211 protein-coding genes, 1 tRNA gene, 1 pseudogene and 1 other annotated feature (2 of these 214 running past the window's edge) are annotated in these 228560 nt (G+C 65.6%); of the genes and pseudogenes, 76 read left to right on the top strand and 137 right to left on the bottom strand.

Annotated elements, in window-relative coordinates; all coding sequences use genetic code 11:
* From G342_RS0118065 to G342_RS24585, 8 genes are all read right to left on the bottom strand, one after another.
* Positions 1-1910, bottom strand: partial view of a hypothetical protein gene (locus tag G342_RS0118065; RefSeq protein WP_018184579.1) — the 5' portion only. The gene continues 325 nt to the left of window position 1, outside the view; the window shows 1910 of its 2235 coding nt (coding positions 1-1910); the start codon lies at positions 1908-1910; its stop codon lies off the left edge, out of view.
* A 16-nt stretch (positions 1911-1926) separates the two neighbouring features.
* The gene (locus tag G342_RS0118060) at positions 1927-2670 is read right to left on the bottom strand and encodes a hypothetical protein (protein WP_018184578.1); all 744 of its coding nucleotides are present in this window, start codon (positions 2668-2670) and stop codon (positions 1927-1929) included.
* Between the two features lie 11 nt (positions 2671-2681).
* Positions 2682-3944, bottom strand: coding sequence for a glycosyltransferase family 4 protein (locus tag G342_RS0118055; protein WP_018184577.1), 1263 nt, complete (start codon positions 3942-3944; stop codon positions 2682-2684).
* A gap of 2 nt (positions 3945-3946) precedes the next feature.
* Positions 3947-4777 (bottom strand): class I SAM-dependent methyltransferase, encoded by an 831-nt coding sequence (locus tag G342_RS0118050; protein ID WP_018184576.1) that lies wholly within the window; start codon positions 4775-4777, stop codon positions 3947-3949.
* Positions 4774-7032 carry a glycosyltransferase family protein gene (locus G342_RS24590; RefSeq protein WP_018184575.1) on the bottom strand — a complete coding sequence of 753 codons (2259 nt, stop codon included), beginning with the start codon at positions 7030-7032 and terminating at the stop codon, positions 4774-4776. Before G342_RS24590 ends, G342_RS0118050 begins: the two co-directional genes overlap by 4 nt.
* A 91-nt stretch (positions 7033-7123) precedes the next feature.
* Positions 7124-7837, bottom strand: coding sequence for a calcium-binding protein (locus G342_RS0118040; protein WP_018184574.1), 714 nt, complete (start codon positions 7835-7837; stop codon positions 7124-7126).
* 299 nt (positions 7838-8136) lie between these two features.
* Complete coding sequence (locus tag G342_RS0118035) at positions 8137-9534, bottom strand: HlyD family type I secretion periplasmic adaptor subunit (RefSeq protein WP_018184573.1); 1398 nt, start codon at positions 9532-9534, stop codon at positions 8137-8139.
* On the bottom strand, positions 9531-11210 hold the full coding sequence (locus G342_RS24585) for a type I secretion system permease/ATPase (protein WP_425402241.1): 1680 nt from the start codon (positions 11208-11210) through the stop codon (positions 9531-9533). Before G342_RS24585 ends, G342_RS0118035 begins: the two co-directional genes overlap by 4 nt.
* 310 nt (positions 11211-11520) lie before the next feature.
* Here G342_RS24585 and G342_RS0118025 point away from each other — a divergent pair, with 310 nt between their 5' ends.
* Complete coding sequence (locus G342_RS0118025; protein ID WP_083931271.1) at positions 11521-12090, top strand: MarR family transcriptional regulator; 570 nt, start codon at positions 11521-11523, stop codon at positions 12088-12090.
* Positions 12091-12135: 45 nt separating this feature from the next.
* Positions 12136-13377, top strand: a complete 1242-nt coding sequence (locus tag G342_RS0118020) for a glycosyltransferase family 4 protein (protein ID WP_018184570.1) — start codon at positions 12136-12138, stop codon at positions 13375-13377.
* On the opposite strand, the gene G342_RS0118015 is transcribed toward G342_RS0118020, so the two are convergent.
* The 6 genes from G342_RS0118015 to G342_RS24575 form a co-directional block, all read right to left on the bottom strand.
* Complete coding sequence (locus G342_RS0118015) at positions 13332-14510, bottom strand: SGNH/GDSL hydrolase family protein (protein ID WP_018184569.1); 1179 nt, start codon at positions 14508-14510, stop codon at positions 13332-13334. The two genes, G342_RS0118020 and G342_RS0118015, sit on opposite strands and share 46 nt — an antisense overlap.
* A 42-nt stretch (positions 14511-14552) precedes the next feature.
* The gene (locus G342_RS0118010) at positions 14553-15632 is read right to left on the bottom strand and encodes a glycoside hydrolase (RefSeq protein ID WP_156830998.1); all 1080 of its coding nucleotides are present in this window, start codon (positions 15630-15632) and stop codon (positions 14553-14555) included.
* Positions 15619-16863 carry a polysaccharide pyruvyl transferase family protein gene (locus G342_RS24580; protein WP_018184567.1) on the bottom strand — a complete coding sequence of 415 codons (1245 nt, stop codon included), beginning with the start codon at positions 16861-16863 and terminating at the stop codon, positions 15619-15621. The genes G342_RS0118010 and G342_RS24580 overlap by 14 nt, the downstream gene beginning before the upstream one ends.
* 90 nt (positions 16864-16953) lie before the next feature.
* Entirely contained in the window at positions 16954-18129 is a 1176-nt protein-coding gene (locus tag G342_RS0118000) for a polysaccharide pyruvyl transferase family protein (RefSeq protein ID WP_018184566.1), read from the bottom strand.
* 32 nt (positions 18130-18161) lie between these two features.
* The gene (locus G342_RS0117995) at positions 18162-20843 is read right to left on the bottom strand and encodes a glycosyltransferase (protein ID WP_018184565.1); all 2682 of its coding nucleotides are present in this window, start codon (positions 20841-20843) and stop codon (positions 18162-18164) included.
* On the bottom strand, positions 20833-22275 hold the full coding sequence (locus tag G342_RS24575; protein WP_018184564.1) for a DUF6212 domain-containing protein: 1443 nt from the start codon (positions 22273-22275) through the stop codon (positions 20833-20835). Before G342_RS24575 ends, G342_RS0117995 begins: the two co-directional genes overlap by 11 nt.
* Positions 22276-22562: 287 nt before the next feature.
* Between G342_RS24575 and G342_RS0117985 the strand changes: the two genes are divergently transcribed.
* Positions 22563-23081, top strand: a complete 519-nt coding sequence (locus tag G342_RS0117985) for a GNAT family N-acetyltransferase (RefSeq protein WP_018184563.1) — start codon at positions 22563-22565, stop codon at positions 23079-23081.
* Positions 23082-23088: 7 nt separating this feature from the next.
* Here G342_RS0117985 and G342_RS0117980 read toward each other — a convergent pair whose 3' ends face one another.
* Entirely contained in the window at positions 23089-23334 is a 246-nt protein-coding gene (locus G342_RS0117980; RefSeq protein WP_018184562.1) for a hypothetical protein, read from the bottom strand.
* Positions 23335-23481: 147 nt separating this feature from the next.
* Here G342_RS0117980 and G342_RS0117975 point away from each other — a divergent pair, with 147 nt between their 5' ends.
* Together G342_RS0117975 and G342_RS0117970 are read left to right on the top strand one after the other, a co-directional pair.
* Positions 23482-24129, top strand: coding sequence for a DsbA family oxidoreductase (locus G342_RS0117975; protein WP_018184561.1), 648 nt, complete (start codon positions 23482-23484; stop codon positions 24127-24129).
* Positions 24130-24161: 32 nt separating this feature from the next.
* A complete protein-coding gene (locus tag G342_RS0117970; RefSeq protein WP_018184560.1) occupies positions 24162-24581 on the top strand; it encodes a VOC family protein in 420 nt (139 codons plus the stop codon).
* A gap of 29 nt (positions 24582-24610) precedes the next feature.
* Here G342_RS0117970 and G342_RS0117965 read toward each other — a convergent pair whose 3' ends face one another.
* Positions 24611-25156, bottom strand: coding sequence for a putative glycolipid-binding domain-containing protein (locus G342_RS0117965; protein ID WP_018184559.1), 546 nt, complete (start codon positions 25154-25156; stop codon positions 24611-24613).
* Positions 25157-25162: 6 nt separating this feature from the next.
* Complete coding sequence (locus tag G342_RS0117960; RefSeq protein ID WP_018184558.1) at positions 25163-26635, bottom strand: NAD-dependent succinate-semialdehyde dehydrogenase; 1473 nt, start codon at positions 26633-26635, stop codon at positions 25163-25165.
* A 164-nt stretch (positions 26636-26799) separates the two neighbouring features.
* On the opposite strand from G342_RS0117960, the gene G342_RS0117955 reads away from it, so the two are divergent.
* On the top strand, positions 26800-27987 hold the full coding sequence (locus G342_RS0117955; RefSeq protein WP_018184557.1) for a serine hydrolase: 1188 nt from the start codon (positions 26800-26802) through the stop codon (positions 27985-27987).
* A gap of 2 nt (positions 27988-27989) precedes the next feature.
* Positions 27990-28880 (top strand): N-carbamoylputrescine amidase, encoded by an 891-nt coding sequence (gene aguB / locus G342_RS0117950; protein WP_018184556.1) that lies wholly within the window; start codon positions 27990-27992, stop codon positions 28878-28880.
* A gap of 104 nt (positions 28881-28984) precedes the next feature.
* Here aguB and G342_RS0117945 read toward each other — a convergent pair whose 3' ends face one another.
* The gene (locus tag G342_RS0117945) at positions 28985-29815 is read right to left on the bottom strand and encodes an alpha/beta fold hydrolase (RefSeq protein WP_018184555.1); all 831 of its coding nucleotides are present in this window, start codon (positions 29813-29815) and stop codon (positions 28985-28987) included.
* 85 nt (positions 29816-29900) lie between these two features.
* Positions 29901-30635, bottom strand: coding sequence for an HAD family hydrolase (locus G342_RS0117940; protein WP_018184554.1), 735 nt, complete (start codon positions 30633-30635; stop codon positions 29901-29903).
* Positions 30636-30739: 104 nt separating this feature from the next.
* On the opposite strand from G342_RS0117940, the gene aguA reads away from it, so the two are divergent.
* Positions 30740-31843, top strand: coding sequence for an agmatine deiminase (gene aguA, locus G342_RS0117935; protein ID WP_018184553.1), 1104 nt, complete (start codon positions 30740-30742; stop codon positions 31841-31843).
* A 92-nt stretch (positions 31844-31935) separates the two neighbouring features.
* Here aguA and eno read toward each other — a convergent pair whose 3' ends face one another.
* On the bottom strand, positions 31936-33213 hold the full coding sequence (gene eno, locus G342_RS0117930) for a phosphopyruvate hydratase (protein WP_018184552.1): 1278 nt from the start codon (positions 33211-33213) through the stop codon (positions 31936-31938).
* 202 nt (positions 33214-33415) lie between these two features.
* Here eno and G342_RS24570 point away from each other — a divergent pair, with 202 nt between their 5' ends.
* Entirely contained in the window at positions 33416-34390 is a 975-nt protein-coding gene (locus tag G342_RS24570) for a hypothetical protein (RefSeq protein ID WP_018184551.1), read from the top strand.
* A gap of 10 nt (positions 34391-34400) precedes the next feature.
* A complete protein-coding gene (queF, locus tag G342_RS0117920; protein ID WP_018184550.1) occupies positions 34401-34853 on the top strand; it encodes a preQ(1) synthase in 453 nt (150 codons plus the stop codon).
* 50 nt (positions 34854-34903) lie between these two features.
* Here queF and G342_RS26105 read toward each other — a convergent pair whose 3' ends face one another.
* The 5 genes from G342_RS26105 to tpiA form a co-directional block, all read right to left on the bottom strand.
* Positions 34904-35989, bottom strand: a complete 1086-nt coding sequence (locus G342_RS26105; RefSeq protein WP_156830997.1) for a hypothetical protein — start codon at positions 35987-35989, stop codon at positions 34904-34906.
* A 97-nt stretch (positions 35990-36086) separates the two neighbouring features.
* Entirely contained in the window at positions 36087-36914 is an 828-nt protein-coding gene (gene kdsA / locus G342_RS0117910) for a 3-deoxy-8-phosphooctulonate synthase (RefSeq protein WP_018184549.1), read from the bottom strand.
* 239 nt (positions 36915-37153) lie between these two features.
* Entirely contained in the window at positions 37154-38782 is a 1629-nt protein-coding gene (locus tag G342_RS0117900; RefSeq protein WP_018184547.1) for a CTP synthase, read from the bottom strand.
* Between the two features lie 164 nt (positions 38783-38946).
* Positions 38947-39405 (bottom strand): preprotein translocase subunit SecG, encoded by a 459-nt coding sequence (gene secG, locus G342_RS0117895; protein ID WP_018184546.1) that lies wholly within the window; start codon positions 39403-39405, stop codon positions 38947-38949.
* Positions 39406-39524: 119 nt separating this feature from the next.
* Positions 39525-40289, bottom strand: a complete 765-nt coding sequence (tpiA, locus tag G342_RS0117890) for a triose-phosphate isomerase (protein ID WP_018184545.1) — start codon at positions 40287-40289, stop codon at positions 39525-39527.
* A 278-nt stretch (positions 40290-40567) separates the two neighbouring features.
* Here tpiA and G342_RS0117885 point away from each other — a divergent pair, with 278 nt between their 5' ends.
* From G342_RS0117885 to G342_RS0117845, 9 genes are all read left to right on the top strand, one after another.
* Positions 40568-42454, top strand: coding sequence for a peptidylprolyl isomerase (locus G342_RS0117885; protein WP_018184544.1), 1887 nt, complete (start codon positions 40568-40570; stop codon positions 42452-42454).
* 297 nt (positions 42455-42751) lie between these two features.
* The gene (gene trpE / locus G342_RS0117880; RefSeq protein WP_018184543.1) at positions 42752-44266 is read left to right on the top strand and encodes an anthranilate synthase component I; all 1515 of its coding nucleotides are present in this window, start codon (positions 42752-42754) and stop codon (positions 44264-44266) included.
* Between the two features lie 24 nt (positions 44267-44290).
* Complete coding sequence (locus tag G342_RS0117875; RefSeq protein WP_018184542.1) at positions 44291-44902, top strand: anthranilate synthase component II; 612 nt, start codon at positions 44291-44293, stop codon at positions 44900-44902.
* A 14-nt stretch (positions 44903-44916) separates the two neighbouring features.
* Positions 44917-45930, top strand: coding sequence for an anthranilate phosphoribosyltransferase (gene trpD, locus G342_RS0117870; protein ID WP_018184541.1), 1014 nt, complete (start codon positions 44917-44919; stop codon positions 45928-45930).
* Positions 45931-45934: 4 nt separating this feature from the next.
* Positions 45935-46735 carry an indole-3-glycerol phosphate synthase TrpC gene (gene trpC, locus G342_RS0117865; RefSeq protein WP_018184540.1) on the top strand — a complete coding sequence of 267 codons (801 nt, stop codon included), beginning with the start codon at positions 45935-45937 and terminating at the stop codon, positions 46733-46735.
* Between the two features lie 2 nt (positions 46736-46737).
* Positions 46738-47253 carry a GNAT family N-acetyltransferase gene (locus tag G342_RS0117860; protein WP_018184539.1) on the top strand — a complete coding sequence of 172 codons (516 nt, stop codon included), beginning with the start codon at positions 46738-46740 and terminating at the stop codon, positions 47251-47253.
* Positions 47253-47732 (top strand): cyclic pyranopterin monophosphate synthase MoaC, encoded by a 480-nt coding sequence (gene moaC, locus G342_RS0117855; RefSeq protein WP_018184538.1) that lies wholly within the window; start codon positions 47253-47255, stop codon positions 47730-47732. The genes G342_RS0117860 and moaC overlap by 1 nt, the downstream gene beginning before the upstream one ends.
* Positions 47732-48946 carry a molybdopterin molybdotransferase MoeA gene (locus G342_RS0117850; protein ID WP_018184537.1) on the top strand — a complete coding sequence of 405 codons (1215 nt, stop codon included), beginning with the start codon at positions 47732-47734 and terminating at the stop codon, positions 48944-48946. Before moaC ends, G342_RS0117850 begins: the two co-directional genes overlap by 1 nt.
* A gap of 168 nt (positions 48947-49114) precedes the next feature.
* Positions 49115-49357, top strand: a complete 243-nt coding sequence (locus tag G342_RS0117845; protein WP_018184536.1) for a hypothetical protein — start codon at positions 49115-49117, stop codon at positions 49355-49357.
* A gap of 35 nt (positions 49358-49392) precedes the next feature.
* Here G342_RS0117845 and G342_RS24565 read toward each other — a convergent pair whose 3' ends face one another.
* The 5 genes from G342_RS24565 to G342_RS0117820 form a co-directional block, all read right to left on the bottom strand.
* Positions 49393-50178, bottom strand: coding sequence for an endonuclease/exonuclease/phosphatase family protein (locus tag G342_RS24565; RefSeq protein WP_018184535.1), 786 nt, complete (start codon positions 50176-50178; stop codon positions 49393-49395).
* A 98-nt stretch (positions 50179-50276) separates the two neighbouring features.
* Positions 50277-50558 carry a hypothetical protein gene (locus G342_RS0117835; RefSeq protein ID WP_018184534.1) on the bottom strand — a complete coding sequence of 94 codons (282 nt, stop codon included), beginning with the start codon at positions 50556-50558 and terminating at the stop codon, positions 50277-50279.
* 97 nt (positions 50559-50655) lie between these two features.
* Complete coding sequence (locus G342_RS24560) at positions 50656-53775, bottom strand: efflux RND transporter permease subunit (protein WP_051094299.1); 3120 nt, start codon at positions 53773-53775, stop codon at positions 50656-50658.
* The gene (locus G342_RS0117825; protein WP_026304572.1) at positions 53772-54869 is read right to left on the bottom strand and encodes an efflux RND transporter periplasmic adaptor subunit; all 1098 of its coding nucleotides are present in this window, start codon (positions 54867-54869) and stop codon (positions 53772-53774) included. Before G342_RS0117825 ends, G342_RS24560 begins: the two co-directional genes overlap by 4 nt.
* 151 nt (positions 54870-55020) lie before the next feature.
* Positions 55021-56364, bottom strand: a complete 1344-nt coding sequence (locus G342_RS0117820) for a UDP-glucose dehydrogenase family protein (RefSeq protein ID WP_018184531.1) — start codon at positions 56362-56364, stop codon at positions 55021-55023.
* A gap of 225 nt (positions 56365-56589) precedes the next feature.
* Here G342_RS0117820 and G342_RS0117810 point away from each other — a divergent pair.
* Together G342_RS0117810 and G342_RS0117805 are read left to right on the top strand one after the other, a co-directional pair.
* A tRNA-Lys gene (locus G342_RS0117810) sits at positions 56590-56665 on the top strand.
* Between the two features lie 136 nt (positions 56666-56801).
* Positions 56802-57125 (top strand): YnfA family protein, encoded by a 324-nt coding sequence (locus G342_RS0117805; protein ID WP_026304571.1) that lies wholly within the window; start codon positions 56802-56804, stop codon positions 57123-57125.
* A 16-nt stretch (positions 57126-57141) separates the two neighbouring features.
* Here the strand turns inward: G342_RS0117805 and G342_RS0117800 are convergent, their stop codons facing one another.
* Complete coding sequence (locus tag G342_RS0117800) at positions 57142-57618, bottom strand: hypothetical protein (RefSeq protein WP_018184529.1); 477 nt, start codon at positions 57616-57618, stop codon at positions 57142-57144.
* A 221-nt stretch (positions 57619-57839) separates the two neighbouring features.
* Positions 57840-58076, bottom strand: coding sequence for an Lrp/AsnC ligand binding domain-containing protein (locus G342_RS0117795; RefSeq protein ID WP_018184528.1), 237 nt, complete (start codon positions 58074-58076; stop codon positions 57840-57842).
* Between the two features lie 209 nt (positions 58077-58285).
* Between G342_RS0117795 and G342_RS0117790 the strand changes: the two genes are divergently transcribed.
* Together G342_RS0117790 and G342_RS0117785 are read left to right on the top strand one after the other, a co-directional pair.
* On the top strand, positions 58286-58717 hold the full coding sequence (locus G342_RS0117790) for a DUF4864 domain-containing protein (RefSeq protein ID WP_018184527.1): 432 nt from the start codon (positions 58286-58288) through the stop codon (positions 58715-58717).
* Between the two features lie 158 nt (positions 58718-58875).
* Positions 58876-59511 carry a MarC family protein gene (locus tag G342_RS0117785; RefSeq protein ID WP_018184526.1) on the top strand — a complete coding sequence of 212 codons (636 nt, stop codon included), beginning with the start codon at positions 58876-58878 and terminating at the stop codon, positions 59509-59511.
* Between the two features lie 418 nt (positions 59512-59929).
* Here the strand turns inward: G342_RS0117785 and tgt are convergent, their stop codons facing one another.
* The 5 genes from tgt to coaD form a co-directional block, all read right to left on the bottom strand.
* Positions 59930-61060, bottom strand: coding sequence for a tRNA guanosine(34) transglycosylase Tgt (tgt, locus tag G342_RS0117780; protein WP_018184525.1), 1131 nt, complete (start codon positions 61058-61060; stop codon positions 59930-59932).
* Entirely contained in the window at positions 61057-62139 is a 1083-nt protein-coding gene (gene queA, locus G342_RS0117775; RefSeq protein WP_018184524.1) for a tRNA preQ1(34) S-adenosylmethionine ribosyltransferase-isomerase QueA, read from the bottom strand. The genes tgt and queA overlap by 4 nt, the downstream gene beginning before the upstream one ends.
* Before the next feature lie 101 nt (positions 62140-62240).
* The gene (locus G342_RS0117770; RefSeq protein WP_018184523.1) at positions 62241-62714 is read right to left on the bottom strand and encodes a peptidylprolyl isomerase; all 474 of its coding nucleotides are present in this window, start codon (positions 62712-62714) and stop codon (positions 62241-62243) included.
* 89 nt (positions 62715-62803) lie between these two features.
* Positions 62804-63331, bottom strand: coding sequence for a peptidylprolyl isomerase (locus G342_RS0117765; RefSeq protein WP_018184522.1), 528 nt, complete (start codon positions 63329-63331; stop codon positions 62804-62806).
* 62 nt (positions 63332-63393) lie between these two features.
* Entirely contained in the window at positions 63394-63891 is a 498-nt protein-coding gene (gene coaD / locus G342_RS0117760) for a pantetheine-phosphate adenylyltransferase (protein ID WP_040879123.1), read from the bottom strand.
* A gap of 201 nt (positions 63892-64092) precedes the next feature.
* Between coaD and G342_RS0117755 the strand changes: the two genes are divergently transcribed.
* Positions 64093-64320, top strand: a complete 228-nt coding sequence (locus G342_RS0117755; RefSeq protein ID WP_018184520.1) for a hypothetical protein — start codon at positions 64093-64095, stop codon at positions 64318-64320.
* Between the two features lie 95 nt (positions 64321-64415).
* On the opposite strand, the gene gyrA is transcribed toward G342_RS0117755, so the two are convergent.
* The gene (gyrA, locus tag G342_RS24555; protein ID WP_018184519.1) at positions 64416-67142 is read right to left on the bottom strand and encodes a DNA gyrase subunit A; all 2727 of its coding nucleotides are present in this window, start codon (positions 67140-67142) and stop codon (positions 64416-64418) included.
* 382 nt (positions 67143-67524) lie between these two features.
* Here gyrA and G342_RS0117745 point away from each other — a divergent pair, with 382 nt between their 5' ends.
* The 3 genes from G342_RS0117745 to G342_RS0117735 all read left to right on the top strand — a co-directional run bounded on the left by G342_RS0117745 (position 67525) and on the right by G342_RS0117735 (position 69643).
* The gene (locus G342_RS0117745; protein ID WP_018184518.1) at positions 67525-68184 is read left to right on the top strand and encodes a MarC family protein; all 660 of its coding nucleotides are present in this window, start codon (positions 67525-67527) and stop codon (positions 68182-68184) included.
* 122 nt (positions 68185-68306) lie between these two features.
* Positions 68307-69224 carry a CHAD domain-containing protein gene (locus G342_RS0117740; RefSeq protein WP_018184517.1) on the top strand — a complete coding sequence of 306 codons (918 nt, stop codon included), beginning with the start codon at positions 68307-68309 and terminating at the stop codon, positions 69222-69224.
* Positions 69225-69322: 98 nt separating this feature from the next.
* Complete coding sequence (locus G342_RS0117735; RefSeq protein WP_018184516.1) at positions 69323-69643, top strand: hypothetical protein; 321 nt, start codon at positions 69323-69325, stop codon at positions 69641-69643.
* A gap of 16 nt (positions 69644-69659) precedes the next feature.
* Here G342_RS0117735 and G342_RS24550 read toward each other — a convergent pair whose 3' ends face one another.
* The 4 genes from G342_RS24550 to G342_RS24540 all read right to left on the bottom strand — a co-directional run bounded on the left by G342_RS24550 (position 69660) and on the right by G342_RS24540 (position 72701).
* On the bottom strand, positions 69660-70433 hold the full coding sequence (locus tag G342_RS24550) for a glycosyltransferase family 25 protein (RefSeq protein ID WP_018184515.1): 774 nt from the start codon (positions 70431-70433) through the stop codon (positions 69660-69662).
* 57 nt (positions 70434-70490) lie between these two features.
* On the bottom strand, positions 70491-71279 hold the full coding sequence (locus G342_RS24545) for a glycosyltransferase family 25 protein (protein WP_281170464.1): 789 nt from the start codon (positions 71277-71279) through the stop codon (positions 70491-70493).
* Between the two features lie 95 nt (positions 71280-71374).
* Entirely contained in the window at positions 71375-72127 is a 753-nt protein-coding gene (locus tag G342_RS0117720) for an MOSC domain-containing protein (protein WP_018184513.1), read from the bottom strand.
* Positions 72128-72164: 37 nt separating this feature from the next.
* Entirely contained in the window at positions 72165-72701 is a 537-nt protein-coding gene (locus tag G342_RS24540; protein WP_018184512.1) for a mismatch-specific DNA-glycosylase, read from the bottom strand.
* A 144-nt stretch (positions 72702-72845) separates the two neighbouring features.
* Between G342_RS24540 and G342_RS0117710 the strand changes: the two genes are divergently transcribed.
* Positions 72846-73973 (top strand): iron-containing alcohol dehydrogenase, encoded by a 1128-nt coding sequence (locus tag G342_RS0117710; protein WP_018184511.1) that lies wholly within the window; start codon positions 72846-72848, stop codon positions 73971-73973.
* Between the two features lie 115 nt (positions 73974-74088).
* Here G342_RS0117710 and G342_RS0117705 read toward each other — a convergent pair whose 3' ends face one another.
* Entirely contained in the window at positions 74089-74595 is a 507-nt protein-coding gene (locus G342_RS0117705; RefSeq protein ID WP_018184510.1) for a single-stranded DNA-binding protein, read from the bottom strand.
* A 286-nt stretch (positions 74596-74881) separates the two neighbouring features.
* On the opposite strand from G342_RS0117705, the gene uvrA reads away from it, so the two are divergent.
* Positions 74882-77809 (top strand): excinuclease ABC subunit UvrA, encoded by a 2928-nt coding sequence (uvrA, locus tag G342_RS0117700; protein WP_018184509.1) that lies wholly within the window; start codon positions 74882-74884, stop codon positions 77807-77809.
* Positions 77810-77922: 113 nt separating this feature from the next.
* On the opposite strand, the gene G342_RS0117695 is transcribed toward uvrA, so the two are convergent.
* The 5 genes from G342_RS0117695 to G342_RS0117675 form a co-directional block, all read right to left on the bottom strand.
* Positions 77923-78231, bottom strand: coding sequence for a hypothetical protein (locus G342_RS0117695; RefSeq protein WP_156830996.1), 309 nt, complete (start codon positions 78229-78231; stop codon positions 77923-77925).
* Positions 78228-79076, bottom strand: a complete 849-nt coding sequence (locus tag G342_RS0117690) for a DUF2092 domain-containing protein (protein ID WP_156830995.1) — start codon at positions 79074-79076, stop codon at positions 78228-78230. The genes G342_RS0117695 and G342_RS0117690 overlap by 4 nt, the downstream gene beginning before the upstream one ends.
* Before the next feature lie 210 nt (positions 79077-79286).
* Positions 79287-80306 (bottom strand): ABC transporter permease, encoded by a 1020-nt coding sequence (locus tag G342_RS0117685; RefSeq protein WP_018184506.1) that lies wholly within the window; start codon positions 80304-80306, stop codon positions 79287-79289.
* Between the two features lie 19 nt (positions 80307-80325).
* Positions 80326-81864, bottom strand: a complete 1539-nt coding sequence (locus G342_RS0117680) for a sugar ABC transporter ATP-binding protein (RefSeq protein ID WP_018184505.1) — start codon at positions 81862-81864, stop codon at positions 80326-80328.
* 235 nt (positions 81865-82099) lie between these two features.
* Positions 82100-83059: a substrate-binding domain-containing protein gene (locus tag G342_RS0117675; protein ID WP_051094292.1), complete on the bottom strand. Its 960-nt coding sequence runs from the start codon at positions 83057-83059 to the stop codon at positions 82100-82102.
* Between the two features lie 302 nt (positions 83060-83361).
* On the opposite strand from G342_RS0117675, the gene G342_RS0117670 reads away from it, so the two are divergent.
* Complete coding sequence (locus G342_RS0117670) at positions 83362-84189, top strand: DUF3626 domain-containing protein (RefSeq protein ID WP_018184503.1); 828 nt, start codon at positions 83362-83364, stop codon at positions 84187-84189.
* 51 nt (positions 84190-84240) lie between these two features.
* Here the strand turns inward: G342_RS0117670 and G342_RS0117665 are convergent, their stop codons facing one another.
* A complete protein-coding gene (locus G342_RS0117665) occupies positions 84241-85050 on the bottom strand; it encodes an aminoglycoside phosphotransferase family protein (RefSeq protein WP_018184502.1) in 810 nt (269 codons plus the stop codon).
* 132 nt (positions 85051-85182) lie between these two features.
* Between G342_RS0117665 and G342_RS0117660 the strand changes: the two genes are divergently transcribed.
* From G342_RS0117660 to G342_RS0117650, 3 genes are all read left to right on the top strand, one after another.
* Positions 85183-85929: an LOG family protein gene (locus tag G342_RS0117660; RefSeq protein ID WP_018184501.1), complete on the top strand. Its 747-nt coding sequence runs from the start codon at positions 85183-85185 to the stop codon at positions 85927-85929.
* Positions 85930-86032: 103 nt separating this feature from the next.
* On the top strand, positions 86033-86659 hold the full coding sequence (locus G342_RS0117655; RefSeq protein WP_018184500.1) for a LysE family translocator: 627 nt from the start codon (positions 86033-86035) through the stop codon (positions 86657-86659).
* 5 nt (positions 86660-86664) lie between these two features.
* On the top strand, positions 86665-87780 hold the full coding sequence (locus G342_RS0117650; protein ID WP_026304566.1) for a winged helix DNA-binding domain-containing protein: 1116 nt from the start codon (positions 86665-86667) through the stop codon (positions 87778-87780).
* 33 nt (positions 87781-87813) lie between these two features.
* On the opposite strand, the gene G342_RS0117645 is transcribed toward G342_RS0117650, so the two are convergent.
* Positions 87814-88146: a hypothetical protein gene (locus tag G342_RS0117645; protein WP_156830994.1), complete on the bottom strand. Its 333-nt coding sequence runs from the start codon at positions 88144-88146 to the stop codon at positions 87814-87816.
* Between the two features lie 133 nt (positions 88147-88279).
* The gene (locus G342_RS0117640; RefSeq protein ID WP_018184497.1) at positions 88280-89761 is read right to left on the bottom strand and encodes a SulP family inorganic anion transporter; all 1482 of its coding nucleotides are present in this window, start codon (positions 89759-89761) and stop codon (positions 88280-88282) included.
* 76 nt (positions 89762-89837) lie between these two features.
* Positions 89838-89893: a sequence feature (sul1 is cis-regulatory element that is thought to sense ions involved in sulfur or methionine metabolism; They are found in Alphaproteobacteria), on the bottom strand.
* A 186-nt stretch (positions 89894-90079) separates the two neighbouring features.
* On the opposite strand from G342_RS0117640, the gene G342_RS0117635 reads away from it, so the two are divergent.
* Positions 90080-90871 (top strand): VOC family protein, encoded by a 792-nt coding sequence (locus tag G342_RS0117635; protein ID WP_018184496.1) that lies wholly within the window; start codon positions 90080-90082, stop codon positions 90869-90871.
* Between the two features lie 81 nt (positions 90872-90952).
* Here the strand turns inward: G342_RS0117635 and G342_RS0117630 are convergent, their stop codons facing one another.
* The 3 genes from G342_RS0117630 to G342_RS0117620 all read right to left on the bottom strand — a co-directional run bounded on the left by G342_RS0117630 (position 90953) and on the right by G342_RS0117620 (position 93580).
* Positions 90953-91357: a VOC family protein gene (locus G342_RS0117630; protein ID WP_018184495.1), complete on the bottom strand. Its 405-nt coding sequence runs from the start codon at positions 91355-91357 to the stop codon at positions 90953-90955.
* A 79-nt stretch (positions 91358-91436) separates the two neighbouring features.
* Positions 91437-92201, bottom strand: a complete 765-nt coding sequence (locus tag G342_RS0117625; protein ID WP_018184494.1) for a slipin family protein — start codon at positions 92199-92201, stop codon at positions 91437-91439.
* Complete coding sequence (locus G342_RS0117620) at positions 92198-93580, bottom strand: NfeD family protein (RefSeq protein WP_018184493.1); 1383 nt, start codon at positions 93578-93580, stop codon at positions 92198-92200. The genes G342_RS0117625 and G342_RS0117620 overlap by 4 nt, the downstream gene beginning before the upstream one ends.
* 313 nt (positions 93581-93893) lie before the next feature.
* Here G342_RS0117620 and G342_RS24535 point away from each other — a divergent pair, with 313 nt between their 5' ends.
* Positions 93894-94640: a DUF2189 domain-containing protein gene (locus G342_RS24535; protein WP_018184492.1), complete on the top strand. Its 747-nt coding sequence runs from the start codon at positions 93894-93896 to the stop codon at positions 94638-94640.
* 48 nt (positions 94641-94688) lie between these two features.
* On the opposite strand, the gene G342_RS0117610 is transcribed toward G342_RS24535, so the two are convergent.
* Complete coding sequence (locus G342_RS0117610; protein ID WP_018184491.1) at positions 94689-95273, bottom strand: hypothetical protein; 585 nt, start codon at positions 95271-95273, stop codon at positions 94689-94691.
* Between the two features lie 277 nt (positions 95274-95550).
* Here G342_RS0117610 and G342_RS25750 point away from each other — a divergent pair, with 277 nt between their 5' ends.
* The 3 genes from G342_RS25750 to G342_RS0117595 all read left to right on the top strand — a co-directional run bounded on the left by G342_RS25750 (position 95551) and on the right by G342_RS0117595 (position 99217).
* Positions 95551-95697: a DUF1127 domain-containing protein gene (locus G342_RS25750; RefSeq protein WP_083931279.1), complete on the top strand. Its 147-nt coding sequence runs from the start codon at positions 95551-95553 to the stop codon at positions 95695-95697.
* Between the two features lie 197 nt (positions 95698-95894).
* A complete protein-coding gene (gene trmFO, locus G342_RS0117600) occupies positions 95895-97304 on the top strand; it encodes a methylenetetrahydrofolate--tRNA-(uracil(54)-C(5))-methyltransferase (FADH(2)-oxidizing) TrmFO (RefSeq protein ID WP_026304564.1) in 1410 nt (469 codons plus the stop codon).
* Positions 97305-97462: 158 nt separating this feature from the next.
* The gene (locus G342_RS0117595; protein ID WP_018184488.1) at positions 97463-99217 is read left to right on the top strand and encodes a B12-binding domain-containing radical SAM protein; all 1755 of its coding nucleotides are present in this window, start codon (positions 97463-97465) and stop codon (positions 99215-99217) included.
* A 164-nt stretch (positions 99218-99381) separates the two neighbouring features.
* Here the strand turns inward: G342_RS0117595 and G342_RS0117590 are convergent, their stop codons facing one another.
* The 5 genes from G342_RS0117590 to yajC all read right to left on the bottom strand — a co-directional run bounded on the left by G342_RS0117590 (position 99382) and on the right by yajC (position 103599).
* Positions 99382-100224, bottom strand: a complete 843-nt coding sequence (locus tag G342_RS0117590) for a phytoene/squalene synthase family protein (protein WP_018184487.1) — start codon at positions 100222-100224, stop codon at positions 99382-99384.
* Positions 100225-100236: 12 nt separating this feature from the next.
* Positions 100237-100635, bottom strand: a complete 399-nt coding sequence (locus tag G342_RS0117585) for an Mth938-like domain-containing protein (protein ID WP_018184486.1) — start codon at positions 100633-100635, stop codon at positions 100237-100239.
* A 5-nt stretch (positions 100636-100640) separates the two neighbouring features.
* Positions 100641-101579, bottom strand: a complete 939-nt coding sequence (gene secF / locus G342_RS0117580; protein WP_018184485.1) for a protein translocase subunit SecF — start codon at positions 101577-101579, stop codon at positions 100641-100643.
* Between the two features lie 15 nt (positions 101580-101594).
* On the bottom strand, positions 101595-103196 hold the full coding sequence (secD, locus tag G342_RS0117575) for a protein translocase subunit SecD (protein WP_018184484.1): 1602 nt from the start codon (positions 103194-103196) through the stop codon (positions 101595-101597).
* Between the two features lie 64 nt (positions 103197-103260).
* Entirely contained in the window at positions 103261-103599 is a 339-nt protein-coding gene (gene yajC / locus G342_RS0117570) for a preprotein translocase subunit YajC (RefSeq protein ID WP_018184483.1), read from the bottom strand.
* Positions 103600-103927: 328 nt separating this feature from the next.
* On the opposite strand from yajC, the gene G342_RS0117565 reads away from it, so the two are divergent.
* Complete coding sequence (locus G342_RS0117565) at positions 103928-104812, top strand: ATP-binding protein (RefSeq protein ID WP_018184482.1); 885 nt, start codon at positions 103928-103930, stop codon at positions 104810-104812.
* Between the two features lie 69 nt (positions 104813-104881).
* Here G342_RS0117565 and G342_RS0117560 read toward each other — a convergent pair whose 3' ends face one another.
* The 15 genes from G342_RS0117560 to G342_RS0117490 all read right to left on the bottom strand — a co-directional run bounded on the left by G342_RS0117560 (position 104882) and on the right by G342_RS0117490 (position 121458).
* Positions 104882-106225 carry a peptidoglycan DD-metalloendopeptidase family protein gene (locus tag G342_RS0117560; RefSeq protein ID WP_198010818.1) on the bottom strand — a complete coding sequence of 448 codons (1344 nt, stop codon included), beginning with the start codon at positions 106223-106225 and terminating at the stop codon, positions 104882-104884.
* Positions 106226-106638: 413 nt separating this feature from the next.
* On the bottom strand, positions 106639-107331 hold the full coding sequence (locus G342_RS0117555; RefSeq protein WP_018184480.1) for a protein-L-isoaspartate(D-aspartate) O-methyltransferase: 693 nt from the start codon (positions 107329-107331) through the stop codon (positions 106639-106641).
* 166 nt (positions 107332-107497) lie between these two features.
* Positions 107498-108256, bottom strand: a complete 759-nt coding sequence (gene surE / locus G342_RS0117550) for a 5'/3'-nucleotidase SurE (RefSeq protein WP_018184479.1) — start codon at positions 108254-108256, stop codon at positions 107498-107500.
* An 80-nt stretch (positions 108257-108336) separates the two neighbouring features.
* The gene (gene serS / locus G342_RS0117545; RefSeq protein WP_018184478.1) at positions 108337-109650 is read right to left on the bottom strand and encodes a serine--tRNA ligase; all 1314 of its coding nucleotides are present in this window, start codon (positions 109648-109650) and stop codon (positions 108337-108339) included.
* A 188-nt stretch (positions 109651-109838) separates the two neighbouring features.
* Positions 109839-110651: a twin-arginine translocase subunit TatC gene (gene tatC, locus G342_RS0117540; protein ID WP_018184477.1), complete on the bottom strand. Its 813-nt coding sequence runs from the start codon at positions 110649-110651 to the stop codon at positions 109839-109841.
* Entirely contained in the window at positions 110648-111271 is a 624-nt protein-coding gene (tatB, locus tag G342_RS0117535; protein ID WP_018184476.1) for a Sec-independent protein translocase protein TatB, read from the bottom strand. The genes tatC and tatB overlap by 4 nt, the downstream gene beginning before the upstream one ends.
* 77 nt (positions 111272-111348) lie before the next feature.
* Positions 111349-111570, bottom strand: a complete 222-nt coding sequence (locus tag G342_RS0117530; RefSeq protein ID WP_018184475.1) for a twin-arginine translocase TatA/TatE family subunit — start codon at positions 111568-111570, stop codon at positions 111349-111351.
* Positions 111571-111668: 98 nt separating this feature from the next.
* Positions 111669-112784 carry an ABC transporter ATP-binding protein gene (locus G342_RS0117525; RefSeq protein ID WP_018184474.1) on the bottom strand — a complete coding sequence of 372 codons (1116 nt, stop codon included), beginning with the start codon at positions 112782-112784 and terminating at the stop codon, positions 111669-111671.
* Between the two features lie 57 nt (positions 112785-112841).
* On the bottom strand, positions 112842-113825 hold the full coding sequence (locus G342_RS0117520) for a TAXI family TRAP transporter solute-binding subunit (protein WP_018184473.1): 984 nt from the start codon (positions 113823-113825) through the stop codon (positions 112842-112844).
* 210 nt (positions 113826-114035) lie between these two features.
* Positions 114036-114662: an SMC-Scp complex subunit ScpB gene (gene scpB, locus G342_RS0117515; protein WP_018184472.1), complete on the bottom strand. Its 627-nt coding sequence runs from the start codon at positions 114660-114662 to the stop codon at positions 114036-114038.
* 55 nt (positions 114663-114717) lie between these two features.
* Positions 114718-115545 carry a segregation and condensation protein A gene (locus G342_RS0117510; protein WP_018184471.1) on the bottom strand — a complete coding sequence of 276 codons (828 nt, stop codon included), beginning with the start codon at positions 115543-115545 and terminating at the stop codon, positions 114718-114720.
* Positions 115546-115561: 16 nt separating this feature from the next.
* Complete coding sequence (gene nagZ / locus G342_RS0117505; protein WP_018184470.1) at positions 115562-116596, bottom strand: beta-N-acetylhexosaminidase; 1035 nt, start codon at positions 116594-116596, stop codon at positions 115562-115564.
* Positions 116597-116666: 70 nt separating this feature from the next.
* The gene (locus tag G342_RS25410) at positions 116667-118370 is read right to left on the bottom strand and encodes an SPOR domain-containing protein (RefSeq protein WP_018184469.1); all 1704 of its coding nucleotides are present in this window, start codon (positions 118368-118370) and stop codon (positions 116667-116669) included.
* Between the two features lie 65 nt (positions 118371-118435).
* Positions 118436-120193, bottom strand: a complete 1758-nt coding sequence (argS, locus tag G342_RS0117495; protein WP_018184468.1) for an arginine--tRNA ligase — start codon at positions 120191-120193, stop codon at positions 118436-118438.
* A gap of 47 nt (positions 120194-120240) precedes the next feature.
* Complete coding sequence (locus G342_RS0117490; protein WP_018184467.1) at positions 120241-121458, bottom strand: deoxyguanosinetriphosphate triphosphohydrolase; 1218 nt, start codon at positions 121456-121458, stop codon at positions 120241-120243.
* Between the two features lie 109 nt (positions 121459-121567).
* Here G342_RS0117490 and erpA point away from each other — a divergent pair, with 109 nt between their 5' ends.
* Positions 121568-121906 (top strand): iron-sulfur cluster insertion protein ErpA, encoded by a 339-nt coding sequence (erpA, locus tag G342_RS0117485; RefSeq protein WP_018184466.1) that lies wholly within the window; start codon positions 121568-121570, stop codon positions 121904-121906.
* Between the two features lie 38 nt (positions 121907-121944).
* Here the strand turns inward: erpA and G342_RS0117480 are convergent, their stop codons facing one another.
* Together G342_RS0117480 and G342_RS0117475 are read right to left on the bottom strand one after the other, a co-directional pair.
* Positions 121945-123429 carry an AMP nucleosidase gene (locus G342_RS0117480; RefSeq protein ID WP_018184465.1) on the bottom strand — a complete coding sequence of 495 codons (1485 nt, stop codon included), beginning with the start codon at positions 123427-123429 and terminating at the stop codon, positions 121945-121947.
* Between the two features lie 86 nt (positions 123430-123515).
* Positions 123516-123944 carry an OsmC family protein gene (locus tag G342_RS0117475; RefSeq protein ID WP_018184464.1) on the bottom strand — a complete coding sequence of 143 codons (429 nt, stop codon included), beginning with the start codon at positions 123942-123944 and terminating at the stop codon, positions 123516-123518.
* A gap of 206 nt (positions 123945-124150) precedes the next feature.
* Here G342_RS0117475 and xth point away from each other — a divergent pair, with 206 nt between their 5' ends.
* Genes xth through G342_RS0117450 form a run of 5 tightly spaced genes read left to right on the top strand, consistent with a single transcriptional unit; the run spans position 124151 to position 127539 of the window.
* Entirely contained in the window at positions 124151-124933 is a 783-nt protein-coding gene (gene xth / locus G342_RS0117470) for an exodeoxyribonuclease III (RefSeq protein ID WP_018184463.1), read from the top strand.
* A 5-nt stretch (positions 124934-124938) separates the two neighbouring features.
* Positions 124939-125352, top strand: a complete 414-nt coding sequence (locus tag G342_RS24525; protein ID WP_245557301.1) for a GFA family protein — start codon at positions 124939-124941, stop codon at positions 125350-125352.
* 11 nt (positions 125353-125363) lie between these two features.
* Positions 125364-126416 (top strand): DUF2332 domain-containing protein, encoded by a 1053-nt coding sequence (locus G342_RS0117460; RefSeq protein WP_018184461.1) that lies wholly within the window; start codon positions 125364-125366, stop codon positions 126414-126416.
* Positions 126417-126430: 14 nt separating this feature from the next.
* A complete protein-coding gene (locus tag G342_RS24520) occupies positions 126431-126832 on the top strand; it encodes a hypothetical protein (protein WP_156830992.1) in 402 nt (133 codons plus the stop codon).
* A gap of 5 nt (positions 126833-126837) precedes the next feature.
* Positions 126838-127539 (top strand): helix-turn-helix transcriptional regulator, encoded by a 702-nt coding sequence (locus tag G342_RS0117450; protein WP_018184459.1) that lies wholly within the window; start codon positions 126838-126840, stop codon positions 127537-127539.
* Between the two features lie 450 nt (positions 127540-127989).
* Here the strand turns inward: G342_RS0117450 and era are convergent, their stop codons facing one another.
* From era to rpoZ, 9 genes are all read right to left on the bottom strand, one after another.
* Positions 127990-128916, bottom strand: coding sequence for a GTPase Era (era, locus tag G342_RS0117445; RefSeq protein ID WP_018184458.1), 927 nt, complete (start codon positions 128914-128916; stop codon positions 127990-127992).
* A complete protein-coding gene (gene rnc / locus G342_RS0117440) occupies positions 128906-129604 on the bottom strand; it encodes a ribonuclease III (protein WP_018184457.1) in 699 nt (232 codons plus the stop codon). Before rnc ends, era begins: the two co-directional genes overlap by 11 nt.
* Before the next feature lie 20 nt (positions 129605-129624).
* Positions 129625-130380 carry a signal peptidase I gene (gene lepB, locus G342_RS0117435; RefSeq protein WP_018184456.1) on the bottom strand — a complete coding sequence of 252 codons (756 nt, stop codon included), beginning with the start codon at positions 130378-130380 and terminating at the stop codon, positions 129625-129627.
* 165 nt (positions 130381-130545) lie between these two features.
* Positions 130546-130950 carry a holo-ACP synthase gene (gene acpS, locus G342_RS0117430; protein ID WP_018184455.1) on the bottom strand — a complete coding sequence of 135 codons (405 nt, stop codon included), beginning with the start codon at positions 130948-130950 and terminating at the stop codon, positions 130546-130548.
* Positions 130947-131711, bottom strand: coding sequence for a pyridoxine 5'-phosphate synthase (locus G342_RS0117425; protein WP_018184454.1), 765 nt, complete (start codon positions 131709-131711; stop codon positions 130947-130949). The genes acpS and G342_RS0117425 overlap by 4 nt, the downstream gene beginning before the upstream one ends.
* Positions 131712-131729: 18 nt before the next feature.
* Positions 131730-132320, bottom strand: coding sequence for a DUF2062 domain-containing protein (locus tag G342_RS0117420; protein ID WP_018184453.1), 591 nt, complete (start codon positions 132318-132320; stop codon positions 131730-131732).
* Positions 132321-132339: 19 nt separating this feature from the next.
* A complete protein-coding gene (gene pyrE / locus G342_RS0117415; RefSeq protein ID WP_018184452.1) occupies positions 132340-132918 on the bottom strand; it encodes an orotate phosphoribosyltransferase in 579 nt (192 codons plus the stop codon).
* Positions 132919-132952: 34 nt separating this feature from the next.
* The gene (locus tag G342_RS0117410) at positions 132953-135160 is read right to left on the bottom strand and encodes a RelA/SpoT family protein (protein WP_018184451.1); all 2208 of its coding nucleotides are present in this window, start codon (positions 135158-135160) and stop codon (positions 132953-132955) included.
* Between the two features lie 121 nt (positions 135161-135281).
* Positions 135282-135656, bottom strand: a complete 375-nt coding sequence (gene rpoZ, locus G342_RS0117405; protein ID WP_018184450.1) for a DNA-directed RNA polymerase subunit omega — start codon at positions 135654-135656, stop codon at positions 135282-135284.
* A 271-nt stretch (positions 135657-135927) separates the two neighbouring features.
* Between rpoZ and G342_RS0117400 the strand changes: the two genes are divergently transcribed.
* The 3 genes from G342_RS0117400 (at position 135928) to G342_RS25405 (ending at position 138948) form a co-directional block, all read left to right on the top strand.
* Positions 135928-136530, top strand: coding sequence for a LabA-like NYN domain-containing protein (locus G342_RS0117400; RefSeq protein ID WP_018184449.1), 603 nt, complete (start codon positions 135928-135930; stop codon positions 136528-136530).
* Between the two features lie 13 nt (positions 136531-136543).
* Positions 136544-137194 (top strand): uracil-DNA glycosylase, encoded by a 651-nt coding sequence (locus G342_RS0117395; protein ID WP_026304560.1) that lies wholly within the window; start codon positions 136544-136546, stop codon positions 137192-137194.
* Positions 137195-137703: 509 nt separating this feature from the next.
* Complete coding sequence (locus tag G342_RS25405; protein ID WP_018184447.1) at positions 137704-138948, top strand: porin; 1245 nt, start codon at positions 137704-137706, stop codon at positions 138946-138948.
* Positions 138949-139120: 172 nt separating this feature from the next.
* On the opposite strand, the gene smpB is transcribed toward G342_RS25405, so the two are convergent.
* Positions 139121-139597: an SsrA-binding protein SmpB gene (gene smpB, locus G342_RS0117385; protein ID WP_018184446.1), complete on the bottom strand. Its 477-nt coding sequence runs from the start codon at positions 139595-139597 to the stop codon at positions 139121-139123.
* 12 nt (positions 139598-139609) lie between these two features.
* Positions 139610-140485 (bottom strand): 4-hydroxy-tetrahydrodipicolinate synthase, encoded by an 876-nt coding sequence (gene dapA, locus G342_RS0117380; protein WP_018184445.1) that lies wholly within the window; start codon positions 140483-140485, stop codon positions 139610-139612.
* Positions 140486-140789: 304 nt separating this feature from the next.
* Between dapA and G342_RS24510 the strand changes: the two genes are divergently transcribed.
* Entirely contained in the window at positions 140790-142937 is a 2148-nt protein-coding gene (locus tag G342_RS24510; RefSeq protein ID WP_018184444.1) for a lytic transglycosylase domain-containing protein, read from the top strand.
* 92 nt (positions 142938-143029) lie between these two features.
* Here the strand turns inward: G342_RS24510 and G342_RS25400 are convergent, their stop codons facing one another.
* From G342_RS25400 to G342_RS0117350, 4 genes are all read right to left on the bottom strand, one after another.
* A complete protein-coding gene (locus tag G342_RS25400; protein WP_051094286.1) occupies positions 143030-144118 on the bottom strand; it encodes an NADH-quinone oxidoreductase subunit E in 1089 nt (362 codons plus the stop codon).
* Positions 144115-144252 (bottom strand): hypothetical protein, encoded by a 138-nt coding sequence (locus tag G342_RS26100; RefSeq protein WP_018184443.1) that lies wholly within the window; start codon positions 144250-144252, stop codon positions 144115-144117. Before G342_RS26100 ends, G342_RS25400 begins: the two co-directional genes overlap by 4 nt.
* A gap of 8 nt (positions 144253-144260) precedes the next feature.
* Positions 144261-146396 (bottom strand): OmpA family protein, encoded by a 2136-nt coding sequence (locus tag G342_RS0117360; RefSeq protein WP_018184442.1) that lies wholly within the window; start codon positions 146394-146396, stop codon positions 144261-144263.
* A gap of 282 nt (positions 146397-146678) precedes the next feature.
* A complete protein-coding gene (locus G342_RS0117350; RefSeq protein ID WP_018184440.1) occupies positions 146679-147503 on the bottom strand; it encodes a tetratricopeptide repeat protein in 825 nt (274 codons plus the stop codon).
* Between the two features lie 551 nt (positions 147504-148054).
* Here G342_RS0117350 and parE point away from each other — a divergent pair.
* The 3 genes from parE to G342_RS0117335 all read left to right on the top strand — a co-directional run bounded on the left by parE (position 148055) and on the right by G342_RS0117335 (position 152327).
* The gene (gene parE, locus G342_RS0117345; protein WP_018184439.1) at positions 148055-150100 is read left to right on the top strand and encodes a DNA topoisomerase IV subunit B; all 2046 of its coding nucleotides are present in this window, start codon (positions 148055-148057) and stop codon (positions 150098-150100) included.
* A gap of 91 nt (positions 150101-150191) precedes the next feature.
* Positions 150192-150635 (top strand): hypothetical protein, encoded by a 444-nt coding sequence (locus tag G342_RS0117340; protein WP_018184438.1) that lies wholly within the window; start codon positions 150192-150194, stop codon positions 150633-150635.
* 147 nt (positions 150636-150782) lie between these two features.
* Positions 150783-152327: a DEAD/DEAH box helicase gene (locus G342_RS0117335; protein ID WP_026304559.1), complete on the top strand. Its 1545-nt coding sequence runs from the start codon at positions 150783-150785 to the stop codon at positions 152325-152327.
* Positions 152328-152606: 279 nt separating this feature from the next.
* On the opposite strand, the gene G342_RS0117330 is transcribed toward G342_RS0117335, so the two are convergent.
* From G342_RS0117330 to G342_RS0117315, 4 genes are read right to left on the bottom strand one after another with little or no spacing between them, the layout of a single operon-like run.
* Positions 152607-153200, bottom strand: coding sequence for an ABC-type transport auxiliary lipoprotein family protein (locus G342_RS0117330; RefSeq protein ID WP_198010816.1), 594 nt, complete (start codon positions 153198-153200; stop codon positions 152607-152609).
* Positions 153201-153244: 44 nt separating this feature from the next.
* A complete protein-coding gene (locus G342_RS0117325) occupies positions 153245-154615 on the bottom strand; it encodes an MlaD family protein (protein ID WP_018184435.1) in 1371 nt (456 codons plus the stop codon).
* Positions 154615-155412 (bottom strand): ABC transporter ATP-binding protein, encoded by a 798-nt coding sequence (locus G342_RS0117320; protein WP_018184434.1) that lies wholly within the window; start codon positions 155410-155412, stop codon positions 154615-154617. Before G342_RS0117320 ends, G342_RS0117325 begins: the two co-directional genes overlap by 1 nt.
* On the bottom strand, positions 155412-156554 hold the full coding sequence (locus G342_RS0117315; RefSeq protein WP_026304557.1) for an ABC transporter permease: 1143 nt from the start codon (positions 156552-156554) through the stop codon (positions 155412-155414). Before G342_RS0117315 ends, G342_RS0117320 begins: the two co-directional genes overlap by 1 nt.
* 151 nt (positions 156555-156705) lie before the next feature.
* Between G342_RS0117315 and dgcN the strand changes: the two genes are divergently transcribed.
* Both dgcN and dgcA read left to right on the top strand, forming a co-directional pair.
* The gene (gene dgcN, locus G342_RS0117310; protein WP_026304556.1) at positions 156706-157719 is read left to right on the top strand and encodes an N-acetyltransferase DgcN; all 1014 of its coding nucleotides are present in this window, start codon (positions 156706-156708) and stop codon (positions 157717-157719) included.
* Positions 157716-158699 (top strand): N-acetyl-D-Glu racemase DgcA, encoded by a 984-nt coding sequence (dgcA, locus tag G342_RS0117305; protein ID WP_018184431.1) that lies wholly within the window; start codon positions 157716-157718, stop codon positions 158697-158699. The genes dgcN and dgcA overlap by 4 nt, the downstream gene beginning before the upstream one ends.
* On the opposite strand, the gene G342_RS0117300 is transcribed toward dgcA, so the two are convergent.
* From G342_RS0117300 to G342_RS0117280, 5 genes are all read right to left on the bottom strand, one after another.
* Positions 158668-159855, bottom strand: a complete 1188-nt coding sequence (locus G342_RS0117300; protein WP_018184430.1) for an MFS transporter — start codon at positions 159853-159855, stop codon at positions 158668-158670. The two genes, dgcA and G342_RS0117300, sit on opposite strands and share 32 nt — an antisense overlap.
* Positions 159856-159982: 127 nt before the next feature.
* Positions 159983-160954, bottom strand: a complete 972-nt coding sequence (locus tag G342_RS0117295; protein WP_018184429.1) for a threonine ammonia-lyase — start codon at positions 160952-160954, stop codon at positions 159983-159985.
* A gap of 37 nt (positions 160955-160991) precedes the next feature.
* Positions 160992-162026 carry a glycosyltransferase family 4 protein gene (locus tag G342_RS0117290; protein ID WP_018184428.1) on the bottom strand — a complete coding sequence of 345 codons (1035 nt, stop codon included), beginning with the start codon at positions 162024-162026 and terminating at the stop codon, positions 160992-160994.
* Positions 162023-162832, bottom strand: coding sequence for a UDP-2,3-diacylglucosamine diphosphatase (locus G342_RS24500; RefSeq protein WP_040879036.1), 810 nt, complete (start codon positions 162830-162832; stop codon positions 162023-162025). The genes G342_RS0117290 and G342_RS24500 overlap by 4 nt, the downstream gene beginning before the upstream one ends.
* A 76-nt stretch (positions 162833-162908) precedes the next feature.
* Complete coding sequence (locus G342_RS0117280) at positions 162909-163502, bottom strand: LysE family translocator (RefSeq protein ID WP_018184426.1); 594 nt, start codon at positions 163500-163502, stop codon at positions 162909-162911.
* 202 nt (positions 163503-163704) lie between these two features.
* Between G342_RS0117280 and G342_RS0117275 the strand changes: the two genes are divergently transcribed.
* Both G342_RS0117275 and G342_RS0117270 read left to right on the top strand, forming a co-directional pair.
* Positions 163705-164553, top strand: coding sequence for a fumarylacetoacetate hydrolase family protein (locus G342_RS0117275; RefSeq protein ID WP_018184425.1), 849 nt, complete (start codon positions 163705-163707; stop codon positions 164551-164553).
* 340 nt (positions 164554-164893) lie between these two features.
* Positions 164894-166156 carry a mechanosensitive ion channel family protein gene (locus tag G342_RS0117270; RefSeq protein WP_018184424.1) on the top strand — a complete coding sequence of 421 codons (1263 nt, stop codon included), beginning with the start codon at positions 164894-164896 and terminating at the stop codon, positions 166154-166156.
* Between the two features lie 52 nt (positions 166157-166208).
* Here the strand turns inward: G342_RS0117270 and G342_RS24495 are convergent.
* A pseudogene (locus G342_RS24495) lies at positions 166209-167164 on the bottom strand (homocysteine S-methyltransferase family protein).
* A 200-nt stretch (positions 167165-167364) separates the two neighbouring features.
* On the opposite strand from G342_RS24495, the gene G342_RS0117260 reads away from it, so the two are divergent.
* Positions 167365-167991, top strand: coding sequence for a TetR family transcriptional regulator (locus G342_RS0117260; RefSeq protein WP_018184423.1), 627 nt, complete (start codon positions 167365-167367; stop codon positions 167989-167991).
* A 6-nt stretch (positions 167992-167997) separates the two neighbouring features.
* Here G342_RS0117260 and thiD read toward each other — a convergent pair whose 3' ends face one another.
* The 3 genes from thiD to G342_RS0117245 form a co-directional block, all read right to left on the bottom strand.
* A complete protein-coding gene (thiD, locus tag G342_RS0117255) occupies positions 167998-168795 on the bottom strand; it encodes a bifunctional hydroxymethylpyrimidine kinase/phosphomethylpyrimidine kinase (RefSeq protein WP_018184422.1) in 798 nt (265 codons plus the stop codon).
* Between the two features lie 19 nt (positions 168796-168814).
* On the bottom strand, positions 168815-169756 hold the full coding sequence (locus G342_RS0117250; RefSeq protein WP_018184421.1) for a DMT family transporter: 942 nt from the start codon (positions 169754-169756) through the stop codon (positions 168815-168817).
* A gap of 74 nt (positions 169757-169830) precedes the next feature.
* On the bottom strand, positions 169831-172167 hold the full coding sequence (locus tag G342_RS0117245; RefSeq protein ID WP_018184420.1) for a xanthine dehydrogenase family protein molybdopterin-binding subunit: 2337 nt from the start codon (positions 172165-172167) through the stop codon (positions 169831-169833).
* 270 nt (positions 172168-172437) lie between these two features.
* Here G342_RS0117245 and G342_RS0117240 point away from each other — a divergent pair, with 270 nt between their 5' ends.
* A complete protein-coding gene (locus G342_RS0117240) occupies positions 172438-172857 on the top strand; it encodes a DUF2155 domain-containing protein (RefSeq protein ID WP_018184419.1) in 420 nt (139 codons plus the stop codon).
* On the opposite strand, the gene aat is transcribed toward G342_RS0117240, so the two are convergent.
* The 6 genes from aat to G342_RS0117210 all read right to left on the bottom strand — a co-directional run bounded on the left by aat (position 172794) and on the right by G342_RS0117210 (position 178268).
* Entirely contained in the window at positions 172794-173471 is a 678-nt protein-coding gene (gene aat, locus G342_RS0117235) for a leucyl/phenylalanyl-tRNA--protein transferase (RefSeq protein ID WP_026304553.1), read from the bottom strand. The two genes, G342_RS0117240 and aat, sit on opposite strands and share 64 nt — an antisense overlap.
* A gap of 162 nt (positions 173472-173633) precedes the next feature.
* A complete protein-coding gene (gene accC / locus G342_RS0117230) occupies positions 173634-174977 on the bottom strand; it encodes an acetyl-CoA carboxylase biotin carboxylase subunit (protein WP_026304552.1) in 1344 nt (447 codons plus the stop codon).
* A 14-nt stretch (positions 174978-174991) separates the two neighbouring features.
* Positions 174992-175453 (bottom strand): acetyl-CoA carboxylase biotin carboxyl carrier protein, encoded by a 462-nt coding sequence (gene accB, locus G342_RS0117225; RefSeq protein ID WP_018184416.1) that lies wholly within the window; start codon positions 175451-175453, stop codon positions 174992-174994.
* Between the two features lie 36 nt (positions 175454-175489).
* Positions 175490-175927, bottom strand: a complete 438-nt coding sequence (aroQ, locus tag G342_RS0117220) for a type II 3-dehydroquinate dehydratase (protein WP_018184415.1) — start codon at positions 175925-175927, stop codon at positions 175490-175492.
* A gap of 137 nt (positions 175928-176064) precedes the next feature.
* A complete protein-coding gene (locus tag G342_RS0117215) occupies positions 176065-176820 on the bottom strand; it encodes a DsbA family protein (protein ID WP_018184414.1) in 756 nt (251 codons plus the stop codon).
* Positions 176821-176879: 59 nt separating this feature from the next.
* On the bottom strand, positions 176880-178268 hold the full coding sequence (locus G342_RS0117210; protein WP_245557291.1) for a M48 family metalloprotease: 1389 nt from the start codon (positions 178266-178268) through the stop codon (positions 176880-176882).
* Between the two features lie 145 nt (positions 178269-178413).
* Between G342_RS0117210 and G342_RS0117205 the strand changes: the two genes are divergently transcribed.
* Positions 178414-179577 carry a pyridoxal phosphate-dependent aminotransferase gene (locus G342_RS0117205; protein ID WP_026304551.1) on the top strand — a complete coding sequence of 388 codons (1164 nt, stop codon included), beginning with the start codon at positions 178414-178416 and terminating at the stop codon, positions 179575-179577.
* A gap of 10 nt (positions 179578-179587) precedes the next feature.
* Here the strand turns inward: G342_RS0117205 and G342_RS24490 are convergent, their stop codons facing one another.
* Positions 179588-180877 (bottom strand): ROK family protein, encoded by a 1290-nt coding sequence (locus G342_RS24490; protein ID WP_018184411.1) that lies wholly within the window; start codon positions 180875-180877, stop codon positions 179588-179590.
* Between the two features lie 221 nt (positions 180878-181098).
* Between G342_RS24490 and pgi the strand changes: the two genes are divergently transcribed.
* Together pgi and G342_RS0117190 are read left to right on the top strand one after the other, a co-directional pair.
* Entirely contained in the window at positions 181099-182751 is a 1653-nt protein-coding gene (gene pgi, locus G342_RS0117195) for a glucose-6-phosphate isomerase (protein ID WP_018184410.1), read from the top strand.
* Positions 182752-182840: 89 nt separating this feature from the next.
* The gene (locus G342_RS0117190; RefSeq protein ID WP_018184409.1) at positions 182841-183395 is read left to right on the top strand and encodes a GNAT family N-acetyltransferase; all 555 of its coding nucleotides are present in this window, start codon (positions 182841-182843) and stop codon (positions 183393-183395) included.
* Positions 183396-183426: 31 nt separating this feature from the next.
* Here G342_RS0117190 and G342_RS0117185 read toward each other — a convergent pair whose 3' ends face one another.
* Entirely contained in the window at positions 183427-184104 is a 678-nt protein-coding gene (locus tag G342_RS0117185; RefSeq protein WP_018184408.1) for a Crp/Fnr family transcriptional regulator, read from the bottom strand.
* 162 nt (positions 184105-184266) lie between these two features.
* The gene (locus tag G342_RS24485; protein WP_018184407.1) at positions 184267-184878 is read right to left on the bottom strand and encodes a TetR/AcrR family transcriptional regulator; all 612 of its coding nucleotides are present in this window, start codon (positions 184876-184878) and stop codon (positions 184267-184269) included.
* Positions 184879-185068: 190 nt separating this feature from the next.
* On the opposite strand from G342_RS24485, the gene G342_RS0117175 reads away from it, so the two are divergent.
* Positions 185069-188527: an acyl-[ACP]--phospholipid O-acyltransferase gene (locus tag G342_RS0117175; RefSeq protein ID WP_198010815.1), complete on the top strand. Its 3459-nt coding sequence runs from the start codon at positions 185069-185071 to the stop codon at positions 188525-188527.
* Positions 188528-188580: 53 nt separating this feature from the next.
* On the opposite strand, the gene G342_RS0117170 is transcribed toward G342_RS0117175, so the two are convergent.
* The 10 genes from G342_RS0117170 to G342_RS0117125 all read right to left on the bottom strand — a co-directional run bounded on the left by G342_RS0117170 (position 188581) and on the right by G342_RS0117125 (position 197183).
* Complete coding sequence (locus tag G342_RS0117170) at positions 188581-188931, bottom strand: TfoX/Sxy family protein (RefSeq protein WP_018184405.1); 351 nt, start codon at positions 188929-188931, stop codon at positions 188581-188583.
* Positions 188932-188939: 8 nt separating this feature from the next.
* The gene (tenA, locus tag G342_RS0117165) at positions 188940-189605 is read right to left on the bottom strand and encodes a thiaminase II (RefSeq protein WP_018184404.1); all 666 of its coding nucleotides are present in this window, start codon (positions 189603-189605) and stop codon (positions 188940-188942) included.
* A 92-nt stretch (positions 189606-189697) separates the two neighbouring features.
* On the bottom strand, positions 189698-190090 hold the full coding sequence (gene sufA / locus G342_RS0117160; protein ID WP_018184403.1) for a Fe-S cluster assembly scaffold SufA: 393 nt from the start codon (positions 190088-190090) through the stop codon (positions 189698-189700).
* Between the two features lie 55 nt (positions 190091-190145).
* Positions 190146-190598, bottom strand: coding sequence for a VOC family protein (locus G342_RS24480; protein WP_018184402.1), 453 nt, complete (start codon positions 190596-190598; stop codon positions 190146-190148).
* A gap of 14 nt (positions 190599-190612) precedes the next feature.
* Complete coding sequence (locus G342_RS0117150; RefSeq protein WP_018184401.1) at positions 190613-191014, bottom strand: SUF system Fe-S cluster assembly protein; 402 nt, start codon at positions 191012-191014, stop codon at positions 190613-190615.
* A 9-nt stretch (positions 191015-191023) separates the two neighbouring features.
* Complete coding sequence (locus G342_RS0117145; protein WP_018184400.1) at positions 191024-192256, bottom strand: cysteine desulfurase; 1233 nt, start codon at positions 192254-192256, stop codon at positions 191024-191026.
* Positions 192253-193566, bottom strand: a complete 1314-nt coding sequence (sufD, locus tag G342_RS0117140) for a Fe-S cluster assembly protein SufD (protein WP_018184399.1) — start codon at positions 193564-193566, stop codon at positions 192253-192255. Before sufD ends, G342_RS0117145 begins: the two co-directional genes overlap by 4 nt.
* Positions 193567-193582: 16 nt before the next feature.
* The gene (gene sufC, locus G342_RS0117135) at positions 193583-194332 is read right to left on the bottom strand and encodes a Fe-S cluster assembly ATPase SufC (protein WP_018184398.1); all 750 of its coding nucleotides are present in this window, start codon (positions 194330-194332) and stop codon (positions 193583-193585) included.
* 162 nt (positions 194333-194494) lie between these two features.
* Positions 194495-195973 (bottom strand): Fe-S cluster assembly protein SufB, encoded by a 1479-nt coding sequence (gene sufB, locus G342_RS0117130; protein ID WP_018184397.1) that lies wholly within the window; start codon positions 195971-195973, stop codon positions 194495-194497.
* A 49-nt stretch (positions 195974-196022) separates the two neighbouring features.
* Positions 196023-197183 (bottom strand): cysteine desulfurase family protein, encoded by a 1161-nt coding sequence (locus G342_RS0117125; protein ID WP_018184396.1) that lies wholly within the window; start codon positions 197181-197183, stop codon positions 196023-196025.
* Between the two features lie 223 nt (positions 197184-197406).
* Here G342_RS0117125 and G342_RS0117120 point away from each other — a divergent pair, with 223 nt between their 5' ends.
* Entirely contained in the window at positions 197407-198060 is a 654-nt protein-coding gene (locus G342_RS0117120; protein ID WP_018184395.1) for an alpha/beta hydrolase, read from the top strand.
* A gap of 232 nt (positions 198061-198292) precedes the next feature.
* Here the strand turns inward: G342_RS0117120 and G342_RS24475 are convergent, their stop codons facing one another.
* The 6 genes from G342_RS24475 to G342_RS0117090 all read right to left on the bottom strand — a co-directional run bounded on the left by G342_RS24475 (position 198293) and on the right by G342_RS0117090 (position 205467).
* Positions 198293-199021, bottom strand: a complete 729-nt coding sequence (locus G342_RS24475; RefSeq protein WP_018184394.1) for an outer membrane protein — start codon at positions 199019-199021, stop codon at positions 198293-198295.
* A 497-nt stretch (positions 199022-199518) separates the two neighbouring features.
* A complete protein-coding gene (locus G342_RS0117110) occupies positions 199519-200280 on the bottom strand; it encodes an outer membrane protein (RefSeq protein WP_018184393.1) in 762 nt (253 codons plus the stop codon).
* Between the two features lie 713 nt (positions 200281-200993).
* Positions 200994-201740 (bottom strand): outer membrane protein, encoded by a 747-nt coding sequence (locus G342_RS0117105; RefSeq protein ID WP_026304546.1) that lies wholly within the window; start codon positions 201738-201740, stop codon positions 200994-200996.
* A gap of 576 nt (positions 201741-202316) precedes the next feature.
* Positions 202317-203030: an outer membrane protein gene (locus G342_RS0117100; protein WP_018184391.1), complete on the bottom strand. Its 714-nt coding sequence runs from the start codon at positions 203028-203030 to the stop codon at positions 202317-202319.
* A gap of 551 nt (positions 203031-203581) precedes the next feature.
* Positions 203582-204289: an alpha/beta hydrolase family protein gene (locus tag G342_RS0117095; RefSeq protein WP_040879034.1), complete on the bottom strand. Its 708-nt coding sequence runs from the start codon at positions 204287-204289 to the stop codon at positions 203582-203584.
* A gap of 62 nt (positions 204290-204351) precedes the next feature.
* On the bottom strand, positions 204352-205467 hold the full coding sequence (locus G342_RS0117090) for an anhydro-N-acetylmuramic acid kinase (RefSeq protein ID WP_026304545.1): 1116 nt from the start codon (positions 205465-205467) through the stop codon (positions 204352-204354).
* A 318-nt stretch (positions 205468-205785) separates the two neighbouring features.
* Between G342_RS0117090 and G342_RS0117085 the strand changes: the two genes are divergently transcribed.
* Both G342_RS0117085 and tyrS read left to right on the top strand, forming a co-directional pair.
* On the top strand, positions 205786-206847 hold the full coding sequence (locus G342_RS0117085) for a 3-deoxy-7-phosphoheptulonate synthase (RefSeq protein ID WP_018184388.1): 1062 nt from the start codon (positions 205786-205788) through the stop codon (positions 206845-206847).
* Positions 206848-207031: 184 nt separating this feature from the next.
* On the top strand, positions 207032-208282 hold the full coding sequence (tyrS, locus tag G342_RS0117080) for a tyrosine--tRNA ligase (protein WP_026304544.1): 1251 nt from the start codon (positions 207032-207034) through the stop codon (positions 208280-208282).
* 320 nt (positions 208283-208602) lie between these two features.
* Here tyrS and G342_RS25395 read toward each other — a convergent pair whose 3' ends face one another.
* On the bottom strand, positions 208603-211419 hold the full coding sequence (locus tag G342_RS25395; protein WP_018184386.1) for an autotransporter family protein: 2817 nt from the start codon (positions 211417-211419) through the stop codon (positions 208603-208605).
* Positions 211420-211632: 213 nt separating this feature from the next.
* Positions 211633-215001, bottom strand: a complete 3369-nt coding sequence (locus G342_RS0117070) for a YhdP family protein (RefSeq protein ID WP_018184385.1) — start codon at positions 214999-215001, stop codon at positions 211633-211635.
* A gap of 288 nt (positions 215002-215289) precedes the next feature.
* Between G342_RS0117070 and G342_RS0117065 the strand changes: the two genes are divergently transcribed.
* Together G342_RS0117065 and G342_RS0117060 are read left to right on the top strand one after the other, a co-directional pair.
* Positions 215290-215757, top strand: coding sequence for a peroxiredoxin (locus G342_RS0117065; RefSeq protein WP_018184384.1), 468 nt, complete (start codon positions 215290-215292; stop codon positions 215755-215757).
* Positions 215758-215765: 8 nt separating this feature from the next.
* Positions 215766-216593: a ferritin-like domain-containing protein gene (locus G342_RS0117060; RefSeq protein ID WP_018184383.1), complete on the top strand. Its 828-nt coding sequence runs from the start codon at positions 215766-215768 to the stop codon at positions 216591-216593.
* A 129-nt stretch (positions 216594-216722) separates the two neighbouring features.
* Here G342_RS0117060 and G342_RS26495 read toward each other — a convergent pair whose 3' ends face one another.
* Positions 216723-216887: a hypothetical protein gene (locus G342_RS26495; protein WP_156830990.1), complete on the bottom strand. Its 165-nt coding sequence runs from the start codon at positions 216885-216887 to the stop codon at positions 216723-216725.
* On the opposite strand from G342_RS26495, the gene G342_RS26580 reads away from it, so the two are divergent.
* The 7 genes from G342_RS26580 (at position 216888) to G342_RS0117025 (ending at position 223955) form a co-directional block, all read left to right on the top strand.
* Positions 216888-218162, top strand: a complete 1275-nt coding sequence (locus G342_RS26580; protein ID WP_156830989.1) for a M23 family metallopeptidase — start codon at positions 216888-216890, stop codon at positions 218160-218162. It begins immediately after the preceding gene.
* Between the two features lie 89 nt (positions 218163-218251).
* The gene (locus G342_RS0117050; protein ID WP_018184382.1) at positions 218252-218857 is read left to right on the top strand and encodes a nucleotidyltransferase domain-containing protein; all 606 of its coding nucleotides are present in this window, start codon (positions 218252-218254) and stop codon (positions 218855-218857) included.
* A 244-nt stretch (positions 218858-219101) separates the two neighbouring features.
* Complete coding sequence (locus G342_RS0117045) at positions 219102-219566, top strand: cupin domain-containing protein (RefSeq protein ID WP_018184381.1); 465 nt, start codon at positions 219102-219104, stop codon at positions 219564-219566.
* Positions 219567-219859: 293 nt separating this feature from the next.
* Positions 219860-220786, top strand: a complete 927-nt coding sequence (locus tag G342_RS0117040; protein WP_018184380.1) for a TauD/TfdA dioxygenase family protein — start codon at positions 219860-219862, stop codon at positions 220784-220786.
* A gap of 26 nt (positions 220787-220812) precedes the next feature.
* Entirely contained in the window at positions 220813-222144 is a 1332-nt protein-coding gene (locus tag G342_RS0117035; protein ID WP_018184379.1) for an ABC transporter substrate-binding protein, read from the top strand.
* 4 nt (positions 222145-222148) lie between these two features.
* Complete coding sequence (locus tag G342_RS0117030; protein WP_018184378.1) at positions 222149-223057, top strand: carbohydrate ABC transporter permease; 909 nt, start codon at positions 222149-222151, stop codon at positions 223055-223057.
* A complete protein-coding gene (locus G342_RS0117025) occupies positions 223044-223955 on the top strand; it encodes a carbohydrate ABC transporter permease (RefSeq protein WP_018184377.1) in 912 nt (303 codons plus the stop codon). Before G342_RS0117030 ends, G342_RS0117025 begins: the two co-directional genes overlap by 14 nt.
* A 45-nt stretch (positions 223956-224000) precedes the next feature.
* On the opposite strand, the gene greA is transcribed toward G342_RS0117025, so the two are convergent.
* Together greA and prfB are read right to left on the bottom strand one after the other, a co-directional pair.
* Positions 224001-224495 carry a transcription elongation factor GreA gene (gene greA / locus G342_RS0117020; RefSeq protein ID WP_026304543.1) on the bottom strand — a complete coding sequence of 165 codons (495 nt, stop codon included), beginning with the start codon at positions 224493-224495 and terminating at the stop codon, positions 224001-224003.
* Between the two features lie 89 nt (positions 224496-224584).
* A protein-coding gene (gene prfB, locus G342_RS0117015) for a peptide chain release factor 2 (RefSeq protein WP_156830988.1) occupies positions 224585-225713 on the bottom strand; the annotation gives its coding sequence in 2 pieces (ribosomal slippage) (positions 224585-225643 and positions 225645-225713; 1128 coding nt in all).
* 193 nt (positions 225714-225906) lie between these two features.
* On the opposite strand from prfB, the gene G342_RS0117010 reads away from it, so the two are divergent.
* Both G342_RS0117010 and G342_RS0117005 read left to right on the top strand, forming a co-directional pair.
* Positions 225907-226419 carry a DUF4893 domain-containing protein gene (locus G342_RS0117010; RefSeq protein WP_198010813.1) on the top strand — a complete coding sequence of 171 codons (513 nt, stop codon included), beginning with the start codon at positions 225907-225909 and terminating at the stop codon, positions 226417-226419.
* Positions 226420-226522: 103 nt separating this feature from the next.
* A complete protein-coding gene (locus G342_RS0117005) occupies positions 226523-226804 on the top strand; it encodes a hypothetical protein (protein WP_018184373.1) in 282 nt (93 codons plus the stop codon).
* Positions 226805-226846: 42 nt separating this feature from the next.
* Here the strand turns inward: G342_RS0117005 and mgtE are convergent, their stop codons facing one another.
* Together mgtE and G342_RS0116995 are read right to left on the bottom strand one after the other, a co-directional pair.
* Positions 226847-228214 carry a magnesium transporter gene (mgtE, locus tag G342_RS0117000; protein ID WP_018184372.1) on the bottom strand — a complete coding sequence of 456 codons (1368 nt, stop codon included), beginning with the start codon at positions 228212-228214 and terminating at the stop codon, positions 226847-226849.
* Between the two features lie 316 nt (positions 228215-228530).
* Positions 228531-228560, bottom strand: the end of a protein-coding gene (locus G342_RS0116995) for an EamA family transporter (RefSeq protein WP_018184371.1). The gene runs 396 nt beyond the window's last position; 30 of the gene's 426 nt are visible here — the last part of the coding sequence; its start codon lies beyond the right edge, outside the window — the gene reads right to left on this strand; its stop codon occupies positions 228531-228533.

Here is a 228560-nt window from a genome sequence, read left to right as displayed (position 1 = left end):
GCAGGATAACCGACATAGTTTTCGGCCAAGCCACCCTCTTCGCCACCCAGGCGATAGCCGGCCCAGCGGATCGAGTCGTCCTCATAAAGAAGTGCGGGCGAAATGATCACCGACGAATCCATTTCGCGATGCGCTTGGCAAAGTCGCCCGAGCCAGCCCCTGCCGGCAGGAACCAGCGAACCGGAAAACAGCACGACACGGTCCGACCGCGCCGCACCGGCCCCGACGATCAAAGCATCGAAGACGTCGTTGCAACCGGCAACCGCGACGAGATGGAGCGAAAGGCCATAGAACTCCGCCAACCGGCGCAACTCGCCACGCAGCGAAGCGATGACATGATCGGGGCCGGCCAGCACCACCGGCACCGCCCGGACCTCGGCGTCAAGCGCCAGCAGAGCGACCAGGGACGCGACATCCGTGGTGTGCTCGTCGAGCCCGATGACGAGGGTCGTATCGCCTGTCGGCGAGCCGGCCCCGACATGCTCCATCCGATCTGCCGTCGGCGCCTTGGTGGACGTGCTCGCCACCAGTGGAATCAAGTGTCGCTCGACGATCTCCGACATGGATGCGGCGCGCGCGCTGATCGATCGAAGCTGTCGGCCAACCGCCTCCCGATACGAAACGCGCTTCGGCACGACCGGGAGATAGGCAGGCGGCATCTGGGGAATGGTAAGCTCGACATAGACCGGCGCACTGCCATCCGGATCGAAATCGGGAATGAAGGCCGCGAAGCCATGGCCATGCTGGCCCTGGTCAAAACGTGCTGTGAACGGTGCCTTGCCGTCAAAGGCCGCCGACACGTCCGGTCGGTCGATCCGGCTCCAGATGTCCTTCAGCTCGATCGAAACCTGTCGGCGTCGGAGCTTGATCGACTCGACCCGGTGATCGGGATCAAGGAACCAGCCGCCGATCAGCAGGCCGCCCTGCTCGATACGAAGCGCATGGTCCATGGCCATCCGAACCGGCAGCGCCAGGCCCGACACCGTGTCGAGACCTTCATACCGATAAGCAGCATCGCGCAGCCTGCCGACGACTTCGGCCGAGCCGCGGATTTTCGGCAGAATGGCGCGGGCGTAGCCGGGCGTGTCACGCGGTGACGCCAGCAGCCGTTGCTCGTAGACGTCGGAATAGCGCCAGCCGTCGCGTCCGCGGAAATAGACGCGCTGCATGCCGAAGGGATCGATGGGTTCCGGCGCGACCAGGACAGCGGCGAAACCCTTGCCATGGCTGTTCAGGTCCTGCCGGTCGAAGGCGGCACCGGTACATTCCGCGATCTGCGCCGTCGCGCCGGCGATCAGGACGCGGCTGACTCCCGCCCGCACATCCGACGACCAGCCCTGCAGATAGACATCGCCGTCCTCGAACGCGCCGATGATCTCGATGAAGCCATCGGCCTTGGCGCTCGCCTCGACGAAAGTGGTCATCGCCGCCAACTTGCGGCGGCTCATCGGCCCCTGGCTCAGCATGGCGACGATCGCGTCGATCACGGCAGGCAAGTTCGCCCCGGTCAACTCGACCAGAGCCGCGGCGAGCGCCGCCGGCCGCATCAGATCCGGCGCAACCCGGTAGGATGCGGCGCGCCCCTGGGCCCGGAACGCCAATGCGCTCAGCCGCTCGCCCTTCAAAGGGCCAGCGAAGACGAGCGCGACGAAGCCATGGGAGGCTCTGCCCTTCGGATCGGCGAGCGGCCAGCTGACGACCGGCGCCTTGCCAGGCAGCGTCGGATCGCCGTTCAGCATCACCGCCTGGGCGCCGCTCATCGGCGCGCCGGCGCCGAGAACCAGGATGAAGGCTTCGTTGATCGGGCAGGCGATCAGGCTCTCGACGGCCGGCGAAGACCCGCCGTCCTGTCGCGGCGGCTGCCCGGGCCCGTGCCCCGGCTTCGCCCCCTTGTCGCCATCCTGCATCATGCCGCTGTGCTCCCGATCAATTGAGGAAGGCGGCAAGCGTGGCGCCGGCGCCAACGACGATGCCGATCAAGGTCGCCATCACGAGCATCAGCGGCTTCAATTCGCCACGTCCGCGCTTGGACAGCGCATCGATGCGTCCCTCCAGCCCGGCGACGATACCGTCGAACCGCATGAGGAAGATCTCGAGCTCCGAGAGGCGACTGACGATCTCTGTCTGCGTCGTCTCGATCTGCTCGATCTGCGCCGGCGGCGCGTCGGCGCCTCGTCCGGCGCCATCTCCCTCCGTCGTGGCGCGTTGAACGCCTCGCTGGTTCAGCTGGAGCTGGCGCTGGGCCGCCATAAGAACTTCCAGCTTCTCGAGCACGCGCGTCAGCGGCGCTGCGATCAGCGCCTCGGCCGCCTGTTCGTCGAGCGTCGGCGCATAGAGGATGCGCTCCTCGCCGGTGGGCGATACCGCGACGATCGAGAGATCGCGCTGCCGCGCGGTGACGCTTTCCGGCAACGGAATATCAAAAGCATGCTGGCCATCGCCGACGCCATTGCGGCGCAGATCAGAACGCAGCTTGTCGGCAGTGACTTCGGCGATCTTTTGGGAGCCGAGCGAGACGATCACCTGCATCCGGGAATTGGGATGGCTGCGATCGAAGGCCCAACCATACAGGCGGCCATTGTCGATGGCATCGACGCGGCCGGTCACCCCCACGGGGGAATCCTGGGTGTCGGGCTTCTGCGGGAGGGGAATGGCTTCGGCGGCTGACATGGCAACCTCCTTCAGGCAGGAAACTTGACGCGCGCGAGCGCGTCGAACAGGGCGAGATATCTGCTGGCAACCGCGTCGATCGTCGGCGGCGCATTCGCATTGCCAGACAGTCGCCGCCAGAGATCGGCATCGCCGGCCGCTTGCCGCATGGTGCGGGCAAGATCGATGGGATCGTCCGGCGCGACCGTCAGGCCGTTGACGTCGTGCTCGACCATCTCCGCCATGCCGCCGATACCGCTGACGATGACGGGGCGGCCCTGCTGTTGGGCCTCCTGGATGACGAGCGGCGCGTTTTCCCACCAGATCGACGGCACGACGACCCAATCGACAGCCGCCATTAGTTCCGGGACATCCTCGCGGCGATAGGCGCCGCGTCGAACCACGTGCGAGTTCGTCCTGGCAAAGCGGTCATCGAGTTCGGTCTTGAAGGCATCGGCCTGAAACGGCGTGCCGCCATGGACACGAAGCTCGAAATCGACACCGCCCTGTATCAGGCGCTCGGCGGCATCGAGCAGCACCGTCCCGCCTTTCCAGGGATTGAGATTGCCGAAATAGCCGAAGACATTTCGGGCCGAGCCGTCGGCGCACCGGGACGCGGCAACCCTGCGCCCGCCCGGCTGGCCGTTGGCGATGACATCGATGCGAGCGGCGTCGAGGCCCCAGGCGACAAAGCGATCCTTGAGAAAGGCACTCGGCGAGACGAAGCGATCGACGGTCGCCAGCAAGGTCTTCAGATAGCGCTCGCGCAGCAGGAACTGGTCGGCCCCGACTTCGGGGAAGCAGCCATGGCAACGATCCGGCGAGGCGCCATGGCAGCGCTCGCGGCCGTGGGTCCGCATCATCAGTCCGTCATGAGCGCAGATCAGATAGTAGTCGTGCAGCGTCATGACGATGCGCGCATCCGGCAGCACCCGCCTGACCAGGGCCGGGAACTCGGCGCCGATCAGAAGCAGATGATGGATGTGCACGACATCGGGCCGGAATTCCGTCAGCAGCGCCTCGAGATCGGGAATGACGCCGTAGAGGTCGACCTGGCTCATGAAAAAGCGGTCGAAATGGCCAGCCCAGAGCAGGATCTCGTCCTGCCCGTTGCCGATGCCCTGGAAGCTGGTGCCTGGCTTCTCGTCGCGATGCAGACGGTTCGTCGCGCCGAGAAACAGTGCCTCGGACCCGGCCCGTTGATAGGCGCGGAACAGGTCGTGCGCGAAGATTTCCGTGCCGCCGGGATGGAGATCGGGATGGTTGTGGGCGACGACGAGGATGCGCTCTGCCATGCTCACCCTCGCTTCTCGGCGACGAGGAAGTCCTGATAGTGCGCCGCCGGCTGGCCGCGCCAATGGCCGAGGCTCTTCAGGCAGATCGACAGCCCGAAACGCTGGATCAACCGCTCGAAGAAGCCATCATCGAAACCGACCGCGCCAAGCGGCGCGGTGCGGTCGACGAGCCAGGCCGGTCCGTTGCCCTCCCGCTTGAAGGCCAAGCGCGGATCGCGCTGCGGCAAGGCGCCTTTCGCCGTCTCGTCGAGGATGAAGGCCGTGATGAAAAGCCGGCCGCCCGGCACGAGCAGCCGCTGGGCCTCGCGGACATAGGCCGCGATCTCGAGCGGCGGCAGATGCGTCGCCACAGAGACCATGAAGATGAAATCAAAGCTCTCGGGCTCGAAAGGGAGCCGCAATGTCTCGCCCTTGATCGCACCCTTGGGATTGTAGATGTGATGGGCGACATCGATCGTATCGAAGCGAAAATTGTCATAGACGGGGCTGATGTGCTCCCGGCACCAAGCCACCCCTTCAGCGACAGGATCCACCCCCCAATAGGCGGCGCCCGGCGAGAGATATTGCGTCAGAGGTACGGCGATGCGGCCGATGCCGCTGCCGATGTCGAGCACGCGATCATTCGGCAGGATGCCCCCCAGCTGAACGAGATGGCCGAGAAACTCGGTGCCGATCGCCCGATAGTCGCCGTCGCCGACGAAGATGCTGTCGGCCGTGGGCTCGGGCAGGAACCGGTTGGCGAGTACGCTTTCCTGCAACCAGGCAAGGTGTTGCGGGTCAAAATCCGGCCGTGCCGGCTCCGACACCGCCTTCAACGCAACCGCCGCCGTCATGCCGCGCTCCGCTGTCTGCGCACGGGGGTGGTCTCGGCCGCGCTCGTCACTTTCGCCAGTTCGGCCGCCTCCTGCATCAGAGGCCCGATCACGCCATCCCAGCGCTGACTATGCAGCCAGGAATTATATCGAGAGGCGATCCCGCGCATGTAGTCGCCATTACGGCGCATCGAACGCCGCTCAAGGTGATAGAGCGCGACGCCCGGCTCGTAGGAAATCGCCTGCCCGGTCGCTCGGATCTTCAGGCAGATATCGCTGTCTTCGTAGTCACCGATGACATAGTCCTCCGTAAAGCCGCCGACTTCGCGGAACGTGTCCCGCAGCATGACGAGGCAAGCGCCCGTCACGGCCGGCACGAGACGCGCGGTATTGGCGGGTGCATGGCCGCCGGGCATGCCCTTGAAGAAATGATGATTGAGCCAGGTGCCGCGGGCGTCGCGCTGGAAATAGAGGCCGGCATGCTGCAGCGAGCCGTCCTCGAACAGCAGCTTCGGGCCGACGGCGCCGATCTTGGCCGCGCCGCCCAGCTTGTCGGCAAGCTGCGCCAGCCAGTCATGCCCCGTCGGGATGACGTCGGAATTCAGCAGATTGACGATGAGCCCGCGAGCTAACTCGACGCCGGCATTGTTGGCCCGCGCGTAGCCGCCATTGGCGCTCATCACAGCGAGCGTCATCGGCATCTGGTAGAGCCGGTAGAGCCCTCCCAGCATATGGCTGACATCGTCGGCCTGCTCGGGAGAATCGAGCACGAAAATGATCTCGGCATAGTCGCGCAGGCCCGGATCGGTCGCGAACGCCGCGACCTGAAACCGCAGAAAGTCGAGCATCCGGTAGAGCGGGATGACGATCGAGAACAGCGGCTCGGCCAACGCCGGGCCAAACTGTTCCGTTCGCGCGACCGCCACCGACTTGATGACGCGGGACTGGATTTCCGCCAGCGCGGGCCCCAGCGTGGTCGTAAGCAGCGATCCGGTCGCATGCTGAAGCGGCACCGAGCGCAAGGCCCCTGCCCGCATCGTCGCGGCATCGATTGGCTGCGGCTTCGGGATCAGCGTGACCTCGCCGCCCGACTTCAGGCGCATGCGGAAGCGCGGCTGGAGGATCGGGCCCGCCGGCTTGTCATGCGGCAGATAGGCGATGAAGCCGGTGGCATCGTCGCGGACGGTGCCCTCGGCGTTGCCGACGCGGCCGGGAAAGAGATGCCAGACGGCGTCGAGTGAGCGCGCCTCCCCGGCGGCCACATGATCCATGCCCGCAATCAGCCCCTGCGGGTCGCGGAACCAGCCGCCGACGAGCAGGCCCTCGTCCAGCGACAGGGCCAGATCCACCTCGGCGCCCGGCTGGAACGCCGCGAGTTCAACCGCCTTCGCCGGAATCGCCGCGCGGGCCTGCATATCGATGACAGCCAGGCGCGCCTCATCCGACTTGGCGGAGAGGGTTCGCACCAGGAATTCGGTCAGCGCGCCGTCATTGCGGCGGGCGCCCCACCAACGCAGGAAGCTGGCCGGCGCCTTGGCTTTCCGCCCGAGTGTGCGAATGGCAAGACCATGCTCGCCGATCAGGACCAAGGTCCCCGAACCGAGGGAAGCTGCATTGCCGTCCACGACCAGCGTCGTGGCGTGCCGGCCGTTCTTGTCGGCCTTTCGCGCATAGGCGTCGATCGCCAGACGGCGTACGCCATGCGGGGTGATCAGATGCCCGGAAGCAATGGCGCCGAGATCGGCACTCGTCGCGAGCTCGATCAGCGCGGTGTCGCGGGTCGGCTCGCAGGCAAGCACGGCCTGGCCGTCGCCCGGCTGCAATTCATGCGCCAGAACCTGCACAGCCTCGGCATAGGTCGCCGAGCGACCCAACCGGAACGCGCCACACCAGGACGTCAACAGGGCCGTCAGCAACGAAACGCGAGCGCGGCCGTCGAGATCATCGACGAGGGCCGCGACATCGGCGCCAAGGAACGGATCGCCGGGATCGACTTCGACGTGATCGGATGGGCCGAGCGTGCCGGCCGAAACAGCAAGGCGCATGGGTTCGCGCGGCCGCATGGCCCAGATGATGCGGGTACCTCCATCGACGCGGCCGAGCCGCAAACTCGCGAGCGGCGCGATGATCTCGCCATCCTGGCGCGCGCAACGCGGCGGCACGGAACAGGGCCCGGGGATATCCCAGACAACCGCCGAAACATCCGAGGCCAGCTTCAGGCTCCGTATCGCCTCTGCATGACCATCAACGGGCGATAGCGGGACGATTTCCAGCATGCCGGGCACCTCGATATCGCGAACTCAAAGGGAACTTCTGCGGCGCCCGGTGGGAGGGTCCAGGCGCCGCAGGCCATCAGCCGACGGGGGATCAGCTGATAACGAAATAGCCGTTCGGGTTGTTGTGAACGTCGTCGGCATTGACGTTCACCAGCGTGATGGAGTCGCCGTTGCCAAGATCGATGATGGTATTGCCGCCAACCTGCGTGGCACGAGCAGCAAGATCATCGGCCGACGTGATGTTCAGATCGTTGATGTTCTTGGAGATCTGCAGAAGATCCTCACCAGCATGGAAGTCGAGGACGACATCGTTGCCGCCGCCACCGGTGAAGACGAAGACGTCTTGGCCCGCACCGCCGGTCAAAATGTCATTGCCGGCGCCGCCGTCGAGGATGTCGTTGCCATCGCCGCCGCTGAGAATGTCGCTGCCTTTGCCGCCATACAGGACGTCGTTGCCAGCACCACCGAGCAGAATGTCATTGCCGTTGCCGCCGTCGAGGACGTCATCGCCAACGCCACCGTCAAGGACGTCATTGCCGTTCTCACCGAACAGCTGGTCATTGCCGGCGCCGCCGAACAGGAAGTCATCCCCATTGCCGCCGAACAGCGCGTCGTCGCCAATTCCGCCGAACAACAGGTCATTGCCGTTGTCGCCGAAAAGCGTGTCGTTGCCGGCTTCGCCGAAAATCATATCGTCGCCATTGCCGCCAAAGACAGTGTCAGCTCCGGCATGGGCGAAGATGATATCGCTGAATCGCGAGCCGAATAGGACGTCATCATACGCCCCGCCTTCTAGAGTGGCCATCGAGGTCTCCTTGTCAGTCGCTTCTCGCCGCCCAGATCGAAGTATCTCCGCGGCCGCCGCGCTTTCCGCAAACGCACTTGGTTTCGGAAAGCATGACGCACTGCACTATAAGCGATCAACCGACATGTTCAACGACTTTATCAAGGATTCGACTCTTTAGATCTTTCAGAAACTAGTACATTTATTAGACTAATTCGTATATTTACGGAATTACTGACATACCAATGAAGCTAAATTATCCGGAAATCCAAACTATATTCTAAGGAAAATTGCTGCATCGCAGCATGACTCAAGGGGGATCACTCTTCGTGGAAAGCCGCGTTGAAGCTGTCCGTGATCGGCGAGAGCAGGTAGTCGATGGCCAGCCGGGGCTTGTTGATGATCAACATGTCGGCCGGCATACCCGGATAGAGCTTCACGTCGGGCGCCGATGCCAGTGACTCCGGCAGCACCTCGGCGCGTGTCACGAAATAGGAGGAGTTGGTCCGCTCGTCGACGACATGGTCGGCGGCGACATAGGTCAGCCTGCCCTCCAGCGGCGCATGGCTGCGCTGGTTGTAGGCCGTCAGCCGCACCCGCACGGGCGAGCCGACGCGGATGCTGTCGATATCGGTCGGTCGGACATGCGCCTCGATCACCAAAGGCTCGTCTTCCGGCACGATGTCCATCAACGGTGCGCCGGCGATGATCGCGCCGCCGACCGTTCGGATCTGGGCATTGACGATGATACCGGCTTGCGGCGAACGAACCTCGAGCCGCTGGAACACATCGCGCGCCGCGGTAATGCGCTCCTCGACATCGGCGAGTTCGCCCTGCGCCGTGGCGATGTCTCCCGCCACCTGCTGCAGCCAGTCCTGCGTCAGGGCGAGTAGCTCGAGGTTGGCGCCGGCCCTGGCCTGATCGGCCTTGGCCCTGTTGGCCTTCAGTTCGCCGGCATTGCCGAGCAGCGCGCTGAGCCGCGTATCGATCTCCAGCAATTGCGAGCGCTTGGCATAGCCCTTCTCGACCAGTCCGGCGATTGCCACGCGCTGCTCCTTGAGGAGCTCCTGCTGCTGCCGTGTCGCCTCGCTTTGGGCCACGAGCGCCTGGGCTTCCGCCTCGTGCTGCTCGACAGACTTCTGCTGCACGTCGAGGCGGCCGCTTTTGGCAGCAACACGGGAGAGAAAGAACTTGCTCTCGGCCGCCACCGCGTCCCGCGCCGCCGGCTCCGTCGAGGCCAGCAGCTCGGCCGGGAAGTCGACCGTCGCCGCATCCGCCTGTTCGCTGCGCAGCCGCGCCAGCTTCGCCATCAACGCGAAGCGCCGCGCCGTCAGCTGCTGCAATTCGGAGCGGGCCCGGGTGTCGTCGAGCAGGATGAGAGGCTGGCCCGCCTTGACGACGTCGCCCTCCTTCACCAGGAGCCGCTTTAGGATGCCGCCCTCGTAGTGGCTGACCGTCTTGCGCTTGGTATCAGCAACGACGGAACCACTGGCGACGGCGGCACTGTCGAGGCTCGCCGAATAGGCCCAGCCGATGAACCCCCCGAAGCCGATCGTGACGGCGACCACGCCCGCGATGATCGGAATGCGCAGGCTTGGTTCGCGATCGAGGATCTCATTGCGGCCGCCGCGCAAGGCGGCGGCATAGACGATCGCCGGCACGGCGTCGCGCCGGGCGCGATCAAGTTCGGCCGGCGTCTGTCGGGTCAGATTCTTCATCGATGGTCTCCGCCTTTGGCGATCGCCGGCGAAGCCTTCGCCACCGACCGCTCGCCCGTCATCGGCGAAATGATGTCGGTCCGCGGACCGAACTGGGACACCCGGCCATTCTCCAGCACGAGCAACTTGTCTGCGACCTCCATGATCGCGGGACGGTGCGCGATCATGACGACGATGGCGCCTTCCGCCTTCGCCGCGCGGATCGCCCGAATCAACGCCGCCTCCCCCGTCGCGTCGAGATTGGCGTTCGGTTCGTCGAGCACAATCAGCCGCGGATGGCCGTAGAGGCAGCGCGCCAGCGCCACCCGCTGGCGCTGGCCGCCCGAAAGCGTCAGACGGGCATCGCCGACCGGCGTATCGTAGCCGAGCGGCAACCGGCCGATCATCTCGTGCACGTCGGCGGTCCGGGCGGCTTCGATCACCGCGCGTGGGTCTCCATCATCCATGCGGGAAATGTTGTCGCGGATCGTCCCGTCCAGCAGCGACACCGCCTGCGGCAGATAGCCGACGAGCTGGCCGAACGAAGCCCGCTCCCAGAGATAGACGCTGTTGCCGTCCAGATAGACGCCGCCCGCGGTCGGCTTGATGATGCCGACGAGAAGGCGCGCCAGGGTTGACTTGCCAGCGGCAGAGGGGCCAATGACCCCCAGCACATCGCCCGGCGACAGGCTGAACGAGATGCCCTTGATGATCGGGACATCCTGGCCTTCCGCGGCATAGATCAGGCGATCGACGACGAGATCGCCGTCGCAGACAGAGGTCGGCATGGTCTGCCGGTCGGCGCCCTCGGATTCGATCAGCCCGCGAACCCGCTTCCAGGCACCTGTTGCCATCACCCACTGACGGCCATTCTCGACCACGCTGTCGAAGGGCATCAGCAGACGGCCCATGACGATGGTCGCGGCAATCATGGCGCCACTCGAAATCTCCTGCCGGATAGCCAGGATACACCCCAACGCCAGCACGAAGAGCTGCATCCCGTAGCGAAGCGTTCTGGTTACCGTGGCAATGATTTTTCCGCGACGGTTCGCGGTCTCCAGCAATTCAAGGGCGCTGAATTGAGCCAGACGCCAGCGTGCGGCCAGAGCGGGCAGCATCCCCATGCTCTCGATCACCTCGGCATGGCGAATCTGGCCCGCGACATTGCCGATCGCCTCGACATTCGCCTTGTTGGCTTCTGTCAGCAGGCTACGCGTCGAGATATCGAGGGCGATGCTGGAAATGACCAGAATCAGGATGGAAACGATTCCGACGATGCCGAAGCCCGGGTGCAGCATGAACAGAACGGCCAGGAAGATAGGGCTCCACATTGCCTCAAGCGGAGCGGTGACGGCATGACCGGTCAGGAAGGACCTGAGTTCGGCCAGATCGCGCAGCGCCTGCGCCGCCCGGCTAGCCCCCTCACGCGCGGCCGCGCGGATCGAGGCCGCCAGCACCGGGCCATTCAGCTTGCGCACCAGCCTTCCGCTCATCACCTGGAACGCCTGATAGCGGATAAACTCAAGAAGACCGTAGAGAACCAGCGCGCCACCTGCCAGTATCGACAACATGGCCAGGGTGTCCATGCTCCGGCTATTCAGCACACGGTCGTGCACTTGAAGCATGTAGAGCGGAACGGTTAGTTGCAGGACGTTGATGAATGCACTCAGGATTGCAGCATAGCCGAGGCCGGCCATGAAGGAACGACGCGCCTCGATCACCACGGCCTCAGGAACCTCAACCTTCCCCGACGCCTTCGCACCTGCAACATCACTCGACGTTGCTTCAATTTTCGGCATAATATTGGATTGCCTTGAAATTGTCATTTCTGAACTTTATCGTCCAGCTTCAAGGGTGTCCAGAAGATACATTTAATCGAATTTTCGGACAATCTTACGAAATGCTTGATTCGAATACGTCTATAGGCTGAAGCATTGCCCAACAGACGAATCGAAACACAACAATGCTTCTAAACTTGAATTAAAATTAGCAATGCGGGGCCCGATAATGACACGAGAACTTCTGCAAGCGGCGGTAGAAGTCGAAGAGTCGGACAACAACACTTTGTCCAACAACAATCTCGCATCTGCGAGCGTAATCACGGTGGTAACCGAGCACGACGGCGGGCACGTAACGCACTTCGAGCTCGCCAGGACCATCGAGCGCGTCAACCGGCGATTCACCGATCTGCTCCGGATCGAGATGGGCAAGTTGGGCGTCGGCGATATCGGTCCGGCCCAGGTTATGGTGCTGTTCACGATCGGCAATGGCGAGCTGTCGGTGCGGGACCTGCTCGACAAGGGCCACTATCTCGGTTCGAACGTCTCCTACTACCTGAAGCAGCTTGTCGATCTCGGCTACATCGATCGCGTCGCCTCGCAGCGCGACCGCCGCTCGGCCCGGATCAGCCTTTCCCAGAAGGGACATGAACTGTGCCAGGCCCTGCGCACGGCGGATGACACCTATCATCGCCTGCTCGTTCGCGACGAAGACGAATCGCGCGAGCTCGACAACGCCTATCGCCTGCTCCAGAAGCTGGAACTGGTCTGGACCAATGCGACGCGCTACGGCGCGTAGCCGGCTGGCCGCCCCGCCGCCACCAGAAACAGGGGCCCTTCCCTGATGCGTATTCTCTTCGTCCACAGGCGCGGCATCGGCCAGTTCGAGCATCTGGCCGCCAGCCTCGCCGCGGCCGGCAACGAGGTGACGCTGATCACGGAGAGCGTCGATCGGCGCCTGCCCGGCGTGCGGATTGTTCGCCACAGGGCGGAGCCGCCGGCCAAGCCCGCCGCGATCCGCAGCAGCCCGTTGGCGACAACAGAGCATCATGTCCGTCTCGGCCTGCGGGTTGCCGAGACGCTCGATGCCCTGGTGCGCGCGGAAGGGCCGCCGGATCTGATCGTCGGCCATATCGGCTGGGGCAGCATGATGTTCGTCAAGGACGTCGTGCCCGCCGCCCCGGCCCTCGGCTATTGCGAGTTTTTCTACCGGGCCGAGGGCGCCGATGTCGGCTTCGATCCGGAGGACATCATCGACCTCGACGTTCGTCAGCGGCTCAGGCTGCGCAACGCGGCGCAGTTGGTGACGCTCGATGCCATCGACGCCGGCATCAGTCCGACCGGGTGGCAGCGCAGCCGCTATCCGCAGAGCCATGCCCGGCGCATCGCCATATGCCATGACGGCATCGATACCCGCCGCTTCCGGCCAGACAGCGGACGTGGGCTGACCCTGCCGAATGGCCGCGTGATCCGGCCTGGCGACCCGGTCGTTACCTTCGCGGCGCGCGACCTCGAGCCCTATCGCGGCTTCCCGCAGGCGGCGAAGGCAGCCGAGATCGTCCTCCAGCGCAACAAGGACGCCATCTTCGTCTTCGTCGGCGGCGATTCCAACAGCTATGGTGCGTCGCGGCGTGACGGCAAATCCTGGAAAGAGGCCGTCCGTGAAGAAACCGCGTTGGATCCCGAGCGGGTATTCTTTCCCGGACAAGTTCCGCATGAGACGTTGACGCGGCTTTTCCAGATCTCAGCCGTTCACGTCTATCTAACCTATCCGTTTGTGCTTTCCTGGTCGGTGCTCGAGGCGATGTCCTGCGGCGCCCTGGTGATCGGGTCGGCGACCGAACCCGTTCAGGAAGTCATACGCCACCGCGAAAATGGGCTTCTCGTGCCCTTCTTCGAACCGGAAGCACTGGCCGAGACGGTCCTTGACGTACTGGCCCGACCGCGGGATTTCGTCGACATGCGCCGGCAGGCGCGCCAGACCATCATCGAGCGCTATGCGCTCGACAAGTGCCTGACGCGGCAGCGGACGATCCTCGCTCAGATGCTGGGCGCTTCGATGCGCTCGGTCGCCGCCGCCGGCTGAAGCACAGCCCGTTCGACCGGCTCGGCGACGCTCGATTTCAGCGTGCCCGTATGCAGGATGCCGAGAAGCGGCAGCACCGGCTCCACCGCTGGGTCATACGCCGCGTGCGCGACATTGTCCTTCGGCACATGGCGGTTGGTCCGGGCCTCGCCCTGCGCGACCTGGATCGAGCAGGCGAATTTCGCCGGCTCCTGCAACAGCGCGGGACCGGGATAGAGGAACTCGCAGCTCAGCATCGAGAGCAGGAACTTGAAGGTGCCGTCGCGGACGCCGCCCTTCAGCATCGCCGCTTCCACGGTCTCGCCCGGCATGGAAATCTCCAGCGGGCCGACCTCCGGGGCGCAGACATAGGAGAAGGCCAGCGGTCGGCCCTTCTCGAATTCGAGCTTCAGCCGCATGTTGCCGAGATCGGCCGTCGACGCAGCAAACCGGCGGTTGCGGTAGTCGCGCACCGGCAGACCGCAACGCTCGATCAGCGTCTTGGCATCGATGATGCTGGCGTCGGCGAAATGGTGCGGGTCGATCGGCAGAGGCAAGGCCGTGGGACGAACCGGCGCCGTCAGGATCCGTTCCAGATCATCGGCGACGATGTCGGCGACGATTGACGTTGCGATCGGCCGGGCATAGTGGCCCTGGTCCATGTAGAAACCGGGATCGGCCACGACCTCGCGACCGAAACGGCGCAGCAGATGGCGCGAGACATTGACCACCGACGTCCCGTACCAGTCGGAGATGTAGTGCATGCCGGCATCGATCGACGGAACCGAGCTGACAAACGAACCGCCACGGGCGCCAAAGACCAGCGAGACGATCCGCAGCTTCGGATTCTGGGCCAGGGCATGGCGTAGGATGCCCTCGTAGAAGCGGGCCCAATGGCGGAAGGGCCGTCTTTCGTCGCCGTAGACGAAGGCATCGTTCAGCGCATATTCGATGATCAGGACGTCGGCATCGGCGAGGCCTTCATGCGCCTTCAGCTGATACAGCCCGAAGCCCGAGGTCGTGCCGCCGACGGAGAGATCCGCCACCACGTCGAGCGCGACGCCGCGCCGCGCCATGTTGGTCAGAAGGCTGGGCCAGTAGCCGGGCTGCATCACCGTGTTCGAACCGCCGATGACGATAGTGCGGAGCGCCATTCGCGCTTTCCTCCCTGAAAATCCAAACGAACGATCGGGGGCTCAGTCGGCCACTGGCCGGACCGCCGCGCGGCCCGCCGAGGACAGGCCGCCGCAGCGCCAGACGCTATAGGGCGTCTCGCTGTCCCAATCGAAATAGTAGGCTGCCTCGACCCGACCGGTCTCGATGTCGGCATCGATGATCGAGCGAAGCTGGTTCACCTGCGCGGCCCGCTTGTCGTCTTCGATCGGGCAGGCCGGAGACGTATTGGCGACGCCCCACTCGGTGATCCAGCACGGCTTGCCGGCCGCCTCCGGTCCGCAGAAGGACAGAGCCTCGCGCACGAGCGCCTCTCGACGTGTCTTCGTGCCGGTGCCGCCCGGATAGACATGAATGCCATAAGCGTCGACGAGCTTGTCCAGCCCCCGCTCCTGCATGCGCGCCGTCCAGTCCGCCGCCGGGACGATCTCAAGCCCGATGCGGCGGGAGAACGGCACCGGCATGTCCGATAGACCGGCAGAGATCAGCTTGGCCTCGCGGTTGAGCTTGCTGGTGTCGAGTTCCTCCCGGGTCACCCGGACGATATCGACATAGCGGTCGAGCCCCAACGCCACCTTGGCAGGGTCGCTCGCCTTGCCGGCGCCGAAGGCGAGATCGCCATTGTAGCCGGCCCAGTTGATCTCGTTGCCAGGTTCGACCGCCACCAGCCGGACACCGATGTCGTCGAGCTTGGCCAGCGCGTCGCGAATGACTTTCCGGTACCCCTCGGGGTCGAGATCGGACAGCCGATAGGCGTCGAAGCTCTTGCCTTCGGCGGAACGCCGCTCGGTCGCTTCCGGATAGAAGGCTCGGTTGCTGAGCGAGATCTCCAGCAGGATGCGCAAGCCGGCCTCGTGGGCGAGGCGAACCGCATCGAGGCTGGGATCGACCGGCGCGCTCAGCGACAGCCGCACCGACACGACGCCGCTCCGTTTCATCGCATCGATGACGCGACTGCGCTCCGCCGGCTTCGCCCAGCCGAGATTGACCCGGTTGAAGCCGATTTCGGCAGCATCCGCCGGGACAACGCCGAGCCAGCCGATCATCCCGGCCATGACAGTCGGGATGACGCGGGCCGAACGGTTCGGTCTACGCCGGCTCATGAGCACGCGGGGTCGGCGCGGCCGCGGCGGTCGCGGGCTTTGCCGGCTGCGCCGCCTGCTTGATGCCGATATCGTTCAACGCCGTGCGGAAGTTCGTCTCGCAGGCGTCGTAGCGGTCGATCGAGGCTTGCGCGTCGATGGTCGACAGGAACTCCTTGAGATACGCCTTCTTCTGCGCCTCACGGTTCCAGATGCCGGCTTCGAGATGGGGGAAACCGATGAACTCCAGCATTTCGCGCATGCGGTCGTCGACCGCGATCATCAGCGACGGCACGCCGGCCTGCATGGTGATTATGCAGCCATGGAAGCGGCGGCCGAAGGAGAGATCCAGCTGCGACGCCCAGGTGCGCCAGCGGTTGGTGTCGAAGAAGACATGCAAGTCGTTCTTCCGTTGCCACTTTTCCTGGTGCTTGTATTCGAGCGGAGCGACGATGCGGCCGGAAGGCGCATCATAGGCGGGCGTCGCGTCATCGCCCTGGATGTTCATGTTGTAGACCACCACTTCGTCCTGAATGACGTAGTGGGCGGTGCTGTCGGGCTTCAGCAGGACATGCGCGTCGACAATCGTATCGGCGACGCTGCCGAGATAGCCGCCGAAGGCGATCTTCTGGGATTCGACCAGCTCGGGATTGGCCAGCTTTGTCAGGGCCTGGCGCATGCCGTCGGGATTGAAATAGAGCGACGGACAGCCGGTCGGCCGCACGAATTTCATCCCCTGCTCCTTCAGGAACTCGGAGGTGAAATAGCCGCGCGTCAGGAAATAGCTCTCCTTGGCCCGCAGCGCGTCGAGGAACTTCTGCGTGCCCGCCGGCAGGTCCTCCCGGAGGTTGGCCTTCTTCTGGATGCCGATGCCCATCACGACGACCGGCATTTTCAGCTTCTCGAAGACCTGCGCCTCGAGATCGGCCGAATAGCCGGGACGCAGCAGGTTGGCCGAGGCGAAAACGCAGATGTCGAACGAACGGCTGAGCTCGTCATACGCCTCTTGCGAGGCGAGGCTGTTGGCGAGGTGCCAGAATGGCACGTAGGTGACGTCATGCCCCTTGAGCGCCTGGCCAGCGCCCTCGCCGATCAGGTAGTTGCCGGTATTGGCGATTTTCTTGACCTGATCGATGACATCCTTCTTGGAGCGGATATCGTCGAAATAGGGCCGGTGTCGCACCGTCGCGCCCGAGGCGCTGGAGACGGTGCGCTGAAGGTAGGAAGGGATGCCGGTCAGCAGAATGCGCATGACGTTCGACCTTTTGAAACGATGATTGTCCGAAACGGGCTGTCGCCCTGCCCGCGCGCGAACGAGCCGGCGCGGGCTCGGGCGTGAGAACTAGTTCAGGCCGATGTCGCGCAACGTGGCGCGGAAGCTGCTCTCGCGCTCGTTGTACTTCTCCACCACCTGCGGAACGTTCAGATCCGCCAGGTGGTCGGCGACGAATTCGGCACGGTCGTTGGCGGCTTCGAGCGCCGAAGCCTCGACGGCCGGCAGGCCGGTGAAGCGCAGCATCTCCCGCATGCGGTCATCGACGGCGACCATCAGGCCGGGCACGCCAGACTGCAGGGCGATGATGTTGCCGTGGAAACGCCGGCCGATGGAGAAGTCCATCGACGAAGTCCAGGCGCGCCACTGGTTGGTATCGAAGAAGGTGTGCAGCTTCAGCTTGCGCTGCAGCTGATCCGAGGCCTTGTAGGCGAGATCACCGATCATCTGGCCCGAGGTCGAGTCATAGACGCGCCCCTCGCGGTTCGGCTCGACCTTCATGTCAAAATGCAGGAACTCGTCCTGCACGACGTAGAAGGATTCACTCTCCGGCTTGCTCAGCATGTTGACGTCGCGGACCGCCTCTTCCGTCGCTCCGAGATAGCCCGAGAAGACCGTCCGGCCGCTGCCGACCTTGACCTTCGGCAGCCGGCGCAGCGCCGTACGCATGTTGTCAGGCTGGAAATAGACGGAAGGGCAGCCTGTCGGCCGCACGAAGGAGAAACCGCGCGACTTGAGGAACTCTGCCGTCTCGTGGCCGCGGGTGAGGAAATAGTGCTCCTTGCCCTTGAGGACATCGAGCAGCTCCTGCGTGCCTTCCGGCAAGCCGGATTCGAGATCGGCGCGGTTCTGGATGCCGATGCCGAGCATGACGATCGGCATGTTGAGGTTCTTGAGCACCAGGGCTTCGGCGTCGGCCGAGAGGCCTTTGCGCAGAAGATTGGCGCAGGTGAAGACGCAGATGTCGAAGTTGGCGTTGATCTCATCGAGGCCGGTGCCGTTGGTGCAGGCATTGTGGAGATGCCAGAACGGCACCTGCGTCGCGTTCGATGGCATGGCGCGCAAGGCACCCTCGCCGATCAGGTAGTTGCCGGTATTGCTGATGTTGCTGAGCTCGCGCAGGAAGTCATCCTTGCTTTCCGGCTGCGGCTGCTGCTCGCCATAGTGCACCGTGGCGCCCTTGGCGCTGCGGACAAGCCTCGTGTAGTGGCCGGGAATTCCCGTGATCAGGATCCGCGAACGCATAGAAACGCACCTCTCCTCTTGTCCCGCCGCCGTCAGGCGACTGCCGGGACTTCAATCTCTGCAATGGGTTGGTCTGTCGGACGGCGCGGCGTCCGCGCAACGATCCGGGGTGTTGTGGTGACTGCCTGGTCGCACCAATCGACGAAGGGGCCGAAGGACGCCGCCCAGGAGCGGCCGGACGCCGTGAAAAGCCCGCCGTCGCGAAGCTGGCCGAGACGGTTCCGGTCCCGGGCAAGAGACTCCACGGCGGCCGCCAGGTCGGCGACGATCTTCAGATCGGCGTCTCCTTCGATCAGGATGCCGTCGCGTCCGTCGCTCACCAGCTCGTCGACGGCGCCGACCGCGGTCGCGACCGGCACGCAGCCGACCAGTTGGGCCTCGGCGATCATCAACGGCGCCCCCTCCCAGCGCGACGGCATGATCAGGATGTCGCCCCAGGCGAGCACGGTCGCGATCTCGCGGCCGCCAAAGATCGGCGGCCGGACGGCGACGCCGATTTCGCGGAGCTTCTCGGTCCAGGAGCTCGGCTGTTCGGCGAGAATTTCGCCGCCGACAGCCAGCGCCTCGAACGGGATGTTGCGGGCGCGCAGATCCTGCAGCGCCGCGTGGATGCGGTCGATGCCCTTCTGCGGCTCGAACCGCCCCATGTAGAGGATGCGCAAGGGCGCGTCCGGGGCCCGCGCCTGGCGGTTCTGCACAATCTCGGCAAGCATCTTCGGCTTGACCGAAATGCTGGGCGCGTTGGCGACCGCATAGATTTTCTCCAGCGGCACACCATAGCTGTGCAAATAGACCTTCAGTTGTTCCGAACAGGTCAGGAATGCGTCGTAGCAATGCTCGTGCGCGATGGCGGCGAAAGGCTGCCCAGCCGGACGGCGCAACGGCGTCTCGTCCACGACATGCAGATAGCAGGCCGTCCGCGCGCCGCCGGACCGCAGCTGCCCCATCAGGGGGTGCACGGCCATGACGTGATTGTTGATGATCAGGTCGAAGCCGGAGAGCAGGCCCTTCAGCGCATTCCAGTCGACATCATGATATTCGGCGATGAAGTCCTGGCCGAGGAAGCGGTTGGAGCCGCCCCAGGCCGGAATGCCCGACTTCCAGAAATGAATGTAGTCGAACGCGTCATCGAACTCGTCGAGCACGTCCATGCGCGCCGAGCCGAGCACGAAGAGATGCGTCTCGTAGCCCTCGGCCTTGAGTTCGCGCGCGGCCGCGAAGGCCACTTTCTCGGCGCCGCCGAACGAGGCATTCGGCACCAGCAGAGCCAGGGTCCGCCTGCCATCTTTGGAATGACCGAGCGGCAATACCGGCGAGCCTCCGATCTCCGTGCGGACCTGCTTGTAGAGCTCCGACAGCGCCGGAAGGCGCGAGGCGCGCCAAGTCCAACGCTTCGCCGCTACCGTCTGCAGCGGGCTGGTGGCGATCGTCTGCACCAGGTTGATGAGCGATTGCTCCGGGGTTGCGGAGGAACGCTTCTGCGAGGCCGCCGCGAAGGGGAAGCGGACCTTGAGCACCGCCACGGTTGGCCATACCTGATCGGCCGCGATCGAGCCGAGCCAGTCGAGCGCATTGTTGCGGATCGCGTCGCGGACGATGGTCGAAGAGACGAAGACGAGATCGGCCCGCCCCTTGCGGACATATCCGGAAGGCTGGATTTCCAGCTCAATGCCGCGCTCGGCCGCCACGTTGCCGATCTGAAGAAAGACGACGTTTGCCATCTCCGTCGCGCGCTCAAGATGGACGAGCAGACCGGGCCAGAGCCGCGACTGCTGCAGCAGCTTCAGCGTCTCGGCGCTGCCGGCGGCCATGAAGGGCGGAAAGTGCACATTGTCAGGCTCGGCCGTGCTTCCCCAGAACGCACGGATCGCCTCGTCAAAATCCAGCTTCGCTGGCGGCATGGTGGGGTCGGTGAAGCAGGCTATCGCCCCGTCGCCGGTCCTCAGCACCGCATAGCGCGGGCAATCCTCATGCTCGAAATCGATCAGCGTCGAACGACGGAACAGCGCCTTGTGCCGGCGGCGGAGAAAGCTCACCGAGGCGGCGCGGTCGCGGTTCGCTTCCTTGAACCGGCTCTCGGCGCGGAGGCGATATTCGAAGGCGGTGTCGTGGCATGGCGTCCCGACAAACCCGGCCTCGATGCAGGAGAGCCAGAACTCCCAATCCTCGAAGCCGTTCTGCCGGTCGCTGTCGAAGCGCACGCCGGCATGGAAGACCTCCATCGAGATCATCGAACCGGTGTCGCAGATATTGTCCGATACACAATGTGTCAGCCGCGAATAGCTGTCGCCGTAATGCGATCCCCAGCGCACCGCGAAAGTATCGATATTGGTATAGACCCAGCCGCACTGCTCGGCCTTGAGCCGCTGATACAGGACGTTGATGGTCGTCGGCAGCACACGGTTGTCGGCGTCGAGCAGATAGATCGCCTTCGCGTCCGGCAGATTGTCGACGACATAGTCGATCGCCCGATTGCGGGCACCGCCCGGCCCCGCATTGGGACCGAAGATGACATGCACATCCGCACGGCTCGCCGCGTAGAGCGTCAGCGCGTCGAATGCCTCGCGGCGCGGATCCCCGTCGACCGACACGACGATCTCGATACGACAGTCCGCCTTCGAGGCCAACGCCGACTCAAGCGCTTCGACGGCCAACGCCGAGTGGCCGTAGAGCGGCATGGCGATGACGACGAGATCGAGGGCCTCACTGCGCATGGGCAGTCTCCCCGCGCGGCTCGACATCGAAATGACGCACCAGGCGGAAGTCGAACACCTTCAGCCACGAGAAGTCGACGGAATCGCCCTTGGCCCGGCTCAGGATGACAAGGTTCATCATCCGCTGCGTCGGGGTATCGAGCATGATGTTGATGCTGACCGCCTCACCGGCCGCGACGTCGCGCCAGCCGCTGAAATAGGCCGAGCGGCGAGCAGTGCCTTCCCGCTCCAGAACCGCGATCTCCGAACGGAGATTGGCGGCGCTCGGCGCGAGGAGAAAGCCGACGAGCGCGGGCTTGCCTTCCGGATGGTCGATCATCGCCCGGGCAGCGAAACGGACGGTCCCCGGCGCCACGACATTGACGATGGCGCCGGCCGAGATCCCGGCCGGCAGCGGGTGGCAGACAATCGCATCCTCGTGCTCAAGGAAGCGGATTGTCTGGAAATCGGGCACGATCGGGCTCACCGACACGTCGGCAACGGCGCGCAGCGCGTCCAGAGGAAGGCGGTAGTCCTCGATGCGCCGTCCGCTCATCAGCGCGCTCGGCGCGATCGAGTTGGGCAGCGCGGTCGGGCGGACGCCCGGAACGCCGGAATAGATCTTGATCGCCAGCGGCCGATGATCGAGATCGCCATGCAGCGAGCGGGACCGGGCCGCATAGCGTCGGCTGGCGATCGGGTGGCCAAGCGAAGGCGCCGGCGGCTCCGCGCCGTTCGCCGAGACGCGCAGCCGGAGCGTGCGCGGGCTGCCGTCACAGGCCTTGGGCAGCGAGAAGAAATTCCAGTCGGCCGCGAGATCGGAGAACGGCACGATCCACTCGGCGACGCCCTCGCCGCTCTCGACATAGTCGAGCGTCACGATGACTTCGCCGCTGCCCTTCGCCACATGGCGGAAATGCAGCGCGAAACCGGAAACGCCGAAGCTGGACACCGGCAGCAACTGCTCGACCCAGCTTTCCCGCATCAACCGGCCGATGCCCTCGTCCTTGGGATCGACGAACGGATCATGCGCGAAGATCTCGCTGGCCGGCTCCCAGTTGCGGGCGCGGAACGCGTCTTCGAGCACGCGGAAATTCTCGAACAGGGTCTCGCGCTCGCGCCGCAGCATGACGAGTTCGGTCGACATCGTCTGCGCGTAGCTGGAAATGCGCCCGAGACCCGATTCGAGCACCGTCTGGACGAGAGCCGCCACACCCTCGACATCGCGGTCGATCCGGATGACGGGCGGCGCCGGAACGGTGGCCAGCTTGGCGAGCGCCGCCGAGGCAGCCTCGATCTCCTTGGCGCCCGCGGACGAGGCGACGACGGCGAGAACCGGATAGACGTTCCGCATCGTGCCATCGCTGCCGAAAACCTCGTCGGTATAGGTGACGAGATGAGCCAGAGGCCCGGCGGCCAGGCTGGCGCGATCGCTGGCGCCAGCAAGCACCATCCGCAAATTGGCCCTCGTTTGCGTGGGAAAAACCGGCTCGAGCTGGCTCTTGATAGGTTTGTTCACGTCGCAGCGTCCGTTCATGCACAGCAATCCAGTCGAAATCGCAACAAATACGATCAGACCATTCCGCTTGTTCTTCAGCTATCGCAATTAATATCGCCCCATTTTGCAACGCACAACAACGTTCTCAATAAATATTAATTGCTATTCTTTTGTATTATTGTTTCAAAATTCGAAACGGAATACGTCTGTCGTTTGTCGCAATTACTTGCTAGAGAAGAAGCATGATGATCAGAGACGAAAAACCGACGGATCACGAGGCTATAGGGGCACTCACCTCCGCCGCCTTCCGCGACCATCCGCACAGCCAGCAGACCGAGGCAGCACTGATCGTCGCGCTCCGGGAGGCCGGGGCGCTGACGATTTCTCTCGTCGCGGAAATGGATGGCAGGGTGGTCGGACACATCGCCTTCTCCCCCGTCACGATCGACGGAGAGGACAAGGGCTGGTTCGGGCTGGGGCCGGTCGCCGTCCTGCCGGAGTTTCAGGGAAACGGCATCGGCCGTGCCCTGATCGAGGCTGGTCTGGCGCGGCTGAAGGGAATGGGAGCCGCCGGATGCGTCCTGGTCGGCTACCCAGAATTCTACAAGCGTTTCGGCTTCAGGGCCGATCCACGCCTGACCTATGCAGGCGTGCCGCCGGAATACTTCATGGCGCTCGCCGTCGGCTCCGAAGGCGACTCAGCCGTCGAACTGCCCAGGGGCGAGGTGCGCTTTCACCCGGCTTTCGCAGAGGCCGGCTAGGCACAGATCAATGGTGCCGGGGCAAGCTGGCGCGGATGTTCTCGCGGCTCAGCACGCCCGCGAGGATGGCACCGAGCAGCGCGCAGACGACAAGTCCGAGGCCAGCCCAGAAGATGACGAAATAGGCACAACCGCCTGCGCTGCAGCCGACGTTCACAATGCGCTGCAACAGCATGCCGATGCCCACTCCGGTTCCGACACCGACGATTCCGCCGAAGATCAGACCGAAAAAGGCCGCGAAAGCGATACGCATGGTTTTGTCCTGAAATGGAATCAACTTGCCGGGAGGATTAGCACCGAACCGTGGCCGCGCCTGTGTCCTCAGTCACGCAGTCTTGTTATAGCTGACGTTCATTTCCGATTGGTTGACGCGGCCTTTCCGCCGACGGGAGATTTGTCCATGTCAGAACTCCAGATCGACGTCGTCACCGACATCGTCTGCCCATGGTGCTTCATCGGCGTCGTCCGGCTGCACAAGGTGCTGGCAAGGACGGGCAACCCCGATGCCCGGATCATCCACCACCCCTTCTTCCTCGATCCCGATGTCCCGATGGAGGGCATCGACGTCGCGGAGAAGTTGCGCAAGCGGTTTGGCGGCGACCCGTCCTCGATGTTTGCCCGCGTCGAGGCGGAAGCGCGCAAGAGCGGCATCGCCCTCGACCTGTCAAAGCAGCCCCGCCAACGCCCGACCGCGGCGGCGCACACACTGATCCGGCACGCGCTCGACAAGGGCACGCAGGATGCGCTGGCGACCGCCCTGTTCGAGGCGCATTTCATCGAGGCGCAGAACATCGCCGACCCGGCCGTGCTGGCGAAAGTCGCCGCCCGCTTTGGCTTCACCGAGGCGGAGGCGCTTCAACTAGCCACCGACTCGACCGAGTTGGAGGCAACGCGCGAGCAGGCCCTGGCGGCTGCCCAGGGCGGCATCAGCGGCGTGCCATTCTTCGTGTTCGGCCGACGCCTTGCCCTTTCAGGTTGCCAGCCGGAGGACGTCTTCGAGCAGGCACTCGCCCAGGCGAACGGAACCGGGGCTGAAGCGGCCGGCTGACGCATCGACAAGAAACTATCGGGAGACCCTGCATGGTCCGATCGTCCCACATCTTTCCGGTCCTCCGCTATCGCGACCCACGGGCGGCGATCAGCTTTCTCGTCAAAGGCTTCGGCTTCGAGCTTCAGGCCCTGCACGAAGGCCCGGATGGCGAGGTACTGCATGCCTGGCTGCGCTTCGGCCAGAACCTGGTCATGCTCGGCGGCTTCGATCCCGAGATCCTCGCCAGCGGGCGGACCGTGAGCGGCGGCATAGGGGGCATCTATGTGTCCGTCCGCTTCGTCGACGGGCATCACGACATGGCCGTGGCCGGCGGCGCCAAGATCACAAGCCCGCTCGCCGATACCGACTATGGTTCGCGGCAATATTCCTGCCGCGACATCGAAGGCTATGAGTGGACGTTCGGCACCTATGATCCACTCGGCGTCGACGGCAAGGTCGCCGACGCTTGAGTGTCTGCTACCATTTCGGCGCCGCTGGCTCAAAGCACCCGTCGGAAGAACCCCGGATACTGCGTCACGACACCGGAGGGCTCGGTCTCGATCTCGGCGCGAAAGGTGCCGTCGACCGCCTCGTAGAGATAGCGGCGGCCCGCCTCGATACAGGTATAACGTTGCTGATCGAGCGTGATTTCGAGATCGGGCAAGCGGACATATACCGCCGTGATCTCGGAGGACTGTCCCTCGGCGAGGCCGAGGCGTCGGATCGTCAGCATGTTGGTAACCGGACTTGCCGACAGGTCGACATCGATCGCGCCGACCAGCGCCGGCACGCGCTTGCCATCGCTGTTGCGCCAGAGGCCGTCGCCGTCCGAATGCAGGGCGATCGACGGTCCCCCGACAATGGCGACCCGCGCCTCGGCGAGATGGCCGTTCGGATGACAGGATAATTGGTAGTGGGCGGCGAAGCGTGCATCGCCGCCTGACAGTAGGGCCCCTTCGGCGACCGCGCCCGTGGCCCGATCGCTGAACACCATGTGCTCGGCGCCTTCGCCATCCCAACTCTGCCAGCGGACTGCTTTGGACATGGCGCGCTACCGATCCAGGCCGGCGACGAGAAGGTATTTCTTCTCGACGAACTCATCGATACCGAGATGGGAGCCCTCGCGGCCGTTGCCGGATTCCTTGACGCCGCCGAACGGCGCCAGCTCCGTCGAGATCAGGCCGGAATTGATGCCGACCATGCCGTATTCGAGCCCCTCGCCGACACGGAAGATGCGGCCGATGTCACGTGAATAGAAATAGGCCGCGAGACCGAATTCGGTGTCGTTCGCCGCGTGAACCACTTCGTCCTCGGTCTCGAACCTGAACACCGCTGCTACGGGCCCAAACGTCTCCTCGCGCGCAATCAGCATCTCCCGCGTCGCCCCGGTCAGGACGGTCGGTTCGAAGAACGAGCCCCCGCGCGAATGGCGATGCCCGCCGAGCACGATGGTCCCGCCCTTGGCCGTCGCATCCTTCAGATGTTCTTCCACCTTCAGGATCGCCTTGTCGTTGATCAGCGGCCCCTGGGTCACACCCGCATCCGCGCCGTCCCCGACACGCAGCTTTTCGACGGCGGCCTTGAGCTTCTCGACGAACGCGTCATGAATGCCGGCCTGGGCATAGATTCGGTTGGCGCAGACGCAGGTCTGCCCCATGTTGCGGAACTTCGACAGCATGGCCCCTTCGACGGCCGCGTCGAGATCGGCGTCGTCGAAGACGATGAAGGGCGCGTTGCCACCGAGTTCCAGCGCCACCTTCTTCACGGTCGTCGACGCCTGCTTCATCAGTTGCTTGCCGACCTCCGTCGAGCCGGTGAAGTTCACGAGCCGGATCGCCGGATGCGACGTCAGCACGCCGCCGATCTCGCCCGAATTGCCGGTGACGACATTGAAGACCCCCTTCGGAATGCCGGCGCGATCCGCCAGCTCCGCCAGCGCCAGCGCGGTCAGTGGCGTCTCGGAGGCCGGCTTCAGCACAACCGTGCAGCCGGCGGCGAGAGCCGGCGCCACCTTGCGGGTGATCATGGCGGCCGGGAAGTTCCACGGCGTGATCGCCGCCACCACCCCGGTTGGCTGGCGCAGCACCAGGATGCGCGCGTCGGCGCGATGGCTCGGCAAGGTCTCGCCGGCGATGCGCTTCGCCTCCTCGGCGTAGAACTCGATATAGGCATTAGCATACTCGATCTCACCCTTTGCCTCGGCGAGCGGCTTGCCCTGTTCCGAGGTCAGGATGCGGGCGAGATCATCGTGATGGGCCCGCACCCGCTCGAACCATTGCCGGATCAGCCGCGAGCGTTCCTTCGCCGTCTTCGCCGCCCAGCCCTTGAACGCGGCGGCCGCCGCGTCGACGGCCTTGGTGGTCTCGTCAGCACCGAATTTTGGCACGTGGCTGAGAACGTCGCCGGTCGCCGGATTTGTCACGGCGATCGTGCCCTTGCCGATCCAGGCGCCATCGACATAGCACTGGTCCTTGACCAGCGTCGGGTCGATGAGCCTCAGGGTCTTGACGGTCGACGTGTCCATGGCGCTACTCCCTTGCAACGTTTGGCCAACGGCAGACGCGGCACGCCGTTCCATCCATCGCTAGGATAGCGCGGCGAAGGCGGGACCGCCATGGAAGCGCGCGCCCCGCAACCCGCCGACAATCGCCCGTCGTCGCCGCCATCGCCCGGCTCGAAGGAGGTTCCATGCGCCTGATCCGCCAACTCGCCGCCACGACGGCGATCCTCCTGTCCCTCGCTTGTGCAACGCCGGCCGGAGCGGCGGTTTCAGCGCCGGAGGCGAGGCTCGAGACGCTCTTCGCTTCGGACAGGATCAAGCCGGACGCCTTCAGCGCGAGCTTTCTTGCCGACGTCCCCGCTGCGGAAGTGGCGCGCCTGATCGCGGGGCTGACGGACGCGCACGGCCCCCTACAGAGCATCGTCCCGGACGGCAGCGGCTTTCTGGTCCGCCTGACGAGGGCGACGGTTCACGCGAGCATCACGCTCGACGCGCAAGGCAAGATCACCGGCCTCTGGTTCGGCCCGGCCGCCGTCCTCGGTGGCATCGCGGACCACGCCGCCTCGATCCGGGCCCTCCCCGGTGCAACGACGCTCCTCGTCCTCAGCGACGGCAAGGAGGAAATCGCCCATCTGGCCGATGAGCCGTTCGCCGTCGGATCGGCGGCGAAACTGGCGATACTCGCCGCTTTGCAGACGGAGATCGCGCAGGGCAAGCTGACCTGGGATCAGGCCGTGCCGCTCAAGCCGGCCTGGAAATCCCTGCCAACCGGGATCCTGCAGGACTGGCCGGCGGGCACGCCGCTGACCGTCGCCACCCTCGCCAATCTGATGATCTCGATCAGCGACAACACGGCCACCGACGCGTTGATCGACATCCTCGGCCGCGAGGCGGTCGAAGCCGTCACACCCGCCAATGCGCCGTTCCCGACGACGCGGCAGTTCTTCACGCTGAAGACGGAGGACAACGGCGCGCTGCGCGCCGCATGGCGGAGCGGCGATGCCGCCGCGCGCCGCGCCATCCTGGCTGGCATCGCCGATGCGCCGCTGCCGTCCGCGATCAGCTCGACCACGACGCACGAAGTCGAGTGGTTCATGTCGGCGCGGGAGCTCTGCCGCCTGCTCGATGCGACGGCTGCCCTGCCCGCGTTTGACATCAATCCCGGCGTGGCCAGGCCGGATCAATGGCGGGATATCGCCTTCAAGGGCGGCTCGGAGATCGGCGTCCTCAACCTGTCGAGCCGCGTCGTCGGCCAGGACGGACGCGTTCATTGCGTCGTCGCAAGCTGGAACGATGATGAGGCGCTTGACGATGAACGCCTGATTGCCCCCTATCGGGCCATCCTCGCCCGCCTCGCCGTACCGGAGAAGGATTGACCATGCGCCAGGTGACCGTCGCCGCGACACAGATGGAATGCGACTGGGATCGCGCCGGCAATGTCGCGCGCGCCGAACGGCTGATCCGCCAGGCGGCGGCGCAGGGCGCCGACATCGTCCTGATCCAGGAATTGTTCGAGACACCCTATTTCTGCCAGGACCAGTTCCACGACCATTTCAACCTGGCGCAGCCTTTCGACGGCAATCCGCTGATTGCCCATTTCGCCGCGTTGGCGGCCGAGCTCTCGGTCGTCCTGCCGGTCAGCTATTTCGAGCGCGCCGGCCAGACCGCCTATAACAGCATCGCCATCGTCGATGCCGATGGCTCGGTGCTCGGCAATTATCGCAAGAGCCATATCCCGGACGGGCCGGGCTACACGGAAAAATTCTATTTCTCGCCCGGCGATACCGGGTTTCGCGTCTGGCCGACACGGTTCGGTACGATCGGCGTCGGTATCTGCTGGGATCAATGGTTTCCGGAAAGTGCGCGGGCCATGGCGCTCGCCGGCGCCGAGATCCTGTTCTATCCGACCGCCATCGGGTCGGAGCCGCAGGATGCCTCGCTCGATTCCGCAGCGCATTGGCAGCGCGTCATGCAGGGCCATGCCGGCGCCAATCTGATGCCGCTGGTCGCCTCGAACCGGATCGGCACTGAGCGCGGCCTGAACGGTACCGAGATCACCTTCTACGGCTCGTCCTTCATCGCCGATCCGACCGGCGCCAAGCTGGCCGAGGCGGATCGCGCCAGCGAAACGATCCTGACGGCTACCTTCGATCTCGACGCGATAGCCCATCAGCGTCGCTCCTGGGGTGTGTTCCGCGATCGCCGGCCGGAGCTCTACGGCGCGCTGACCACACTGGATGGTCGTCACCCGCATCGCGCCGCGACCTGAGACGGGCAACCGCAGGCTAGCCGACGCCAGAGGGATAGGAACGAACTGCCTCATCCCACCGGCTCCGCAGGGCTTGGACGAACGTCGCGAGCCCTCGCCTTGGCTCAGCCTTTCACGAAGGCGAGCAGATCGGGATTGATGATGTCGGGGTGCGTGGTGCACATCCCGTGCGGCAGCCCCCTGTAGACTTTCAGCGTGCCGTTCTTCAGCAACTTGATCGATTTCAGCGCCGCATCGGCGATCGGCACGATCTGGTCGTCATCGCCGTGCATCACCAGGACCGGCACCTCGATCGCTTTCAGATCCTCGGTGAAGTCGGTTTCGGAGAAGGCCTTGATGCAATCATATTGCGCCTTGGCGCCGCCGATCATGCCCTGCCGCCACCAATTGTTGATTATGCCCTGGCTTACGGCGGCGCCAGGCCGGTTGAAGCCGTAGAACGGGCCGGTCGGCACCTCGACATAGAACTGCGCCCGATTGGCCACGAGGGCGGCGCGGAAGCTGTCGAAGACTTCGAGCGGCAGGCCTTCCGGATTCTGGGCGGACTTGACCATGATGGGAGGCACCGCGCCGATCAGAACCGCCTTGCTCACACGTCCGGGCCGGGCGCGCGCGACGTAGCGCGCCACCTCGCCACCCCCGGTCGAGTGGCCGATATGCACCGCGTTCTTGAGATCCAGAGCCTCGACAAGTTCAGCCACGTCGGCGGCATAGGTGTCCATCTCGTTGCCGACAGCCGTCTGTGTCGAGCGGCCATGACCACGCCGGTCATGAGCGATGATACGATAACCCTCGCCGAGGAAGAACAGCATCTGATTGTCCCAATCGTCGGCGCAGAGCGGCCAGCCGTGATGGAAGACGATCGGCGGCGCCTCCTTGGCGCCCCAGTCCTTGTAGAAGATCGCGGTACCGTCCTTCGTCGTGATCATGCTCATGATGCCACTCCCTAGGCGGGGCGACGGGATCGGCGCCCTCGGACTACAGACAACCGTTCAGCATGTACCGCTCGCTCGCGCCCCTTCAACCCGGCGAAACCAGCTCGGTATGCCCATCCATTTCCTTCAGAAGCTGCCGCAACTGACTGATATCGCTGATAACATGATCCGCATAAGGCCCCAGTTGGTTCGCCAGCATGAAGCCGCTTTCAACGCCGATCCCGACAACGCCAGCCGCCCGCGCCGCATGCATGTCATGCAGCGTATCGCCGATCAGCGCCGTCTCCTCGGGCTGGAAGCCGAAGCGCTCCATGAACGCCACGACCTGCCCTGCCTCTGGCTTGCGGCCATGGCCTGAATCATAGCCGAGGATCGCATCAAACCAGTGCGCGAGGCCCAGCCGCTCGCACTGCGCCTTGGCACCGAGTTCGGAATCATTGGTGATCACGCCGAGCCGATAGCCGTCCGCACGCAGCGCCTCGAAGATCAGTGCCGGCTCGCCAATCGGCGTCGCGGCGTGCAGCGTCGCCTCGTGGAAGAGCGAGCGCAGCCGTTCGTCGAACGACGCGTCCCCGGCGGGCATGCCCAGCGCTGCGGCCCAGAGCGGGCTCAATTCGCCGACGGAGCTGCCGACAAAGGGCGAGGTCGGCAACAGCACCGAGCGATCGAGGTCATAGCCCACGATCTTCGCCAACCGGCGCGCCATTCCGCTGTCGCCTTCCGACAGCGCTGCGATCACCTCCCCGGTGGCGGCGTTCCACGTCTTGGCGAAATCGAGAAAGGTCCCGTCCTTGTCGAACAGGAGCGCGCGCAGCTGCATGGCTTGATCCGTTGAAAGTCCTTGGCACCGTGGTCTAGCACGCTTGCGCCGGCGGGGCATTCGCGCTTCCGTAGCGCGGGTTTCATCTAGCCAGAACGAGCATCATGTCCGCAACGCTCACCAGCCTCCCCCGCGACGACGGCTTTCGCATGCCGGCCGAATGGGAGCCGCATGCCGGCACCTGGATGATCTGGCCGGAGCGGCCTGACAATTGGCGGCTCGGAGCGAAGCCCGCGCAGCAGGCCTTCGCCGCCGTGGCAACGGCCATCGCTGAGGCCGAGCCCGTGACGATGCTGGTGTCGGCCGGTCAGTGGGAAAACGCGCGCCAGCGCCTGCCGACCCATATCCGTCTCGTCGAGACGACGACCAACGACGCCTGGTGCCGCGATACGGGGCCAAGCTTCATCGTCAGCGAGGATGGTCGCCTGCGCGGCAATGACTGGCGCTTCAACGCCTGGGGCGGTTTTGCCGGCGGGCTCTACTCGCCCTGGGACCAGGACGACCGCGTCGCCGCCAAGATCCTCGAGATCGAGCGCGCACAGCGCTATCGCGCACCCTTCATCCTGGAAGGCGGCGCCATCCATGTCGATGGCGAAGGCACGCTGCTGACGACCGAGGAATGCCTGCTCAATCCCAATCGCAACCCCTACCTGGATCGCAGCGAGATCGAGGAGCATCTCGCTGGCCGGCTCGGTGTCACCAAAACGATCTGGCTCGGCCCCGGCCTGTTCCATGACGAGACCAACGGCCATATCGACAACCTCGCCTGCTTCGCGCGGCCGGGCGTCGTGGCGCTGACCTGGTGCGAAGATCCCGACGATCCGCAATATGCGATCTCGCACGATGCCCATGACCGCCTGGCGAGCGCGACGGACGCGCGCGGGCGAAAGCTGGAGATCGTCAAGCTGCCTATGCCGGGACCGCTCTACATGACCGACTCCGAAGCGGCCGGCATCGACGTTTCCGAAGGCAGCGCCGAACGGGGTGGCGGCGCCCGCCTCGCCGCATCCTACGCGAACTACTACATCGCGAACGGTCTTGTGGTCATGCCGCTGCTCGATCCGAAGACGGACGAGGCCGCGATGGAGATGCTCGCCGCCCTGCACCCGGATCGCCGCATCGTCGGCATCGAGGCGCGCGAAATCCTGCTCGGCGGCGGCAACATCCACTGCATCACGCAGCAGCAACCGGTGGGAACGCCCGGCTAGTCCGTCGGCGCATAAAAATGGCTCCCGGCGCGATCATCGCGCACGGGAGCCCAAAGAACACCCTGCGGACGAGCCGCAGAGGGATTGCGAAATCAGCCCTTCAGGATGCTGCGGCCGGCATACTGTGCCTGCACGCCGAGCTGCTCCTCGATACGGATGAGCTGGTTGTACTTGGCAGTCCGGTCGGAACGAGCCAGCGAGCCGGTCTTGATCTGCCCGCAGTTGGTCGCGACCGCGAGATCGGCGATGGTCGAATCCTCGGTCTCGCCCGAGCGGTGCGACATCACGGCGGTGTAGCCAGCGCGGTGCGCCATCGACACGGCGTCGAGCGTCTCGGTCAGCGAGCCGATCTGGTTGACCTTGACCAGGATGGAATTGGCCGTTGCTTCCTTGATGCCGCGCGACAGGCGCGTCGTGTTGGTGACGAAGAGATCGTCGCCGACCAGCTGTACCTTGTTGCCGATCGCGTCGGTCAGGCCCTTCCAGCCGGCCCAGTCGTCCTCGCTCATGCCATCCTCGATCGAGATGATCGGGAACTTCGAGGCGAGATCGGCCAGATAGGCGACCTGCTCGTCGATGGTGCGGACGACGCCTTCACCCTCGTAATTGTACTTGCCGTCCTTGAAGAACTCCGTCGCGGCGCAGTCGAGGCCGAGATAGATGTCCTCGCCCAGACGGTAGCCGGCCTTCTCGATCGACTTGGCGACGAAGTCGAGGGCAGCGGTGGCCGACGGCAGGTTCGGGGCGAAGCCGCCCTCGTCGCCGACATTGGTGTTGTGGCCGGCGTCCTTGAGGGCCTTCTTCAGGGTGTGGAACACTTCGGAGCCCCAGCGCACGGCTTCCGCCAGCGTCGGCGCGCCGACGGGGAGGATCATGAATTCCTGGAAGTCGATCGGATTGTCGGCATGGGCGCCGCCATTGATGATGTTCATCATCGGCACCGGAAGGATCTTGGCGTTGACGCCGCCGACATAACGGTAGAGCGGCTGGCCCGAAGCCTCGGCAGCGGCCTTGGCCAGCGCCAGCGAGACGCCGAGAATGGCGTTGGCGCCGAGGCGAGCCTTGTTCGGCGTGCCGTCGAGATCGATCATCGTGCCGTCGATCATCGCCTGGTCTTCGGCTTCCATGCCGCCGATCGCGTCGAAGATCTCGCCATTGACGGCCTCGACCGCCTTCAGCACGCCCTTGCCCTGATACTTGGACTTGTCGCCGTCGCGCAATTCGACCGCCTCATGCGCACCCGTCGAGGCGCCCGACGGAACGGCGGCGCGGCCGAGCGAGCCATCCTCCAGCAGGACATCGACTTCGACCGTCGGATTGCCGCGGCTGTCGAGGATCTGGCGGGCGGTGATATCGATGATGGCGGTCATGCGGAAATCCTTGTTTTCGGACGGATCGGCTCAGCTCTCGCAGCTTCTAGCCTGCCGCGACAGAAGGCGGAAGAGGATGGGAGAGAAACTGTGACCGTCGCGGTGTGCCTGCGCAACACAATGGCGGCCATTTCGTCAGGGGAGCGGCGAACATTCCGCGCTTGCTGTTGCCTTCCGTCTCGCATCGGAAGATGAAGGCGGCATGACGACGCTCCTCATCACCGATGGCGACCAGACCGCCGACCTCCTCGCCGCAGCGGGTAGCCGCGCCATCATCCTGCCGTGGCGCGACGCCCTGCATGACGGCCCCATTCCGGCCCTCGACACGCTGGAGGCGCTCTCCGCCGTGCGGGCCGAGCATCTGGCCTCGGTGTTCAAGTTCGATCCGGGGACCGTCGCCGCGACGTTCGGCGAACGCGACGCAGTCATGCGCCGCCACGCCGAATTCGATCGGATCGAGCTGTGGTTCGAGCATGACCTCTATGACCAGCTGCAATTGCTGCAGGTGCTGGACTTCTTCGCCCGGGAGGAGCGGACCGAGGGTATCGTCATCGTCCAGGCGGACAGCTTCTTCGCGCTGGAGCGACCGGATACGGTGATGCGCTTCGCCATCGACGGCATGCGCGTCAGCCCGGCCGTGCTCAACACGGCCAGGACGATCTGGGACGAGCTGACGGCGCCGACGCCCGAGGCGATCGCCAAGCGCGCGACCAAGCCGATCCGGGGCTTCCCCTTCCTGCAAGCGGCGCTCGCCCGCTTCCTCGAGGAACTGCCGCAGCCCGGCACCGGCCTCAACCGCACTGAGATGCGCCTGCTCGACGCCGTCGGCATGGAGGAGATGTCGCCGGCAGCTTTGTTCCATCAGGCGCGCGAGGCCGAGGAAGCACCGTTCATGGGGACGTGGCCGTTCTACGCGGTGATCGATTCGCTCGCCTTTTGCGACTTCCCGCTGCTCAGGGGCGTACATGCGCCCTATTCGCATGCCGATTCGGAAGTTCATGCCGAGTACGTGACGGCGCCGCTGTCGCTGACGGATGTCGGCGAGGACATCCTGTCCGGCGCCCAGGACCAGGTATCGACGAACGGCATCAAGCGCTGGTGGGGCGGCACCGAGCTGAACGGCTTCAAATCGTGGCGGTTCAACCGCGAAACACGAACGCTGCTCGACCCGCGCTAGGGAGGGAACGATGAGCGAGGCTGAATTGCAGCTGGGACGGAGCGTCGGCATCGCCGAGAGCCCGGACAAGGCCGAGCTCGATCGCGTCCCCAACCCGCACACGGATACGCTCTATGTCGCGCGCTTCACAGTGCCGGAGTTCACCTCGCTCTGCCCAGTCACCGGGCAGCCGGACTTCGCCCATCTGGTGATCGACTATGTGCCGAAGGACTGGCTGGTCGAATCGAAATCGCTGAAGCTCTACCTGCAATCGTTCCGCAATCATGGCGCGTTCCACGAGGACTGCGCCGTGGCGATCGGCAAGCGCATCATCGGCTTGCTCGACCCGCACTGGTTGCGCATCGGCGGTTACTGGTATCCGCGCGGCGGCATCCCGATCGACGTGTTCTGGCAAAGCGGCCCGGTGCCGGCGGATGTCTGGCTGCCGGACCAGGGCGTCGCGCCCTATCGCGGCCGCGGCTAGCACCGAGAAAAGAGATCCTCACAGGCTCTATCCCAAGGTGCTTCCCGTTGTCAGGTGCAGGAGCTGCTGGCGAGGGCTTCCTCGATCGCCGGCGTAGCCCCGCTCAGCGATACCTTGCCGGCAACGGTGTCACCGATGGTGACCTCGATTTCCTTGCCGGTGCGCAACGTCTCGACATTGTCCGGCGCCAGCCGGATGCCCCAGCTATGGGACGTCAGCGCCAGGAACTCGCCGGCGAAGCCTTCATTGCGATCCGTTTTCACCTGGATCTTCTGGCGCAGGATGCCGTCCAGCCGTCCGCGCTCGGAGAGCTCCTGCTTGAGCGTCTCGGGGTCGGAACCAAAGGCAATGCGGAAGACCATCAGTTCCGGCGTATCGCAATACAGCGAAACCATCAGCGGTGACTGCCGATCCTGGGCGATCGCCATGACTGGCTGGCCATCGGGCTCATTGTCGAAACCGCTGAGCGGCTCGATCCGCCAGGCCGATGCGCCATTCAGGATTGAGACCTTGACGTCGGTGACGCGCGGCACGCCTGGCTGCGCCGGCACCGGCGCAAAGGCCGTCAGATCTCCGTCGCCCGGAGCGGCAACGGGCGCAGGCTCGCTCGGCGTCTCCGGAACCGGCGCGCCGGCGAACGGATCCTGCTTGGCTGGAGGCTGTGCCGGTGGCGATGGCGCCACGGACTCGCCGCCCGAGATCAGGCCATTGAGCGGGCCGCCCGGCAAGACGGCGAACACGGCGCCCAGTACGACGGCAAGACCGAGCGCGCCGATGCCGATCCGCTTCAGCCAGGGCGGCGACGTCTCGTCCTCGGCGAACTCGCCCGACGCTTCGACCGGCGCCTCGGGGGGCGTCGGCGGCGGTGGCGCCGGAGCCTCGGCCGGCGGCGCATGCGGGTGAATATGCGAGCGAGCCGCGATCCGGGTCTGCTTCTCGATCATGGCGATCGCGGTGCCGAGATCGCGTCGCAGCGCGCGGTAGCGCTCGGAATTGAGCACGCCCTCTTGCGAAGTGCAGGTGGCGCGGATCGTCTTCTCGACGCGCTCATAGACGCGCCGGCGCCCATCGGCCGAGGGATCGGGGAGGTTTGCAATCGCCCGGTCGAGAATAACGACGAGTTCGTTCGGGTCCATCGCGACGGCTGCTTCTTCTGAATTGACGCAGGCTGTCATCCTGCGATTGATTTACGTCATCCTACAAGTAGCTTCCAGCGAAACCGGCCGGGTCGTCCTAGCCCTTGGCCAGCCGGTCGAAAGCCAGCAACCGCTCCAGCAGAGCCGGCAATTCGTCGATCTGGATCATGTTCGGTCCATCCGAGGGCGCGTTGTCGGGATCCTGATGCGTCTCGATAAAGACGCCGGCGACACCGACGGCCACGGCCGCGCGAGCCAGTACCGCCACGAACTCCCGCTGTCCACCGGACGACGTGCCCTGACCGCCGGGCTGCTGCACCGAATGGGTGGCGTCAAAGATCACCGGCGCGCCCATGGCCGCCATGATCGGCAGCGCGCGCATGTCGGTGACGAGCGTATTGTAGCCGAAGCTGGCGCCGCGCTCGGTCAGGAGAACGTTCGGATTGCCGCTCTCGACGAGCTTGGCGAGGACGTTCTTCATGTCCCAGGGCGCGAGAAACTGGCCCTTCTTGACATTGATCACCCTGCCCGTCTCGGCGGCGGCGATCAGGAGATCGGTCTGCCGCGACAGGAAAGCCGGGATCTGCAAGATATCGGCCACTTCCGCAACCACGGCACACTGCTCGCGTTCGTGGATATCAGTGAGAATCGGCAGGCCGAATTCCTTCTTGAGATCGGCGAAGATCGGCAGCGCCGCGTCGAGGCCGGCGCCGCGCTGGCCGGAAAGGCTGGTGCGGTTCGCCTTGTCGAATGAGGACTTGTAGACGAGGCCCATGCCGAGGGCGGTGGTCATTTCCTTGAGGCGGCCGGCCATGTCGAAGGCATGCTGCCGGCTTTCCAGCTGGCACGGTCCCGCGATCAGCGTCAGCGGCAGATCATTGCCGAACGTCGCCTTGCCGACGGAGACATGCGCATTGGGTACCATCGTCATCCTTCACCCTGCCTTGAAAGCCATCCGAGCGTGAACCGACCCTTACAACGACAACCGCGCCGAAGCGACCCTCCACGCCCGTACATCCGGAATCATCGCAGGACTACGGCGGATTGAGGACATCGCGGCGGAGCGCGCAAAGGCGATGGAGAAAATCGGCACCGCCCGTCAGGCCGAGCCGGGCGCCCGACGGCGAACCTGTCGCCGCGCGGGCCAAGCCGATCGGCGCCGCCTCAGACGAGGCGTGCCTTTTCTATCGCCGCGGCGATGAACGACGCGAACAGCGGATGCGGATCGAGCGGGCGCGATTTCAGTTCCGGATGGTACTGCACACCGATGAACCACGGGTGATCTCGAAGCTCGACCGTCTCCGGCAGGACACCGTCGGGCGACATGCCGGCAAAGTGCATGCCGCAGGTCTCCAGGCGATCCTTGTAGTCGATGTTGACTTCATAGCGGTGGCGATGGCGCTCGAAGATGGTCGTCTCGCCATAGATCTCGGCGATCTTCGAGCCGGGCTCCAGATGTCCCTCATAGGCGCCGAGACGCATGGTGCCGCCGAGATCGCCGGCCGAATGCCGCTTCTCCAGCATGTTGCCCTTGAGCCATTCGGTCATCAGTCCGACGACGGGCTCGTCGGTCGGACCGAACTCGGTCGAGCTTGCCTTCTCGATGCCGGCCAGGCTGCGGGCGGCCTCGATCACGGCCATCTGCATGCCGAAGCAGATGCCGAAATACGGCACCTTGTGACGACGAGCGAAGCCAGCAGCCTTGATCTTGCCTTCCGAGCCGCGCTCACCGAAGCCGCCGGGCACCAGGATGCCGTTGACCCGCTCCAGATAAGGCGCCGGATCTTCCTTCTCGAAGATCTCGCTCTCGATCCAGTCGATGTTGACCTTGACCGTGTTGGCAATGCCGCCGTGTTGCAGCGCCTCGATCAGCGACTTATAGGCGTCCTTGAGGCCGGTATATTTGCCGACCACAGCGATCGTGACCTCGCCCTCGGGGGCGCGCAGCTTGCTGGTCAGCGCCTTCCACTTGTCGAGGACGGGCGGCGCGGCGTCGGTGATGCCGAACGCGGCCAGCACTTCATCGTCGAGGCCCTCGGCGTGATAGCTGGTCGGCACGTCATAGATGTGGGCGACGTCGAGCGCCTGGATGACGGCCGATTCGCGCACGTTGCAGAACAGCGACAGCTTGCGACGCTCTTCCTTCGGGATCGGGCGGTCGCTGCGGCAGAGCAGGATGTCCGGCTGGATGCCGATCGAGCGCAGCTCCTTGACCGAATGCTGCGTCGGCTTGGTCTTCAGCTCGCCCGCGCTGGGGATGTAGGGCATCAGCGTCAGGTGAATGTAGACGACATTGCCGCGCGGCAGGTCATTGCCGAGCTGGCGGATCGCCTCCAGGAACGGCATCGCCTCAATGTCGCCGACCGTGCCGCCGATCTCGCAGAGCACGAAATCGACATCGTCATTGCCGGAAAGCACAAAGGCCTTGATGGCGTCGGTGACGTGCGGAATGACCTGCACCGTGCCGCCGAGATAGTCGCCGCGGCGCTCCTTGGCGATGATCTCCTGGTAGATCTTCCCGGTCGTGACCGAATCAGCCTTCGAGGCTGGACGCCCCGTGAAGCGCTCATAGTGTCCGAGATCCAGATCCGTCTCGGCGCCGTCGTCGGTGACGAACACTTCGCCGTGCTGATACGGGCTCATCGTGCCCGGATCGACGTTCAGATAGGGATCGAGCTTCCTCAGACGGACCTTGTAGCCTCGCGACTGGAGCATTGCCCCGAGCGCCGCCGAGGCGATGCCCTTGCCAAGCGAGGAAACCACACCGCCGGTGATGAAGATGTACCGCGCCATGGGCCTCTACCTCAGTTTCGGATCGACCGATTCGTTTCGACAAGAGCCAGCCGCCGCAACAAACTGACGGCTAAGCCCAAATTCAGCAATTGTGCCCCTCCAAATAAAACGTCGCCGCACGGAACCGCGCGGCGACGCGAATGGAGAAAGGCTTGAGCGCGCGGTTACTGCGAGCTCGGAACCGAGGGAGCCGCGGGGGCAGCCGGCGCCGGAGCGGCCGGGGCCGCCTCGCCTGCCGGAGCAGCGGGTGCCGCAGCCGGAGCCGCGGGAGCTGCGGCCGGCGCAGCCTCGCCAGCCGGCTTCTGGCCGGGCAGCTGATCCAGGATGCCCTGTCCCTGGCCGGCGGGAGCCGACGACGACGGAGACTGGCTCTGGATCTGATCGAGGATCGAGGACGGCCGCTCGCCGTACCGCGTCAGAAGGGTAAGGCCCATCGACGTGACGAAGAAAATCGCCGCGAGGATTGCCGTCGTGCGGGTCAGGACGTTGGCCGAGCCGCGCGCCGACATGAATCCGCCGCCGCCGCCAATACCCAGCGCGCCGCCTTCGGAGCGCTGCAGCAAAACAACGGCGACGAGCGCGACGACCACCATAAGGTGGATCACGATGATGACTGTCTGCATCGATGTCTCTGATCAGAATTCAAAAAAGCTGGCGGCCTTGTACACGATCGGTTTCGCCGTTTCCAGTGCCGCGCCCCTGATATGGAGAGCGGAGAACCGGAAACAAGCCAAACACGGGATCAGGCATAGGCCGCGGCGATACCGAGGAAGTCCACGGCCTTGAGGCTGGCGCCGCCGACGAGCGCGCCGTCGACGTCGGCAATCTTGAGAATTTCGCCGGCGTTGGAAGGCTTGACCGAGCCGCCATAGAGAATGCGCATCTTGGCCCCCTCCGCGCCGAAGCGAGCGACGAGGCGTTGGCGAATATGGGCATGCACCTCGGCGATGTCGGCGTTCGACGGCGTCAGGCCGGTTCCAATCGCCCAGACCGGCTCATAGGCGATCACCAGATTGTCGGCGGTCGCGCCGTCCGGCACCGAGCCGGCGAGCTGGGTATCGACGACGGCTAGCGTCGTGCCGCCTCGGCGCTCCGCTTCCGTTTCGCCGATGCACAGAATCGCCACCAGGCCAGCGCGCCGGGCGGCCTCGGCCTTGGCGCGGACGATCGCGTCCGTCTCGGCGTGGTCGGTCCGGCGCTCGGAGTGACCGACGATGACATGGGTCGCGCCGGTGTCCGCAATCATCTCGGCCGAGAGATCGCCCGTATGCGCGCCGCTCGCCTTGGCGTGGCAATCCTGCGCCCCGATCCGAACTTGGCTGCCGAGCGCGACGACGGCGAAGGGAATCAGCTGCGTCGCCGGCGGGCAGATGGCGAGATCGACTTTCGCGCGCAAAGCGGCGTTATAGCCGGCCATGATCTGGCCGAGTTCGACGGCCGAAGCCTTCAGACCGTTCATCTTCCAGTTGCCGGCGATCAACGGCTTCGGATTCGGTGTGCTGGACATGGCGCTTCCTGGATTGCGTTTCTCGTTGGCCCCTTTGCAGCGGCCCGACGCCGACAAGTCAAGGGCGGAGCGCGCAGAACGCGGTCGCAGCGACGACGTTAACGACACACGAGCCGGCTCCGGAACGCCGAATTCGCCGCCTCAACCAGCACGAGAAGGGGGCTTCCGCATCCCGCTGACGTTGTCGTCGCGCTGCGCCTTGCCCCGACGAGGGGTCCTTTCTATGATCGCGCGCCCGAAGCGGGGCCGGCAAAGCCCCCGCGCGTTAGAGGACGTCGATGCTCAATACGATGCGCAAATACGCCACCGGCTGGGTGGCGCAGATCTTACTCGGCCTGCTCGTGCTGAGTTTCGCAGTCTGGGGCATCGCCGATGTCTTCACCGGCGTCGGCAATCATTCCGTCGCCCGCGTGGGCAATACGGATATTTCCTCCGTCAATTTTGACCGCGCCTATCGCCGCGAGCTGCAGGCGATGAGCCAGCGCGTCGGCCAGCAGATCACGCCAGACCAGGCCAAGATGCTGGGCATCCCGAACCAGGTGCTCGGCCGCCTCGTCACCGAGGCCGCGCTCGACGACCAGGCCAACAGCCTGCATATCGGCGTGTCGAAGGACATGCTGATCCGCGAGATCGCCCAGGACCCGGCCTTCCAGGGCGCGGGCGGCACCTTCGACCGCAACTATTTCGTGTCACTGCTGCGCAATAACGGCATGTCCGAAGACGCCTATGTCGTGGAGCGCCGCGCGCAGGAGAAGCGCCAGCAGATCGCCGAGTCGATCTCCGGCGGCGCAACCGCGCCGGATGCCCTGACCAAGGCCCTGCACGACTACCAGACCGAACAGCGCAACATCCGCTTCGTCGTCCTGCCGTCGTCGATCGTCGGCGAGATCGCCGCGCCGAATGCGGACGAGCTGACCGCCTACTACAATGACAACAAGGCCGAGTGGCGCGCGCCGGAAGCCCGCACGATCAGCTTCATCAAGCTCGGTCCCGAGGAAGTCGCGCGTCCCGACGACATCAGCGACGCCGACGCGCAGAAGGCCTACGACGCCGACAAGGTTCGCTTTGCCACGCCCGAGACGCGCCACGTCTTCCAGATCGTCTTCGCTGACGAAAGCACCGCTCAGGCGGCCGCTGACCGGCTGAAGGCGGGCGAGAACTTCGACGCCGTCATCGAGAGCGCCGGCAAGAAGCTCGCCGACGTCGACCTCGGTGTGGTTACCCGCGACAAGCTGATCGATCCGCAGGTGGCGGAGGCCGCCTTCGCGCTCGCTCCCAACAGCAGCAGCGACGTGATCAAGGGCAGCTTCGGCCCCGTCGTCGTGCGCGTCACCGACGTCGTGCCGGAGACCGTCAAGCCGTTCGACGCGGTCAAGGACGAGATCAAGAAGTCGCTCGCGCTCGGCAACGCCAGGGCCGAGATCAACATCCTGCGCGACGCCATCGAGGATGCCCGCGCCGGCGGCGCGGCGCTCGAGGAGATCGCCGCCAACAACAAGCTGACGCTCAAGAAGATCGTCGTCGACCAGACCGGCAAGGATCCGGACGGCAATGTCGTTGCGGATATCCCCGCCCAGGCACAGCTGCTCAAGGACGCCTTCGAGAGCGACGTGGGCATCGACAACGCCGCGGTTCCGACCGATGACGGCTATGTCTGGTTCTCCGTCGCCGAGATCAACCCGGCCCATGACCGTCCGCTCGACGAGGTCAAGGACAAGGTGATTGAGGCCTGGAAGAAGCAGACGGCGGCCGACAAGCTCGCCGCCAAGGCCAAGGAGGCGAAGGATCGCCTCGGCAAGGGCGAGACGCTGGACGACATCGCCGCCTCGCTCGGTCTCACCGTGCAGGCCCAGGACAAGCAGACGCGCGGCGGCCAGCCCGGCGCCGGCCTCTCCGCCGACGCCGTCAAGGCGGCGTTCAGCGGTCCGAAGGGTTCTGCCGAAGTAGCACCCGGCGCACAGGATGGCGAACAGATCGTCCTGCAGGTGGCGGATGTCATCGAGACGCCGTACACTCCGGCCAAGGATGACGGCAATCCGCTTACCCAGCAGCTTGCCGACGCCATGCAGAACGATCTTCTGCAGCAGTATGTCTCCGAGCTGCAGCGCCAGCTCGGTGCAACGGTCAACCAGACCGTCCTGCAGCAGATCATCAGCGCTATCTGAGGGTTGATAGGAACCGATGTCGCCTCACCTTTTGCCCGAAACGCGTTCCGGTCGGCCGTGCCTCGCACGCGTCGCCGGTATCGCCTCCGACGGAACGCCTGCCCCGCGCGGGGCAGGTTCGTGGCCGTTTGCGGGAATCTGGCAGCAGGCGGCATCTTGGCGGCGCACGCAGACCTGGCGATGGCGTTGATCGCCATCCCGGCCCCGGCCGGGAAGACGAGATCCATGCCATTGCCGCGACCGTGTCGCGTTGCCAATCAGGCTCGATGAGCCTTCCCAACCTGATGGACTGAAACCATGTTGATCGAGCCGTCGCTGGAGACGATTGCGCCTGCCTATGAAGAAGGCCGCGCGCAAGTCGTCTGGACACGAATGGTTGCCGATTTGGAGACCCCCGTCTCCGCCATGCTGAAGCTCTCGGCCGGACGTTCGAAGACGTTCCTGCTCGAATCCGTCGAGGGCGGCGCCGTGCGCGGCCGATACTCGATGATCGGCATCGAACCCGACCTGATCTTCCGCGCCTTCGGTGACAAGGCCGAGCTGAACGCGCAGCCGGCGCGCGATCCGGAGGCCTTCGAGCCGCTGGAAGGACGCTCGCTCGACGCGCTGCGCCGGGTCATCGCCGCCTCGCATATCGACCTGCCGGAGAACCTGCCGCCGATGTCGGCCGGCATCTTCGGCTATCTCGGCTATGACATGGTGCGTCAGATGGAGGATCTCGGCGCGCCGAATCCCGACGCGCTCGGCGTTCCCGACGCCATCATGCTGCGGCCGACGGTCATGGTGATCTTCGATTCGATCAAGGACGAGATCACGCTGGTTACCCCCGTGCGTCCGGCGGCCGGTGTCACCGCCGCGCAGGCCCACGCCCGCGCCGTCGAACGCCTGACGGCGGTTGTGGATACGCTGGAGGGCCCGCTGCACCGCAGCCCCTACCCCGACGACATAGATCTCGCTGTGCCCGTCGTCTCCAACACGACGCATGAGCGCTATCTGGAGATGGTCGGCAAGGCGAAGGAATACATCGCCGCCGGCGACATCTTCCAGGTCGTGCTGTCGCAGCGCTTCGAGGCGCCGTTCAGCCTGCCGCCCTTCGCGCTCTACCGGGCGCTTCGCCGGACCAATCCGTCGCCCTTCCTGTATTTCCTCGACTTCGGCGACTTCGCCGTTGCCGGGTCGAGCCCGGAAATCCTGGTTCGCGTGCGCGACGGCGAAGTGACGATCCGTCCGATCGCCGGCACGCGCCGCCGGGGCGCGACGCCGGACGAGGACAAGGCGCTGGCCGCCGAGCTTCTCGCTGACCCGAAGGAACTGGCCGAACACTTGATGCTGCTCGACCTCGGCCGCAACGATGTCGGCCGCGTCGCCGAAATCGGCACCGTGAAGGTCACCGACAAGTTCTTCCTCGAGTACTACAGCCAAGTGATGCACATCGTCTCGAACGTGGTCGGAAGGCTGTCCTCGGACTACGACATGCTCGACGCGCTCGCCGCCGGCTTCCCGGCCGGTACGGTTTCCGGCGCGCCGAAGGTCCGCGCCATGGAGATCATCGACGAGTTGGAGGGCGAAAAGCGCGGCATCTATGCCGGTTGCGTCGGCTATTTCTCGGCCGATGGCGCGATGGATACCTGCATCGTGCTCCGTACCTCGATCGTCAAGGACGGCAAGATGTATGCGCAGGCCGGCGCCGGCATTGTCGCCGACTCCGTGCCCGAGAGCGAACACCAGGAGTGCATTGCCAAAGCACGCGCGCTCTTCCGTGCAGCCGAGGAAGCGGTAAAGTTCGCTTCTCAGGCTGGACGCGGGCAGTAGACGAAGCGGAGGGGACGCAGCATCATGGCTTTTCTCGTCATCGATAACTACGACAGCTTCACCTACAATCTCGTCCATTATCTGGGGGAGCTTGGCGCCAAGCTGATTATCAAGCGCAACGACAAAATCACCGTCGAAGCGGCCATAGCCCTTGATCCCGAGGGTATCGTCCTGTCGCCGGGACCCTGCACGCCCAACGAGGCCGGCATCTGCCTGGACCTGATCGAGCGGGTCGGCGCCACCATTCCGATCTTCGGCGTCTGCCTCGGCCATCAGGCCATCGGCCAGGCCATGGGCGGCGACGTGATTCGCGCGCCGAGCCAGATGCATGGCAAGGTTTCGACCATCCGGCACACCGGCAAGAGCGTTTTCCGCGGCATCAACGGCCCCTTCAAGGCGACGCGCTATCACTCGCTGACGGTGAAGCGCGAGACCATGCCCTCGGTGCTCGAGATCACAGCGGAATCGGAAGACGGCGTCGTCATGGGCGCCATGCACAAGACGCTCCCGATGCATGGCGTGCAGTTCCATCCGGAGAGCATCGCCTCCGAGCACGGACACCTCATGCTGAGGAACTTCCTCGATCTGGCGGCGGAGTGGAACGCGAGCCATCGCACGCCCCGATCGGTCGCCTGAGGTGCATGCGAACCATGAATGATTTCAAGTCCCACATTGCCAAGGTCGCTGCGGGCAAATCGCTCGATCGCGCCGAGGCCGAGGCTGCCTTCGACGTGATCATGTCTGGGTCGGCGACGCCGGCCCAGATCGGCGGCTTCCTGATGGCGCTGCGCGTCCGTGGCGAGACCGTCGACGAAATCGCCGGCGCCGTCTCGACGATGCGCGCCAAGATGACGCCTGTCGATGCGCCGGCTGATGCCATCGACATCGTCGGCACGGGTGGCGACGGCGCCCATACCTTCAACATCTCGACCGCTTCGGCCTTCGTCGTCGCCGGCGCGGGCGTGCCCGTCGCCAAGCACGGCAATCGCGCCGTGTCGTCGAAGTCCGGCGCCGCCGACGTCCTGATGGCGCTCGGCGTCAATGTCGACATCCCGCCGGACACAATCGCCCGCGCCATCCGCGAGGCCGGCATCGGTTTCATGTTCGCACCATCGCATCATTCGGCGATGAAGCATGTCGGCCCTGCCCGCGTCGAACTGGGCACGCGAACGATCTTCAACATCCTCGGCCCGCTCGCCAATCCGGGCGGCGTCAAGCGACAGCTGATCGGCGTCTATTCGGAAGAATGGGTCGAGCCGATCGCGCATGTGCTGGCCGCCCTCGGCTCGGAGAGCGCGTGGATCGTCTATGGCGCCGGTGGCGTCGACGAGATCACCACGGCGGGGACGACCAAGGTCGCCGCGCTGCGGAACGGCGAGATCCGGACCTTCTCGGTCAATCCCGGCTCCGTCGGCCTGCCTATCTCCCCCGTCGAGGCCATTCGCGGCGGTGACGCCGAATACAACGCCAACGCGCTCCGCGCCCTGCTCGAAGGCGAACAGGGCGCCTATCGCGACACCGTGCTGATGAATGCCGGCGCGGCTCTGGTCGTCGCCGGCCGCGCCGCCACGCTCGCCGAGGGCGTCGCGCTCGCCGCCGCCTCGATCGACGAGGGCCGCGCGCATGAACGTCTCGATCGCCTCGTCGCGATCACGAACGGATAGTTTGATGACCGATATCCTGAAGAAGATCGAAGCGACCAAGCGCGAGGAGATCGCGGCGGCCAAGGCGAAGGTATCGCCGGCCGAGATCGCGGCGCGGGCCAAGGACGCCCCGCCGGCGCGCGGCTTCGTCGACGCGATCCGCCGCAAACTCGCGGCCAACCAACCGGCACTGATCGCCGAGATCAAGAAGGCGAGCCCGTCCAAGGGACTGATCCGTCCCGACTTCGACCCGCCGTCGCTGGCACGGGCCTATGAGGCCGGCGGCGCAGCCTGCCTTTCGGTTCTGACCGACACGCCCTATTTCCAGGGCTCGCCTGACTATCTGATCGCCGCGCGCGAGGCCGTCGGTCTGCCGGCGCTGCGCAAGGATTTCCTCTACGAGGACTACCAGGTCTACGAGGCGCGCGCCTGGGGCGCCGACTGCATCCTGATCATCATGGCCGGCGTTTCGGACGACGTGGCGAAATCGCTGGAGGAAACGGCGATAAGTCTCGGCATGGACGTCCTGATCGAAGTGCATGACGAGCCTGAGCTCGAGCGCGCTCTCCGGCTCGCTTCGCCGATGATCGGCATCAACAACCGCAATTTGCGGACGTTCGAAGTCTCATTGGAAAATTCGGAGCGGCTCGCGCCGCAGGTGCCGGACGACCGGATCCTGGTCGGCGAGAGCGGCATCTTCACGCCGGCCGACATCGCCCGTCTGCGCGACGTACGGATCAACACCTATCTCGTCGGTGAAAGCCTGATGCGGCAGGAGGACGTCGCCGCCGCAACCGCGCAACTGCTCGGTCGCGCCGGGGCCTGAGCATGACGGTATCGATCCGCCCCGCGCGCCCGGAGGATATTCCGGCCCTACGGGCCGTCGAAAGGGACGCGGGCCAGCGCTTCGGCGCGGTCGGCCTCGCGGCGATTGCCGACAACGAACCGACCAGTGAAGCCTTCATGGCCGCCGTGCTGGCGCATGGCATCGCATTCAGCGCCGTGGATGCTGACGAAGCGCCCGTCGGTTTTCTTCTGGCGGGAAAGCTCGACCACGGACTGCACATCTACGAAATCTCGGTCGCGACGCAATTCGGCGGCCGCGGCATCGGCAGCCAATTGCTGCTAGCGATCGAACAGGCGGCTCGCGAACTATTGATCCCGGCGATGACGCTGGCCACGTTCCGCGATGTGCCATGGAACCGTCCGTTCTACGAGCGGCGCGGCTTCGTCGAGGTTCCCTGGGAGAATTGGACCCCGGCCTTCCATCTGCTGCATGCTGGAGAGCAGCTTTCGAAGCTGCCGCTGGATCGCCGCCTCTTCATGCGCAAGGAACTTCGCTGATGCCCCCTCGCCTCACGCATCTGGATGAGACCGGCGCCGCCCATATGGTGGACGTCTCGGGCAAGGCCGTCACGGAACGTACCGCCGTCGCCGAGGGCATGGTCAAGATGCAGGCCACGACGCTGGAGCTGATCCGATCCGGCACGGCCGCCAAGGGCGACGTCATCGCCACGGCCCGTATCGCCGGCATCATGGCGGCGAAGAAAACGCATGAGCTGATTCCGCTCTGCCATCCGATCATGCTCTCGAAGGTGACGATCGACATCGAGTTCGACGGCGATCTGCCCGGCCTGCGCATCCGCGCCACCACCAAGGTGGCCGAGCGTACCGGCGTCGAGATGGAGGCGCTGACGGCCGTCTCGGTCGCCTGCCTCACCATTTACGACATGGCCAAAGCGGTCGATCGCGGCATGACGATCGGCAACATCCGGCTGCTGGAGAAGACCGGCGGCCGCTCCGGCGACTGGCAGGCCGACTGATGGCCGATCCCTTGCTTCCGGTCGAGGACGCTATCCTGCGCGTCGTGCAGGATGTCGAGCCGACCGCCTCGGAGGACGTGCCGCTCGGCCAGGCGCTGAACCGTATCCTCGCCGCCCCGCTCGCCGCGCTCCGGACGCAGCCGCCCGTCGATCTCTCGGCCATGGACGGCTACGCGGTGCGCGCCGTCGATGTTGCGAGCCTGCCGGCGCATCTGACCCTGATCGGCGCGGCTCCGGCCGGTCACGCCTTCGCCGGCACCGTCGGCGAGAACCAGGCCGTGCGGATCTTCACTGGCGCCCCGGTTCCCGCCGGCGCCGACGCCATCCTGCTGCAGGAGGACGCCGTCGTCGAAGCCGACGGCCGGATCCGGGCGACGGAAACCGTGAGGCCGCAGCAGCATATCCGCGTCAAAGGCCTCGATTTTGTCGCCGGCCAGGAACTGCTCGCCACCGGAACGCGGCTCGGCATGCGGCAATTGTCGCTCGCCGCGGCCCTCAATCACGGCCGGGTTCCAGTCAGGGCCAGGCCCCGCGTCGCCATCATCGCCACCGGCGACGAGCTCGTGGCGCCCGGCTCCGAACTCGGGCCCAACCAGATCGTCGCCTCGAACAGCTTCGGCATCGCGGCGCTGGTCGAGACGATGGGCGGCACGGCGATCGATCTCGGCATCATCGCCGACGACCGCGCGGCGCTGGCCGCCGCCATCGATCGCGCAGCGGCCAGTGGCGCCGACATCCTGGTGACGCTCGGCGGTGCCTCGGTCGGCGAGCATGATATCGTCCGCGAAGTCCTGATCGGCCGCGGCATGGATCTCGACTTCTGGAAGATCGCCATGCGGCCCGGCAAGCCGCTGATGTCAGGCAAGATCGGCCCGATGCGGGTGCTGGGTCTGCCGGGGAACCCGGTCTCCAGCCTCGTCTGCGCGCTGCTGTTCCTGAAGCCCCTGCTCCGGCGCCTGCTCGGCCTCGAACTCGTCGACGAGACCGAAACGGCCGAACTCGGCGGGCCCGTACGCGAGAACGACCGCCGCCAGGACTACGTCCGTGCCAGCCTGGTCGATCTGCCGGACGGCCGGCGGATCGCCACGCCACTGCCGCGCCAGGACAGCTCGATGCTGTCGACCTTCGCGCAGGCGATCTGCCTGATCGTGCGGCCTCCCTTCGCCGCCGCCGAGCCCAAAGGCGCGGCGTGCCGGGTGCTGCGGCTGCCCTGAGGCGTCGGATCGGCCACTTTCGGAACTATTTTTGCGATTGCCATCAAGAGTCATTCCGCTAGGGAATGAAATGTGATCTATGATGCGCCCGTTAGAATCCTCGGCTAAGGAACCGCGCCCGGTAACAACCGTTACCCCAGAGCGCATCGAGCCGTGGGGAGGTGTCCAATGGTCAAGTCGGTTGCCAAGCCGTCCCTGAGCACGCGCACGCTCCATGTCGGATCGAGCTTTGCCGCGGGCGCGATGATGCTCTCTCGCATGAACCGTTCCGAGATCTCTCGCTATGACGATCTCGTCGCGGACCTCTGCTGCCTCCATACACCTAGCGGCCGCGGCGAGGAGCGCAAGGAGTTGGCGCCACGTCGGCGCTGGCGGCTCTGGGGCGTTAACACCGCCGTTAACAAGCGCTAACGGCGCACCCTTCCGGTAACCCTTCGTTAGCCCTGTCAGGCTGCGCCGACTCGCGCGTCGTGATCGGTGCGGGTCGCGTGGGCGTGGAAGTCGAGATCGACCACCAGCGGCAGGTGATCGGAGGCGACGCGGGCCAGCGGCGTACGCACCACCTCGACATTGCGGATGGCGGCGCGACCGCGCAGCCAGACGTGATCAATCCGCAGCGCCGGCAGGCGTCCCGGGAAGGTCGGCTTCGCCTTCCGCTCGCCCCAGGCCTTCTGGACGTCGATGAACTCGGAGGCGAGCCGCCGATACGGCGCGAGACCCGGCGGGGCGTTGAAGTCACCCAGGAAGACCACCGGATCGCGGCAATCGGGATGGCCGAGCCATTCCGGTCCGAGCAGGGTGGAGAGCTGGAGCATCTGCTCGTGCGGCCAGACGCCGAGATGGGTGTTCACCACCTGCACCTTGACGCCGCCGACATCGACCGAGGCCCAGAGCGCCCCGCGCGGTTCGACCTTGATGCGGTCGTGGAAGCCGGGCAGCACGTTCATCTTCTTCATCGTGTAGGGCAGCGAGGTCAGGATGGCGTCGCCATAGTGCTCGTCCGGCCCGATCCGGGTCGAGGGATGGAAATGCGCTTCCATGCCGAGCAGCTCGGCCAGGATCCGCGCCTGGTCGATCCGGCCGCTGCGCGGCCGGCCGACGTCGATCTCCTGCAGCGCGACGATGTCCGGTCGGCAGCTCTCGATCACCTTGGCGATGCGCTCGGGCGACATGTGCTTGTCGATGCCGACGCAGGCATGGACGTTGTAGGAAAGAATGCGGACTTTTGTCATGGAATCCAGATTAGCGGGCGTGGGGGCCAAGGCAATTCACCCTTTGTCCAATGTGCAGACATGCCGCGAGTTCCCGCCCGCTGGCCGCAAGTCGCCGCTCAGGCGCGCCGGCGGTGGATCGCCGCGCCCAGCGCCGCCACCCAGGTCCGGGCCGGCTTGAAGTCCGGCTCCGGACGACCCGATTCCAGCTCGCCGATCAGGACCTTCAGCTTGGACGCGATGACGTCGAGCGTCTCGCGATCATATTTGTCGGTCGCCGGATCGGCCTCGACCTCGCGGCGAATGACGGCGAACGTCTCCATCCAGCTTTCCGTGTCGTCGACCGAGGCACCCGGCTGCAAGGCGTTGTGCAGTGCGCCGAGGAGTTTCAGAACGTCCATGTGATCCCTATCCGCTGGTTCCGATGGGCTCCTTATCCATCGGTCGCCCGCCGCCATCAAGTGCGGCCGCTATCCCGGACAGGAAGGCGGCCGGGACTCAAGGCGCGAGGGCCGGCTCGGCGCCACCCGCCGGGTCGCCGGATCGGGCAGCGCCCGGATCGCTCGACTTCGGCTCCTTGATGCGGAAGCTGGTGACATAGAGCGCCGGCAGGAACAGCAGCGTCAGCAGGGTCGCCCCCGCGAGGCCGCCGACGATGGCATAGGCCATCGGCCCCCAGAACACGTCCCGCATGATCGGGATCATGCCCAGGATGGCGGCCGAAGCCGTCAGCATGATCGGCCGGAAGCGATGCTGCGCCGCCTCGATCACCGCTTCCCAGGCGTTCTCGCCCGCCTTCCGGGTATGCTCGATCTGGTCGATCAGGATCACCGAATTGCGGATGATCATGCCGGCGAGCGCGATGATGCCGAGCGTGGCGACGAAGCCCATCGGCGTATTGGTGAACAGCAGCGCCGCGACAACACCGATCAGGCCGAGCGGGGCCACGCTGACGACGAGCAGCAGCCGGGAGACGCTCTGCAACTGGACCATCAGGATGATCAGCATCATGCCGACCATGATCGGCACCTGGGCCATCAGGGCGGCATTGCTCTCCGCGCTCTTCTCGACGGTGCCGCCCTCGATGATCGTTGTCCCGAACGGCAGCGTCGCGCGGATCTTCTCCAGTTCGGGCCGCAGCCGCGAATAGACGGTCGCTGCCTGCAGGCCCGGCATCATGTTGGCCTGCACGGTCATGGTGGGCAGGCCGTCGCGCATGCCGACATAGCCCTCGTCGAGGACGTACTCGATCGAGGCAACCTCGCGCAGCGGCACGGAATGGCCGTTGGGCAGGCTGATCTGCAGGTTGCGGACGCCTTCGAGCGACGCACGGGTGCTGTCGTCGGCGCGGGCGACCAGATCGATCAGGTAGATCGAGTCACGCAGCTGCGTGATGGTCGTGCCGGAGAGAACCGCCTGCAGGGCCTGCTGCAACGTCTTGGAGCTCAGCCCGACGCGGCGCGCCGTATCCTGGTCGACGACGATCCGCAGCGCCTTGTTCTTGTCGCGCCAATCGAAATTGATGTCGCGCGCCAGCCCCGAACTGGTCATCGCGGCGACGAGCTCGTCGGCGAACTGGCGTGCCTCGTCCGTCGTGCGGCCGGTGACCCGGTACTGGATCGGCCAGCCGACCGGCGGTCCGAGCTCGAGATCCTGCACGAAGGTGGTGACGTCGGGCGCCGCCGTCGGCAACTCGGCCAGGAGCTTCGCCTTGACCCGTTCGCGTTCCTCGATGCCCTTCGTCACGATGACGAACTGGCCGATGAAATCATTGTCACTCAGCACGGCGAGCGGCAGATAGAAGCGGATGGCGCCGCCGCCGATATAGTTGGAATAACGCTCGATATCCGGATCGCCGTCGATCAGCTTCTGCACCCGGTTGACCGTGTCCTCGGTGGCGAAGATCGATGCCGCCGCCGGCAGGTTGATGGTCACGAGCAGTTCCGGGCGGTCAGACGACGGGAAGAACTGCCGCTGCACGAATTGCTGGCCGAACAGGGCTAGCGCAAAGAGCCCCAGCGTGACGGCGATGGTCAGATAGCGGAAGCGCATGCAGAACAGCAGAAGGTGCTTGTAGAGCGTGGTGACGCGGCCATACTCGCGCGCGCCTTCCTGGTGCTTGGCGACGATCTTGTTCGGCAGCACGAAGACGCCGATCACCGGCGCGAAGACGACGGCGACGAACCAGGACGAAACCAGGGCAATCGCGATCACGGCGAACAGCGAGAAGCAGTACTGGCCGGTATTGCTGTCGGCGAAGCCGATCGGGAAGAAGCCGAAGATCGTCACCAGCGTGCCGGTGAGCATCGGAAAGGCCGTCGTGACATAGGCGAAGGTCGCCGCCTTGGCCTTCTCGTAGCCTTCCTCGATCTTCGAGACCATCATTTCGACGGTGATCATGGCGTCATCGACGAGCAGCCCGAGAGCGATGATCAGCGCTCCCAGCGAAATGCGCTGCAGGCTGATTTCGGCCAGTTCCATGCCGATGAAGACGATCGACAGCACCAGCGGGATCGACAGCGCCACGACCAGGCCGGCCCGCAATCCGAGGCTGATGAAGCTGACGGCCAGCACGATGATCAGCGCTTCCAACAGGGCGTCGGTGAAGCCGGCAATGGCCTCCTTGACGACCTGGGGCTGATCCGAGACCAGCACGACATCGATGCCGACCGGGAAATCCTGCTGCAGCCGCGCCGCGATCTCGGCGAGGCCGCGTCCGAACTCCAGATTGTTGCCGCCCGCCTTCATCGACATGCCGAGGCCGATCGCCTGCTTGCCGTTGACGCGGAACATCTTGCTGGGCGGGTCGACATAGCCCTCTTCCACCGTGGCGATATCGGTCAGGTGGAAGAAGCGGTTGTTGATGAAGAGGTTGACCGCCTCGAGGCTTTCCTTGGTGAGGAAGCCGCCGGTCACGTTGACGAGGATGTTCTCGTCCGGCGTGTTGACCACGCCCGAAGGGACGAGCGCGTTCTGGTCGGCGATCGAGTTCAGGACGTCGTTCAAATTGAGGCCGAGGGCGGCCAGCTTTTGCGGCGAGAAGGACAGATAGAACTTCTGGTCCTGCTGGCCGAACATCATCACCTTGCTGACGTCGTGCCCGTTCTGGAAGGCCATCTTGGCCTGTTCGGCGAAATCGCGCGTCTGCCGCAGCGTAAAACCATCAAAGGTGATGCCGTAGATGACGCCGTAGACGTCACCGAACTCGTCGTTGAAGAACGGCCCCTGAATGCCCTGCGGGAACGTCTGCCTGATGTCGTAGACCTTCTTGCGTACCTCGTACCAGATGAACGGGATCTGGTCGGGCGGCGTCGACTGAAGAAGGTTGACGTAGATGACCGACTGGCCGGGCGTCGTGTAGGAGTTGATATAGTCGATATCAGGCGTTTCGCGGAGCTTCTTCTCCAGCCGGTCGGTAATCTGCGAGATGGTATCGGCCGTGGTGGCACCGGGCCAGTTGACCTGCACGAGCATGGTCTGGACAGCGAATTCCGGATCTTCCTCGCGGCCGAGGCTCACATAGGACTTCACCCCCGCGACGACGCAGAGCACCATGAAGAAGGTGACCAGCGTCTTGTGATTGATCGCCCACTCGGAAAGATTGAGGCCGCCCATCATTGCGACGCGACCTTTTCGAGCGCCACCTTCTGTCCTTCGGCCAGCGAATTGACGCCGGCCATCACGACGATGTCGCCCTTCTCCAGCCCGCCGGTGATCTGCACGGTCCGCTCGTCATACTGGTCGATCTCGACCGGCACCTTCTTGACGATGTTGTCGGGACTGGTGACCACCCAGACAGATGGCTTGTCGCCGGTCTGCAGGATCGCGGTCGAGGGCAGCGTCACGACGACCTTGCCCTCGAAATTGACCTCGCCGACGACCACGGCGCCGATGAACATCTCCGGCGGCGGATTTTCCAGCGTGACCTTGACGGTATAGGTGCCGGTGATCGGATCGGCATTCGGCGCGATTTCCCGAACCTCGCCCTCGACGGTGACACTCGGCTTGGCCTGCAGCCGGACCTTGACCTTCATGCCGACCTTGGCGCGAGCGATGTTCAGCACCGAGATCGAGAACACGCCGTCGCGATCGTCATAGCTCGACAGTTGCACGACCATCTCGCCGGCCTGCACGACCTGGCCGACATTGGCGCCGACCTGCGTGACGACCCCGGCGGTCGGGGCCTTCAGATTGGTGTAGCCCAGCTGGTCCTGGGCAAGCTTCAGATTGGCCTGGGCGCCCATCATGTTGGCCTGCGCCGTCTGCAGGTCCTTGAGCGCCTGGTCATAGCGGGCCTGGGACGTGAAGCCGTTCGCCAGCAACTGCTTGAAGCGGCCTTCCTCGCCGGCGGCCTGATCCAGCCCCGCCTGGGCGGAGCTGATCTGGGACTGCGCGGCCGTCAGCTTCGACTGGTAATCGACCGGGTCGATCCGGGCGAGCGGATCGCCGAGCTTGACGATGGCGCCGACATCGACGTCGCGGCTGAGCAGGCGCCCGCCGACCAGGAAGCCGACATTATTGACGTAGCGCGCCTGGATCGTGCCGCTGCCCTCGCCCGACAATTGCAGCGGCTTGGGCTCGACAACGAGGGTGCGCACCGTGCGGGGCGGCAGCGGCGCCGGCTTCTCCTCGGAACACGCGGCGAGAAAGAGCGCTGCGCCCCCCACCAGGGCAAGAGCGGCTACAAACTTCCGAGCACGTCTGTCAGGCATGGCTTCCCCGCGGCGATTCTTTTCAGAACCTCTGCGGGATCATGCCATTCCCGAAAGGGAGCACCAGACAATTCTAGTTCAGGCACCTCCGGCGAGAACAGAAAGCGCCTGAGCTGCAACGCAATAGCCACAGATTCGCATGCAGACCTGACTATTCGGCCGCGACATCCAGCTGGAAGGCGCCATCATCGCCGGGTCGACCGACGCTGACATAGCGGAAGCCTTCCCGAAGCACGTCGTCGCGGCGGTAGATGTTGCGCAGATCCACCAGCAATGGTGTCTTCATGACGCTCTTCAGCCGCTTCAGATCGAGCGCCCGGAAGGTGTTCCACTCGGTGACGATCACCAGGGCGTCGGCATCCGCGGCCGCGTCATAGGCGTCAGCGGCATAGGTGACGTCGGTCAGGAGTTGTCGGGCCGGCGCCATGCCCTCGGGGTCATAGGCCGAGATGGTCGCGCCGGCATCCTGCAGCGCCTGGATGATCGACAGCGACGGCGCCTCGCGCATGTCGTCGGTATTCGGCTTGAAGGTGAGACCGAGGATCGCAACCTTGCGGCCGCGGATGTCGCCGCCACTCGCCTGGATCACCTTGCGCGCCATGGCGCGCTTGCGCTGGTCGTTGATCGACACTGTCGTCTCGATCAGCCGCAGCGGCGTGCCGTGATCCTGCGCGGTCTTGACGAGGGCGAGCGTATCCTTCGGGAAGCACGAGCCGCCATAGCCGGGGCCGGCATGCAGGAATTTCGAGCCTATGCGGTTGTCGAGGCCGATGCCGCGCGAGACGGCCTGCACATCGGCGCCGACGCTTTCGCACAGGTCCGCCATCTCGTTGATGAAGGTGATCTTCATGGCGAGGAAGGCGTTGGCGGCGTATTTGATCAGTTCGGACGAACGACGCGAGGTGAACAGGATCGGCGCCTGGTTGAGATAGAGCGGCCGGTAGACTTCCGACATCGTCGCCTTGCCGCGCTCCCCCTCGACACCGACGACAATGCGGTCGGGCCGCTTGAAATCGTCGATCGCCGCGCCCTCGCGCAGGAATTCCGGGTTGGATACGACCGCGACATCGGCGTCGGGATTGGCTTCACGAATGACGCGTTCGACCTCATCGCCGGTGCCGACCGGCACGGTGGATTTGGTGACGACGACGGTGAAGCCCTTGGCGGCCAAAGCGATCTCGCGCGCCGCCGCATAGACATAGGAGAGGTCGGCATGGCCGTCACCCCGCCGCGACGGGGTGCCGACGGCGATGAAGACGACATCCGCCGCCCCGACCGGCTCGGCCAGATCGGTGGTGAAGGACAGGCGGCCGGCGCGGACATTGGAGGCGACCAGATCGTCGAGGCCGGGCTCGAAGATCGGAATCTGGTTGCGCTTCAGCGCCTCGATCTTCGCCGCATCCTTGTCGATGCAGATGACCTCATGTCCGAAATCCGCCAGACAGGCGCCGGAAACGAGCCCGACATAACCAGAACCGATCATCGCGATGCGCATATCGACGCCTTCGATTTTCTCATGAATAGGAGCATACGGTCATTGTAACCGAGGAATATGGCGCGTTCATAACCCATTGCGGCGATCTCCAACGCCGGAAACTGGCCCCGGCGCGGCGAAGGCCGATAAAATCCGTGGACCGATCAACAAGCCCTGCCCGCCGGACTATTGACCCGCCCCCTCGTGGCGACTAGGTTCCGCCCCAATTCGAGGCCCAACCTCGATGAGCCCGTAGCTCAGCTGGTAGAGCACGTGACTTTTAATCATGGGGTCTCGGGTTCGAATCCCGACGGGCTCACCACTCCCCTGATGTTTCGACGTTTCCGGCGCCAAGGCGAACCTGCCTTGCCGCCCGCGGCAGTCTGCCCAAGCCTGACGGCCTGCGCGAGCCGGGAAAACACCCAGTCCGCGCGAGGCGGTGGAGCGGGAGGCTTATCCTGATATCGATCGCGATCTATGTCGCCGCCGGGCTCGCCGAAATCGCCGGATGCTTCGCCTTCTGGGCCTGGCTGCGGCTCGACCGGTCGGTGTGGTGGCTGGTGCCTGGCGCGCTGTCGCTGGCGCTGTTCGCCTATCTGCTGACGCTGGTCGACAGCACCGCCGCCGGCCGCGCCTATGCCGCCTATGGCGGCATCTACATCGCGATGTCGATCCTGTGGCTGTGGATCGTCGAGGGCGCCCGGCCCGACCGCTGGGACCTGACTGGCGCCGGCATCTGCCTGGCCGGCGCCTCGATCATCCTTTTCGCACCGCGCGGCTGACGCCGGCGCGCCCTATTCAGCGAGCCTTGGGCGGCTTGCCGTTCGACTTGAACCAGCCGGTATAGGTGCCCTGCGCCGTCTCGGCCGTGCAGGTGACGATCGCCGGCCTGCCGGAATAGGGGTCGCTGAACTTGCAGAGACCGGATTTCGCCGCGATCACCTTCGGCTCCTTGCCGCTGCGAACGCTGACTTCGAGCACAGGCACGGCGGCGACGCCGGTCTTCTTGTCGCCGGCGAGCTTGGTCGCATCGCCGGTGAAGCCGACCAGGCCCTTGCCCTGGGTGAAGATGAACATGACGACGCCGCCCGGCAGCGGCGCGCTGGCAACCTCGTTCTTGCACTGCTTGGTGACGTCCTTGCCGGCGACGACCAGCTTCGAGCACTTGCCGGCGCTGACCATGACCGGCGGCGCCGTCGGCTCCTGGGCGAAGCTCGCCGAGGGTCCGGCCAGCATCAGGGCGGCGGTTGCGATCAGGGTCAGTTTGTTCATCATCTCTCTCGCTGCGGTTCCGGTCCGGCGGCCATCCTTCGAGCGGCCAAGAATCGGGAGAATTGTGGCTTCCCGAGGGTCTCGGCTCCTCCATAGCAGCTGCCGACGGTTTGCAAAGCGTGCGATGGCCCTCCAGGGCTGCGAAAACCGACGCCTGCCCGCCGGAATTCGCGACGCGGCGACGCGGGCGAATCGGGCCGGGCCGGCCGAAGGACGCGTCGAGCCTAGAACGCCCGGAAGGTCATGATCGTGCGGGTATCGCGGATACCGTCGAAGCGCTGCACCGATTCGGTGACGAAATGGCCGGGGTCGGCGTCGTCGGGCAGGTAGAACTTGACCAGGAGGTCGAATTCGCCGGCGGTCGAATAGATCTCCGACGCGATCTCGGCATCGGCGATGGCGTTCGCCACTTCGTAGGCGCGGCCAAGATGGCATTTGATCTGGACGAAAAGAGCTCGCATCGGGGCCTCCGGCAGCGCGTGATGTGAGGACGGGATAACAGGTCCGGTCCCCTTCCCGCAATGCGCTCGCATGGCGGTCGCCGGACGAATGCCGGCGCTCGCCACCAATCGCCGGCACCCGCAAACGCACTGCGAAACCTTGTCGACCGCCGCTTCGTAGCTAGTTCAACGGAAAGAACCGTTGCGCCGAAGCGCCGGAGAGCCAGATCATGACCCGCATCGCCTTCACGATCGTCTTCCTCCTCGCGGCCGCCCTGTTCTCGACGGCGGCGATCGCCGCCGAGCCGAGTTCCGCCGAGAAGGGAGCCCTCAAGCAGCTGGTCCAGGGCCAGCTCGACGCCTTCCAGCGCGACGACGGCGTCGCCGCCTATGGCTATGCCGCGCCCGGCATCCAGGCGATGTTCCCGTCGCCGGACATCTTCCTCGGCATGGTCCGCCAGGCCTATCCGCCGATCTACCGGCCACGCAGCATCGCCTATGGCGAGATCGCCGACAGCCCGATCGGCATCGTGCAGAAGGTCTATGTGACGGGACCGGACGGCAAGAACTGGATCGCGCTCTACCGCTTCGAGAAGCAGCCCGACGGCAGCTGGAAGATCGCCGGCTGCTCGCTGATCAAGGACACCGCTCCGACGATCTAGTTCCAACCGCCATCCCGACTCCCTGTTTTCCCGCGCGCCCTCCCGCGACACGCGCGCGCTTTTGCGCACTGTCCCGGCGGAGGATCCGCTTGACCTACCCTGACGCGATCGAAAGGATGCCCGACAACTCATTCGATGGCACGGGGGCCCGGGGGCACATGGATTTCGCGTTCGCGATCAAGATCTTCTCTGCATTGTTTGCGATCATGAATCCGATCGCCAACCTGCCGATCTTCCTCTCGCTGACCACCGGCATGACCGAGGGCGAGCAGCGGCGGACCGCGATCCTCGTCACCGTCACGGTGGCCATCGGCAGCCTGATCTCCGCCATGGCCGGCACCGCCATCCTCGGCTTCTTCGGCCTGGACGTGAACCATTTCCGTCTCGCCGGCGGCCTGATCGTGCTGCTGATCGCGCTCAACATGCTGAATGGCGAAAGCAGCCCTTCCCATGCCGGATCGGCGGAGGAGCAGAAGAGCTTCAAAAGCGCCAGCAACGTTGCCTTCTACCCGATGAGCATCCCGATCCTGCTCGGCCCCGGCACCATTTCGGCCCTGGTCGTCTATGCGCATGAGGCGAAGGCGGGCGGCGACGTCGTGGCCTTCTCGGCCGGCCTGATCGCCTTCCTCGCCCTGCTCGGCACCGTGCTGATCAGCGGTCCCTTCATCGGCCGGGTCGTCTCACCGACGATCATGACCGTGACCAAGCGGCTGATGGGCATGATCCTGGCGGCCATCGCGATGGAGATGCTGGTCGGTAGCCTGACGGCGCTGTTCCCGGGCTGGGCGAGCTGAGGCTGTCCATCGCGACGGCCGCCCCGCCTCGCCGTCATCCCGGGCCTATCCCGGGATCCATTCAGCCGGGTCGCTCCCGCGCGAAATTCCCAAGGCCTCGGATGGATGGATCCCCGCCTTCGCGGGGATGACGGCGGAGCGTGGGAATAGCGGCCAGTCAGACGAAACGCGCAGGCCCATTGTTCAGAGCCCAATGACCCGCGCACCCTGCCACCACGCTCGCCGTCATTCCTGCGAAAGCAGGAATCCATGCGTCGGCGAGCCTCGCGCACGATGGACCGTACTCCGCCCATGCGTCCGCGCCCGTAGCGAGGAACAGGTGGATCCCTGCTTTCGCAGGGATGACGACGGAGGTCGCTCCGCGGCGATCGGGCCTGCGCCGGGAGGTGCCGCGATCGAAGAACGGGTTCCCGGCCCCTCAGAGCGCCGGAATATCGCCCCTCGCCCAGCCTTCCTTGGTCGCCAGGCGGAAATCGTCGAAGCGCTGTTCGTCGATCGAGGCGCGGATGCCAGCCATCAGCGTCTGGTAGTAGGCGAGGTTGTTCCAGGTCAGGAGCATCGCCGCCAGCGTCTCGTTCGACTTGAACAAATGATGCAGATAGGCGCGTGAGTAGTCGCGGCTCGCCGGGCATTCCGACGCCTCGTCGAGGGGACGGTGATCCTCGGCGTGGCGGGCGTTCTTAAGGTTGACCTTGCCGAAGCGGGTAAAGGCGAGGCCGTGCCGGCCGGCGCGGGTCGGCATCACGCAGTCGAACATGTCGACGCCGCGCGCCACCGACTCGATGATGTCGTCCGGCGTACCGACGCCCATCAGGTAGCGCGGCTTTTCCTCCGGCAGCTCGGGCGTGGTGATCATCAGCATCTCGAGCATGACATGCTGTGGCTCGCCGACGGCGAGGCCGCCGATCGAATAGCCCTTGAAGTCCATCGCCTTCAGCGCCTGGGCGCTTTCGACCCGCAGGCGCGGATTGTCGCCGCCCTGGACGATGCCGAAGATCGCCTTGCCCGGCTGGTCGCCGAAGGCGGCCTTGGAACGCTCGGCCCAGCGCAGCGACAGATTCATCGCGCGCTCGATTTCCTTCTCGGTGGTCGGCAGACCGACGCATTCGTCGAGCTGCATCTGGATGTCACTGTCGAGCAGGCCCTGGATCTCGACCGAGCGCTCCGGCGTCAGCTCGTAGCGGCGGCCGTCGATGTGGCTCTGGAAGGTGACGCCCTTCTCGTTCAGCTTGCGCAGCTTGGCGAGCGACATCACCTGGAAGCCGCCGGAATCGGTCAGGATCGGATGTGGCCAGTTGGCGAAGGTGTGCAGGCCGCCGAGCTTGGCGACGCGCTCCGCACCGGGCCGCAGCATCAGATGATAGGTGTTGCCGAGGATGACATCGGCGCCGAGATCGCGCACCTGGCCCGGATACATCGCCTTGACCGTGCCGGCGGTTCCGACCGGCATGAAGGCGGGCGTGCGGATCTTTCCGCGCGGCATCGAGATCTCGCCGCGTCGCGCCATGCCGTCCTTGGCGAGCAGGGTGAACTGGAATTTCTCGGTCATTCTGTCTCGTTCGGGAAAAGCAGCGACGCGTCGCCATAGGAATAGAAGCGGTAGCCGGTGGCGATGGCGTGCTCATACGCCGCCCGCATCGTCTCCAGCCCTGCGAAGGCGGAGACCAGCATGAACAGCGTCGAGCGCGGCAGGTGGAAATTGGTCATCAGCAGGTCGATCGCCCGGAAGCGATAGCCCGGCGTGATGAAGATCGAGGTCGGGCCATGGAACGGCCGGATAATGTTGTCCTCGCCGGCGGCGCTTTCCAGCAGCCGCAGCGACGTGGTGCCGACGGCGATGACGCGGTTGCCGCGCGCCCGCACCGCGTTCAGCGCATCGGCCGTCGCCTGCGAGACCTCGCCGCGCTCGGCATGCATCTTGTGCTCCGCCGTGTCTTCGGCCTTCACCGGCAGGAAAGTGCCGGCGCCGACATGCAGCGTCACGAAATGGCGCTCGACGCCGAGCGCATCGAGGCGGGCGAAAAGATCGGGCGTGAAATGCAGACCGGCGGTCGGCGCCGCGACGGCGCCCTCCTCGCGGGCATAGATCGTCTGGTAATCCTGCCGGTCCTCGTCGTCCTCATGCCGCTTCGACGCGATATAGGGCGGCAGCGGGATATGACCGACCGAGGCGATCGCCTCGTCGAGGATCGGACCGGAGAGATCGAAGGCGAGCACGACCTCGCCGGCGTCGCCCTTCTCGGCGACGGTGGCGGCAAGGCCGGAGATCAGGCAGGCGCGATCTTCCGTCTCGCCGAACTGGATGCGGTCGCCGAGCTGAAGCTTCTTCGCCGGGCGGACAAAGGCACGCCAGCGGTCCGCCCCCTCGCGCATGTGCAGCGTCACCGCGATGCGCGCCGAGACGCCGTCGCGCACGCGCTCGCCGAAGAGCTGGGCCGGGATCACCTTGGTGTCGTTGAAGACGAGCGCGTCGCCGGGGCGCAGCCAGTCCGGCAGATCGCGGACGATGCGGTCCTCGAGGGGATGGCCCTGCTGGACCACGAGCAGGCGCGCGCTATCGCGCGGCCGGGCCGGCCGCAGAGCGATGTTTTCCTCGGGGAGATCAAAATCGAAAAGGTCGACGCGCATGGAAGCTCAAACAAAGAGGGGCGCCGTCATGACGGCGCCCCGTTCCTAATCAGCTAGGCCCGGCATTGCAAACGGCTTGGCGCCGCAGGCCGGGGGCGAGGTCACGCCGCGTCGGCAGCGACCTTCATCGAGACGATCTTGTCCGGGTTCTGGACCGGCTCGCCGCGCTTGATCTTGTCGATGTTGTCCATGCCCTCGATGACCTGACCCCAGACGGTGTACTGGCCGTCGAGGAAGCGGGCGTCGCCGAAGCAGAGGAAGAACTGGCTGTCGCCGGAATCCGGGTTCTGGGCGCGGGCCATCGAGGCCGTGCCGCGCACGTGCGGCTCGCGCGAGAACTCGGCCTTCAGCTTCTTGCCCGAACCGCCCATGCCGGTGCCGGTCGGATCGCCTGTCTGGGCCATGAAGCCGTCGATCACGCGGTGGAAGACGATGCCGTCATAGAAGCCCTCGCGGGCCAGTTCCTTGATCCGCGCGACATGCAGCGGCGCGAGGTCCGGACGCAGCGCGATAACCGCCGTGCCCTGGGTGGTCTCGAGGATGAGGGTGTTCTCCGGGTCCTTGATGTCGGCCACGGTAGTCTCCTTCTGAAGGGCCGCGCCGGAAGGGGGCGCGGCAAGAGCCGACTTTTTGTCGTGTCGGCGGCGTGGATGGGCGTCGACGCCTACTTGGCGTCGGCGGCGATCTGCATCTTGACGATCTTGTCGGGGTTCGCCGGCGGCTCGCCCTTGGCGATCTTGTCGACGAACTGCATGCCGTCGACGACTTCGCCCCAGACGGTGTACTGGCCGTCGAGGAAGCCGCCATCGGCAAACATGATGAAGAACTGCGAATTGGCGGAATCGGGGTTCTGCGAACGCGCCATGCCGAGCGTGCCGCGGGCGAAATGCGCCTTCGAGAACTCGGCCTTGATGTCAGGCTCCTTCGAGCCGCCCATGCCGGTGCCGGTCGGATCGCCCGTCTGGGCCATGAAGCCGTCGATCACGCGGTGGAAGACGATGCCGTCATAGAAGCCTTCGCGCGTCAGCTTCTTGATCTGCGCGACATGCTTCGGCGCCAGGTCCGGGCGCAGCTTGATGACGACGCGGCCATCCTTGAGGTCGAGATAGATCGTGTTCTCGGGGTCGAGCTTCTCGCCCGCGGCCTGAGCCGGCGCGGCGATGAACAGGAAGGCGGCGGCGAAAGCCGCCATCAGGCCTAGGAAACGGGTCACGAGGATCTCCGGTCTGGAACGGGCCGCCTGTCGCGGCGGCCTCAGGAACTGAATTTTTGTGTCAGCTTTCGGGCAACCCCCGCCGGGACGAAGGCGGATGCGTCACCGCCCATCTTCGCAATCTGGCGCACCAGCGTCGCGGTGATGTGACGTGTCGCCGGCGTCGCCGGCAGGAAAACGGTCAGGATCTCCGGTGCCATGGTGCCGTTCATGCCGGCGAGTTGCATCTCATAGTCGAGATCGGTGCCGTCGCGAAGACCCCGGATGATCACGGAGGCGCCGCAATCGCGCGCCGCGTCGACGGTGAGCCCGTCAAAGGCGATGACATCCACCCGCCCCTCGCCGCCGGCGATCTCGGAGACCATCTCCCGGATCAGCTCGACACGCTCTTCAAACGAAAAAAGCGGCGCCTTGCCTGGGTGCACGCCGATCGCCACGACCAGCCGGTCGGCGACGGCGAGCGCCGCCTGCAGCATGTCGCGATGGCCGTGGGTCGGCGGGTCGAACGAGCCCGGATAGAAGGCGGTGCGCGGCTTGATCACAACTTGCTCCCGGAACGATCTCGGATTCTCACGCAGGCTTTACGAAAGGGAAGCCAACAACTTCGAGGAACCAACTTCCCAAACGCACATTGACTCCCCAGATGAAGGGTCAATGAACAACGGCTTGTGATGCCGTTCATAGGCAGAAGAGCATGTTGCGTTCAAGTTCCGACGCAACAAGACAGAGGGAGCCGATCCATGACGACGTGGTTCCACACCACCATTCTCGCGACGTGCGCCGCCGCAACGATCGCCGTCGGGTTTGCCAGCGCCGCCGTCTATTCCGACAGGGACATGCCGGCGGCCAAGAAGGCTGACCGCCTGACGATCGCCGCTGCATCGCCCGACGCGCGCCTGATCACGGTCGTGGACAGTCAGCAGGGCGTCTCCGTCATTACTCGCGTGCCGGTTTCGGACGCGAACTGAGGGTTTCCCCTCACCCTTTGAGTACCCCCTCATATCCTCCTCACGACGACGCCGGCCTTTACCCCGAGGCCGGCGTCATCATTTCTGCGTTCCGATCAGGCCTCCGGCGGCGCGTCCGGGGCCGGAGGCACTTCCGGTGCCGGCGGGGCGTCGGGCGCCGGCGGCGCTTCCGCGTCCGGCTCGTCTTCCTCGACATCCGTCAGGCGATCGACCGAGACGACTTTCTCGCTGTCATGCGTGTTGAACACGATGACGCCCTGCGAACCGCGACCGACGATGCGGATCGGCTTGTCGCCGCCGACCGGCATGCGGATCATCTGGCCGCCATCCGTCACCAGCATGATCTGGTCGCTGTCCTCGACCGGGAAGGAAGCGATCAGCTTGCCGTTCCGCTCGTTGACGGCCATGGCGACGATGCCCTTACCGCCGCGACCGGTGATGCGATACTCGAAGGACGAGGTCCGTTTGCCGTAGCCGTTCTCGGAAATGGTGAGAACGAACTGCTCGGCGGCGCTCATCTCGGCATAGCGCGTCTGCGGCAGCGTATCATTGCCCGGCGTCTCGTCGGCGTCGTGCTCGATGACCGTCGCATCCTCGATCTCGCCGCGCACGGCGCGGCTCATCTTCAGATAGGCCGAGCGCTCGTCGCCATTGGCGTCGAAGTGATGCAGGATCGCCATCGAGATGATGCGGTCGCCCTCGGCGAGCGAGATGCCGCGCACGCCGGTCGAATCGCGGCCCTTGAACACGCGGACGTCGGTGACGGCAAAGCGGATGCACTGGCCGTCCGCCGTCGTCAGCAGCACGTCGTCATGCTCGGAGCACAGCTGGACGTCGACGATCGCGTCGCCTTCCTCGTCGAACTTCATGGCGATCTTGCCATTGCGGTTCACCTGGACGAAGTCGGACAGCTTGTTGCGACGAACCGTGCCGCGCGTCGTCGCGAACATGACGTCCAGCGTCGCCCAGCTGTCCTCGTCCTCCGGCAGCAGCAGGATCGAGGTGATCCGTTCGCCTTCCTGGAGCGGCAGCAGGTTGTTCAGGAACTTTCCACGAGCCTGGGGAGCCGCCAGCGGCAGGCGCCAGACCTTCATCTTGTAGGCAATGCCGCGCGACGAGAAGAAGACGACCGGCGTATGCGTGTTGGTGACGAACAGACGGGTGACGAAATCCTCGTCCTTCGTCGCCATGCCGGAACGGCCCTTGCCGCCGCGATGCTGGGCCCGGTAGGTGACCAGCGGCACGCGCTTGATGTAGCCCTCATGGCTGACCGTGACGACCATGTCTTCGCGCTGGATGAGATCCTCATCCTCGAAGTCGATGCCGCCATCCAGGATTTCTGTCTTGCGCGGCGTCGCGAATTCGTCGCGAACGGCGATCAGTTCGTCCCGCACGATGCCGACAATACGAGCCCGCGAGCGAAGGATCTCCAGATAGTCGGCGATCTCGAGACCGAGCTTGTTCAGTTCGTCGGCAACTTCGTCGCGTCCAAGAGCGGTCAGGCGCTGCAGGCGCAGATCGAGGATCGCGCGCGCCTGGGTTTCCGACAGCTGGTAGGTGTTGTCGGCCGCCAGCTTGTGGCGCGGATCGTCGATCAGCGCGATCAGCGGCGCGATGTCGACCGCTGGCCAATGCCGCTCCATCAGGCGCTCGCGCGCCGTCGAGGGATCGGGCGCGGTGCGGATCAGGTGGATGACTTCGTCGATGTTGGCGACGGCGATGCCGAGGCCGACCAAGACGTGGGCGCGATCGCGCGCCTTGTTGAGCAGGAAGCGCGTACGCCGGGCGACGACTTCTTCGCGGAAGACGACGAAGGCCTGGATCAGGTCCTTCAGGTTCATCAGCTGCGGCTTGCCGCCGGTCAGCGCCACCATGTTGACGCCGAAGGAGGTCTGCAGCGGCGAGTAGCGGTAGACCTGGTTCAGCGCAACGTCGGCGACGGCATCGCGCTTCAGCTCGATGACGACGCGCATGCCGAGGCGATCGGACTCGTCGCGGATGTCGGAGATGCCCTCGATCCGCTTGTCGCGAACCAGCTCGGCGATCTTCTCGATCATCGTCGCCTTGTTCACCTGGTACGGGATCTCGTGGATGACGAGAGCCTCGCGCTCCTTGCGAACGGTTTCGACGGTGACGCGGCCGCGCATCAGCACGGAGCCACGGCCCTCGTGATAGGCGGCGCGAATACCGGCGCGGCCGATGATCAGACCGGCGGTCGGGAAGTCCGGCCCCGGAATGATCTCCATCAGCTCTTCGATGCTGATAGCCGGGTTTTCCAGATAGGCGATGCAGCCGTCGATGACTTCACCGAGATTGTGCGACGGGATATTGGTCGCCATGCCGACGGCGATGCCGCCGGCGCCGTTGACGAGCAGGTTCGGGAAGCGGGCCGGCAGGACGACCGGCTCGCGCTCCGAATTATCGTAGTTGTCCTGGAAATCGACCGTGTCCTTGTCGATATCCTCCAGCAGCGAATGCGCGGCCTTGGCGAGGCGCACTTCCGTGTAACGCATGGCGGCCGGGCTATCGCCGTCGACCGAGCCGAAATTGCCCTGACCGTCGGCCAGCATGACGCGCATGGAGAAATCCTGCGCCATACGCACCAGCGCCATGTAGACCGACTGGTCGCCATGCGGATGGTACTTACCGATCACGTCACCGACGATACGCGCCGACTTGCGGTACGACTTGTTCCAGTCGTAGCCGTTCTCGTTCATCGAATGGAGGATGCGGCGGTGAACCGGCTTGAGGCCGTCGCGCGCGTCCGGAAGCGCGCGGCTCACGATCACGCTCATCGCGTAATCGAGATAGCTCCGCTTCATCTCATCGGTGATAGAGATTGTTTCAAAGTCGGAAGGGCGGCCATCGCCCGGCTCGTCGGGGCTTGGCGGCTCATGGGTGTCGGACAAGTATTTTTTCCGGAATCAGTTTCGATTGCCAACATCATAGAGCCACCCTGTGGCGGCTTCAAGGAATCCCGCCAAAACCGCTGGATTCAGGGCCCTTTCACCCCAGGGCCGGCGATTTGCCGCGCCCTGTCGGCGGCCACGGCGGGATCGGCCGACACCGCCACCCGAAATTGCCTCCCGGCCTCCCTTCCCGGACGACGGACTGGCCCGCGCAACGGCCTCGATTCACCGCACTGGCGGAGCCACCTGCCGCCTGTCACGATACATCACCTTCCCACCGTCACAGGGGCCCGATGTGCTCGATTATCTGCTCAACGCGCTGATCACCCTGTTCGTGACGATCGATCCGATCGGCCTCGCGCCGATCTTCGTCGGCCTTACGCGCGGCATGACCAAGGACCAGCGCCGACAGACGGCGATCCGCGCCACGGTCACCGCCGCCATCATCCTCTACGCCTTCGCACTGGTCGGCGAAGGGCTGCTCGGCTTCCTCGGCATATCGCTCGCCGCCTTCCGCATCGCCGGCGGGCTGATGCTGTTCTGGATCGGCTTCGAAATGGTGTTCGAGCGGCGTGACCAGCGCAAGATGGCCAACGCGGCCAAAGCCATCGAGGAGGAGCGAACGCATGACCTGGCGGATATCCACCATTTGGCCATCTTCCCGCTCGCCATTCCTTTGATCGCCGGCCCCGGGGCGATCTCCGCCACCATCCTGATCGCGGCCTCGGCACCCAGCACGCTGGGCGTCGTCGGCCTGCTGGTCATCGTCGGCGCGCTGGTCGGCTCCTGCCTGGCCGTGTTCCTGCTCGCGGGGCCGCTCGACCGCATGCTCGGCAAGACCGGCCGGATCGTGCTGACGCGCCTGCTCGGCGTGCTGCTCGCCGCCCTCGCTGTGCAATTCGTCGCCGACGGCGTCACCGAGATCGTCCGCGCCGCGACTGCTGGAGGGATCTGATGCCGGCGCCAATCCGCCTGAAACGGCAAGGACAGCATGCGGATTTCCATGCATGAGGTATCGACGCCGCGGTAGAATGATCTAGAAGGCCCGTCTGCTCTCTGCCCGCGCCAGGACCCAACATGCTGGAAACCCGCCCCGATCCCGTCGATCTGAACGCGAGGCAGTCGATCGACACGGCGATCGTCACGATCCTGACCGGCTGTCAGGCGGAGTTGGTGACGACGCTACGTGCGGCACTCGACCGCCCCCTTCCCGACCAGGTGCACGCGCTCCGCGTCGCCCTGCGAAAGCTGCGCGCAGCGCTCGATATCGCGGCTCGCTGGGCCCGGTCCGACAGCTTCGACGGGGTCAAGGGCGATGCGCACGACCTGGCGTCGGCGCTCGGCGAGGCGCGCGACTGGGACGTTCTGGTCACCGAGACGCTACCGCGCCACGCCGCCGAGCTGGCCGGCATCGCCGACCTCGTGCCGCTGCTCGGCGCGGCGACAGGCGCGCGCGACGCGAGCTATCGGCGCATGCTGGGCAGCCTCGACGGTCCCCTCCCGCAAAAGCTGCTGCTGGGCCTGGCGCTGCTCCTGTCGGAACGGCGCTGGCGCGGAAGTGACGGCAACCTGCCGCCTCGCCTGACCGGCACGACGAAGGCCGGCGCCGTACGAGAGCTCGAACGCGCCCACCGCCGCCAGATGCGCCACGGCAAGCGGATCCTGGCGCTCTCGGACGAGGCGCGGCATCGGCTGCGCATCGATACCAAGCGTCTCGGCTACACGATCGACTTCCTCGGCCCGGTCTGGACCAAGCCCCGGAAGCGCCTCGCCTACCGGCGCGATGTGAAGCGTCTGCAGGACGTACTCGGAGCGCTGTGCGACACCGAAACGACGCATCGCCTCCTCGACCGGATCGGCTCGGAGACCATTTCCCCCGAGGTCCATAAGGCGATCGGCGCCATTCTCGGCTGGTCGGCGCGCGACAAGCGCGATCAGCTCGCCTCGATCGACCGTCTATGGCGCGCTTTCCGATCGGCCAAACCGTTCTGGTGAGCGGCACAGAGTCGTGAAGTTCCGCCGTTTCAGGCCCGTGATACCCTTCCATTGATGCTGCCCGGCACCGGGCGGTCTTCGAGCCGGAAGGACAGATCATGTTCATCGCACGCTGGCAGATCGACGCTCGTTTCGGGCACAAGCAGGAAGCCCTCGAACTGATGCGGGAATGGGAACGGGAGATCGGCGCCAAGGTGGGGCTCGACGCGTCCCGATCCTCGATCGCCACCGGCTCGATCGGCGCACTCGAGGCAACGATCGAAAACAACGTGACGGTCGACAGCCTGGCGGAGCTGGAGCGCATCTTCGAGGCAATCGGCAAGAACCCCGCGCATGCCGCCTGGGGCAAGAAGCTGGAGCCGCACGTCGTTTCCGGCACCTCCCGCTGGAGCATCCTGCGCCTGGTGCCGATGAGCTGAGCCGCGTCAGCCGCCGTCAGGGCTCATAGGGCACGGTCAGCGTGCGCCGCCAGGCTGTGCCCTGCGGAATTCGTTTTGCGAAGTCCCGGGCCTGTCGCCCGATCCTGCCGAGTTCGCGGGCCAGCTTAGCCATGCCCTTCAAGCGAGGCGGCGTGACCTTGGGGACGGACTGCATCTGCGATTCATGCAAGACGGCGCGGCCCTCGATCTCGGCCAGCACGCAATCCTGGACACAGACGGCCGGAACGAGCTGCAGCACCGCGAGATCCAGCGAGCGCGCGACGGCGAGATCGAACATGACGTCGTCCACCGGGCGCTCCATATTCGCCGTGACTGCCAGCAGCGTGCGGGCGCATTCGCGGCTGATCACATAGCCGCCCGTGCCGCAATGATAGGTCAGCAACTCGTGCAGCTTGCGCCGACCGCCGACGGCGACGCCCTTGCGACGGACCTTGATCGGATAGGAGAAGGTCTCCAGCTTGACCAGCGCCGCACCGTGGGGAATCCAGCGCTCGTCGGCCAGAAGGCCCACGACATCAGGGCTCAGATGCACGTCGTCCTCGAAGACGGCGCACCAGGCATGATCCCCCGCCACCAGCTTCTGCCAGGCGACGCGATGGCTGGCGAAGCATGCGACGGCGGGGGGGGACATTCCGGGCGGCACCGCCACGATCGTCGACGCGTCAACGGCGGCAATCCGTTCGAAGTCCAATCCGATGCGCTCGGCCTGCCGGCTAAAGGCAGCGAGCCGCTCGGTCGCCCGGTCGAGATTGATCAAATACGCCCGCATCAAACGCCTCAGTCGCGAGAGCCGATTTCAGATAGGACCCGGCACCTATCTGATAAGTCACGCCTCGATATAGGGAACTACCAAATGGCGCGACGGCTGCAAGGCACGCCGGACCAACCGCGACAGACGCATGGGACTGCTGAACTGCCGCATGATGCGCGTGCCTTCACGCTTCAGCTTCGTCAACGGGCCACTTTGCCCTGGTGAGGCAGGTGCCACTTCCGATCTTGAAATCAGACTGTCTGCTCTGGGCAGTTGCTGCACTCGATCTGCGATGAAACGCTCCTGGATGCAGACGGCCGGGACCATCTGTAGAATCTGGAGCTTTCGGCTGACCTCATGCTCATGATCGAACAAGACGATGTCCACCGGCCGAGTGAAGTTCTTGGTTTGCCGAAGCAGATCGATCGCGCACTGCCTAGACAGAATGTAGCCGGCGGAGCCGCAATGGGCAGTCTGCAGCCGATGCAGCGACACCCCTTCGACCGAGATCCCCTTGGCAGCGATCGCCACGCGGGCCTCGAATGTCTCCAGCTTCACAATGTCCGATTGGGCGGGGATCCAGCGATCCGACGCCAGCAAAGTGGCGATCGGAGGCGCCAGCAGCGCGTCGTCCTCGAAAACCGCCAGCCAGGGTTCGCCGCTGTCAACCAGCAATTGCCAAGCTTTGCGATGGCTCTCGAAGCAGGCGATTTCGCCCGGTGTCAACCGTCCTCGCGTCTGCGTGCAATTGTGCGCATCGACGGCGGCGAGCCGATCGAAGGCGAAACCCAGGCGCTCCGCCTGATCGCGGAACATTGCCAGCCGCTCCGGCGAACGATCCAGATTGATGACTACGGCCCGCACAACACACCCCGTTCGAATCCTCGGCGGCAAGCTACTGAATGTCGGCGGCGGTTTCCATGGGCCTGGCCGCACTTTCGGCGCACGCGTCGGCCGGGCTAGGCGAAGCGGAGGCTGTCGCCGACTTCTATGCGGCCGCCCTCGAGCACATCGGCATAGATACCGCAATCCATATGGTCGAATTCGCGCAGCAGCGTCTTCGGGATGTCGAGGTCGCGCATCGCGGTTTCCAGATTGACGTTGGTCGCCGCGCAACGCTGGGTCCGCTTGGTGAAGCGAAACCGGACGTCGCCGATGCGCGCCTCGCGGCCGACCAGCTCCAGCTCCTGCCAGGGCTGCAGCCCGTCGAGATTGATGTTGGCGCGAAAGCGCAGGGGATCGACCTCCTGGCCGACCATGGCGGAGATGGCCGCCACTGAAGCGAGATTGATGAAGGACACATAGGGCTTGCCGACATCGGTGAAGGCATGGCCGGGCGCCGACAGCACCTTGAGCGGCCCGCGCCGCTCGTCACCCATGAAGTCGGCGAGGAAGATCTCGGTCGCGATGCGGCCGCGCCGATCCGACAGATCGGCGGAGAAACGCTCGCCATGGCCGTCGATCGTCCAGACATGGGTAGCGTGATCGAAATGCGTATCGAGCGCGGCGAGCCGCGCATTCTTCATCAGGCAGAGGAATTTCGCCTTGGGAAGATAGCCGGGCGCCTCCGGGTCGAAACCCGAGGGCCCGTTCTCGACCGCATAGACCCGGTCGCCGTCGAAACGATGAAGCGGACGCAGATCGGCCATGTCGAGCTTCTCCGGCGAGAAGCCCTTCACCGGGTAGCGGTAGAGCGAGGCAATCTGGGGCATCCGGTCTCCTGTCCCGGCCTTCTGGCGGCCGGCGCGTTCAATCATTGAGGAGCAAAGTCCCGCCGGTTTGTCCAGTCCAGGGCGGCGCGGCGCCGGCGAGATGGCGCCACGGCTCGATCGACCAGTGCGGCCCGGCCTGGCCGGAGGGCGAGGTCAGGACATGGAGCTCGGTGGCGCCGATCCGCGTCTCCTGCCGGCCATAGGGAATCGCGCCGGTCGGCAGGCCGAGATACAGGCTCGCCGCGCGCTTCGAGGTGAAGGCGAGGATCGCCGGGGCCTGCGCTTCGATCTTGGCGCGCAACGCGAGCGCGTCGACGAGCGCGAGATCGATCGCCGTATCCTGGCCGATATGCTCCTTGGCGACATCGGTGAGACCGATGCCGAAGGACAGAACCGCGCGGAAATCGGCCGGAGCGATCCGGCGCGGCGTCAAGCCGACCGCATGAAGTGTCGGCCAGAACTTGTTGCCCGGATTGGCATAATAGGCGCCAACTCGCGCCGACCACGTCCCGGCGCCCGTGCCGCAGAAGACGATCCGGAGGCCCGGCGCCAGCACATCCGGCAAGATCGGCATCGATCGGGGTTCCTTTTTCTCGCCTCGTGAGCGAGTCGATCGTTAATGCACCCGGCGCGCAAAAACCATCTGTCGTTTCGCGGCCATAGCTGCCACTCTCCCGCCGGGCCGCGGCCCGCAAGAGAGACCCGGGAAGAGACACGCATGAGCACGATAAACTACCTCACCCAGATCGAGTTCGGCCCCGGCGTGGTGTCGGTCCTGCCCGACGCCCTCGCCACCCTCGGCGTGACGCGCCCCCTCGTCGTCAGCGACCGCGGCCTTCAGGCTTCCGGGCTGCTCGACCGCGTGACCGCCCTGCTCCCCGCCGGCGCGCCGGTCTTCCTCGACATTCCGACCAACCCGACCGAGGCGGCCGTGCTCGCCGCGCTCGACGTCTATCGGGCCAAGGGCTGCGACGGCGTCGTCGCCGTCGGCGGCGGCTCGCCGATCGATCTCGCCAAGGGCGTCGCCCTGCTCGCGACCCATGAGGGCCCGCTCGAGCCCTATGCGGCGATCTATGGCGGCGTCGCCCGCATCAGCGGCAAGGTGGCACCGATCCTCGCCGTGCCGACCACGGCCGGCACCGGCGCCGAAGTCGGTCGCGCCGCGCTGCTGACGCTGAACGACGGCCGCAAGCTCGGCTTCATTAGCCCGCATCTGATCCCGAAGCGCGCCATCTGCGATCCCGAGCTGACGCTCGGCCTGCCGCGCGGGCTGACCGCCGCGACCGGCCTGGACGGCCTGTCGCATTGCATCGAGACCTTCCTGTCGCCGCGCATCAATCCGGTTGCCGACGCCATCGGCCTCGACGGCGCCCGGCGGATCTGGGATCACATCGAACGCGCCTGCACGAATGGCGGCGATCTCGAAGCGCGCAGCGAAATGATGATGGGCGCGCTGCAGGGCGGCCTCGCCTTCCAGAAGGGCCTCGGCGCCGTGCATGCGCTGAGCCACGCGCTTGGTGGCCTCAAGAGCCCGAGCCTGCATCACGGCACGCTCAATGCGATCCTGATGCCGCCGATCGTGCGCTTCAACCGGGAGACGGTGCCGGAGAAGATCCGCCGGCTCTCCGCCGCGATGGGGCTGCCGGAGACGGCCGATCTCGCCGACGAACTCGACGCGCTCAACCGCCGGCTCGGCATCCCTGCCGGCCTCAGGACGCTCGGCGTCACCGACGACGTGCTGCCCTGGGTGGTGGAGCGGGCGCTCGCCGACCATTCCTACGCCACCAACCCGCGCGCCGCGACGGCGGACGAGTTCCGCGCCATCCTCGACGAAGTGATGGTGTAGGCGGCGACGCCAGGCGGTCACCAACAAAAAACCCGGGAAGCGGCCGCTTCCCGGGTCTTCATTCGGGATCCGCGAGGATCGGCCTCTCTCACACGGGAGAGAAGCGCCCACGACCCTAGAACGGGATGTCGTCGTCGAGGTCGGCCGCGTAGGACGAGGAAGCCGCCGGCTGGCGCGACTGGCCGCCGCCACGCGGAGCCTCGAGCGGGCTCGAGCGACCGAAATCGCTGCCGCCGCCGCCCTGGTAGTCCGACTGCTCGCCGCCGCCCGAACGTCCGTCGAGCAGCGTCAGCTCACCGCGGAAGCGCTGCAGCACGATCTCGGTGGTGAACTTCTCGGCGCCCTGCTGGTCGGTCCACTTGCGCGTCTGCAGCTGGCCCTCGACGTAAACCTTCGAGCCCTTCTTCAGATACTGCTCGGCGATCTTGGCGAGGTTCTCGTTGAAGATCACCACGCGATGCCACTCGGTCTTTTCCTTGCGCTCGCCGCTCTGCTTGTCGCGCCAGCTCTCAGACGTCGCGATGTTCAGATTGACGACCGACTCGCCCGAATTCATGCGCCGCACTTCGGGGTCGCGCCCGAGATTGCCGACGAGAATGACCTTGTTGACGCTTCCGGCCATGGTCTGTTCCTTCTTGCCTCTTTGCTGACCCCAAACTATCCCGAAATGACACGGCCCGCCCGCGACAATCCGGCCTTGTCCACATCAGACAATTGAGCCTGGGGAGCCTTACCTCACATTGTTCCCTTTTTGTTCTAGACAATTCCAGCTGAACTGGCAAGATCGCGTCAGGTGAGTCACTCGAATGCCGCGACAATCTGGGCCGCCTCCTTGTATGGAGAGGCCAATAGCCTAAATTTGGGCCTTGGCGCTGCCGCGCCCGCCCCTTCCATTGGATAGACGACACATGGCTCAGCATGCTGACGCGCGGTCATCCGGCGCGACCTCCGGCAAGTTCATTTCGGTACGGGGCGCGCGCGAGCACAATCTGAAGAATATCGACATCGATATTCCGCGCGACCAGCTGGTGGTGCTGACCGGCCTGTCGGGCTCTGGCAAGTCGTCGCTCGCCTTCGACACGATCTACGCCGAGGGCCAGCGCCGCTATGTCGAGAGTCTCTCGGCCTATGCGCGCCAGTTCCTCGAGATGATGCAGAAGCCGGACGTCGACCAGATCGACGGCCTGTCGCCCGCCATCTCGATCGAACAGAAGACGACCTCGAAGAACCCGCGCTCGACGGTCGGCACCGTCACCGAGATCTACGACTACATGCGCCTGCTGTTCGCGCGCGTCGGCGTCCCCTATTCGCCGGCGACCGGGCTGCCGATCGAGAGCCAGACGGTCAGCCAGATGGTCGACCGCGTCATGGCGCTGCCGGAGGGCACCCGCCTCTATCTGCTGGCGCCGATGATCCGCGGCCGCAAGGGCGAGTACAAGAAGGAGCTGGCGGAGCTGCAGAAGAAGGGCTTCCAGCGCGTCAAGCTGGACGGTGTCTTCTTCGAGATCGACGAGGCGCCGGTCCTCGACAAGAAGCTGAAGCACGACATCGACGTCGTCATTGACCGCATCGTCGTGCGCGGCGATATTTCGGCGCGGCTGGCGGACTCGTTCCAGACAGCGCTGGAGCTCGCGGACGGCATCGCCATTGCCGAATATGCCGACGAGAAGGACGACAAGGGCAATGAGCGCCGCGTCATCTTCTCGGAGAAGTTCGCCTGCCCCGTCTCCGGCTTCACCATCGCCGAGATCGAGCCGCGGCTGTTCTCGTTCAACAATCCGTTCGGCGCCTGCCCGGAATGCGACGGCCTCGGCTCCGAGAAGAAGATCGATCCCGACCTGGTCGTGCCGGACGGCTCCGTCTCGCTCAAGCAGGGCGCCGTCGCGCCCTGGGCCAAGTCGTCCTCGCCCTATTACGCGCAGACGCTGGAAGCAATCGCCCGCCATTACGAATTCTCGATGACGAAGCCTTGGGACGAGATCCCCGAGGCGGCCAAGAACGCCATCCTGTTCGGCACCGGCAAGGGCGAGATCGAGTTCGTCTATAATGACGGCACCCGCTCCTACAAGACGCAGAAGAGCTTTGAGGGCGTCGTCACCAATCTCGAGCGGCGCTGGCGCGAGACGGAATCGAACTGGGCCCGCGAGGAGATCGAGCGCTACCAGGGCTCGACGCCGTGCAAGGCCTGCGGCGGCGCGCGGCTGAAGCCCGAGGCGCTGGCGGTCAAGATCGCCGGCCGCAACATCTCGCAGATCACGGAACTATCGATCCGCAACGCCGCGCGCTGGTTCGAGACCCTGCCGGCCGAGCTGAACGAGAAGCAGAACGAGATCGCCGTCCGCATCCTGAAGGAGATCCGCGAGCGGCTCTCCTTCCTCGTCGATGTCGGCCTCGACTATCTGATGCTGTCGCGCAATTCCGGCACGCTGTCGGGCGGCGAGAGCCAGCGCATCCGGCTGGCCTCACAGATCGGCTCGGGCCTCACCGGCGTGCTCTACGTGCTGGACGAGCCGTCGATCGGCCTGCATCAGCGCGACAATGAGCGGCTGCTCGAGACGCTCCGCCACCTGCGCGACATCGGCAACACCGTGCTCGTCGTCGAGCATGACGAGGACGCCATCATGACGGCCGACTATGTCGTCGATGTCGGCCCGGAAGCGGGCGTGCATGGCGGCCAGATCATCGCCAAGGGCACGCCGGCCGAGGTGATGGCCAATCCGAATTCGCTGACCGGCAAGTATCTGACCGGCGAATTGTCGGTCGAGGTGCCGGAGAAGCGCCGGGCCATCTCGAAGACACGCCAGATCAGCGTCATCGGCGCGCGCGGCAACAATCTGAAGGACGTCTCGGCCGACATTCCGCTCGGGACCTTCACCTGCGTCACCGGCGTCTCCGGCGGCGGCAAGTCGACCTTCCTGATCGATACGCTCTATGCCGCCGTCGCCCGGCGGCTGAACGGCGCCCACATCCACCCGGCCGCGCATGATCGGATCGAGGGGCTGGAGTTCATCGACAAGATCATCGACATCGACCAGTCGCCGATCGGCCGCACGCCGCGCTCGAACCCGGCGACCTATACCGGCGCGTTCACGCCGATCCGCGAATGGTTCGCCGGCCTGCCGGAGGCCAAGGTGCGCGGCTACGGGCCGGGCCGCTTCTCGTTCAATGTCAAGGGCGGCCGCTGCGAGGCCTGCCAGGGCGACGGCGTCATCAAGATCGAGATGCACTTCCTGCCCGACGTCTACGTCACCTGCGAGGTCTGCAAGGGCAAGCGTTACAGCCGCGAGACGCTGGACGTCAAGTTCAAGGGCAAATCGATCTCCGACGTGCTCGACATGACCGTCGAGGAGGCGCGCGAGTTCTTCCAGGCGGTGCCCGGCATTCGCGATAAGATGGCGACGCTGGAGGAAGTCGGGCTCGGCTACGTCAAGGTCGGCCAGCCGGCGACGACGCTCTCCGGCGGCGAGGCGCAGCGCGTCAAGCTCGCCAAGGAACTGTCACGCCGCGCCACGGGCAAGACGCTCTACATCCTCGACGAGCCGACGACGGGGCTGCATTTCCACGACGTCGCCAAGCTGATGGAAGTGCTGCATTCGCTGGTCGACCAGGGCAACACCGTCGTCGTCATCGAGCATAATCTCGAAGTGATCAAGACGGCCGACTGGATCATCGACCTCGGCCCCGAGGGCGGCGATGGCGGCGGCGAGATCGTCGCGGTCGGCCGGCCGGAGGATGTCGTCAAGGAACCGCGCAGCTATACCGGCCACTTCCTGAAGCCGGTGCTCGACAAGGCCAAGCTCACAGCCCGCAAGCGCAAGGCGGTTGCGGCGGAATAGCCCCTCGCCGCAGCACCGCCGGCGGCTGCCCGGCCCAAACGGGGCCTCGCCAACCGGCGGGGTCTTTTTTGGATCGCACACCGTTGCCAGCGGGAACGTGAAAGGGTCTGAGGCTACGGGCAGCGCCAATAGGTGCGGCCATAAGCGTCGATCGCCTCGATGCAGCCGGCGCGCGGGGCCACCGCATAGGCGGTTCCGGCGACGGCCGCAGTACCGACAACGGCGCGTCGCGTCGTCCGGCGCGCGACGCCGGCATAGCTCACCGGAGTCAGGGGCCGGCCGACGCGGGCCTCTGCCTGGCTGACGATCGAAAACGGCGCATAAGCCGTCGGCTCCTCACCGATGAACAGGCCGCCGGCGCCGGCGACGATGGCCACGACCATGCCCAGGGCGCGTAGGGGACTATGGGTAATTCGAGTCATTTCGTGTCTCCTGCCGTGGCGCCGGGCGGTATCTCGTCGATGCCGGAGAGCGCGTTGAAATCGACCTTTTTCGCGCCGGCGGGGGGCGTGAAGGTGAAGGTGCCCGGCGGGAAGGCGTCGCCGGTCTCCCAGTCCGTGAACTGGATCGTGTATTGCGGCGCGCCGGTCACGGCCTTGCTGGTGATCACCATCTTGCAGGGAATCGGCTGCGCGCCGGTCTCGACCCAGAGTTGCCAGTCCGTGTCGGCATTGCGGAACGCGACATGCTCGCAGCTGACATTGTCGATGACGCCCCTGCCGATATGCTTGGCGTCGACGACGTCGGCCATCAGCGCGTTGAAGGAATCGGTGACGAGAAGGTCAGCGGCCGGAAGGTCGAGCATGAAGGCGTTGCGCAGCCGGTCAACGACCTCATCGATCGATCCGGTCATCGGCTCGCTGGCATAGGTGTTCGTATTCTTGTCGAACACGGTCACGCTCTTGCCGTCATAGATCAGCTCGACATCGGCATAGCCGCCGGTGCGGCTGACCCGGAACTGGTCGGGACGGCTGATCTTCGCCTCGCCGGAACTGTTGAACTGGAGCTTCTCCAGCTGTGGCGAGACAACCTCGAGGGCGCTGTCGTACTCGATGTCGATGTTCTTCTGACCACCGACATACTTCGCCATGCCCTTGACGATCTCGATCGCTTCCTGGCGGTTCTGCTCGGCGGCAGCGTCTGCCTGCTTGGCATCCTGGGCCCAGGCGGGCTGGCCCGTCGCCGCGAAGGCCATGATGCCAGCCACAACCGCGATCCGCCACCCGCCTCCCGATCCCTTTGGTGGCGTCAGTGCATGCTTGAGCATTGCTTCCTCCTCAGGGTCGTTGGCAAGACGCTGTCGGCCACGCGGCCAGATAGCAGGTTGACGTTACGACACTATCGCCGGAACAGGAACCATCCCGTTCGACTTCGCGCGATCGTGACGACAGCGCGTGCCGCGCCCAAAACGGACATGGCCGCGCAGAAGCGCGGCCATGTCTCGTGTTTTCCAGGCGACCGGCTTGTGCCGATCCGCCTACGCCTTGCGGCGGCGCGATTTGGCGAAGGTGTCGAAGGCGACCGCCAGGACGATGATCACGCCGATGATGATCTGCTGGATGTAGGACGAGACGTTCATCAGCACGAGGCCGTTCAGCAGAACACCGATCAGGATCGAGCCGATCACGGTACCGAAGATCGTACCGACGCCGCCGAACAGCGAGGTGCCGCCGATGACGACCGAGGCAATCACGGTCAGCTCGTAGCCGGTGCCGGCCACGGCCTCGGCGGAATTCAGGCGGGCCGACAGCACGAAGGCGCCGAGGCCGGCGAAGAAGCCCATGATGACGTAGACGCTGCAGATCACCCAGTTGACGTTGAGGCCGGATAGCCGCGCCGCTTCCGGATTGCCGCCGACCGCATAGACCTGCCGGCCGTAGCGCATGTAGCGCAGCGCGATATGGGCCAGCAGCGCCGCGACCAGGAAGATGATGACCGGAACCGGCACCGGGCCGATCTTGCCCTGGCCCCACCAGGTATAGTCGGGCTGGAAGCCGGAGATCGGGCCGCCGGCGGCGAACAGCAGCGCCGCGCCGCGGAACACCGACATGCCGCCCAGCGTCACGACGAAGGGCGGCACCTTCAGCCGCGTGATGGCGAGACCCTGCAGCATCCCGCCGCAGACGCCGACCGCGATCGCGGCGAGTGCTGCCAGCTGCCAGCCATAGCCGATAACGCCCTCGCCTACCGTGAAGCGGTCCTGCATGCCGCCCTTGGCGACGGCGGCGGCGACGAGGCCGGCGAAGGCCAGCAGCGAGCCGATCGACAGGTCGATGCCGGCGGTCAGGATGACGAAGGTCATGCCGATCGCCAGCAGACCCGTGATCGACACCTGCCGCATCACGTTGAACAGGTTGATCGACGACATGAAGCGCGGTTCGAGCACCGCGAAGATGATCATCAGGGCGATCAGGAAGATCAGCGGCGCAAACCGCGCCAGCGCCCCGAACAGGTCGAAGCCCGCGTTTTCCGCCGTTTCTCGTTTCACGTCCGTCATTACCGTATTCCTTGTTGGGTCACGCAGCTCGGCCGGCGGCGCTGAGCGTCATCATGGTCATCAGCTTTTCCTGGGTCGCGTCGGCCCGCATGACCTCGCCGGTGACGCGCCCTTCGCGCATCGTGACGATCCGGTCGGCGACCGCGAGAACCTCGGGAAGTTCGGACGAGATGGCGATCACGGCGATGCCGGAGCGGGCCATCTCGAAAAGCAGATTGTGCACCTCGACCTTGGCGCCGATGTCGATGCCACGGGTCGGCTCGTCGACGATCAGCACCTTCGGCCGCAGCGCCAGCCAGCGGGCCAGCACCACCTTCTGCTGGTTGCCGCCGGAGAGATTGCCGACGGCCTGGTCGATGCTCGCCATGCGGATGTTGAGCAGCTTGCGGTATTCCTCGACGAGACTGCGCTCCTTGCGCTCGTCGATGAACAGGCCGAAGCGGTCGATGCGGTCGAGGGCGGCGATCGAGAGATTGGTGCGGATCGCCTGGCTCAGGAACAGCGCCTGCTGCTTGCGGTCCTCCGGCACCAGGCCGACGCCATGCTTGATCGCATCGCGCGGCGAGCGGATGTCGACCGGCTGGCCGTCGATCAGGACGCGGCCGGAATCGAACGGATCGGCGCCGAAGATCGCCCGGGCCGTCTCGGTGCGCCCCGCCCCGACGAGGCCGGCAATGCCGAGGATCTCGCCGCGCCGCACATGGAACGACACGTCCTGCAGCTCGGTGGCGTGCGGGTCGTGCGCGCTGCGGCGGCGGGTCAGCCCTTCGACGGCGAGCGCCACCTCGCCGGCGCCGCTATCCTCGCGATGGGCGAACAGCGCGTTGACCTCGCGGCCGACCATCAGGCGGATGATGCCGTCGATGGTGATCTCGCTGACCTTGCCGGCGCCGACATTGCGGCCGTCGCGCAGCACCGTGAAGCGATCGCAGATCTCGATCACCTCTTCGAGCCGGTGGGTGACGAAGATGATCGAGATGCCTTCCGACTTCAGCTGGCGGACGATGCGGAACAGCTTGTCCACCTCGGCCAGGCTGAGCGCCGAGGTCGGCTCGTCCATGATGATGACGCGCGAATGCATCGACAGGGCCCGCGCGATCTCGACCATCTGCTGCTCGGCGACAGAGAGGTCGCGTACCAGCGTCATCGGGCTGCGCTCGAGGCCGATGCGGCGGATCAGCTTCAGCGTTTCCGCCGCCATCTTCGACCAGTTGAGGAAGAGGCGGGAACCGGGCTCGCGACCGATGAAGACGTTCTCGGCGATCGTCATGTCGGGGGCGAGCGTGAATTCCTGATAGATCGTGACGATGCCGAGCTTCTGGGCCGCCTGCGGCGTCGGCAGGGTGACGTCGTTCCCCTCGAACGAGATCGTGCCGCGGTCCGGCGATTGCGCGCCGGCGAGGATCTTCAGGAGGGTCGACTTGCCGGCGCCGTTCTCGCCAAGCAGCGCGTGGATCTCGGCGGGCGCGATCTCGAGATCGACGCCATCGAGCGCCTTGACGCCGGGAAAGCTCTTGGCGATGCCGGTCATCTTCAGGAGGATTTCAGGATCGGTCATCGGTCTTCGCTTGCGATGGAGCACGGGAACGTCCGCCCTCCCCGACAGGGGAGCGAGCGAGACGGCAGGACGGGATGGCGCGGCGGGCGCGCCTGAATCCGATATCGAAATGTCCGGCGCGGCGCGTCGTGGAAGATCCGGGAGGCCCCTCGGCGTGGCCGATGCGAGGGCCAGAGACGACAAAGGCGTTCCGCGCGCTGACCGCGCGAAACGCCCTCGCCCCGGATCCCGGGGACTACTTCAGTTCGCTGAGACGCTCGGCGACGTTGAGGTTGTCCTTGGTGATCGCGACCGGCGTGAGCAGGGTGAGTGCCTCGGCCGGCTTCTTCTGGTTCTTGATGAAGTCGACGAGCATGTCGACGCCCATGGCGCTCTGCTTGCCCGGGAACTGCTCGATCGTGGCGGTCAGGCCGCCGTCACGAACCTGGCCGAGCGCTTCCGGCAGAGCGTCGAAGCCGATGATGGCGATGCCCGAGAGATTGCGGGCCTTCACCGCTTCCATCGCGCCGAGCGCCATGTCGTCATTGGCGGCGACGATGACCTTCGGGGCTTCCGGCAGGGCGGCGAGCGCCGCTTCGGTGACCGAGAGGCCCTTGGCGCGATCGAAGCCGGCCGTCTGCTCGAACACGATCTTGTACTTGTCGGCCGCCTTGTCGAGGACGTTGTGCAGGCCCTTGTTGCGGTCGATCGCCGGCGAGGCGCCCGACTGGCCCTGCAGGTTCACGATGGTGGCGCCATCGGGATAGAGCTTCATGATCAGCTCAGCCTGGGCTTCGCCGCCCTTGACATTGTCGGCGCCGATATGACCGAGAATGCCTTCAACCTGCGCGACGCGACGGTCGACGGTGACGACCGGAATGCCGGCCTCGACGGCCTGCTGCAGCGCCGGCGCCATGGCGTCGACTTCGTTCGGGCTGATGACGATGCCCTTCACGCCGCGAGCGATCGCCGCTTCGACGTCGGCCGTCTGCTTGGGCGAGGACACCTGGCCATCGCTCTCGATCGCCGTGACGCCCTGCTTCTCGGCCTCGGCCTTGAATGCGTTCATCATGTGGACGAAGAACGGGAAGGTCAGGCCCGGGACCGAGGTCAGGATCTCGATCTTTTCCTGCGCGACCGCCTGCGTCGGCGCGGTGGACATGGCCGCGAGCGCGATCGCACCGGCAGCAAGCACTGACCTTGCAATATTCGACATTCTATTTCCCTCCCATGCCCTCTTTGAATTGGGGCTGAAGGTGAGCATGCCGCAGGTTGATCCACCATTCAAACGGATTTATGAACTTTGCACGCGCTGAGCAAAAGACGGCCAATCTCATCTCGCACTGCACAAATAGACGAAGGCGGGTCCTCTGGGTCATCCATGCCCGGATACTCTCTCGCCTCTACGGCAGACGCGAACAGGAAAGGGTCGAAATGGCATCGCCAGCGCAGGCGGCATGCATCCCTGGCGGTGGATCAGTGGAACTTCGATCCCGCCCTTGATATGCACGCGAGACCATGAACGACTTCGTCGAACGCGCGCTCACCCATCTACGCCAGCTCTCCGCACCGGCACCGGACGGCGCGGCGCATCCGATCACGCTGAATTTCCACCCGGATATCGGCGTTGCAGACAGCACGGTCATCGAGTTCCTCGCCCAGCATGGCACCTATCGCTCTCAGTTCGAGACAGGCACCAGCAGCGGCGGTCTGACGGCCTATCGTGGCGGCGACCGCTGGAATTGGGAGAGCCGGATGTTCGGAGGCGCCTATGACGACGGCGATCCCTCCTTCCGGCCGAAATATGGCGCCCTGAACTATCGCGACGATCCCGTCGGCGGATCGCGTCGCTTCGGCTCCTCCCATTTTCGCCTCGCGCCCCATGTCCGCTCGCGCACATCGTTCTGCTATCCGGACAGCCATTGGCAGCCGAGCGATTTCGCCGTCGGCGATGCCGGCCCGCTCGTCACCATGGCCAAGGCGAATAGCAGGGACCTCGATCCGTGGCTGGACAACTACATCGAAGCTCACGTCCATGGCCCCCTGCATATCGACAGGGATGTCGACGCCCTCGTCCTCGATCCCTCGTTTCGAGGCACGATGATCGAGGAAGTCGCGGGTTCGCTCGGCTGCACGGTGGAATGGCACGACGGCTTTCGCTTGCCCCTGGAGCGGATCGCCGACTGCGAACAATTTCGGGGACCGGACGCCGCCAGCGCCATCGCGCGGATCGCGGAGAGCGGGATCGTGACGCCGGAGATCCTGTGGCGCGCCCGCGATCGCCGGCTCGACTACCAGACGGCGAAATGGGTCTGGCATTGCATGGCGCGATACGGGCACCCCTGAGCACCGACGGCCCCTATCGCGTCTTCGCGTAACCAGCGCCGCTCCGTGCGCTCACCGGTCCAGCTCGGCCAGCGCCAGCGCGGCGACCCGGAGCGCCAGGTCGGGATCGGTGCCGTCCTCGACATGCCAGGCCGCCGACAGGCCGGCATAGGCCAGGATCCACTGCAACAGTCGCCGGCGATCCAGCCCGGCCGCCGCCGCGACGATGCCGGCCTGCCGCGCCAGGCGGCCGGGCGCGAGCGCCACGGCGGCGTCGGGATTGCAGAAGAGATTGGCGAAATCGAAGCCGCGTTCGCCCAGAAGCCGCTTCGGGTCGATCGCGAGAAAGCCGCGCCGGCCGGCATCGAGCACGTTGTCGTGGTGCAGATCGCCATGCAGCACGCCGATGTCGCGCGGGCTGTCGAGCAGGGCCCGCGCCGTCGCGGCGGCTTCGGCGAGCACACCGCCCTGCCCGGCCCCGGCGAACAGGGCGCGAAACCGCGCGTCGAGCGGCTGCAGCGCCGGCGGCGGCTCGGAGCGCGGCGCATGCAGCCGGGCCGCGACGGCGCAGAGGATGGCGCTGGCCTCGTCGTCCTCCCCCCGCCGCGCCATATCGGCGAGCGAGCGCGAGCCGACGGCGCGCTCCATCAGGAGCGCGTCCTCGTCATGCGCCACGACCCGTACGGCGCCGTCGCCATTCCACCAGAGCATCAGCAGCCCGCCGAAGCGTTCCTCCTCGGCCTGCGAGACCTTCAGCATCAGCGGCTCGCCGTCGCGACGGACGGGCAGCAATTCGCTGGTATGGGTGACGACGGGCGCTCCGTCCGGCACGAGCGACCAGCGCCGCAGATAGATCTCGAACGGCGTGGCAGCGTGCGACATGCGGTCCCTTTCATCGCTGGCGGCTTCATCCGGCGCTCCCGCGCTATCACCGGCCGCTCCCGCGCGGCATACTCCGGTTTTGATTCCTGATGCGATAGCGAGATGACTGAAGAAAATCCCAATACGCCCCAGATGGATTCCCCGTCCTACCGCCTGCCGGCCCTCGATAGCGATTTCCTGCTCGGCGATTCGATGCGCGGCGTCCGTTTCCTGCTCGAATATGCCAAGGCCGAGGAAGTCCTGCGCCGGTGGGGCGTGCGCTCGACCATCGTCGTGTTCGGCAGCGCCCGCATTCACGAGGACGGTGTCGGCGAGCATTCGCGCTGGTATGCAGAAGCCCGCGCGGTCGGCCGTATCGTCTCGGAGCGCGGCGGCGCCCTCGTCTCGAACGGCACCTTCCGCGACAACGTCATCGCCACGGGCGGCGGCCCCGGCATCATGGCAGCGGCCAATCGTGGCGCCGCCGAAGCCGGCGCGCCGACGATCGGCTTCAACATCACCCTGCCGCACGAGCAGGTTCCCAACACCTATTCGACGCCGGAACTCACCTTCCGCTTCCACTACTTCGCCATGCGCAAGATGCATCTCGCCATGCGGGCGAATGCGCTCATCGTGTTCCCGGGCGGCTTCGGCACCTTCGACGAGCTGTTCGAGATGCTGACGCTGCGCCAGACCAACAAGGCGCCCGCGATCCCGATCGTGCTGTTCGATCGCGCCTACTGGACCAAGGTCATCAATTTCGAGGCCCTGGTCGAGGAAGGCATGATCGCCGCCAGGGATCTCGAGCTGTTCGATTTCGCCGAGACGGCCGAAGAGGTCTGGGAAAAGCTCGCGGCCGCCGGCGTCGGCCTGCATGAAGGCGAGCAGGCGGGCGAATAGCCGCCGCCGCTGCGTGATCCCTCGCGCGACTTGTCGCGCCGGGGATCGCCGGATAATCCTTCGGGACGCCGCGCCATCCGGCCCGCTGCCCGAAGGAACCGCCATGACCCCGCTTGCCGCGCTCTTCGCCATTCTCGGGGCCCTGCTGATCGGGGCGATCAGTCCCGGTCCGAGCTTCGTCTTCGTCGTGCGGACGGCCGTGGCGCAGTCGCGGGCCGACGGCATCGCCGCCGCCCTCGGCATGGGCGTCGGCGCGATGATCTTCGGCACGCTCGCTCTGCTCGGCCTGCGCACGCTGATGACCGAGGCGGCCGGCCTCTACACCGTGCTGAAGATTGCCGGCGGCCTCTATCTGGTCTATCTGGCGGTCCGGATCTGGCGCGGCGCCAAGGACCCGGTCGAAGTGGTGCGCAATGGCGGCTCGGGCGGCAGCAGCCTCGGCCACTCCTTCGGGCTGGCGCTCGCCACCCAGATGAGCAATCCGAAGATCATCGCCGTGTTCGGCGCGGTCTTCGCGGCGCTGCTGCCGGCGGCAAGGCCGCTCTGGCTCGACCTCACGCTGCCTACACTCATCTTCGTCCAGGAAACGGCCTGGTACGCGCTGGTGGCGCTCGCCTTCTCGTCGTCGCGGCCGCGCGCACTCTATCTCGGCGCCAAGAGCTGGATCGACCGCGCCGCCGGCGCCGTGATCGGCGTACTCGGCATCCGCCTGCTGCTCGAAGCGCGCTGATCGGGATGTCGGGGCCAACAGCCACGCTGTTGCGCCGCGCCCTCAACCGGGCGCTGCTGGCCCGCCAGATGCTGCTCGAACGCGTCGACCTACCGGCCGAGGCGGCGGTGGAACATCTGCTCGGACTGCAGTCGCAGATCCCCGGCAATCCCTATGTCGCGCTCTGGTCGCGGCTGCGCGATTTCGATCCCGAAACCGTCTCGGAACTTACGCGCTCGCGAAAACTCGTCCGCATCGCGCTGATGCGCGGCACGCTGCATCTCGTCACCGTCCGGGACGCGCTGTGGCTGCGCCCTGTCCTGCAGAAGGTCTTCGAGCGCAACATGACGCCCGGCAGCGTCTACGGGAAGGCCCTGGCCGGCGTCGACATGGCGGCGCTGATGGAGACGGGCCGAAGACTACTTGAAGAAAAACCACGATCCAACAAGGAGTTATCCGACGTTCTTGCGCCTCATTTTCAGGACAGGGACGGCCATGCGCTGTCGCAGGCGGTGCGCGCGATCCTGCCGCTGGTGCAGGTGACGCCGCGCGGTCTCTGGCGCCAGGGCGGGCTGGCGATCTCGACAACGATCGAAAGCTGGACGGGCGAGCGGCTTGCCGAGGACGATGCGCCGGATGCGATGATCCCGCGCTATCTGGCCGCCTTCGGACCGGCCTCGGTCGCCGACATGCAGGCCTGGTCGGGGCTGACGCGGCTCGCCGGCGCGCTGGCGCGGCTCAGGCCGCAACTTGTCGAATTCCGCGACGAGGACAACCGCATTCTCTACGACCTGCCGGATGCACCCAGGCCCGGAGCCGATATCGAGGCCCCGGCGCGCTTCCTGCCGGACTACGACAACGTGCTGCTCGGACATGACGACCGGCGCCGCATCCTGGAAGATGCCCACCGCGCGCACTTCAAGAAGGAGAACGGCCTGCTGCCGGCGTTCCTGCTCGACGGCATGGCGGGCGGGAGCTGGCGGCTGGACCGCGACAAGGGCCGGGCGACGATGACGATCACGCCGCTGGTGAGGCTCACCGGCAAGGACCGCTCAGCGTTGGCACGGGAGGCAGAGGCCCTGCTCCCCTTCCTGGAACCAGACGCGACGGCGCACGAAATCCGGTTCGTCGACGCGCGCTGAGCGCGTCGACGTTCCTTGTCCCGAAGGGATCAATCAGTAGCCGGCCATGCGGCGGTATTCGGCCGCGCGGGCCGCTGCCTGCGACGCCGGCACCAGCGCATAACCGCGCTGGCCCATGCAGGCCTCGGCGGCGCGCAGGGCGGCGTTGTCGCCCGGCGCCTGGACGCAGGCGGCGCGGTCGGCGGCGAACTGATCGGCGAGCGCCGGATTGGCGCGGCCGCTCTGGCCGTCGCGGCGAACCCAGGTCAGGGCCTCGGAGGTCGACAGGCCGGGAGGCGCCGAAACCTGCACCGGTTGCGACGAGACGCAGCCAGCCAAGGCGACAGCAGCCAGCACTGCGATCACTGCGGGAATTCTATGAATCATGGGAAATTTCTCTGTTCAAAGCGTTTCGTTCGGGGGCCGACGCCGGACGCGACGATACATGGACGGCGAAGACTAGCAGCATCACGTCGGAATTGCGACAGAACGGCGCTTCTATCCCTCGTCTCCCCAAGCCTCAATGGGTGGATGCCGGCGCGGTTCCATCCTTGTCGTGCTCGCCGAAGCGCTCGACCATGGTGGCGCTGGCGGCATTGAGACCGACGACCTCGACGATCCGGCCGCGGGCCCGCGCCTTCAGGACGACGCGGTCGAGCGCGGAAATCGCCGAAATGTCCCAGAAATGGGCAGCTCCCACATCGATGACGATGCGCTCCAGCTCTTCCTGCAGGTCGAACGCCTCCGACAGCGTGCCGGCAGAAGCGAAGAAGACCTGGCCCTCGACGCGGTAGGTGCGCGTCGTGCCGTCCGGCGACAGCGTCGAGGTCACCCGGCTCAGGCGCGCCACCTTGCCGGCGAAGAAGACGCCGGAGAGCAGGACGCCGACCAGCACGCCCTTGGCGAGATCGTGCGTGGCCACCACCGTGCCGACGGTGGCCAGCATGACGACCGACGACGGCAAGGGATTGCTCCGGAGCCGCGCGATCGAGCGCCAGGAGAAGGTGTTGATCGACACCATGATCATCACCGCCGTCAGCGCCGCGACAGGCACGACCGCCAGAAGGTCCTGCAACGCCACCAGCAGGACGAGCAGGAAGACGCCGGCGACCAGGGTCGACAGCCGGCCGCGCGCGCCGGACGAGACGTTGATCACCGACTGGCCGATCATGGCGCAGCCGCCCATGCCGCCGAACAGGGCCGACGCCATGTTGGCGATACCCTGGCCGGCGCATTCGCGGTTCTTGTTGCTCGGCGTATCCGTCATGTCGTCGAGGATCTGCGCCGTCAGCAGGGATTCGAGCAGCCCCACCGCCGCCAGCGTCAGCGCCACCGGCATCAGGATGCGCAGCGTCTCGAACGTGAACGGCACGTCCGGCAAGGCGAAGCTTGGCAACGCCGAGGGCAGTTCACCGAGATCCGCCACGGTGCGGACATCGATGCCGAACACCGCCGCGACCGCCGTCACGACGACGATCGCCACCAGCGGCGACGGCACGGCGCGGGTCACGCGCGGCAGCAGATAGATGATGGCGAGCCCCAGCGCGATCAGCCCGTAGGTGGCCGTCGGCACATTCACCAGCTCCGGCAGCTGCGCCATGAAGATCAGGATTGCCAGCGCGTTGACGAAGCCGGTCATCACCGATTGCGACACGAAGCGCATCAGCCGTCCTAGCTTGAGCAGCGCCGCGAGGATCTGGAAGACGCCCATCAGGATCGTGGCGGCGAAGAGATACTGGATGCCGTGGTCGCGCACGAGGCCGGTCATCAGAACGGCGGTCGCCGCGGTGGCGGCCGAGATCATGGCCGGGCGGCCGCCGGTGAAGGCGATCACGCAGGCAATCACCACGGAGGCATAGAGGCCGATCTTCGGATCGACGCCGGCGATGACCGAGAAGCCGATCGCCTCGGGGATCAGAGCCAGCGCAACGACGAGGCCTGCGAGCGTGTCGCGACGGATGTTGGAAAACCAGTCGCGACGGACGGTGGAGGAAAGGTTCATGGGTTGGAATGCTTCGCGGCAGATGCACGTATCGACACGGCCAGGACGGCGGTGAGGAAATCCATCAAGTCATCTGCGTGGTCCGGCGGATCGGCGGCCGGAAGAGCCACCCGGATTTGCACCGGGTCCAGTCGAATACTCCCCTCTTAGCCGGAGCTTGCGTGCCGATGCAACAGCATCGCGGCAACGGCACTGTCCTGCCGATACGGAATCGGCCGGACGAGGACCGGCCGGCTGTCGGAACAACCACCCATTGTACAATTTCGTCGCCGCTATATCTCGTGTAGAACCATGGTTCCCCAGCGGAAGGAGGCCGGAATGAGCGATCTTGCAAGCCGTTTCGTCTGGTACGAGTTGATGACCACCGACACCGGAAGCGCCAAGGCGTATTACGGCTCGGTGGTCGGATGGGGCACGCGCGACGCCTCGCAGCCCCACATGGCCTACACGCTGTTCACGGTGGGTGAAAACCCGGTCAGCGGGGTGATGAACCTGCCGGAACAGGCTCGCCAGATGGGTGCGCCACCAAGCTGGATCGGCTACATTTCGGTCGCGGATGTCGACGCCGCCGCCGCCAAGGTCAGGAGCCTCGGGGGTACGGTGCATGTGCCGCCCGCCGACATTCCCGAGGTTGGACGCTTCGCCGTCGTCTCGGACCCGCAAAAGGCCGTGTTCACGCTGTTCACGCCGCTGCCGATGCAGGGCGGGGAACCCGAACCGCCGGCGATGGGGACGCCCGGCTATGCCGGCTGGCACGAGCTCTATGCCGACGATTGGGAAAAGGCGCTCGACTTCTACGGGACGATGTTCGGCTGGCAGAAGGCCGAGGCGATCGACATGGGCGAGATGGGCACCTACCAGCTGTTCGCGGTCGACGGGCAGCCGATCGGCGGCATGTTCAACCGGCCGCGCTCCGTGCCGGCGACATTCTGGCTGTTCTACTTCAACGTCGACGATATCGACGCGGCGGTGACGCGGGTCGAGGGCGGCGGCGGCAAGGTTCTGAACGGCCCGATGGAGGTGCCGGGCGGCGCCTGGATCATCCAGTGCGAGGACCCGCAAGGCGCCATGTTCGCCCTGGTCGGCGCCCGCATCCAGGCCGGAGCCTGATCCAGCCAAGGCCGACCGCCCCCGTCTCGGCCACGACAGAGGCGGTTGGCTTCAGCGGAGCCCTGACGTCCGCCGGCCGGCTCAGCCGGCGGCGCCGGAAGCGCGGCTGGCGTTGGCGATTTCGATCAGATTGCCGTCGGGATCGCGGATATAGATCGACAGGATCGTGCCCATCGCGCCGGTCCGAAGCACCGGCCCGACTTCTATCGCAATGCCCATCCGCGCAAGATGCGCCTCGACGTCCTCGAGCGGCGTGCTGGCGAGGAAGCAGAGATCCGCAGAACCCGCGACCGGGAACCTCGCCCTCGGCTCGAGCTCCTGCCCGACCTTGTGCAGATTGATCTTCTGTCGGCCGAAGCGAAGTGCAACCCGTCCCGATTCGAAGGTCTCGACCGTCATTCCAAGAACGCGATCGTAGAACTCGCAGGTGCGCTCGATGCTCGCGACTGTCAGCACCAGGTGATCCAGATGGTCGATGACGATCATGCTTCTCTCCCTTTGCAGCAAAAACTCCGAATGATGCATATCGACATGCACTCGATACCTTTCCAACCCCGGTGCCCCCTCATTTCGGCGCCGGCATCAGCCCCTCGAAGTGGCGGAGGAGATCGGTCGGCAACGGGAAGACGATGGTCGACGTGCGCTCGCCGGCGATGTCGTGCAGGGCTGCGAAATAGCGAAGCTGCATCGCCTGTGGCGCGCGCGCGAGGATGCGGCCTGCCTCGACCAGCTTCTCCGCCGCCTGCTGCTCACCCTCGGCGTTGATGACCTTGGCCCGGCGCAGGCGCTCGGCTTCGGCCTGCTTGGCGATGGCGCGCACCATGTTGTCGTTCAGGTCGATATCCTTGATCTCGATATTGGCGACCTTGATGCCCCAGGGTTCGGTCTGCCGGTCGAGGATCGACTGGATGTCGGCGTTGAGGCGGTCGCGCTCGACCAGCATCTCGTCGAGCTCGTGCTTGCCGAGCACCGAGCGAAGCGTCGTCTGCGCCAGCTGACTGGTCGCCGCCATGAAGTCCTCGACCCGGATGATGGCGCGCTCGGGATCGATGACGCGGAAATACAGCACCGCATTGACCCGCACCGGCACGTTATCGCGCGAGATGACGTCCTGAGGCGGCACGTTGTGGACGATGACGCGCAAATCGACCCGCACCATCTGCTGCGCGAAAGGCACCAGGACGATCAGTCCCGGTCCCTTGACGCCCGTGAAGCGGCCAAGCGTGAAGACGACGCCGCGCTCGTATTCGCGCAGGACGCGGATCGCCGCCAGCAGGAAGACGACCAAGAGGACCAGGACGATCAGATAGGGCACATAGATCAAGGTCATGGCAGTTCTCCATCGCGTTCGGCGTCGTGGCCGACCGGACGGCGCACCGACAGGCTCAGGCCGTCGATCGCCGACACCTCGACCGTTTCGCCGGGATTGAAGGCCTCGGCGCCGCGCGCCTGCCAGCGCTCGCCATGCGCGAAAACATGGCCCTCGCCGCCCCGCCAGTCGATCACCTCGGCCGGCATGCCCAGCATGGCGTCGCCGCCCACCGGGGAAGGTCGCTTGCGAATGCGCCAAAGGGCGCGCGCGGTGAAGGCGGACAGGCCGAAGACGAGTATCGCGACAGCGCCGACGATGGACCACGACAGGGTGAAGCCCGGCGCCTCGACCCTGAGCAGCATCGCCGTGCCGAGCAGGAAGGCGACGAGCCCGCCCAGCCCCAGCACCACGGTCGGATTGAAGATTTCGATGGCGAGGAAGGTCAGTCCGATCAGCATCAGGGCGAGGCCGGCATAATCGATCGGCAGCAGGTTCAACGCATAGAAGCCGAGCAAAAGGCAGATCGTGCCGATGACCCCGGGCGCGATCAGGCCGGGGCTCATGACCTCGAACAGCAGGCCGTAGACGCCGACCAGCATCAAGAGGACGGCGATGTTGGGATCGGTGATGACGGACAGCAGCCGGATCAGCCATCCCGGGTCATAGGCCTCGACCGCGATGCCACGCGTGGCGAGCGTCCGCGTCTCGCCGCCCGCCACTTCGACCGTGCGGCCGTCGATCCGGTCGGTCAGTTCCGCCTCGTCGCGCGCCACCAGATCGATCGCATGGGCTTCGAGCGCGGCGTTGGCGGAAAGGCTCGCCGCCTCGCGCACCGCCTTTTCGCCCCAGTCCGCATTGCGGCCGCGCAATTCGGCGAGGCTGCGGATCAGGGCGACCGCGTCATTGGTCGCCTTGGCGATGCCGGCGTCCGGTGCCGCCTCCTTGGGCGCCTCTTCCCGCTTGCCGCCGCCGGGCAAGCCCGGAATGGGCGGCCCGAGCTCGATCGGCGTCGCGGCGCCGATATTGGTGCCCGGCGCCATGGCGGCGATGTGGGTGGCGTAGAGGATATAGGTGCCGGCGCTGGCGGCATGCGCGCCCGACGGAGCGACATAGCCGATGACGGGAATGCGGGAGGCGAGGATATCGACCAGGATTTCGCGCATGCTGGCGACGAGACCGCCCGGCGTGTTGAGGCGCAAGATGACGATCTCGGCCTGCCGCGCCACCGCGGCCTCGAGCCCTTCCTTCACCGCGCGCGCCGTCGCCGGACCGATGGCGCCATCGATCTCGATCCGTAGGGCAGCGCGCGTCCCTCCGCCTGCTTCCGGGGCGGATGGCCGCGCGGCGGCCGGAAGCAGGACGAGGATGGCAGCGGCGAACGCTGCGAGAAGGGCCACGCGCGCAGGTTTCACGGCGGATGCTCCCTGCACAACATATGGGTGTCCCCGACGCCCGCTTCCACTCTATCAGCGACGGACGGACGGCAATCGCCGGCCGCACGCTAAAATCGCCATCGCCTCGCCGCCGCTTCTGCGCTAATCTGTCGCAGAACGGGTCGCGGTGCGGCTGGGCCACAAGGCATGTCCGAGCCAGGACTGGCGTTCGCTTATCTGGGGGGCAGATCCGGAGAGCACGTTCATGGCCGCACCAATCAGTGAGACTTCGGCCCATTCCCATCTCATCACTGGGTCGACTTCGCCGGACGCCAGCATGCCGGTCGTCCGACACATCTCCGTCCAGGACATCAAGGACGCGCTGAAGGAGGGATGGGACGATTTTTCGGCCTATCCAACCCACGCGATCTTCCTGATCGTCATCTATCCCGTCGTCGGCCTCTTCATCGGCCGGGCGGTGTTCGGATCGGACATCCTGCCGCTGCTGTTTCCGCTGATGGCGGGCTTCGCCCTGCTCGGCCCATTCGCAGCCCTCGGGCTCTACGAGTTGTCCCGCCGCCGGGAACAGGGCCTCGACGTCTCGCTGCCGCAGATCCTCGAAGCGCGCCATTCCCCGTCGATGGGCGCCATACTGATGCTCGGCGTCGGGCTGATGGTGATCTTCTTCGTCTGGATCGCCGTCGCGCAAGCGATCTATGTCGCCAATTTCGGCTATACGCCGGCGGCCTCGATGCCGGACTTCCTGCATCGCGTGCTGACGACGCCGGCCGGCTGGGCGCTGATCCTCGTCGGCAACGGCGTCGGCTTCCTGTTCGCCCTGATGGTGCTGACGATCAGCGTGGTGTCTTTCCCGCTGCTGCTCGACCGCGACGTCGGCCTGGCGCCGGCCATCCTGACCTCGATCCGCGCCGTGCTCGCCAATCCGGGACCGATGGCGCTCTGGGGCCTGATCGTCGCCGTCAGCCTGGCGCTCGGCTCGATCCCGCTGTTCTTCGGGCTCGCCATCGTGCTGCCGGTGCTCGGCCACGCAACCTGGCACCTCTATCGCAAGGTCGTCGTCTAGCCCCGCAAGGCCTGACCGGCGATCCCAGTCTTCAAGACAAGGTCGGCGCTAACCGCGCCGGCCTTCCTGTTTCCAGATGTCGTGCAGTTTGATATCCGGCGGCTCGCCATTGGCGCGCACCCAGCTGTCGACCACCCAGCGCTTGCCGCTGGCCGTCTCGACGATCGTGGCGGTGTTGTGCGGATAGCGGCCGTCGAACAGCACGCCGCGGCTGGCGGAGGGGCCAACCGTGTGGTGCCGCAACCAGCCTTGCTTGGCCAGAAGCTTGAGCAGCGTCGTCGTATTGGTCATCTCGTCGACGCAATCGAGCTGCGACAGCGGCGTGTAGAGCCCGAACTCGCCCTTGGCGTCGTCGCCCGAGGTACCGGTCTGCGCGCCGGCCTTGCGCTCGTACCACTGGTCGGCGCGCGAGATCGCGGCGCGCTCAGCCGCCGGACTACCCCGTCCCACATCCAGGATCCGCTTCAGGGCGGCGAGATCGCCGCTGGAGAACGTCACGGGCGAGCGCATCTTGCAGCCGAAGCCATGGCAGTAGCGGATCTTGACCGGAGCCAGGCCCTGGGCAGCGGCGGGACCGGCAAGCGCAAGGATGAGCCCGGCGACGAGGCCGCCGAGGGCGCTTCTGTTCAACATCCGATCTTCCCCGCACGGTTCGCTGGTGAGTGGCCGCAGGCGGCCCGAACCGGCCTTCATACTGGCCCAGTGATGCCCGCTTGAGCAATATTGCAGTGCAATATTTAATCAGAATCGATTGCTGCCCTGCATCATATGCAAGACAGCCATGCGAATTCTCGCAGTGCTCCTTTGCGCGGGCTTCTCCTATATTCGGATCAACAAGGACGGCGGGACCGAAACAGAACTTCCCCGCTGCCCCAGATGTCCGATTGTCCGAAGGAATATGACCGTGTCCGTGAACATCCTCGCTTCCTACAAGAACTGGCGCAAGTACCGCGAGACTTATGGCGAGTTGATGCGCCTGACGAACCGCGAGCTCAATGACCTTGGTATCAATCGCGGTGACATCACCCAGATTGCCAAGCAGTCGGCCGGTTACTAAGCCGATACGAAATTCGCGCGGGAACAAACCTCCTCCCTTGTTCCCTGCGATCCGGCGCTAGCGAACCTCCTCCCTCGCGAAGCGCCATCAGAAGAGACGCCCGCCGACCTCCTCCCCGGCGGGCGTTTCCTTTTGTCCGGGCCGAACCGGCATTTGCGCGGTTGTCCGAACCGCTCCGGCGCAATAATCTCCGCGCCATGAAAACAGATCCAATTCACATCATCGGCGGCGGACTGGCCGGCACGGAAGCTGCCTGGCAGATCGTCAATCGCGGCATCCCCGTCGTCCTGCACGAGATGCGGCCCGTCCGCGCCACGGATGCGCACAAGACGGACGGCCTGGCCGAGCTCGTCTGCTCCAACTCCTTCCGTTCGGATGACGCCGAGACCAATGCGGTCGGCCTGCTGCATGCCGAGATGCGGATGGCCAATTCGCTGATCATGCGGATGGGCGACAGCAACCAGGTGCCTGCGGGCGGCGCGCTCGCCGTCGATCGCGACGGCTTCTCACAGGCCGTCACCAAGGCGCTGGAAGACCACCCGCTCGTCACCATCGACCGCCGCGAGATCGACGGCCTGCCGCCGGCCGAATGGGACAATGTCATCGTCTCGACCGGCCCCCTCACCTCGCCGGCGCTGTCCGAAGCCATCCGCGACCTGACCGGCGCCGATTCGCTCGCCTTTTTCGACGCCATCGCGCCGATCATCTATTTCGACTCGATCAATATGGACGTTGCCTGGTTCCAGTCGCGCTACGACAAGGTCGGGCCGGGCGGCAACGGCGCCGACTACATCAACTGCCCGATGGACGAGGCGCAGTACAACGCCTTCCTCGACGCGCTGATCGCCGGCGACAAGACCGATTTCAAGGATTGGGAAGCCTCGACGCCGTATTTCGACGGTTGCCTGCCGATCGAGATCATGGCGGAGCGCGGCCGCGAGACGCTTCGTTTCGGCCCAATGAAGCCGGTCGGCCTCACCAATCCGCGCAACCCGACCGTCAAGGCGCATGCCATCGTCCAACTCCGCCAGGACAATGCGCTCGGCACGCTCTACAACATGGTCGGCTTCCAGACGAAGCTGAAATACGGCGCTCAGACCGACGTGCTACGCATGATCCCCGGGCTCGAGAACGCCCAGTTCGCGCGCCTCGGCGGCCTGCACCGCAACACCTTCCTGAACTCGCCGAAGCTGCTCGACCCGTTGCTGCGCCTCAAGGCCCAGTCGCGGCTGCGCTTCGCCGGCCAGATCACCGGCTGCGAAGGCTATGTCGAATCCGCCGCGATCGGCCTGCTGGCCGGCCGCTTCGCCGCCGCCGAGCGTCTCGGCGAAGTGCCGGTGCCGCCGCCCGCTACCACGGCTTTCGGCGCCCTGCTCGGCCACATCACCGGCGGCCACCTCGTCGACGAGGAAGCCGGCAGCCGGTCGTTCCAGCCGATGAACGTCAATTTCGGTCTGTTCCCGCCGGTGGAGATCCCCAAGGAGCCGGGCGTCAAGCTGCGCGGCACCGACAAGACCGTCGCCAAGAAGAAGGCCCTGACGGCGCGCGCCCGCGCCGATGCCGCCGCCTGGCTGAACGGCCCGGCCTCCGTCGCCGCCGCCGAATAGCCCACGGACCGTCCGGCGCGCTCGGCATTGCCGAACGCGTCGGCACTCCGTAAAGTAACCCTTGTCTATCAATGCCCAGATTGAGAATTCGCATGCGCTAGAACCGCCGACACGGGGAAGCCAGACATGCAGTCCAATGTGCATTCCAGGCGTCGCCCATGACGCGGCGCTTTCTTCTGATGCTGATCAAGCCGTCGCATTATGACGACGACGGCTATGTGATCCGCTGGCATCGCTCGATGATCCCGTCCAATTCGCTGGCGAGCCTCTATGGCCTCGCCTCCGATTGCGAGGCTCGCAAGGTGCTCGGCGAGGACGTCACCCTCGATATCCGCGCCATCGACGAGACCAACACCCGCGTCCGGGTCGAGCGGATCGTCGAGGAGTTCCGCCAGAACGGCAATTTCGGCCTGGTCGGGCTGGTCGGTGTCCAGTCGAACCAGTATCCGCGCGCGCTAGATCTAGCCCGGCCGCTGCGGGAGGCCCGTATTGCAGTCGCCATGGGCGGGTTTCATGTCTCGGGCTGCCTCGCCATGCTGCCAGACCTGCATGTCGACCTGCAGCAGGCGCTCGATATCGGCGTCAGCCTGTTCGCCGGCGAGGCGGAGGAGCGTCTCGACCGCGTGCTGCTCGATGCCGCCGCCGGGACGCTGGAGCCGCTCTACAATTACATGAAGGAGCTGCCGAGCGTCGAAGGCACGCCGCCCCCCTTCCTGCCCGCCGGTTACGTGACCCGCACGCTGGGCGGCAACACCTCGTTCGACGCCGGCCGCGGCTGCCCGTTCCAGTGCTCGTTCTGCACGATCATCAACGTCCAGGGCCGCAAGTCGCGCCGCCGCTCGCCCGACGACATCGAGAAACTCATCCGCGAAAACCTGGCGCAGGGCATCCACAACTACTTCATCACCGACGACAATTTCGCTCGCAACAAGGACTGGGAGATCATCCTCGACCGCATCATCGCGCTGCGCGAGAAGGAAGGCATGTGGATCGGCCTGATGGTCCAGGTCGACACGCTCTGCCACAAGATCCCGAACTTCATTTCGAAGTGCAAGCGCGCCGGCGTCAGCCGCGTCTTCATCGGGCTGGAGAACATCAACCCCGACAACCTGATGGCGGCGAAGAAGCGGCAGAACAAGATCACCGAATACAGGAAAATGCTGCTCGACTGGAAGCACGTGGGTATCATTACCTATGCCGGCTATATCCTCGGCTTCCCGAACGACACGCCGGAGAGCATCCGCCGCGACATCGGCATCATCCAGCGCGAGCTGCCGCTCGATATCCTCGAATTCTTCTTCCTGACCCCTTTGCCCGGCTCCGAGGACCACCAGACCCTGCACCGCAAGGGCGTGGCGATGGACGCCGACCTCAACAAGTACGATTTGGAGCATGCCGTCACCGGCCACAGCCAGATGTCGCAGCAGGAATGGGAAGGCATCTATCGCGAGGCGTGGCGGCTGTTCTATTCGCCCGAGCACATGGTGACGATCCTGCGCCGCGCCGCCGCCACCGGCGTTCGGACCAAGAGCATCCAGAAGCTGCTGATCTGGTTCTCGACCTCCGTCGACGTCGAGCATGTGCACCCGCTGCAGGGCGGGGTCATCCGCTTCAAGGACCGGCTCGACCGCCGTCCCGGCCTGCCGATCGAACCCGCCTGGCGCTTCTACCCGCATCATGCCTGGGAGACGCTGTCAAAGAGCGCGAAGCTGATCTGGCTGGGATTGAAGCTCGAACGCGAGCGCCGCCGCATCGAGGCGATGCCCGACAAGAAGAGCTATATCGACGCGGCGCTGATGCCGGTTGTCGACGACGAGACCGAGACGCTGGAGATCTTCAACCAGAACGAGGCCGCCCGCGGCGCTGTCCGCCATGCCCACCAGATCGACCTGCTGACGCATGGCGCTGCCTGAGGGCAACCCGGCACCCGCTCGCCGTCATCCCGGACGCAGCGAAGCGGAGATCCCGGATCCATCCGTCCGCATTATGGAACGGCCGGCCGCTTGGCGCGGCGGGGCAGCGTCAGCCCGCGACGGACGCAGACTGGACGCCGAGCCCCGGACGTCCAGTGCCGGACCTAGAACGTGCCCTTCCGGGCGGCGCGCCAGAGCCACCATTGCCGCTTCCATTGCGGCGGGTCGATCGCCATCGTGAACGGGTTGTAGTCGGACCGGTCCATCAGTCTCAAGACCGGCTCGACGAGCGCCACCGGCAGGAAAGCCGGCCTGGCGACCGGATCAGCGGCGGCCAGCGCCTTGCGGCCGGCCTCGAGATGCCGACGCGCCGTGGCGCGCAGATCGGCGAGCAACCGCAGCAGTTCCGGCGTCGTCCGGCCGGCGAAGACGTCCGCTCGCTGAACTCCATGGCGCTCCATCATGTCGGCGGGCAGGAACAATTGCTGCCGGCGCGCGTGATAGGGCAGCGCCCGCATCAGCCCGGCCAGCGCCTGCGCCACGCCGGCATGGCCAGCCGCGTCAGCCGTGCCGGGATCGCGACCACCGGCCAGCACCAGGGCGGCAAGCTGGATCAGCGCCGAGGCCGTCTCGCCGGCATAGCCTTCGAGATCGGTCAGGCTCGGCATCGGGTCGTTGTAGAGATCGAAGATGTGCGCGGCGACCAGATTGTCGAAGGCGGCGCGCGGCAGGTCGTTGAGGCCGATCGTCTCGAGCAGCGCCGCCGCGACCGGATGACCGGCCACGTCGCCGCGCGCGTCGCCGGTCAGCACGTCGCGCCACCATTGCAGGCGGATCTCGCCCGGCATCGGATCGCTGACGAGCTCGCGCACGCGGACGACCTCGAGATTGAAGGCATGCAGAGCGAACAGATAGCGCCGCTTCGCTTCCGGCGCGAACAGATCGGCGAGGAAGCGGTCGCGGTCGTGCGCGCGCACTTCATCGGCGCAGAGGGCGAAGACATCCATGATTGAAACCGATCAGAGGACGACGAGCGCCGCCGCGACAGGGCGGCCCTCGGCGAGCAGGATATTGTAGGTTCGGACCGCCGGGCCCGTCCCCATCACTTCGACGGCGATGCCGCTCTCGCGCAGCCGCTCCCGCAGCGGCTTCGGGAAGACGGCGATGTCGCGGCCGCAACCGACGACCAGCACGGCGATGTCGGCGGCTTCGGCGAACACATCCGCCAGCGAGTCCTCGGTGATCTCCGAAGCGCTCGCCACCGGCCAGCCATAGATGCCGCTTGGCAGGCAGAGCAGCGAGCCCGGATGCGACATCTCGGCGAAGCGGAACACCCCTTCGCCGTAGACGTCGATCGGAGCCTGACCCGGAAAATGCTGGGCCCGGAGCGAAACCGACGGTCGCGTGAAAAGCGCCATGACGCTCAGGCCTTGCCGGCCGCCTCCGCATCCTGCTTCTTGGTCATCTGGTCCTGGCGCAGGCCGAAATAGATCAGGATCGGCGCGGCGACGCAGATCGACGAGAAGATCGCCGCCAGCACGCCGAAGATCATGGCCAGCGTGAAGGCCTGGATAACCTCGCCGCCGAAGATATAGAGCGACAGCAGCGCGATCAAAGTGGTCACCGTGGTGATCACGGTACGACCCAGCATGTCGTTGATGGCGCGGTCGATCAGGTCGCCGAGCGGGATCTTCTTGTACTTGCGCAGCGTTTCTCGAATTCGGTCATAGACCACGACCGTGTCGTTCAGCGAGTAGCCGATGGTCGTCAGGATCGCGGCGAGCGAGGTCAGGTTGAACTCGTGCTGCGTGACGACATAGAAGCCGAAGGTCATCACCACGACGTTCGCCGCCGAGATGATCGATCCGACGGCGAACTGCCATTCGAACCGGAACCACACATAGACGGCGATGGCGGCGAAGGTGACGAGCATGGCGAGTCCGCCATTGAAGGCGAGCTCGCCCGAGACGCGCGGACCGACGATGTCGATGCGGCGGAACTCGGCCTCGCCCTCGAGCGCCGCGCGGATCTTGCCGACCGCCGCCTGCTGGGCTTCCTCGCCGCCGGCCTGCTGGCCCATGCGGATCAGGACCGAGTTGTCGGCACCGATCGTCTGCACCTGCACGTCGCCAAGGCCGAGATCGTTCAGCGTCGAACGAAGCTTGCCGAGATCCGGCTTCTCGTCCTTGGTCTGGATCTCGATGACAGTGCCACCGAGGAAGTCGATGCCGTAGTTCGGGCCAACGGTGAAGAACAGCACCACCGACATGATCGACAGGAACGCGGCAAGCGGGAACGTCCACTTCCGCATCCGCATGAACGGGATGTTGGTGTTGTCGGGAACGATGCGAAGATAAGCCATGTTTCTGTCCTCGCTTCAGAGCGTGATCTTGGTCGGACGGCGCCAGCGCACCCACATCGCGACCATGAGGCGGGTGAAGGTGAACGCCGTGAACATCGTCGTCGCGACGCCGATGGCGTGCGTGACGGCGAAGCCGCGGATCGGACCCGAGCCGAGGTAGAACAGAACGAGGGCCGCGATCAGCGTCGTCACGTTCGCGTCGAGGATGGTACCCAGCGCCTTGTGGAAGCCGGCGTCAATCGAGGCGATCGCGGATCGTCCCGCTCGGAACTCCTCGCGTATGCGCTCATAGATCAGAACGTTCGAATCCACCGCCGTTCCAACGGTGATGATCACGCCGGCGATACCGGGTAGCGACAAGGTCGCCCCGAGCAAGGTCACCACCGCGAAGATCAGGACAACGTTGACGATCACGGCGATGTTGGCGAGCCAGCCGAGGAAGCCGTAGGTCATCACCATGAAGGCGCAGACAGCGATCGTGCCGATGACGGCCGCGATCTTGCCGGCGCGGATCGAATCGGCGCCAAGGCCCGGGCCGATGCTCCGCTCCTCGACGATCGTCAGCTTGGCCGGCAGCGAACCGGCGCGCAGCAGGATGGCGAGGTCGTTGGCGGACTGGATCGAGAAATTGCCGCTGATCTGGCCGGAGCCACCGAGGATGGGCTCCCGGATGACCGGTGCCGAGATCACATGATCGTCGAGGACGATGGCGAATGGCCGGTTGACGTTCTTCTGCGTGACTTCACCGAAGACACGGGCGCCGGCGCTGGAAAGGCGGAAGGAAACGACCGGCTCGTTGGTGCGCGAGTCGAAGGTCGCCTGCGCGTCGGTGAGGTCTTCACCGGTCAGCAGCGGCAACTCCTCGACGACATAGGGAACCGGCGGCGTGTCGGTCGAATCGAGAACCAGCGTGCCCGGCTTGCGGGTCGCGGCATCCGGCGCGACGCCGGTATCGACGAGATGGAAGGTAAGCTGGGCGGTCTGGCCGACCAGGGCCTTCAGGCGCTCCGGATCCCCAAGGCCAGGGGCCTCGACCAGGATACGGTCGGAACCCTGGCGCTGGATCGACGGCTCGACCGTGCCGAGCTGGTCGATACGACGGCCGATGACCTCGATCGACTGGTCTACGATCTGGCGGACGCGCTGGTCGAGACCGGCCTGCGTGTAGCCCATCTTCACGACGCCATCGCTGCCGATCTCGAGATCGAATTCGTTGACGCCGGGACCGCCGAGCGCCGACGTTCCGAGTGGGTTCAGCAGCAGATCGAGCCGCTTCTTGACCTCGGGAAGCTGCGAGAGATCGCGGACGCGGAACTGTACGCCCTGCCCCTGCACGCCGAGGCCGGAATAGCCGATGCGCGGCTCTTCCAGCATCGCCTTGCGGATGTCGCCGACAAGCGAGCGGAGGCGCTTCTGGACATAGTCCTGCTTGTCGACCTCATAGAGCAGATAGGCGCCCCCCTGGAGATCCAGGCCGAGAACCAGCTGCCGCTTGGGCACCCAGCTCGGCCAGGAATCGACGGTTTCCTTAGAGAACAGATTGGGAAGTGCGATGACAAACCCGGCCAATACGACAGCCAGGATCGCAATCATCTTCCAGCGTGTGAAGTGCAGCATGGAAACCGTTCCAGTCGATTTCGGCCCTTAGGCGGGCCGTTTCATCAGGGGAGCGTGAGGCGGCTTATTCGCCGTCCTTGGCCGGCTCGCCCTTGGCGCGCACATCGGCGATGGCAGCACGCGACACGCGAACGCGCACGCCCTCGGCGACTTCCAGCAGCAACTCGGAATCGTCCACGACCTTGTTGATCTTGCCGATCAGGCCGCCCGAAAGCACGACCGTGTCACCACGACGGGCGCCCTTGATCATCTCCTGGTGCGCCTTCTGCTTCTGCCGCTGCGGCCGAATCATCAGGAACCACATGATGGCGAAGACGAAGATGAAGGGGACGAACTGAATGAGCAGGTCGGCTCCACCGGCGGAAGCGCCGGCGGCCTGTGCGAAGGCGGGTGTAATGAACATGAAAATAGAAGCTCCCTGTGGCGTTGGCGGGTCCGCTGATGGCCCGTCGGATCAAGACGCGTGGTTTGCGCCGACCTTCACATAGGGAGAGACAGCGGTACGCGAAACGGCGCGGAATATAACCACGCGGCAAGCCTTTGCAAATGGCCGCGCCCGCATGATAGTGGCGATTGTCGTCCGGAACCTGCGCCAGCAAGCGCGAAGCCAGCCTCCGGAGGGCTGGATGAAGGGTTTCCCCTTCCTCCGAACGCCTTCACCCCCAGCTGCCGGCGCCGCCCGCAGGCCTCGCAACACGCGTGAGGTAAGGTGCGGCCCGAGGAAATGCACTGTGACAGAAGATCCCCTGAAGTCCGTCGCCGATCGCCTCGACCGGCTCATCGCCCTGATCGAACGCGCCGTGCCGCCGGCGCGGCCGAAATTCGACCCTGACGCCGCCGACGCCTTCGTCTGGCAGGCCTCAACTGGCACGCTGCAGCCGGTGCCAAAGGTCAACCGCGTCGAGATGGTGCTCCTGAAGGGCGTCGACCGCGTGCGCGATATCCTGGTCGAGAACACCGATCGTTTCGCCCGCGGCCTGCCGGCCAACAACGTGCTGCTCTGGGGCGCGCGCGGCATGGGCAAGAGCTCGCTGGTCAAGGCGGCGCACGCCACCATCAATGGCGATCCGTCCAAGCTGCCCGGCGGCCATCCGATGAAGCTGATCGAGATTCATCGCGAGGACATCGACAGCTTGCCGGAACTGATGACGCTGGTGCGCGGGCTCGATCGTCGCTTCATCCTGTTCTGCGACGATCTCTCCTTCGACAATGACGACACGTCCTACAAGTCGCTCAAGGCAGCGCTGGACGGCGGCGTCGAGGGACGGCCGGAGAATGTCGTGTTCTACGCGACGTCGAACCGCCGCCACCTGCTGCCGCGCGACATGATGGAGAACGAGCGCTCGACGGCGATCAATCCGGGTGAAGCTGTCGAGGAGAAGGTGTCGCTGTCCGATCGCTTCGGACTGTGGCTCGGTTTCCACAAATGTAGCCAGGACGACTATCTCGCGATGGTGAACGGCTATGCCGAGCATTTCGGGCTGGATGTGGCGCCGGACGTTCTCAGGGCCGAGGCGCTGGAATGGTCCACGACGCGCGGCGCGCGGTCGGGCCGCGTCGCCTGGCAGTATGTGCAGGATCTGGCGGGGCGACTTGGGGTCGCTCTTGCAGGCTGAAGCCGCCCCACCAGCGTTGTGACCGGATGATCCTCACGAGACGAGATCACACCGGCCAGGATCAGTCGGTCAGCCCTGCAAGTAGTCCAGCGGGTTGACCGGCTTCGAGCCCCTGCGGAGCTCGAAATGCAGCTGCGGCGCGTTGACCGAGCCGGACGAGCCCGCCTGCGAGATGATCTGGCCGCGACGGACCGTATCGCCGCGCTTGACCAGGATCTTGCTGTTGTGGGCATAGGCCGAGACCCAGCCGTCCGAGTGACGGACGAGCACCAGATTGCCGTAACCCTCGAGCTCGTTGCCGGCATAGATCACGGTGCCGGCCTCGGCGGCCTTGATCGACGTGCCTTCCGGCACGGCGAGATTGATGCCGTCATTCTTCTCGCCGGTCGCCGAAGCGCCGAAGCCGGTGATGATGCGGCCGCGCACCGGCCAGCGGAACGTGGTTCCGTTGGCTGAACCCGGATCGAGGCTCGCATTGGTGGCGGTCGCCTTGTCCTCGGACGGCGGCTCGTAGGCGACGGGCTGGTTCTTGGTAACGGCGGTAGCCTCGGCCAGACCGGCCGACGGCGCGCCCGGCTTGGCGATCGCCGCGGTCGTCGTCGGATCGGCCTTCTGCGGGGCGTTCGCGGCGAGCGGCTTGCTGTTCGGATCCTCGCCGTGCGGCTTTTCCTCGCGACGGGACGGATCGTTGCGCAGCGCCACGGCCTGCGGATTCTGGTCGTTGCCCGGAATGCGGAGCTTCTGGCCGGACTTCAGCTGATTGGCCGAGGTAAGGCTGTTGGCGGCCGCGAGCTGCTTGGCGCTGACGCCATAGAGACGGGCGATCGACGACAGCGTCTGGCCGGGCGATACCGTGTGCAGGCCATTGAGCGGCGCCTCGGCGGCAGCAACGGGCTTGCGCTCGCCGGCCGGTGCCGGACCGGCGACCAGCTGCGTCGCGTCGCCCGACTGCGGCGCGTTCTGGGCCGACGCGACGGCGGCGCCACTCATGCCGTAGGTCGGAATGGTCAGGCGGGTGCCGGAGCCGACCTGGGACGGGTTGGCGATGTTGTTGACCTTCGCCAGCTCCTTGATCGGAACACCGTAGCGACGCGATACCGACGAAAGGGTCTCGCCCGGTCCGAGCGTCACGACCGTGCCACCCTCGGTCGACCAGGCACCGCCGCGACGCGGCGGCTGGGCGGCCGAGGCGACCTGAGTCGGGGCAACCGGCTGGTTCGAGGCGGAAGGCGGCGTGTAGCCGCGCGGCGCTTCGTAACTGGGCGTGCCATAGGACGGAGCCGCAGCCACCTGCTGCGAGCCCTGCTGAACGCCCGGCAACATGGGCGGCAGGTCAGAGCGGCTGACAGACCGCGACGGCGGCGGCGTTGCCACCACGTCGTTGCTGTAGCTGTAGTCAACCGGAGCCGGCATCGGCTGGTTGCCGCCGCCGATGATCTGCTTCTGATTGGCCGTGCTACCGGTGAAGATGGAACCGTAGCGCCCGCCGTCGGAGCTGCACGCCGCGGTCAGGCCCGCGAGAAGCGCGACAACCGCGACCTGAGAGAGAGTCCGAGACCGAAAAGAGGAAACATTTCTGCACATCGAGCCTACTCGCAACGCCACACCACACATGACGCCACTAAACGCTGGTAACGTTTATAAAGGCTTAAGCACGAACTGAAATTTCGCCGGCGCCACGTGCAACCCTCGCAAAGCCGCGCCAACTCGCCTCCATCCGGACACATGGCTGTGGAGCACGCACGCCGGACACGGTTAAGACCGCGCGACATTCGGCGAAGCAAGATCGCGTCGAATCAGCGTTCGATGAGGGATGAGGACAGAGCCTAGAGCCGGGCCGCCTTGCCCCGGATCAGCGGCACCATGCGGACCGGGCAGATCGGCGTCGCCACCAGCTGGCGGTCGACGCGGATGAAACGGGTCATGGTCTGGATGCCGTCATCGGGGCCGATCGGCATTACCAGTATGCCGCTCGTGCTGAGCGATTCGACGAAGGCCTGCGGCACCGCCTGCGCCGAGGCGGAACAGACGATGCGGTCGAACGGCCCCTTCTCCGGCCAGCCGATCAGGCCGTCGCCGAAGACCGAGGTGATGTTGGCGATCCGCAGCATCTCGAAGCGCGACTGCGCCGCCATCACCAGCGTGCGAAAGCGATCGATCGTATAGACGCGCCGGGACAGACGGGAGAGCACGGCCGCCAGATAGCCCGTGCCGGTGCCGATCTCGAGCACGCGACAGCGTGTCGTCGGCGCCAAAGCCTCGATCATGCGGGCGGCGAGGATGGGCGGCGTGTTGAGCTGGCCGCAATCGATCGGCTGCGGACGCTCCGCGAACAGCGGCGCCCGGCGGATGTCGGAGGGCATGAACGGCTCGCGCGAGATCGACTCGAAGGCGTCGACCATGCGGCGGTCCATGATGCCGAACTGGCGAAGACGCAGCAGGAATTCGGCGATCGGGACAAGACTGTCGTCGAACGCCTCGTAATCCGTCGGGTAAAACTGAACCGCTTCGAGTGCCATACGCTACGCGCCCTCGCCTACACAACGATAATCATGCGGCAAAGGTGGTAAACGCCGTCTTAGTGCACGCGGCGCGTTCTGCAATTTCGTTCCAAATCGCGACATCGGGCCGATCGCACGCCATTCCGCGCGCGATCCCGGCCCTCTGCCGGCAGGAAAGCGCCGCTCAGTCGAACAGGGCCCTAAGCTCATGCGCCTGGTCATAGGCCGTCATGTCGAGCCGAAGCGGCGTGACGGAGATGACGCCGCGACGGATCGCGTCGACATCGGTGCCGGCCGCGTGTTCCTCGGCGATGCGCTGATGCTTCAGCCAGAAATACGGATTGCCGCGGCCGTCATTGCGCTCGTCGACCGTCAGGCCGTGCGTGACGACGCCCTGCGAGGTGACCTCGACGCCGGCAACCAGGCCGGGCGCCCGGTTCGGGAAGTTCAGATTGTAGAGCACGCCGCGCGGGCAGCCATGCGCGATCAGCTTCTTCAGGATGCGCGGCGCATGCGCCTCGACGGTTTCCCACGGAATGACCCGGCGGCCGTCGGTGAAGTCATAGGCCTGGCTGAGCGCGATCGACGGGATGCCGAGCAGCGTCCCCTCGATGGCGCCGGCGACGGTGCCGGAATAGGTGACATCGTCGGCGGCGTTCTGGCCGGAATTGACGCCGGACAGGACGAGATCGGGCGCACGGTCCAGCACCTTGCGCACTGCCATGATCACGCAATCCGTCGGCGTGCCCCGAACCGCATAGGTCTGCTCGGAGACCTGGCGCAGGCGCAGCGGATCGTTCAGCGTCAGCGAATGGGCGAGGCCCGACTGGTCGGTCTCGGGCGCGACGACCCAGACATCGTCGGAAAGCGTCCGCGCGATGCGCTCCAGCACCGCAAGGCCGGGCGCGTGGATGCCGTCGTCATTGGTGATCAGGATGCGCATGTCTGGGTCAGCCTTCGCTATTCGTCTGAGTGTCGGTCGAGAGGAAGCCGATGGGTCGGGAGGATGCCCGGCTGGAGCGGTTATGCCGCCCCCACCTTGTCGAGCCCGCCCATATAGGGCTTCAGCGCCGCCGGCACCGTGATGGAGCCGTCCTCGTTCTGGTAGTTCTCGATGACGGCGATCAGCGCGCGGCCGACCGCCGTGCCCGAACCGTTCAGCGTGTGGACGAAGCGGGTGCCCTTCTCGGCGCCCTGGCGATAGCGCGCATTCATGCGCCGTGCCTGGAAATCGTCGCAGACGGAGACGGACGAGATCTCGCGATAGGTGTTCTGCCCCGGCAGCCAGACCTCGATGTCGTAGGTCTTGCGCGAACCGAAGCCCATGTCGCCGGTGCAGAGCGTCATGACGCGGTAATGCAGGTCGAGCCGCTTCAGCACTTCCTCGGCGCAGCCGAGCATGCGCTCATGCTCGTCGATCGACGTCTCGGGCGTAGTGATCGAGACGAGCTCGACCTTGTTGAACTGGTGCTGGCGCAGCATGCCGCGCGTGTCGCGGCCGGCCGAACCCGCTTCCGAGCGGAAGCAGGGCGTCAGCGCCGTGAAGCGGAGCGGCAGCTCCTTTTCGTCGAGGATACTCTCGCGCACCAGATTGGTCAGCGGCACCTCGGCAGTCGGGATCAGCCAATGCTGCTCGCCCGCCTTGAACAGATCCTCGGCGAATTTCGGCAGCTGCGCCGTGCCATAGAGCGGATCGTCCTTGACCAGAAGCGGCGGCTGCACCTCGGTATAGCCGTTCTCGTTGGTGTGCAGGTCGAGCATGAACTGGCCGATGGCGCGCTCCATCCGGGCCAGCTGGCCCTTGAGCACGACGAAGCGGCTGCCCGAAAGCTTCGCCGCCGCCTCGAAATCCATCAGGCCCATGGCCTCGCCGATCTCGAAATGCTCTTTCGCGGCAAAGGCATGGACGCGCTTCTTCGGACGCGCCGCGGCCGCCTGCTCCTCCGTTTGGTTGCGACCGAAATAGAGGACGTTGTCGGCCTCGTCCTTGCCGACGGGAACATCCTCGAGCGGCAGGTTCGGGATGACGGCGAGCGCGTCGTCCAGCTCCTTGTTGAGCCGGCGCTCCTCGTCCTCGGCATGCGCCAGGAATTCCTTGATCGTCGACACTTCCGCCATCAGGCGCTGGGCCGTTTCCTCGTCCTTGGCGGCCTTGGCCTTGCCGATCTCCTTCGAGGCGGCATTGCGGCGTTCCTGGGCGGCCTGGACCTGGACGATGTGGGCGCGGCGCGCCTCGTCCAGCGCGATCAGCTTCGACGAGATCGGCTCGGCCCCACGACTGGCGAGCGCACGGTCGAGCGCGTCGGGGTTTTCGCGGATCCATTTGATGTCGAGCATGATCGAGCCTCGAAGAGAAGGCGGCCGTCATCCCGGCCGCAGCGGAGCGAAGCGTGTCGCCGGATGACGGATAGTGTGACTGGGCCGGCGGATCAACCCGCGAGCGGCGAGGCCGCGCCCGAAAACGAAGAAGGCCACGCCTCTGCGAGACGCGGCCTTCCAATCGGAGCCGGAGAAACAGGTCGACCTTAGGCCGCCTCTTCCTCTTCGTCGTCGGCAGCCGCTTCCGCGCGCTTGCGCTCGACCATCCGCACGGAAAAGATCGAGATCTCGTAGAGAAGCATGGCGGGGATCGCCAGCGAGATCTGGCTGATGACGTCCGGCGGCGTCAGAACGGCCGCGACGACGAAAGCGATGACGATCGCATAGCGGCGCTTGTCCTTGAGCATCTGGCTCGACACGATGCCGGCCCGACCCAGCAGCGTCAGCACCACCGGCAGCTGGAACACGATGCCGAAGGCGAGCGTCAGCGTCATGATCAGGCCGAGATACTCGTTGACCTTGAACAACGCCTCGATCTGCGCCTTGCCCTCGCCGCCCGTCTGCTGGAACGACAGGAAGAAGTGCAGCGCCATCGGCAGGACGAGGAAATAGACCAGACCCGCGCCGATGATAAACAGCACCGGCGTCGCGATCAGGTAAGGCACGAAGGCCTGCTTCTCGTGCTTGTAGAGCCCCGGCGCCGCGAATTTGTAGATCTGCATCGCGATGACCGGGAAGGCGATGAACACCGCGCCGTAGAGCGCCAGCTTCATCTGCGTCAGGAAATACTCCTGCGGCGCCGTGTAGATCAGCTTCACGTCCTGGGCCGGACCCACCGCCCACTCGTAGGGCAGCACGAGGATGTTGTAGATCGTGCCGGCGAAATAGAAGCAGACCAGGAAGGCGACGAGAACCGCGACCAGCGTCTTGATCAGCCGCGAGCGCAGCTCGATCAGATGGTCCATCAGCGGCATGCGGCTCGCTTCGATCTCGTCTTCGGCCGTCGGTTTGTCGCTCATGTCTTGGGCTCTTCAGTCACACTGGCGACGGAGGGCTCGACAGCGGCCGGCGTCGAAGCGACGGCAGTGTCGGCCGCCGGCTTCGGCTTGCGCGCCCGGCGAACCGGCGCGTCGCCCGTGCTGGCAGTGGCTTCCCCGTTGACCGTCTTGGCCCGGGATGCCCGCGGCTTTGTCGCCGGCGCGTCGCCAGCCTGGGCCGTGGCAGGCTTCTTCTTGGCGCGGGGAGGCTTTGCCTCGGCCGCGACGACCGGCTCCGCCGCGGCGGGCGCCGGAGTGGGCACGACGTCACTGGCGGTCATCAGCTGCGCCGGCTGGTCGGCCGACGGCGGCACCGGCGCGGGCGCCGGCTTGGCGACGGGCCCGGACAGCGGGTTCAGGCTGTTCTTGATGTCGTTCATCGGGTTCAGGCCGCGCAGCTCGTCGAACGACTTCTTGACGTCGTCGAGTTCCGCTTCCTTCAGGGCCTCGTTGAACTGACCCTGAAATTCGCCCGCCATCTTCCGCATCTTGGAGAGGGAGCGTCCCAGCGCGCGCATCATCGGTGGCAGATCCTTGGGACCAACCACGACAATCGCCACCACTGCGATGACGAGCAATTCGCTCCAGCCGATATCCAGCATTATCTCACACCGATCGGCCTAACCTGGAATTCGCGCATGGGCGCGAATCCGGCAGCTTCGCGGCCCTTGTTCAGGCCTTAGCTGGCGCGGGTCTTCTCGTCGGTGTTCGACGAGACGACATCGGAAGGCTTGTGGTCGATCGTCGGCTTTTCGGCGGTATCGTCGTCGGCAAGCCCCTTCTTGAAGCTCTTAACGCCCTTCGCCATGTCGCCCATCACATCCGAAATCTTCCCCTTGCCGAAGAGCAGGAGGACGATCACCAGCACGATCAGCCAGTGCCAGATGCTGAAAGAACCCATCAACTCATCTCCACAAAAATCACGCCTAACGCGTTTGGTGCGAGACTATCGCAGAGACACCCTGCGGCCGCAACCAACCATCTGACCGGCATGTAGGGTTATTCGGCCTGTTTAGCAAACACCAGAACCTCGCGCGGATCGACCGTCAGCCAGACCGTGCTGCCGACGACAAAGGGCTCGCTATTGTCGCGCGTCCGCACCCGGATCGGACGATCGACGCCGTCGATGACGACGCTGAGCAGATCCACCTCGCCCAGGAACTGGTGGCCGACGATGCGCCCCGGCACGCCGTCGCCGGCGATCGTGAAGCCCACGCCCTGCGGCCGGATGCCGACCGAAAGCGCCGCGCCATCGGCGTGGCCATGCGCGCCGAACACGCCGATCGGCGTCTCGACCCGGCCACTCTGCGCGACGGCCTCGAACTCGTTCAGCTCGGAGAAGAAGCGGGCGGCATAGAGGTCCACCGGCTTCTCGTAGAGGTAGCGAGCGGTGCCGACCTGGAGCAGCTTGCCGTGTCGCATCAGCGCGATACGGTCGCCCATCCGCATCGCTTCCTCGGGATCGTGGGTGACGATGATGCAGGTCGCCCGCGTCTCGCGGATGATCGCCATCGTCTCTTCGCGGACATGGTCGCGCAGGCGCTTGTCGAGGCCGGAGAACGGCTCGTCCATCAGCAGCATGGACGGACGCGGCGCGATGGCGCGGGCGAGTGCCACGCGCTGCTGCTCACCGCCCGAAAGAGCATGCGGATGGGCCGAGGCATAGCCGTCGAGGCCGACGCGGGCGAGCGCCAGCCGACCTTGCCGCTCCGCCTCGGCGCGCGGCAGATCATCAAGGCCGTAAATGACGTTCTTCAGGATCGTCATGTGCGGAAACAGGGCATAGTCCTGGAACATCAGGCCGACGCCGCGCTTTTCAGGCGGCACGAATACGGCCGGACCGGCCATCTCGCGGCCATTGACGGTGATGCGCCCCGACGAGGGCCGTTCGAGGCCCGCCGTGACGCGCAGCAGCGTCGTCTTGCCACAGCCCGAGCGACCGAGAAGACAGACCACCTCCCCCGGTTCGACGTCGAGCTTGATGCCGCGCAGCGACGGCGCATTGCCGTAATGATGCGTGACGTCATCGAAGCCCAGGCGGGCGGCGATGGTGACCCCGGCCGTGCCGCGACGGCCCCAGGCGGTGCGTTCAATCGATTGGGTGCTTGCGCTCATGCCTGCGGTTTAGCGACTGAAGCGGCCGCCGTCGAGTTCGACATAACGGTCGCGCCCCTACTTCGGCACGCCCTTCGAAGCGTAATAGGCCTCGGCCGCCGGATGGAACGGCACCGCCGTCCGGACCGCCGCGCTTTCGAGCGAGAGCTTCGCGGCCTCCGGGTGGGAACCGCGAATGAGTTCGACGTTGGCGAAGATGCCGTCGAGCACCGTCGTCACGAAGCGCGCCTCGGCCTTCGACGAAACGATCAGCACATTCGCCACGCCCAGACACGGAACGTCTTCCGTCATGCCGGCATAGGCGGTCTTCGGCAGGACGGCCGGGCGGTAGAGCCCCGGATACTCCTTTTCGATCGACGCGACGTTCTCGGTCGGAAGGAAGGCAAGCTTCGGCTGACCGGCGGCGGCGAGGCTCGACACCGCGGCGGTTGGCACGCCGCCGATCCAGAAGAACGCATCGATCTGGCCAGCCTTGAGCGCGTCCGCCGATTCCGCGACGCCGAAATTGAGTCGTTCGACATCCTTGTGCGGATCGAGCCCCGCGGCGGCCAGGACCCGGTTGGCGATTGTCTCCGTCGAGGAGCCGGTCGATCCGACGGAGACCTTCCTGCCCTTGAGATCGCCGATCCCGGCAATGCCCTTGTCGCCCGCCGCCACGATGTGCAGGTAGGAATCGTAGAGCACCGCGAGCACGGAGAGGTCGAGCTTGCCGTCGCCGGCGAACGCCCCGACCCCGTTGACCGCGTCATAGGCGGAGTCGAGCGTCGAGAAGCCGATATCCGCCTGGCCACGCTGGATGAGGCGGGCATTGTCAACCGAGCCGCGCGTCAGCTGGCCGATCGGGGCCAGGGCCGGCACGGCGGCGGACAGCAGGCTCGCGAGGATCTGGCCGTAGGGATAGAATACCCCGCCGACGCCGCCGGACACGATCACGGCACGCATGGGCTCCTGGGCAACAGACCGGCCCGGTACCAAGGCGAAGACCGAGGCGCCGAGGCCGGCGGCCAGAACATGGCGGCGGTTCAGGACAGATACGACCACGACACTTCCCCCCAAAGCCGGAACGGCATGCATCGCCGCATCGGACGCGCCAGATCATAGAAGGCGGTCAATACGACGCAAGGGAACGTCAAGAAACAAGGTCAACGAATTCTGCCGGACCACGCCGATCGACTTCGGGATAGATCCACGAAGTCCATGGGCCCTTGGTCCAGCGCCGCCCGCCGACGCCAGCGACAGGATTGCGACGGTCTAGTCGTGCTCGCTGAGGCCGGCCGCCAGCAGATCGCCGGGATCGAGCGGATCCTCGTCGTCCGTCAGCGCGTCGCCGTCGCGCGGCTCCGGCACGGAGAAGCCGGGCGGGATGCGGCCGTCGAGCAGGCCGGCGCCCTTGAGCTCGTCGAGCCCCGGCAGATCGCCGATCGCCTCGAGGCCGAAATGGACGAGGAACGTCTCGGTCGAGCCATAGGTGACCGGACGGCCCGGCGTGCGCCGCCGGCCGCGCATGCGGATCCAGCCCGCCTCCATCAGCACGTCGATCGTGCCCTTGGAGATCGACACGCCCCGGATCTCCTCGATCTCCGCCCGCGTCACCGGCTGGTGGTAGGCGATGATGGCAAGCGTCTCGAGGGCAGCGCGCGACAGCTTCTTCTGGTCGTGGGCATCGCGCTGCAGCAGGAAGGCGAGATCGCTCGCGGTGCGGAACATGTACTTGCCGGCGACCTTGACGAGGTTCACGCCCCGGCCGGAATAGGCATGCTCGATCTCGCGCAGGAGCCCCTCGACATCGCTGCCCTCGGGCAGGCGCGCGGCGAGCTCGGCCTTGCCGAGCGGTTCGTCGCTGGCGAACAGCATGGCTTCGAGCATGCGAAGCGCCATGCGATGCGGCTCTGTCGCCAGCAAAGTGAGATTTCCGCGTTCGGAAGGCGATGCATCAACCATGGCTTGTCTCCGCGCCGTCGCGGTCGCGATCGCGCATATAGAGCGAGGCGAACGCCGCCGTCTGGCGCAGTTCCACCCTGCCCTCGCGCACCAGCTCGAGGCTGGCGCTGAAGGAACTTGCCAGCACCGTGGCGCGCATTTCCGGCGTCACGATCCAGGGCGACAGGAAGACGTCGACCGGCGTCCAGTCGGCGATGCTGCCGATCATCCGCGACAGCACCTCGCGCGCCTCGGCCAGCGACCAGACCTGCCGTCGCCGGACATGGACCACCGACACCATCTGGCGCTGGCGCTGCGACGCATAGGCCGTCAGCAGGTCATACAGGGTGGCGCCATATTCGCTGTGATCAATCACCTCGATTGGCTCGGGCATGCCGCGCGCGAACACCTCGCGGCCGAGGCGATCCCGGTTGACCAGCTTCGCCGCGGCGTCGCGCATCGCTTCCAGACGACGCAGCCGGAAGGCCAGCGCCGCCGCCATCTCCTCGCCGCTCGGCTCCTCGTCGGGGGCCGGGGCCGGCAGCAGCAAGCGGGACTTCAGATAGGCGAGCCAGGCGGCCATGACGAGATAGTCGGCCGCCAGTTCGAGCCGAAGCAGCCGCAGCTCCTCGATATAGGCGAGATACTGCTCGGCCAGTGCCAGAATGGAGACCTTGGCGAGATCGACCTTCTGGGTCCGCGCCAGCGCCAGCAGCAGATCGAGCGGGCCTTCGAAACCGTCGACGTCGACGACGAGCGCCGCGTCGCCATCCTTGCGGTCGACGCGCCCCTCCATCTCCCAGAGTTCGCTCTGGCCGTTCTGGTCGCTCGTCCCGGCCATCCTGTCGATCCCTGGCTCAGGCCATCGCCGGCGGCCAGCCGGCGCGTTCGGCGAGGGTTGCATATTCCGCCTCGGCGGCCTCGCGGTCGAGCGGATGCGACGGCTTGCGGGCTGCCCGCGCCGCTGCGGCGCGCTCCGCGGCCCGGCCAGTCAATTCGGGAACAGCGCGCGCCACGTCGCGCATCTCGTCCATGACGCCGTTGCAATGCAGGACCATGTCGCAACCGGCGGAAAGCACGGCGTCGGCACGGCTGGCGAAATCGCCGCCGAGCGCGTTCATCGAAAGATCGTCGCTCATCAGCAGGCCGTCGAAGCCGATGGCCCCGCGGATGATGTCGCGGACGACGACGGGCGAGGTGGTGGCCGGGCGCTCGCGGTCGACAGCCGTGAAGACGATATGCGCCGTCATCGCCATCGGCAGGTCGTTCAGCGCCTTGAAGGGGACAAAATCGGAGGCGTGCAGCGTCTCGAGCGGCGCATCTACCACCGGCAGGCTCAGATGGCTGTCGACGGTGGCGCGACCGTGGCCGGGCATGTGCTTGACGACGGGCAGGACGCCACCGGCAGCCAGTCCCTCGGACGTCGCGCGGCCGAGGATCGAGACGATCTCGGCACTCTCCGCATAGGCACGGTTACCGATCGCGGCATGCGTCTGCGGCGTGCCGACATCGAGCACCGGCAGACAGTCGACGGTGATGCCGAGGTCGATCAGGTCGGAGGCGATCAGCCGTCCGTGCAGCCAGGCCATGCGCCGTCCGGCCGCCTGGTCGTCGGCATAGAGATCGCCGGCGAACTTCGCCGCCGGGCGATTGCGCCAGTGCGGCGGGGCGATGCGCTGGACGCGACCGCCCTCCTGGTCGATCAGGACGGGCCTGTCAGGATCATCGAGAATGTCGCGGAAGGTCGCGACCAGGTCGCAAACCTCTTCCGGGGTGCCGATATTGCGCTTGAAAAGGATCAGCGCCCAAGGCCGCTCGTCGCGATAGAACGCGATTTCATCGGCCGAAAGGCTGCGGCCCGCGCAGCCCGAAATGAATGCTTTGGCGGTCATTCTTCGGCCTTAGCCGCTTGCCGTGCGGACCGCAAGCGGCGGAGTGGCTCCGCCGCCCGGTCTTTCACGATCAGTTCTTCTGGACGATACAGTCGCCGCCGCCGGCGCGCAGGCTTTCGCACAGCGAAACGGCCTGGTCACGCGTCGCCATCGGACCAACGCGGGCGCGATAATAGACGCCCTTCGCGCCGAGATCGGCCCGCACGATGTTCGGCTCCTGACCACCGAGGATGCCGGGGAACTTGCGCTGCATGGCCCTGTAGGCCGCAGCCGCCTGCTCTTCCGAACGCTGCGAGGAGACCTGGACGACGAAGCCGCCAGAGGTCGGCGCGGCGGCGCGCGGTGCTGCTGCCGGAGCCGGCTCCGGAGCGGTCGCCGCGGTCTGCTGCGGGCGCGGCTTGGCGGGTGCCGGGGCCGGAGCCTCCAGATGCGACGGATCCTTCTCGGGCGCGCCGAGATCCATCGGCGGCGCCTCGGCCGTCTCCGTCGGAGCGGGCGCGGCAGGCGCGACGGCAGCGGGAGCCGGGGCGGAAGCGGCCGGAGCCGGCTCCGCCACGCCAGCGCCGTTGCGGGGCTGCGCCTCGCTCGAAATGATCGTGCCGTCCGGCTTCACGACGACGGTGCGAACCTTGCGCGGACCGGCGTCGACATCGGCCGCCGGGGCGGTCGAAACCGGTCCGGCCAGGTCGTCGATCGATTGCGGCGCGGCGCCCTCGCCGGGCGCGCCCGGCAGGATGATCCGCGAAATCCCGCGGCTCGCCTCGGATTCGTCGGCGCCCGGCCGCTCGTCGATCGGGCCATCGTCCGGCAGAACCAGCTGTTCGTCACCGGCCAGCTCGGGGCTGGCACGGTCGTAGATTAGCTTGTTCTGCGCGGCATCCGTCTCGGTCGGCTGGACGGTCGGCTGCACCTTGGTCGGGCCTTCATCCGCCGCGATCACGCGGGGAGCGCCGCTGCTGCCGCCGTCGCTGCCGCCCTTGAGCGCCAACGCGCCAAGGCCGCCGGCGAGAACGACCGCGAGGCCGGCTGCGGCCAGCATCAGTCCCTTGCGGGAGCGACGCGGCTCGGCATAGTCCTGATCCCGCGAATAGGGCGGGACGTCGTCATAGCCGTCATCATAGCCGCCATTGGGATCGTCGCCATAATCGGTCTCATAGCCGGTCGACTGATCGTCGGCGCCGTTCTCCTGTCCAGGATGATAGGCCCCGGCATAGGAAGCCTGCGTCCGCTCGCGACCATAATCCGCCGCGCCCGCATAAGCGGTGCCGGCGTAGGGATCTTCTTCCTCGATCGGCGGCTGCGGCTGCGGCTGATAGCGCGGCTCGGCCTGATAGCGCGGCTCCGCCGGACGCGGCGGCTGGACGGCCTGCCACTGCGGCGGCGCGGCCGGGGCGCCGGGCCGAAGCCCCATGTGATCAAAGCCCGGATCGCGCGCGGGTGCGGCGCGCGGCGGCTGCGGTTCGACCTGCGTCGGCCGGCCGGAAGCCGAACGGACGGACGGATCAAAGGAAGACTGAAGGTCGTTCATCAGCTCGGATTCGAGGTCGAACGACGTATCCCGGACATTCGCCGCCTGGGTGGGCCTCACCGCCGGAGCAGCCGCGGGGGAACGGCCGCCAACGAGGTCGTCGAAACTTGATTTTCCGGAGACGATCCGCGCCAGCTCGACCAGGGGATCGTCCTCCACAGGGGTCGGCTGCTCGTTGCGCCGGCCCGTGTTCCCGTCGGGCGACTGGGGTCGCCGCGAGAACGAGTTATCGTAGCGATCTGCCATCGCGCTCCACTTTCCGTCTTAGCCGGTGCTGTCCGTCTGCCGGGCGCAAAGCTCCGGGGGAGACCTCACCGCATCTCTTCGGGCGCATTAACGCCGAGCACCAGCAAACCGGATGACAGCACCAGCTTTGTGGCATGAACAAGGGCAAGCCGGGCCGCAGTCAACTGTGGTTGTTCAAGGTTAATAAAGCGTAATTGCGGCAGATCTTTACCCCTGTTCCACTGTTGATGGAACTCTGCTGCGAGATCGTAAAGGTAGAAGGCGATCCGGTGCGGTTCGTGCGCTTCGGCGGCGGATTCGATGATTCGAGGGAACTCGGCGAGCCGCCGCTGCAGGCCGATTTCACCAGCATCGTCGAGCAGCGAGAGATCGGCTTCGGCGAGGGCCGCCGCCGACAGGTCGAGCGCCGGCAGGTCCTGCGCCGCATTGCGCAGGATCGAGGCGGCGCGCGCATGGCCGTACTGGACGTAGAAGACCGGGTTGTCCTTGGACTGCTCCGTCACCTTCTGGAAATCGAAATCGAGCGGCGCGTCGCTCTTGCGGTAGAGCATCATGAAGCGGACGGCGTCGCGGCCGACTTCCTCGACCACCTCGCGCAACGTGACGAAATCGCCCGAGCGCTTCGACATGCGCACCGGCTCGCCGGCGCGGAAGAGCTTCACCAGCTGGCAAAGCAGCACGTCGACGGAGGCCGTGCCACCCGAAATGGCGCGGCCGACCGCCTGCAGGCGCTTGACATAACCGCCATGATCGGCGCCCAGCACATAGATCATCTGCCGGAAGCCGCGGTCGAACTTGTCCTTGAAATAGGCCACGTCGCCGGCGAAGTAGGTGTAGCTGCCATCCGACTTGACCAGCGGCCGGTCGATGTCGTCGCCGACATCGGTGGCGCGGAACAGAAGCTGCTCGCGATCTTCCCAATCGTCGGGAAGCTGGCCCTTGGGCGGCGGCAGCGTGCCGCTATAGACGAAGCCCTTCTGCTCCATGTCGGCGATTGTCTCGGCGATCTTGCCGCCGTTCTCGCCGCTCAGCGTCCGCTCCGAGAAGAAGACGTCGTGATGCACGTTCAGGAGCGCGAGATCGTCGCGGATCATGATCATCATGGCGCTGATCGCCGCGTCGCGGACGATCGGCATCCATTCCGCGTCCGGCATGTCGAGCAGCTTGCGGCCATGGACGTCCGCCAGCGCGGCGCCGACCGGCATCAGGTAGTCGCCCGGATAGAGGCCCTCGGGGATCGCGCCGATCTCCTCGCCGAGCGCCTCGCGATAGCGCAGGAAGGCCGACCGGGCGAGCACGTCGACCTGGCCGCCGGCGTCGTTGATGTAATATTCCTTGGTGACGTCGAAGCCGCCCCAATCGAGCAGATTGGCGAGCGCGTCGCCGACCACAGCACCGCGGCAATGGCCGACATGCATCGGGCCGGTCGGATTGGCCGAGACATATTCGACATTGACCTTGAGCCCGTCGCCGAGCCGGCTGCGGCCATAATCCTGCCCGGCGCCGATCAACGTCTTCAGGGCGTGGGCGCGATAGGGCGCGGCCAGCGTCAGGTTGATGAAGCCCGGACCGGCGACCTCGACCGAGGCGACATCCTCGTCATCGCGCAGCCGGCCGGCGATCGCCTCGGCCAGATCGCGCGGCTTCAGGCCGAGCGGCTTCGCCAGCACCATCGCGGCATTGGTCGCGAGATCGCCATGGGCTGCGTCGCGCGGGGGCTCGACGACGATGCGGGAGAGATCGACGGGCGCGCTGTCGCGCGCCGCCAGGATAATCTCGACGGCCGAGGTGACGCGTGCGGTGAAGTCGCGGAAAATGTTCATAGCGGGATCGGGCCCTTCGGGCGGAAACGGAGATTTGTGCTGCGCGCCTAACCCAAATCGGGCGAAGCGTCAAACAGACGCTGATGCTCGCGCAGTGCATAGCGGTCGGTCATGCCGGCGAGAAAGTCAGCGATACGGCGGGCTCGGCGGTCGAGATCCCCGACATCCAGCTCGCGCCGCCACTCGCCGGGAAGGGCGTCGGGATCGTTCCAGTAGCGCTCGAACAGGCGCTGCACCACGCCTTCCGCCGCCGTCATCACCTGCATGACGCGCGGGTGGCGATAGACGTTGTGCCAGAGATGCGCCTTGATCGCCTTGTCGGCTTCCAACAGCGCATCCGAGAAGGCGATCATCGGCCGGCCGGCATGGCGGAGTTGATCGGCGGAGCGCGGCGCCGTCGCTTCGAGCCGGCGCAGCGCCTCGGCAATGACATCCTCGATCATCCGGGTGATGACGCGCCGGACGATTTCGTTGACGAGGCGAGGCTTTTCCAGCCCGGGATAGCGGGCATCGATTTCGTCGATGATATCGCGCAGGAAATCGACCTCGCGCAGGCCCTCCACCTTCAGCAGCCCTGCCCTCAGCCCGTCATCGATATCGTGCGCGTCATAGGCGATGTCGTCGGCGATCGCGGCGGCCTGCGCCTCGGCCGAGGCATAGGTCGCGAGCTGCAGATCCTGCTCGGCCGCATAGGCCAGGATCGCGGCGGGAAGCGTCTTGCCGGCATAGGCGCCGACGCCCCTGCCCTCCGCGTCGACCAGCGGGCCGTTGTGCTTGACCAGCCCCTCCAGCGCCTCCCAGGAGAGGTTGAGCCCGTCGAAATGCGGGTAGCGCCGCTCCAGCTTGGTGACAACGCGCAGGCTCTGCGCGTTGTGGTCGAAGCCGCCATGTCCCTGCATCAGCCGGTCGAGCGCCCGCTCGCCGGCATGGCCGAACGGCGTATGGCCGAGATCATGCGACAGCGCGATCGCCTCGGCGAGATCCTCGTCAAGGCGCAGCGCGCGGGCGAGCGCCCGTGCGATCTGCGCCACCTCTATCGTGTGAGTCAGTCGGGTGCGGTAGTGATCGCCGGTGTCGAACAGGAAGACCTGCGTCTTGTCCTTCAGGCGACGGAAGGCGGTCGAATGGACAATGCGGTCGCGATCGCGTTGATAGGGCGTACGCGTCGGGCTCTCGGGCTCGGGATAGAGCCGGCCGCGGCTCGCCGCCGGGTCGACGGCGAAGGCGGCGTGCGGACCAATGCCGAAGCCGATCTGGCCTTCCATTTGCGCTTCTCTCTCCCGCCTGTTGCATCGCAGCGATTGACACCGCCAATCGCATTCCTAACTATCGGGGACGGGCGCCCGCAAGGTACCCCCAATTTCGGAAGTAGCCATGACCACTGAAACGCTCGACGTCACCCTGTCCGACCGCGCCGCCAAGCGGATTGCGAGGATCCTCTCGAAGGAACCGAGCGGCACGGCGCTGCGCGTCAGCGTCTCCGGCGGCGGCTGTTCCGGCTTCCAGTACGGCTTCGACCTCGACACCACCCGGGCCGACGACGACCTCGTGATCGAGCGCGACGGTGCGCTGGTGCTGATCGACCAGATCTCCCTGCCCTATATGGACGGCTCGGAGATCGACTTCGTCGACGATCTGATCGGCCAGTCCTTCCAGATCAGGAACCCGCACGCTACCGCATCCTGCGGCTGCGGCACCAGCTTCGCGCTGTAAGGGACCGCTTCCCGAGGGAAGCGGCTCCGATCTGCCGCCTACTGGAACGCCGTCTCGGTGAAGCTCCGGAGCTTGCGCGAATGCAGGCGCTCCGGCGGCATGTCGCGCAGCATCTCCATGGCGCGGATGCCGATCTCCAGATGCTGGCCGACCTGGCGGCGATAGAAGTCGGACGCCATGCCCGGCAGCTTCAGTTCGCCATGCAGCGGCTTGTCCGAGACGCAGAGCAGCGTTCCGTAGGGCACGCGGAAGCGGAAGCCGTTCGCCGCGATCGTGGCCGACTCCATGTCGAGCGCGATGGCGCGCGACTGCGAGAAGCGCTGCACCGGCTCGCGGTGGTCGCGCAGTTCCCAGTTGCGGTTGTCGATCGTTGCGACGGTCCCCGTCCGCATGATGCGCTTCAGGTCGTAGCCCTCGAGCCCGGTCACGGCCTCGACCGCGTCCTCGAGGGCGATCTGCACCTCGGCGAGCGGCGGAATCGGGATCCAGGTCGGCAGGTCGGCATCGAGCACATGGTCCTCGCGCACATAGCCATGCGCCAGCACATAATCGCCGAGCGCCTGCGTGTTGCGCAGGCCGGCGCAGTGGCCGAGCATCAGCCAGGCGTGTGGCCGCAGCACGGCCACGTGGTCGGTGATCGTCTTGGCGTTCGAGGGACCGACGCCGATATTGATCATCGTCAGACCGGCATTGCCGGCGAATTTCAGGTGATAGGCGGGCATTTGCGGCAGGCGCGGCGGCGCGATGCCGGAGGTAGGCTCCATGCTTCCCGCCGGCGTGATCACATTGCCGGGCTCGACGAACGCCTCGTAGCCGCCGCCGCCCTCGGCCATCAGCTTGCGGGCGCGGACGCAGAACTCGTCGATGTAGAACTGGTAGTTGGTGAACAGCACGAAGTTCTGGAAATGCTCGGCATTGGTCGCCGTGTAGTGCGCCAGGCGGAACAGCGAATAATCGATGCGCGGCGCGGTGAACGGCGCCAGCGGCAGCGGCATGCCCGGCAGCGGCTCGAAGGTGCCGTTGGCGATCGCGTCGTCGGTGACGGCGAGATCCGGCACGTCGAACATGTCGCGCAGCGGCCGCTCGATCCGCTCGGCCAGCTGGCCTTCGACATGCACACCGTTCGGGAAGGCGAAATGCAGCGGGATCGGCAGCGTCGATGGGCCGACCGTCACCGGCAGGCCGTGATTGCGCACGAGAAGCTTGATCTGCTCCTTCAGATAGTTCCGGAACAGCCCCGGCTGCGTCACCGTGGTGGCGTAGATGCCCGGTCCCGAGACATGGCCGTAGGCGAGGCGCGAATCGATCTTGGCGTAGCTCGTCGTGGTGAAGCGGATCTCGGGATAGGTCGCACGGACGCGGCCGACGGGCGGATGCCCCTTCAGCAGCGCGTCGAAACGGTCGCGCAGATGCGCCGTGTGGAGGTCGTAGATTTCCTCGAGCCGGGCAATCGCCAGATCGGGATCGGTGAATGCCTCGCTGGCAATCGGCTTCGGAACGTCGAACGGCTCGGGATCGGTCATATCACCCCCACTTTCGGGCGCGACTGTCGGCCAGCCGGCGCATGCGGTCAAGCCACGCGCCGGCGGTTTGAAAGGGCGGCCGGTGATCAGACGAGCTTGGCGTCGAGATCGATCGGCACAGCCTTCAGGGCCTTCGATACCGGACAGCCTTCCTTGGTCGCCGCGGCGATGCCGTCAAAGGTGGCCTTGTCGATTCCCGGCACCTTCGCCTCGGTGATGAGCTGGATATGGGTGATCGCGAATCCGCCGGACGGCACCGGCTCGACCTTCACCTTGGCCGTGGTGGAAATGGTATCGACCGTGAAGCCGGCCCCGGAAAGTCCGCCGGACAGCGCCATCGAGTAGCAGCCCGCATGGGCCGCCGCGATCAGCTCCTCGGGATTGGTTCCCTTGCCTTCCTCGAAGCGCGACGAGAAATTGTACTGGCCTTCCCAGACGCCATTGCCGACGTGAACGGTCCCCTTGCCGCTCTTGAGATCACCCTGCCACTTCGCGTCCGATGTCCTGACCGGCATTCGAGCCTCCTTCTGCGGGTTCACACTCCGGCCCTCGCCGGAGCCCTAGAGTTAGGTCGCGACGACGGCCGATCCAAGGGGCGAGGCGCGCTTCGCGCCGTTGGCTCGTTGGCGCTCGTGGCGGAAGTCGCACAGCAGATGTGCAAGACGATCGAAGCCATGCCCCCCCGGTGGCAACGCGCGGCGGATCGGCTAGTGTGCTTCGCATGAAGATCGCGACCTGGAACATCAACGGCGTCAAAGCCCGCATCGACACCGCCCTCGCCTGGCTGAAGGAAGCCTCGCCCGATATCGCCTGCCTGCAGGAGATCAAATCGGTCGACGAAGGCTTCCCGACCTCGGCCTTCGAGGATCTCGGCTACAATGTCGCCACCCACGGCCAGAAGGGCTTCAACGGCGTCGCGCTGCTGTCGAAACTTCCCTTCGACGAGGTCAACCGCGGCCTGCCGGGCGACGACGGCGACGATCATGCCCGCTTCATCGAAGGTGTGTTCTCGGTGCCAAGCGGCGCGCTGCGCGTCGTCTCGCTCTATCTGCCGAACGGCAATCCGATCGACACGCCGAAATTCCCCTACAAGCTCGCCTGGATGGAACGGCTGCGCCTGTGGGCGGCCGAGCGGCTGACCTATGAGGAGCCGCTGGTTCTGGCCGGCGACTACAACGTGATCGCCGAGCCGCGCGACGCCAAGGATCCGTCGCTCTGGCTGAACGACGCGCTCTACCAGCCCGAGACCCGCAGGGCCTACCGGGCGATCGAGACGCTGGGCCTGACCGACGCGCTGCGCGCCACCACCGACGAGGGCGGCCTCTATACGTTCTGGGACTATCAGGCCGGCGCCTTCCAGAAGAACAACGGCATTCGCATCGATCATCTGCTGTTGTCGCCGCAGGCGGCCGACCGGCTTGTTTCCGTCGGAATAGACAAGCATGTGCGCGGCTGGGACAAGCCGTCCGATCACGTGCCGGTCCATGTGGAGCTTTCAATTTGAGCCAGGTGATGAGCGCGGCGCCGATCACGGGCGGCTGCCTGTGTGGCCGGATCCACTACAACATCGACCGGCCGCCGCGGATCGTGTGCCATTGCCATTGCCGCATGTGCCAGCTGGCAAGCGGCGCGCTGTTCCTGACCTGGGCGACCTTCGACGCCAGCGCCTTCAGCCTGACCGCCGGCACGCCGGCGATCCACGAATCCTCGGCCACCGGCCGCCGGCACTTCTGCGCCGATTGCGGCACGCCGCTGATGATGACGACGACCGACGATCCCCTGAAGATCGACGTCACCCTCGCCTCGCTCGACGAGCCGGACCGCTTCGCCGTCCAGCACAATATCTGGGTCGGCAGCCGCCGCGGCGCCAGCAAGGGCTTCGACGCCGAACTGCCTTCGCATCTGGATGAACCGACCGGCTGAGGAAGCCACCGATGACGAGCCTGGCCGCGACCGTGCTGAAAGCGTTTCAAGCCCAGGCTGCCGCGTGCCGGGGCCTCGGCTCCCCCTTCACCGCCGATGTCTGCGACGCCGTCGGCGCGCGACTGGACGAGACCAGCCGCTTCGGGCGGCGTATCCTCGGCTGGTCCGGCGACCCCGTCGCTGACGCGCTGGCGCTTCGGGCAGCCGCCGGATTCCACGCCTTGAAGCGCGCCGGCCGATCGCCGGCTCTCACCGCCGCCTACCCACCAAACACCATCGACGGCGAGACTCTCGCCGACGCGCTGACCGCTGCGATCGGCGAGCACGATCAATTCCTGCACGACTGGCTCGACAGCCCGCCGCAGACCAACGAAGTCGCCCGCTCCTCCGTGCTGCTTGGAGGCGCCCTGATCCTTGGCCAGGAAATCGGCCTGCCGATCGCCTGGCACGAAATCGGCGCCAGCATCGGGCTCAATCTCGGTTTCGATCGCTACCGCTACGAACTCGGCGCTGCCTCGTGGGGCGCGGCGGATTCACCCGTCCGGATCCGCTCCGAATGGCGCGGCCCGGCGCCAGACACCGCCGCCCCGCTGAAGATCCTCGAACGGGCCGGCTGCGACCTCCAGCCGCTCGATCCCCGATCGAAGCGGGATCGCGAGCGGCTCCTCGCCTATATCTGGGCCGACCAGACGGAGCGGCTCGCTCGGGCCAGCGCCGCGCTCGACGTCGCGGCGGCCGCCTCATGGCGGGTCGAGAAAGCGGATGCCGCGGCCTGGGTCGAGCGGCGACTGTCCGCGCCTCAGACTTCGGGGACGCTGCGTGTGCTGGCCCATACCATCATGTGGCAGTACCTGCCGGGCGCGACGCAGGCGGCGATCACGGCGAGCCTCGACGAAGTCGGGCGGAAGGCGACGGCCGCGACACCGCTTGCCTGGCTCCGCATGGAGGCGGACGAGAAACCCGGAACCGCCGGCGTTCGTCTGACGACCTGGCCCGGCGGCGCTACCCGCGAGATTGCGCGCGCCGATTTCCACGGCCGGTTCGTCGACTGGAGCCCCCGATAGACCGACTTCGGCTCATGACGATTCTGTCAGGAGCCATGAAACCAACTGACACAACGTTGTCAGTTGGGTATGGTTATATTGGCAGCATCGAAAGTATCCGCGGGGATCGCGCCATGAACAGCAATGTGCTGGAAATCAGCTCCTATTCCCTCGTCCCCGGCATCGACGAACACCAGTTTGTCCGGGCCGCCGACGACACGATGGGGATCCTGCGCCGGCAGCGCGGTTTTCTCGCGCGCAGCATCGCGCGCGCGGAAAATGGCAGGTGGACGGAGATCGTTCACTGGCTCGATCGCGACTCGGCCCGCACTGCCAGCGAGCGGCTCGCCGCCAATCCCGATGCCGCCGCCTTCTCTGCCCTGATCGACAGGCCGACCTTCGAACGCGGCTACTATCCCGTCGCCTATTCCGGCTGATCCGCATGCGGCGCGCCGACCGCCTGTTCGATATCGTGCAGATCCTGCGCGGCGCCCGCCTCAGGACGGCGCAGGAGATTGCCGATCGGCTGGAAGTGTCGGTCCGGACGGTTTATCGCGACATCGACGCCCTGGTGGCGACCGGCGTTCCGATCGAGGGCGAGCGCGGCGTCGGCTATGTGCTGCGCGGAACTCTGCTGCTGCCGCCCCTCGCCTTCTCGCAGGCGGAGCTGGAGGGCCTGGCGCTCGGCGCCCGTTTCGTCGAGGCCTGGGCCGATCCCGAACTCGCCGCGGCCGCCCGCGAGGCACTGGTCAAGATCGACGCTGTGCTCCCGGAAGCGCGCCGAGGCGAGATCTGGCGCGATGCGGTCAGCGTCAATTCACCGGCCCTGATCGCCGCCGCCAATGCGCAACTGCCCCTGTTCCGGCAGGCGATCCGGCAGCGACGCAAGATGCAATTGAACTATCGCAGCGCCACCGAGGCACTGACCGGGCGAGTCATCCGACCGCTGGCGATCGAGGCCTGGGGCCATGCCTGGACGGCGACGGCCTGGTGCGAACTGCGCGGGGATTTCCGCATGTTCCGCCTAGACCGCATCGTCGATGCGTCGATCCTCGACGACATCTTCAAACCCGAGAAGGGCCGGACGCTGGCGGACTATATGAAGCGGCTGCGGGACGAGCGCGCGGGGCATCCGCCGCGCTGAACGGACCGCCGTTCTTCACCTCACCCTCTGGAGCCCCTTGCAGAACCCTGAAAGCAGTCCTGCAGCACCCCATATCCAACATCCTGAGGAGGCTTTCGGAGAAAGCCGTCTCGAAGACGCACGACCGAAGGGCAGGATTCACTTGGACTTGCACGTCCGCTCTGCCTGCTTCGAGACGCCCCTTCGGGGCTCCTCAGCATGAGAGGGACGGGGTCTGCAAAGGTCTCCTCTGAGAGAACTTCGCACAACACCGGCGCCCTTCCGCCGTCATCCCGGCGAAGGCCGGGATCCAGACACACCGGCCAGCAGCCAGAAGGCTGGCATTCGGCTTGCCTGGCCGGTGCTCATGGGCCCCGGCCTTCGCCGGGGCGACGAGGCCCTGCCGGTGCGCCGTGACCGCCTTCGATGTTCGCAAAGGCATCCCTCAGGGAGAGGCAACAAAATCCTGCCTCAGCCGCGGGGGAACTCGATCCCCATCTCGCGATATCGCTCCGGGTCGTCGCCCCAGTTCTCGCGAACCTTGACGAACAGGAACAGGTGGACCGGCCGCTCGGCCATTTCCTGGATCTCGGTGCGCGCGGCCATCGAGATACCCTTGATCGTCTCGCCCTTGTGGCCGATGACGATCTTCTTCTGGCTCTCGCGCTCGACATAGATCGTTTGCTCGATTCGGGTCGAGCCGTCGGCCTGGTCCTTCCAGAGTTCCGTCTCGACGGTCGACTGGTAGGGCAGCTCGTCATGCAGGCGCAGGAACATCTTCTCGCGCGTGATCTCGGCGGCCAGCGCGCGAAGCGGCAGGTCGGAGATCTGGTCCTCGGGGTAGAGCCAGGGACCGAGCGGAACGCGGCCGGCCAGGAAGCTCATCAGATCCTTGCAGCCATGGCCCTTGAGGGCCGAGATCATGAAGGTCTGCTCGAACTTCACGGTCGCATTGGCCTTCGCCGCCATTTCCAGCAGCGATTCGTGGCGAACCGTGTCGATCTTGTTGATCACCAGGATCTTCGGACCCTTGATCGCCGCGACCTTGTCCAGGATCTGGGCCGTCTCGCCCTTGTTGCTGCGCTCGGCATCGATCAGCACGCAGATGAGATCGGCATCCTTGGCGCCGCCCCAGGCGGTCTCCACCATGGCGCGGTCGAGGCGGCGCTTCGGCTGGAAGATGCCGGGCGTGTCGACGAAGATGATCTGCGAGGCGCCTTCGAGCGCGATGCCGCGCATGATGGCGCGCGTCGTCTGCACCTTGTGGGTGACGATCGATATCTTCGTGCCCACCAGCTGGTTGAGGAGGGTCGACTTGCCGGCGTTCGGCGCGCCGATCAGCGCGACAAAACCACAGCGGGTCGGGGTCTCCTCGGTATTCACCAGATCAGACGGCATGCGTTTCTTCTCTCCATACGCCCTGGGCACGCAGCACGGCGGTCGCCGCCTTCTGCTCTGCCTCGCGCCGCGATCGGCCCGAACCGAGGACGATAGGCATGCCCTCGATCTTCACTTCGACTGTAAAATGCGGAGCGTGGTCAGGCCCGCTCCGCTCGGCAATTTCATATTTCGGGGCGGCAAGGCCGCGGCCCTGCACCCATTCCTGCAGCGTCGTCTTGGCGTCGCGCAAGGGCCCGGTCCAGTTGAGCATGCGCTTGCGCCAGTTGCGATCGATGAAGGCGCGTGCCGCCGGCAATCCACCATCGACGAAGATAGCACCGATCACCGCCTCGCAGACATCGCCGAGGATCGCGGCCTTGCGCCGTCCGCCGGACTGCACTTCGCCGCCGCCGAGCCGGATCCAGCTGCCGAGATCGATATCGAGCGCCACTTCGGCGCAGCTCTCATTGCGTACCAACCCGGTCAGCCGGCGCGCCAGCTCGCCCTCGTCGGCATCGGGAAACGCTTCGAGGAGCATGTCGGCGATGACGAGCGCCAGCACGCGGTCGCCCAGAAACTCCAGGCGCTGATAGCTTTCGCCCGGCGCCAGATGGCTCTCCGCCACGGCGCTCGCATGGGTCAGCGCACGAACCAGATGACCGCGGCTCGAAAACCGATGACCAATCCTTTCTTCGAGACGCTGCAACGGTTCTTCGGAGGCCAAGCTCAGATCACCTTAAAAAGTCGGTCAAAACGAACGGTCCAGGGCCACTTCCAGAATTGCCAGGCCTGCGCACCCTCCTCGACGGAGAAGAACACCATGCCGGCACGGCCGACAAAGTTCTCGAACGGAACGTAGCCCACTGCTCCCAGAACGCGACTGTCGGTGGAATTGTCGCGGTTGTCGCCCATCATAAAATAGTGATCCGCCGGCACTTCATATACTGGCGTGTCGTCCGAGAAGCTGCGCGGATCGAGGTCGAGCACCGTATAGCTGACGCCGTTCGGCAACGTTTCCTTGTAGCGCGGCACATGCGTCTCGGTCCCGAACTCGTCGGTCGTCACATAGTCGTCGATCTTTTCCTTCGGCACCGGCTTGCCGTTGATCTGCAGCACGCCGTCGATCATCTGGATCTTGTCGCCCGGCAGGCCGATCACCCGCTTGATATAGTCGACGGACGGATCGCGCGGCAGCTTGAAGACGGCGACGTCGCCGCGCTCCGGCGGGGTTGCCCAGACGCGGCCCGAGAACAGGTCCGGCGCGAACGGAATCGAATACTTGCTGTAGCCGTAGGCGTATTTCGACACGAACAGATAGTCGCCGACCAGCAAGGTCGACTTCATCGAACCCGACGGAATATTGAACGGCTGGAACAGGAAGGTCCGGACGATCAGCGCCAGGATGAGCGCGTTGAAGACGATCTTGAAGGTTTCGCCCATGCCGCCGCGCTCGGCCTTGTATTTCTCGCCCGCCACGCTCATGCGTCCTTCCGATCCGTCTTTCGTGCATCCCACCGTCTGGCAGAACGTGGTTCATATCGAGTCACCGACGCCGGCGCAACGCATGGCCGGACATCGCCCAGAAATTGCGCCGCGACAAATGGGAAACCGTCAGTAAGCCGCAGGATCGGATCCCGGAAAGCCGCTTCAGACGATATCTGGCAAGGCCTCGATGATTACGAAGGCCTGCGCCAGCGGGTAGTCGTCGGTGATGGTCAGATGGATGGCGGCATGGTGGTTCGCCGGCATCATGCGGGCCAGCTGTTCGGCCGCGCCGCCCGTCAGCGCCATGGTCGGCTTGCCGCTCGGCAGGTTGACCACGCCCATGTCGCGCCAGAAGACGCCGTGGTTGAGACCGGTGCCGAGCGCCTTGGCGCAGGCTTCCTTGGCGGCAAAGCGCTTGGCATAGGACGCCGCCCGCTGGGCGCGCCGGTCGGACTTCTTCTGCTCGATCTCGGTGAAGACGCGCTCCGTGAAGCGCGTGCCGAACCGTTCGAGGGTCTTTTCGACACGGCGGATGTCGATCAGGTCGCTGCCAAGCCCGATGATCATGACAGCGCATCCGCCGTGGCGCGCGCCTCGTCCATCAGGCCGCGCATGGTCCTGATCGACTGTTCGAGGCCGATAAACACCGCCTCGCCGATCAGGAAGTGGCCGATATTGAGCTCGCGGATCACCGGGATTGCGGCGATCGGCTTGACCGTGTCGAACGTCAGCCCGTGACCCGCGTGGATTTCGAGGCCGAGGCCGGCGCCATATCGGGCGGCATCCTCAATCCGCGCGCGCTCGCGCTCGAATGCCTCGGGCCCGGCCTCGATCGCCTCGCAATAGGTGCCGGTATGCAGCTCGACGACCGGCGCGCCCAGCGCGACGGCGGCGTCGATCTGCTGGCGGTCGGCCGCGATGAACAGCGAAACGCGAATGCCGGCGCTTCCGAGTTCGCGCACCATCGGCAGGAGATGGGCGAGCTGGCCGGCGGCGTCGAGACCGCCTTCCGTCGTCCGCTCCTCGCGGCGCTCCGGCACGATGCAGGCGGCGTGCGGCTTGTGGCGCAGCGCGATGTCGACCATTTCGCGCGTCGCCGCCATCTCGAAGTTGAGCGGCAGGGCGATTTCGGCGCGCAGGCGTTCGATGTCGCTGTCGATGATGTGGCGCCGGTCTTCGCGCAGATGCGCCGTGATGCCGTCGGCGCCTGCGGCTGCCGCGAGCTGCGCCGCGCGAACCGGATCGGGATGCACGCCGCCGCGCGCATTCCGGATCGTCGCGACGTGATCGACATTGACGCCGAGGCGAAGTTCGTTGCGGACAGTCACGACGTGATCCCCTTTCACTCAATGCCGATGATGGTGGCCGTGCAGCGTTCTGCGGCGTACGGCGAATCTCTCCCGGCGCGACGACTGGAAGCCCATGGCGGCGATATAGACGAGAACATAAGAGACCGCACCCAGCACCAGTGCAATCGGTATGGCGCCGATCAGCATGGGTTCGAGGATCGGCCAGATCTCGCGCCAGGAATCGGTCAGCAGCTTGTGCGCCAAATGATCGAAATCGATAGGCTCGGGCCGGCGCCCGAACCAGCCGAGGATCAGGCTGCCGGTTTCGAAGGTGCCGAACCAGATCAACGGGAAGGTCAGCGGGTTGCCGATCGAGGTGCCGAGCACCGCGGCGAGCACGTTACCGCGCACCAGGAAGGCGGCGACGAAGCAGAGCAGGTAGTGAAAGCCGAGAAACGGCGTCATCGCCAGCCCGACGCCGACCGCGAAACCGCTGGCGATCGAATGCGGTGAGCCGGAGAGGCGCAACAGCCGCTTGCCGTAATAGCGCAGGGCACGCGCCCAGCCACCCTTGGGCCACACGAACTGGACCAGTTTCTGATGCGGCTTCAGGGGGCGGCGGCGACGGAACAGCATGAAATGCGGCAATCGCTCTCGTGGGCCTGCCTCAGGCGAGGCTGCGGCTGCCCGGCTTCACCGGGGGAATGGCGGCAAGTTCCGGCGGCAGCTGGTCGACCGGATAGGCGGGCACCTTGTAGCGCGTCAGCGCCACCAGCGGCACACCTACCTCGGCCTCGCCGTCCGAGCGGTCGATCAGGCAGGCGGCGGCGACGACATTGCCGCCAATCGCCCGGATCGCGCTGATCGTCTCGCGGATCGACAGACCGGTGCTGACGATGTCCTCGACGACAATGATGCGGGCGTTTTCCGGCAGCTCGAACCGGCGCAGGCGGAACTCGCCCTGCTCGCGCTCGACCCACATAGCCGGGACGCCGAGATGGCGGGCCGTCTCATAGCCGGGGATCAGCCCCCCGAGAGCCGGCGACACGATCAGGTCGAATTCGATGCCCGTCTCGCGGATTTTCTCGGCCAGCGCCTTGCAGAGGCGCTCGGTCCGGTCCGGATACATGAAGACGCGGGCCTTCTGCAGGAAGATCGGACTGCGCAGCCCTGAACTCAGGATGAAATGGCCCTCGAGCAGAGCGCCGGATGCGCGGAAAACGTCGAGGATTTCAGCTTGATTCATTCTGTATCCAGTCCAGATCTTGCCGTCGCGGCCGTCAGGCGTTGACGCGGTTGGCAGCGCTCACGACATGGCGTTCGCGAAGGTCGCTCAAAAGGCGATTGAGATGCTTCAGGTCCCACACCTCGAGGTCGATCGCCAGCTCCGAGAAATCGGGGGCGCTCTTGACGATGCGCAGGTTCGAGATGTTGCCGTCATTGTCGGCGATGATCTGGGCGATCTGCGCCAGCGTGCCGGGCTCGTTGATCGCCGTCACCTCGATGCGAGCGGGGAAGCGCTCGCGATTGGCGGCGTCGATATCCCAGCGCACATCGAGCCAACGATCCGGCTCGTCGTCGAAGTCCTTCAGGGCCGGCGACTGGATCGGATAGATGGTAATGCCCTCGCCCGGCGTCATGATGCCGACGATGCGGTCGCCAGGCACGGCGCCGGCCTCGGGCGCGAAGCGCACGGGCATGTCGCCATGCAAGCCGCGAATCGGGATGGCCGGCAATTCGGCCGGCGGCTCGCCGTTCGGCACGCGGAACATCATGCCCGAGCCCTTCTTCAACCCGAACCAGCCCGGCTCGCCGCCGGTGCCGTTGCCGCCCTTCGGCACGGCGGCCCGCTCTTCCTTGTGATCGGGATAGACCGCCTTCAGCACGTTGACGGATGGGATCTCGCCACGACCGACGGAGGCCAGCATGTCCTCGATATTCTGCTGCGCCAGGCGCGGCAGCGCCGCCTTCAGCCGATCCTCGGAGAAATCGCGACCGGCACGCTCGAAGGCGCGTTCGACGATCTTGCGGCCGAGACCGGCATATTGCTTGCGGATCGCGGTGCGGGCGGCGCGGCGGATCGAGGCACGCGCCTTGCCGGTGATGGCGATCGATTCCCAGGCCGGCGGCGGCACTTGCGCCTTGGAGCAGATGATCTCGACCTCGTCGCCATTATGCAGCTCGGTCGTCAGCGGCATCATGCGGCCGTTGATCTTGCAGCCGACGCAGGTATCGCCGATGTCGGTATGGACCGCATAGGCGAAGTCGATCGGCGTCGCGCCGCGCGGCAGCGCGATCAGCCGCCCCTTCGGCGTGAAGCAGAACACCTGGTCGTGGAACAGCTCGAGCTTGGTGTTCTCGAGGAATTCCTCCGGCGTGTCGCCTTCGGCCAGCATCTCGACCGTGCGGCGCAGCCAGGTATAGGCACGGCTCTCGTCGGAGAGATTGCCGTTGCCCTTGTCCTTGTAGAGCGCGTGCGCGGCGATACCGTATTCGGCGACGTCGTTCATCTCGCGGGTGCGGATCTGCAGCTCGACGCGCTGGCGGCCGGGTCCGACAACGGTGGTGTGGATCGACCGGTAGTCGTTCTGCTTCGGCGTCGAGATATAGTCCTTGAAACGCCCGGGCACGGTCGGCCAGGTGGTATGGACGATGCCGAGCGCCGCGTAGCACTCCGCCGTCGTCTCGAGGATGACGCGGAAGCCGATGATGTCGGAGAGCTGCTCGAACGAGACGGCCTTCCGCTCCATCTTGCGGAAGATCGAATAGGGACGCTTGGTTCGGCCGTAGACCTTGGCCTTCATGCCGTGCTTCTCGAGCTTCTCGCGCAGATCCTTCTCGATCTCCTCGATCAGGCTCTCATTGCGCGTGCGAACCTCGGCCAGCCGGTTGGTGACGGCGAGATGCGCCTCGGGATTGACGACGGCGAAGGCGAGCTCCTCGAGCTCCTCGCGCATGTCGTGCATGCCCATGCGGCCGGCCAGCGGCGCATAGATCTCCAGCGTTTCCTCGGCGATGCGGCCGCGCTTCTCCTCCGGCATGAAATGCAGCGTGCGCATGTTGTGAAGCCGGTCGGCCAGCTTCACCAGCAGCACGCGCACATCCTCGGAGATGGCGAGCAGGAGCTTGCGGAAATTCTCGGCCTGGGCGGCCTTCTTGGTCACCAGATCGAGGCGCTTGATCTTGGTGAGACCCTCGACCAGCCGGCCGATGTCCTCGCCGAACATGCCATCGATCTCGGAGCGCGTGGCGTCCGTGTCCTCAATGGTGTCGTGCAGCAGCGCGACCGCGATGGTCGCGTCGTCGAGCTTCAGGTCGGTGAGGATGCCGGCGACTTCGAGCGGGTGCGAGAAGTAGGGATCGCCATTGGCGCGCCGCTGCGAGCCATGCTTCTGCATGGCATACACATAGGCCTTGTTCAAAAGCCCCTCGTCGGCATGCGGATTATACCGCTGGACACGCTCGAGGAGTTCATACTGGCGCATCATGGCGCAATTTCCGAAGGCACACGAATAGGCCGGGCATAACCCGGCCAAAAGGCTATCCATTCATATAGGATAGCGAACGGGGCCAAACGACAAGCGTTTAGCCCCTGTGCGACGTGACGCCTCAGAAGTCGTCCTGCTTGTCCGGCGGAACCATGTTCTCGAGACCGCGCAGCAGGTCTTCTTCCGACATGCGGTCGAAGGCGACGCCGTTGTCTTCATCCGCCGAATCGTCGGCCAGGAGCTGCATATCCTGCTCGGGCTCGTCGACCTCGACGTATTTCTGCAGCGAATGGATCAGATCCTCCTTGAGATCGTCCGGATGGACGGTCTCGTCGGCGATCTCGCGGAGCGCAACGACGGGGTTCTTGTCGTTGTCGCGATCGATCGTCAGCGGCGAGCCGCTGGCGATCATGCGAGCACGGTGGCCGGCAAGGAGTACCAGCTCGAAGCGGTTCTCGACCTTGTCGACGCAATCTTCCACGGTGACGCGCGCCATGTCAGGTCTCCTGTTCGGGAAAATCTGGGGTTCAAGCGCGCATGAATAAGTGCGCAGCCGCCGGATTGCAAGGGTTTATACGCTTCTCACCACCTTGCCGCAGGGGACTACAGCGCTCCGGATCGCTCACAAACGAGGCATCCGGACCGTTTGCGGGAGCGGCGGACACCCTATATTGATTCGATATTGCTGTTTCGAGTCGGGCTTGGATTAGGCCTTTCTCGCTCAATCATACTATCATTGTCGTTGATTTAGATTATTGGGTCTGCACATGTTCGACGCACGCGAAAAGATCGCACTCTTTATCGATGGCGCCAATTTATACGCAGCCGCAAAGGCCCTCGCGTTCGACATCGACTACAAGAAACTCCTCGTCGAGTTCCAGTCCAAGGGCTATCTGATGCGCGCCTATTATTACACGGCGCTGTCGGAGGATCAGGAGTACTCCTCGATCCGGCCCTTGATCGACTGGCTCGACTACAACGGCTACACGGTCGTGACCAAGCCGACCAAGGAGTTCTTCGACGCCGCCGGCCGCCGCAAGGTCAAGGGAAACATGGATATCGAACTGGCCGTCCATGTCATGGAAGTGGCCGAGCATGTCGACCATGTCGTGCTGTTTTCCGGCGACGGCGATTTCCGCTCGCTGGTCGAGGCGGTGCAGCGCAAGGGACGCAAGGTGTCGGTGATTTCGACGCTGGCGACCCAGCCGCCGATGATCGCCGACGAATTGCGGCGCCAGGCCGACCATTTCATCGACCTGGTCAGCCTGCAGAACCGGATCGGCCGCGATCCGTCCGAGCGCGCCCACCGCAGCATCGAGCGCCAGCACGCGAGCAGCAACTTCGACGACGATTTCGACGACGAGAACTGAGCCCGAGCCGTCCGTGACACTGTCTTTCTCGGATCCGTCTCGTGACTGCCCGCTCTGCCCGCGCCTCGTCGCCTTCCGGGAAGAGTGGCGGGCCAAGCAGCCGGACTGGAACAATGCGCCCGTTCCCTCCTTCGGGGTGGATGACGGGCGCCTGCTGATCGTCGGACTGGCGCCGGGCCTGCGCGGCGCCAACCGCACCGGTCGCCCGTTCACGGGCGACTATGCCGGCGACCTGCTCTACCAGACGATGATCGAGTTCGGCTTTGCGCGCGGCGTGTTCGAGGCAAGGCCCGACGACAGCCTGACGCCGATCGACACGGCGATCACCAATGCGGTGCGCTGCGTGCCCCCCGAGAACAAGCCGACGACGGACGAGATCCGCGGCTGCCGTCCGTTCCTCACCGCCACCCTGCGCGCCATGCCCCGGCTGCGGGCCGTGATCGCGCTCGGCAAGATCGCGCATGACAGCGTCGTCGTGGCGCTCGGCGAGAAGATGGCGCGGCACAAATTTGCCCATCGCGCACATCATAACATCGGTTCACTTACCGTTTTCGACAGCTACCATTGCTCTCGCTACAACACGAACACCGGCGTCCTGACGACGGATATGTTCCGCGCCGTTTTCTCGGACGTGCGCGAGTTCCTCGACGCCGGCCCGCTCTAGCGCCCGCCCGCCCCGGCCTGGCAAGACGCGCCCCGAACGCGCCATTGGCGATCGGTTTCGACACAGCCTCGCCACATAGAGATGGTGTCTCCCGCTGGAAGCGGCCGGCGATCCTGGCATCCAGGCCCTTAGGAAGCGCCCTCCGCCCGAGCCCTCTGCCGGTCGAGCGCCCTTCCCCGCCGACAGGCCGCCCGGCTCCCCACCGGATCTCCAAAGCCGTCACACCTTCCAAAACGGGAGGTGCAGCAAAATAGCCACTCAAGCTTACAATCATCCATACATATCGGAAGCCTGGCTGTTTTTGAGTTACGTGAATCACCTTCCTCGCTAAGTTCACCTGACTTTCGACGAGTGATTTGGAGAAAGTCCTGTCCGCTTCCCATGGGGGGTTGCGGACAGCTCATTGGCTGGGGGAACAGGGCCAGGCACGCCGCTTCGCAGCGCTGGAAACAGCGCGGGCCGTAGGCAGCCAGGCGCCTTCCGATCCCCTGACAACCAGAGGTCAGGTTATGAACTTTAAGTCCCTTCTGCTCGGCTCGGCCGCAGCAATCGTGCTCGCAAGCGGCGCCCAGGCAGCCGATCTCACGGTCGCCGAGCCGGTCGACTACGTGAAGGTTTGCGACGCCTTCGGCGCCGGCTTCTTCTACTCCCCCGGCACCGACACCTGCATCAAGGTCGGCGGCTACGTCGAGTTCGGCACGTCCTTCGGCGGCGGCGACTTCGGCGGCCTGAACAGCTCGAACAACAACTGGGGCAACTTCTACACGGAAGTTTCGATCCAGCTGACGGCTTCGTCGGTCACCGAGTACGGTAACCTGACCGGCTTCATCGACATGCGCGCCAAGACCGGCAACGAAGCTGGCAACGCCGGCTCGCTTCAGGACAGCATCAACGAGTCGACCAAGTCGGCCTACGTCGACAGCGCCTACCTGGAGCTCGGCCCGCTGAAGGCTGGTTACTTCACGTCGCTGTTCGACTTCGGCCGCGGCTATGACGACACCGGCATGTTCGGTTCGGATTCGACCACCGATCACATCCAGCTGACCTACGCCGTCAACGGCTTCGGTCTCGCCCTGTCGATCGAAGACCAGCGCGATCGCGGTTCGTACGGCTACTTCGTCGACACCAACGGCAACGAATTCGGCAACGACAACGTTCCGGACATCATCGCCGCCGTCACCTACTCGTCGGGCATCTTCGCGGCGAAGGTCGCCGCTGCCTACACGAACTCGGCTGTTGACTACGACTTCGCCAACCCCGGCACCGCGGCTGACGGCAAGGACGGCTGGGCCATCGGTGGTGGTCTCGAAGTCGCTCTCGACAACTTCTCGGCTGGCGATCGCTTCTTCGTGTCGGCTGCCTATGGCGACAACGCCAACTCGTTCACGGGTATCTCGGGCGGCACGTCGGTCGTCGGCGCCCTCGGCCTCGACAACAACCTGTTCTCGGCCGCTTCGGGCACGAGCTGGAGCGCGCTTGCTTCGTACAAGCACGTCTGGACCCCGCAGCTCTGGTCGTCGCTCTCGGGCGGCTATGCCAGCTTCGACGGCTCGGGCTACCTGGAAGACATGAAGGTCGACGCTTGGCGCGTTGGCTTCAACACCGCCTACGCTCCGGTCAAGGGCCTCGAGCTCGTCGCCGACGTGTTCTACACGGACGTCGACCTCAAGGACGGCCCGACGCTCGCCAACTACGCGACCGACTACTCGGGCGACTCCTGGACGGCCAACCTGTTCCTGAAGCGCTCCTGGTAACAGGCCGCCTCGGCGATATCCCGTCCGGTGGCGCAATCCACCGGACGGACAGACGACAAGAGCCTCGCCGATTTATCGGCGGGGCTTTTTTTGTGTGCGATGGTCGACACGAAAAAGCCCGGCCGCAATATGCGACCGGGCTTTCCAATTCATCCGAACGTTACGAAGGGCGTCAGCCCTTGTCGCGCATCAACCGGCTCTTCTCGCGGTTCCAGTCACGCGCCTTCTCGGTCTGGCGCTTGTCGTGCTGCTTCTTGCCGCGCGCCAGCGCGATCTCGACCTTGGCCCGCCCCTTCTCGTTGAAGAAGATCTTGAGCGGCACGATCGTCATGCCCTCGCGCTGCACGGCCTGCGAAAGCCGTGCGATCTCCTTCTTGTGCAGGAGGAGTTTTCGCGGACGACGGGTCTCGTGGTTGAACTGATTGGCCTGTAGATATTCGGGGATATAGGCGTTGAACAGCCACACCTCGCCGCCCTTTTCGGCGGCATAGGAATCGCCGATCGTGCTGCGCCCGCCACGGAGAGACTTGATCTCCGTGCCGGTCAGCATGATGCCCGCCTCGTAGGTCTGGCCGATCTCGAAATCGTAGCGTGCGCGTCGATTGTCGGCGGCAAGCCGATAACGCGGATCGCCGGTGCCGCTACTCATGATTCACTGCCTTCAGTTGATCAGCCCCGCATGCGCCATGGCGCTGCGGATAGCCGTCTTGGTGGTGTCGGAAATGCCGACGAGCGGCAAGCGGACGCGGTCGTCCATGCGGCCGAGCAGCGAGAGCGCATACTTCACGCCGGTCGGGTTCGGCTCGATGAAGATCGCATGGTGCAACGGCATCAGCCGGTCCTGGTAGGTCAGCGCGCGGGCGAAATCGCCCGCCATGCAGGCCTCCTGGAATTCGGCGCAAAGACGCGGCGCGACATTGGAGGCGACCGAGATGCAGCCATGGCCGCCATGTGCCATGAAGGCCAGCGCCGTGCCGTCCTCGCCCGAAAGCTGCAGGAACTCCGGCCCCATGGCGTGACGCTGCAGGCTGACGCGGTCGAGCTTGGCCGTCGCATCCTTGACGCCGATGATGTTCTTCAGTTCGAACAGGCGCGCCATCGTCTCCACCGACATGTCGATGATCGAGCGCGGCGGGATGTTGTAGATGATGATCGGAATGCCGATGGCGTCGTTGATCGCCTTGTAGTGCTGGTACAAGCCCTCCTGGTTGGGCTTGTTGTAGTAGGGCGTGACGACGAGCACGGCGTCCGCGCCGGCCTTCTCGGCATGGCGGGCGAGATCGATGGCCTCGGCCGTGTTGTTGGAGCCGGCGCCCGCGATCACCGGAACGCGACCACCCGCGACCTCGATGGTGATCTCGACGACGCGCTTGTGCTCGGCGTGCGACAAGGTCGGGCTCTCGCCGGTTGTGCCGACGGGCACAAGACCATGGGTACCCTCGGCGATCTGCCAATCGATGAAGGAACGCAGCGCGTCCTCATCGACCGAATTCTCTCGCATCGGGGTGACCATGGCTGTGATCGAACCCTTGAACATCGCGCGCTTCCACCTGTTGCCGTCAATTGGCCGAATTCCCCCCCGATCTTGACCGAGGGTGGATCGGTCCAACATGCTCTGTTTTGTGCTCTAACTCTTGGGCGGCGAACATAATCGCTGCCCCTTGGCAGGGCAACACCTGCGCATCGGACAGCAGGCTGCGTCAAGCCTTTGTTCACCATGGCGGCTTATGGTCGGGAGTACTTGTTAGGGTGGATTGCGTCGAGTGACCTTGTCATCGCCGTATCGGGACCGTGGTCCAGGATGCGCCGCAGACGGGCGGGACATAAACGAGAGGGATGACATGGTCGTGAGAGCGGATCGCAGCTGGCAGCGTCGCGGATGGATGCTGACCCAGGTCGCAGGCTGCGCGCTGATCAGCCTCTCCATCGCGGCCGATGCGCTGGCGTCCTCGACACCGCGCCCGCGTGCCAATCCCGGTCGGGAAGCCTCGGCCGAAATCATCACCTCGGGCATCACCCCCGTCGCCAAGCCGACCCGTCCGGCCAAGGCCGGCGCCGCCTCGCAGGCGAACGACCTGGTCGAACGCTTCTCCCCCAGCCAGCTCGGCCTTGATGCCGCGCTGAAGCTGATCGACAGCGGCCAGATCGGCAAGGCGCAGGCGCTCGGCCGGATGATGCCGGACAAGACGAACCAGGACATCATCGCCTGGCTCGTCGCCCAAAGCGGCAGCCCGGACGTCACCGTCGCACAGATCACACAGGTGACGCAGGAACTGCCCGACTGGCCCAACCAGGCCCTGCTGCGCCGGCGCGCCGAGCAGGCGCTGACCCGCATGAACGCCGATCCGGCGACCGTGATCGGTGCCTTCGGCGGCACCATGCCGGGCTCGGACGAAGGGACGCTGCTGCTGCTGCGGGCCTATGTCAGCGCCGGCCGGACCAAGGACGCCGCCAATCTGCTGCGCCCGAAATGGCGCAAGGATTCGTTCTCCGAGAGCACCGAGGCGACCATTCTGAAGGAGTTCGGCTCGCTCCTGACGACGGCCGACCACAAGGCCCGGATGGACAAGTTCTTCTATGACGACGACGCGGCCGAAGGCCTTGCCATGGGCAAGCGGCTCGGCGGCGATTACCAGCACCTCGCGGCGGCCCGCGCCGCGGTGATCCGCAAGGACAAGAACGCCGGCGCCCTGCTCAACAAGGTGCCCGCCCGCCTGCGCAAGGATCCCGGCTATATCTATTCCAAGGTCCAGTTCCTGCGCCGCGGCGAAAACTACCGGGACGCTGCCGCCCTCATGCTGACGGCACCGCGCGACGGCGCAGCCCTCGTCAATCCCGACGCCTGGTGGATCGAGCGCCGCGTGCTGTCGCGCGAATTGCTCGACCTCGGCAATCCCAAGCTCGCCTACAAGCTGGTCGCGGAGCATGCCGCCGAATCGAGCAGCAACCAGGCCGACGCCGAATTCCACGCCGGCTGGTATGCGCTGCGCTTCCTGAACAGCCCTGCCACCGCACGGCGCCATTTCCAGGCGATTCAGGCCGTGTCCAGCATGCCGCTCAGCCAGTCGCGTGCCGAATACTGGCTCGGCCGGACGGCCGAGGCGATGGGCGAGAAGGCCGAAGCGCAGGCACAATATCGCCTCGCCGCCGCCTATCCGACGACCTTCTATGGCCAGCTCGCTGCTGCCAAGCTCGGCGTCAAGCAGCTGCGGCTCTCTTCGCCGCCCGCCGCCGACAGCGCGGTGCAAAAACGCTTCAACAGCCGACCGATGGTCCAGGCGGCGCAGCGTTTCGCCGCCGCCGGCTACAATGACCGCTCGCGCGCCTTCTATGTCCGCCTGTCCGAGACACTGACCAATCCGGCGGAAATGGCGCTGCTGGCACAGATGGCCGAAAAGCGCGGACAGCATCAGCTGGCCCTGCAGGTCGGCAAGAAGGCCTATACGCGCGGACTGCCGGTCGAGACGCTGGCCTTCCCGACCGCTGCCATTCCGCGTTCTGTCAAGACCACCAGCATCGAGAAGTCGATCGTCTATGCGATCGCCAGGCAGGAAAGCGCCTTCAATCCCGGCGCGGTCAGCCATGCTGGCGCGCGCGGCCTGCTGCAGCTCATGCCGGGCACGGCCAAGGTGGTCGCCAAGGCGGCCGGCCTGCCCTACTCGCTCGACCGCCTGACCACCGATGCCGGCTATAACGCCACGCTGGGCGCTGCCCATCTCGCCAAGCTGGTCGATGGCTTCGACGGCTCCTACATCATGTCGTTCGCCGCCTACAATGCCGGCCGGAGTCGCGTGATGAAGTGGGTCGAGCAATATGGCGACCCGCGCGATCCGAATGTCGACGCCGTCGACTGGATCGAGCGGATTCCGTTCAGCGAGACCCGCAACTATGTCATGCGCTGCATGGAGAACTTGCAGGTCTACCGCGCCCGCCTCGGCGAGCCGGCGCTGGTGATCAACCGCGATCTCAATCGCGGCGGCCGCAGCTGATCGACACTTCCTGAGACAGCAAGACGGGCGGGCCCCATCCCGCCCGCATCCTGAGGATCATCGCGGCGCGCTTTCACGCAAGATTTGCTGCGTCACGGCTCGCGGCGATGATCTGCAGGATCGGCTCCAGCAGGAGCCGCGCCGGTCGACGGCTCTGCCGGCGGGGCGACATCGGCCTCGGGCCCCGGACCCGGTGGCGCTGTGTTCGGCGCGGTCGTTGCCGGATCGATATCGGGTGCCGCGCTGTCGGCGGCGCCTTTCGACTTCCGGCGCGCGCGTGGTTTCGCCGGCCCACTGCGCGTGGCGGCCTCGGTCTTTGCTGCCGGCTTCGCCTTCGCCGCTGGCTTGGCCTTTGCCGCTGGCTCGGCAGCCGAGGCCCGTTTGGCCGCGGCACGCCTGGCCGGCGCGCTCGCCTCCGTCGCGATACCCTCTTCAGCCGGCTTCGCCACCTTTCGCTTTCTGGCTGGCTTGGCCTTCGCCGCAGAAGCCGTCTTCGGAACCGGCTCCGGCGCGCGCACCGGCTCGTCGGCACTGGCGAAGCGCATCGCCTGGCCAACCCAGTCCTTGTCGTCGATGGCGTCACCAACACCCAGATAGGCCGCGACCCACGCCAATTCCTGCGGGGTCCAGGACGCGATCTGGCTGAAATGGAAGATCCCAACCTCCGCCAGCCGCCCGGCATGGCGCTTGGTGAGGCCGGCGATCAGGTGCAGCGGGTCAGCCACACCCTGGCGAGGCGCCTGCAGCGGAAGGGGCCGGTAGCCGACCAGATCGCCGCGCGCCATGTCCTCGAAGGATTTCGTCGGTTCCGGCCGGGCGGGCGAAGCCACCAGGGCGAACTCGACTTCCTCCGGCCCCGCGGATGGCAGCGGGTCGACGGTGATGTGCCGGGGAACATAGGGCTCGACGGCGACATGGAGCTCCGGTGCGTCGCTCACATGGCTGAAGTCCGGCGGCGGGACTGGAACCGTCTGCGGCAGCACCGCCGGCACGGAGCCGCGCCACGGCATGAGCACGCGCTCGAGCGCCCGAACCACACGATCGATCCACCGGATGAGGCTCGCCTGGACCCGTCCCGCGCCGGTGAGCGCGATCGCCCGATGGAAGATCGAGCCGACCAGAGCGCCGAGAATGAAGCAGGCGGCCAGCGCCGCCCAGATTTCGGCCATGTGCAGCATCATGACGGCCTGTCCCCGGCGGACAGATCATCGCCCAGCCCGCGCCGGCCCGAGCCCAGGGCCCACCAGCCGACGACAAAGCCAAGACCGGCGGCGATCGCCAGGAACGGCCAGTAGTTCACGATCACATAGGCCATGCCGCCTCCTACTGTCCGACGATGCCGAATTCGATGCGCCGGTTCTGCGCCCGGCCCGAAGCCTTCGAATTCGAGGCGATTGGCCGGCTGCTGCCATAGCCGACCGGGTTCAGGCGCTCGCGGCGCACGCCGTCGGCGACCAGATGGTCGACCACCGCATTGGCGCGCTCGACGCTGAGCGCCTGGTTCTTGCGGGTTCCGCCCTGCGAATCCGTATGGCTGCCGATTTCGACCGTCGCGATCGGGCAACGCTGGACGATCGCCGCGATGCGGTCGAGCAGGCCGAAGCTGCCGGGCAGGATCTGCGCCGTTGTTCCCTCGAACTGGACCTTCTCGCGATCCGTCTCGACCCGCAGCGCCAGCTGGCATTGCGGGCCGCTCAACGGATCGCCACCGACCGCCACCATCAGCGACGACGACAACTCGAACCCTTCCGGCAAGTCCGACTTCACCGCCGCCTCGATGGCGGCCTTGGCTCCCTCCGACACGGCGACGCCGGAGAGCGAGAGCTTCGTGTCGACGAGATCGAACCGTCCACCCTGAAGCCGGCTGACGGCCTGCAGCGCGACATCGACGGCGTCGACAAAGCCGTCCGGCGCGCCGCCGGCGAGCAGGAGGCGCAGCTCGATCCGGTCGGGGCCGAATTTCGGCCTCGCCGCCGCGACGATCTTCTTCACGACCTCGTCCGTCGGGACATAGCCGCTCAGTGTCAGAGCCTCCGCGCCGCGCGCCGCCGCGAAGACGAACGGTGACACGGCGCCGGGCGACACGGCCGAGCGGCGCAGCTCCATGCTGGCCGGCAGGGTCTTCTTGAGCGTCTCGGTCAGGGTGGAATAGGCAGCCGACGACGCCGCCTCGCCGACGATGTCGTACTTGCGGCCGGTCAGCGATACCGAGCCCTTGTCGAGCAGCGCCAACTGGTCGAGGGCGAATTTGAGCGCACCGATCCAGTCCATCTTCGGATCGCCATCGGCGACTCGGACGTGATCGGTGACGGCTTTTTCCGGAAACAGCCGCGTCGCCGTGCTGATCACCTCGTCATGGGCGACCGTCGACGGCACATAGCCGGTCAGGACGACGCTGTCGCCGCTGAGATCGGCCCGCCAGACATAGGGATCGACGGCGGCTGGCAGCAGATCGATCGTGCCGATGCCGACGCCGGCGACCCGCTTGCTGCGGCGCGCCTCGATCTCAGCCAGCGCCATTTCATAATCGGCGACGGTCTTGGCCTTGGCTTCCACCGACAGGACAGAGCCGTCAATGGTAATCTTGCCGCTGCTGAAGCGCCCGAGCTGATAGGCCGAGAAGACGGCGGCGAAGGAGAAGCCCTCCGGCACACCGGAGGCGAGCTGCGTCGTGTCCTCGACAGCACTGCCCGGCAGCGCCGCGGCGAGCGCGTCGGCGATGTCGCGGCGGACGGCGACGGAGGGCACGAAGCCCGTGACCTTGACCGACTTGCCGTCATAGTCGGCAACCCAGGTGAATTTCTCGCTGCGCGGCGGCAGGACGCGGACGTTCCGCAATTGCCCGCCGGCCGGCAGGCTGGTGGAGAAGGCCCGAGCAGCAGCGGCAAAGCTCGCCTCATCGACTGCCGTGCCGTCGACCGACAGGCCGGAGCCGGTCAGCGTCACTGTCCCGACCGAGAGTTCGGCGAGCCGCTGCAGGGCGAAATCGACGAGGACGAGAAAGCCGACCGGCTGGCCCCGCGCCAGCTCCAGCTTGCCTTCGAGCGGCAGGGTCGGCAATTCGCGGGCGGCGGATGCCAGAATGGCCAGCCGCGCCTCTTCGGAAGGCGCGAAACCATGGATCGCAACACTGTCGGCCGAGCGGACCGCCGTCCACGTGTAGGGGGCCTGAAGCGGAATGATGCCGCTGCCGTCGACGACCCGACCGACGCCCCAGACACGGCCGGCCGATTCGACGGCAAGTCGCTGGGCGAGCAGCGTCGGCGACGTTCCCATCACCGTGACGGAGCGACCACTGGTCTTGGCCGTCGCCCAGGGCTGGCCGTCAAGCGCCAGCTGGGCATCGACGCGGTCGCCAATGTCCCGTTCGACCCGGCTGAAGGTCATGAAAAGGGCGAGCATGGTCAGGATCGTCACGATGACGAGGCCTGGAACGAGACACAGACGCCATGCGCTCATCGCCACGGCGCTCCGCGTGGCGAACGGTCGGCGTGACACAGCCTCGACAACCAGCCTGGCAAGGCCCGTTGAATCGAGCTGTTCTTCATGTCGTCTCCCTCCCGATCGCCGGAACGGGATGGCCCATGGAGGCCACCGGTTCGGCTGACGAGTGCTGGGGACGATCCTCGCCGAATTGGTCGAGGGGCTGCAAGCGCGTGAGCGCCTTCATCCCCGGCAAGCTTGCCCAGACGACGACGGAGACATCGTGTGTTGCTCGAATGTCAGGCTGAAGCCACGCGCCTACTGGAGGCTCGGCGGGTTCTTGCCGATCCAGTCGTCCGCCATCGCCAGCGCGGTACGACGCTCCGTCTCCGTCGCGACGGAGAAGGCCTGTTCCTGCAGCTTCTGGATCCACGAATCCGTGTTCAGGGCGCGGTCGCGCGCGATGGTCAGGAACATGAGGCCAACCACGGGCTGGCGGGTGACGCCATCGCCTTCGAACAGCATGTGGCCGAGCAGCGCCTGGGCGCCGACATTGCCCTTGTCCGCCGAAAGCTTTGCCCAGCGGGCCGCCTGGCGCGGATCGCGATCGCCGCCTTCGCCGTCGTAGTACATGCGGGCCAGATTGAGCTGCGCGTCCGAGTCGCCGAAATAGGAGGCGGCATAGGAGAACATCTGCCGGGCGCGGCTGAAGTCGGGCTGGATGCTGCTGTTCGGGATGCCATCGCGATAATAGGAACCGAGCGCGACGAAGGCATTGGAGACGAAGCGCGCGGACGGCGCGTCCGGATTGTCGTCGGCGTGGGCGTCCGCGATTTCGCTGAACAGCTCGAACGCCTTCATGTCGTCCTTGGTGAGACCGTCACCCTCAGCATACATCCGGCCCAGCTTCCACTGCGCGACCGCATGGCCCTTGTCGGCGGCAAAGGTCAGAGCCTCGACGGCCGTCGTCTTGTCACCCTGTTTGTAGGCGTTGAAACCGAAGCGGAAAGCCTCGACCGGGGTGGCGTTGCGGTCCAGCGTCCGGGCGTCGAGCGCTCGGGCCTGGTCCGACCACGCGCCCAGGCCGGCCAAGACGGTGATGCCAAACAGGGCGACGCCGCCGAACGCGTTACAGAATCGCATTGCACGCCATACCATAATTGCCGCCCGCGCCCGCCGACGGCCAACGGGCCATCAGGGTCGTCGAAGCGAGGTTCTCTGTCCGTCCCGCGCTACCGCGGAAATTTCGATTTCCCAGATTATGGGAATGGTTTCGGGCGAATCCGAGGCGGTTGCAGACACGTTCTACTACGCGTGCCATCACAGCTCCGTGTACCCTTGAAGACCAACGATAATTTTTGCCGACAATACGCAAGGTTTGTCCTGTCCGCCCCCGGATGAAAGCGACGGTCGTTCCACTTTATGGCTGAAAGGCGGCAATTGGGGCATGCCGCCCGAGCCGACAGCGAGATGCAATTGCAGTGTTGCGCGCCCGCAACATGGAATCGTAGGGTGCCCCCTACCGAGTTCAAGACAGGGTGTCGCCGGCCTGGTGTCGGGGAGTCCATCCGATGATGCGCAAAGACGAACAAACAAGGAACACACTCGCGCCCTAGCCCGGGGCGTGGCAAAATTCCGTCTTGATTCGCCGCCTCCACCACGCCATTGCACGGACCACACACCTACGGATGACCATGGCAGAGACCGACGACCTATTCGGATCCGGCGCGACCGCACGAGCGATCAAGCCGGCGGATCCGCTTCGCGAAGAAGCCGCACCGCGGCGGACGACGGCCGCGCCGGCGGCAGAAGGCAGCTATTCGGCCGCCGACATCGAGGTCCTAGAAGGCCTCGAACCAGTGCGCCGTCGCCCCGGAATGTATATTGGCGGCACCGACGAGAAGGCCCTGCACCACCTCTTCGCCGAGGTGATCGACAACTCGATGGACGAGGCCGTGGCCGGCCATGCCACCTTCATCGACGTCGAGTTCGCGGCCGATGGCAGCGTGACGGTCACGGACAACGGACGTGGCATCCCGGTCGATCCGCATCCGAAGTTCAAGGACAAGTCGGCCCTCGAAGTCATCATGACGACGCTGCATTCGGGCGGAAAGTTTGATTCGAAGGTCTACGAGACCTCGGGCGGCCTGCACGGCGTCGGCGTCTCGGTGGTCAACGCGTTGTCGGAACTGATGGAAGTCGAAGTCGCGCGCGGCAAGCGTCTCTATCGCCAGACCTTCTCCCGCGGCCATCCCACCTCGAAGCTCGAGGCGGTCGGCGAGGTCCACAACCGGCGCGGCACCAAGACACGCTTCAAGCCCGACCCGCAGATCTTCGGCGTCGGCGCGCATTTCAGGCCCGAACGCCTCTTCGCCATGACCCGGTCGAAGGCCTATCTGTTCGGTGGCGTGGAAATCCGCTGGAGCTGCGCGCCCGAGCTGCTCGGGCCCGACGCTGCGACGCCGCCGACGGCGGTGTTCCACTTCCCGGCCGGATTGAAGGACTTCCTCGCGGCCGAGCTCGGCAGCGAGAAGACGGTCACGTCGCAGATCTTCGCCGGCCGCACGGACAAGGCGAGCGGACACGGCGCGGCGGAATGGGCGATCGCCTGGTATCCGGGCGACGGCTATGTCCGCTCCTACTGCAACACCATTCCGACGGCCGAGGGCGGCACGCATGAGCAGGGTCTGCGCATGGCGCTGCTGCGCGGCCTCAAATCCTACGCCGAGCTCTCCGGCAACAAACGCGCTTCGGCGATCACCGCCGAGGACGTGATGACGTCCTGCGCGGCGATGCTGTCGGTGTTCGTGCGCGAGCCAGAATTCGTCGGCCAGACCAAGGACAAGCTGTCGACGGCCGAGGCCAGCCGCATCGTCGAGAAGGCGATCGGCGATCCGTTCGACCATTGGCTGACGGCAGCACCACAGGAAGCCTCGCGCCTGCTCGACTGGGTCATCGAACGCGCCGAGGAGCGGCTGCGTCGACGCCAGGAGAAGGAAGTCAGCCGCAAGACGGCGGTGCGCAAGCTGCGCCTGCCCGGCAAGCTGGCCGATTGCAGCCAGAGCGCCGCCCAGGGCAGCGAGATCTTCATCGTTGAGGGCGATTCCGCCGGCGGCTCCGCCAAGCAGGCGCGCAACCGCGCCAGCCAGGCCGTGCTGCCGCTGCGCGGCAAGATCCTCAACGTCGCCAATGCCGGCCGCGAGAAGATGGCGCAGAACCAGCAGCTCGCCGATCTGATGCAGGCACTCGGAGTCGGGGCGCGCAACCATTATCGCGACGACGATTTGCGCTACGACAAGGTCATCATCATGACCGACGCCGACGTCGACGGCGCCCATATCGCCTCGCTGCTGATCACCTTCTTCTATCGCGAGATGCCGGCCCTGATCGACAAGGGCCACCTCTATCTTGCCGTGCCGCCGCTCTACCGCATCAGCCAGGGCGGCAAGACGCTCTACGCCCGCGACGACAAGCACAAGGAAGAGCTGCTCTCGACCGAATTCAAGGGCAAGGGAAAGGTCGAGATCGGTCGCTTCAAGGGCCTCGGCGAGATGCTGCCCGGCCAGCTCAAGGAAACGACGATGGAGCCGTCGAAGCGTACGCTCCTGCGGGTCGGCATCGTTGACGGCGATGTTTCTCTCACCGAGGATGTCGTCGAGCAGCTGATGGGCAACAAGCCCGAAGAGCGCTTCCGCTTCATCCAGGAGCGGGCCGTCTTCGCGAGGGAACTCGACATCTGACCGTCGCCGTCGGGCACCACACTCATCCTGGGACCTGTTCCATGTCCCTGGGCCCGGCCAGTCCGGGTCCCCGCTACAAGGAGGTTCCAAGATGATCGTTCGCGCGCTTCTCACGGCCTGCATCCTGACCATCGCCACCGTCGCGCCCGTGCGCGCCGATCCGATGGCGGACAGCGTCACCGCCCTCGCCCCCTCGATCCAGGACGTCCGCACCGTCGGCACCTGGGAGAAGGACGGCAACAAGGGCGTCTACCGGGTCGTGGTGACACGCAGCGGCGCCGAGCCGACGGCGCGGCTGTTCGTCCAGTGGCTGCGCGCCGGCGACGACGGCAGCTACACGGTCGACCGCACCGTCGACATCAAGGAACTGGTCGAGCTGAAACAGAATATCGGCGACTTCGTCATCGAGTCGGATCCGGACGGTCTCAGCATCTTCCTGGAGATGATCAATCCGGCCGCTGACGGCGCCCGCGAGAGCTATGAGCTCTTCATCGGTGACGAGGAGACCTATCGTTTCGGTCCCGCCAGCAACTAGCCAATCGGCGGCGGCAGTCGCGGAAATCGGCCTTTTTCGCCGAAACATTTGACAAGCCGCCGCAAAACCTCGTATTTGCGTGCATCTTTCATCGATGGCGATGTGCTGGTTTGCCGTCCCGTCGGGCTCTGGGCCCTTTTTCAAAACATGACCTTCTCTACGCTCGGACTGAGCCCCAAGGTGTTGGCTGCCGTTGAGGCAAGCGGATACACCACGCCCACGCCGATCCAGGCAGAGGCGATCCCGCATGTGCTCGCGCGCCGCGATGTTCTGGGCATTGCCCAGACCGGCACGGGCAAGACCGCATCCTTCGTGCTCCCCATGATCACGTTGCTGGAGCAGGGCCGCGCTCGTGCGCGTATGCCCCGCACGCTGATCCTGGAACCGACCCGCGAGCTGGCGGCGCAGGTCGAGGAAAACTTCAACAAGTACGGTCAGAACCACAAGCTGAACGTCGCGCTGCTGATTGGCGGCGTCTCGTTCAACGACCAGGAAAAGAAACTCGACCGCGGCGTCGACGTCCTGATCGCGACGCCCGGCCGCCTGCTCGACCATTGCGAGCGCGGCAAGCTTCTTATGACCGGCGTCGAGATCCTCGTCATCGACGAGGCCGACCGCATGCTCGACATGGGCTTCATTCCCGACATCGAGCGGATCGCCAAGCTGATCCCGTTCACGCGCCAGACGCTGTTCTTCTCGGCCACCATGCCGTCGGAAATCCAGCGCCTCGCCGACACCTTCCTGTCGAACCCGATCCGCATCGAAGTCGCCAAGCCGGCGACGACGGCCAAGACGGTGACGCAGCGCTTCGTCCACACCGGGCGCGAAGCCTTCGACAAGCGCGAGACGCTGCGGGAACTGATCCGCGGCGCTACCGATCTCAAGAACGCGATCATCTTCTGCAATCGCAAGCGCGACGTGGCCGTACTCGCCCGTTCGCTCGAGAAGCACGGCTTCTCCGTTGGCGCCCTGCATGGCGACATGGATCAGCGCGCCCGCATGGCGACGCTCGACGCGTTCAAGAACAACCGCCTGACGCTGCTGGTCGCCAGTGACGTCGCGGCGCGCGGCCTCGACATCCCCGATGTCAGCCATGTGTTCAATTTCGACATCCCGACCCATGCGGACGACTATGTCCACCGCATCGGCCGCACGGGCCGCGCCGGCCGTTCCGGCACCGCCATCACGCTCGTCGCCCCGTCCGACCAGAAGTACCTGGCGGCGATCGACAAGCTGACCGGCGACGGCGTCGAGTGGATCGGCGGCGACAAGCCCGCGGCGACGTCAGGCGACGAGCCGGCGGCTGCCGGTCGTGGCCGCGGTCGCAAGAGCGAAGAGCCGCGCGGCGAGCGCAAGCCCCGCGGTGGACGCTCGTCGTCGCGCCAGCAGGACAAGCCGCATCCCGAGATCGCCGCCGAGGCGGCTGTCGAGGCACCGGAAGCGCCGCCGGCCGCCGAGCCGGCACCGCGCCAGCGTTCGGCCGAGCAGCCCGCGCGACGTCCGCAGCAGGATGCCTCGCGCCAGCAGGATGCTCCGCGCCAGCAGGATACGCCGCGTCGCGAACGCGACCAGCGTGACCGCCCTGCCCGTTCCGATCGCCGCGATCGCAACGACAATGACGACAAGGTCATCGGCCTCGGCGACCACGTCCCGCAGTTCCTGCTGCGTCCCGTCCGGGCACCGTCGTCCTGATTTGTTTCCGGGTGCCGGCCACCGGCACCCTTCCTGCCTCCGCTCCGCGAGGCTAGGTTAAGCGGTACGGCCAAGGCCCATGGCCGGCCGGCTTGACACCGCCCCGGCGCGTTTGAACGCGCCAAGCCTCGTCTCCGGGGCTTCGCGGTTCACACACCAATCCATTCCGATTAGTCGGTCCGAGACGCCATTCCGGCGGTCGGCGAAATCCGTCCGCTCGCTCTCGGAGCGGTCGCCGGCAGGGTCATGAGACAGCTTTCCCGCGCCCGGCAGCCGCCTCTAGAGGCGGGGCACGGCCCAGGCGACGAGTTCCTTCAGAACCTCATCCAGCGCGACGTTCAGGCCGCTGACGGCCGATGGCGCCGTATCCTCGGCGACTGGAACAGACGCCTCGAACACCTTGGCCTCGACGACCTTGCCGTTCCGGTCGTTCATGATCTGCGCGAAGATCTCGATCTCGGCGAAACGGCCCGACTGGGTGACGTTGAAGGCGAAGGTGCGGATATTGGTGAGCAGCTGGTAGTCGATCGACAGCCCCTCGCCCGGGCGTCCGACAGCGCGCACGCCGCGCGACTTCTCGAACGCCTGGATGATCCGGCTCTGCACCAGCTTGGGCAGCGTGTCCGGATACTGGGCGTTCGGGTAATAGGCGACGAGCGGGCCGCGCGTGACGACGATGCGCTGGCTCGCCAGCGTCTGCAGCGCGAACGGCTCCGGCACGAGGATCTGGGCGGAAGTCCGCCCCTTGACAGCGGGGGCCGTCTGGAGCCCGGCCAGATCATAGGTGGCCGGCGGCGGCGTCGTCACCAGCTTGCTCACGCAGCCTGAAAGCAGCGCGGCGCAAAGCATGGCCGAGAGCATCCCGACGGGCATGGATCGCTTCTGGGAATGCATGGTCTGGAGTGCCCCGCTCTGCGTCATTTGCGGTTGTAGTCCTGTACCGTCGGATTGCCAAAGATCAGGCGCTGCGGATTATTCTGGATGGAATTCAGCGTCCGGTCGAATTGCGTTGTCGCCCGCCGCAATTGGTCGACGAGACCGTCGACATTGCGCAGGCCTTGGCCGCTGAAGCTGGCGAGATTGTTGGCGATCTGGTCGGCCTTGCCGGAGAACGCCTCGGCGACCTTGCGGATCGCGGCGGCGGCGGCGGTCGCCTCGGCGAAGAAATTCTTGCCGTTCGGATCGGTCACCAGATCCTGCACCTTGCCGAGAATGCCGTCGATGCGAGTCGAGGCGGCGTTGAGCTTCTGCACCATGTCGCGCGTGTTGCTGACGATCAGATCGATGTCCGCGTCCTTGCTCTTGATGCTGGCGACGAAATCCTTGGCATCGGCGACGGTCTTGCCGGCGTCGGCGACGATCTTGTTGACATCGACGGTTGCCGTCTGGACGCGTCGCGCGACGGTGGCGATGTCGTTGATCGTACTTTTGACGGCTTCGACCTGGATGGCGGCGATGATCTGCTTGGCACCTTCCAGCGTGGTTCCAAGCTGCTCGGAGATATTCTTCACATTGGCGATGATCTCCGGGAAGGCATCCGAGGAGTCGGAGAGCTTCTGGGTCACCTTGTCGATATTCTCGATCGTCTCCGCCACCTTGGCTGGATCGATCGCCGCGATGATCTTGTCGGCCTTCTGGACTGCGCCGCTCAGCGTATCGGAGAGCGAACCGAGGCGCTTCGACAGGTCGCCGAACTGGCTCATGAATTCCTTCACGCCGGCGGAGTTCTCGGCGAGCGCGTCCGTGAAGGTCTGGACGTTCTTGATCGACGTCGTCAGCGACGGCTCGGCCGTGTCGATGAAGCCGTTGACGCGGTCGACGGCCGTGTTGACCTTGGCGACGAGTTCCTGGGCGCTGGCGATCAGGTCCTGCAGGCCGGAGCCCTGCGCTTCGAGGGTCGGGATACCCGGCTGGTCGAGCAGGTTCGGCAGCTTGCCGGAGCCGCCCTTCAGCTCGATGAAGGCGATGCCGGTCAGGCCCTGGATGCCGAGCGTCGCCTTAGTGTCCGCCTTGATCGGCTGGGTGGGATCGACGCCGACCATGGCCTCGACCTCGTTCGGATCCTCGGGATTGATCCGCAAGGTACGAACTTCGCCGACCCGGATACCGTTGAACAGCACCTGACTGCCCGGCGCGAGGCCGGTGACGGAACCGGGTATGAGGATGCGCATCGGCTTGCGGATGCCGCTTTCGTCATAGCGCGCGAGCCAATAGACGAACACGAAGCACGCGACGATCACGCCGAGGGTGAACAAGCCGATCAATGCGTAATTGGCGCGCGTTTCCATTAAACTTCGCTCTCCAGGCGACGCGCACGCACGCCGCGGAAATATTTCTGAACCCAGGGATGATCGAACGCGAGCAGATCGTCGATCGTTCCCTCGATGAGGACATGTCGGTCGCCCAATACCGCGATTCGATCGCAGACGGTGTACAGGCTATCCAGGTCATGCGTTACCATGAACACGGTCAGGCCCAAAGTATCGCGCAACGTGGCGATCAGCTCGTCGAACTCGGCCGCGCCGATCGGATCGAGGCCCGAGGTCGGCTCGTCCAGGAAGACGATAGCGGGATCCATGGCCAGCGCGCGGGCGAGACTTGCCCGCTTGATCATGCCGCCGGACAGCTCCGACGGCATCCGGTCGGCGGCTTCCGGGGCCAGGCCGACCAGCTCGATCTTTAGGCGGGCCAGCTCTTCCATCAGGCGCGGCGAGAGACGCAGATGCTCCCGCATCGGGAACTCGACGTTCTGCAGCACCGTCAGCGACGAGAACAGCGCGCCCTGCTGGAACAGCACGCCAAGCCGGCGATCGATCGAGGCGCGCGTATCGGGATCGGCATCGTCATAGGGCACCCCGAGGATCTCGACCGAGCCCGCCCGCTTCTTCTGCAGGCCGAGAATGGTGCGCAGAAGGACGGACTTGCCGGTTCCCGAGGCGCCGACGACGCCGAGTATCTCACCGCGATAAACGTTGATGTCGAGATTTTCGAGAATCAGCCGATCGCCAAATCCGACGGTAATCCCTCGCCCGCTGATGACGACTTCCTTCTCGCGGCCATGACCGTGCTCTGGCTGCGTCGTCATCAATAGTTCACCGCGGCAAAGTAGAGGGCGAAGAGACCGTCGACGACGATCACCATGAAGATCGACTTCACCACCGCGGCCGTCGTGTGCTGGCCGAGCGAGGCGGCGCTGCCGCGCACGGCCAGGCCTTCCGAGGCCGCGATGATGCCGACGATCAGCGCCATGAAGGGCGCCTTGATGAGACCGACGACGAGCGTATTGAACGCCACGGCATCCCGCACCCGATCGATAAAGGCCTCCGGCGACAGGCCGATATAGACCCAGCTCACCAGTCCGGCGCCGACCAGCGCGGCCATGTCGGCGAGGAACACCAGCATCGGCAGAGCGATGACCAGGCCGACGATGCGCGGCATGATCAGGACTTCAACCGGATCGACGCCGATGACGCTCAGCGCATCGATCTCCTCGCGCATCTTCATCGAGCCGATTTCCGCCGTGATGGCGCTGCCGGATCGACCAGCGATCATGATCGCGGTCAGCAGCACACCGATCTCGCGCAGCACCAGAATGCCGACCAGATCGACGGAAAAGATCTCCGCTCCGAAAGCGCGAAGCTGGAACGCGCTCTGCTGGGCAATGATGGCGCCGATCAGGAGCGACATCAGCGTGATGATCGGCACGGCCCGCAGACCGGTCCGGTCGATGTGGAAGACGATCGAGGTGATGCGCAGGCGCTTCGGATTGCCGATTGCCTTGACCAGGCCGCGCGTGACGCCGCCGAGAAGGTTGAGGCCGGAGAGCAGATCCTCCCACGACAGATACATGGTCCGGCCGATGCCTTCGACCAGCTCCAGCGCGGCGCCAACCGGCGGCGGCGATTTGGGGACGTCGCGTTCAGCCGGGTCGAGCGCGCCGAGCAGGCGCTGGGCGTTGTCGGAGGCCCCCTCGATCGTGACCGATGCTTCCTTGGCGCGAAGGCCGCGCTCCAGCCGCGTCAAAAGCCATGCGCCGGCCGTGTCGATATGCTCGATGCCGGAGAGGTCAATCACCGTCGCGCCGGCGACCTTGGCGATCGCATCGTCGATCGATGATTCCAGATTGCCGACGCTGCGCACCGTCCACGGGCCGAGCGCGCGCAGTCGTGCCTGCCCGTCCGCTTCCGAGAATTCGAGTTGCGCTGCTGGTACTGTTGCCGTCGCCACGACTGCTCCGCGTTCGACGCCTGACTGAGGGTGCGGAAGGGGCGTGCGGCTCTTGTGGCACCGCGGGGCGCCTCCTAAGCTCCCATCTCCAGTTAGGTGATCGCACGAGCACGGAAGCACGAGCAAGCCCTTGGCGGAAAAGGAAGTCGTGATGGAGATCACTACACCCTATCTGTTGTTTTTGGGTGACGTTCCGGACCCTCTCGCTGCCAAGACAGCCTTGGGTATTGTCGACTGGCGGCCGGAATGGTGTGTGGGCCAGTTGCGATTCGTCGGTTGCCAGGCCGATGCGGGTATCCCCGACATGACGATCGCCGAGGCGCGAGCCGCCGGCGCCAGGACGATGATCGTCGGCGCGGTCAACGCCGGGGGCGTCCTTCCGGACCATTGGGTCAGCACGATCGTCGAGGCGCTCGATGCCGGCCTCGACGTCGCCTCCGGGCTGCACACGCGCCTGCACGACAATCCCTCGATCCGCGCCGCGGCGGCGCGCTGGGGGCGCCGGCTGCACGACGTCCGGCACGCCTCGCAGCGCTTCGACACCGGCAAGGGGACGCGCCGGTCCGGCCTAAGGCTGCTGACCGTTGGTACGGATTGCTCCGTCGGCAAGAAGTACACGGCGCTGGCGCTGGAGCGGGGGATGCGGGCCGCCGGCCTCGACGCCGACTTCCGCGCGACGGGACAGACCGGCGTCTTCATCTCGGGGCGCGGCGTCGCCATCGACGCGGTGGTGGCGGACTTCATTTCCGGCGCCGTCGAATGGCTGTCGCCGGACGCGCCTCGCGACCATTGGGACCTGATCGAGGGTCAGGGCTCGCTCTATCACCCCTCCTTCGCCGGCGTGTCGCTCGGCCTGCTGCACGGCGCGCAGCCGGACGCCTTCGTCGTCTGCCACGAGCCGACGCGCACGACGATGCGCGGTGTCTCCCACCCGCTGCCGACCATCCAGCAGGTGATCGACCTGACGCGCGTCTGCGGATACCTGACCAATCCCGCCATTCGCTGCGTCGGGATCGCCATCAACACGCAGGCGCTCGACGAAGAGACCGCCCGCGCCACGCTGGACGAAGCCGCGGCGGCGCATGATATTCCCGCCGTCGATCCGATCCGCACTGGCGTCGGACCGATCGTCGATCGCATCCTGCAGGACTTTCCCTATTCATGACCCTCTCCCTTTCCGTCGCCGTCGAGCGCTGGCCGATCGCCGGCAGCTTCGTCATTTCGCGCGGCGCGCGTACCGAAGCGACTGTCGTCACCGTGACCGTCAGAGACGGCAAGGCGACCGGCTACGGCGAATGCGTGCCCTATGCGCGCTATGGCGAGACGGTCGAGGGCGTCGTCGCGGCGATCGAAGCCATGGCGCAGGTCCCCGCCGGCCTGCCGGACCGCGCCGCGCTGCAGAGCACCATGCCGCCCGGAGCAGCCCGCAACGCGATCGACTGCGCGCTCTGGGATCTCGAGGCCAAGGCCTCCGGGCTCCCCGTCGCGGAACGGCTGAGGCTCATGGCCCCCAAGGCACTGCTGACGGCCTATACGCTCAGCCTCGGTACGCCGGAGAGCATGGAGGAAGCCGCGCGCAACGCGGCGCATCGGCCACTCCTGAAGGTGAAGCTCGGTGGCGATGGTGACGTCGAGCGGATCGCCGCCGTGCGCCGCGGCGCCCCGGCGAGCCGGATCATCGTCGATGCCAACGAGGCGTGGTCGGCCGCCGATTTCGACGCGAACATGCGCGCCTGCCTCAACGCCGGCGTCGAACTGATCGAGCAGCCCTTGCCGGCCGGCGCCGATGACCTGCTCCGCCACGCGGATCGCCTCGTGCCGGTATGCGCCGATGAGAGCCTGCATGTCGCCGACGACCTCGAACGGCTGGTCGACCGCTACGACGCCATCAACATCAAGCTCGACAAGACCGGCGGACTGACGGAGGCGCTGCGCCTCAAGCAGGCGGCCGAGGCGCACGACTTCGCCATCATGGTCGGCTGCATGGTCGGCACCTCGCTCGCCATGGCGCCGGCGGTGCTGCTCGCCCAGGACGCCGACTTCGTCGACCTCGACGGTCCGCTGCTGCTGGCCCGCGACCGCACGCCCGGGCTCGTCTATGACGGCAGCCTGGTCAGCCCGCCGTCTCGGTCCTTATGGGGCTGAGCCGGCGGCCCCTCGGCAACAGCAGCACGAGCACGGCCAGCACGCCGCCGATCATCATGACCGGAAAGGCGCCGGCGCCAAGATGGCCATAGAGCGGCCCGGAGAGCAGCGTCGTCACCGCCATTACCGCCCCCGACGCGGTCTGCGAAATGCCCTGGGCCGACGCCATCATCTGGTCCGGCACCTGGCGGGCGATTGCCAGCTGCATGCCGGCATAGGCGGCCGCGAAGGTCAGGGCGTGCAGCATCTGCAGCGCCAGCGACGAGATGAGGTCGGTGGCGAAGGGAAACAGGCCCCAGCGCACGATGGCCGCCACCGCGCCGAGCAGGATCAGGCGCTCGGCCGGCATGCGGCGCAACGCCCGGCCCGAGACGGCGAACATGCCGATCTCGGCGACGACACCAGCCGCCCAGAGCAGGCCGATCTCGCCGCCGCTAAAGCCGAGCGCCTCCCAATGGATGGTGCCGAAGGAATAGAACACCGCGTGGCTCGCCGTGATCAGCGAGGTCGAGGCGATGACAATCAGGAACTCGCGGCTCATCAGGATGGCGCGGGCGGAAACCGGCTCGGGCTTGGCCGCGTCGTCGGCTGCGCGGATCTCGGGTGGCGTCACCGGTAGCAGGAAGGCCGCCAGCGCGGCAATCACATAGCCGCCGACCAGCATGGGCGACAGCGAGGCTGGGCCGAAACGGCCGAAGACGACGCCGCCGGCGAGGCTGACGACGATGAAGCTGATCGACCCCCAGACCCGCATCTTGCCGTAATCGAGGCCGAAGCGGCGGACACCGGTCAGCGCCAGCGCGTCGATCGCCGGCATGGTCAGGCCGAGCAATGCCGTCGCCACGCCGGTCAGGATCAGGATCGGCCAATAGCCGGCAACCAGCGTCGCCGGCAGGAAGAACAACAGCGCGAGAAACGCGAAGATCACGACCGCAAAGCGCCGGTTCGGCGCCCGATCGGCGAAGGCGCTGCCAAGCGGCGTGAACAGCAGCCGCGCCGCCAGCGGAAAGGCCATGCAGACGCCGATCTCCTCCGGAGTCAGGCCACGCAGCTTCAGCCAGACCGGGAAGAACGGCGTCATCAGCCCGCCGACGACAAAGAAGCCGATATAGAACAACGAAATGCGGGGACCGAAATGGCGCGGCGCGGCGACCATGGATACGTGCCGATCTGAAAATGCCGGCGAGAGGACGCGGCGGGGGGATATCGCGACTCATCGCTGGGGGACCGGCGGGGCGCCCGCGCAGGATAGCGATATCCGCGATGAAGCGGGAGGGCCGCAATCAGGCAGCGAGTGCCCTTTCGAGGATATCCGGATCGATGTTGCCACCGGAGAGCACGATGACGACCGTCTTGCCGTGGGCGTCCACCCGGCCCGACAGCAATCCCGCCAGCGCCACGGCGCCACCGGGCTCGACGACGAGCTTCAGCGTGCGGAAGGCATAGGCGACGGCGGCGAGCGCCTCGGCGTCGGACACGGCGACGCCGCGCGCGCCCGTCTCGCGGTTGATGGCGAAGCCGAGCGCCCCCGGCTGCGGTGCCATCAAGGCGTCGCAGACCGAACCGCCGGTGCGGGCATTGCGGGTGATCGAGCCGGAGGCCAGCGAACGGCCATAGTCGTCGAACCCTTCCGGCTCGGCGAGATAGACCTGCGTCTCCGGGCTTTCCGCCGCCATCGCGATGCCGATGCCGGCCGAGAGGCCGCCGCCGCCGCAAGGCGCGATCACCAGATCCGCATGCTCGCCCCGTGCCGCCAGTTCGTCAGCAATTTCGAGGCCAATCGTGCCCTGCCCCGCGATAACGCGGCGGTCGTTATAGGCGTGGACCAGCTCGGCCCCCGTCTCAGCGACGATCGAGGCGGTGATCGCGTCGCGATCGTCCGTCGCGCGGTCATAAGCGACGATATTCGCGCCGCGTCGTGTCGTTCCCTCGCGCTTGGCAGCCGGCGCGTCGCCCGGCATGACGATCGTCGCCGGAACGCCGAACAGGCGCGCCGCCTCGGCGATCCCCTGCGCATGATTGCCGGAGGACGAGGCGACGATGCCATGCGCCCGCTGCTCCTCGCTCAACGAGGCGAGCGCATTATAGGCGCCGCGGAACTTGAACGAGCCCGTGCGCTGCAGGTTCTCGCATTTCAGATAGATGTGGCCGCCGGTAAGCGCATCGAGGGCGGCGCTGGCAAGCAGCGGCGTGCGAACGGCTTCGCCGGCGATACGCTCGGCAGCGCGGCGGATATCTTCGATCGTGGGGGTCATGACTCTGCCCGGTGGCGCGAGGGGGACCCTTGCACAGTTACACGAAAGCGCTTTCGGCGCAGCCTTTTTGCGCGGCGACGACATTGTCGAGGAACTGGCGCGTCGCCGCATGCCAGGAGTGGCGCAGCGCGACGGCGCGGCAATGGTCGCGCGGGATGGCGAGCGCCGCCAGCACCGCCTTGCGCAGGTCCTCGTCGAGAACGCCGGCGCCCGTGCCGCCGACGACATCGCGCGGACCAGCGACGGGAAACGCCGCCACCGGCAGGCCGGACGCCAGCGCCTCAAGCATGACGACGCCGAACGTGTCGGTTCGGCTCGGGAAGACGAAGCAGTCCGACGCCGCATAGACGTCCGCCAGCGCCTCGCCCACCCGCGCGCCGAGGAAGGACACTTCCGGATGCGCCCGCCGCAGCGTGTCGAGCGCCGGTCCGTCGCCGACGACGACCTTGCTGCCCGGCAGATCGAGATCGAGGAACGCGCCGATGTTCTTCTCGACCGCGACCCGGCCAACATAGAGATGGATCGGACGCGGCAGGTCGCCGAGGACACCGCGATCCCGATCGGGCCGAAACAGATCGGCGTCGACACCGCGCGACCAGCGCATCAGGCTGCGGAACCCGCGCCCCGCCAGTTCCTCCTCCAGCGACGCCGTCGCCACCATGCAGCCGGCGCCACTATTATGGAAGCGCCGGAGCACCGCATAGGTCCAGTCGACCGGCACCGGCAGGCGGGCAGCGAGATATTCGGGAAAGCGCGTGTGGTAGCTGGTGGTGAAGATGCGCCCACGCTTGCGGCACCAGCGCCGGACGGCATGGCCGATCGGCCCTTCGGTGGCGATGTGGACATGATCGGGCATCGCCGCGTCGAGGCGCCGAGCAATCGCGCCGGGGGCGGCGATCGTCAGGCGGATCTCGGGATAGGTCGGGCATGGAACGGTGGGGTAGCCCTCAGGCGTCAGGAGGATCGGGGTCGCACCGAACTCCGGCAGGTGCCGGGACAATCGCTCCAGCGTCCGCACGACACCGTTGATCTGCGGATGCCAGGCGTCGCTCGCGATCAGGATGCGGCTCATGCGGCGACCTTGTCGATCTCCGGCTCCTCGTGCTGCGACACGGCGTAGAGGGGAGCGAAATCCGCCCAGCGGATCATCTCGATCCGGCCGTCATGATGTTCAACGATCGCGGTGCAGCTTTCGACCCAGTCGCCGGTATTGATGTAGCGGATGTCGAGGTCGTCGCGGATGGCGGCGTGGTGAATGTGGCCACAGACGACTCCATCGGCGCCGACGCGCTTCGCTTCGGTGAGCAGCGCCTGCTCGAAGGCGCCGATGAAGGAGACGGCGTTCTTCACCTTGAGCTTGGCCCAGGCCGACAGCGACCAGTATTCGAAGCCGAGCTTGCGGCGCACCTTGCCGACGACGGTATTGAGCGCGAGGGCGAGGTTGTAGGCATGGTCGCCCAGGAAGGCGAGCCATTTGGCATGCCGCACGACGACGTCAAACTGGTCACCATGGATCACCAACAGGCGCTTGCCGTCGGCTGTCTCGTGAATGATGCGATCGACGAGCTCGACGCCACCGAGATGGGTGCCGAGATAGTCGCGCAGGAACTCGTCGTGGTTGCCGGGGATGTAGACCAGCCGGGCGCCCTTGCGGGCCTTGCGCAGCAACTTCTGGACCACATCATTGTGAGCCTGCGGCCAATACCAGCCCTTTTTCAGCCGCCAGCCATCTATGATGTCGCCGACGAGATAGATTGTCTCGGCATCGTGCCACTTCAGGAAGTCGAGCAATAGATCTGCCTGGCTTCCTCGTGTGCCGAGATGAATATCCGACAGGAAAAGCGTGCGCAAATGACGGGAAGCGGCACCGCTCGACATGATCTTGATTCGTCCTCGCCCAAGACACCGTTACCGATTGCTTAGCCGACACGAACCACAGTTTTGTGACAGCGCCTCAGAGCAGGGTCGGTACCATCGACAGGACGAGAAGCGCGGCCATCACCGCGTTGAAGACCGCGACGCGCCGATCGCTGTCGAGAAAGCGCGAGATGGCGGTGCCAAACAGGCACCAGGTCGCCGCCGAAGGCAGCGAGGTGAGCGCGAAGATGGCGGCGAGCAGGAGGACGGCGGGCAGCATCGCGCTCCCGGCCGGCACATAGAGCGCCATGGCGCTGATCGCCATCACCCAAGCCTTGGGATTGACCCACTGGAACAGGGCCGCCGCGAGAAAGCTCATCGGCCTGCCCTGCCGGTTGCCGTCGGTGTCGTGCCGACCGGCACGCGCCAGCTTCCAGGCGAGATAGAGCAGATACAGGAACGACCCGTATTTCAGGATCTCGTGCAGGACCGGATAGGCCTCGAACACGCCACCAAGCCCCATGCCGACCGCGAACACCATGACCGGGAAGCCGATCGTGATGCCGAGCATGTGCGGAATGCTGGGCGCGACACCCCAATTGGCGCCGGAGATCATCAGCATCGTGTTGTTCGGGCCGGGGGTGAACGCCGTCACCAGCGCGAAGCCGAGTATCGCCAGAATCTGATCCACGATGGGTCCCCCACGAAGGACCGGATTGATGACACGACGCCGTTAATAGGTCAATATTACTGACATTTATCGGACGACCAAGCGGGAGCGACAGCTGTTCCCTGTGGGCCAAACTGCATTGCTCCAGTCATCAGACATCTGGGCTTGCATGCCAGCGCCCCCTCGACCATGATCCCGCCCGCCAAACACGGAGAAATACCCTATGAAACTCGTACGCTTCGGTGCCGCTGGCGCGGAGAAGCCCGGCCTTCTCGCCAAGGACGGCACGATTCGTGACCTGTCGGGCGTCATCTCTGACATCACCCCCGAGACCCTCAAGAACGGCGCGATCGACGCGATCGCCAAGGTCGACGCGGCTTCGCTGCCGGTCGTGCCCGCCGGCACGCGCCTTGGCCCGGTTGTCAACGGCACGCGCAACTTCATCGCCGTCGGCCTGAACTATGTCGACCACGCGCATGAAACCAACATGCCGATCCCGGCCGAGCCGATCCTGTTCAACAAGGCCCCGAACTGCATCGTCGGCCCGAACGACAACGTCACGATCCCCAAGGGTTCGGAAAAGACCGACTGGGAAGTCGAGCTGGCGATCGTCATCGGCAAGACGGCAAGCTACGTTTCGGAAGCGGACGCGATCTCCTATGTCGCCGGCTATTCGGTCTGCCACGACGTGTCCGAGCGCGCCTTCCAGACGGAGCGCGGCGGCCAGTGGATGAAGGGCAAGGGTTCGCCGACCTTCGGGCCGCTCGGCCCGTGGCTCGTCACGCCGGACGAGATCGAGGACATCCAGAACCTGGACATGTATCTCGACCTGAACGGCCAGCGCGTCCAGACCGGCAACACCAAGACGATGATCTTTGGCGTGGCCCACCTGGTCAGCTACATCAGCCAGTTCCTGCAGCTCGATCCGGGCGACGTCATCACCACCGGCACCCCTCCGGGCGTCGGCATGGGCATGAAGCCGCCGCGCTTCCTGAAGGCCGGCGACAAGGTTCGCCTCGGCATCCAGGGCCTGGGCGACCAGGAGCAGGAATTCGTCGCCTACAAGGGCTAATGCCCTTCGGCTGACGGCCTGACGAATGGAAGAGCGGTCGGCGCCACGCGCCGGCCGCTTTTTTTGTCTATGGCCCTTTTAGCAACGCCGCATTGACGTCAGCCGCCTCCGCCGCCAGTCTGGCCGGGCACCGCGGATCCGGCAGGAATCGCGGTCCGGGATGGCAACGTCCCGACGTGCGGGACCCTGGTTTCGCGCTCTCGCACGGCCTCCTCGCCCCGGCTTTACCTCGGGACGACTGCGCGAACCGCGCGGGAGCGCCTCCGTCCACGCGGCGCCACCCGCGCCGAAGACGCACCGGCCCCGCTGTCGGCGCCTCGTTGCCTTCCAGGGAGATCCGTTGACCAGCTTCGACCAGATCCTGACCGAGCATCACTGGCTCAACGCCGTGCTCACCTTGACCGCCCTTGTCGTCGCGGCACTGTTCGCGAACTTCGTCGTCAAGGCGCTGCTGCTCAAGCTGGTCCACAGGGCCCTTGGCTTGACCGCCTATGGCCGCGACGAAGAACTGCGCCGGCACGGCGTCATCGAGCGCCTGGCCAACATCATGCCGGCCCTGGTGATGTCGGCCGGCATCGATCTGGTGCCCGGCCTGCCGCAATTCGCGGCGACGGTCGTCAAGAACGTCGCCAACGCCTTCATCATCCTGTCGCTGGCAATGACGGTGAGCGCCGCGCTCAACATCGTCGACACCACCTATCACCGCCGGCCGTCCGCCCGCCTCAAGCCGATCAAGGGCTATATCCAGGTCGTCAAGATCGCGGTCTATGTGATCGCGGCGCTCCTGATCATCGCGACGCTGATCGACCGGTCGCCGGTGATCCTGCTCTCCGGTCTCGGCGCCATGGCCGCCGTGCTGATCCTGGTGTTCCAGGACACGCTGCTATCGCTCGTCGCCGGCATCCAGATCTCGTCGACCGACATGGTGCGCGTCGGCGACTGGATCGAGATGCCCGGCCAGAACGCCGATGGCGACGTGATCGAGATCGCGCTGCACACGGTGAAGGTACAGAACTTCGATAAGACGATCACGACGGTGCCGATCCGCAAGCTGGTCACCGAGCCGTTCAAGAACTGGCGCGGCATGCAGGAAACGGGCGGCAGGCGGATCAAGCGCTCGCTCTATCTCGATCAGACGAGCATCCGCTTCCTGTCTGACGAGGATTTCGACAAGCTTCGCCTGTTCGGCCATCTGGAGAGCTATCTCCAGCGCAAGCGGGCGGAACTCGACGAATGGAACGGCAAGCTTGGCGAGCGGGCCAATTTTGCCGCCAACCGGCGCCGCTCAACCAATATCGGCACCTTCCGCGCCTATGTGGAAAGCTATCTGCGCACCCATCCGGGACTGCGCCAGGACATGACCATCATGGTGCGGCAGATGCCGCCCGGGCCAGACGGCTTGCCGATCGAGATCTATGGCTTCACCAACACGATCGTCTGGGCGAACTACGAAGGCATCCAGTCGGACATCTTCGACCATCTCTACGCGATCCTGCCGGAGTTCGACCTCCGCGTGTTCCAGAACCCGAGCGGCCAGGACCTGAAGGCGCTGGCATCGAGCCCTGCCCGCGCGCGACGCCAGCCCGCGGCGGAGCCCGCCTGACGGGATGGGCATTCGACGGGACGGGGTGGACGGCCCCCCGCCCCGCATCGGATCAGGCCGCCTGATCGACCGCCTCACAGGCGAAGCAGATCGCCTCGACATGGCGGAAATCGGTGCCACAGCAACCGCCCACCACATTCAGGCCCGGGCAAGCACGCCGGAGCGACGCAAACTGGCGGCCAAGTTCAACCGGGTCGCCGTCATCGAGATCGGGCGCGTTGTCGAGCTCGGCATGGCTGCGCCGCGACGCGTTGGCCCGCAGCCCTTTGATCCGCCGCGTCCAGTCCTCGCCCGCCCCGAAAAGACGTTCGAAATGAGTCGGATGGGCGCAGTTGATCATGTAGTAAGCCGGCAGCACCGAGGCCGTCCGGTCGACGGTCTCGATCGCCTGCCGAAGACTCTGCCCGCTCGGCAGATTGCCGTCGGTCTCGAGCGTAAGGAGATGACGACCGGCATTTTCGCGTCCGCCGCCGCGCGGACGACGCCGATCGCCTCCTCGACATAGTTGATCGTCATGGCACTGACGAAATCCGCCTCGGTGTCGGCGAAGGTGCGGATCTGCTCGCCGTGATAGTCGGCCGCCTCGGCCGCGCTCATCTTCCGGTGGATCTGGTAGCCGTCGCCGCGCGGCCCGATATCGCCGCTGATCACCATCGGCGAGTCCGGGCTGTCATAGCGATCCCGAAATTCGCGCATCAGATCGATCGCGGCGCGATTGCTGGCCGCGAGTGCGTCGGAATCATAGCCGATCTGGGCGCCCCAATCGCGGTTGGCACGCCATGTCGGGCTCTCCAGGATGAAGCCGAGACGGCGCGAATGGGCGAGCGCGGCGTAGCGATCATAGTAGGCGCGCAGGCGTTCCAGACCGTCCGGGCGCGAGAACAGATCGAAGGCGGCGAAGGCCGGCAGTTCGATCCCCTGGTGGAAGATCAGCGTCGTCTCCAGACCACCATCGGTCGTGAACAGGCGGTCGGTCAGTTGCGGCAGGGCGTTTCTGTAGCGGGCCATTTCAGTCATCCTCCCTGAGGGTTTCGGATGTCGACGGACTCTACAGTCCAGCCCGCGTGTCGCTAGAAAGCGCGTGGTGCAGGTCTAGGATATTCCGGATACCAGAATCAAATCAGCTCCTTGGGCCGAATTTCTGGCAGACTGATTCACGCCGTGACGCAACGGAAGAACCCAGACTGTACCTGTGGTACAGTATCGCCATGTCGACGACGGCAATGCGGCCCCGGACCGACACCAAGGAACGACTGCTGAGCCTTGCCGAGGAGCGTGTCCTCGCCAAGGGATTTTCCGCTACGTCCATCGACGAACTGATCGCCGGGGTCGGCATCACCAAGAGCGGCTTCTTCTATCATTTCCGTGACAAGAACGAGCTCGCCCGAGCGCTGCTGCTGCGTTACCTCGAACAGGATCGCGCGGTGTTGGAGGCGATTTTCCAGCGCGGCGACGACCTGCATGACGACCCGCTGCACGGCTTCCTGGTCGGCCTGAAGCTGTTCGCCGAAATGCTCGCCAACTTGCCGGAGCAACATCCTGGCTGCATCGCCGCGTCCTATTGCTACCAGGATCAGCTGTTCGACCGCGAGATCCGGGACCTAAACGCCGCCGGTATGCTGGCCTGGCGCCAGCGCTTCGGCGAAAGGCTGCAGCGGATCGCCGAAGTCTATCCGCCGCGTCACGACGTCGATCTGGATGCGCTCGCCGACATGATCTCGACTTTGGTCGAGGGCGGGCTGATCCTCGGCCGTGCGCTGCGCGACGCGACGATCCTGCCGCGGCAGATCCTGCTCTACCGCGACTTCATCCGCGCCATCTTCCTCGGCAATTGAAAACCGTCACCACCATTTGTGGAAATGATGCACCGGGCCGTGGCCACGGCCGATCTTGAGGCGGTCGGACGCCGCGATCGCATCGGTGATGTAGCTCTTGGCTGCCTCGATCGCCGGTTCGAGCGCCAGCCCGCTGGCGAGGCCAGCGGCGATCGCCGAGGACAGAGTGCAGCCGGTGCCGTGCGTGTTGAGCGTGTCGATGCGCGGCGCGCTGAACCAGCGTTTCCCGGCGGCCGACATCAGCAGATCATCGCTTTCCGGGCCGCTGCCATGGCCGCCCTTGACCAGCACGGCCTGCGCGCCGAGGCGAAGGATCGCTTCCGCCTGCGCCTCCATGCCGGCCTCGTTCGTGGCGACGTCGGTATCCAGCAGACGGGCCGCCTCGCGCAGGTTCGGCGTCACCAGGCTAGCGCGCGGCAGAAGATCGGCGATCAGCACGGCGACGGATTCGTCGCGCAGCAGCATGTCGCCGCTGGTCGCCACCATCACCGGATCGAGCACGACGTTCGTCTGCGCATAGCGGTCGAGGCCGGCCGCGACGGCGCGGATGACGTCGGGCTGCGAAAGCATGCCGATCTTGACCGCGTTGACGGGAAGATCCGAGAAGACCGCGTCGATCTGCGCGGTGACGAATTCGGCCGGGACGTCGTGAATCGCGGTCACGCCCAGCGTGTTCTGGGCCGTCAGCGCCGCGATCACCGAGGCGCCATAAACGCCGAGCGCCGAGAACGTCTTGATGTCGGCCTGAATGCCGGCGCCGCCGCCCGAATCCGAGCCGGCAATGGTAACGGCGATGGCTGTCATGACTGCGTAATCCTCATCCTCAGGTCCCCGGCCCCGCCGGGGTCTTGGCCGCGCGCTCGCGGCTGCGTTTGATGCCGAGACGATGCTCGCGATAGATCACGAACATGCCCGATGCAATGACGATCGCCGAGCCGAGCAGCATGGTGGTGCTCGGCGTCGTGTTGAACAGCAGATAGCCGACGATGATCGCCCACAGCATCGAGATATATTCGAACGGCGCGATCAGCGATGCCTCGCCATAGCGATAGCTCTGGGTCAGCAGCACCTGGCCGATGCCGCCGAAGATTCCGGCGCCGATCAGAAACGGCAAATGCTCCCAGTTCGGCATCTCCCAACCGAACGGCGCCGTGACCAGCATGAACAGCGCGGTGAAGATCGAGAAATAGACGACGATCGTACCCGGTGATTCCACCCAGGTGAGCCGCCGCGTCTGCGTCGCGGCCAGCGCGCCGAAGAACGCGGCGAGGATCGCGAACACAGCGCCGAGGGTGCTGCGGTCAGGCCCCGTGGCCGGGCCGACATAATCCGAGAGGATGACGAGCACGCCGACCAGGCCGATCACCACCGCTGTCCAGCGATAGATCCGGATCGCCTCCTTGAGCAGTACGGCGGCGAGGACGACCGTCAGCAGCGGCGAGGCGTAGCCAATCGCTGTCGCGTCCGACAGCGGCAGCCGGGCGAGCGCCGAGAAGCCGAAGAACATCGAAGTCGCCCCGGCCACTGAACGCAGCACGTGACCGCCGATGCGTGGCGTGATGAAGACAGATGGAAGTCCGCCATACCAGCCGACCCAGATCAACACTGGAATGAGCGCGAAGGCGGAACGGAAGAACGCGACCTCGCCGGGCGGGTAGAAATCCGAGATGTATTTGATCAGCGTCGCCATCGCCGTGAAGGCGATGGTCGAAATGATCTTGAGCAGCACGCCGAACAGCGGCTGACCCTTTGGGGGCGTTTCCATGGGACCAACCGGACCGGGGGGCGGTCCGTTTCTTCAGGGGTCGCAAGGCTGCGGCCCGGTTTCAGACGTCGCGTTCAGCTGGCGTGCAAGGCCGCCCAAACGCGTTCGGGCGTCGCCGGCATGTCGAAATGCGTGATGCCCTTGGCTCGCGCCAGCGCATCGACGACGGCGTTCATCACCGCCGGCGTCGCGCCGATCGTGCCCGCCTCGCCGGCGCCCTTGATACCCATCGCATTGGTCGTCGACGGGACATTGTGGGTGGCGAAGCGGAAACTCGGCAGGTGATCGGCTTTCGGCAGGCAATAATCAAGCAGCGTCGCAGTCAGGAGCTGGCCGTCGGCGTCATAGACCGTCCGCTCGTAGAGAGCCTGGCCGATGCCCTGCACGACGCCGCCATGTACCTGCCCGGCCAGGAGGATCGGGTTCACCGTCACGCCGAAATCATCGCAGATCGAGAAATCGAGCACCTTGACCACGCCGGTATCGGGGTCGATCTCGACCTCGGCGATGTGGGTTCCGTTCGGATAGGTGCATTCGTCCTGGACGAACTCGCCGACCGCCGTCAGCAGCGCCGGATTTTTCGCGCGCGTCGCGAGATCGGCCAGGGCGATCGCCTGGTCCGTGCCGGCGACGCGGATGGTGCCATCGGCCACCTCAAGATCCTCAACACCGGCCTCCAGCTCTTCCGAGGCGAGTTCCTTCAACTGCTTGACCAAGGTGACCGAGGCACGGTCGACCGATACCGCGCCGAGCGGGATCGAGCGGGAGCCGCCGGTGCCCTCGCCGGTCGGCACCTTGTCGGTATCGCCCTGGATGACGTGGATCTTGTCGATCTCGACACCGAGATGGGCGGCGATGAACTGCGAATAGGCCGTCGCATGGCCCTGCCCGTTCGTCTGGGTGCCGATCAGCAGCGTCAGCGTGCCATCCGCATTCAGCGTGACGGTCGCCGGCTCGGAGCCGGGAAAAGCGCAGGCCTCGACATAGGTGGCGATGCCGAAGCCGCGCAGCTTGCCTTCCTGCTTCGACGCCTCCGCGCGCGCCGCGAAGCCGGCGAAATCCATGATGGCGAGGTTGCGGTCGAGATGGCCGGCGAAATCGCCGGTGTCGTATTTGCGGCCGCCCTGGGTCAGATAGGGCAATTGCTCGGGCCGGATGAAATTGCGCTTGCGGATCTCGACCGGGCCGAGGCCGGTCTCGCGGCCGCAAAGGTCAACGAGACGCTCAATCAGATAGGCGGCCTCCGGCCGACCGGCGCCGCGATAGGCATCCGTCGGCGTCGTCGTTGTCAGGATGCCCCGTACCGTCACGTCCATCGTCGGAATGTCGTAGAGGCCCGTCGACATGGTGATGCCGCCGACGGCGATATCGGCGCCGTATTGCGAGACATAGGCGCCGAGGTTGGACAAGAGATCGACGCGCAGCGCCAGGAAGCGACCATTGGCGTCAAGCGCCATCTCGGCCGTCGTCAGGTTGTCGCGGCCATGCGCGTCGATCTGGAAGTGATCGCCGCGCTCCTGGATCCACTTGACCGGCCGGCCGAGCGCCTTGGCGGCAAGCGCTGCGAGCGGATACTCGTGATAAACGAAGGACTTGGTGCCGAAACCTCCACCGACGTCCGGCGTCACGACGCGGATCTTCTTCGGGTCGATCCGCAAGATGTCCTTCGCGATGATGTCGCGCATCTTGTGGCCGCCCTGCGTGCCGAGGGTCAGCGTGAACCGATCGCTCTCGCCGTCATATTCGGCGACGATGCCGCGCGTCTCCATGTAGTTGGCGATGAGGCGCTGGTTGACCACGTCGATCCGGACGACCCGCGCCGCGCCGGCAAAGGCCGCGTCGGTCGCCTCCCGGTTGCCGCGGTGATGGGTATAGGCAACGTTGGTGCCGAATTCGGGATAGACCAACGGCGCATCCGCGGATGCGGCCTGGCGGGCGTCCGTCACGGTCGGCAGCGGGTCGTAGTCGACGTCAATCTGCTCGGCCGCCAGCTGCGCCGCTTCGGCCGTGTCGGCGACGATGAAGGCAATGGGATCGCCGACATGGCGGACGACGTCGGCGGCGAGCAGCGGCCGATGCGGGAAATGGCGCTCGGTCCCTGGCACGATCGGCGGGAATTCCTTGGCCGGCGGGCCCTGGTAATCGGCGACATCCGCGCCGGTGAGGATCAGGCTGACGCCCGGCGCAGCGCGCGCCGCGTCGAGTTCGTTCAAACGGATGCGGGCATGCGCCATGGCGGAGCGCAGGACGAAGGCGTGCAGTGTGCCCTCGGGCGTGTAGTCATCGGTAAAATGACCCCGGCCGACGATCAGCGCCGGATCCTCCTTGCGGCGGATGGCGGCCCCCATGCCGAACTTGCGCGGCGCTGTATCGCGAATGGACAACGCTTCGTTCATGCCGATCCGGCCCATCGGGCCGCCTCCTCGATCGATCATCGGTAGAAAGATGCAGCCGCCTGAACGACGGCCCGCACGGGCCAGAGCGCAATGGCCACAGTTCAACGATCATAGGACCCGCTCGCTGCGAGGTGCAACCGCTTATGCCTCGGCGACGGGGCAAAACCGCCGAAACCCGCCGGCCACGCCCAAGGATCGCGCTCGTCCTGCGCGCAACGCCTTTTCCCCGCCGGAATCGCGTGTTAAGCACCCAACCGGCGGTGCAGAGGTCATCATCGGAATCCCATGACACGTTTCATTACACGACGCTGCGGCGCGACTGTTGTCGCGGCAGCCCTGGCCTCTCTCCTCGTCGGCACCGCCCACGCGGAACGGATCACCAATCCGGTCGCCGAGTTCGCCGGACTCGACAAGATCACTGGCAGGATCATCACCTTCGACGTCTATATGGACGAAACGGTGCAATTCGGCGCCCTGCAGGTGACGCCGCGGGCGTGCTATTCGCGCCCGGCGACGGAGCAGCCGCAGACCGACGCCTTCGTCGAGGTCGATGAAATCACGCTGAACCGCAAGGTGCGCCGGATCTTCACTGGCTGGATGTTCGCCGACAGTCCCGGCCTGCATGCCGTCGACCACGCCGTCTATGACGTGTGGCTGGCCAACTGCAAGACCTCGTCGACCGTGGCGCATCCGTCCAAGCCGTAGAAGTCCCCCTCGCTGGTGAGAGCCGTCTCCAGACGCGCATGGTAGTCGTCGCGGTCGACCTCGATCGCGCCGAACTGCGACAAATGCTCGGTGGTGAACTGCGCGTCGAGCAGGCTGAAACCGCCGGCCTTCAGGCGGGCAACCAGATAAACGAGCGCGATCTTTGACGCGTCGCGCGCGTGGCTGAACATGCTTTCGCCGAAGAAAGCTCCCCTGAGCCGCACGCCATAGAGCCCGCCGACCAGCCTGCCGTCCTGCCAGGCCTCCACGGTATGGCAGTGCCCCAGCACGAACAGCTCATGATAGAGCGCGCGGATGCGCTGATTGATCCAGGTCTTGTCGCGATAGGGGGAAGCGGCGTTGCCGGCGCAGCCAGCGATGACGGCGTCGAAATCCGAATCGATACGGATCTCGTAAGGCTGATGCCGCATGGTACGCGCCAGCCGGCGCGGAACGTGGAAGGCGTCGAGCGGGAAGATGCCTCGGCTTTCCGGCTCGATCCAGTACAGGCCGGGATCGTCGGCCGAATCGGACATCGGGAAGATGCCGCACGCATACGCCTTCAGGAGAACTTGCGGCGTGATATCGGGCATATGGTCAGACTGGCGGGCCATGGGATCACGCGACGCGGGGACCGAAAGCCGAGACTGCCGGGCCGAAACCGGCCCCTGCTTCACTGACTAAACGAATCCCGCGCATTGTGCACCCCTCCCCGGAAGAGCACGAGAACATTGTCATGTTCCCGTGGCTCCCGATAGGCGGATGCGGCCCGACCCTTAGCGGTCCACAGCCAGCTTCTTTTCCAGCCAGTGGATGTCGTAGCGGCCGTCGGCAATGTCCTGATCGTCCACCAGCTGGCGGAAGAGCGGGATCGTCGTCGAGACGCCATCGACGACGAATTCGTCCAGGGCGCGGCGCAGCCGCATCATGCATTCGACGCGGTTGCGGCCATGCACGATCAGCTTGCCGATCAGGCTGTCGTAGTAGGGCGGGATCTTGTAGCCCTGATAGACGCCGGAATCGACGCGAACACCAAGACCGCCCGGCGGGTGGTAATAGGTGATCTTGCCGGGCGACGGCACGAATGTGCGCGGATCCTCGGCATTGATGCGGCATTCGATAGCATGGCCTTCGAACGTGACGTCTTCCTGGCGGAACGACAGCCCGCTGCCGGCGGCGATGCGGATTTGCTCGTTGACGAGATCGATGCCGGTGACAGCCTCCGTGATCGGGTGCTCCACCTGCAGGCGGGTGTTCATCTCGATGAAATAGAACTCGCCATTCTCGTACAGGAACTCGATCGTACCGGCGCCGATATAGCCGAGATCCGCGACGGCCTTCGCGCAGACGGCGCCGATCTTGTCGCGCTCCTCGGCGTTCAGGGCCGGCGAACCCGCCTCTTCCCAGACCTTCTGGTGACGGCGCTGCAGCGAGCAATCACGCTCGCCGAGATGCACGGCGTAGCCCTTGCCGTCGCCGAGAACCTGGATCTCGATGTGGCGGGGCTTCTCGAGGTATTTTTCCATGTAGACGGCATCGTCGCCGAAGGCGGCCTTCGCCTCCGAGCGGGCGGTCTGGAAGGCGATGACAACATCGGCCTCCGAGCGCGCGACCTTCATGCCGCGGCCGCCACCGCCCGACGATGCCTTGATCAGCACCGGATAGCCGATTTCGGCGCCGTTGCGGATCGCGTCGGCCTCGTCCTTCAGGGCGCCATCCGAACCAGGGACGACCGGAATGCCGAGGCGCTTCGCCGTGCGCTTGGCCTCGATCTTGTCGCCCATGATGCGGATGTGCTCGGACTTCGGTCCGATGAAGGTCAGATTATGCGCTTCGAGAATTTCGGCAAAGCGAGCATTTTCCGACAGGAAGCCGTAGCCCGGATGGATGGCATCTGCGCCCGTGATCTCGCAGGCGGCGAGCAGGGACGGAATGTTGAGATAGCTGTCACGCGCGGGCGGCGGGCCGATGCAGACGCTCTCGTCGGCGAGCCGGACATGCATCGCATCGGCGTCGGCCGTCGAATGCGCTGCGACTGTCTGAATCCCCAGCTCCTTGCAGGCCCGAAGGATGCGGAGGGCGATTTCGCCTCGATTGGCGATCAGGATCTTGTTGAACATCGGCACCACGGCGCTCATTCGATGATCAGCAGCGGTTCGCCATACTCGACCGGCTGACCGTCTTCGACCATGATCGCCTTGACGACGCCGGAACGCGGCGCCGGGATCTGGTTCATTGTCTTCATCGCTTCGACGATCAGCAGGGTCTGGCCCTCGCGAACCGCGTCGCCGATCTCGACGAAGGTCTTGGCGCCGGGCTCGGCCGAGCGGTAGGCGGTGCCTACCATCGGCGACGGGACGATGCCCGGATGGCTCGCCAGGTTGACCTCGGACGGGGCTACCGTGGCGGCGACCGGAGCGACGGGAGCCGCCGGCGCCGCGACGTGATAGGCCGCGGGGGCAGCCGTCACCGTACGGGCGACGCGGATCCGCAGATCCTCGTGCTCAACCTCGATCTCGGTGAGATCCGTCTCGGTCAGCAGCAAGGCCAGCTGGCGGATCAGGTCCTGGTCGATCGTCGAATTTTTGCTCGTCATGCCCTTTGTTCTTTCATGGAAGCCGTTTCCCCTCGCTCAGTCGACGAGCGGCTGCAGCGCCTGAAGCGCCAAGCCGTAGCCCGCGGCTCCGAAACCGCAGATCACGCCAGCGGCGACGGGGGAAACATAGGAATGATGTCGGAAGTCCTCGCGGGCGAAGACATTGGAGAGATGCAGCTCGATCGTCGGGAGGCCGACGGCGCGGATCGCGTCGTGCAGGGCGATCGAGGTATGCGTGTAGGCGCCGGGATTGATCACGATGCCCCGGTACCGGCCGAGCGCCTCGTGGATCCAATCGACGAGGACGCCTTCATGATTCGACTGGCGGAATTCCACTGCCATGCCAAGCCGCTCGCCGGCGGCCTTCGTATCCGCCTCGATTTCACCCAAGGTCTTGGCGCCATAAACACCAGGCTCGCGCTTGCCGAGCATGTTGAGGTTGGGGCCGTTGAGAACGAGGATTGCGACTGTCATCGATGATTTTCTACCGAGGGCCATGCAAGGACAGGCCCTTGCGGCGAGGTTGGCCGGTTATAGGGGGTCGAGGAATAAAGGAAAAGCCCCGAAACCTTCGCCTCGGGGATACTGTCCCATGAATCTTGTCCAGACGGTCAGCAGCTGGCCGAACCGCAATCCCGCACGGATTTGATCTTCTCCTTCAACGTATCGTAGCCGACGGCGCCGACCACGACATCGTCCTGCAGGACGTAGGAAGGCGTTCCGTTGATGCCGAGCGCCGACGCAAGTCCATAGGATTCGTTGATCGTGGCCGCGACTTCCGGGTCCTTCAGCTGCGCTTGGATTGCGGCCTTGTCGAGACCAAGATCGGCGGCGACGGCGAGCGCGCGGGCACCATCGACCTGTCCCCGGCTCATCAGCAACTCGTCATAGAAGGCGCGGTACTTGTCGGGCGCGATCTTGTTGACCACGACCGCGACCTGCGCCGCCTCCTCGGAGCCCTGACCGAGCACCGGGAACTCCTTCAGGATGACGCGCAGTCCCTTGTCTTCTTCGAGCAGCCGCGCCATGTCGGCATGCGCCTTCTTGCAGTAACCGCAGTTGTAATCGAAGAATTCGACCAGCGTGACGTCGCCCTTGGGATTGCCGATCACGGCATGGCGCTTCGAGTTGAACAGCGTGTCGGCGTACTTGGCGACGCCCGACCGGCGCGCCTCGGCCTCCGCCACTTCCTGCTTGCGCTGCAGCTCCTGCATCGCATCGCGGATCACTTCCGGATGCTGCATGAGATAATCTTTGACCACGTCGCCGATCTCGGTGCGCTGGCTTTCGGAGAAACTGGCGGCCTGAACCGGAGCCGTCGCCAGGGTCAGGGCGGCGAGCGCCGCGGCAAGGGTAAGTCTCGACATTCTCGTCACCTGTTTGCGCCCAACGGGGAATCGCCCAACGCGACCCGGGGCTGAATGAATCATTTGCCCTTCGCGGGTGGCGCGTAGGATACGATGTCGTCGGCGCGAAGCCATGCCGGCGACCCGGTCTTGAATTGGCCCTGGGCCCGCTTGGCCCGCGCCTTCGCTTCCTTGAACTTGCCCTCGGCGAACTCGCCCTGCGCGGTCGCAAGATCCGCCATGGCGACGTCGCCGCGCATCGCGTAGGCGCGCGCCAGGCTGCGATAGCCGATCGGCATGTCGGGATCGGTCTGCAGGCCGATGGTCAGGTTCTTGACCGCCTCGTCGATCGACTTCTTGTCACCGAGCTCAACCAGCGCCTGGCCAAGCATGATGCGCAAGAGGCCCGATTTCGGCGCGGCGGCCACCGCCTTGCGCAGCGGCGCCACGGCTTCCTTGGCGCGTCCGCTCTCAAGCAGAACCTGGCCCTGAAGCTCGTAGAAATAGGGGAAGTTCGGCCGCGACTTGATCAGCGACGAGATCTGATCGAGCGCATTGCGGGAATTGCCCGTCCGGTAGGCGAGGATGGCGCGTGCATAGCGGGCCGGCATCGACGTATCGCTCGGCGGATAGCGCCGCATCACAAGCATCGAATCCTCGGAGAAGGCCGAGAGCTTGGCGCGCACCATGTCGTGGCGCGCCTGCAGCTCTGGGGAATCCTTGGTGTTGTAGAATTTGCTCTTCTTCGCCGCGCCCTGAATGAGGTCGATGCGCTCGTTCGGCAGCGGGTGGCTCTGCAGGTAGGGATTGGCGCCACGGCTGGAGAACAGCGTGTTGTCGGAGAAGCGCTCGAACGTCCGGATCATGCCCTTGGCCGACTGGCCGCTCTTGTCCAGATAGGTGAGCGCCGAGCGATCGGCCGCCATCTCTTCCGACCGCTGATAGGCAAGCAGCCCGCGCCGGACGAGTTCGCCCGAGCCCATGGCAATGCCGCCGCCGGCCCGCGCCGCGTCGCCCGAGCCGCTGGCGGCGCCGGCGATCGCAGCCCCCATGCCGACGACGCTGCCGATCATGGCCATCGTCCGCGCGGTCTCGAGCTGCTGGCGGAGCTGGATCTGATGGTTGCCGGCAAGATGGCCGGTTTCATGCGCCAGCACGCCGATCAGCTCGTTCGGCGTCTGCGAATCGATGATCGCGCCGGTGTTGACGAAGATCTTGTCGCCGGAGGCGACGAAGGCGTTGAAGGCGGGACTATTGACCAGATAGAGCTCGATCGATGACGAGCGCAGGCCCGCCGCCTTGAAGATCGGCTTCAGGTAGTCCTGGATCAGCGCCTCGGTCTCCGCGTCGCGAACCAGCGCAGGCCTCGATTGTGCCGCGACCGGACCGCTCGCCATCGGGGCGAGCAGAACCGCGCCGACGACGCCTCCCATGAGGCCCCGCATGATGCGCTGCGCTGATTTCAACACCCGTCCCTCCTCCTCCAGCCTTTCCCTAAAGGCCGACGAATTGTATGAAGCCGCTCGCGCTGTCGCCAGCGGCATCCCCCTTGGACGGATGCGCAGAAAATGGGGCGATAGCAAGACTTTTCATCCAGAGATGGAACCGCTCGTCATGACCGCCTCCGATCGTCCGCCGTCGCGCCGCAGCGCCGTCGCCCCGTTCATCGCGATGGACGTGATGTCGGCGGCTTTCGACCGGATCGCCAAGGGCGAACGGATTATCAGGATGGAGATCGGCGAGCCCGGCGCCTCGGCCCCCAAAGCGGTGCTGGACGCTGCCCGCGCCGCCCTCGACGACGGCCGGATCGGCTATACGGAAGCGCTGGGATCGCGGGCGCTGCGGCAGCGGATCGCGCAGTATTACGCCGACAGGCATGGCGTCGACGTGCCGCCCTCCCGGATTGCGATCACGACCGGCTCGTCCGCCGGCTTCAACCTCGCCTTCCTGGCTGCGTTCGATCCCGGCGACCGCGTCGCGATCGCCTCGCCCGGCTATCCCGCCTATCGCAACATCCTGGCCGCGCTCGGGCTCGAAGTGGTCGAGATCGAGACCAGCGCCGACACGCGGCACGCCATTACCCCGGCGATGCTGGAACGGGTGCATGCGGAAACGCCGCTGGCCGGCATCCTCGTCGCCAGCCCCGGCAATCCCACCGGCACAATGATGACGCCGGAAGCGCTCGCCGCCCTCGTGCGCGCTACCGACGAGCTCGGCATCCGCTTCATCTCCGACGAGATCTATCACGGCCTCGTCTATGACGGCGTCGCCGAGACGGCGCTGAAGACGAGCGACCGCGCCATCATCATCAACTCGTTCTCGAAATACTACTGCATGACGGGCTGGCGCATCGGCTGGATGGTGCTGCCGGAGGGGCTTGTGCGCCCGGTCGAGCGGATCGCGCAGAGCCTCTACATCTCGGCGCCGGACCTGTCGCAGCGCGCGGCGATCGCCGCGTTCGACGCCACCGAGGAGCTGGAGATCATCAAGGCCGGCTACGCCGCCAATCGGCGGCTGCTGCTCGAAAAGCTGCCGAAGATCGGCTTCGACGACTATTTCCCTGTCGACGGCGCCTTCTACATCTACGCCTCGGTGCGGCGGTTCTCGAACGATTCAGCCGATTTCGCACAGAAGATGCTGGCCGAGGCGGGTATCTCGGCGACGCCGGGCGCCGATTTCGATCGCGTCCACGGCCACGCCCATATCCGCTTTTCCTTCGCCGGCGCGACGGCGGAAATGGCCGAAGCGGCGGAGCGGCTGGAGCGCTGGCTAGCCTGAGGCAGGAACCTTAGGCCTTGGCGCCGAGCGTCGGTTCGGCGCGGGACGCCGTGGCCGGCGCCGGCAGTTGCACCGGATCGTGGTCGGAACTGGCGAAAACCTCGCGGTCGAGACGCTGCATAGCGCCAGCGAGGATGCCGACATCGACCAGATCGTCCTCGGCCGAGAACACCTCGATCTCCGTCATCCGCGCCAGCTCGCTCACCAGCCCCTCGTCCAGGCCGGCCCGGAAACCCGCCTCCATCAGGTCGAAGGCGGCGACACCGCGCCCGGTGAAGGCGACGCGTTGCGGATTGAGCAGCGCGATCAATCGCGACAGGCCGAAGCCGAGGGCAAGGCCAGCCTGGTGATAGGCCATGCGGACACGATCCTCGCCGGCGCGCGCCCGCTCCTCGAGCTTGCGCATCGTCTCGGCGTCGGGATCGATCTCGGTGGGCGGCTCGTCCGGGGGCAGGTTCTCGACCGACCGGTAGATCGCGTAGTCGGCCACATAGGCCTCGACGCAGCCCCGTCGGCCGCAGCGGCAGAGTGCCCCGCCCGGCATGTGGTTGGCATGGCCGAACTCGGCGCCGGAGCCATAGGCGCCGGTAAACAGCTTGCCATTGATGTAGAGCCCCATGCCCACGCCATAGGCGATGAAGATGACGGCGAAGGTGCCACCGAAACGCACCGGATCACGCGAGTTCAGCGCTTGCGCCATCATGTTGACGTCGTTGGTCATCGACGCCGGGATGCCGAAGGCATCGGCGACCGGTCCCGGGATCGGCCCGACATCCACCGACACGGTCGGGCTCCACAACAGCGTGCCCGTCGTCTCGTCCGTGGTGCCGGGTATGGCGATGGAAATCTCCGAAACCCGCGACGGCTCGATCTCGCGATCGACGAAATAGCCGCGAATGATCTCGATCAGCCGCGCGACAAAGGCGGCGGAATCCGGCCCCATGGTCGGGATCGCATAGCGGCTGCGGTCGCGCAGATGGCCGGCATAATCGCTAAGGAGCAGCGTCACTGTATTGAGCGAGACCTTGACGCCCAGCACATAGGCGGCCTCCGCGTTCAGCGTCAGGGCGACGCGCGGGCGCCCTCGCCCCAGCGGCCGCTCGGCGCGCTCGTCGATGCTCGCAGTGACGAGAATGTGCTCGGCGAGAAGATCACCGGTGATGGCGGAAATGGTCGCGGGGCTCAGGCCGGTTTCCCGGCCGAGTTCCACGCGCGCCAACGGCCCGGCCCGGCGCACAGCGCCCAGAACAAGACCCCGGTTCTGGCGACGCACGAGTTCAGTGTCGGCTTTGCTCTGCACGATTCTCTCCCCAGGCCGCAGAATGATCTATCGATTATTGATTTCCAAGGACAATTCGTCCGGCCGTCGCCTGGGCGGAAACCTAGCATAATCGGCGAGAAGGGTGCGCGGGTGTGCGCGCCAAATTGCCGGGCCGCCCTGCGGGGTGGTCTTGCCGAGCCGCCGGTAGCGTCGTATGTCGTCACGCCCCGTAGGCTCATCGCTTCGAAGGACGTCCACCCATGACCGTCGCCCGAACCGCCGCTACGGCGGCTGCCATCACCAGCGCATTCTCGACGCTTCGCGGTCACCGCGACCGGGTCGAGGCCCAGACCATGCGCGACATGTTCGCGGCCGACCCGGCGCGCTTCAGCCGCCTTTCCCTCACCGTCGATGATCTGCTGCTCGACTATTCGAAGAACCGCATCGACGCCGCCGCGATCGTCGGCCTGCTCGACCTCGCCCGGGTCGCCGGCGTCGAGGAGCGCCGCGACGCGATGTTCGCCGGCGAGAAGATCAACGTCACCGAGAACCGCGCGGTGCTGCATGTCGCGCTGCGCGCCCAGCCCGGCGAGACCTATCTCGTCGACGGCCGGAATGTCGTCGAAGACGTGCACGCCGTGCTGGACGCGATGGCCGCCTTCGCGGAAGGCGTGCGCGACGGCTCGATCGCTGGCACGGGCGGCCGTTTCACCGACGTCGTCAATATCGGCATCGGCGGCTCGGATCTCGGCCCGGCCATGGTGACGCGGGCGCTCAGCCCCTATCATGACGGCCCGCGCCTTCACTTCGTTTCCAACGTCGACGGCGCGCATATCCACGACACGCTGGCCAAGCTCGACCCGGCCACCACCCTGTTCCTCGTCGCGTCCAAGACCTTCACGACGATCGAGACGATGACCAACGCCGCGACCGCGCGCCGCTGGATCGTCGAGGCGCTCGGCGAAGAGGCGGTCGGCGCGCATTTCGCGGCCCAGTCGACCGCGCTCGACAAGGTCGGCGCCTTCGGCATCGACGCCTCACGCGTTTTCGGCTTCTGGGACTGGGTCGGCGGTCGCTATTCGGTCTGGTCGGCGATCGGCCTGCCGGTGATGATCGCCATCGGCAACAAGAACTTCCGCGCCTTTTTGGCCGGCGCGCACGACATGGACCAGCATTTCCGGACCGCGCCGCTCGATCGTAACCTGCCGGTCATGCTGGCGCTGATCGGCATCTGGAACCGCAATGTCCTCGGCTTCCCGGCCAAGGCCGTGCTGCCCTACGACCAGCGCCTGGAGCGGTTCGCCGCCTATCTGCAGCAGCTGGACATGGAATCGAACGGCAAGCGCGTCACGCTCGAGGGAACGCCGGTGACGCTCGCGACCGGCCCGCTCGTCTGGGGCGAGCCCGGCACCAATGGCCAGCACGCCTTCTACCAGCTGATCCACCAGGGCACCGACGTCATCCCCTGCGATTTCCTGATCGCGGCCAAGGCGCACGAGACCGACGGCGTCCATCATGCGCTGCTGCTTGCCAACTGCTTCGCGCAGACCGAGGCGCTGATGCGCGGCCGCACCACCGACGAGGCGCGCGCCGAACTCGCCGCCGAAGGCAAGGTGCCGACAGAAGTCGAGCGCCTCGCGCCGCACAAGACCTTTCCGGGCAACCGCCCGTCGAACACGATCCTCTACAAGACGCTGGATCCCTACACGCTCGGCCGCCTGATCGCGCTCTATGAGCACCAGGTGTTCGTGCAGGGCGCGATCTGGGGCATCGATTCGTTCGACCAGTGGGGTGTCGAGCTCGGCAAGCAGCTGGCGCTGCAATTGCTGCCGATGGTCGAGGGTCGCGCCGACGCCGCGAGCCGCGATTCGTCGACCGCGGGCCTGATCAGGGCCGCCGCCCAGCTCGGATAGGGCTGGCTGTGACGTCCGTCATAGGGCGTTGCAGTAGATTGAGGGAGCATCGGGCACGGAACGTTCCGTCGTGAACCCAAGTGCTACCGATGTCCCTCGCTGCCTTCAATCTCGAAACCTATTCGCAAATCGTCGCCGCCTATTATGGAATTGCCGGCGTCACCATCCGGCCGGCGCGTAAGGCGGATTTCCCCCGGCTCGCCGAAATCCAGGTGCAGGCGCTCTGCAACTCGCGGCTCGGCCGCGACGGACCGCATCTTGTGCAGCGCTACATCGAGCGGCATCTGCGCCAGACCCTCGCCCTTTGCCAGAGCCCGACCTTCTTCGTCGCCACCAATGATGAAACCGTGATCGGCTGCGGCGGCTGGACGGACGTCTCAGCCGAGGCGGGCTCGCTCCCCTGCGCCGTTGCCTTCTATGTCGATCCCAGCCATTCGGGCCGCAAGATCGGCCGAAGCCTGCTCGCCGTCAGCGAAGCGAGCGCCAAAAAGTCCGGCGTCGACAGCCTGCTCGCCTTCGTCCCGCAAGGCGTCACGGCGATGTTCCGCAATGCGGGATACTCCGCCGGCGATATCGTGCCCTACGATCTCGGCCATTCGCTCGCCATCGAGCTTCAGCTCATGCGCAAATGGCTGTCGCACTAGTCGCCCGAAATGACCGGCTTCGACCGGCGCCTCAGGCTTCGCGGGTCGAGCGATGGACCACGATGCGGTGGCCGTCGACGGAAAGCCGGCCTTCCTTCGTCAGGGCGCGGATCTGCTTGTTCACGGCCTCGCGGCTCGCGCCCAGCATCTGCGCCAGCGTTCCCTGCGTCATGTCGAGCTCGACCACGGCGATGTCGCGTTCGATCCGGCCATGGATGAGCGCCAACTGGCGCAACAGCACCAGCAATCGATGGCGAAGGTCGGAAAAGACGGCGCGATTGACCTGCTCATTGGTGTGCCGCAGCCGCTCGCACAGGCTCAAGATGATCTGACGCTGCAGCTGGCTGGAGCTGTCGAGCAAATTGAGGAACGATTGGCGCGGCAGGAAGATGAGCCTCGCCTCGGTCAGCGTCGCCGCGCCGGCGCTGCGCGGCAGGCCATCGATCAGCGAGATCTCGCCGATCACCTCGCCTTCCTCGAATAGCTGGATCGTCAGCTCGCGGCTGTCGTCGGCGGTGAGGAAGATCCGCACGATGCCCTCGACGACCGAATAGAGGCCGTCGGACTCATCACCCTGCGAGAACAGCAGCGTATCGGCGGGGACGGTGGAGACACGGGCGATCTGCGCCAGACGCGTGATGTCGTCCTTCTCCAGGCCGTTGAAGAAGCTCGTTCGCCCGAGCCAGGTTACGATTTCAGCGACCTGCACCCCTGCCCTCCGTCGACAATGCACCCACTAGTGCCCACAACCGATAGCATTCAATTCGCTTCCTGACGAGCGAGGCGCCCAAGGGCGCCTGAGCACCGCCAGGCCACTCGCGCCCCCCTGAGAGCGCAACCACTCCGTCCATGGATACTACAGGCAGGGCTATCATACGGGTTCCGGTCCTGTTCCGTCCCGATTGCCGAGCATCCGGTCGACCAGAAGATGGCCGAGCTGGCGCGGCTCGGTCTCGGCGACCAGCGTCAATTTGGCCGATACGGCCAGCGTCGAGATGCCGTGCAGGCCGGCCCACATGGTGACGGTGGCCGCGTAGCGTGCCTCCGCGGACCTATCCGGCATCAACGGCTCCAGCGCCTCGGCCACCAGGCCGATCAGCGCCGCCAGCTTCGGCCGATACCAGTCGGGCAAGTCAGCGCCCTCCGGCAGGCGATGCTCAAACAACAGGCTCCAGAGTCGCGGCCTGCTCTCGACAAAGTCGAAATAGGCCTCGACGAGACGCTGCGGTCGCGTCGCCGGGCTGCCGCCGGCCGCGGCGCCGAGTTCGACCGCCAGCGCGTCCAGCGTCATGCCGTTCAGCTGGACGATCAGGTCGTCGAGATTGGCGAAGAGATTGTAGATCGTGCCGGGCGCGTAGCCGATCCGCTCGGCGACACGGCGCACAGTCAGGCCGCGCAGCCCCTCCTCCAGGGCGATCACCTCGGCTGCCTCAAGCGCCAGCCGCTTGAGCTCCTCCGGTGCATGGTCGCTGCGCCGCGCCATCCTTGGCTGTCCTTCGCGTCAACAGGATTGGTTTTTCATGGCCGACGCATAACACATATTGAACATTGTTCAAAACGCAGATATAAATTGAACATTGTTCAATTAAAGCGGCTTGCGAGATGCCGCGAACAGGCTGAGGTTTGACGTCATGGACGCATTGACCGAGACATCCCCGCCGGACGCCCAGCCCGTGGAACCTGCACGGTCCGGATCGCCACCGCTCCTGAAGACGCCGGGCTTCCTGCCGCTCTTCATCGTGCAATGGTTCGGCGCCTTCGCCGACAACGCACTGAAGAGCGCCTTCGGCTTCATGGTCGCCTATGGTGGCGCGGACCTGTTCGGCCTGTCGCCGCAAGTGGCGGTGACGCTGGGCGGCGCCGTGTTCATGCTGCCCTTCTTCCTGTTCTCCGGCGTCTCCGGCCGTCTCTCGGACACGGTCGACAAGAAGCTGGTCGTGCGCTGGACCCGGCTCGCCGAAGTGGCGCTGGCGATCCTCTCCGCCTACGCCATCATGATCCATTCGGCCCCCCTCGCCTTGCTCGGCATGTTCTTCTATGCGGTGCAGTCGACGATCTTCGGACCGGCGAAATATTCGATCCTGCCGCAATTCGTCGGCCGCGAGCGGCTGGTCGCCGCCAATGCGCTGTTCGAGGGTTCGACCTTCGTCGCCATCCTGCTCGGCACCCTGTTCGGCGGCCTCACCATCGGCCTCGGCGGCAAGTGGATCGCCATTGTCGGCCTCGTCTCCGTCGCGCTGATTGGCGCCGTCGCGGCCTTCTTCATTCCCTCCGCGCCGCCCGCCCCCGGTGCCGGCCGCTTCCGTTTTTCGCTGATCGGGTCGAGCCGCGGCGCCTTCGCAGCGATCCGCCGCAAGCGGACGCTCTTTCTCGCCGTCTCCGGCATCTCCTGGTTCTGGATGATCGGCCTGATCGTGATGTCGGTCTTCCCCGACTTCGCCAAATCGACGCTGAAAGTCGACGAGATCGTTGCTAATCTGCTCGTCGCCGCCTTCGTCGTCGGCATCGCGCTTGGTTCGGCGGCGACGGCGAAGGTGCTGGCCGGCCGCATCTCGGCCCGTCACACGCCGATCGGCGCGCTTGTCATGGCGCTCTTCCTGGTCGACCTGTCGCATTCCGCCACCGCGCTCGGCGCGGTCGGCACCGGCGGCGCCCTCGATTTCAGCGCCTTCATCACCTCCTGGGCCGGCATCCGCGTGCTGGTGGACCTCGTCGGCGTCGCCTTTGGTGGCGGCCTGTTCACTGTGCCGCTCTATGCGCTGCTGCAGTCGCGCGCCGACGAGCATGAGCGCTCCTCGGCGATCGCTGGCAACAACATCATGAATTCCGCGCTGATGGTGATCGGCACCGGCCTCGCCGCCGGACTGCTCGCCATCGGCGTCACGACGCTGCAATTGCTGTTCTGGCTCGGCCTCGCCAACGTTCTCGCGGCGATCGTCTGTCTGAAATTCGTGCCCGACGAACTGGTCAAGGCGATCGGCCATCGCCTGATGCAGCTGCTCTTCCGCGCCCGCGTGAAGGGCCTCGAGAATTACGGCGACGGCGAGGACGCGGCCGTCGTTGTCGTCAACCACACCTCGTTCATCGACGCCGTATTGCTCGGCTGCATGCTGCCGGGCAAGCCCGTCTTCGCCATCAACAAGTACATTGCGACCCGCTGGTGGGTGCAGCCGGCGTTCCTGTTCTTCGATCTGATCCCGGTCGATCCGACCAGCCCCTTCACCGTCCGCAAGATGGTCAAGCTGGTCAAGGAAGGCCGCCGCCTGGTGATCTTCCCGGAGGGGCGCATCACCGTCACCGGCGCGTTGATGAAGGTTTATGACGGCCCGGCGATGATCGCGGCGCTGGCCGAGGTGCCGATCATCCCGGTCCGCATCGATGGCGCGCAATACACCCTCTTCTCGCGGCTGAAGGGCAAGGTGCGCCAGCGCCTCTTCCCGGAGATCAAGATGACCGTGCTGCCTTCGCGGCGGATCGCGCTGACGCCCGGCCTGGTCGGCCGCAAACGTCGCACCGAAGCCGGCCATCATCTGCAGGCGATCATGACCGAGATGGTCTATGCGACCAGCCCGGCGGCGGAGACGCTGTTCGACGGCCTGCTGCACGCCCGCCACATCCACGGCAAGCGGCCGGTGCTTGAGGACGTCACGCGCAACCCGATCGGCTATACGCAGATCATCCGCGGCGCCTTCGCGCTGGGAAAGTCCTTCGCCAAGCTGTCGGAGCCGGGCGAGCGTGTCGGCGTGCTGCTGCCCAACACCACCGCCGCCGTCGTCACCTTCTTCGCCCTGCAGGTCACCGGCCGCATTCCGGCCATGCTGAACTTCTCGGCCGGCCCCGCTTCTGTCGAAGCCGCCCGCAAGGCCGCCGAGGTCAAGCTGGTGCTGACGTCGCGGCTCTTCATCGAAAAGGGTCGCCTGCAGCCCCTCGCCGACATCCTCGGTGCCAATGCCCGCCTCGTCTATCTGGAGGACCTGCGCGGCGAAATCGGCCTCTTCCGCAAACTGTTCGCCATGGCTGGCGGCATCGCCCCCCGTTTTGTGAGCCGCGCCGCCTTCCAGCGCCCGATAGGTCCGGAAGCCGAGGCGGTCGTCTTGTTCACTTCCGGCTCGGAGGGCACGCCGAAGGGCGTTTCGCTCAGCCACCACGCCATCCAGGCGAACCGCCAGCAGATCGCCAGCGTCATCGATTTCTCGAGCGAGGATGTCGTCCTCAACGCACTGCCGCTGTTCCACGCCTTCGGACTGACGGCGGGCTGCCTGCTGCCGCTGTTTTCCGGTGTCCGGCAGATGCTCTATCCGTCGCCGCTGCATTACCGGATCGTGCCCGAGATGGCCTATGACGTGAATGCCACCATCCTGTTCGGCACCGACACCTTCCTCGCCGGCTATGCCCGCATGGCGCATCCCTATGATTTCTATTCCGTGCGCTACGTCTTCGCCGGCGCCGAACGGGTGAAGCCGGAAACCCGCCGGGTCTGGTCGGAGAAGTTCGGCATCCGGCTTCTGGAAGGCTATGGCACCACGGAGACATCGCCGGTCATCGCCATCAACACCCCGATGGCCAATCGCCCCGGCTCGGTCGGCAAGGCGCTGCCCGGCATCGAGACGCGGCTGGAAAAGATCGCCGGCATCCAGGAAGGCGGCAAGCTGCTCGTGCGCGGCGCCAATGTCATGCGCGGCTACTACCGCGCCGAGGCGCCGGGCCAACTCCAGCCACCATCGGACGGCTGGTACGATACCGGCGACATCGTCACCATCGACGACGGCTTCATCACGATTTCCGGCCGCGCCAAGCGCTTCGCCAAGGTCGGCGGCGAGATGGTGTCGCTAGCGGCGATCGAGGCTCTGGCCGGCGAATTCTGGCCGCATCACGCCACGGCTGCCGCCGCCGTGCCGCATGAGCGCAAGGGCGAGGAAATCGTGCTGGTGACGGCGCGGCCGGAAGCCGACCTCTCGGAATTCCAGCGCTTCGCCCGAGGCCGTGGCCTGTCGGAGATCATGCTGCCGCGCACGGTGCTCTTCGCGGAGAAGCTGCCGCTGCTGGGCTCCGGCAAGGTTGATAATACGGCCGTGACGGAGATCGCGTTGAAGGCGAAAGCGCCCCCGGCAGAGGCTACAGTCGAAGCATAGGGTCAAGTCTACCCTGCCCCTGCCCGCTTGCGGGCGAGGGTTGAGTGAAAGCCTTACTTCCGTTGTTTCAACGGCTTGGCGGCATTGGCTCGGATGGCCACGTCGACCGCCGCCAAAGCCCAATCGCGAAGTTCGTCCGGATCATCGAACAGGCGTTCGGGCAGGCGGTAGTAGCCGAGCGATGTCTCGCGGCCGTTCTTGGAGGCATAGACGAACGGGTCGCAGCCCTCCGCCTCGAAGGCCGGGCGGGTGGTGTCGTCGACCTTGAGGTAGATCGCGTCCTCCGCGACGAGGCCGAACATCAACCCGTCGCGGAAGATGCCCTGGCCGCCGAACATGCGGCGGATACGGACGTTTCCGACCGGCTCGAACAACTCCGCGAGATAGTCGAGATCGGCGGTCATCGGTGTCCTCAGTCGGCGATATCGAGACCCATCTGCCAGAAGTCGGCCTCGAGCCGCGTCGCCTGGCGGAAGGTCTCGAGCAGGCGCGGGTAGCGCGCCTCGGTCAGCGACAATGCCGCGAGACGGTCGATCTGGGCAAGGCTCGCCTGCGCCACGGCCTGAAAGCCCTCGCCGGCATATTCGCGGATCCAGGCGGTGTAGGGATTCGTGCCGTCGAGGCCGGTGCCGGAGGCGGCGAGGTCGGTGCCAATTTCGGCATAGCCGACGACGCAGGGCGACAGCGCCACGATGAGATCGAGCATGTCTCCGCGCAGACCGGCTTCCTGGACGAAGCGCGTATAGGCCACGGTGGCTCGGGATTCCACAGTTCTTTCAACGGCATCCTGAGAAAGACCCCATTCGGCGCAAAGCGTCAGATGCAGGTTCGTCTCGTCCAGGATCGAGTGCATGCCGGCCGAGGCCTTGCGCATCTCCTCCGCGTTCGGCGCCTTGTAGACACCGATGGCATAGGCGCGGGCGAACTCGATCAGGAACAGATAATCCTGCACCAGATAGTGCTGGAAGCTGGCCTTGGGCAGCGTGCCGTCGCCGAGGCCGAGCACGAAGGGGTGGCGGACATAGGCCTGCCAATCGGCGGCGACATCAGACTTCAGACGCTCGAAGAGGTTCGACAAACCAGTCTCCATCGTGGACGCGGGGGAAATCAGCGCAGCCGAAAGCAGGCGGTTAACAGCGCACCGCCTGTTAGCCTTCCGGTAGCGGGATGTTAACGGTCGGCCGCGGCCGACGCCGCCTCGGCGAGATCAGCCGGCTTCAGCATGACGGACTCGCCGCAGCCGCAGGCCGACACCTCGTTCGGGTTCTTGAAGACGAAGCCGGAACGGAGCTTGGTCGTCTCGAAATCCATGACGGTGCCGAGCAGGTAGAGCACGGCGGCCGGATCGATGAACACGGTCGCGCCGTGGCCCTCGATGCGCTCGTCCTTCGGATCAGGCTCGGCGACCAGCTTCATGGTATATTCCATGCCGGCGCAGCCGCCCTTCTTGACGCCGATGCGCAGACCGAGAGCCGCCTCGGTCGAATCCTCGACGAGTTCGCGGATCCGCTCGGCGGCGGCCTCGGTCAGGGTCATCACGGCGAAGCGTGAACGGACGCCCATGGCATATCTCCAATTCGCGGCGCGAAGCGCCCTTGTCGGCCCTTAAGATCGGCCATCAGATCCCGTTCTGCAAGGCGCCGACCGGCAGATCGGAATCGTTCGACCATATGCCGGGCGTCGCCAGCTCGACGACATGGCCGTCGGGATCGTTGAAATAGAGGCTCTCGCCGCCCTGCGGCCAGACCATCTCGGCGGTGATGACGACGCCCTTCGCCACCAGATAGTCGCGCCAGGCGCCGAGCTTGTCCTTCGGGATGCGCAGCGCGAAATGATAGGGGCCGCTGCTGTCATGCGCCGGAATCGTGCCGCCGGGCAGATGCACGTCCTTCAGCGTCGCGCCGCGCCGGAACACCAGCAGCACGCTCGCCGGACCGGCGTCGAACGCCACCAGACGATCGTCGGCGATCAGCGGCCGCAGGCCGAGAATGTCGCGATAGAAGGCGGCGGCGCGCTGGACGTCGTCGACATAGATCGCCGTCTCCAGAACCCCGGTGATCGGCGGCGCCATGCCCACGGCCGGCCTCAATACCAGTCGAGCGCGACTCGCGCTTCGTCCGACATGCGATCCTGCGACCAGGGCGGGTCGAAGGTCATGGTGACATCGACACGGCCGACGCCGGGCACCGAGCCGACGGCATTCTCGACCCAGCCGGGCATCTCGCCCGCGACCGGGCAGCCGGGCGCCGTCAACGTCATCTCGATCGCGACATTACGGTCGTCGTCGACGTCGATCTTGTAGATCAGGCCGAGCTCGTAGATGTCCGCCGGGATCTCCGGATCGTAGACCGTCTTCAGCGCGGCGATGATGTCGCCGGTCAGACGCTCCAGCTCCTCGGCCGGAATGGCGGAGGCAGCCGGGGCGGCGGTCGCATCCGCTTCCGCCGCTTCGTTGTTCGCTTCGCCGATCAGCGCGATATCGTCCATTTCAGATCCTCATGCGAAGAAAGCATGCGCCTTGATCAGCGCATCGGCAAGGCGGTCGACTTCGTCGAACGTGTTGTAGAGACCGAACGACGCCCGACATGTGGAGTTCACGCCGAAGCGCTGCAAGAGCGGCTGGGCGCAATGGGTTCCGGCGCGGACGGCGACGCCCTCGCGGTCGATGATGGTCGAGATGTCATGGGCATGGGCGCCGGCCATCTCGAACGAGATGATCGCGCCCTTGTCCTTCGTCGTGCCGAAGATCTTCAGGCTGTTGATCGCTGAAAGCCGCTCGGTCGCGTAGTCGCGCAGCCGCTCCTCATGGGCGAGAATGCGGTCGCGGCCGAGGCGCTCCATATATTCGAGCGACGCGCCGAGCCCGATCGCCTGGACGATCGGCGGCGTGCCGGCCTCGAAGCGGTGCGGCGGCTCGCCATAGGTGACGTTGTCCTCGGTGACGTCGCGGATCATCTCGCCGCCGCCGAGGAAGGGCGGCATCACCTCGAGCAGCGCCTTCTTGGCGTAGAGCACGCCGATGCCGGTCGGGCCGTAGAGCTTGTGGCCGGTGACGCAATAGAAGTCGGCGTCGAGCGCCCGCACGTCTACCGGGAGATGCACGGCGCCCTGGCTGCCATCCACCAGCACCTTGACGCCATGGGCATGCGCGATGCGGATGACGTCCTGGATCGGCACGACGGTGCCGGTGACGTTCGACATGTGGGTGATCGCGACGATCTTGGTCTTCGGCGTGATCAGCTTCTCGAATTCGTCGATGAGGAACGTGCCGTCATCGGCGATCGGCGCCCATTTGATCACCGCGCCCTTGCGCTCGCGCAGGAAATGCCAGGGCACGATGTTGGAATGGTGTTCGAGGATGGAGAGGATGATCTCGTCCCCCTCCCCGATCTCCATCTGGCCGAGCGACGAGGCGACCAGATTGATCGCCTCGGTCGAGGACCGGGTGAAGAGGATCTCGTCGACCGATCCGGCATTCAGGAAACGCCGCACGGTCTCGCGCGACGCCTCATAGGCGTCGGTCGCCGCATTCGACAGGAAGTGCAGGCCGCGATGGACGTTGGCATATTCTTCCGAATAGGCCTTCGTCACCGCGTCGATCATCACCTGCGGCTTCTGGGCGGAGGCGCCATTGTCGAGATAAACGAGCGGCTTGCCATAGACCGTCCTCGCGAGGATCGGAAAATCCCGCCTGATCGCCTGAACGTCATAGGCGCCCAGATCGCTCATGCTGCCTCTTGCCCGCGCGCTGCGAGCCAATTGCGGGAAACCACCTCGAAGGCGTAGCCGATGGCTTCGTCGCCAAGGCCCTCGATCGCTTCGGCCAGGAATGCCGTCACCAGCAGGGTCTCGGCCTCGGGACGCGGAATACCGCGCGAGAGCAGGTAGAACAGGATGTCCTCGTCGATCTCGCCGCTGGTCGCGCCATGCGCGCACTGGACGTCGTCGGCGAAGATTTCCAGCTCCGGCTTGACGAAGAACGAGGCATCCTCGGAGAGGAGCAGGCCCTGCGTCATCATCCGGCCGTCGGTCTTCTGCGCGTCGGGGCGAACCACGATGCGGCCCTGGAAGACGCCTTCGGCGCGGTCGTCCATCACCGCCTTGAACAGCTCGCGGCTGGAGCCGTTCGGCACGGCATGATCGACGCCGAGCGCGATGTCGGCATGCTGCTTGCCGCGCACCATGGTCGCGCCGAACAGGCCGGCGCGGGCGTTCTCGCCGGTATAGGTGACGAAGCTCTGCGAGCGCGAGATCGCAGCACCCGTCATCAGCGTCAGATGATCGAACTGCGTCTCCGTGCCGATCGAGACAGCCATGGTGCCGAGATGGACGGCGGCTTCGCCCTCCGTCTGCAGCTTGGCCCAGACCACCTTGGCGCGGTCGCCGACAGAAGCCTCGGTGACGATGTTGGCCTGATAGGCGCTGTCCGCCGGACCGAGATGCGTCTCGAGGATGCGGACCGATGCATCGGCGCCGATCGTCACGATGTTGCGGACATGCGAAGCGACCGTCGAGCTGGTCAGATGCGCGATCTCGATCGCGCGCTCGATGCGGACACCGGCCGGCACGTCGATGGCGACGCCACCGGTCATCAGCGCCGTGTTCAGCGAGACGACCGCGTCGTTCAGCGTGGCGATCTCACGGCCGACCGAAGCGTCGCCGGCGCGCAGCAGATCAACGAGCGGACGGACCGTGACGCCATCGATGCCCGAGAGATCGGACAGTTCCGGCCGGAAGATGCCGTCCAGCACGACGAGGCGCGCCCTGTCGAGACCCGGAAGCGGATCCTCGAACGAGACAGCGTCGGCGGCGCGACCCTGCGCCAGCGGCGGAATGGTCCGCAGCAGGGCGCGCAGGTCGGTGTAGCGCCAGGGCTCGGTCCGGCGATGCGGCAGGCCCAGCTTCTGGAAGTTTGCGAAAGCGGCCTCACGCGCCGCCGCGACCGCCGGCGAACCCGGCAGATCGGTGCGGGCCGCGGCGAATTCGAGCGCCAGCGTGTCTTCGGCCTGTGTGCGCAGGATGCGCGGTTCAGCGTTCATCGTTGCCACCCCCACCTCAGACCGGCTCGTCGGCGTAATCGGCGTAGCCCTTGGCCTCGAGCTCGAGCGCGAGCTCCGGACCGCCAGTGCGAACGATGCGGCCGGCCGACATCACATGCACCTTGTCGGGAACGATGTGGTCGAGCAGGCGCTGGTAGTGGGTGATGACGAGCATCGAACGACCCGGCGAGCGGAGCGCGTTGACGCCTTCGGAAACGACGCGCAGCGCGTCGATGTCGAGACCGGAATCGGTCTCGTCGAGGATCGCCAGCTTCGGCTCGAGCAGCGCCATCTGCAGGATCTCGTTCCGCTTCTTCTCGCCGCCGGAGAAACCGACATTGAGCGGACGGCGGAGCATTTCCTGGCTGACATTCAGCTTTTCCGAGGCGACCTTCACGCGACGCATGAAGTCCGGCGTGGTCAGCTCGGCCTCGCCGCGCGCCTTGCGCTGGGCGTTGAGGGCTGCCTTCAGGAAGGTCATGGTGGCGACGCCGGGGATCTCCAGCGGATACTGGAAGGCGAGGAACACGCCGGCGCTAGCACGCTCTTCTGCCGGCATCTCGACGATATCGTTGCCGTCGAACAGGATCTCGCCCTCGGTGACGTCATAGCCGTCGCGGCCCGACAGCACATAGGACAGCGTCGACTTGCCGGAGCCGTTCGGCCCCATGATCGCATGGACTTCACCGGTCGGGACGACCAGATCGACGCCGCGCAGGATCTCCTTGCCGTCGATGGAGGCGTGGAGGTTCTTGATCTCGAGCATAGTGTTGTTCCGTTCAATTCTGGCTTCTTGACCCTCCCGGGGGGAGGTCGAAAACGCCGTGGCGTCTTCGGGTCAGGGTTCAAGCGGAAAGGCCGCGACCCTTCCCGAAGCGCCTCAGGCGCCTCGCCCCTCCCCGCATCGGGGAGGGTTCAACAGCGGGGTTTAGCCGACCGACCCTTCGAGGCTGATCGAGATCAGCTTCTGGGCCTCGACCGCGAATTCCATCGGCAATTGCTGGATGACGTCCTTGACGAAGCCGTTGACGATCAGTGCCACGGCCTCCTCGGACGACAGTCCGCGCTGGAGACAATAGAACAGCTGGTCATCGGCGATCTTGGACGTCGTCGCCTCATGCTCGAAGACGGCGCTGGCATTCTTCGACTCGATGTAAGGCACGGTATGCGCGCCGCACTTGTCGCCGATCAGCAGGCTGTCGCAATTGGTGAAATTGCGCGCGCCGGACGCCTTGCGGTGCGCCGAGACGAGGCCGCGATAGGTGTTGTCGGAGCGGCCCGCCGCGATGCCCTTCGAGATGATCCGGCTCTTCGTGTTCTTGCCGAGATGGATCATCTTGGTGCCGCTATCGACCTGCTGATAGCCGTTCGACACCGCGATCGAATAGAACTCGCCCTGGCTGTCGTCGCCGCGCAGGATGCAGGACGGGTACTTCCAGGTGATCGCCGAGCCCGTCTCGACCTGCGTCCACGAGATCTTCGAACGGTCGCCACGGCAATCGCCGCGCTTGGTCACGAAGTTGTAGATGCCGCCCTTGCCGTCCTTGTCGCCGGGATACCAGTTCTGAACCGTCGAGTACTTGATCTCGGCGTCTTCCAGGGCCACCAGCTCGACGACCGCCGCATGCAGCTGGTTCTCGTCGCGCATCGGCGCCGTGCAACCCTCGAGATAGGAGACGTGCGCGCCCTTCTCGGCGATGATCAGCGTGCGCTCAAACTGGCCGGTGTTCCGCTCGTTGATGCGGAAATAGGTCGACAGCTCCATCGGGCAACGAACGCCCTCCGGGATGTAGACGAACGAACCGTCCGAGAAGACAGCCGAATTCAGCGTCGCGTAGTAATTGTCGGTCACCGGAACGACGGAGCCGAGATACTTCTTCACGATCTCCGGATGTTCGCGGATCGCCTCGGAAATGGCGCAGAAAATCACGCCAGCCTTCTTCAGCTCTTCCTTGAACGTCGTAACGACCGAGACCGAATCGAACACCGCATCGACGGCGACCCGGCGATCGCTGGCGCCCTCGACGCCGGCCAGGATCTCGCGCTCGCGCAGCGGAATGCCCAGCTTCTCGTACATCGCCAACAGCTCGGGATCGACCTCGTCGAGCGACTTCGGGCCCGGGGTGCTCTTCGGCGCCGAGTAGTAATAGAGCTCGTCGAAATCGATCTTCGGATACTGGACGCGCGACCAGGTCGGCTCGGTCATGGTCAGCCAGCGCCGATAGGCATCCAGGCGCCATTCGAGCATCCACTCCGGCTCGTTCTTCTTGGCAGAGATAAAGCGGACGATATCCTCCGAAAGGCCCTTGGGGGCGCGATCGGACTCGATATCGGTCACGAAACCGTACTTGTACTGATCGACATCGATCTGGCGAACCTGATCGACCGTCTCTTGAACTGCAACCATTGCCTACTCCATCCACAGCGGTTTCAAGGACCGCGTGTTGAGTGCGTTGTCATGCGGCGCGGATCTCGCCCGGCGCGAGCCGTCTCATGACACGTCCCCATACCTCCGTAAATCTACGTATGTCGGTTTCGGCGGTTTCCCATCCGAAACTGACGCGGATCGCGGATTTCGCCTGCGCTTCCGGCACCTTCATGGCCTTCATCACATGCGAAACACCGACTTTTCCCGAAGAACAGGCCGATCCGGCTGAAACCGCGACCCCTTCGAGATCGAGCGCGATCACCAGCGTTTCCGCCGAGAGACCCTGGACGCCGAGGGACAGCGTCTGCGGGAGCCGCTCGGCGCCCCCGCTCAATAGAACGGCCGGAGCGACCTCTGCTGCGATCTGGTCGCGCCAGAGGGTCCACTCGGCCTGCCGGTCGAGATCGGCGCGGGCGCGATCCGCCGCGACACCAAACCCGACGATCGCCGCCACGTTCTGCGTGCCGGCGCGGCTGTACTTCTCCTGGCCGCCGCCGACGAGAAGCGGCAACGGCGCGACGAGATCGCCGCCCAGCACGATGGCGCCCGCCCCTTGCGGGCCGCCGAGCTTGTGGGCGGAAAGGGTGAGGATATCGACACCGAGCGCCGCGACATCGACCGCGATCCGGCCAGCGGCCTGGATCGCATCGGTATGCACAAGCGCGCCGAACGGGCGCGCGATGGCGGCGATCTCGGCGACGGGCTGGATCGTGCCGGTCTCGTTGTTGGCGAGCATCACCGAGACGAGCGCGCGCTTGCCTTCGGACGCAACCGCTTCGAGCTGCCCCCTGAGATCGTCGAGGTCGAGACGGCCCTCGCCGTCGACCGCGACCTGGCGGATCCTTCCGGCGCCAAAGCGGCCGCCGGCCAGCACCGAAGGATGCTCGGTCGCACCGACCAGCACGACGTCGATCGCGACTTCGCCGGCACCGACGCGCATCCTGGGCGACAAGGCCGTGACATTGGCCTCGGTGCCGCCGGACGTGAAGATCACCCTAGCCGGATCGGCACCGACAAGCGCCGCGACCTGGCGGCGCGCCGTCTCGATCCGGGCGCGGGCCGCGCGGCCCTCGCCATGCACGGAAGAGGCATTGCCGGTCGCCGCCAACGCATCGATCATCGCCGCGCGCACTTCGGGACGAAGCGGCGCACCGGCATTGTAATCGAGGTAGATACGCGGCGCGGCCACGGCTTGAAGTCTCCACTCGCGAGGCGGATGTCGCATTATGCTTGAAATCCGGACCCCGCCTCATGCTACAAGGCCCGCTACATGGCAGGATCGAGATCCCAAGCCAATTTCGAATAATTCTAATGTGTTCTAGAAACCCTGAGCCTCAGAGTCAAGTTACGAATTGACCCTGATATAGGTCGCCCTGGGGATTCTGAACAGATCGAAAGGTCCGAGGCTAAAAATGCCCGAGGTTATCTTCACCGGTCCCGCCGGCCGCATCGAAGGTCGGTTCCAGCCGTCCAAGGAAAAGAACGGCCCGATCGCCATCATCCTTCATCCGCATCCGCAGTTCGGCGGCACGATGAACAACGCGATCACCTACCAGCTGTTCTACATGTTCGCGAAGCGCGGCTTCGCGGTGCTCCGCTTCAATTTCCGCGGCGTCGGCCGCAGCCAGGGCGAGTTCGACCATGGCGAGGGCGAGCTGTCGGATGCGGCGTCGGCGCTCGACTGGGTGCAGACCATCCATCCCGACGCGCGCGCCTGCTGGGTCGCCGGCTTCTCGTTCGGCTCGTGGATCGGCATGCAGCTCTTGATGCGTCGTCCGGAGATCGAAGGCTTCATCTCGATCGCGCCGCAGGCGAACCTCTATGACTTCTCGTTCCTGGCGCCCTGCCCGTCCTCCGGCCTGATCGTGCATGGCGACCAGGACAAGGTCGCGCCGCCCAAGGACGTGCAGACGCTGGTCGACAAGCTGAAGACGCAGAAGGGCATCGTCGTCGAGCAGACGATCATGCCGGGCGCCAACCACTTCTTCGAAGGCCAGGTCGAGCCGCTGATCGATATCTGCGGCAACTATGTCGACAAGCGCCTCGCCATGCTGAGCGCCGCCTGATCTTTTGCGGCGCGGCAGCGAAGGCTTCCGAGCGGCCCGGGCGACCTCGCCCGGGCCGTTTTTTTTGCAGCCCGACCGAACCGACAAAAAAGGGCCCCGCCGAAGCGGAGCCCTCCCCCCGTCATCCCGAATGCACCGCCAGCCCGACGGCAAGCACGAAGCCGCTCAAACGCCCGAACCGCCTCTCCGCTCGCGCCAGCTGCGATATTCGCTCGCAGTAGACGGATCGCGATCAGAACTTGTAGCTGAGGCCGACCGTGACGGAGGTCTGGTCCCAGCTCGCGTCGACCGGCCCCTCGAGCAGCTGGTAGGTCTTGCTGCCGAAATCGGTGTAGCGGAGTTCGGCGCGGGCGATCCAGTTCGGCGAGAAGGCATATTCGGCGCCGGCGCCGATCGTCCAGCCGACATGGGTATTGCTGTCGTCGGAGCTGAAATTGCCTGGCGCGTCGAAATTGTAGCCACTCGACGTCAATTTGCCGTCGGCAAACGCGATGCCGCCCGTTGCATAGACGAGGAAATTGTCGAAGGCGTAGCCGGCGCGCAGCCGGGCGGAAGCCTGCCACTGACTCTTCAGTTCAAGATTGCCCTCGATATCTCCGAAACCCGGCACGAAGCCAGCATAGCCCTCGCTGCCCTTGATGTTGGTGTAGTCGATGTCACCCTCGACGCCGAAGACGAACTGGTCCATCTGCCAGTTGTAGCCGCCATGCACGCCGCCAATGAAGCCGTCGACATTGAAGCTGTCGGCAGGCAACGGCGCGTCATCGAACAGGATGCTCTGGTTGTCGTCCTGATCGCCCCAGGCATAGCCGGCATGGACGCCGGCATAAAAGCCGGCCCAGTTGAACACGGCGGGAGCCACCACGACGGGCTCCGGCACCAGATCCGCCGCCTGCGCGGCCCCAAGACCCAGCGCCAGGACGGACGCCGCGGTTGCAGTCACCAGTAAGCATTTCATCATGAGCCCCTTCAATCAGACAGTCCACTCAACAGAATGCAAGATTGCCACCCAGCCGATGCAATATAGCACGCCAATCACCAACCGACTGTTGCAGAGTCGACGCGCGCAATCCGATTTCAGCGATGCCTCATCCACATATTGTCAAAACCGAGCAGCAAGATCTGTCGAACAGCTGAAGTCAGAAGGGAACCATACTTATCTAACGCATCGGAAGCCGAGCTCGAATTCACTCGGCTCCGGCACTTACCGCGCAGCGCGCCGCCCGCTGCGGGACCCTTTTGAGGATTTCCCTGTCCTGCCGACCAGATCGGCTGGTATCGGCGGCATCAACCGGGATGCCGGATCCGACTGTGGCGCCGACAACCGCCCATTTCGCCAATGTTGCGGCTCAGAAATCCGGGGCCGGATCGAGGCACCAGCTCGGCGCAACGAAGCAACGCGGCCGCGAAAGCAAAAAAGGCCCCGCCACGGCGGGGCCTCAACTCAATTCGAAGCGATCAGAACTTGTAGTTCAGACCGGCCTTGAGGGTGTGGAAGGCGGTGTCCGTCTCGAACTGGCCATACGCGTAGTCACCGCCATCCGCCGTGATGCTGCCGAGATCGACGTAGAGATATTCGGTCTTGAGCGTGATGTTCTTGGTTATGCCGTACTCGACGCCGGCACCGATGGTCCAGCCCCATTTGGTCTCGGATTCCGAGAAGCTTTCCGTGTATCCGTCCCATTCTACAGACGTGCCGGACAGCTTGACCTTGCCGTAGGCCGCGCCGCCTGTTCCGTAGACCATGAGATTGTCCCAGGCGTAGCCAAGCCGGCCGCGAAGCGTGCCGAACCAGTCGATCTTCGCCTCGATACTGTCCGACCCGTCAAATTCGCCATTCCAGGTATAGGTCTCGCTGTGCTCGGCCTTTATGCCAGACGCCGCGATGTCAGCCTCGGCGCCCACCACCCAGTTCGGGGCGAACTGGTAGTTGTAGCCGACCTGGGCGCCGCCAAAGGCTCCGAAGGCATTGTCGCTTAGGTCGTAGCCAAATCCGGAGAGCGCGCGGGCGAACTGCGGCAGCGGACGCTCATACTCGCGAAACTGTGTATCGAAATCCCCACCGCCAATGCCGCCATGGACGCCGATATAGAAGCCGGTCCAGTTGAAGACCTCCGGCGCGACCGGCGCCGGCTCGTAGGTCAAATCGGCCGCCTGGGCGCCGACAACGCTGAGCGCCAGAACCGAAGTGAACGTGGCTGTATGAAGCAGGAATTTCATCGGGAATCCCCCAGGTTCAGAAACGCATTGCTGACGACTAGCGCGATGACGGCAATCGCCGATGAGCACAACCTATCCGATTACCGCGCCTCCTGGCTGTTGCCGAACTGCATCATTCGCGCAAAAGTGACGCAAGGGAATTCAGCATTTAACTCCGTTGATTAGCAGCTATCCTTAGTAAATAGCTCACAAGTATTTGTCATAAAATGGATTATAACCACAGCATGACATATCCGCCGGCCTCAAATCTCTTAACCTCCGCTTGCGCCACCAGTTCCTGGCAAGGTCGCGACGACGGCCAGATCGACGAGTATCGAGATCGGAGCCCTGGAATTTGGCTCTGATTGCCGACTGGACGACGACCGGTGCGTCATATTTCGCGAATCACTTGCGTCGGAAAGATCGGCATGAGGCCGGGAACGAGCGGCCCATCCTACCGCGCGACGCACGCCGCAGAGGGGATCGCGGCCGGGCTTCGGCAAGCCAAGACGAAATGCAGGAATCAGCCCCATCCAGCCGCCGGCACAGCCGTTCGGACAGGATCACCCGGTGAGATGGCGGCCGGATCGAGGTCAGGATGCTGGCGCCGAAGGTGTCGCTGCCGGGATGGCGGCCGCTGACCGATGCCGCACGGCACCAGCCGGCGCGACCCGAGGAGCGCGGCAAACAAAAAAGGCCCCGCCGAAGCGGGGCCTTTCCTTCTTTCAAAGTCATCAGAACTTGTAGTTCAGACCAGCCTTGAGCGTATGGAAGGCGGTATCGAGGCTGATCGTGCCGTCATCAAAGAAGGGACCATCATCCGAAACCGTGTAATCCGCACTGCCCAGGTCAACATAGAGATACTCGGCCTTCAGCGTGACATTCTTGGTGATCGCATATTCGACACCAGCGCCGGCGGTCCAGCCCCACTGCGTGTCGGAAGCCGAGAATGCCCCGTCGTAGGAGCCGAAGTCATCGCCCTGATCAAAGGAAGTCTTCACGCTGCCATAGGCGGCGCCACCTGTGCCGTAGAACAGAACGTTATCCATGGCATAGCCGAGACGGCCGCGGATGGTGCCGAACCACTCCACTTCGGTGCTCTGCCGTGCATAGTCACCGTCGTCGTTTGTCTCAACAATGTCGTGCTTGGCTTCAATATTGGCCAGCGCGAGATCAGCCTCGGCGCCCACGACCCAATTGGGGGCAAACTGGTAATTGTAGCCAATCTGTGCGCCACCAAAGAAGCCGAAAGCATTATCCTGCTGGCTCCAGTTGTCCCAGCCCGGCGCCCAATCATCCTTGAACGAGCTGTCGAACTCGCCGCCGCCGAGACCGCCATGGACACCGATATAGAGGCCGGTCCAGCTGAACACTTCCGGCGCGACCGGCGCCGGCTCGTAGGTCAGATCGGCCGCCTGGGCGCCGACGACGCCAAGCGCCAGAACCGACGCCATCGTAGCAGTACGAAGCAGGTATTTCATCGGGTAGCCCCCAGGTTCAGAACAATGCCGCTGGCGACTAACGCGATGACGGTAGCCGCCGATGTGCACAACCTATCCGATCGGCCAGGGAGATGTCTGTTGCACAACTGCACCACTCGGTTGCAATTGACGCAAGGGAAGAATCAGTAATCTTCGTCGATTAGCCGTATTCCTTACTAGATTTCGCCCAACTATCTGGCTGGAATAAGATCTTGATCGAAGCAACCATCTGCAGCCCGCTGCGGCGGGCGACACCTCCGGTTGCGGCCCCCCGCTCACCGGCCCGTCAATCGCCGCTACTCAAGAGATTGCTCCTATTTCGCCATGAATTTCGGACGTTTGGGGCGACGCGGAAAGCAGGTTCGCGCGCAATATCGCGAATCAGATGACCGGGGCAGATGAGGATCCAAGACCGGCCCCAGTTCGGCGCGCCCCCATTCAAGGCAGTACAGCGCTCGCGCCTCGAAGGACCGCTTGCCGCGGTCCGTGCAGGCGCGGGACCGGGGGACGCCGCACGAGCCCGGACAATGAAAAGGCCCCGCCGAAGCGGGGCCCTCTCGCCTGGCTGCGCGTCGATCAGAACTTGTAGTTCAGACCGAACTTCACCGTGTGGAACGCGGCGTCGACACTGGTATCGCCGACCGCATCGACAACGACATTGTAGCCGTTCAAGTCCACGCTTCCGAGATCGACATACAGATACTCGGTCTTCAGCGTGATGTTCGGCGTGATGGCGTATTCGACACCGGCGCCGATCGTCCAGCCCCACTGCGTATCGGAAACATCGAAATCGAGATCCGGTGCGTCGCTGAAATGAGCCTTGGCCTTCAGATTGCCATAGGCAGCACCACCGGTTCCGTAGAGCAGCAGTTCATCCCAGGCATAGCCCAACCGACCGCGGATGGTGCCGAACCAGTCGACCTTGGCTTCAATGCTCTGGTCGAAACCGGGCTCGTTGTAGTCAAACGAGGCCTTGATGCCGGATGCCGCGATGTCGGTCTCGGCACCCACCACCCAGTTCGGTGCGAACTGATAGTTATAGCCGATCTGGGCGCCGCCAAAGGCGCCGAAGGCGGTATCGCTCCAGTTCGCCGAGAAGTCGGGATTGCTGAAGTTGCTGTCGACATCCGCACCGCCGACGCCACCATGGACACCGACGTAGAACCCGGTCCAGTTGAAGGGGGCGGGAGCGACCGGAACCGGCTCATAGGTCAGATCGGCGGCATGGGCGCCGACGACACCGAGCGCCAGTACCGAAGCCATCGTTGCACTGCGAAGCATGAATTTCATCTGGAGCTCCTTCGCTCGGACTAAGTTCCTGATGATCGACGAAGAGAGCCGGGGGGCGGGGGAAGTCGATCACCAATGCAACGACTTTACCGCACAGAATACCCATTGACTGTTGCAGAACGGCATCAGAGGAAATGCAACCTAACGCAGCGTCATATATGCATTGATGCAGTTGATAAGCACCCCGGCTTATCAACCGGCTGCCAAGCGGTTGAAGAATATAGCGGACCTCTGAGGCTCGCTGCGCCGCACGCTGCGGAACGCTCCGGATATAATTCTGTCCGAAAACCTTCGCCCGGCGGCCGAAACCAGCCAAAAGTGCCGATTTCTCAACCGTGAATTGGTGCTCGCCTGGTCCAAAGCGAGATGTAGCCGATCGCTGCGATGCAGGGCGAAGCGGCATCGCAGGCCGGCACGGCGAATCGCTCGCAACCGGCGGAGAGATGGTCAACGGAAAACGCGTCGCGGGCCCGACGCCCCGCCCCAAACGACAATGGCGGCCGGCGCTGTCGCGCGAACCGCCATTCGATTGCCTCGTCGATCGAAAGCCGCTACAGGGCGCCGGCCTTGCTCGGCGCCTCGGCCCGGCTCGCCGCCTTCGGCTTCGCTCCAGTCAGCCTGGCGATCTCCGCCACGACCTGCTGATGCAGGACCCGGTTCTTGTCGATGTCGAAATGCGAGAGCGTCGCCTTGATGTCGTCGCGCTTGCGGACGTCGGAATTGACGACCCGCTTGCCGGCGCCGGGCGGCACGTCGAGCGCCGAGCTCCAGCCATTGTTCGACTGATAGAGATTGAGATAGCGCCGCACGCCGGGCGCCACCGGGCCTGCGGTGGTGGGATCGAAGGTGACGACCAGATCGACCGGCACGCCATCGCGCGCCAGCTGCTGCGCCATCACCAGCACGGCATTGGCGCCGAGCGAATGGCCGACCAGCACGATCGGCCGGGTCCGCTTCGGATCCGCCTTGTACTTCGCCGTGATGTCGGCGGCGACACGCGGCCAATTGGCGTGGTTGAGCACCTTGTTGGCGATGCCGCGCTCGTTCAGCTCCTTCGCCATGTCGTCCATGCCGAGCGAGAAGACGTTGGCGAGACCGCGGAAGAGATAGATCTGCGGATCGCGCGCGGCCTTGGCCGGCGGCTTGGCCTCCTGCTGGCGGGCCTTGGGCGGAGCCGCCTCCGCCACCGACGCGAGCGGCACGGCAAGCGTCGCGCTGGCCATCAGCAGAAAGCAGAACTTCGACAGGCGGCTTGGCATGCGGATCTCCCCGAAAGCGGAATTCAAAACAATGGTTGCCGAAGCAAAGGCGATTCGTCCAATCACCCTTGCCGAAGCACCGGCTCGACGAGGACGCCGCCCGGCATGGGATAGGGAACGCCCGTCGTCTCCGGCAGGCTGAGCGGCAGGCCGGCGACGCTGCGGGCGGCGAGATAGGCGAAGGCCTGCGCCTCCAGGAAATCGCCCGACCAGCCGAGCGCGTCGGCGGGCCGCACGGTGGCGCCGCTCGCCTCGGCGAGATGCCGCAGGATGGCGGGATTATGAGCGCCGCCGCCGCAGACGATGATCTCACCGGCGCCGCCGGCAAGCGCCACGGCGCGGGCGATCGTCTCGGCCGTGAAGGCGGCGAGCGTCGCCGCCGCGTCGGCGGTCGAGAGCCTCGCCACCGGCGCGCGCGAAAAGGCGTCGCGGTCGAGCGATTTCGGCGGCGGAAGACTGAACCAGGGATCGTCCATCATCTCGGCCAGCGACTGCTGGTGCACGGTTCCCGACGAGGACAGCGCGCCGTCGACATCCATGCTCGCGCCGGTCCGCTCGCGCACCAAATCATCGATCAGCGCATTGCCGGGGCCGGTGTCGAAGGCGACGATCGAGCCGTCGGCGCCGATCCGCGTGAGATTGCCGACGCCGCCGATATTGACGACGGCGACGTCGCCCTCAAGGCCGGCGGCGCGCGCGAGCGCGGCATGGAAGATCGGCACCAGCGGCGCCCCCTGCCCGCCCGCCGCGACGTCGGCGGCGCGGAAATCATAGACGACCGGCAGGCCGAGCCGGCGCGACAGCGCTTCGCCGTCGCCGATCTGGATCGTCAGCCGGCGCGCCGGCGCATGGAAGACGGTCTGGCCGTGGAAGCCGACCAGGGTGACGCGGGGCGCGTCGACATCCTGGCGCGCCAGCAGCCCCTCGACCGCCTCGGCATGCGCCACGGTGACGATCTGCTCCGCCTCGGCCAGCACGCCGGGGCGCGCATCGCGCCGATCCAGATGGACGGCGGCGGCGAGGGCTGCGCGCAGCACGGCGCGCTCCTCGTCCCGATAGGGCCGGAAATAGGTCGGACCGAAGGCCTCGACCTCCTCGCCATCGGTGGCGATCAGCGCCGCGTCGACGCCATCCATGGACGTTCCACTCATGAGGCCGACAACGACCGTTCTGCGCATTGGTTCCCCCTTGGGAGCGTGTCCAACCCGGGATAGCCGCAAGCGCGCCGACGGCAAAGAGCAGATCGGCAACAGTCCGGCCGTTTCGTTCGCGCCGCCAATCCGCCGCGTGACAAACGCCTCCGGCTGATCTATATGCGCTGTCATGACTTTCGCCGCCGCCACCTATGCTTGGTATTTTAGCTATCCGCTGCCGTTGGCGGAGGTAGGGGTGCGCGCGGTCTAAAAAACCGCAAAATGTCCCGAAGCCGCCAGACACCTGGCGGCTTTTTTTATGCCGCCGGGTGGGTCAAATCATAAGGAACCCACACCGTGTTGATGACAGACGACCTCCGCATTCGAGATTTGAAGGAACTGAGCACGCCCGAGCAGGTTATGCGGGAATTCCCGCGCACCGAGACGGCGTCCGAGACGGTCGCCGCCTCGCGAAGCTCCGTGCACAACATCCTCCAGGGCACCGACGACCGCCTCGCCGTCGTCATCGGCCCCTGCTCGATCCATGATCCCCTCGCCGCCATGGACTACGCCCGCCGTCTCGCCGAGATCCGGCCCTACCTGGCCGACCGGCTCGAGATCATCATGCGGGTCTATTTCGAGAAGCCGCGCACCACGGTCGGCTGGAAGGGTCTGATCAACGATCCGGATCTCGACGGCAGCTTCGAGATCGACAAGGGCCTGCGGATCGCCCGCAATCTCCTGCTCGACATCAACGATCTCGGCATGCCGGCCGGCTCCGAGTTCCTCGACATGACGACGCCGCAATATTTCGCCGATCTGGTCAGCTGGGGCGCCATCGGCGCGCGCACGACCGAGAGCCAGGTGCATCGCGAGTTGGCGTCCGGCCTGTCCTGCGCCGTCGGCTTCAAGAACGGCACGGACGGCAACGTCAAGATCGCGCTCGACGCGGTGCTCTCCGCGTCGCAGCCGCACCATTTCCTGGCCGTGACCAAGACCGGCCGCTCGGCGATCGCCACCACGGCCGGCAACGAGGATTGCCACATCATCCTGCGCGGCGGCAAGACGACCAATTATGACGCCGCCAGCGTCGAGGAAGCCGCCAAGGCGTCCGAGAAGGCCGGCATCGTGCCGCGCATCATGATCGACGCCAGCCACGCCAACTCGTCGAAGAAGGCGGAAAACCAGCCGATCGTCGTCGAGGACATCGCCCGTCAGGTCGAGGGTGGCGACACCCGCATCATGGGCGTGATGGTCGAGAGCAATCTCGTCGCCGGCCGGCAGGATCTCGTCGAGGGCCAGCCGCTCGTCTACGGCCAGAGCATCACCGACGGCTGCATCGACTGGGACACCTCGGTCGACGTGCTCGAGCGGCTCGCCGCCGCCGTGGAAGCCCGCCGCGCCGCGGTCCGCCGCGCCGCCTGAAATCCGGGAACGCTTCCTCGTCACCGGACGGTGAAGCGTTCCCGATCCCGGCGTCGCACTCGGCAGGCCGAGCGCCGCGAAATGTCACTTTCTCCGCGAACCTTCACCTTCGAGGTGAAATTTCCCGTTCCGGCTGCTAGAAAGCGGCCCAAATCCAAAAACATTGTCCAAAGGTCCGGCCGTCATGAGCGCCTTCAAGTCCGAGTTGATGCAGATCCTGACCGAGCGTGGCTTCGTCCACCAGTGCTCGGATAGCGAGGGACTGGACAGCCATTTCGCGGCGGCGCCCGTCACCGGCTATATCGGCTTCGACGCGACGGCCTCCAGCCTGCATGTCGGCCACCTCGTCTCCATCATGATCCTGCACTGGATGCAGAAGACCGGCCATCGCCCGGTCGCCCTGATGGGTGGCGGCACCACCCGCATCGGCGACCCCTCCTTCAAGGACGAGGCGCGCAAGCTGCTGACCGACGAGGTAATCGCGGAAAACCTCGCCAGCATTCGCGGCACCTTCAGCAAATACCTCGATTTTGACGGCGCCCAGCCGGCGATCATGGCGAACAACGCCGACTGGCTGAACGGCCTGCACTACATCGACTTCCTGCGCGATGTCGGCCGCCATTTCTCGGTCAACCGGATGCTGTCCTTCGATTCGGTGAAGCTGCGCCTCGACCGCGAGCAGTCGCTGTCCTTCCTCGAATTCAACTACATGATCCTGCAGGCCTACGACTTCGTGGAGCTGAACCAGCGCCATGGCGTCACGCTGCAGATGGGCGGCTCCGACCAGTGGGGCAACATCGTCAACGGCATCGAGCTCGGCCACCGCATGCTCGACAAGCAGTTCTACGCGCTGACGACGCCGCTGCTCACCACCTCTTCCGGCGCCAAGATGGGCAAAACGGCGAACGGCGCCGTCTGGCTCAACGCCGACATGCTCGGCTCCTACGAGTTCTGGCAGTTCTGGCGCAACACCGAGGATGGCGACGTCGAGCGCTTCCTGAAACTGTTCACCGTGCTGCCGCTCGACGAGATCCGACGCATCGCTGCCCTTGGCGGTTCCGAGATCAATGAGGGGAAGAAGATCCTCGCCACCGAGGTGACGGCGCTGGCGCATGGCCGCGCCGCAGCCGAGGAAGCGGCGGAGACGGCGCGACGCACCTTCGAGGAAGGCGCGCTGGCCGAGAACCTGCCGACGATCGAGGTCCCGGCCTCCGATTTCGCCAACGGGCTCGGCGTGCTGTCGCTGTTCGTGCAGGCAGGCCTCGTTGCCTCGAATGGCGAGGCGCGGCGCCAGATCAAGGGCGGCGGCCTCCGGGTCAACGACCAGGCGGTGACCGACGAGAAGGTTCTGGTCGGCCCGGACGCGCTGACCGCCGAAGGCGTGGTCAAGATCTCGCTCGGCCGCAAGAAGCACGTCCTGGTGCGCCCGGTCTGATCCGGACGGAATAGCTGGAATAAACGTAGCAGCGCAGGCACCTGCGCCGCTTCTTTCATATCTGGAGTCAGGTTCTGTGGCCGAGTAGCCCCCCTTCTCCCTCCCCCTTGGGAGGGTCGGGGTGGGGGTACCGGCGCCGGCCTGGCGGTTCGATTCACAGGCCTGCCTGAAATACCGAGGTGCCCCCCTCCCTGACCCTCCCCACAAGCGGGAGGGAATGCATTCATCCCGCGAAGCTCCCCAATCGACGCCCGAGCCAATACAGAAAAAGGCGGCGCAGTTGCCTGCGCCGCCTTTGGCATTCCGGAAGCATGCCCGCCTCAGAACGAGACGCTGAAGCGGCCCTGGACCGAATTGTCGGCGGCGTCGCTGGCGATCTGTCCGGCATAGAAAAGGCCGAACTTGGCGCCGGCCGCGACGTCGACGTCGAAGCCGGCCTTCAGGAGCAGCGCGTCCTCCGCGATCGGCGCGCCGGTGACCTGGAAGGCGTCGCCGCCGGCGAAGGCGAGCGTGCTGACCGGGGTCACGTCGCCCCAGGCATGCTGCCAGGCCGCCGCGCCCTGCAGTGTCACCCCGACGCCGCCGACCGCGATCTTGTGGTCGGCACGGACGCCGAGTGTGCCGTAGGTGACGCTCTGGTTCGAGCTGTCGACGCCCAGTGCGGCGGAGCCGCCCGTCTCGTTGTAGCCGTCGGTCGAGAGGTGCACATAGGCAAGGCCGGCGAAGGGCGACAGCGTCGTTGCGGGGCCAACCGCGAAATCGTGGCTGAGCTCGCCGAACAGCTGGGTCGTCCCGGCCGAATAATCGGCTTTCACCTGCTCGAAGAAGCCCGGCAGCGCGACATTGCGCGTCGTGTCGACCTCGTTCCAGCTATAGCTGGCGCCGAGGCGGACATTGAGGGCGGCGAAGCTGCCGCCGGCATAGGCGAGCAGGTGATAGTTGTCGCTGTCGCCGGTTGAGGCGCGATCATCGAGATCGAAGCTGCTGCGGCTATAGCCGGCCGCCGCGCCGATCAGCCAATCCTGGCCGAAGGAGCGATCATAGCCGACCAGCACGCCGCCGGTGGAACGATCGAGCTTGGCGACATTGCCGTCGCCGTCGCTGTGGCCCCAGGAGCCATAAGCCTGCGACCAGAACGTGTTCGGCTCGGCCTCCGGGGCGGAGTCGCCCGGGAACGGCGCGGCGCTGCGTTTGTCGCCCTCGGCATAGCCGGAGGCCAGGCTGACGGACGGCGCCGACGAGCCCTGAGAAGGGTAGCTGAGACGACCGAGCACGGCGTCACGCAGGAAGAAGCTGTCGTTCAGCAGAACGCCCGCAGCGCCGGCGTGGATCTCACCGGAAATGGCATCCAGGGCAGCGGGAGCCGCGGCGGTGGAGATAACCTCAACCGCCTCGTAGAGCGCGCCAGAACCGACGGATTCGAGTCCATTCGCGGCGGCTGTCTGGTTCGGCGTCCTCGCGGCGGAGGCAAAGTCCCGCTCGCGCTTGAGGTTCAGATAGAGATTGCGGTCCAGGCTACGGCCAAGCATCGGTTCGTCAAAGAGCAGCTCCGGTGTCACATACGCGAAGTCGTGCGGCGCAATGACGAAGGTGTCGGCGGCATTGCTCTGTTCAAAAGAGCCGGCCGTGACGATTGTATAGTGGTGGTTCGCCTTGTAGCCGGAGGCCGCATTGATCTCGAGCGTCGCCCCACCCAGATCGGCGTGGTCGCGGACGGCGATCCGACCCGCATCGCCAGTGCCGTCGATCCCAACGACAAAGCGATCCTCCGCCCCGAGCGAAAAATCACCGTTGACGTTCAGGCGCGTGCCAGCCGCGAGATCGAGTGCAGTCTCCGTATTGGCAGGCCGCATGAGGGGGCCGAACCCGCGCGGCGGATAGAACTCGCCGAACCGCATGTCGGAATCCAGCGTAACCGAACCCTCGGCGATCCGCAGGCCGCTGATGTCGCGCGACAGCCAGCCGATCTCGAGATCGCCACGACCAACCTTGTTCAGTCCACCCTCGCCGTTCAACGCACCCGACCAGGTTGCACCGAGGCCATTGGTGTCGATCGTCGAGACGGTATCGCGCTCGAGGGTCGCGTCGACGTCGGTCGACAGCGCCGAGCCGATGACCTTGATCGTGCCGCCGCCGAGATTGAAGGCAGAGTTCCCCGCCGAAAAGTTCGGGGCGTTGACGGCGTAGAACTCGACGAGACTGGTGCCGCCGATCTCCAGCGTGCCGCCTTTGAGATCGTACAGGCTCTCGCCATAACCGCCGAGATAGAAATGCGAACCCCCACCGATGCGGAGCGTTCCGCCGGTTTGACGTATCGTGCCAGAGGCTTCGGCACCGCCCAGGCCGCCCGGATCCCGGTCGCCGAGGACGAGATCGCCGGGGTTGTAGAACCCGCTGTCGGTGTCTTCGGACAGGCTGACCAGGCCGCCCTGGATGTTGAGCGTTCCGCTGCCGGCACCCCAGCTCGACGTGTTACGTCCGATCGAATGGATGCCGCCGACGAGTTTGAGCTCTCCACCTTCGATCGTGTAGGTGCCGTGGCCGCCCTGGTTACCGATATTGAGCGAGCCGCAACTGGTGGGCTCCGCGCAGTCTTCCTTGATCTGAACGATGCCGCCGGTCTGGCGCACGCTGCCCGTGCCGCCGAAGTCACCAACCTGAAGCGCGACGCCAAAGGTGACCGAACCGCTGTCGATCGTCATCGCTGCATCGCCGGTCGCGCCGCTGCCCAGCGCGACATAATCCATCTTGTTGGCACCGGCGAAGTGGATGCCGCCCGCGCCAATATGGACCTCGCCACCGGTAATCGTCGCGCCATCCAGCGTCAGGATCCCGGCACCTACTTTCGCAAAATAGGCCTTGGGATTGCTGCCCCAGCCGACACCGTCCAGGATCATGTGGTCCGAAAACCGGACGGGCCGGCCGTTGTCGAGGACGAGCGCCGTGTTAGCCAAGCGCTCAATTTCACCCGCCAAGACCAACGCATCGAGTTCCGCCTGGTTGTAGACCGTCGTCAAGGGATCCGGCGCGGCGGACGCCTGGCCGCTGATCATCGCGACGGCGACGAGCGAAACGCCTGCGAACAGTCGCGCGCGATCGGAGCGCGATCGCGCGTCGTCTAGATTCCGAATTGACATTGTGCCCCCACAGCCAATGACAATGGCCGCCTCGCTCCGCGCAAGGCGCGGAATTCAGCCGACAGCCATCGTGCCCCAAGATAGTCACATAAGGCTAACTATCTTACCTTAAGGGAGCAATAATAATTTCAAAATCGGCCGACTTTCGAATGACGTGCGCGGACTTACGGAACCGCGCTTGGCCCCCCGTCGATTGAAGGCGCCGCCTCGCCGTCAGTTGACGGGGAACTCGAAGATCTTGCGGAAGATGCCGGGGGTGATCACCGAGAGCGGGTTGATCATCAGGCTGGGCGCGCTGAGCTTGCCGTCGACCTTGAAGGTCACGCCGATCAGGCCGCCCTTGCTGCCGCCGCCGAGCGCCAGGCCGATGATCGGCAGCTTGCCGAACAGATTGTTGAAGGCATAGGCCGGCAGATAGGTGCCAGCCAGCGACACCGTCTGTCTGGCGAGGTCGAGCGTGCCGTTGAAGGTGGCGCCGACCGAGGCGCCGCGCAGGATCGCGTCGTCGATCACCACCACCGAGCCGCGCTTGGTATAGTCGAGCCGCATGCGGTCGAAGGCGACATTGCCGGGATCGACGCCGGTGCGCGTCGCCGCCGGACCGGTGCCGTTCGTCGCCGACACCAGACGCGACATCGACGGTTCGCCGACGATGCGGAAATTGAGCACGTCGAAGATTCCGGAAAACGGCCCGGTCGGCCCGGCGCGCCGGCCGGTCATCGTCAACCGGCCGCCGGCGATGCGGTTGTAGATGTCGATGAAACGGAAGACGCTGCCGGCATCGGCGGAATTGATCCGGAGTTCGGCCTGGTCGCCGCTGTCGGCGTATTCGAGCGAGATGCCGCCGCTGTCGAGCACGCCTTCCAGCGTCGCCTTGCGGACGGTGCCGCCGCGCGACTGCACGACGACGGCGGCGTCCGAGAGCGTCGCCTGGTTGAAGCCGATCAGCGTGCCGACCTTGGCATCGATCGAAATGTCGGCGGCGTTCTCGTTCGGGCCGGCGGCGGCGGACTTGTACTGCGCGATCAGGCCGCGCACGTCGAAGGACGAGCCGCGCGCGACGATCGAGTAGCCATTGCCCTTGCGGCTCAGGCTGACGGCGATCTTGTCGCCCTTGCGCAGGGCCAGGCCGTCGAGCTCGGCCGAGACGAGGCCGTATTTCGCGTCGAGCACCGCCTTGCCGCGGAAGCCGAAGCCGTCGCCGGACGCCACCATGTTGTCGACGAGGAAGCCGTTTTTCGACGGGCGCAGGTCGAAGCTGAGCTTGGCCGGCACGCCGATGCCCTTCGACCAGCCGACGGCCTGCAGCAGCAGGCGGGCCTGCTTCAGGTCGAGTTCGTAGTGCTGGCCCTTGCTGCCGTCGCCGAGATCGGAAACCGCCGCGCCGACCGTGCCGCCGATGACGTCGTCGAGGCCGATGCCCAGCTGCTTGCGCGCCTTGGCGTCAAGGCTGAGCGTGATCCGGCGACGGCCTTCCTCGGCATCCCCATCGCCGTCGGCGTCACCGAGCGGCTGCGTCAGGTCGATCGCCGCGGGCACGCCGTTGATGGTCGCCTTGCCCTGGATGCCGACTTCGGTCGGCGTCACCGTCATCGTCAGCGCGCCGTTCTTGATCGCCTTGCCTTCGATCGGCGCGGCGCTGGCGAAGCCGGTGGTGGTGAGCCCGACGCGCCAGTCGACCTCGGTCGGCGACAGGCCGGGCTTCAGCGGCAGCTTGATCGAGACGTTGGCCTGGCCCTTGCCGGACAGGGTAGTCGGGTCGATCGAACGGCGCTGCATGGCGCGGATCGGCTCGCTGTCGGCGATCTCCGCCATCGCGCCGACATCGCCCTCGAGCTGCACCTCGATCTGGCCATCGGGAAAGCGCTGCGCGGTATTGGAGATCGCGAAGGCGCCCGCCGTGACGTCAAGCGTCTTGCCCGACGGCGCGGTGATCTGACCCTTCTCCATGTCGACGCCGAAGGTGGAGCCGGCGAGAACGGCATTGCCGCTGGCGCCGGTGATCGCCGGCACCGTGCCGATGGTGGTGAAGGAGACATCCTCCAGCCGCATGTCGAGGCGCATATAGTCTTCCGGCAGCACAACGCGCTCGCCGGTCCACAACACGCCAGCCGGCACAGACGCCTCGAACCGCCCGGCCTCGAGCGTACCGCCGCGCACGTGTTCCAGCACCCATTTGCGGGCCGCGCCGGCGAGGAAGGGCGGCCACATCTGCTTCAGCGTCGACAGCGACATCGGCGTGAAGGAAGCCGCCATCGCGAGCGAGGGAGTCGGGCCGTCGAAGCCGAGCGAGCCGGCCGCCGCGATCGAGCCGCCCTGGGTGTTGATCGCCGCGTCGGTGAAATCGATGCGCTTCGCCCGGATATCGGCAGTGCCGACCACGGCGAGGCGGTCGGCGATGATCGGCGGCGCATTGGCGTCGCGCGCGAACAGCATCGCGTTGCGGCTCTCGAGCTGGAAGCTGTAGCGGCCGTCCGGCTTGTCGGTGAGCGGCTTGATCTCGCCGGCGACGATGGCGCGCGTATCGCCGAAGAAGAAGGAGGACGGCTCGACGACGATGGTGCGGCGGGGCACGTCCCAGCGCAGCCGGACCGTCGCCTCGTCGAGCAGAACGGTGTCCCTGCCGAGGCCCGAGACGATGTTGCCGGCGCCGAGATCGAGACGGACAGTGGCGGTCTCGACCTCGCCCTTGTCGTTGAGGCGGACCGTCGCGCGGCCGAACAACGGCACGTCGGACTGCAGCAGGCTTTCCGCCCGGCCGAGATCGGGGTTGAGGTCGGCAAGCGACAATTGCGAGAAGACCAGCGACAGCACGCGCCCTTCCGTCGCCGCATCGACCGTGCGCTCGGCCAGGATGCCCCAGCGGCCGGCATAGCCCGACGTGTCGAAATTCGCCTTCACCGTGCCCGTCGCCGGGTCGACCGTCAGGGCGATGTCGGTATGGCCGAAGGTACGCTGCTGCAGGCGCCGGGCATCCCAGACCTGGATCGTCGAGGCGTCGACCGACAGGCGCTGGAAGCCCCTTTCCATGGCGAAGTCGATGGCGGGATCGAGCGCACCGTCGAGGGTCTGCAGCGCTGTCAATATGTCGGGGAAGCCGCCATCGATCCCGCCGGCGGCCACGGCCGCGTCGTCGGCGGCAACCGGCGGCGCCGTGCCGGACGGGAGAGCCGTAGCGCGATGAATGGTGTTGGGCGTGCCGAGATAGACCTGGCCGGTCCGACTGCGGACCAGCGAAATGTCGGCGTCGGAGATTTCGATCGTGCGGATGTCGAGGCGGAAGCGCAGCAGCGACAGCGGATCGATGGCCAGCCTCGCCGCCGGAACACGGCCGACGACCGCGTCGGCGCGATCGCGGATGGCGACCTCGTCGACCTCGACGACCAGGCCGAGCACCGGATCGACGTCGATCGTCGTGCGCCCGACCTTGACGCCATAGTCAGGCCCGAGCCGCGACGACAGCGTGGAAATTACCCTGCCGCGCAAAGCGTCGAGTTCGATCGGCCCGGTGGCGACGATGGCCGCCAGCGCGCCGATCATCACCACCGCGAAGACGAACAACGCGCCGACGAGCCGCAGCAACAGCCTCGGCCAGCCGCCCCGCTGTTTCGGTGGGCGATGCCGGCCGGGCCGGTGCGCGCGCGCCGATGGGAACTCGTGGAGGCGAATTTTCAGGCGTCAAACCCCTTGCCAGCCGCGCCCTATCCGGGAGCGTCGTGTAACCCAGGCGACAGCAGCCACCCCACAGATCGATCGGACGGCCCCCTGATTCCGATCACAACCGGAATCGTGAACCGAGCCAAGCCCCTCTTGCAAAATCCTCGTCAATTCTGCTTGTCACGCCAGAGAAGTACGACGAAAGGAAGGCGCATGCCCGCCCTGGCCCCAGGCTCCCCCGCTCCCGATTTCGACCTGCCCACCGATGGCGGCGGCAGAATCAGTCTCGCCGACCTCAGGGGACGTAAGGTCGTCCTCTATTTCTATCCGAAGGACAACACCGCAGGTTGTACTTTGGAAGCGATCGACTTTTCAGCCCAGGCGGCCGCGTTCGAGGCCGCCGGGACCCGGGTGATCGGTGTTTCCGCCGATAGCGTGAAATCGCACGATCGCTTCAAGAAAAAGCACGATCTGGCCATCCTGCTCGCCTCCGACGAGGAGAAGACGATGCTCGAGGCCTATGGCGTCTGGACCGAGAAATCGATGTATGGCCGCAAATTCATGGGGATCGTGCGCACGACCTATCTGATCGGCGCCGACGGCAAGATCGCCCGTGTCTGGGACAAGGTGAAAGTGGCCGGCCATGTCGACGACGTGCTCGCCGCCGCCAGGAGCCTGTGAGCGCGCCGATGTCCCCGCCCGAACTCCGCAGCCTCGCCGCCGCCTCCGCCCGCATCGTCGCCACCGCCGATCTCGACGAGAAGGTCGAACTGGCCTTCGCAACCGCCAAGGCCTGGTTCGGCCGGCGCCTGTCGCTTTCGGCCGGCGCCCTCGACGGCGCCATGCCGGACCGGCCGGGCCGTCCCGAGCGGCCGATCCTGGTGTCGCCGCGCGAGCTGCCGAAGCGCTCGGTCGTCTCGCCGACCGGCCGGATCGCCATGATCCACTCGCTCGCCCATATCGAGCTGAACGCCGTCGACCTGACCTGGGATCTGGTCGGCCGCTTCGTGCGCGTGCCGCTGCCGCGCTCGTTCTTCGACAATTGGGTGCAGGTCGGGCTGGAAGAGGCCAAGCACTACGCGCTGCTCGCCGACCGGCTCAAGGAACTCGGCGCCGCCTATGGCGACCTGCCGGCGCATGACGGCCTCTGGCAGGCGACGCAGGAGACCGGCCACGACCTGACGGCCCGCCTCGCCATCCTGCCGCTGGTGCTGGAAGCGCGCGGCCTCGACGTCACGCCGCCGCTGATCGACAAGATGAACGAGGTCGGCGACGCGGCGAGCGCCAATATCCTGTCGATCATCTATCGCGACGAGAAGCGCCATGTCGCCTTCGGCGCCAAATGGTTCCGCTTCATGTGCGACCGGCACCGCCTGCCGCCCGAGCCGACTTTCCGCCAGCTGGTGATCAAACATTTCCGGGGACCGTTGAAGCCGCCCTTCAACGACGCGGCGCGCTCGGAAGCCGGGATGACGCCGGGATTTTACCGTCCCCTCGCCCCGCGCGGCGTCCACTGAAAACGCCCCCGCGTCAACCAAGCTTTAACCCTAACCGATGTTAATCGTAGCGAACAGGTCGTCTCCTCGGCCACAGGTCCGACTGCCGTCGCCATGGTTGGAACGTCAATGCCGAGTCGCTATCCGGAATCACATCATCCCCTTCGTGTGGAACTGGTCCATCACCTGCCGGAGCCCCCGCCGCAGCCGCCCCGTGCTGCGCGCAGCCCGCGCCTGAAGCAACCGAAACCGGCGAAGCAGCCAAAGCCGGGCAAGGCCGTCCGGACGCAGATCGCCGTCGGCCACGGCGAACATGTGCGGACGATCCACGTCCGTCCGCGCACCCTGGTGCTCGGCGGCGCCTGCCTGCTGTTGCTCTCGACCCTCTATTTCAGCGCCACCGCCTATCTCGTCTATCGCGACGACCTTCTGAACGCCGAAGCGGCGCGCCAGCAGGCGATCCTCGCCTCGCAGAACGTCCGCGAAGCACGCGAAGTTGAGGCGACGGCCATCTATGAAGGCCAGATCACGGCGCTGCGCGGCACGATCGACAGCCTGACCAGCGAGATCGACCAGTTGAACGCGGTCCGCTCGCAGGAGAATGCCGGCGTCGACCAGCGGGTGCGCGACCTGCTCGCCCGCCAGAAGGAACTGGAAGCCCGCCAGAAGGCGCTGTCGAAGCTGACCGAAGCAGCGCGGCGCGCTGGCATCGACGTGCCCGCCCCCGGCACGATCAAGCCGAAGCCATCGAGGAACCGCACCTCCAACCTCGATCCGACGGTGACGGGCTCGATTCCTTCGCCGGTCGCCAAACCGGTCGCCCGCTTCGCCGATATGGGCCTCCGCGCGCCCGCCAAGGGCCAGGCGAAGGTCGCGTCCGCGCCGGCACCGCTGCCGCCCGATCCGCGCCTCGCACCGCTCGACCGGCAGATCGAGGCGATGAAGGCGGACCAGGATGCCGTCGTCATGGCGATGGCGGGCAAGGTTTCGAACCGCACGCGCAAGATCGAGACCGTCCTCAAGCGCCTCGGCCAGCGCGTGCCGAAGAGCCGCAACCAGGACGTCGGCGGCCCGTTCGTCCCGGCGACCGCGGCCGATATCGATTTCAAGAGCGAGGTCGCCTCGCTCGCCGACGAGTTCGACCGCTTCGCGAAGCTCCGTTCGATCGCGCAGCGCCTGCCCCTGAAGCGTCCGATCGGCACGGCCGATATCTCGAGCCGCTTCGGCGCCCGCAAGGATCCGTTTCTTGGCCGCCTCGCCATGCATACCGGCGTCGATTTCCGCGCACCGACCGGCCTTCCCGCCAAATCGGTGGCGGACGGAACCGTCATCGCCGCCGGCTATAATGGCGGCTATGGCAACATGGTCGATGTCGACCATGGCAATGGCGTCGTCACGCGCTACGGCCATCTGAGCAAGATCGCCGTCAAGGTCGGCGAGAAGGTCGTCGCCGGTCGTCGCGTCGGCAGTGTCGGCTCGACCGGGCGCTCGACCGGGCCGCATCTGCACTACGAGATTCGCATCAACGGCAAGGCGATCGACCCGATGGACTATCTGCGCGCCGGCCAGGAAATCAGCGACTGGCTGTAGGCCGCGACGCTCGTATCCGCACGGATCCCCGGCGGCGGTCGTCCCGACGCCTCCGCCGCAATTCGCAGTCTGAAGCGCGGACCCGTCGCATGACCTCTCCGGCCGTTCCCGATCACGATGCCTGGTCGCCCTGGCACCCCGCCGAGCTGGGCCGGCGCCTGCGCGGCATCGATAGGCCGTGGTGCATCGTCGGCGGCTGGGCCCTCGACCTCTGGCACGGCCACCAGACGAGGGAGCACGAGGACCTCGAATTCACCGTCCTGCGCGACGACCTCCCCGCTTTTCGAGAAACGCTGTCCGGCCTCGACTTCTTTGCGACCGGCAGCGGCAACGTCGAGCCCTTGCCCGACGGCGTCGATCCGCCGTCCGACATCTTCCAGATCTGGTGCCTCGACCCCGTGGCGCGACGCTGGCGGGTGGACATGATGATCGAGCCGGGCACGCCGGGCGACTGGGTCTACAAGCGCGACACCCGGATCGTGCGGCCGCGCGCCGAGATGGTCGAGTTCACGCCGGACGGACTGCCCTATCTGAAGCCGGCGGCGATCCTCCTGTTCAAGGCGAAGCACGCCCGCGCCAAGGACGAGATCGATTTCGCGACCGCGCTGCCAAGGCTGCCGGAAGGGGAGCGCGCGTGGTTGAAGGATTGCCTCGCCCTGCCCCATCCCGGACATCCCTGGATCGGTGCGCTCTAGACGGATCAGGCGTGATAGCGCCGGCGATACGGCGCCTGCGCGACCAAGGCGCTGGAATTCGAGGGAACCGTCATTCCGTCGGCGCAGGTGCACGCCGCCAACATGGCCGCCCTCGCCTTCGGCTACGCGAAAGTGTCACAACCCGGGCTCATCTCGCCGGCCGAACCAAGCGGTTGCCGCTGTCGTGGCATTCCGATCCTCCTGTAGATTGATGACGCAAGGTCATGTCTCAGGGAGGTTCGGAATGCCCGCTTTCGACAAACCGGTGGCCTCATTGCCGGGCCAGGAACGCATCGTCCGCAACGCGCATGGCGGGCGGGTCTTCATCCATGCGACAGCGGCGGAAACGGCCGGCGTGCTCGGCATGTGGGAGACCTTCTCCGCGCCCGGCACCGGCCCGCACTGGCACACCCATACGCGCGAGACGGAAGCCTTCCGCGTCATTTCCGGCCGCTACCGGTTCTGGTGCGGCGACACGGTGATCGAGGGCGGCCCCGGCACGACGATCACCCTGCCGCCGCATGTGCCGCACCGCTGGCTGAACATCAGCGAGGAGACCGGCCGGATGCTGGCGATCGTCACACCGGGCGGCTTCGAGCAGTTGTTCATCGAACTAGAGCGCACCGGCGCCAGTTCCGACGCCGAGGTGCTGGCGCTCGAGAGGGCGCTCGGCATCGTCGATAGCGGCTTGCAGGCCTCCCCGCCCTAACCCGGCACGACGCCCCCCGCCCCTACCATCCGTCCAGATCTGGCCCGCTTCCGGAGCGCTTTCGCAAGCCGGCGCAAGTACTCGGGCCAATCCGGGGGCATGGCTCGGCCGGAACAAGGAATTCTCCGGGCGGGCCCTGTCATGGGCCGCGGGCGTCGCTGTCGGGCACAAGAAAGGAAAACCCTGTCTTCTCGATCAAGTTAGTCGAATATAGCCTTTCCCCTCAGGCAGGCGATTTTGCAACGCGCCTTGCGACGGTTCAGAGCTCGCGACGAACGACAGGGAAAGCCACCATGACCAAGACTGTGCCATTCGAAGTTCGCCGGATCGCAGGCCGCATCGGCGCCGAAGTGACCGGCCTCAAGCTCTCCGGCAAGCTGGATCGAGACACCTTCTCGGCGCTGGAGCGGGCGCTCCTCGAGCACAAGGTGCTCTTCCTGCGCGGGCAGGATCATCTCGACAATGCCGAGCACGAGGCCTTCGGCGCGCTGTTCGGCAAGGTGATCGCGCATCCAACCGTGCCGGCGCCCAAGGGAACGAAGATCCTGGAGCTCGACGCGACCCGGGGCGGCGGCCGCGCCGATTCCTGGCACACCGACGTCACCTTCGTGGACGCTTTTCCGAAGATCTCGATCCTCCGCTCGATCGTCTCGCCGGAATATGGCGGCGACACCGTCTGGGCGAACAGCGTCGCCGCCTACGAACAGCTATCCGAGCCGCTGAAACAGCTCGCCGAGCAGCTCTGGGCGGTGCACAGCAACGACTACGACTACGCCGCGACGCGGACCAAGCTCGACGACGTCAACGTCAAGCACCACGAGAACATCTTCCTGTCGGCGGTGTTCGAGGCCGAGCACCCGCTGGTCCACGTCCATCCCCAGACCGGCGAGCGCTCGCTGCTGCTCGGCCATTTCGTCAAGCGGCTGGTCGGCCTGCCGACCTCCGAATCGAGCCGGATCTTCGAGATCCTGCAGAACCGTTCGACCCGCATCGACAACACCGTTCGGTGGCGCTGGCAGGCGGGCGACGTGGCGATCTGGGACAACCGCTCCACGCAGCATTACGCGATCAACGACTATGGCGACCAGCACCGCCTGATGCGCCGCGTGACGATCGAGGGGGAGCCGGCGGTCTCGATCCATGGCGAGAGGAGCCGCACGCGCAAACGGCCCGAGGCCGTCAACGACGACAGCATCCGCGCTGCCATCGCCACCGCCTGACCCCTCCGGCCTGAAGGATTGAGACCATGATCAGTCGCCGCAGCCTTCTCCGATCCACCGCCGCCATCGGTGCCGCCAGCCTGCTGCCGCGCGCAGGCTGGGCGGAGGCGATCCGCCAGCGCTTCGACGGCGTGACGCTGAACGTCTCAACCTTCAGCGCCGCCTTCCCGAGCCTGCTGAAGCAATGGTTGCCCGAGTTCGAGGCCCTGACCGGCGCGACGGTGAACTACGACACCCCCTCCTTTCCGGTCTACAACCAGCGTACGGATCTGGAGCTCTCGACCGGTGGCGCCGCCTATGACGTCGTCAATGTCACCTTCATCTACTCGAGCCGCTGGATCAATTCGGGCTGGCTGACCCCGCTCGACGACTTCATCGCCGACCGAAACCGGACGCCGGCGGACTGGGACGTGACCGACTTCCTGCCCGGGGCGATCGCGCCGGAGACGGGCGCCGACGGCCGGCTCTACGGCATTCCGTGGACGGCGGAGGCGCTGCTGACCGGCTCGTCCCGCTTCGACCTGGTGGAGGCGGCCGGACTCGAATTTCCCGACACTACGGACGATCTCGTCAGGGTCCTGAGGGCGGTCAACGGCAAGGACCGCGTCGCGGGCTTCGTTGCCGACAACCACTACGGCTGGACCTTCGTCCCCTATCTTCAGGCCTTCGGCGGCAACGTCTTCCGCGCCCCGCCGGACGATCTGTTCCTGACGCTCGACACGCCCGAGGCGATCGCCGCCGCCGAATATTACAGCAACCTGCTGCGAGAATTCGGCCCCGACGGCGCGGTCACCTATACGCCGGACCAGGTGACGCAATCGCTGAAGCTCGGTCGGGTCAACTTCACCGATGCCGGGCAGCTTTATCTGGCCCAGCTCGGCGACGCCAAGACCAGCAAGACGGTGAACACGCTGAAGTTCGGTCTCGTGCCGAAGGGGCCGGCGGGACGCTTCCCCGGCACGGCGGTGCACGGCCTCGGCATTCCCGCCGCGTCGAAGAACAAGGAAGCCGCCTGGGCCTTCATCCAGTGGGCGCTTTCCAAGCAGACAACGGCAAAAGCGGTCGCCGCCGGATATGGCTCGCCGGCGCGGCGGTCGGACATCGAATCCGCGACGTTCCGGCAGAAGCAGGTCATCAACGGTTCGGATCTCGCCCAGCTGGCGCTCGACTCCGTCGACCTGGCGGCGAAGTCCGGCCACATGAAATACCGGACCGTTTCGGTCTATCCGCAGGTCGACCAGCAGCTCAACAAAGCGATCGAACTCATTACAACCGGCCAGCTTTCGGCGAAGGAGGCGATGCAGCAGGCTCAAGTCGCATCGCTCGCCGAGCTGAAACGCGCCGGCGTGAAGATCTGAGGCCATGAGCATCGCCGTCGCCAAGGACAGCTGGGAGGCGCAGCGCCGCCGCGCCTTCCTGCTCGGGCTCGCGCCGTCGGTGATCGTGCTGGTCGCGATCACCCTCATCCCTGCCCTGGCGCTGGTCATCACCAGCTTCACGCCGCTCAGCCTGACCGACCCCGTCGGCACGTTTCGCTTCGACGACCTTCTCGGCAATTACCGCGAGCTGATGGCCGACCCGCGCTTCCTCGGATCGGTCGCGACCCAGCTCAAGCTTTCGACGGCGAGCGTCCTGTTCCAGGTGCTCGTGGGGCTCGGCCTGGCGCTGCTTCTCAACGGGTCGTCGCGCATCCTCGCCGCCGTGCGGTCGGTGTTCCTGATCCCGATGATCCAGCCGCCCATCGTCGTCGCGCTGATCTGGAAGATCCTCTATTCGCCCGATGTCAGTCCGATGCACCGGGCGCTCGAAGCGGTGGGGCTTCCGGTCCGCTCGCTGCTGGCCAATCCCGACACCGCGCTCTGGGCCGTCGCCGTCGCCGATACCTGGCAATGGTTCCCGTTCACGATGCTGATGGTGCTGGCGGCACTGAACTCGATGCCGGCAGATCCGATCGAGGCCGCCAGCCTCGACGGCGCCAATCGCTGGCAGCTGTTCCGCTACATCATCCTTCCCTATATCCGGCCGATCCTGGTGGTCTGCGCCCTGTTTCGCCTGATCGACAGCTTCAAGGCGTTTCCGCTCATCTACGTGCTCACCAATGGCGGGCCGGGAACCGTCACCGAAGTCACCAACTATTACAGCTTCGTCCAGGCCTTCAACTTCTCCTACTGGGGCTATGCGAGCGCCATCGCCACGCTGATGCTGGCCGGCGTCTTCGCGCTCAGCTGGCTGGTCGGACGATTGGATTGGACCCGCCATGGCCGACATTAGCACCGCGATTTCCTCCGCCCCCGCCAAGTCGCCCGGCAAGCGGCTCGCGGTGGCGACGACCCTGCCGCGAAGCGGCGTCGAACGGATCATCGAATGGGTCGGAAGCCATGCGCGCCCGCTCGTTGCGCTGCTCCTGCTGGTCCTGGTGATGTCGCCGTTTCTCTGGCTGGTGCAGCTCGCCTTTCGCCCGGCGGCGGAGATGTTCGAGGACAACCTCCTCTTCACGCCGACGATCGAGGCGTTCACCAGCCTTCTGCGGGGCAATTTCCTCAGATCCTTCGGCAACAGCCTGATCGTCAGCACCGTCTCGACCGGACTCTCGCTCGCGCTCGGCGTACCTGCCGCCTATGTGCTGGCGCGCTGGGACTTTCGCGGCCGTCGTCATGTCGCGCTGTGGATCCTGGTGACGCGAATGGCGCCGCCGATCGCCTTCACCATTCCCTTCTATCTCGCCTATCGCTGGCTCGGCCTGCAGGACACCATCACCGGGCTGGTGATCGTCTACCTGACCTTCAACCTGGCCGTCGTGATCTGGATGATGCAGACCTTCTTCGAGGCGATCCCGCCGACTTTCGAGGAAGCCGCCTGGGTCGATGGCGGCGGCATCTGGCAGACGTTCCGGCTGGTGACGCTGCCGCTGGCCGCGCCGGGGTTGGCGGCGACCGCCGTGCTCTGCTTCATCTTCTCGTGGAACGACTTCTTCTATGCGCTGATCCTCACCCGCACCAACGCCACGACAGCACCGGTCGAGATCGTCAATTTCCTGCAATATGAGGGCTGGGAGTGGGGCAAGATCGCTGCCGGCGGCACGCTGGTGGTGCTTCCCGTGCTGATCTTCGGTGTGGTGGTCCGCACCTGGCTCATCCGCGGCCTCAGCGACGGCGGATTGAGGGAATAGGATTTCCGCGTTAGGCAGAGCCTGCCTGCAACCCAATCGCGGGTCTCAGACGTCCAGCCAAGATATGGACAGGATCTCAAGTTCGCGCGCGCCGAGCTGGACAACGTCGCCGACGGATTTGCCGATCAGTGCGAGGGCGACGGGAGACCCGTGGGATATCGACGATCGAGACGGGTCGGCCTCGTCCTCGCCGACAATACGAAAGGTCTGCGTCCGGCCGTCATCCCGTTCAAAGGTAACGGTGTGACCGAAAGCGACCACGTCATTGGACGAAGGCGGCGGTGAAATCCGGGCCGTATGGACCCGCTCGGCATAGTAGCGCATATCCCGAACCGGAACCGCCGACTGCCGTCGCCTCTCATTGACGTCTTCCAGCGCGCTGGCGACTTCTAGCGCCTGCCGAGCGCGAGCCAGTTCATCGTGCAGCATCCGGAGGCCAGCCTCCGTAACCAGATTGATCCGATCGGAGATCGGGCGAGCGGGCAGGATGGTTTCCGACGCAGCCTCGGCACTCTCTTCCTTGGCAAAGGCAACGCTCAATGAGTCTGGTCTCCTGTCGAACACTACCCGGAATCCGTTGAAAGGGCGGAGCCAGGCTCCGCCCTTTCGATTCCGGTCGATCCGGAAAGTCAGTCGATGTCGTCGACCTTCACTTCCGGTCCGCCGAGACGCTGGGCGAGCGCCGCCTCCATAAACTCGTTCAGGTCGCCGTTCAGCACGTCCTGCGGGCTGGTGCTCTCGACACCGGTGCGAAGATCCTTCACCAGCTGATAGGGCTGCATCACGTAGGAACGGATCTGGTGGCCCCAGCCGATGTCCTTCTTGGTCGATTCGGTCGCCATGGCGGCCGCTTCGCGCCGTTCCAGTTCGGCCTCATAAAGGCGCGAGCGCAGCATGTCCCAGGCCGCGGCCCGGTTCTTGTGCTGCGAGCGCTCGTTCTGGCACTGCACGACGATGCCCGACGGAATATGCGTGATGCGCACCGCCGAGTCGGTCGTGTTGATGTGCTGGCCGCCGGCGCCCTGGGCCCGATAGGTGTCGATGCGGCAGTCGCTCTCGTTGATCTCGATCTCGATCGAGTCGTCGACGACCGGATAGACCCAGATCGAGGCAAAGCTCGTATGGCGGCGCGCTGCGCTGTCATAGGGCGAGATGCGCACGAGGCGGTGCACGCCCGATTCGGTCTTCAGCCAGCCATAGGACTGCTCGCCCTTGACGAGGATGGTGGCCGACTTGATGCCCGCCTCTTCGCCGTCATGGACTTCGAGAAGCTCGACCTTGCGGCCGCTCTTCTCCGCCCAGCGCGTGTACATGCGCAGCAGGATGTTGGCCCAGTCCTGGCTCTCGGTACCGCCGGCGCCGGCATGCACTTCGAGATAGGTGTCGTTGCCGTCGGCTTCGCCGGACAGCATCGAATTGACCTGGCGCTTGCGGATGTCGCCCTTGAGCGCGACGATTGCGGCCTCGGCCTCGGCGATGATCGACGGATCGTTCTCCATCTCGCCGAGCTCGATCAGCTCGATATTGTCGGCAAGCTCGCGCTCGCTGGTCAGAACGGCGTTGATGCCGTCCTCGAGACCCTGGCGCTCGCGCATCAGCTTCTGCGCCTTCTGGGGATCATCCCAGAAGTTCTGCGTCTCGGAGAGGGCGTTCAGTTCGAGCAGGCGTCTCTGGGCACGATCCCAGTCAAAGATGCCTCCTCAGCAGGGTAATGCCCTGCTTGATCTCGTCGACGATCGTCTCGATCTCGGCTCTCATATGCTAAAAGTCCGTCCATCCGTTTCGGCGGCGCTGACCGCCAGGGTGGCGCACCATAGTGTCGACCTCCCCTGCTGTAAACCGAACAGGGACGAGCCTGGAGACGTGCATGAGACGAGGATACGCCCGATTGGGATGGCTCGCGGCCTGCCTGCTGGTCGCCGCTGGGGAAACGGCTGTGGCCGAGGGGCAGATGGCCGCCCGGACCCTGACCAAGGCGGATCAGGCCCGGCTTGCCCAGTATGACGCCGTATCGAAGGCCGCGATCCAGAATGCCCGCGACCATGGCGCCACGGCCGATGTCCGGGAGGCGAATCGCGCCCTCGCCGGTGCGCCGCAGAAGATCCTCGGCGTCGACCTCCTCGGCCTCTACCGTTGCCGGACGATCAAGATGGGTGGCCAGCTGCCGCTCACCGTCTATGGCTGGTTCACCTGCAAGATCGGCCTCGACGACATCGGCTACCGCCTGTCGAAGACGACCGGCTCGCAGCGCTTCAGCGGCCATTTCATCGACGAGAGCGAGAAGCGGCTGATCTATTACGGCGCCACCCACACGATCAGCGAGCGGCCGATCTCCTATGGGCGCGACCCGGACCGCGACCAGGTCGGCTACTTCTTCAAGACCGGACCACGGCGCTACCGGCTCGAGCTGCCGCTGCCGCGCTACGAGTCGAAATTCGACGTCATCGAGCTGGAGCGAAAGTGAGCCCGGATCGCGGGGCTGGAGCGGCGGCCCTGCAGCCACCTTCCCGGCGACAATATTTTCATGGCAGGCACCACACTGCGTTCGACACAGACGAAATCACGACATGCAAGACATCCTGGACTGGCTGCTGATCAACCCTGCCCGCATCATGGTCGCCCTCTCCATCGCCTTCACGATCATCATCGGGCGGGCGGAGGCAGGCGGAAAGACCACCGGCGGGTCGGGGTGGCTGACCCTTTTCCGCATCGGGATCGGCGCCCTCTTCACGCTGGCGACCGCCGTGGTCGCCGGCATCTTCGGCGGCATCGGCGCCTTCTTCGGCTATCTGCTTCTGCAGATCCTGGTGTGCGTCGTCATTCCCATGGTCTGGGTGGACAAGGCGTAGGAAAGCCCTCCGCCTCGTCCCGCCATATCGACCGCGCCGCCGCTAGAGCAGCGTGCCGCTCAGGATGACGAGGGCGACGCTGAAGTAGATCACCAGTCCGGTCACGTCGACGAGCGTCGCCACGAATGGCGCCGAGGCGCTGGCGGGGTCGAAGCCGAGACGCTGCAGGATGAAGGGCAACATCGAGCCCGCCATCGAGCCGAAGGTGACGATGCCGAGCAGGCCGGTGCCGACCGTCGCCGCGACCAGGATCCAGTGCTCGCCATAGTCATAGAGGCCGAGCACCTGCCAGACCGCGATGCGGATGATGCCGAGCGTGCCGAGGATGGCGCCGAGCGTCAGCCCGCTCGGCATCTCGCGCAGCGCCACACGCCACCAGTCCTTGAGCTTGACCTGGCCGAGCGCGAGCGCCCGGATGATCAGCGAGGTCGCTTGCGAGCCGGAATTGCCGCCCGAGCTCATGATCAAGGGGATGAACAGCGTCAGCACGATCGCCTTTTCGAGCTCGTGCTCAAAATGCTGCATGGCGGTCGCCGTCAGCATCTCGCCGATGAACAGGGCGCACAGCCACCCCGCACGCTTCCGCATCATCTTGAGGAAGCCGATATCCATGTAGGGCTGGTCGAGCGCCTCCATGCCGCCGAACTTCTGCACGTCCTCGGTGCTCTCCGCGAAGATCGTATCGATGACGTCATCCACCGTGACGATGCCGACGACATGGAAACGCTCGTCCACCACCGGCACGGCGAGGAGATCGTATTTCGAGAACAGCTGCGCCACGTCCTCGCGGTCGGTGCGCGGCGAAACGGTGATCGGCCGGCGATGCCGCCCGGCCGAGAGCACCTCGGCGCCGAGATCGGCGGCGATCAGCCGGCGCAGTGAAACCGTCTGCACGAGCGCATGCGTCGAGGGATCGAGCACGCAGATCGTGTAGATGGTCTCCCGGCTCTTCTCGACGGCGCGGATGTGCTGCAGCGTCTGGCCGACGGTCCAGTTCGACGGAACGCTGACGAACTCGGTCGTCATGATCGAGCCGGCGCTGCCCTCGGGATAGGCGGCGAGGCGCGACACGGCGCTGCGGGTCTCGGGATCGAGCCTGGCGATCAGCTGCGCCCGCAGCGGCTCCTCGATCTCGGCCAGAAGGTCGGTCGCCTGGTCGGCCGACATGCCGACCAGGATCCGGGCGGCCCGCTCGATCGGCAGGTTGGCCAGTACCTCGGCCGAATCGTCGAACTCGGGCAGATCGAGAATCTCGATCACGCGCTCGTCCGAAAGCCCTGCCAGCAGGGCGGAAATAGCCTGCGGCTCGTGTTGGTTGAGAAGTTCTACGACGTCAGCGACGTGCTCGCCGTCAAGACGCGATGCCTTGACGCGCAGGGTCGCCTCGTCTGCGCGGACGATATCTTCCATGACTCACTCCGATCGGCCGCCAGGCGGATCGCGTGAGCCGATCGAGCGATCAGTTCAACGCGGTCTGAGGCGGCGCCTGTATTCGACTGCTACTGTCGCTCGACATGAAGCGGGGGTTCCAATGGGGGCCGGTCCGCACGCGGAAGCCAGCTTGACGACGTTGAGGTGCGCCACTGCAGGCGCTACGTCAACCCCCAGCGGGTGAGTTTTCTGGAAAACGGCGATCGCGGCCCGGCCGGCTCTGCGAACCGCGCTGCAATCGGCATTCGAGGCGATGGAGGCCCACTGGCGGCGAAGGAGCACCCGAGCCGCGCGTTCAGCGCATGGCCACCAGCACCGCCCCGGA

Source organism: Kaistia granuli DSM 23481 (assembly GCF_000380505.1).
GTDB lineage: Bacteria > Pseudomonadota > Alphaproteobacteria > Rhizobiales > Kaistiaceae > Kaistia > Kaistia granuli.
This window is presented reverse-complemented; position numbering and strand designations above follow the sequence as displayed.

Bases quoted from the DNA above. Each gene is read 5' to 3' on its own strand.
- G342_RS0118060 (WP_018184578.1), bottom strand. From the start codon at position 2,670: ATGTCAGCCGCCGAAGCCATTCCCCTCCCGCAGAAGCCCGACACCCAG.
- G342_RS0118055 (WP_018184577.1), bottom strand. From the start codon at position 3,944: ATGGCAGAGCGCATCCTCGTCGTCGCCCACAACCATCCCGATCTCCAT.
- G342_RS0118050 (WP_018184576.1), bottom strand. From the start codon at position 4,777: ATGACGGCGGCGGTTGCGTTGAAGGCGGTGTCGGAGCCGGCACGGCCG.
- G342_RS24590 (WP_018184575.1), bottom strand. From the start codon at position 7,032: ATGCTGGAAATCGTCCCGCTATCGCCCGTTGATGGTCATGCAGAGGCG.
- G342_RS0118040 (WP_018184574.1), bottom strand. From the start codon at position 7,837: ATGGCCACTCTAGAAGGCGGGGCGTATGATGACGTCCTATTCGGCTCG.
- G342_RS0118035 (WP_018184573.1), bottom strand. From the start codon at position 9,534: ATGAAGAATCTGACCCGACAGACGCCGGCCGAACTTGATCGCGCCCGG.
- G342_RS24585 (WP_425402241.1), bottom strand. From the start codon at position 11,210: ATGGCCGGCCTCGGCTATGCTGCAATCCTGAGTGCATTCATCAACGTC.
- G342_RS0118025 (WP_083931271.1), top strand. From the start codon at position 11,521: ATGACACGAGAACTTCTGCAAGCGGCGGTAGAAGTCGAAGAGTCGGAC.
- G342_RS0118020 (WP_018184570.1), top strand. From the start codon at position 12,136: ATGCGTATTCTCTTCGTCCACAGGCGCGGCATCGGCCAGTTCGAGCAT.
- G342_RS0118015 (WP_018184569.1), bottom strand. From the start codon at position 14,510: ATGGCGCTCCGCACTATCGTCATCGGCGGTTCGAACACGGTGATGCAG.
- G342_RS0118010 (WP_156830998.1), bottom strand. From the start codon at position 15,632: ATGAGCCGGCGTAGACCGAACCGTTCGGCCCGCGTCATCCCGACTGTC.
- G342_RS24580 (WP_018184567.1), bottom strand. From the start codon at position 16,863: ATGCGCATTCTGCTGACCGGCATCCCTTCCTACCTTCAGCGCACCGTC.
- G342_RS0118000 (WP_018184566.1), bottom strand. From the start codon at position 18,129: ATGCGTTCGCGGATCCTGATCACGGGAATTCCCGGCCACTACACGAGG.
- G342_RS0117995 (WP_018184565.1), bottom strand. From the start codon at position 20,843: ATGCGCAGTGAGGCCCTCGATCTCGTCGTCATCGCCATGCCGCTCTAC.
- G342_RS24575 (WP_018184564.1), bottom strand. From the start codon at position 22,275: ATGGTGCTTGCTGGCGCCAGCGATCGCGCCAGCCTGGCCGCCGGGCCT.
- G342_RS0117985 (WP_018184563.1), top strand. From the start codon at position 22,563: ATGATGATCAGAGACGAAAAACCGACGGATCACGAGGCTATAGGGGCA.
- G342_RS0117980 (WP_018184562.1), bottom strand. From the start codon at position 23,334: ATGCGTATCGCTTTCGCGGCCTTTTTCGGTCTGATCTTCGGCGGAATC.
- G342_RS0117975 (WP_018184561.1), top strand. From the start codon at position 23,482: ATGTCAGAACTCCAGATCGACGTCGTCACCGACATCGTCTGCCCATGG.
- G342_RS0117970 (WP_018184560.1), top strand. From the start codon at position 24,162: ATGGTCCGATCGTCCCACATCTTTCCGGTCCTCCGCTATCGCGACCCA.
- G342_RS0117965 (WP_018184559.1), bottom strand. From the start codon at position 25,156: ATGTCCAAAGCAGTCCGCTGGCAGAGTTGGGATGGCGAAGGCGCCGAG.
- G342_RS0117960 (WP_018184558.1), bottom strand. From the start codon at position 26,635: ATGGACACGTCGACCGTCAAGACCCTGAGGCTCATCGACCCGACGCTG.
- G342_RS0117955 (WP_018184557.1), top strand. From the start codon at position 26,800: ATGCGCCTGATCCGCCAACTCGCCGCCACGACGGCGATCCTCCTGTCC.
- aguB (WP_018184556.1), top strand. From the start codon at position 27,990: ATGCGCCAGGTGACCGTCGCCGCGACACAGATGGAATGCGACTGGGAT.
- G342_RS0117945 (WP_018184555.1), bottom strand. From the start codon at position 29,815: ATGAGCATGATCACGACGAAGGACGGTACCGCGATCTTCTACAAGGAC.
- G342_RS0117940 (WP_018184554.1), bottom strand. From the start codon at position 30,635: ATGCAGCTGCGCGCGCTCCTGTTCGACAAGGACGGGACCTTTCTCGAT.
- aguA (WP_018184553.1), top strand. From the start codon at position 30,740: ATGTCCGCAACGCTCACCAGCCTCCCCCGCGACGACGGCTTTCGCATG.
- eno (WP_018184552.1), bottom strand. From the start codon at position 33,213: ATGACCGCCATCATCGATATCACCGCCCGCCAGATCCTCGACAGCCGC.
- G342_RS24570 (WP_018184551.1), top strand. From the start codon at position 33,416: ATGACGACGCTCCTCATCACCGATGGCGACCAGACCGCCGACCTCCTC.
- queF (WP_018184550.1), top strand. From the start codon at position 34,401: ATGAGCGAGGCTGAATTGCAGCTGGGACGGAGCGTCGGCATCGCCGAG.
- G342_RS26105 (WP_156830997.1), bottom strand. From the start codon at position 35,989: ATGGACCCGAACGAACTCGTCGTTATTCTCGACCGGGCGATTGCAAAC.
- kdsA (WP_018184549.1), bottom strand. From the start codon at position 36,914: ATGGTACCCAATGCGCATGTCTCCGTCGGCAAGGCGACGTTCGGCAAT.
- G342_RS0117900 (WP_018184547.1), bottom strand. From the start codon at position 38,782: ATGGCGCGGTACATCTTCATCACCGGCGGTGTGGTTTCCTCGCTTGGC.
- secG (WP_018184546.1), bottom strand. From the start codon at position 39,405: ATGCAGACAGTCATCATCGTGATCCACCTTATGGTGGTCGTCGCGCTC.
- tpiA (WP_018184545.1), bottom strand. From the start codon at position 40,289: ATGTCCAGCACACCGAATCCGAAGCCGTTGATCGCCGGCAACTGGAAG.
- G342_RS0117885 (WP_018184544.1), top strand. From the start codon at position 40,568: ATGCTCAATACGATGCGCAAATACGCCACCGGCTGGGTGGCGCAGATC.
- trpE (WP_018184543.1), top strand. From the start codon at position 42,752: ATGTTGATCGAGCCGTCGCTGGAGACGATTGCGCCTGCCTATGAAGAA.
- G342_RS0117875 (WP_018184542.1), top strand. From the start codon at position 44,291: ATGGCTTTTCTCGTCATCGATAACTACGACAGCTTCACCTACAATCTC.
- trpD (WP_018184541.1), top strand. From the start codon at position 44,917: ATGAATGATTTCAAGTCCCACATTGCCAAGGTCGCTGCGGGCAAATCG.
- trpC (WP_018184540.1), top strand. From the start codon at position 45,935: ATGACCGATATCCTGAAGAAGATCGAAGCGACCAAGCGCGAGGAGATC.
- G342_RS0117860 (WP_018184539.1), top strand. From the start codon at position 46,738: ATGACGGTATCGATCCGCCCCGCGCGCCCGGAGGATATTCCGGCCCTA.
- moaC (WP_018184538.1), top strand. From the start codon at position 47,253: ATGCCCCCTCGCCTCACGCATCTGGATGAGACCGGCGCCGCCCATATG.
- G342_RS0117850 (WP_018184537.1), top strand. From the start codon at position 47,732: ATGGCCGATCCCTTGCTTCCGGTCGAGGACGCTATCCTGCGCGTCGTG.
- G342_RS0117845 (WP_018184536.1), top strand. From the start codon at position 49,115: ATGGTCAAGTCGGTTGCCAAGCCGTCCCTGAGCACGCGCACGCTCCAT.
- G342_RS24565 (WP_018184535.1), bottom strand. From the start codon at position 50,178: ATGACAAAAGTCCGCATTCTTTCCTACAACGTCCATGCCTGCGTCGGC.
- G342_RS0117835 (WP_018184534.1), bottom strand. From the start codon at position 50,558: ATGGACGTTCTGAAACTCCTCGGCGCACTGCACAACGCCTTGCAGCCG.
- G342_RS24560 (WP_051094299.1), bottom strand. From the start codon at position 53,775: ATGATGGGCGGCCTCAATCTTTCCGAGTGGGCGATCAATCACAAGACG.
- G342_RS0117825 (WP_026304572.1), bottom strand. From the start codon at position 54,869: ATGCCTGACAGACGTGCTCGGAAGTTTGTAGCCGCTCTTGCCCTGGTG.
- G342_RS0117820 (WP_018184531.1), bottom strand. From the start codon at position 56,364: ATGCGCATCGCGATGATCGGTTCTGGTTATGTCGGGCTCGTTTCCGGC.
- G342_RS0117800 (WP_018184529.1), bottom strand. From the start codon at position 57,618: ATGATGAACAAACTGACCCTGATCGCAACCGCCGCCCTGATGCTGGCC.
- G342_RS0117795 (WP_018184528.1), bottom strand. From the start codon at position 58,076: ATGCGAGCTCTTTTCGTCCAGATCAAATGCCATCTTGGCCGCGCCTAC.
- G342_RS0117790 (WP_018184527.1), top strand. From the start codon at position 58,286: ATGACCCGCATCGCCTTCACGATCGTCTTCCTCCTCGCGGCCGCCCTG.
- G342_RS0117785 (WP_018184526.1), top strand. From the start codon at position 58,876: ATGGATTTCGCGTTCGCGATCAAGATCTTCTCTGCATTGTTTGCGATC.
- tgt (WP_018184525.1), bottom strand. From the start codon at position 61,060: ATGACCGAGAAATTCCAGTTCACCCTGCTCGCCAAGGACGGCATGGCG.
- queA (WP_018184524.1), bottom strand. From the start codon at position 62,139: ATGCGCGTCGACCTTTTCGATTTTGATCTCCCCGAGGAAAACATCGCT.
- G342_RS0117765 (WP_018184522.1), bottom strand. From the start codon at position 63,331: ATGGCGGCTTTCGCCGCCGCCTTCCTGTTCATCGCCGCGCCGGCTCAG.
- G342_RS0117755 (WP_018184520.1), top strand. From the start codon at position 64,093: ATGACGACGTGGTTCCACACCACCATTCTCGCGACGTGCGCCGCCGCA.
- gyrA (WP_018184519.1), bottom strand. From the start codon at position 67,142: ATGAAGCGGAGCTATCTCGATTACGCGATGAGCGTGATCGTGAGCCGC.
- G342_RS0117740 (WP_018184517.1), top strand. From the start codon at position 68,307: ATGCTGGAAACCCGCCCCGATCCCGTCGATCTGAACGCGAGGCAGTCG.
- G342_RS0117735 (WP_018184516.1), top strand. From the start codon at position 69,323: ATGTTCATCGCACGCTGGCAGATCGACGCTCGTTTCGGGCACAAGCAG.
- G342_RS24550 (WP_018184515.1), bottom strand. From the start codon at position 70,433: ATGCGGGCGTATTTGATCAATCTCGACCGGGCGACCGAGCGGCTCGCT.
- G342_RS0117720 (WP_018184513.1), bottom strand. From the start codon at position 72,127: ATGCCCCAGATTGCCTCGCTCTACCGCTACCCGGTGAAGGGCTTCTCG.
- G342_RS24540 (WP_018184512.1), bottom strand. From the start codon at position 72,701: ATGCCGATCTTGCCGGATGTGCTGGCGCCGGGCCTCCGGATCGTCTTC.
- G342_RS0117710 (WP_018184511.1), top strand. From the start codon at position 72,846: ATGAGCACGATAAACTACCTCACCCAGATCGAGTTCGGCCCCGGCGTG.
- G342_RS0117705 (WP_018184510.1), bottom strand. From the start codon at position 74,595: ATGGCCGGAAGCGTCAACAAGGTCATTCTCGTCGGCAATCTCGGGCGC.
- uvrA (WP_018184509.1), top strand. From the start codon at position 74,882: ATGGCTCAGCATGCTGACGCGCGGTCATCCGGCGCGACCTCCGGCAAG.
- G342_RS0117695 (WP_156830996.1), bottom strand. From the start codon at position 78,231: ATGACTCGAATTACCCATAGTCCCCTACGCGCCCTGGGCATGGTCGTG.
- G342_RS0117690 (WP_156830995.1), bottom strand. From the start codon at position 79,076: ATGCTCAAGCATGCACTGACGCCACCAAAGGGATCGGGAGGCGGGTGG.
- G342_RS0117685 (WP_018184506.1), bottom strand. From the start codon at position 80,306: ATGACGGACGTGAAACGAGAAACGGCGGAAAACGCGGGCTTCGACCTG.
- G342_RS0117680 (WP_018184505.1), bottom strand. From the start codon at position 81,864: ATGACCGATCCTGAAATCCTCCTGAAGATGACCGGCATCGCCAAGAGC.
- G342_RS0117675 (WP_051094292.1), bottom strand. From the start codon at position 83,059: ATGTCGAATATTGCAAGGTCAGTGCTTGCTGCCGGTGCGATCGCGCTC.
- G342_RS0117670 (WP_018184503.1), top strand. From the start codon at position 83,362: ATGAACGACTTCGTCGAACGCGCGCTCACCCATCTACGCCAGCTCTCC.
- G342_RS0117665 (WP_018184502.1), bottom strand. From the start codon at position 85,050: ATGTCGCACGCTGCCACGCCGTTCGAGATCTATCTGCGGCGCTGGTCG.
- G342_RS0117660 (WP_018184501.1), top strand. From the start codon at position 85,183: ATGGATTCCCCGTCCTACCGCCTGCCGGCCCTCGATAGCGATTTCCTG.
- G342_RS0117655 (WP_018184500.1), top strand. From the start codon at position 86,033: ATGACCCCGCTTGCCGCGCTCTTCGCCATTCTCGGGGCCCTGCTGATC.
- G342_RS0117650 (WP_026304566.1), top strand. From the start codon at position 86,665: ATGTCGGGGCCAACAGCCACGCTGTTGCGCCGCGCCCTCAACCGGGCG.
- G342_RS0117645 (WP_156830994.1), bottom strand. From the start codon at position 88,146: ATGATTCATAGAATTCCCGCAGTGATCGCAGTGCTGGCTGCTGTCGCC.
- G342_RS0117640 (WP_018184497.1), bottom strand. From the start codon at position 89,761: ATGAACCTTTCCTCCACCGTCCGTCGCGACTGGTTTTCCAACATCCGT.
- G342_RS0117635 (WP_018184496.1), top strand. From the start codon at position 90,080: ATGAGCGATCTTGCAAGCCGTTTCGTCTGGTACGAGTTGATGACCACC.
- G342_RS0117630 (WP_018184495.1), bottom strand. From the start codon at position 91,357: ATGATCGTCATCGACCATCTGGATCACCTGGTGCTGACAGTCGCGAGC.
- G342_RS0117625 (WP_018184494.1), bottom strand. From the start codon at position 92,201: ATGACCTTGATCTATGTGCCCTATCTGATCGTCCTGGTCCTCTTGGTC.
- G342_RS24535 (WP_018184492.1), top strand. From the start codon at position 93,894: ATGCCGGTCGTCCGACACATCTCCGTCCAGGACATCAAGGACGCGCTG.
- G342_RS0117610 (WP_018184491.1), bottom strand. From the start codon at position 95,273: ATGTTGAACAGAAGCGCCCTCGGCGGCCTCGTCGCCGGGCTCATCCTT.
- trmFO (WP_026304564.1), top strand. From the start codon at position 95,895: ATGAAAACAGATCCAATTCACATCATCGGCGGCGGACTGGCCGGCACG.
- G342_RS0117595 (WP_018184488.1), top strand. From the start codon at position 97,463: ATGACGCGGCGCTTTCTTCTGATGCTGATCAAGCCGTCGCATTATGAC.
- G342_RS0117590 (WP_018184487.1), bottom strand. From the start codon at position 100,224: ATGGATGTCTTCGCCCTCTGCGCCGATGAAGTGCGCGCGCACGACCGC.
- G342_RS0117585 (WP_018184486.1), bottom strand. From the start codon at position 100,635: ATGGCGCTTTTCACGCGACCGTCGGTTTCGCTCCGGGCCCAGCATTTT.
- secF (WP_018184485.1), bottom strand. From the start codon at position 101,579: ATGGCTTATCTTCGCATCGTTCCCGACAACACCAACATCCCGTTCATG.
- secD (WP_018184484.1), bottom strand. From the start codon at position 103,196: ATGCTGCACTTCACACGCTGGAAGATGATTGCGATCCTGGCTGTCGTA.
- yajC (WP_018184483.1), bottom strand. From the start codon at position 103,599: ATGTTCATTACACCCGCCTTCGCACAGGCCGCCGGCGCTTCCGCCGGT.
- G342_RS0117560 (WP_198010818.1), bottom strand. From the start codon at position 106,225: ATGCCGGCTCCGGTTGACTACAGCTACAGCAACGACGTGGTGGCAACG.
- G342_RS0117555 (WP_018184480.1), bottom strand. From the start codon at position 107,331: ATGGCACTCGAAGCGGTTCAGTTTTACCCGACGGATTACGAGGCGTTC.
- surE (WP_018184479.1), bottom strand. From the start codon at position 108,256: ATGCGCATCCTGATCACCAATGACGACGGCATCCACGCGCCCGGCCTT.
- serS (WP_018184478.1), bottom strand. From the start codon at position 109,650: ATGCTCGACATCAAATGGATCCGCGAAAACCCCGACGCGCTCGACCGT.
- tatC (WP_018184477.1), bottom strand. From the start codon at position 110,651: ATGAGCGACAAACCGACGGCCGAAGACGAGATCGAAGCGAGCCGCATG.
- tatB (WP_018184476.1), bottom strand. From the start codon at position 111,271: ATGCTGGATATCGGCTGGAGCGAATTGCTCGTCATCGCAGTGGTGGCG.
- G342_RS0117530 (WP_018184475.1), bottom strand. From the start codon at position 111,570: ATGGGTTCTTTCAGCATCTGGCACTGGCTGATCGTGCTGGTGATCGTC.
- G342_RS0117525 (WP_018184474.1), bottom strand. From the start codon at position 112,784: ATGAGCGCAAGCACCCAATCGATTGAACGCACCGCCTGGGGCCGTCGC.
- scpB (WP_018184472.1), bottom strand. From the start codon at position 114,662: ATGGCGCTTCGCATGCTCGAAGCCATGCTGTTCGCCAGCGACGAACCG.
- G342_RS0117510 (WP_018184471.1), bottom strand. From the start codon at position 115,545: ATGGCCGGGACGAGCGACCAGAACGGCCAGAGCGAACTCTGGGAGATG.
- nagZ (WP_018184470.1), bottom strand. From the start codon at position 116,596: ATGACCGCCAAAGCATTCATTTCGGGCTGCGCGGGCCGCAGCCTTTCG.
- G342_RS25410 (WP_018184469.1), bottom strand. From the start codon at position 118,370: ATGGCAGATCGCTACGATAACTCGTTCTCGCGGCGACCCCAGTCGCCC.
- argS (WP_018184468.1), bottom strand. From the start codon at position 120,193: ATGAACATTTTCCGCGACTTCACCGCACGCGTCACCTCGGCCGTCGAG.
- G342_RS0117490 (WP_018184467.1), bottom strand. From the start codon at position 121,458: ATGGAAGGCCAGATCGGCTTCGGCATTGGTCCGCACGCCGCCTTCGCC.
- erpA (WP_018184466.1), top strand. From the start codon at position 121,568: ATGACCACTGAAACGCTCGACGTCACCCTGTCCGACCGCGCCGCCAAG.
- G342_RS0117480 (WP_018184465.1), bottom strand. From the start codon at position 123,429: ATGACCGATCCCGAGCCGTTCGACGTTCCGAAGCCGATTGCCAGCGAG.
- G342_RS0117475 (WP_018184464.1), bottom strand. From the start codon at position 123,944: ATGCCGGTCAGGACATCGGACGCGAAGTGGCAGGGTGATCTCAAGAGC.
- xth (WP_018184463.1), top strand. From the start codon at position 124,151: ATGAAGATCGCGACCTGGAACATCAACGGCGTCAAAGCCCGCATCGAC.
- G342_RS0117460 (WP_018184461.1), top strand. From the start codon at position 125,364: ATGACGAGCCTGGCCGCGACCGTGCTGAAAGCGTTTCAAGCCCAGGCT.
- G342_RS24520 (WP_156830992.1), top strand. From the start codon at position 126,431: ATGACGATTCTGTCAGGAGCCATGAAACCAACTGACACAACGTTGTCA.
- G342_RS0117450 (WP_018184459.1), top strand. From the start codon at position 126,838: ATGCGGCGCGCCGACCGCCTGTTCGATATCGTGCAGATCCTGCGCGGC.
- era (WP_018184458.1), bottom strand. From the start codon at position 128,916: ATGCCGTCTGATCTGGTGAATACCGAGGAGACCCCGACCCGCTGTGGT.
- lepB (WP_018184456.1), bottom strand. From the start codon at position 130,380: ATGAGCGTGGCGGGCGAGAAATACAAGGCCGAGCGCGGCGGCATGGGC.
- acpS (WP_018184455.1), bottom strand. From the start codon at position 130,950: ATGATCATCGGGCTTGGCAGCGACCTGATCGACATCCGCCGTGTCGAA.
- pyrE (WP_018184452.1), bottom strand. From the start codon at position 132,918: ATGAATCAAGCTGAAATCCTCGACGTTTTCCGCGCATCCGGCGCTCTG.
- G342_RS0117410 (WP_018184451.1), bottom strand. From the start codon at position 135,160: ATGATGCGCCAGTATGAACTCCTCGAGCGTGTCCAGCGGTATAATCCG.
- rpoZ (WP_018184450.1), bottom strand. From the start codon at position 135,656: ATGGCGCGCGTCACCGTGGAAGATTGCGTCGACAAGGTCGAGAACCGC.
- G342_RS0117400 (WP_018184449.1), top strand. From the start codon at position 135,928: ATGTTCGACGCACGCGAAAAGATCGCACTCTTTATCGATGGCGCCAAT.
- G342_RS25405 (WP_018184447.1), top strand. From the start codon at position 137,704: ATGAACTTTAAGTCCCTTCTGCTCGGCTCGGCCGCAGCAATCGTGCTC.
- smpB (WP_018184446.1), bottom strand. From the start codon at position 139,597: ATGAGTAGCGGCACCGGCGATCCGCGTTATCGGCTTGCCGCCGACAAT.
- dapA (WP_018184445.1), bottom strand. From the start codon at position 140,485: ATGTTCAAGGGTTCGATCACAGCCATGGTCACCCCGATGCGAGAGAAT.
- G342_RS24510 (WP_018184444.1), top strand. From the start codon at position 140,790: ATGGTCGTGAGAGCGGATCGCAGCTGGCAGCGTCGCGGATGGATGCTG.
- G342_RS25400 (WP_051094286.1), bottom strand. From the start codon at position 144,118: ATGATGCTGCACATGGCCGAAATCTGGGCGGCGCTGGCCGCCTGCTTC.
- G342_RS26100 (WP_018184443.1), bottom strand. From the start codon at position 144,252: ATGGCCTATGTGATCGTGAACTACTGGCCGTTCCTGGCGATCGCCGCC.
- G342_RS0117360 (WP_018184442.1), bottom strand. From the start codon at position 146,396: ATGAGCGCATGGCGTCTGTGTCTCGTTCCAGGCCTCGTCATCGTGACG.
- G342_RS0117350 (WP_018184440.1), bottom strand. From the start codon at position 147,503: ATGCGATTCTGTAACGCGTTCGGCGGCGTCGCCCTGTTTGGCATCACC.
- parE (WP_018184439.1), top strand. From the start codon at position 148,055: ATGGCAGAGACCGACGACCTATTCGGATCCGGCGCGACCGCACGAGCG.
- G342_RS0117340 (WP_018184438.1), top strand. From the start codon at position 150,192: ATGATCGTTCGCGCGCTTCTCACGGCCTGCATCCTGACCATCGCCACC.
- G342_RS0117335 (WP_026304559.1), top strand. From the start codon at position 150,783: ATGACCTTCTCTACGCTCGGACTGAGCCCCAAGGTGTTGGCTGCCGTT.
- G342_RS0117330 (WP_198010816.1), bottom strand. From the start codon at position 153,200: ATGCCCGTCGGGATGCTCTCGGCCATGCTTTGCGCCGCGCTGCTTTCA.
- G342_RS0117325 (WP_018184435.1), bottom strand. From the start codon at position 154,615: ATGGAAACGCGCGCCAATTACGCATTGATCGGCTTGTTCACCCTCGGC.
- G342_RS0117320 (WP_018184434.1), bottom strand. From the start codon at position 155,412: ATGACGACGCAGCCAGAGCACGGTCATGGCCGCGAGAAGGAAGTCGTC.
- dgcN (WP_026304556.1), top strand. From the start codon at position 156,706: ATGGAGATCACTACACCCTATCTGTTGTTTTTGGGTGACGTTCCGGAC.
- dgcA (WP_018184431.1), top strand. From the start codon at position 157,716: ATGACCCTCTCCCTTTCCGTCGCCGTCGAGCGCTGGCCGATCGCCGGC.
- G342_RS0117300 (WP_018184430.1), bottom strand. From the start codon at position 159,855: ATGGTCGCCGCGCCGCGCCATTTCGGTCCCCGCATTTCGTTGTTCTAT.
- G342_RS0117295 (WP_018184429.1), bottom strand. From the start codon at position 160,954: ATGACCCCCACGATCGAAGATATCCGCCGCGCTGCCGAGCGTATCGCC.
- G342_RS0117290 (WP_018184428.1), bottom strand. From the start codon at position 162,026: ATGAGCCGCATCCTGATCGCGAGCGACGCCTGGCATCCGCAGATCAAC.
- G342_RS24500 (WP_040879036.1), bottom strand. From the start codon at position 162,832: ATGTCGAGCGGTGCCGCTTCCCGTCATTTGCGCACGCTTTTCCTGTCG.
- G342_RS0117275 (WP_018184425.1), top strand. From the start codon at position 163,705: ATGAAACTCGTACGCTTCGGTGCCGCTGGCGCGGAGAAGCCCGGCCTT.
- G342_RS0117260 (WP_018184423.1), top strand. From the start codon at position 167,365: ATGTCGACGACGGCAATGCGGCCCCGGACCGACACCAAGGAACGACTG.
- thiD (WP_018184422.1), bottom strand. From the start codon at position 168,795: ATGACAGCCATCGCCGTTACCATTGCCGGCTCGGATTCGGGCGGCGGC.
- G342_RS0117250 (WP_018184421.1), bottom strand. From the start codon at position 169,756: ATGGAAACGCCCCCAAAGGGTCAGCCGCTGTTCGGCGTGCTGCTCAAG.
- G342_RS0117245 (WP_018184420.1), bottom strand. From the start codon at position 172,167: ATGGGCCGGATCGGCATGAACGAAGCGTTGTCCATTCGCGATACAGCG.
- G342_RS0117240 (WP_018184419.1), top strand. From the start codon at position 172,438: ATGACACGTTTCATTACACGACGCTGCGGCGCGACTGTTGTCGCGGCA.
- aat (WP_026304553.1), bottom strand. From the start codon at position 173,471: ATGGCCCGCCAGTCTGACCATATGCCCGATATCACGCCGCAAGTTCTC.
- accC (WP_026304552.1), bottom strand. From the start codon at position 174,977: ATGTTCAACAAGATCCTGATCGCCAATCGAGGCGAAATCGCCCTCCGC.
- accB (WP_018184416.1), bottom strand. From the start codon at position 175,453: ATGACGAGCAAAAATTCGACGATCGACCAGGACCTGATCCGCCAGCTG.
- aroQ (WP_018184415.1), bottom strand. From the start codon at position 175,927: ATGACAGTCGCAATCCTCGTTCTCAACGGCCCCAACCTCAACATGCTC.
- G342_RS0117215 (WP_018184414.1), bottom strand. From the start codon at position 176,820: ATGTCGAGACTTACCCTTGCCGCGGCGCTCGCCGCCCTGACCCTGGCG.
- G342_RS0117205 (WP_026304551.1), top strand. From the start codon at position 178,414: ATGACCGCCTCCGATCGTCCGCCGTCGCGCCGCAGCGCCGTCGCCCCG.
- pgi (WP_018184410.1), top strand. From the start codon at position 181,099: ATGACCGTCGCCCGAACCGCCGCTACGGCGGCTGCCATCACCAGCGCA.
- G342_RS0117190 (WP_018184409.1), top strand. From the start codon at position 182,841: ATGTCCCTCGCTGCCTTCAATCTCGAAACCTATTCGCAAATCGTCGCC.
- G342_RS24485 (WP_018184407.1), bottom strand. From the start codon at position 184,878: ATGGCGCGGCGCAGCGACCATGCACCGGAGGAGCTCAAGCGGCTGGCG.
- G342_RS0117170 (WP_018184405.1), bottom strand. From the start codon at position 188,931: ATGACCGCCGATCTCGACTATCTCGCGGAGTTGTTCGAGCCGGTCGGA.
- sufA (WP_018184403.1), bottom strand. From the start codon at position 190,090: ATGGGCGTCCGTTCACGCTTCGCCGTGATGACCCTGACCGAGGCCGCC.
- G342_RS24480 (WP_018184402.1), bottom strand. From the start codon at position 190,598: ATGGCGCCGCCGATCACCGGGGTTCTGGAGACGGCGATCTATGTCGAC.
- G342_RS0117150 (WP_018184401.1), bottom strand. From the start codon at position 191,014: ATGGACGATATCGCGCTGATCGGCGAAGCGAACAACGAAGCGGCGGAA.
- G342_RS0117145 (WP_018184400.1), bottom strand. From the start codon at position 192,256: ATGAGCGATCTGGGCGCCTATGACGTTCAGGCGATCAGGCGGGATTTT.
- sufD (WP_018184399.1), bottom strand. From the start codon at position 193,566: ATGAACGCTGAACCGCGCATCCTGCGCACACAGGCCGAAGACACGCTG.
- sufC (WP_018184398.1), bottom strand. From the start codon at position 194,332: ATGCTCGAGATCAAGAACCTCCACGCCTCCATCGACGGCAAGGAGATC.
- sufB (WP_018184397.1), bottom strand. From the start codon at position 195,973: ATGGTTGCAGTTCAAGAGACGGTCGATCAGGTTCGCCAGATCGATGTC.
- G342_RS0117120 (WP_018184395.1), top strand. From the start codon at position 197,407: ATGCCCGAGGTTATCTTCACCGGTCCCGCCGGCCGCATCGAAGGTCGG.
- G342_RS24475 (WP_018184394.1), bottom strand. From the start codon at position 199,021: ATGATGAAATGCTTACTGGTGACTGCAACCGCGGCGTCCGTCCTGGCG.
- G342_RS0117110 (WP_018184393.1), bottom strand. From the start codon at position 200,280: ATGAAATTCCTGCTTCATACAGCCACGTTCACTTCGGTTCTGGCGCTC.
- G342_RS0117105 (WP_026304546.1), bottom strand. From the start codon at position 201,740: ATGAAATACCTGCTTCGTACTGCTACGATGGCGTCGGTTCTGGCGCTT.
- G342_RS0117100 (WP_018184391.1), bottom strand. From the start codon at position 203,030: ATGAAATTCATGCTTCGCAGTGCAACGATGGCTTCGGTACTGGCGCTC.
- G342_RS0117095 (WP_040879034.1), bottom strand. From the start codon at position 204,289: ATGCCAAGCCGCCTGTCGAAGTTCTGCTTTCTGCTGATGGCCAGCGCG.
- G342_RS0117090 (WP_026304545.1), bottom strand. From the start codon at position 205,467: ATGCGCAGAACGGTCGTTGTCGGCCTCATGAGTGGAACGTCCATGGAT.
- G342_RS0117085 (WP_018184388.1), top strand. From the start codon at position 205,786: ATGACAGACGACCTCCGCATTCGAGATTTGAAGGAACTGAGCACGCCC.
- tyrS (WP_026304544.1), top strand. From the start codon at position 207,032: ATGAGCGCCTTCAAGTCCGAGTTGATGCAGATCCTGACCGAGCGTGGC.
- G342_RS25395 (WP_018184386.1), bottom strand. From the start codon at position 211,419: ATGTCAATTCGGAATCTAGACGACGCGCGATCGCGCTCCGATCGCGCG.
- G342_RS0117065 (WP_018184384.1), top strand. From the start codon at position 215,290: ATGCCCGCCCTGGCCCCAGGCTCCCCCGCTCCCGATTTCGACCTGCCC.
- G342_RS0117060 (WP_018184383.1), top strand. From the start codon at position 215,766: ATGTCCCCGCCCGAACTCCGCAGCCTCGCCGCCGCCTCCGCCCGCATC.
- G342_RS26495 (WP_156830990.1), bottom strand. From the start codon at position 216,887: ATGTTCGCCGTGGCCGACGGCGATCTGCGTCCGGACGGCCTTGCCCGG.
- G342_RS0117050 (WP_018184382.1), top strand. From the start codon at position 218,252: ATGACCTCTCCGGCCGTTCCCGATCACGATGCCTGGTCGCCCTGGCAC.
- G342_RS0117045 (WP_018184381.1), top strand. From the start codon at position 219,102: ATGCCCGCTTTCGACAAACCGGTGGCCTCATTGCCGGGCCAGGAACGC.
- G342_RS0117040 (WP_018184380.1), top strand. From the start codon at position 219,860: ATGACCAAGACTGTGCCATTCGAAGTTCGCCGGATCGCAGGCCGCATC.
- G342_RS0117035 (WP_018184379.1), top strand. From the start codon at position 220,813: ATGATCAGTCGCCGCAGCCTTCTCCGATCCACCGCCGCCATCGGTGCC.
- G342_RS0117030 (WP_018184378.1), top strand. From the start codon at position 222,149: ATGAGCATCGCCGTCGCCAAGGACAGCTGGGAGGCGCAGCGCCGCCGC.
- G342_RS0117025 (WP_018184377.1), top strand. From the start codon at position 223,044: ATGGCCGACATTAGCACCGCGATTTCCTCCGCCCCCGCCAAGTCGCCC.
- G342_RS0117010 (WP_198010813.1), top strand. From the start codon at position 225,907: ATGGCCGCCCGGACCCTGACCAAGGCGGATCAGGCCCGGCTTGCCCAG.
- G342_RS0117005 (WP_018184373.1), top strand. From the start codon at position 226,523: ATGCAAGACATCCTGGACTGGCTGCTGATCAACCCTGCCCGCATCATG.
- mgtE (WP_018184372.1), bottom strand. From the start codon at position 228,214: ATGGAAGATATCGTCCGCGCAGACGAGGCGACCCTGCGCGTCAAGGCA.